Genomic DNA, 230,686 nt, shown 5'->3' on the forward strand with positions numbered 1-230,686 from the left:
CAATAATTTCTTCACTTTGGGGACCAGTGGGATTGATATTTTGACTTTCCATACGTTGTATTCGAAATTTTAAGGATGTAATGTTACGATATTAATAAAATTTATGCAATGTATTTTTTTGTTTGGTTATAAAAAGACTTTAGTTTTCGGCTAATTAAAAGTATTTTGTGTTTTTTACCGATTATATTTGTTTTTTATCGATTAAATATATTATATTTGTATAAGGATATTTATTAAAAAAGTATTTATAAAGTACTTTTGAATCATCATAAGAAAAGATATAAAGGAATTGAATATATAACGAGAGAGAAAAATTGGAATTATCTGTTTACGTTTTTTTGCCCCAACAAATTTAATTTCCCCCAAGATTGAATTTGACAAATTATAAGCCTCATTAATGAGGCTTTTTTGTGCTCATTATTTTCTACTCTTTAGCTGATTTTAAAAGTAAAAAATGTATTTTATCGATTATATTTGTTTTTTATCGATATATAGCTATTTCTTTACTTATTATAAAATATGAAACTTACAGATTAATGATATTTTTGAAATGTGAAAAAGATTTATTATTGAAATAGAATTAGTTTTAACGTTACCTCTATATTTAAATATCCTTTTTTGCCCCAAAATTTATTTCGCCCCCAATGCTAATAAGCCTCTAACCTCAGGAGGCTTTTTTTATTCTTTAAATTTAGAAATATCTTCTTTTAGTGTTTTCCATCAATAAAATGTTTAAAATTAGTGGTGTAAGCACGTTACAATTGATTTTTATACTTTTTGTCGATTAAAAATGTATTTTATCGATGATTTATGATTTTTTTGAAATCATTTTATCACTTTTTTCTGATATAGCATGTATATTTGAAGTGTTGTTAATGATTGATATAACATGAATTAGTTTTAAGGTATTCTTGGAATACCGAAGGTTTGATTACCCCAAAATTGTAAATCGAATAGACCCCAAAATTTGATTTCCCTAAATAAAAGCCTCTTGCCCGGAGGCTTTTTTTATTTGTTAAAAATTGATTTGTTTCATTTTTTATCCAGAAATTAGTACAAAATTAATATTGATGCAGCCTACTTTTACTAGAGGAATAGAATTGTTTTTTTTATTCGTTTTACTCCCTGTTAGTTTTTTATTTACCTATCCAATTCTTGTAAAAGTTGGTTTAACTGTTGCAGGATTTATATACATTCTTGTACATTTAAGAAAATCTAGACTTCTTAAATTAAAATTCCCAGATAAAACTTTTTGGAAACCGTTTTGGAAAGAAACAGTTATTAAACTAGCTATTATTGTTATAATTACTAGTTTGTATGTTTTTTGGGTTGCTCCGGATAAGTTATTTTCTGTTTTAATAAAAAAACCTATTTTATGGGGTGTCATTTTAATTGTATATACCTTTCTATCTGTATGGCCACAAGAGCTTATTTATAGAACTTTTTTTTATGATAGATATGAAAATTTAGTCAAGAGTAAATGGCTATTTATTTTTTTAAATGCAATTCTTTTTTCATTAGCCCATATTTTTTTGAGAAGTTTTCTTGTTCAGTTGCTTACTTTTTTAGGAGGACTTTTATTTGCATTTACCTATCAAAGAACAAAATCAACCACATTAGTTTCGATCGAACATGCTATTTACGGAAACTGGCTCTTTACCGTTGGAATGGGTGATATGCTTGCATTTCCAGATGCAGGTTAATTATTTAAAAATATAATCAGTTTTTTTACGGCTATTGCTCGATGACTGATATTATTTTTTTCTTCTAGAGATAATTCTGCGAAAGTTTCATCATATCCATTTGGTAAAAAAATCGGATCATATCCAAAACCTTGATCTCCTCTTTTTTTCTTAGTAATTGATCCTTTACAAATACCAGTGAATGTATGTAGGTTATCATTAATGCTCAGTGCAATTACTGTTTTAAATTGCGCATTTCGATTTTCCTTTTTTTCTAAGTTTGTAAGAAGTTTCAGCATATTAGCATTAGAATCCTTCGTTTTTCCTGCATATCTAGCAGAATATACTCCAGGTTCACCATTTAGACTATCAACTTGTAATCCAGTATCATCCGCAAAGCAATCATATCCATAATGTTCTTTAATATATTGAACTTTTTGAATTGCGTTTCCTTCAATAGTTGGAGAAGTTTCTGGGATATCTTCGGTACAACCGATATCGGATAGACTTAGCAGTTGAATACGAGAGGGGATAAGCTCTTGTACTTCTTTTAGTTTATTTAGATTGTTAGTAGCAAAGACTAATTTCATAGTACCTTTTTTATTAATGATAAAAGAGTTTATGCTTTGGCGTTATAGTTAGCAACCCACTTTCCTTGTACTTTTAGGACTTGTTCTATAACATCTCTTACGCAACCTTTTCCACCTTTTTTAAACGAAACATATTTAGAGGCTTCTTTTACTTCTGCCACAGCATCTTGCGGACAGGTTGGTAATCCTACCATATTCATAACAGGTAAATCTGGGATATCGTCGCCCATATATAAGACATTCTCCAGTTTTATATTTTTGTTATCTGTGTATTCGTTAAGTTGTTCTACTTTATGATGAGCGCCTAAATAAATATCCTTTATTTCGAGACCTTCTAATCTTTTTCTTACGCCTTCATTTTTCCCTCCAGATATGATACATACATTAAATCCTTGTTGAACTGCAGTTTTTAAAGCATATCCGTCTTTAATATTCATAGTTCTCAATAATTCTCCGTTAGTATGAATTAATACTGTTCCATCGGTTAGAACCCCATCTATATCAAAAATAAAAGTGGTTATATGTTGTAGGTACTCCTTATAGCTCTTTTCCATATTTAGATTGTATTGCTTTGGTAAGTGTTTTGTATAGTTCTATTTGTGAATTATTTTTAAGTATTTTAAGGTGCCGCTCAATCGTTTGGTAATCTTTACGCATAGCTGGTCCAGTTTGAGCGTTTTGAGGTTCCATTTCAGTTATTTTTTTTGCAGTTTCTTGGATTAATGGATGTAAGATTTCAAACGGAATTTTATTTTCTTTACAAATTTCATCTCCCACAGAAAACATATAATTTGTGAAATTATTTACAAACACAGCTGCGACGTGTAATACATTTCTTTGATCAGAATTAATATCATAGATCCTTTCTGATAATTGCGAAGCAATGTTTCTTAAAATTTGGTTGTCTTTTTCATTATCTGCTTCTATACAAAAAGGGATATCGCTGAAATCTACTTTTTTTGTAGCACTAAATGTTTGCAAAGGGTAGAAAACGCCTCGAGCATTTTTGTCATTAATAGTAGTTATTGGAACGCTACCTGATGTATGAACAACTAATCTATTCTCAAAAGGTAATTTTTTTGAAACCTCTTCTATAGCATCATCACTTATTGCTAAAATGTATAGATCGGCTTTTTTTAAATTATTTAGAGAATCAGTAATAGATGCTTTTTTTTGATCTTTATGAATTAAAATTCCTTTTCGATTGTAACATTGTACTACTTCTGTCGATTTTTGATTTCGAAAAGCAGTATATAGATGTTGTGCTACATTTCCGGCACCAAGAATAACTACTGTAATCATTTGGCTAAAATAAGGAACATACTTTAAAAATTAGACAAGTTTTATAGTTCTGTTAAAACCAATAAATAGGATAATTAGAATGTCTGATTATCCTGCCAAAAACACTAAATTTGCCGAGCTAAAAAAATTACAATGCAAAAGAGGTTAGCAAGTATTTTATTTTCTACAAGATTAATGGCTGTTCTATTTTTAGTTTTTGCTGCTTCGATGGCGGTGGGAACATTTTTAGAAGATGGCTATGGTACAACTGCAGCAAGAATTTGGATCTATAACACCTGGTGGTTTGAAGCTATTATGGCTTTTTTTATGATCAATTTTTGCGGAAATATCGTTCGATATAAATTGTACAAAAAAGAAAAATGGGCAACATTACTTTTGCACCTTTCTTTCATTTTAATTCTTCTTGGTGCTTTTATAACTAGATATATAAGTTATGAGGGCGTAATGCCAATACGAGAAGGAGAAACTACTTCAGAGTTTTTATCCGAACGCACATATTTAACGGTTTTTCTTGATGGAGAAATTAACGGAGAACCTCGTAGAAGACCAATTTCGGAACAATTAGAGTTGACTGAGGCTACCAATAATGATTTTACAATTAATACGGATTATAATGGTCAGCCTGTAACAATACAATATAGAGATTATATTACCGGTGCAGAAATGGGCTTAGTGGAGAAGGAAGATGGAGAGAATTATCTTAAGATCGTAGAAGCAGGTGATGGTAATAGACACGACCATTATTTAAAGGAAGGTGAAGTGTCAAATATTCATAATATTTTGGTTGCTTTTAATATACCTACAAAAGGTGCTATTAATATCACTTATAAGAATGATGAATACTATATAGAATCTCCTTTTGAAGGATCTTATTTACGAATGGCTGATCAACAGCAAGGTTTAGTAATTAAAGATAGTGTTCAGCCTCTTATGTTACGATCTTTATACCAAACCGCTGGAATGCAATTTGTAATTCCGGATCCAGTATTAACTGGAACATATGATGTGGTTCCAATTGAGATAAAAGATAAAGGACAGCAAGATGCACTTATTGTCGATGTTACTACTAACGGTGAAACCAAAGAAGTAAAGTTGTTAGGAGGGAAAGGGTATGCAAATGATATGCAGAAAATTTCTTTAGGCGGACTTGATATGTATTTTAGCTATGGTTCTAAGCGACTAGAGCTTCCTTTTGCGTTAAAATTAAATGATTTTATAGCAGAGAAGCAGCCAGGAACAGAAAAGGTTTATAAATCTTTTATGAGTAAAGTAGATATTGTAGAAGAGAATGAGGCGCCTCAACCATATGATATTTTTATGAATCATGTCTTAGATCATAAAGGATATCGTTTTTTTCAAGCATCTTTTGATCCAGATGAAAAAGGAACGGTATTATCTGTAAATCATGATTATTGGGGAACTATGGTTACTTATGCTGGATATATGTTATTATACTTAGGATTAATGCTTATACTCTTCACAAAAGGATCGAGATTTAAAGATTTAGAACAGATGTTAAATAAAGTAAAGTCAAAAAAGAAAGAATTGACCCTTTTATTAACATTGTTTGTTTCAACATTTTCTTTTGCACAACAACAAGAACAACAACAGGAAGAACCAAACCATGTAAATCATCTTCAGACTTTACCAAGTAAAGCTAAGTTAGATTCTATTATAAAAGCCAATGCTGTTGGTAAAGAGCACGCTGCGAAATTTGGTAGTATTATTATCCAAGATGAGCGAGGTAGAATGAAACCTGTAAATACATTTTCTTCAGAATTACTTCGTAAGTTAAGTAAAAAAGATACGTATGAGGGTTTAACGGCAGATCAGGTATTTGTATCTATGGTTGAGAACCCTTTTATATGGTATAGCATTCCTATTATTGAAATACAAAGAGAAAATGATAGTATTCGTAAGATTTTAGGAGTTTCGAAATCAGAGAGAAGAGTTTCTCTTATAGATTTAGTAGAACAAGATGGTTCTTATAAGTTAGATCCTTATTTAGAAAAAGCAAGTAGTACAAGTACACCAAGTAGTTTTGAAAAGGATTTCTTAAAAACGCACGAAAAATTCTATTTGTTAAATCAGGCTCTTGGAGGAGGAATTCTTAGAATTTTTCCGGTTCCTAATGACGAAGGCAATAAGTGGGTATCAGTTCCGCAATTAAATGAACATAAATTTACTGGAATGGATTCTGTTTATACTAGACAAATTATTCCTATTTATGTACAGTCATTACAAGAAGCAAGAACTACAGGTGATTATAGTAAGCCTGATCAGTACTTAGAAAGTATAAAAGCATTTCAAACAAAGTTTGGAAGCGAGGTAATGCCAACAGATGAAAAAATACAAGCTGAGATAGCTCTTAATAAATATGATATTTTTAGAACTTTATATAGATACTATGGAATTATTAGTTTGCTATTTATCCTAATTATCATTTTTGGAATATTTTATTATAAAAATAAGTTTGTAAAAGTGTTAGTAAAAATCTTTATGGGAATTACTGTATTGATTTTTATGGTACATACATCTGGATTAATAATTAGATGGTATGTGTCTGGTCACGCTCCTTGGAGTGATGCATATGAATCTATGATCTATGTAGCCTGGGCTACAATGGCGTTAGGGTTGGCTTTTGGTAAAAAGAGTAACCTTACTGTTGCAGCTACGGGCTTTGTTGCTGCTATTATATTATTTTTTGCACATGAGAATTGGACAGACCCAGCAATTGCAAATTTACAACCTGTTTTAGATTCATATTGGGTTTTAATTCACGTTTCCATTATAGTAGCCAGCTATGGACCTTTCTTTGTTGGTGCTATTCTAGGAATCCTTTCTCTATTATTAATGATATTGACCACTAAGTCTAACAAAAAGAGAATGGCTCTAAATATCAAAGAGATTACTATTATTAATGAAATGGCATTGACTATAGGTTTGGTTATGTTAACCATTGGTAATTTTCTTGGTGGTATGTGGGCCAATGAAAGTTGGGGGCGATATTGGGGTTGGGATCCAAAGGAAACTTGGGCTTTAGTTAGTATTATGGTATATGCTCTAGTAATACACATGAGATTAGTTCCTGGTTTGCGTGGTCGATGGTTTTTTAATCTGATGTCCGTATTTGCGGTTTCGTCTATTTTGATGACATATTTCGGAGTAAATTTCTACTTAAAAGGGTTGCATTCTTATGCGAGCGGGGATCAGGTAGTGACGCCGACTGCAGTCTATTATAGTTTCGTTGTTTGGGCTATTTTAGGAGCTTTTTCTTATTGGAGATATAGTATACATTACAAGAAGTGATATTTTCTAAATAATTGTTTTTCATTGTTTTATTGTTAATAATACCTATACAAAAACTTTACATCCTTATTTTTTTAATATAATTCTTAACGGTATTGAATAATATCTGATATTTTTATGATTTTTAACAAATCATTAAAATTTTAATATGGGTATTATTTCTTTCGTAGGATTCACACTTTTAGTTGCTATTATATCTTATTTGGCTACAAGAAAAACCGATGAAACTTCTTCAGATGGTTATTTTTTGGGCGGACGTAGTTTGACTGCTGTAGTAATTGCGGGTTCTTTACTACTTACTAATTTATCCACAGAACAGATTGTTGGGTTAAATGGTTCTTCATATACAGAAGGTATTTTAGTAATGGCTTGGGAGACATTGGCCGCTATTGCTATGGTAATCACTGCAATTTTTTTATTACCCAGATATTTAAAAGGAGGAATCACAACTGTACCGCAATTTTTGGAAAGAAGATATGACACTACAACGAAAGCAATTACATCAGGTTTGTTTTTAACTGGTTATGTTGTAGTTTTTCTACCGATTGTATTGTATTCTGGCTCTTTAGCAATTAGTACCATGTTTGATGTCCCAGGATTATTAGGTGTTTCTAAAGAAACTTCTATCTGGATTTGTGTTATCGGTATTGGTGTGATAGGATCAATTTATGCAATCTTCGGGGGATTAAAGGCTGTAGCAGTATCTGATACAATAAATGCTGTTGGTTTACTAATAGGAGGTATTATGATTCCGGTTTTTGGTTTATTAGAAATTGGAGATGGTAGTATTTCTGATGGGATTAGTACTTTAATGACTACAAATCCAGAAAAATTTAAGGTAATTGGAGATAGTAATTCTTCTATTCCTTTCGCAACAATATTTACTGGAATGATGTTGGTTCAATTGTTTTATTGGGGTACAAATCAGGCTATTATACAAAGAGCATTAGGTGCTAAAAACCTTAAAGAAGGTCAAAAAGGTTTATTGTTAGGTTCGTTTCTAAAAATACTTGGTCCTATTATAGTTGTATTACCAGGTATCATAGCATTTCATCTTTTTAATGGAGAGTTAGAGGTTGCAGATGAGGCATATCCAACTTTAGTGAGTAGAGTATTACCAGTATCTTTAGTTGGTTTCTTTGCGGCAGTATTATTTGGAGCAATTTTAAGTTCATTTAATAGTGCATTAAATAGTTCCGTTACTCTTTTTGGTCTGGATATTTACAAAGAATATATCAATAAGGAAGCAAGTGAAAAACAAGTAGTAAAAGCTGGAAAAAGCTTTGGTGTTTTATTAGCAGTATTAGCTATGGCTGTGGCTCCATTTATAGCAAATGCCGGGAGCCTTTTTGATTATTTACAAGAGGTGAATGGAATTTATAGTATTCCTATTTTGACCATTATAGTTGTAGGGTATCTTACGAAGAAAGTGCCTGCAATAGCTGGTAAAATTGGTATTATTTCTGGATCTGTATTATATATTTTGAGTCAATTTGTTATAAAGCCAATACTTCAGGGTAACGCAGTAGATGCGGCCAAGGCCAATGGTATTACTGATCTAGCAGAATTAGGAAGAATAGAAGCATCTGCGTATCCTCATTTTTTACATGTAATGGCAATTCTTTTTGTAGTTAACATTATTATCATGTTAATTATTGGTAAATTGTATCCAAGAGAAGAGGCATATGAACAGCAGTATACTAAGGAAGTGGATATAACTCCTTGGAAATACACAAAAATTGTAGGTGCAGTAGTGTGTCTTATTGTTATATCTACCTATATCTATTTTAAATAATTGAAATATATTAAAAAGACAGTTTTATTTTTATATCTATTTTTTTCTGCGATAATTATTGCCCAAGAATTACCGCCGATAGAAGTTTATTCTCCGGATGCTTATGAAGGAGAAACACAAAATTGGTCTATATCCCAAGCTGAGAATAAATATATTTATGTAGCGAATAACAAAGGTCTTTTAGAGTTTAATGGTGCTAATTGGGAATTGTACCCTACACTAAATGAAACCGTAATGCGATCTGTAAAAGTTGTAGGTCAGCGTGTTTATACCGGTTTCTATATGAACTTTGGGTATTGGAAAAAGAATAATTTTGGTAAACTAGAGTACAATTCACTTAGTGATACTATAAAAGAAAAGCTTATAGAAGATGAGCAGTTTTGGCACATAGTAAATCAAGGTGATTGGATATTATTTCAATCTTTAGATAGGATTTACTTATACAATATTATTACAGAAGAAATTTCGATAATAGAATCTAAATTGACTCTTACCAATATTTTTAATGTTAATGGTACAATCTATTATCACGATTTAAATAATGGGATCTATAAAATAGAAAAAGGACAACCTATATTGGTAATAGATGATCCTGAGGTAGTAAATGATAAGATTGTAAATATTTGGAAATCTAATAACAAGATTTTTGTACTTACAACTTCAAAAGGATTTTTTGAGTTTTCTAATGGAGAAGTTAATAAATGGAATACAGAATCAGATGAGCTGTTAAATGGCGCTACGGTTTATAGCAGTACAACGCTTAAAGATGGTAGTATTGTTGTAGGTACAATATCTAATGGACTTATATACCTCTCTGATCAAGGTGAGGTTATCTATCAGGTTAATCAGAACAAAGGGTTAAATAACAATACAGTGTTATCTTCTTTTGAAGATATGGATGGTAATATTTGGCTTGCCTTGGATAATGGGATTAATTGTCTGAATTTAAAATCACCTATACAGAGTTTTAATGATGATAAAGGGACAATTGGTACAGTATATACTACTATAGTCTTTAATGGTTTATTATATCTGGGAACGAATCAAGGGTTGTTTTACAAAAGATTGGATAAGGATGAACAATTTAAATTTGTCGAAGGCACGAATGGACAAGTTTGGAATCTTTTTAGCTATGATGATACATTGTTCTGTGGTCATGATTCAGGAACTTTTCAAATAGAAGGGGATAGTTCTCGCTTAATCTGTGCGATTGGTGGGACTTGGATTTTTCGAGTAGTTCCTGGGCATCCTGATTGGTTATTACAAGGGCATTATGGAGGTCTTAGTATATTACAAAAACAAAATGATACATGGGAACTAAGACATAAAATAGAAGGGTTTGATTATTCTGCAAGGTTTTTAGAAATATATGAAGATCAATTGTGGATTAATCACGAATATAAAGGACTATTTAATTTAACACTGGATAAGAACTTTACAAAAGTGCAAAAAATTGTAAAGGATACAACCGCACCGAAAGGTAAAAACTCTAGTATTGCCAAGTATAAAAACAATATTTTCTATGCTCATCAGAAAGGAGTGTTTTCTTATAACAAAGAGAAGAGAAAGTTTGAAGAAAACAATTTAATTAGCAAAGCTTTTGATATAGAAAAAAAAGGTATTGGAAAACTTGTAAAAGATAATAGAGGAGGGCTTTGGAGTTTTGCTGAAGATGAACTGGATTATATTTTTCAAAGTCAATTTTCAGATAATTTAGATGTTATAAAAGTTCCTATCCCATATGTCTTGAGAAAGGAAATGATAGGTTTTGAAAATATACTTCACATAATAGAAGATAAATACCTATTGGGAACTACTTACGGATATATGATTTTGGATTTATCTAGAGTTCACTCTAGAAAGCATAAAATTATTTTAGAAAAAGTTTCTGCCAAGAAAAAAACTACAGAATTTAAGGAAATCGATGTTCTAGATGCATCTCCTGTTTTTGAATCTAATTTGAACACAGTTTCTTTTGCATATGCAATTCCCGAATATGATAAATATCTTATTTCAAAGTTTCAATATAAGTTAGATGGTTTTTATGAAGACTGGAGCAGTTGGAGTACAAAAACCAACATTGTATTCGAGAATTTACCATTTGGAGAATACACTTTTAAGGTTCGGGCTAAAATAGGAAATGATCTGAGCGATAATGTCTTACAATATAAGTTTATTATAGATAGGCCGTGGTATTTTTCCATTTTGGCTATTATCATATATTCTGTTTTATTTTTGATTTTATTGTTGATAATGCACAGAGCATACAAACGTTATTATTCTAAGCAGAGAGAAAAGTTGGTTCAAGAAAATAAAAAACAACTTGAGCTTAAGCAATTAGAGAGCGAAAGAGAAATAATGAAACTTAATAATGAAAAATTAACTCAAGATATAGATAGTAAAAATCGGGAGTTAGCTTCATCTACGATGAATATTATTAAAAAGAACGAAATTTTAAATACTATTAAAAAAGAACTTCAAAAATCAGAGTCTGAACGAAGTGGATTAAAAAATGTAGAACGAATCATTGATAGAAACTTAAATAATAAGGATGATTGGAACCATTTCGTAGAAGCTTTTAATAGTGTAGATAAAGACTTTCTAAAAAAGCTTAAAGCAAAGCATGATAATTTAACTCCTCATGATTTAAGATTCTGTACCTACTTAAGACTTAATTTATCTTCTAAAGAAATAGCACCATTGTTAAACATTTCTGTGAGAAGTGTAGAAATTAAACGATATCGTTTAAGAAAAAAGCTAGAATTAGAACATTCAGATAGTTTAGTGAACTACATCCTTGAAATTTAGGACTACAACATGTCTTTTTATTACCACAACATTACCTATACTCCAACGTTGTAGTGCAATTACAGTAATACTTTCTTTACATTTTTTTAATAATTAAGAAACTATTATTACTTCCTGTTTTTATTGGGTTTTTCCTTAAAAAAGTTATTAATTTTTTAAATTTTCTAAAACACTGTATGTTTTTTGTTGTGGTTGGTTATTAACGATTTCTTAATATTCGTGGGTAAATTTGAGTAAATCAAACAAAAACATTTATGAAAATTGCTTATTTCTTAATGGCTGTTTTTTTAACAACAGTTATTAATGCTCAGGAAATTCAGATTCGAGGAAGCGTAAAAGATGCTAATGGATTAGAATTACCTGGAGTTAATGTCATTGTAAAGAATACTTCTAATGGAGCAGTGACAGATTTTAATGGGAACTATATATTAAATAATGTATCGGTAGGAAGTGTTGTGTCTTTTTCATATGTAGGATTTACTACTAAAGAAATTACTGTTGGTCAGAATCCCATTATTAATATTATAATGGAGGAGGATAGTGAATCTCTGGAACAGGTTATTGTAATAGGATATGGAACACAGACTAAAAAGGAAATTACTGGAGCAGTTTCTGTTGTGGGAGCTGAAACTATTGAAGAATTAAATCCAGTACGAATAGAACAAGCCTTACAAGGACAAGTAGCGGGTGTAAATGTAACATCACAGTCCGGATCTCCAGGAAGTAGTTCTACAATATCTATCCGTGGAATATCTACAAATGGAGATAGTAGACCATTGATTCTGGTAGATGGAAATGTAATAGAAGATCTTAGTGTGTTAAATCCAAATGATATAGAAAGTATTAATGTACTTAAGGATGCAACTGCTGGTATTTATGGTGTGCGAGCAGCAAATGGTGTAATTCTTATTACAACGAAGTCAGGAGTTCGTAATACGGATTTAAGATTCGAAGTAGATTCTTATGCGGGGTTTCAGGAAACGACAAGAAGATTACCAGTATTAAATGCGACCGAGTATGGAGTAATTATTAATGAGGCATTTGCTGCCGGAGGTAGTACTCCACCTTTTCCTAATTTTACTACACTTGGTGAAGGAACAGATTGGCAAGATGAAATTTTTAGGACAGCAGCAATTTCTAATATAAACCTTAATGTTTCTGGTGGTGGTGAAAATTCTACATATTCTGGAGGAGCTTCTTATTTGACCCAAGATGGAATTGTAGGTGGATCAGATGCTAATTTTGAACGTTTTACAGGGAGATTAAATTATAGTTTAGATTTTGCTAAGAATTTTAAGTTTACAACCTCTGGGATTTTTACACAAACTAATAGAGAAACATTATTAGAGAATACTTTAGGATCTATTTTGTTTAATTCACTAAATATGGCTCCTACATTATCAGTTAGAGATGAGAATGGAGACTTTACGTTGGCAGAAGGTTTAGGAAATGAAGTGATTAATCCAATAGCACAAATAGAGAATACGTTTAATAATACAAGAGTAAATCGCATTGGAGCAACTTTTGGATTGAAATATAATTTCTTAAACAATTTTACGGCAGAATCAAGATTTCAGTTTAATTATTCAGAAGTTGATGGTAAAGTCTTTTCTCCAGAAGTGTTTTACGGATCTGGAAAAGTATTTAATGTAGACAGAAGTAGTGTTACAGAGTTTAAAAATTTCTTTAGAGATTTTACTTGGGATAATTTTTTGAAATATGAAAAGGTATTTGCTGATGATCATGATGTAAAAGTATTATTAGGGATGTCTGTTTTTAAAACAACAGGAACATTTACAGGTTTTACAGGCTTTGATATTATTGATAATTCATATGATAATGCTAATATTTCGCAAGCATCAGATGTAGTTGATAATTTTCAGAATGGTGGAAACACTTTCGATAGTAGATTACTATCTTATTTTACAAGATTACAGTATGGTTATAAAGGAAAGTATCTACTTTCTGCCGTAATTAGAAGAGATGGATCTACAAAGTTTGGACCTAAAAATAAGTTTGGATATTTTCCTTCTGCTTCAGTCGGTTGGGTAGTATCAGACGAGTCATTCTTGAATAATAGTAGTTGGTTAAATTTCTTAAAGCTTAGAGGAAGTTATGGAGTTATTGGAAATGATAGAATAGGTGATTTTGGATTTGTTTCTTTATTAAGCGGAGAAGGAGCATATGTAATAGATGATGAATTAGTAATAGGTACAGCCATTGGGCAATTATCAAATCCAGAAATTAAATGGGAGCAACAAAAGACTTTGGATATAGGATTTGATACAAGGTTGTTTAACAATAAAATTGATATCACATTTGATTATTTCAAAAAAAGAACAGAGGATTTACTCGTTGTAGCACCTGTTTCAGGAATTTTGGGGGTTTCGGCACCAGGATCAGCTCCACCAATTATTAATGCTGGTATTGTAGAAAATAAAGGGTATGAGTTTTTAATAAGTTATAATGATCAATTTTCAGAAAATTTTAAGTTCAACATAAGTTTTAATCTGACGACTTTAGATAATGAAGTAGTATCAGTAAATAGCGAAAATAGTTTCATTGCTGGTGGTTCTTTTGGAGTAGGTCAAGATCCTCCTTCAAGAATGGAAGCAGGTAAACCGATAGGTTATTTTTATGGACTCCAAACAGACGGAATTTTCCAAAATCAATCAGAAGTGGATACTCACGCAACACAAGCCAATGCTGCTCCAGGTGATCTTAGATACGTCGATGTAAATGGAGATGGAGAAATCAACTCTGATGACAGAACGGATATTGGAAACCCTATTCCAGATGCCACTATGGGTCTAAATGTTGGTTTTGAATATAAGAATTTTGATTTCACGACATATGCATTCGCTTCGGTAGGGAATGATATTGTTAGGAATTATGAGCGAAATCAACCTCTGGTAAATAGAAGTAATGCATTTTTAAATCGTTGGACAGGCGAAGGAACTACGAATTCATTTCCAAGAGTAACGACAGGTGCTAATTCTAATAGTTTGTTTTCTAGTTTTTATGTAGAAGATGGTTCTTATATCCGAATTCAAAACGTACAGTTGGGATACACATTTTCAGGGCAATATATGACTCCAATTGGGATAGACAAATTTAGAATATATGCATCAGTAAATAATTTATACACATTTACGGAGTATCAAGGTTATGATCCCGCAGCATCTTCTGGTGCTCCAATTGGTGGAGGTATCGATCAAGGGTTTTATCCTGTGCCAAGAACATATTTATTAGGTGTAAATCTTAAATTTTAATCAAGATGAAAAAGATGAAAAATAATATCAAATTGGTAGTAGTCTTTTTAGCACTATTTACTATAATTTTTTCCTGTAGTGACGATTTTGTAGATGTAGCTTCAGAGGATGAAAATTCAGAAGACTTTTTTAATAGCGAAGAAGATTATCAAAACGCATTGATAGGAGCTTACGATCTATTGCAGTCTACCTATATAAATGTAATGTTAGGAGAGATTGCATCTGATAACACATTGGCTGGTGGAGAAAGCGCATCAGATACACCTGGTATACAGGAAATAGATGACATGATGCATACGCCTGTTAATGCACAACTTAGAGATATATGGAGTTGGATGTATGCTGGAGTTAATCGAGCGAATTATATTATGGAGTTTCAGGATAAAACCGATTTTTCTGGAAAAGATGAAGTGATCGCTCAGACCAGATTTTTAAGAGCTTACTATTATTTTGAATTAGTTAAATGGTTTGGAGATGTGCCATTGGCAATAGATAAGAGAATTTTATTTGGAGAAGAAACCGGTATAGATAGATCTGCTAAAGAAGATGTATATGCTCTGATAGAAGAAGATTTGCAATTTGCAGCTGATAATTTACCTGTTACACAAGCAGAAATAGGTAGAGTGACACAAGGAGCGGCAAGAGCGCTTTTAGGTAAGGTGTATTTATTTCAAAATAAATTTACGGAAGCGGCAGATGTGTTAGATCTTGTGATTGCAGGACCTTACGATCTAGTTACTGATTACAATACAATTTTTGAGCAAGAAGGAGAAAATAATATTGAATCCGTTTTCGAAGTACAATATACAGATGTAGAAGGTGCTGGTTTTGGTTGTTTACAATGTAGTGAAGGTAATGTAGCTGTTGGTTTTAATGGAATCAGAAATTATTCTGGACCATTATTTGATTCAGGTTTTAGCTTTAATGTACCGACTCAAGAAGTTGTAGATGCATTTGAAGTTGGAGATATTAGACTAGATGTAGCTATTTTGGATATAGATGCTTGGGCTGCAGCTCAAGGAGCAACTTTTTCTATAGGTTTTGAACATACTGGATATTTTAATAGAAAATATATTGCTCGTCAAGGAGATCTTAATACCGGAGATGCTAACCTTACTAACCCTAATAATTATCGGGCAATTAGATTTGCAGATGTTTTGCTAATGGCAGCAGAAGCACACAATCGAAAATCACCTAGTAATGATGTTCAGGCGCAAACATACCTTAATAGAGTAAGAACTAGAGCTCAATTACCTGATGTTACTGTAACAGGAACTGCCTTAGCAGATGCAATTTATCAAGAACGACGAGTAGAATTGGTAGGAGAAGGACATCATTTTTTCGATTTAGTAAGAACAGGTAGAGCTGCTGCCGAAATAGATGGTTTCGTAGCAGGAAAACACGAAGTATTTCCAATTCCTTTAATAGAAATTCAATTAGCCGGAAATAGATGGGAACAAAATCCAGGATATTAAAAATAAAAAATTAGAAGAAGATGAAATTTTTAAAATCATTATTAATTATAATTATTCTAGCAGCTGGTTTTAACAGTTGTAAAGAAGATGATGTTTCATATGCCTTTGAAGGTATATCGGCACCAACCGAAGTAAATGCAGTTTTTGATATTACGCAAGATGATACGGGACTTGTTTCTGTAACACCAAGTGGTGTTTCTACTTCGTCATTTGAGATCTATTTTGGTGACGTAGATAATGAAGAGCCAACGATAATATCGCCAGGAAGTACTGCAGAACATGTTTATGAAGAAGGTACTTTTACAGCAAGAGTTGTTGCGGTTGGAGCCACTGGACTTACTAGTGAATTTTCTCAGCTTTTAACAATCTCATTTAGAGCACCAGAAAACTTAGTACTTACATTGGATCAGGATACAGTAAACCCTGCAATAGTTAGGGTTAGTGCTAACGCCGATTTTGCAACGTTGTTTGATGTGTATTTTGGAGATGTAGAAAATGAAGAACCAACAATTATAATGCCTGGTGAAATATTGGAGCATACATATGAAAGTCCTGGTGATTATACAGTTAGAGTGGTTGCTCGGGGAGCAGGTGTTGCAACAACAGAAGCTACACAAGTAGTGACTATTACAGAAGCAAATGATCCAGTTACATTGCCAGTAGATTTCGAGTCATTTACAGTAAATTATGGGTTTACCAGTTTTGGAGATGCTTCTTCACAAGTGATAGATAATCCAAATCAAACAGGTTTAAATACAAGTGCAAGAGTTGGACAAACTATAAAACCTTCTGGAGCGCAAGTATTTGCAGGTTCTTTTTTACAGTTAGAAAACCCAATAGATTTTTCCAGTAATAAATTATTTAAAGTAAAAGTGTTTTCTCCAAAAAGTGGAATAACAATAAAATTGAAAGTTGAAAATATTTCTGATGGAAATATAGCTCACGAAGTGGATGTAACTAATACCGTAGCTAATGATTGGGAAGAATTAGAGTTTGATTTCAGTGCAATAGATACTAATAATGAGTATCAAAAAGTAGTAATCTTTTTTGATTTTGATATTGCAGGAGACGATTCAGAATACTTATTTGATGATATAGAATTGACAAGTTCTGTTATGGCTAGTATTGAAGGAGTATGGAAATTAGCCCCAGAAGCTGGTGCTTTAGGTGTAGGGCCAGCACCTGGTGATACTAGTTGGTTTGCTTGCGACGATACATGCGTTACAGAAAGAGCGTGTTATTATGATGATTTATATGTTTTCGATACAGATGGTAGTTTTAGCAATGTACTTACAGGCGAAACTTGGATTGAAGGATGGCAAGGAGGAAGTGATGCTTGTGGTACTCCGGTTGCACCATATGACGGGAATGCCATTGCTACATATAACTATGATCAAGCAACAGGTACATTAACAATTAATGGAGAAGGAGCTTATGTAGGATTGCCAAAAGCAAATAATCAAGGAGAACTTCCTAATGTTGCCGTTCCTAGTTCAATTACTTATGATGTTTCATTTATTGATAATAATACGATTAGTGTTATAGTAGAGTCTGGTTCAGGAGTATTTTGGCAGTATAGATTAGTTAGAGAAACATATTCAACGCCAATTGAAGGAGTTTGGAAACTTGCGCCAGAAGCAGGAGCTTTAGGAGTAGGTCCAACACCAGGAGATACCAGTTGGTTCGCTTGTGATGATGCCTGTGTTGCAGAAAGAGCATGCTATTATAATGATCTTTATGTTTTCAGTTCTGATGGTACTTTTAGCAACGTGTTAAATGGTGAATCTTGGATTGAAGGGTGGCAAGGAGGAAGTGACGCATGTGGTACACCAGTTGCGCCTCACGATGGATCTAATATGGCAAGCTATATTTATGATGAAACGGCAGGAACATTAATAGTAAATGGAGACGGAGCTTACATCGGTTTAGCAAAAGCAAATAATATGGGAGAGTTACCTAATGTAGCAGTACCAAGCTCTATTACATATAGCGTAACATTTGTAGATACAAATACAATATCAGTTATTGTCGAAGCGGGTTCTGGAGTATTCTGGCAGTATAGACTAATACGTCTTTAGAATTTATAAGACTAGAAGGTAAAATTGAAGACTAAAAATGATTTAAATGATACAGATATATAAAAAAACATTGCTCTTTATAATTTTAGCAACTTTTTTCGGTTGTCAGGATGATGATGCAGAATTAGGGACAATTCTACCGCCTTCAAATCTACAGATTGATGCGGTTATAGAGGATGGACAAACGGGTAATGTTACAATTACTCCGCAAGCAGATGATGCACTTAATTTTCATATTTTCTTTACTCAAAATGGAGATCCATTAGTAGCACAACCAGGAGAATCGCAAACGTTTAGATATACACAATCGGGTCAATATTCCGTTTTTGTTACGGTAGTTGCTTTTGGTACAGGAGGTACATCTTCTTCTCAAACAATTGAACTAGATTTAGATGTGCGATTGTTTATAGATCAAGCAACACTCCAGATGATTGGTGGGGATGGTAGTAAAAGATGGATTTGGGATAGTAGTGTTGGAGGACATTTCGGTGTTGGACCTACTACTAACGATTTTCCAGAATTCTTTAGTGCTTCTCCTAATCAGTTAGATCCTTGTATATATGATGATGTGCTTGTGTTTAGTTATGATGCAAACGATAATTATGGTTTTGAACTAATCACGGGTGATGCTAATCAAACTTTTATGAATTGGGCAGAAGTAACTAGGTTTTTTCCAAATGATACACCGACGCAGTTTGTAGATGAGTGTAGAGATATTACAGATCAGATTGCAACAAATACTAGTTTTGTAATTTTTGAAAATGAAGAAGGAACAAGAATTATTAGTGTAGAGAATAGTACATTATCTTACTGGTCTGGAGCTATGGAATATCAAGTATTAGAACTTACCGAAGATAAACTTAGTGTTAGAGGTATTCAGGAAGTTTCTAGTGATTTTGGTGGAGGTCAATTAGCTTGGTATCATACATTTGTGCCGGAAGATTCTGGGACAGATGATATAGCAGAACCTCCTTTTGATACATTAGTTTGGGCTGATGAATTTGATACAAATGGTGCTCCAAATACAGCAAACTGGACATATGATCTAGGTACAGGAGATAATGGCTGGGGTAATGGAGAATCTCAATCATATACGGATGATGCGAGTAATGTAATTGTAGAAGATGGATTGCTAAAAATAACGGCAAGAGCAGAAAATGGAGGATATACTTCTGCACGAATTAAAACACAAGATTTATTTTCATTTACTTATGGTAAAGTAGATGTTCGTGCTAAATTACCAACAGGAGGAGGTACTTGGCCGGCTATATGGATGTTAGGTTCAAATATTACAGAAGTTGGATGGCCTAATTGTGGAGAAATTGATATAATGGAACATGTTGGTAATAATCAAGATGTAGTATCTAGTGCACTTCATTTTCCTGGAAACAATGGAGGTAATGCAATTTTTGAAGAAATTAATATTGCAGGAGCTTCAGCAGATTTTCATGTATATAGTGTAGAATGGTCATCAACAGAAATAGTGTTTTCTATTGATGGTAATCCATATCATACGTTTCCTTATGCTAATAATTTACCATTTTATAATAATGACTTCTTTATGATACTTAATGTAGCAATGGGAGGAACTTTTGGAGGAGCCATAGATCCTGCATTTACAGAGTCTACTATGGAAATTGATTATGTAAGAGTTTATCAATAGATATACACTTAGTTTTAAATTGTTTTAAGAAGGAAGGTTATTTACCACAGATAGCCTTCCTCATTAACATTAATAATGCGTAAATAAAATTTTAGATCGTTTATGATGAAAAAGAGTGATTTCATATTTGTTAGTATCCTTTGTAGTTTGTTTTTAATGAGTTGCAATTCGTCCTCGGACAAACCTGAAGGATTTAATACTAATACAACAATCGTTTCTAACGGTTTAGATAGTAAGATAGAAGCAAAAGTAGATTCACTTCTTGCTATTATGACCTTAGAAGAAAAGATTGGTCAAATGAATCAATATAACGGTTTTTGGGATTTAACGGGACCGCAACCAAAGGAAGGAGTAGCTGCTAAAAAATATGAACACTTACGAAAAGGTTGGGTAGGCTCTATGTTAAATGTTAGAGGAGTTGAAGATGTAAGAAAAGTACAAAAAATTGCCGTAGAAGAATCAAGATTAGGAATTCCTCTTATTATAGGATTTGATGTTATACACGGATATAAAACAATGAGTCCGATTCCCTTAGCAGAATCAGCAAGTTGGGATATGGAAGCAATTAGGAAATCTGCTGAGGTAGCAGCTCTGGAAGCTTCTGCAGCTGGAATTAATTGGACGTTTGCACCAATGTTGGATATATCTAGAGATGCCAGATGGGGAAGAGTTATGGAAGGTGGAGGAGAAGATCCTTTTTTAGGTTCTAAAATAGGAGTAGCTAGAATAAAAGGCTTTCAAGGTGAAGATTTATCAGAGAATTATACAATTGCAGCTTGTGCAAAGCATTTTGCGGGATATGGTTTTTCTGAATCTGGAAGAGATTATAATACCGTAGATGTAGGTACTTCTACCTTAAATAATATGATTTTCCCTCCATTTGTAGCAGCAAATAAAGCGGGAGTAAAAACTTTTATGAATTCCTTTAACGTGCTTAATGGTATACCTGCAACAGGGAATAAAATGTTACAGAGAGATATTCTTAAAGAGGATTGGAATTTTAATGGTTTTATAGTTTCAGATTGGGGTTCGATTACAGAAATGATTGCTCACGGATATGCAAAAGACGGTAAAAGCGCCGCAGAAATAGCAGCTAATGCTGGATCAGATATGGATATGGAATCTTATTTATATGTAGAACATTTAGCTGATTTGGTAAAAGAAGGAAAAGTAAAAGAACATTTGATAGAAGATTCAGCAAGAAGAATTCTTAGAGTAAAATATGAACTAGGTTTATTTGATGATCCATATAAATATTGTGATGTAAATCGAGAGAAAACAATTTTAGGGAGTAAAGAAAATCATGAGGCAGTGCTTGATGTTGCTAAAAAATCTATTGTATTACTTAAAAATGAGAATAAATTACTTCCCCTAAAAAAGGAAGGACAGAAAATAGCTTTAATAGGAGCTTTAGCAGAAGATAAAAATAGCCCATTAGGAAGTTGGAGAATTGCCGCTGATGATAACACAGCTGTTTCTGTATTAGAAGGAATGAGGCAGTATAAAGGCAATACATTAGTTTATGCCAAAGGAGCTGATGTTTCTTTAGGGGATACAGCATTTGTGACAGAAACTAAAATTAATACTACAGACAAGAGTGAATTTGGAAAAGCAATTAAAGTTGCCTCACAGTCTGATGTAGTGGTAATGGTTTTAGGTGAAGTTGGTTTTCAAAGTGGAGAAGGTAGAAGTAGAACAGAACTTGATCTACCTGGTGTACAACAAGATCTTTTAGAAGAAATTTATAAAGTCAACAAGAATATCGTTTTAGTTTTAAACAATGGGAGACCATTGGCTATTACTTGGGCGGACGAACATATTCCTGCAATCGTAGAGGCTTGGCATCTTGGTTCACAGAGCGGAAACGCAATTGCTCAGGTTTTATATGGAGATTATAATCCTAGCGGAAAACTACCGATGTCATTTCCTAGAAATGTAGGTCAAGTACCAATTTATTATAATCATAAAAGCACAGGTAGACCTGTAGAACCAGCTCCCAATATTGTTTTTTGGTCACATTATTCTGATCAAAAGAATACCCCATTATATGCATTTGGTCATGGATTAAGTTATACTAGTTTTGAGTACAGTAATTTTAAGATAGATCCAGAAGATAATTCTGTTAATACTCCAAGAATTAAAGTTTCTGTCGATGTGACTAATTCAGGTGACTATGAAGGAAAAGAAGTGGTGCAATTATATATTAAAGATCTTTTTGCAAGCGTTACAAGACCAATAAAAGAATTGAAAGGTTTTGAAATGACTTCTTTAAAGCCTAGTGAAACTAAAACAATTGTTTTTGAATTGAATGCTGATGCTTTAGGGTTTTATGATAACGATAATAATTGGGTTGTAGAAAAAGGAGCATTTGAAGTCTATATAGGCGGAAGCTCTGATAAAACTATTAAATCAACTTTTGAATTAAAGTAAAATGAAAAAACTCTTAACCTATTTTATTCTTGTATTATTCTTGTGTTCTTGTCAAAAATCCGATTCAGTTATTTGGGAAGAAAATTTTGATGGGGCTCAGCTAAATGAGACTTATTGGAACTATCAATTAGGAGATGGTTGTCCTAACTTATGTGGTTGGGGTAATAATGAAAGACAAATTTATACTAAAGAAAATGCTAAACTAGAAAATGGTAATTTGATTATTACTGCGACTAAGAAAGGCGATATATATGGGTCTAGTAGGATAACTACAAAAGGCAAAATAGAGTTTCAATACGGTTCTATAGAAGTTAGAGCGAAACTTCCCACTGGACATGGATTATGGCCTGCTATATGGATGTTAGGGAATGATATTGATGAAATAGGCTGGCCGGATTGTGGAGAAATAGATATTATGGAATATGTTGGAAAAGAACCTCATACGATATATACATCCTTACATACAAGACAAAGCTTTGGAGATACTGAGAATTCTAAAAAAACGATTGATTATGCAATAGAAGAAGGTTTTCACGTTTATAAGTCCACATGGACCAAAGAAAAAATTAATTTTTATGTAGATAATAAACTGGTTTATACATTTTCTCCAGAAGTAAAAAATGATAAAACATGGCCTTTTGATAAGCCGTTTTATATAATAATTAACCTTGCCATTGGTGGTAATTTTGGGGGTCCAGAAGTTGATGATACTATCTTTCCAAAGCGATTTGAGATTGATTACATCAAAATCTGGAAATAAATACCGTCTTAGCAAGGAACATTTAATTCAGCTCTACCCTTGATTTCGGCATCGTATATATTCAATATACAACTGAAATTAAATTTAAGATGACGATATTTTTTAAATATCAAATACGGAAATAGATAATTGAAATATGTAAGGTGTTTCAGTTTATCGGAATTACTTGGGAAAAAACATAATTGATATTTAGATTATTTAATAGAATAATCTAAATATTTAAAAGGAACAGTAATGCTGTATGTATAAAAACACATATGGTTAAAATTACGTATATGAAATTTTTAATATAAACTTAATTACACAAATCAATTTTAATTATGAGAACACACTTATTCTTTAAAACCTTTATTGTATTTACATTGTTCTGCAATGTAGTACAATCCCAATGCTCAGAACTTATATTTAATGATGAATTTGATGGTTCATCTGTCGATCTCACTAAGTGGAGTTTTGATAATGGAGACGGATGCCCCACTCTCTGTGGTTGGGGTAATGCAGAGGAACAATGGTATCAACCAGAAAACACTACTGTACAAAATGGAAATTTAGTGATTACTACTAGAAATGAAGCTGCAGGAGGAAAACAATTTACTTCTTCAAAGTTGATCACTGCAGGAAAATTTAATTCTAGATATGGACGATATGAAGCCAGTATTAAATTGCCTTCTGCAGGAGGAATTTGGCCTGCTTTCTGGATGTTGCCAGAGAATGGAAGTTGGCCCTTTACAGGAGAAATTGATATTATGGAATCTCAACATAAAAATCCAGAGAGTATTGGAGGTACTGTACATTATTCTAATGGAGGTTGGCAGTATAATGGTAGAGAATTTAATGCAGGATTAGATTTGTCTGCAGGTTTCCATGAGTATGCTGTAGAATGGGAACCTAACGAAATAAGATGGTATGTTGATGATCAATTATATCATACTGTTACTCCGGGTAACACTGTAGATCCTTGGCCTTTTAGTGAAGGAGATTGGTATTTAATACTTAATGTAGCAGTTGGAGGTCCTGGAACTCCTTATACCGGAAATATTCCACCTACGCCAGCAGATTACCCTACACAGATGGAGGTTGATTATGTTAGGGTGTATAGCGGAACTTTTAACACACAACTTATTGGAGATAATAGTGTCTATGAAGGTGAAACAGATAAACCTTATACAATAACAGAGACAGTTGGAGCATCTTACAGTTGGACAGTTCCTACTGGTGCTACGATAACTTCTGGCCAAGGAACTAACACTATTTTAGTTGATTGGGGAACGACTGAAGGAGATGTAAAAGTTGTTGTAAATGTTCCACAATGTGGTACTAATGAATTTAAAATGAGCGTTTCTGTAAATCCTATAAAAACCTTAGAATATGTTTTTGAGGATTTTGAGGGAAATAGAAATTTAGCCTATACATCAACCACAGATGGGACCTTAACAGAATCTATTTCAAATCCAGGAGTAAGTAATGTTAATAATTCTTCAATAGTAGGTAGGTATGTTAGGGCTACTGGAGCACAATATGATGGTTTGTACATGACCACTTCTAATATAGGAAATGCTTTGGAGTATACATCAGGAGAAAAATCTATTTGGTTGGATGTGTATAGTGATGCACCGATCGGTACAGAGTTTATACTACAGATAGAAAACAGTTCACTCTCGGCAGGTGATTGGCCAGCAGGTCGTCATAGTCGATACAGTGCGAAAACAATTTCTCAGAATCAATGGGAAACGTTAGAATTTGAGTTATTAGATAGACCAGATGCGAGCGTAGGAGCTTTAGATGTGGATCAATTTGTTTTGTTGATTGATCCAGATAGTTTTACAGGGCATACAGTGTATATTGATAATATGAGAAAAATGGATGCTCCTGATCCTACTTTATTAGAAGAAATTATCATAGCTAATTATGATGGAATAAATCAATTGGAATTATTTTTTGAAAATGGAGAATATACAGCAAATGTTGCCAATCCAAGTCCCAATAGCGTTAATAATAGTACTAATGTAGCGCAATATGATAGAGGAGCTTTTGAATTATATGATGTTGTAAGTTTTAATACAGATGCGATAAATGATTCAAGTCCATTTATAGAAGGAGATAATATCTTTTTTATGGATGTTTTTACATCCGCACCTGTAGGAACTGAAATTTCTTTGAGTTTAGAAAACAGTGTTGGATCGAATAGTGATTTTCCTGCAGGAAGAAATAGTCAATATACCAGTGTTGTCAAAGAACAGAATCAATGGCATACCATTGCATTTAGTTATACTACAGCACCTGACGCCGGAACATCAAATTTATCGGTAGATGAAATTTCAATTCTTTTTGATCCTAATTCTAATGTTTCAGAAACATTTTATTTTGATAATTTCAGATATGGAATTACTGAATATCCGCCTACGTATGAGTTCTCTGAGATGATTCATAACTATAACGGAGTAAATAATATTTCGTTGAATAATACAACTACTGGTATCTATGTAGAAAATGTTGGAAACCCAGGAGGGAATGAAGTAAATAACTCATCACAAGCTGGAAGTTACATAAGGGATAATGCAGAATTATATGATGTTTTATTTTTTGACACTAACTTTATAGCAGATGCCAGTGCTTATGTTTCTGAAGATAAAAGATTTGCAATGGATGTTTATACAAGTGCACCTGTTGGAACGATTATTAGTTGGCAATTAGAAGCTAGCTCTTTATCGAACCCTTCAAATTATCCAACCGGAAGGCACAGTGTGTATCAGGCAGCGGTAAAAGAACAAAATAATTGGCATACATTAGAGTTTATTCTTACTGGAACACCAGATTTAGTGGTTAATGATGCTCAAATAGATAATATTGTATTTCTATTTGATCCTAATAGTAGTAGTGGAGATACATTTTATATAGATAACCTAAGATCTTTAACAAAAGAAGATGTTATACAACCTCCAGTTTTATCATCAATAATTATTTCTCCAAATAATGTTGAAATTAACCAAGGAGAAACAATGCAGTTTAGTGCGCAAGGTTTTGATCAAAGCGGTGATTCATATGAGACCAATTTTAATTGGACAGTTACTAACGGTATTATAGATTCTAATGGTTTATATACTGCTTCAGATATTGGTACCTATACTATTACTGCCTCAAGTGGATCTGTTACAGGTTCAGCTTCTGTGACTGTAAATGGAAATACTGGAAACTATATAGTGGTACCCGGAATACTACAGGCCGAAGATTATAAAGAAGGAGGAGAAGGTATTGGTTATCATGATTTAAGTACCGGAAATACGGGAGGTGCATATCGACAAGATAATGTAGATATAGAAAACACAGGAGATATTCTTGGTGGTGCATATAATGTGGGTTGGATTGATGCTAATGAATGGTTAGCATTTGACATAAATGCTACGGATTCTAATAACAGTTATGATGTGGACTTCCGTGTAGCCTCTCCTAATGGTAATGGTAAATTTCATTTAGAGCTGGATGGTGCTGCTATTACAGAAGTGATATCTGTACCCAATACTGGAAATTGGCAACAGTATGAAACAGTTTCTGTAACCGGAATCTCAATAAGTAGTGGAAATCACGAATTACGAGTTGTTTTTGATTCTAATGGTTTGAATCTTAATTTTATAGAGTTTAGATCTTCAGAAGATACTAATACTACTAATTGTACAGGATTGGCGGTTAATAATCAATATAGTTATGAAGTCTCATTAGACAATACCAATCCTACAATAACTTTTATTCCAGAAATTGAAGGAGTAGGAGACAACATTTGTATCCTATATTATAGTACTTCTTCTACAGGACCATATCCTGGATATTTAGTTACTCCAAATGTTCCATTTCAGATTAATGCAAATTCTGGAGATCAGATTAGTTTTTATTATACTTACAGTTTACCAACTGGAGGTGAGAATAATACAGCTGGATCTAAACATGATGTAGTAGTAGGTTCCTGTGGTAATCGCTTAGGGTTAGAAATAGAAAAGAACCCTTTGAAAATAGAGATGTATCCAAATCCAGTTAATAATATTCTTACATTATCAAAAATGAAAGGAATATATCAAGTTAACGTGTATAGTACAAATGGTATGTTAGTGCTCCAAAGGGCGGTAAACGTCGAAGAGACTGAGTTAGTACTTGATTTAAGTTCATTGTCTAAAGGTTTATATATGATTAAAACATATGGGCAAAACACAGAATCTTCCATCCATAAAATACTTAAAAACTAATTTTAAGTAAGGAGTAGCTTTTCTTAAAGCTGCTCCTTATTTATATAAGTATAAAACCAAGTTTTCATATTACTTCTTATTCTTTAGGTATTAAAATTTCTCGTTTGAAAATCGAGGAGTATATATCGCATTTAATCTTTTCAAAAACCATATTTAATATCCAAATCTATAAGATGTATTGAAAATTCAAATAAATATCGTACTCATGAAAAAAACCATAATGTTTAGAAAAGTAACAAGTATATTACTATTTCTATTAATTTTTAGTGTGTCTATCTGGTCACAAAATGTAATTTCTGTTGGAAGTGGTTCCTATGCAGAATATCCTCCCTCACATGAATATATTGGCAATGATCCTACACAAGGAACATTTCAAAGTGTGGCGTTAAATCCTACTTTAGATATTGGTTCTAATATGACAGGAAAACCAATACCTACAAATGATTGGTGGACAAGTGTTTTGTATAATGAAAATGCAGATGGTTCTCGTAATGGCGGAAACCTATGGACGTATCCTTTATTGTCTAGAGCTAATGCAGATGGTTATCAAATAGGTCACAGAACAGCAAAAGATTGGGGAGGAGATGAGAGTGTTGGAATTAGTGTTGATTATCTAGTGACGCTAACAGGAGATGACTTTACAGCTAATAAAACAATAGCGACGAATTGGTCAGATTGGCATGTAGATTTAGAGGTGCAGCATCAAAGTAGTAATCAAACTATTGATGTTACATTAGCTCAAGGAATGCCTTTTGTTTGGACAAAACCGAATGGATTTGATGCGATTATACAATCTATTCATACAGGAGTTAGAACTTATTACGATGCCAATGGTGATATACTTAGTTTTCCTGCTACAGTAGATCGCTTTATTATAGAATATGATGGTAATTTATATGGAATTCATCTTACGGAAAACACTAACATTATACCGAAAGACGGAGTAGATGGGGATCTAGAATTAATAAATAGCGAAGGTAAATACATAGTATTTTCAGCATTAACAGAAATATCAGATTTAAATTTTTTACATGATTATGCTTTTACAAAACCAACAGATACAAAAGCTTTGTATGATTACCAACCAGATAATGGTTTAGTAAATGTTACTTATCAGATAGAAAAAACAAATATCATTGGTGATCAACCTAACGTTTTACAGGGATTTATTCCTCATCATTATCGAGGAAACACGAATAACTTTTCTTTTCTCAACAATAGAGAATATAAGGCTACCCCAAGAGGAACGTTAAAAATAGCTGAAGGAACTAGCTTCTCTTTTGACTACGAATTTAATGCAAATCTTTTACCTCATTTTAATGAACCCATAACTAAAAACTCTGATATAAATCCTTATGAAAGAGCAAAATTGATAGAAATGGTGGATGATTATAATGCTCGTTTAGATCGAGATAACTTTGCAGACGGTACTTATTGGGGAGGAAAATATTTAGTCCAATTAATTAAGTATGTTCTCATCGCAAAAGAAATAGGGCATCCGGATTATCAGGATCTATTAAGTTTTGCAAAGGAAAGAACTTATGATTGGCTTACTTATACACCTGGAGAGACCTCATTTTATTATGCGTATTATCCTGCTTGGAAAGCATTAGTAGGATTTAATGAGGAGTTTTTCTCAGGATTTTTTACAGATCATCATTTTCATTATGGATATCTAGCTCATGCTGGTGCATTATTAGAAATGGCAGAACCTGGGGCAATGGATGAGTATTGGCCAATGCTTACAAAAGTTATAAAAACCTATGCAAATTGGGATAGAAATGATGAAGATTTCCCATATATGAGAACTTTTAGTCCTTGGATGGGACATTCTTTCGCCAATGGTTTAGGAAATGCTATTGGGAATAATCAAGAATCCACTTCAGAAGCAATGCAATCCTGGGCAGGAATGTTTATGACTGGTGAAATAACTGAAAATACTAATATGAGAGATGCCGCTGCGTATGGTTATGTAATGGAAGGAAGAGCGATAGCAGATTATTGGTATAATGAGAGTGGAGTATTTGAAGAAATAGGATATGATAAACCGATTGTAGGGATCTTAGAAATGAATAGATATGTTTATGGAACTTTTTTTGGAGCACAAGATACTTATATTCATGGAATACAATGGTTGCCAATTACTCCGGCATATGGTTTTTGGAATGAATTTTTGACCACAAATGAAGTAAATGCTATTGTTGATCCAATAATAAATAATATGGAAGCCGATTTAGGAGGTCTAAGTGGTGATTGGATGAATGTTTCTTGGGGTTTTAAGCTGTTTTTTGATCCAGAAGGAGTGACCAGTAATTTTGATGATTTTTGGAATAGCGCTGTGGGATCTCAAGAGTATAATGTTGTTCATAATTCTAATGAAAGTGCATTAACATATTACTATGCTCATAATTCTCAAAATCTTGGATTAAGACAATCGAGCTATAGATTGAGTTTACCAATGAGCAGTGTGTTTCAAAAAGATGGAACCGTAATGTATGTAGTTTATAATTCTAAAAATACAGATCAAACATGTATCGTTTATAAAGATGGTGTTGAGGTAGATTCATTTATGGTGCCGGCCAATACATTGATAACAACTGATGGAAATGAAATTGTTACACCTCCTAATAATAGTTTTACAATTCCCGGAATCATAGAAGCCGAAGATTATAAAGAAGGTGGAGAAGGAGTTGGTTATCATGATTTAAGTACAGGAAATACTGGAGGTGCTTACAGACAGGATAATGTAGATATAGAAAACACTGGAGATGTTATTGGCGGAGTATATAATGTTGGTTGGATTGATGCTAATGAGTGGTTAGCTTTTGATATAAACGCTACGGATTCTAATAATAGTTATGATATCGACTTCCGTGTAGCCTCCCCTAATGGCAATGGCAAATTTCATTTAGAGCTGGATGGAGTTGTCATTACGGAAGTGATATCTGTACCTAATACTGGAAATTGGCAACAGTACGAAACAGTTTCTGTAACCGGAATTCCGATAAATAGCGGAAATCATGAGTTAAGAATTGTTTTTGATTCCAATGGTTTAAATCTTAATTTTATAGAGTTTAGAGCTTCAGAAGATACCAATACTACTAATTGTGTAGGATTAGCAGTGAATGGTCAATATAGTTATGAAATCTCCTCAGATACTACAAACCCAACGGTAACTTTTGTTCCGGAAATTACTGGAATTGGAGAAAATATCTGTATTCTTTATTACGGCACCTCTACTTCTGGTCCATATCCGGGATATATTGTAACTCCAAATATTCCATTTCAGATTAATGCAAATTCTGGAGATCAGATTTATTTTTATTATACCTATAGCTTGCCAACCGGAGGAGAAAATAATACGGCAGGTTCTAAACATGATTTCATAGTTGGATCTTGTAATAATCAATTACAACGTGTCGATGATGGTAATTTAGATGCTTACGTATATCCCAATCCTATATCGGATATTGGGCAAGTTGTATTATCAAGAAATCATAAATACATTGGATATAGAATAATAGATATATCAGGGAAAACAATAGAAGATAATATGATTAGTCAAAAACAAGAAAGAATAGACCTTGATTTATCAGAAAAAGAAACAGGGATATATTTTCTGAAATTATATGGTAATACGTCTACGCAACTTTATAAATTACTCAAAAAGTAGAAGTAATGTGTTTATATTTTAGACCTGATAAGGATTCTAAAATATTAGGAACCATAAAAAAAAGCGGTAATATTATTACCGCTTTTTCTATTCTAAAATTAAAAAGGATTATTTGGCCTTTTTCTTAATGTATTTTGCTAGTTCTTTAGCTAGTTTTGCATATCCTTCAGAAATTCTATAACCAGTGTTATAATCATTTCCAAATGCTCCTCCGCCTGGAACTTTTATATAATCCGTAGAATATAATATTTTGTCTGGGTTAGCAGTTTCGTAAACTGTTATTGTAGCATTAACCTTAGCTGGCTGTCTAGAAACACCAACATTATATCCTGGGTATATCCAAGTAGTTTTGATTTTCATAGTGTGTGTAGCACTAGTAAGATCTTTTCCAACTTTTACAGCTCCTTCTTCAAAACGTTTGTTAAAAGATTCGATAAACTTTGGTTCATATCTCTCTTCTCTATCTGCAAACCAAGAGTTCTTAAATTTTTCACCTCTTCCTTCTCCTGGATGTTTCTTTTCTCTTTTTTCCATTTTATCCTTTAGAAACTCTTCTTCAGTATCGAATTTATGGACTTTAATATTTTCATAATCAAAGACAAGGTTGTACTCAGTAATTCCTTTTAGGTTTTTTACACTTCCTTCTTGATCTTTTCTTTTTTGAGCAAAAACAACAGTAGTTGCCATAATAATGGCTGCAAATAATAGTTTTTTCATAATTGGGTTTTTTTTAACGTTAGCAAAGATATTTATTTTTTAAAATTATCGATGTATTACGTCATATAATTAATAATTACAATCGGGAAATATCAACTAGTATGCCAATATTGATGATACGATAGTATCTAGAAAACAAAAAAGCCTTACTTTAAAAAAGTAAGGCTTCTTGTGATCGCGACAGGATTCGAACCTGTGACCGTCTGCTTAGAAGGCAGATGCTCTATCCAGCTGAGCTACGCGACCGGATAAATTGTATATTTTTCAAATTGTCGGGGTGGCAGGATTCGAACCTGCGACCTCCGCGTCCCAAACGCGGCGCGATAACCGGGCTACGCTACACCCCGAATTTTGAAAAATAATACTCAAAAGTTATTGCGGAGAGACAGGGATTCGAACCCTGGCAACACTTACGCGTTGACAGATTAGCAATCTGCTCCATTACCACTCTGGCACCTCTCCGAAATCAAAATTGATTAAGAACTACACATTAATATTTCAAATGCGGATGCAAATGTAGCTTTTATGAATCTACAATGCAACATTTTTTTGTCATTATTTGTAATTTATTATTGATGCTTTTTTAAAAAGTTGAAAATCAGTTTTCTTTGACTGAAATATTTTTCTGTAACATCTAATTTTAGTTTAAAACTTTCCAAAAATAGCAGTTTCAATCAAGAATCATATATTTGTGATACTTGACCTAATGTTAGATGTTATGAATTTAGACAAAACCCCTTCAGTACTTAAGATGAAACACCTATTATTTTTAACAATTTTTCTATGCGGATATTCTTATGCTCAAAAACCTATTCTTTCTAAGGATTTTGATTTTAAAATAGGAGAGAAGTATAAAAGAATTAAAAGTTCTAGTTCTTATTATGTGGCTTCTGGAAATAGAATGGTTGCTATTAAAAAAGGAAGAAAGGATATGACAATTCAACGCTTTTCTTTAGAAGATTTAAAAGAAGAAGTAAAGAAAAGACAGGTTATAGAGGATAAAGGAGATTTTCAGACTGTTATGGATCTTAATGGGAAGGCTGTGGCTTTCTATACTATTAAAGATAAAGCTTATGCTCAAAAAATATCTCTTACAGGTATTATAGCAGAGAAACCAATTTTGGTAGGGAGTGATAAAGAAAATATTAATAATGATGTAGGTTTTAAAAGTACCTATGGTTTTGATGCTGGAGGAAGAATTAACAAGTTTGTTTTTAAGAAATCATTTGATGGAACTAAATTATTAGTGTTGTTTAGAGTTAAAACAGCAAATGATAAAGCTGATAAAATAGGAATTAGTGTATATGATTCTAGTTTGAAGCTTATTTGGAGTCGAAAAGTAAAATTACCTTATGCTAATAAGTGGTTGGAAAATGAGGATTTTGCTATTGATAATGAAGGGAGTTTCTATATGACAGCTTCTGTTTTTAGTTCTAATGCTGAAGAAAAAAATAAATTAGAGTATTCCTATAGAACTGAAGTTTTTAAAATAAAGGAAAACCCTAAAGAAATTATTAAAAGCAAAATAGAATTACCTGGAAGATCTATAATGGATGCTGTGATTGGTCTAGACAAGCAGGGCAAAATTAGTGTTTCAGGTTTTTATGCTAAGAATGATAATAAGGTAGAAGCTACTGGCTTGTTTTCTGCAAAGTTAGATGACTCTGGAGTTGTTTCTTCTGTTATTAAAAGTGACATTCCTGCAACTATTGTTCAGGACTATGCTTTAAAAAGAGAGACAAGGATTAATGAAGGTACCCAGGATGAAAAAGATAAGCTTGATTTTGAGAGTTTAAAGGTTAATAATGTTGTTTATAACGATGATGCCAGTTTTGTGATTTTGGGAGAACAACGATATGTTGAGTCATTTACTACATCAAGTTCTTCTGGTTCTAGAACAACATATAAATACTATTACAGAGATGTAATTGCTTCTAAAATTTCTTCTGAAGGTGATGTGAAATGGTTTCATAGATTACCTAAGTATCAAACAGGAGCTAGAGGCAAAAAGAGTATGTCTTATATTAATTTTAAAAACCTAGGGAAACATTATTTATTCTATATAGATGATTTTACCAATCTTAAAAGATCTTTCGATGAGTACCCAACGAGGTATTTTGATGGTAAAAAAGAGTTCCTTTACCTAACATCGTATACCATTGACGATGCTACTGGAGAAGTTATTAAAGAACCTATTCTTACAGGTAGTGATATTAGGAATTCTCGATTGGATAATTTAGAAGTGTATAAAGCTGCAATTTTACCTAATCAAGATATGATTTTTGAAGCTTATGACGGTAAAAAGAATAATTTGTTGCTAAAAGTTTCATTGGCTAAATAATAACGTTCTTCGCTTTTTTAAAATTAAAGTGATCACAATCCCACCCTAAAAATAGTGGGATAGTTCCGCTTTAATATCAATGCTTTTGTGAATATAATTTTCTGAAAAATTTTAGATCAACTAATAATTGAACATGTCAATTCATGTACGAAAATTATATATTATTAAGAATTGATTACTACTGTTCTTATTGATATAGAGGCTTAAAGTTTTATTTCTATTGTTTTTATTGCACTATGATTTTAGTGTATCGTTATAACGGAATAAGACAAAAAGATTACAAAAGTTGAGGAAGTATATGTTTTTTTAAATAAATACTCCAATTAAAATCATTAATCTATTTTAGCATCTCTAAAATAAATAAACATGAAGTACAATTTTTTGATTTTATTACTAATATTGATGTTGCAACTTTCTGGGCAAGAAGCAAAGCTATCTGATGATTTTATTCTGCAAATTGGTGAAGAATATGAAGAGACAGTCGGAGGAGTAACAGAGTTTTATAGTTATAAACAAAATGTCATAAAGTTGGCTAATCATAATGGTTATGATTTAGTAATTCAGAAATTAGATCCGCTTACATTAAAAGAAGTTGAGAGAATTGAAAAAGTAAATTTTTTTAAAGGTGTTAAAAAAGGGAAGTTCAGAAGTGTAGCGCAAGTTGCGGATAAAGCGGTGTTTTTTTTTCATTTTTGGGATAAAAAAAATAAAAAAACTTTAATAAACATAAGGACTGTATCTCTTACTACCTTGGAGGTAAGTGATTTTAGAACGGTTTTAAATGTGAAAGGTGAAATATCGATTCATTCGTTTAACTTTAAAACCTCTTTTGATGAAAGAAAATTAGTGATCTTTTGTAAATTAAAGTCTCAAAAAGGTAAGGATTTAAAGAATGTTGATAGGTTTTCTATTCATGTATTTGATGATAATGTTGATGAAATCTGGAACAAGGATGTTAATCTGCCATATATGAAAACTGTAAGTATGAATCTGGATTTTTCAATAGATAATGATGGGAGTTTTTATTTTTTAACAAGGGTTTATGAAGATGAAAAGAGTAAAAAAAAGAAACCTTTTTTAAACCCAAATAGCCACATAGAGTTATTAGAACTGCATAAAGATTCTGATGAATTTATTTCCAGTAAGATAGAGGTACAAGATTATTTTGTGGATATGGCTTCTATAGGTCAAACACCTGAAGATGGTGTTGTGGTAACAGGTACATTAGGAAAAACATTTTATGTCAAGAAAAAAGAGAGTTTGCTTACTCCTATTGGATTTTTCTTTGCAAAATATGATAAAGATAATGGTCTGAAGAAAGTAAATAGTTATGATTTTTCAGATAAAATACTTAATAAGTATAAAGAAGATAAAAGACTGAAGAAAAATGAGGTTAGTAAATTTGGTGCGTATTTTAAGGATTTAAAAATCACTAATGTAGTATATAGCGATGATGGAAGTATATTGTTAATAGGTGAGCAAAGTAACCTATCTTCAAGAAATGTTATTAGTGCCTCAATAGGCTATACACATACTTCTGTTTCAATAAGGTTAGATGATATTTTCATTGCTAAAATTCTTGCGGATGGAACATTAGGTTGGTTACGTCGACTACCGAAGCAACAACGTGTGGATAATAGAGGAGCTTCGGAAATGTCATTTGAGTATGTAGGTTTAAATGACCATCATTACTTATTTTATCAGGATCATATAGCGAATTTAAATAGACCAGAGGATGAGTCCCCTTCGCCATTATGGGACCTTACTACAGGTTATTTAATGGCGTATCGTATTAATGATGCTACTGGTGTTGTTAAAAAAGAAGCTGTTTTTAATTTGGCAGATGTTAATAATGGGAAAAAGCTGGAGGACTTTATAACAAATAATATATTGCGCATTTCGGGATCTGAAATTGTAATAGAAGGTTTTAATGGAGATGATAAAGATTTTCTTGTTAAAGTAACTGCTAAGAAATAATTAGGAGTGTAGACAAACAAAAAAAGGAGGCAATTGCCTCCTTTTTTTGTTTGTTGTCGGAAAAACTATTCTGACATATTCTCTTCCATTTCTACAAGCTTTGCCACATTTCTTACAATATGACTGTGCTTTTTAACAAATGGATTTGTTTTATCCCAAACATAACCAGCAAGCACTGCGCAGATTTGTTCTTTAAAATCCTCATTAGGTTTATCATGAAAAATGATTTTCTGTAAATTTCCTGTATACCATTCTTTTACATAAGTTGTAAATACATCAACTCCTTGTCTCATATAATCCACAAATTCCGTTTGCCAATCAACTTCTTCATTATTTAATTGTTTGATCACTAGTTTGGCAGATAAAAGGCCAGTTTCAGTTGCAAAAGATACTCCTGATGAAAATACAGGGTCAAGAAACTCAGCACTATTACCAGTTAAGACGAAGCCATCACCAAATAATTTTGTTACATTTTTTGCAATATTTTCTACTTTATAAGGTTCGAACAAATAAGGAACGTCTTTAAATTGCTCATAATAGTAAGGAGAAGTTTTCATCATTTTTTGTAAAACTTCCGTTTTATTTCCTTCGAATTTATTAATCCATTCCATTGGTCCAACAAATCCAATACTGGTATTGCCATTAGAAAAAGGGATATACCAAAACCATACTTCAGTTTCGATAATTTCAAAAGTAATAGTTGTACCTTCTATTCCCTCAGGTCTTTTGATGTCTTTTACTTGTGTGAAAATGGATCCGTGTTCTGCTAATTTAGAGGGAGCTTCAAGGCCAAGTTGTCTTGCAACAACACGCCCAAAACCACTAGAATCTATAATGAATTTTGCCTCTATCTGACTTTCAGAACCGTCTTTGTGTTTTACTGTAGTTAACGAATCTGTTCCATTAAATTCTACATTAGTAACTTCAGTTTCAAAATCTACACTTACGCCTTGTCTAATTGCTTCATCAATTAGGGTTTTGTCAAAATGATCTCTTGGAACTTGCCAAGTCCAATCCCATCCATCTCCGTACTTTTTGCTAAAATCAAAACTCCCCGTAACTCCATCCTTAATAAATCGAGCGCCATGTTTTTTCTCGTACCCTTGCTTCATAAGACAATCTAGAAGCCCAGCTTCTTCAAAATTATCCATACATCTAGGAATCAGACTTTCTCCTACCTGAAATCGAGGGAATTTTGTTTTTTCAACCACCTTAACATTAATTCCGTGTTTGTTAAGATAAGCCGCGCTAACGCTACCAGAAGGACCGGCACCGATTACTAGCACATCTACATTTTCTTTTTTCATAATTTTCAAAGGTACTTTAAATACATTACATTTGCCCTCTGTAAAAATAGAGAGTAAACTTGAATTTTTTTACAAATATTGGAAAAAACTTACTAATTCGCGAATGCTAATACTAAAAGAAAGGTTGGAAATTAAAGATTTCCTAAGTGTTATTTTTAATCAAGAGGAGCTAACGATAGATGATTCTATAATCAATAGAGTCGATGATAGCTTTAAATTTCTAGAGAAATTTTCTGAAAATAAGGTGATCTACGGTGTAAATACCGGATTCGGACCAATGGCCCAGTATAAAATAGATGATAAGGATAGAATTGAATTGCAATTCAATTTAATCAGAAGTCACTCATCTGGAACGGGTAAAGCAATGGAGCCTGATTATGTGAAAGCATTAATGTTAGCGAGATTAAACACTTTATCTTTAGGAAAATCAGGAGTTAATACAACAGTTATTAGTGGTTTGAGAGATTTGATAAATCATGATGTTACACCATTGATTTTTGAGCATGGAGGAGTAGGAGCAAGTGGTGATTTAGTTCAATTAGCGCATTTAGCATTGGTGTTAATTGGTGAAGGAGAAGTTTTTTATAAAGGAGAAAGAAGAGAAACTGCAGAAGTTTTTAAAGAGTTAGGACTCAAACCAATTGAGGTAAAGATTCGAGAAGGATTGGCTTTAATGAATGGTACGTCGGCAATGACTGGAATCGGTATTGTTAATGTTATTAATGCTCAGAAATTACTAGATTGGTCCATAGCATGTTCTTCTGCTATAAATGAAATTGTTGAAGCATACGATGATCATCTTTCTGAAGAATTAAATCACAGTAAATTACATTTAGGACAACAGAATGTTGCACGCAAAATGCGCGAACATTTATCGGATAGTAAGTTAACAAGAGATAGAACAAAGCATTTGTACTCTGGTCAAAATGGAGATACTTATTTCAAGGAAAAAGTTCAGGAATATTATTCTTTACGTTGTGTTCCACAAATTTTAGGACCTGTCTTTGATACGATTAAGCATGTAGGTAGAATTTTGATTGAAGAATTAAATTCTGCTAATGATAATCCGATAATAGATGTAGAAACTAAACATGTGTATCACGGAGGTAATTTCCATGGAGATTATGTCTCTTTAGAGATGGATAAACTAAAACTAGTTGTTACTAAATTATCAATGCTTGCAGAGCGTCAGTTAAATTATCTATTGAACTCTAAACTAAATGACATCTTACCACCATTTGCTAATTTAGGTAAGCTAGGGTTTAATTTTGGTATGCAAGGAATACAGTTTACAGCAGTTTCTACAACTGCAGAAAACCAAACTCTTTCTAACCCAATGTATGTGCATAGTATTCCTAATAATAATGATAATCAAGATATTGTTAGTATGGGGACCAATGCTGCGAATATGACCAAAACAGTAATAGAGAATACATTCGAGGTATTAGCTATTGAGTTAATGACAATAGTTCAGGCGTTAGAATATCTTGATTTTGGAGATAAATTATCTAGTAGAACTCAAAAGTTGGTTGAGGATATTAAAAAAATTGTTCCTCCATTTACTAAGGATTATGTTACTTATCCATTTGTTCAAGAGGTTAAAGATTACCTTAAAGAAAATGATGCCTATTAGATTATTTGATTAAGATTTAATTTATTTATTAATATAAGAAAGCATGTTAACCTATGCTTTTTTATTTGTACTAAAAATAAACCTTAAATATAAATATGATGAAAAAAGCACTTTTAATTACACTAGCATTAGTATTTGGTTTACAAACCTTATTTTCACAAGAACTGGCAAAAGCTAGGATGGATGGAAAGTTTGGGTACATTAATAAAAACGCCAAGTTTGTTATCCAACCTCAATTCAAAAAAGCAAATAGTTTTGCTGATGGAGTTGCATTGGTTTTGGAGGGTAAAAAATGGGGATACATCAATCCAGATGGAAAATGGTTATTGGAAGCTCAATTTGATAAAGCAAAAGATTTTAACAATGGAGTTGCTATGGTATTGAAAAATAAGAAATGGCAATACATTGATAAAGAAGGTAAAGAGTTATCTTATTCTAATGCCGAAAAAATATATCCTTTCAAAGAGGGTGTTGCTTTTGTTAGAGAAGGCAAGATGGTTGGGTTAATGAACCCAAAAGGAGAAGTAATTGTAAAACCACAGTATAAGACTATCAAAGGATTTCAGGATGGTTATGCTAGATTTGCTAACCAATCTGGTCAGTGGGGTATTATTGATAATAAAGGAACTATAGTAATTAAACCAGAATATACATCTATAGGTAATTACGTAAATGGTGTAGCGAGAGCTGAAAAAGGAGAAGAAGTTTTTGGAATAGCTTCTTCTAACGGTTTTAATAAAGTTGATGGAGCTACCAAAATATGGAATTTTAGAGTGGGCGGAACGTATACTATTGCAAGAAAAGATGAGAAAATAGGTTTTATTGATAAAGAAGGTAAATGGGTTATAGAACCACAGTTTATAAAGGCTAAACCTTTTAAAAATGGATATGCCGGTGTTTTTGATGGTAACAAATGGGGGTTTATTGATACTAATGGTAAAGTGATTATTGATTACAAATATGCAGATGTTGATTATTTTGATACTAATGGAATGGCTCCTGTCAAAATTGAAGACTGGGGATTTGTAAATCTGAAAGGAGAATTAGTGATAGAGGCTAAGTATGGTATCACCGCAGGTAGCTTTGGTTTTTTGTCAGGTAGAGCGGCAGAGAAAGGATTTGTGGATGGTTTAGCTCGTGTAAAGTATGAAAAAAAGTGGGGGTTTTTAACTCCGGACGGGAAGCTTTTAGGGGATACATGGTTTGAAAATGCAGAACCTTTTGTTAACGTTAAATAAATATTTTGTGTTCTTTACAACATTAGACGATTGTTAAAGTTGTAAGGAATCTTTTAATATTGTTAATTAAATCTTAATTTGGAATAATTGTTGTTTTAAACATTGTCCAATAATTATTTGATCTTAAAAAAAAGATGTAAATGAAATACGCCCTTGTAACTGGTGGATCCAGAGGAATAGGAAGAGCAATTGCTGTTAAGTTAGCCAAAGAATTAGAGTATCCAGTTTTAATTAATTATCAGTCTAATGATGCAGCTGCTAATGAAACTAAAAAAATAATTGAAGATGAAGGAGGGCAGTGTACATTATTAAAATTTAATGTAGCTGATAGAGAGGATACACATAAAGTTTTAGATAATTGGATAGCTGAAAATCCAGATGCTACTATAGAAATTATAATCAATAATGCTGGAATTACTAGAGATGGATTGTTTATGTGGATGAAACCAGAAGATTGGCATGATGTTCTTAATATTAGTTTGAATGGTTTTTATAACGTTACCAATCATTTAATACAGAAGATGCTAACTAACAGGTATGGTCGTATTGTAAATGTGGTTTCTGTTTCGGGAGTAAAAGGAACACCTGGGCAAGCTAATTATTCTGCTGCTAAAGGTGCTTTGGTAGCTGCAACAAAAGCGTTGGCTCAGGAAGTAGCAAAAAGGAAGATTACAGTGAACGCTGTTGCGCCAGGTTTTATAAAAACGGATATGACAGCAGAGATGGATGAAAAAGAATTGAAGCGTATGATTCCTGTAAATCGTTTCGGAGAAGCAGAAGAGGTTGCTGATTTAGTATCTTTTTTAGCTTCTAAAAAGGCTTCATATATAACAGGAGAAGTTGTGAATATTAATGGAGGAATTTATTCATAAGAAATTAGTATGCGTAGAGTAGTTATTACTGGAATGGGGATATATTCTTGTATTGGTTCTAATGTAGAAGAAGTAAAAGAATCATTATATCAAGGGAAATCTGGCATTGTTTATGAACCATCTCGAAAAGAGTTTGGTTATAGATCTGCTTTGACAGGAACCGTTCCTAAACCTAATTTAAAAAAGGAACTGAGTAGAAGGCAAAGAGTAAGTTTTGGTTCTGAGTCCGAATATGCTTATATAGCTACAAAACAAGCGTTTGATCAAGCAGGTGTAGATCAAGAATTTTTAGATAATGAAGAGATAGGCGTTTTGTTTGGGAATGATAGTACTGCAGAGTCGGTAATGCAAGCTATCGATAAGATAAGAATTAAGAAGGATACTACGTTAGTCGGTTCTGGAGGCGTTTTTAAGTCTATGAACTCTACGGTAACAATGAATCTTTCAACTGTTTTTAAATTAAAAGGAGTAAACTTTACCATTAGTGCGGCTTGTGCTAGTGGATCCCATTCAGTAGGAATGGGGTATTTGTTAATTAAACAAGGTTTGCAAGATTATGTTTTGTGTGGGGGAGCTCAAGAGATTAATGATTATGCTTTTGGGAGTTTTGATGGATTAGGAGTATTCTCTGTTAATGAAGAAAATCCAACACAAGCATCGAGACCTTTTGATAGTGGTAGAGATGGATTAGTGCCTAGTGGTGGTGGTGCAGCTTTATTCATGGAGTCTTATGAAAGTGCGGTTAAAAGAGGAGCAACTATTTTAGGAGAAGTGGTAGGATATGGTTTTTCATCTAATGGAGATCATATTTCTACGCCAAACCAGGAGGGACCTGCTAGAGCTATGAAACGAGCAGTGGATCAGGCTAATGTAAAGCCTGAAGATGTGGACTATGTTAATGCACATGCCACATCTACTCCAATAGGAGATGCAAATGAGGCAAAGGCGATTAATGAAGTTTTTGGAGAATCAAGACCTTACGTGAGTTCTACAAAATCTATGACAGGACATGAGTGTTGGATGGCAGGAGCAAGTGAGATTGTTTATTCTTTAATAATGTTAAACAATTCATTTATAGCACCTAATATTAACTTAGAATCTCCGGATGAGGATTCGTCAAAGTTAAATTTGGTAAAAGAAACTGTAGATAAAAAAATTGATGTATTTTTGTCAAATTCATTTGGGTTTGGGGGCACAAATTCTGCAATCGTCATAAAAAAGATTTAGAATAGAAAAAAATTACAAGAAAGATGATGGAAACAAGTGTAATTGTTGAAAAAGTTGATGACTTTTTGATCGAAGAATTCGAGGTAGAAGCGGATGAAATTGCTCCCGAAGCAAACCTTAAAGAAACATTAGATTTAGATAGTTTAGATTACGTAGATCTTGTCGTAGCTATTGAAGCGACTTTTGGAGTGAAATTGGTTGGTGATGATTTTGTTGGAGTAGAAAGTTTTCAAGATTTTTATGATTTGATAGAACGTAAAGTCAATATTTAGAAGAAGTAATGGCCCAATGGGAAGGTAAAGCTAAAGGAACACCTTTAGGATATAAAATATTCATTTTCTTTATAAAGAATTTAGGATTAAATGCTGCTTACTCAATTCTAATATTTGTAGCAGCGTATTATGTTATATTTTCCTATTCAACTACAAAAGCTAGTTATTACTTTTATAATAAAAGGCTAAAGCAATCTCGCTTTAAGTCTTTTGTCAGTGTATATAAAAATTATATAGTTTTTGGTCAAACACTTATAGATAGGACAGCGATATCTTTTGGCCTAAAAAGTAAATTCACTTTCACTCATGACGGGCGGGAAAAAATGCAAGCACTCTTAAGTAAAGGTGAGGGTGGAATTATCTTCAGTGCTCACGTAGGAAGTTTTAATATCGCACGTTATTTTTTTGATGATTTTGATATGACCAATACCGGTATCAATCTAATGGTTACCGATCAAGAAAATGAACAAATAAAGGAATATGTTGGAGCAGTATCTAACGATACTAGCATGAAATTTATCGTTATTAAAGAAGATATGTCTCATATCTTTCAGATGAATGATGTTTTAGCAAATGGCGAGGTGATAATTTTTGCAGCAGATAGATATGTAGAAGGAATTCAATTTCTGGAACATGAGTTTTTTGGTAAGTCAGTAAAATTTCCTTCGGGACCATATAAGTTAGCTGCAAGAAAAAAGAAGCCTATTCTTTTTATGTATATTATGAAAGGAGCTAGAAAACAATACAATTTATACGCTCGTGAACCAGAGTTTACAGAGCAATCTATTAAACCTAGTCATGTTCTGAAAGAGTATGTTAGAAATACTGAGATCATGGTTAATAAATATCCTTTACAATGGTTTAATTACTATGACTATTGGGATGATCTTAAAACCTAGTGTATGAAGAATGTACTTGTTTTGTATTATAGTCAGAGTGGTCAATTAGGTGAGATATTAACGAATCTGGTGGAGCCTTTGACGATCGACGAAGAATGTGATTTAACAATACATCAAATAAAACCAGAAGAATCTTATCAATTTCCTTGGAATAAAAAAGACTTTATACAAGCTTTCCCAGAATCATATTTGCAAATCCCAAGTCCTAATATTCCTATTCCAGAAGAAGTAAAGAAAAAAAAATATGATCTGATTATATTAGGCTATACAGTTTGGTATCTTTCACCTTCGATTCCTATTAATTCTTTTTTGAAAAGTGATGATGCTAAAGTATTACTAAAAGATACTCCTGTTATTACTGTAAATGGTTCCAGGAACATGTGGATCTTAACTCAGGAAAAAGTTAAAAGGTTATTGGTTGACTGTAAGGCGCAATTAGTCGGTAATATTGCTTTTGTAGATAGACATTGGAATCATATTAGTGTTATTACGATTGTTCATTGGATGATGGGAGGTGAGAAAACTAAATATTTAGGAATTTTCCCAAAACCTGGGGTTTCAGAAGAGGATATTCATGGTGCAGGAAAGTTCGGAACGATTATTAAAAAATATCTTTTTCGAGAAAATTATGAACAATTACAGGAAGAGTTGGTTAAAGATGGAGCAGTTCGAATAAAACCTTTCTTAATTAGGTCAGATAAATCTGGAAATCATATCTTTAGTAAGTGGTCGGCACACATATATAAAGTAGGACTGAAATCACCAAAAAGGAGAGCAAAGTGGTTAAACTTTTTTGAGTATTATCTACAATTTGCTATTTGGGTTTTTGTACCTATAGTTTTTATTATATTTTTGTTGACTTATGTACCTTTTTATGCACGCATAAAAAAAGATATTAAATATTATCAATCAACAAGATTACGATAAGTAATCATTATTTATGAAAAACGTTTACATAACAAAAACAGGGCACTTCTTGCCGAATGAGCCAGTCTCGAATGATGAAATGGAAAAGAGACTAGGGATGATTGATGATCAGCCTTCAAGAGCTAGAAGAATTGTTTTGAGAAATAATGGGATTAAAGAACGGTATTATGCTGTAGATAGTCATGGAAACATAACTCATAATAATGCTCAACTTACAAGAGAAACAATCAAAAATCTATGTGATTCTGATTTTTCAGAAAAAGAAATAGAGTTACTTTCTTGTGGAACTTCTACTCCAGATAATTTGTTGCCTTCTCACGCATCTATGGTCCATGGATTGTTAGATACTCAGGATAGTATTGAATTAAATACTGCTTCAGGTGTGTGTTGTTCTGGAATGAGTGCACTAAAGTATGGTTTTTTATCTGTTAAGTCTGATAGTACTAAAAATGCTATTTGTACGGGAACAGAAAGAGTTTCTACTTGGATGCAATCTAGAAAATTTGATAAAGAAGTAGAGAATTTAAAATCTTTAGAGGAGCAACCAATTATTGGATTTAAAAAAGACTTCCTTAGATGGATGTTATCTGATGGAGGAGGAGCTTTTTTATTAGAAGATAAACCAAGAGGAGAAAACTCTTTGCGAATTGATTGGATGCAAGCCTATTCATTTGCACATGAATTAGAGGCTTGTATGTATGCTGGAGGAGATAAAAATGAGGATGGAAGTCTTAAGCCTTGGAGTGAATATGAACCAGCAGAATGGTTGTCAGAATCTGTTTTTTCGCTAAAACAGGATGTAAAAATATTAGATAAACATGTTGTTCCAAAAGCAGTTTCTAGTATGAAAGATGCCTTTGAAAAAAACAACCTAAAAGAAGAAGAGATAGATTATTTTTTACCTCATATTTCTTCATTTTATTTTGAAGAAAGGTTAAGTAATGAAATGATAAACCAAGGAATTTCAATTCCAAAAGAGAAATGGTTTACAAATCTGGAAAGGGTTGGTAATGTCGGTTCTGCATCTATTTATTTAATGATAAATGAATTGAAAAACTCTGGAAAATTAAAAAAAGGAGATAAGGTAGTTGCGATGGTTCCAGAAAGTGGCCGTTTTTCATACTTTCATATCTTATTTACTGTTTGCTAATGAGTAATCAATTAGAAGAAAATATTACAGATGTTGATTTCATAAAAAAGTTGATTCCGCAAAAGGATCCTTTTGTTATGATTGATAAGTTGTTATATTTTGATACAGAAAAGGTTATTTCTGGTTTAAAAGTTACATCAGACAATATTTTAACCTCTGGAGAATATTTAACAGAAGGTGGGCTGATAGAAAATATGGCGCAAAGTATTGCCTTGCATAGAGGCTACAGAGGGTATATTAACAGAGGAAAAGATGAAAAGCCTAAAACAGGATTTATTGGCTCTATAAAACACGCTACTATTAATTCGTTACCAAAAATTGGTACTGAACTTATAACCACAGTAGAGATTGTAGCAGAAATTATGCAAGTTTCACTTGTGAAAATAGAGGTGAATGATCCAGAAGGTAATTTAATAGCCTCTTCAGAAATGAAAACAATTATAGTAGATTCTTAATTCTATTAACTTTTTAATTTTAATTTATTGATAGTATGAAGAAAGAAGACGTACCTCAAGATGAAAGCAGTCTTTCTAAAGCAAATATAAAAGAGGTTGTGTATGCTGTCGATAAAGATGGTAAATACGGAAAAGCGCTTAGTTCTGGTTGGGATGCAAAGACAATTGCATTAAACGAATCATTAGAATTGATCGAAGAACAACTTCAAGATACAATCAAAAAAATAAAAAGTGGAGAGCTTAGCCCTATTGCGTATTATATGGAATTGCAACGAATGGATGTTGTTGTTTTATCTGGATATGTAGGATTATGGCAGTGGAAGGTGAAAAGACACCTTAAAGCTAAAATATTTAGAAAGCTAAATGAAAAGATATTAAGTAAATATGCGGAAGCTTTCGAAATTTCTTTAGAAGAACTTAAAAATCCTAAGATTTGAAAATAAACTTTGAACACAATCAATCTGCCCATTGCGAAAATGGAGTGGTTTCTAATTTGTTAAATTATAATGGGCTTAAAGTAAGTGAACCAATGGTATTTGGAATTGCTTCAGGAGTGTTCTTTATATATATACCTTTTATCAAGGTAAACTTCGCTCCAATGTTCAGTTTTAGACCTGTTCCAGGCTTTATTTTCTCTAGAGTAAGTAAAAGATTAGGGTTTAAGATAAAAAGACATAAATTTAAATCAAAGGAGAAAGCTCAGCAGACTTTAGATGCGGAATTATCAAAAAATAATCCAGTAGGGTTGCAGGTTGGAGTGTATAACTTGACTTATTTTCCTGATGAATATCGTTTTCACTTTAATGCGCATAATTTAGTGGTATATGGTAAAGATGGAGATGATTACTTAATTAGTGATCCTGTGATGCAAGAAGTAACTACACTATCTTCGAAGGAATTAGAAAAAGTGCGTTTTGCTAAAGGTCCTTTTGCGCCAAATGGCCATATTTATTATCCTACAGAATTACCAAATAATATAGATCTTAAAAAGGCGATTACTAAAGGAATAAAGCAGGCATATAGACATATGTTAGCTCCAGTTCCGATTGTTGGATTTAGAGGAATTAGGTTTGTGGCTAAGAGAATTCGAAAATGGCCGGATAAAATAGGTATAAAAAAGACAAATCATTACTTGGGTCAATTGGTCCGAATGCAAGAAGAGATAGGTACTGGAGGTGGAGGTTTTCGATTTATTTTTGCAGCTTTCTTGCAGGAAGCATCAGTGATTATGGAAAACCCTCGGTTGGCAGAATTATCGAAGGAAATGACTGTAATTGGAGATCAATGGAGAGATTTTGCGATTGATGCTTCTAGACTTTATAAAAATAGAAGCAGAGAAACAGATGCTTATAATAAAATTGCTGATAAGCTAGATGCTATTGCATTAGCCGAAAGAGCATTCTTTTTAGATCTTAAGAAAGCGATTAAATAACTGCGAATGGATAAAACTCCTCTTATTGACATAAAAAATATCTCTAAACAATATAAAGGAGCTGCATTTCTTTCATTAGATAAGGTGAACTTACAAATAAAAACCGGAGAAGTATATGGGCTTCTTGGACCTAATGGAGCAGGAAAAACTACATTAATATCCATTTTATGTGGATTGATTAAACCCACTTCGGGAGAAGTGCTGATTTCAGGAAATAGTTTTAAAACACATGCAAAAGATATTCAAAAATCCATAGGGGTTGTACCTCAAGAATATGCATTATATCCCAAGTTAACTGCTAAGGAAAATCTGTTTTATTTTGGAAGTATGTTTGGGATGAAAAAATCCGAGCTTTCCCCAATAATTACATCACATTTAGATCAATTAGGGTTGTTGCCTTTTGCTGATAAAAAGATTAAAACCTTTTCAGGTGGTATGAAAAGAAGGGTGAATCTGATTGCAGGAATACTACATAATCCAATGTTGTTGTTTTTAGATGAACCTACTGTTGGAGTAGATGTTCAATCTAAACAAGCGATTACTACTAAGCTTGTAGAACTCAATCAGTCTGGAACTACTATAATTTATACGTCCCATCATTTAAGAGAAGCACAGGATTTGTGTTCTATGGTTGGGATTATTGATTCAGGAAAAATTATCGCAGAAGATACACCGTCTAAATTGATTAAGAATACTAAAGAAGCAAGGAATTTAGAAGATGTGTTTATAGAACTTACAGGAAGAGAACTTCGTGATTATGCATAGATTTTTAGCATCCATAAAAAAAGAGTTTTTATTACTCCTAAGAGATCCTGGGGGATTAATCATTCTGTTCTTAATGCCAATTGTTTTGGTAGTTACTGTTACATTAATTCAGGATGCGACGTTTAAATCTGTATCGAGTAATTCAATAGAAATACTATTAGTTGATAAAGATAAGGGGAAGTTATCAGCTGAAATCCAAAAGAGTTTTTCTGAAATAGAATTTTTGGAACCCGTGTCTAAAATAGACAATACATCACTTACAGAAGAAAAAGCAAGACTTTTAGTAGCTTCTGGAGATTATCAGTTAGCAGTTGTGATCCCTGAGGGATTAAGTAAAGAACTCCAAAATCAGATAGATAAAAATATTTCTAAAATACTCGAAGAGTTTGAAGGCTCTGTAGATTCTCTCAAAACAGATGATATTACAGAAGCATTACCAGATAATAAAGTTGTAAAGCTTTATTTTGACCCTATAACTCAGGAAACCTTTAGAAGTTCTGTGATATTTGCAGTTGATAAGTTAGTAGCTAGTATAGAGACTAAGTCGATCTATGAGGCTTTTGAAAAAGAATTAGGAGAGTCAGAAAGTCTTAAATCTTTTAATAGAGATACTTTTGTTAAATATGATCAAATAAATCCATCTTTATCAGGAGAGTTAATTATTCCAAATTCTGTTCAGCATAATATTCCAGCCTGGACTTTGTTTGCAATATTTTTTATGATTTTACCTTTATCATTAAATCTTGTTCATGAGAAAGGACAAGGAACATTTGTTCGATTACAAACAACACCGATTAATTATGCAACTATTATTGGAGGAAAGGCATTTCTGTTTTTATTAGTTAGTATCTTACAATTTACATTAGTGTTGTTACTAGGGCTTTATGTATTTCCTAAATTGGGTCTTCCGGTTTTGGATTTAGGGAATAATCTAGGTTTACTATATGTGGTAGCGATATCTTCTGGATTGGCAGCAATAGGATTAGGGGTCTTATTGGGTACGGTATTTAATTCACACGAACAAGCAGCACCATTTGGAGCTGTTTTAGTTGTTTTACTTGCAGCGATTGGCGGAGTATGGGTTCCTGTCTTTGCAATGCCAGATACGATGCAGATGATAGCCAAAATATCTCCAATGAACTGGGGATTAGAAGCTTTTTATGATTGTTTTTTAAGAAAAGGTAGTCTGATAGATATTCTTCCTGAAATAGGTTTGCTTATTGGGTTTTTTATTAGTACTATCGTAATCGCTATACTATATTATGAAAAGAAAAAAGCGGTCTAAAGAAGTTGTAACCGATATCAAATATGTTCACGAGGTAAGAGTCAGGTTTAATGACTGTGATCCTCTTAGCATTGTTTGGCATGGTATTTATATTACCTATTTTGAAGAAGGTAGAGAAGCTTTCGGGAGAACTCACGGTATTTCGTATTTACATGTAAAGGATAATAATTATGTTACTCCGATTGTTAATTCTAATTGCGATCATAAGTTACCATTAAAATATGGAGATATCGCTACTGTAGAAACTATATATGTAGATAGCCCAGCGGCAAAAATGATTTTTAGGTACAATGTGTATAATCAAAATAAAGATTTGGTTTGTGTTGGAGAAACTACACAAGTATTTTTAGATATGGATGGTAATATGTCTTTAAGTATTCCAGAATTTTTTCTTGATTGGAAACGTAAAGTAGGTTTATTATGAAAAAAGTCTACATAGTTGCTGATAATATAGTTTCGCCACTAGGTTTTTCGACAGAAGATAATATAGTTAATCTCCGTAAGAATCATACAGGTATTCAGAAAGTAGAGGATGATAAGATATGGTCTGAAGCATTTTATGGCGCTGTAATCAATAATGAAAAACTTTCCAAAGCTTGGGGTGTAATATCAGAGAATTCTAGCTATACAAAGTTGGAAAAAATGATGTTATTATCTGTTTCTAAATTATTAGAAGAAAATCCTGGGTTAAATATTACTAAAAGTGGAATTGTAATTTCTACAACTAAAGGAAATATTAATAATCTGCGAGGAGATAAAGATGAAAAGGCATATTTGAGTAGCATTTCGAAAACTATTCAGAAGTATTTTAAATTAGATCATACACCCAAAGTTTTATCTAATGCCTGTATTTCTGGTGGATTGGCTTTGGCTGTTGGTAAGAGAATGATTCAATCAGGACTTTTTGATGATGTAGTTGTAATAGGAGGTGATTTACTTTCGGAGTTTACACTTTCTGGTTTCTTTTCATTTCAGGCGGTAAGTGCTGCACCGTGTAAACCATTTTGTAAAAATAGAACAGGTATTAGTTTGGGTGAGGCTGCGGCCTGCGCATGGCTTAGTTCTAATAAAGATAACAATACAGATACAGCGATTAGTATTGCAGGAGATGCTTCTGCTAATGACGCCAACCATATTTCGGGACCCTCAAGAACTGGCGAAGGATTATTTATAAGTATTAGTAAAGCTTTAAAAGAAGCTAATTTAGATAGTGATCAAATAGATCATATTACTGCGCATGGTACAGCTACTCCATATAATGATGAAATGGAAGCTATTGCATTTAATAGAGCTGGGTTGCAAAAAGCACCATTAAATAGCTTAAAGGGGTACTATGGCCATACATTAGGTGCTTCTGCTTTGATTGAGAGTATTATAGCTAAACATTGTTTGATTAACAATGAGTTATTCGCTTCTTTGGGTTATGAAGAATTAGGTGTTTCTCAACCGATAAATGTAATTGCTAAAAATGAAAAGAAAGAACTGAATAAAGTATTGAAAACAGCTTCTGGTTTTGGTGGTTGTAACGTTGCATTGATTATTGAAAAAGAAGTGCTGTGATAGAAGAAAAGTATTACATATCAGATTTTTGTTTGATTAGAGATAAAAAAGTATTCAAAAATGGAGTTGAGTTATATACTGATATAGAATCTACTAGTTTAAAAGATTTTGCAAAAGGTATTTATAAGTTTCTAGATCTAAAATATCCGAAGTTTCATAAAATGGACGAATTATGTAAACTTGGTTTTTTAGCTTCTGAGGTTTTGTTAAAAGAGAAAGAACAAGTAGATCAGGATACCGCTTTAGTTTTATCAAATAGAGCTTCTAGTCTAGATACAGATAGGAAGCATCAATTAAGTATTCAAAATAGAGAAGATTTTTATCCTTCTCCTGCGGTTTTTGTATATACCTTGCCCAATATTATAATGGGAGAAATTAGTATTAAGAATAAGATGAAAAGTGAAAACGCTTTTTTCGTAACAGATAGTTTTGATACTGATTTTATGACTTCATATTCTAAAATTTTAATGAATACGGGAAAAGCAAGTGACGTTATTTGTGGTTGGGTAGATTTGGATAATGATAAATATGACGTATTTTTGGCTTTTCTTTCAAAAAAAGGTAAAAAAGAGCTAACAAAAGAAGAATTAAATAAATTATATAAGCAATAGTTATGGCTGAATTAAGAGAAGAGCTAAAAGAAAAATTAATAGAGCAATTAAGTCTTGAAGATGTTGAAGTAAGCGAAATAGGAGATGATGATCCTCTTTTTGGTGATGGTTTAGGATTAGATTCTATTGATGCTCTTGAGCTAATTGTATTATTAGAAAAAGATTATGGAATTAAGCTAAAGGATCCAAAAGAAGGAAAAGCTATATTTGAATCTATTAGTGTAATGGCTGATTACATTTCAAAACACCGTACAAAATAATATGAATAAAGGCATTGCCATAACTGGTATGGGAATTATTTCTTCTATCGGAAATACGGTAGAAGAAAATTTGAATGCTTTGAAATCAGTATCTCCTGGGATTTCTAGAATTGAGATGTTGAAAACTCGCCATAGGGATCAAATCATGGTTGGTGAAATCAAACAAACCAATGAAGATCTAGAAAAACAATTAGGGCTAGAACCGTTGCATAGTTTTTCTAGAACTGCTATGATAGGTGCGATTGCTGCAAAAGAAGCGTTGCAAGAAGCACAAATTTCCGATGTTAATCAATATAGAACAGGTTTTGTTTCAGGAACCAGTGTTGGTGGTATGGATACCACAGAAAAACACTATCTAGGTTATACCGAAATTGAAGATAATAGAAGATTTATACAAGCGCAACACGCAGGTTTTACTACCCAATCTATTTCTAATTATTTAGGAATCAATGGATATGTATCTACAATAAGTACTGCTTGTTCTTCTGCAGCAAATGCAATTATGCTTGGAGCAAGAATGATTCAAGCAGGCAAAATAGATCGAATGATTGTGGGAGGAACTGATGCGTTATCTAAGTTTACAATCAATGGTTTTGGTACTTTAATGATCTTATCAGATTCAGAATGTACACCATTTGATGATAATAGAAAGGGATTAAATCTTGGAGAAGCTGCGGCTTTTTTGGTATTAGAGAGTGATTTGATTGTAGAAAAAGAAAATAAGAAAGTGTTAGGACGTGTAGCAGGATGGGCTAATGCAAATGATGCTTATCACCAAACTGCATCATCTTCTGATGGAGAAGGAGCTTTTTTAGCAATGAATGAAGCCCTAAAAGTAGCAAATATAACTGCAAATGAAATTGATTATGTAAATGCTCACGGTACGGCAACTCCTAATAATGATTTATCAGAAGGAGTAGCTATGACCAGAATATTTGGAGAAGAAAAAACTCCTGTGTTTAGTTCAACAAAGGCATTTACAGGGCATACATTAGCCGCTGCAGGATCTGTAGAAGCTGTGTATTCACTCCTGTCTCTACGGGAAAATTTAATTTTTCCGAATTTGAATTTTAAAAGTAAAATGAAAGAGTTTTCATTGGTTCCGCAAACAGAACTAGCATCCAAAGAAATGAAAACTATATTATCAAATTCTTTTGGTTTTGGAGGTAATTGTTCCACTTTAATATTTACAAAATAATGAGCGATTGCTATATCAATGGTATTGCCAGTATTTCTGCACAGCCAACAACAGATCCAGAAACATTTTTAGAAGATATAATCTCTCATAAAGAGTCCATATTTAGATCTCATGATCCTAATTATAAAGAATATATAAAGCCAGCGGCAATGAGACGTATGTCGAAGTCGGTTAAGATGGGAGTTACAGCCGCTTCTATGGCGTTACATAATTCTGGAATAGAACTGCCTGATGCTATTATTACGGGTACAGGAATGGGATGTAAACAAGATTCTGAAAAATTTTTAGAAAATGTCTTAAATAATGATGAACAGTTTTTAACTCCAACATTATTTATACAGTCTACACATAATACGGTAGGAGGACAAGTAGCCTTAGGATTAGGTTGCAAAGCGTATAATGTTACCTACGTTCAAGGTTCGGCTTCTTTTGAGATATCAGTTATGGATGCACTATTGATGTTATCAGAAAAGCCAGAGAAACAAATTCTTGTTGGAGGTATCGATGAAGTAGCTAAAAACTCTACACTCCTTCATAAATTGGACGGTCAGATTAAAGACGATAATATTGATGTAATCGACTTGTTAAATTCTAAAACGACTGGAACGGTAAGCAGCGAGGGATGTACATTTATGGTTTTGGGTTCTAATAAAACTGAAAAAAGCCTTGCTAAAATTATTGATGTAGAAACATTTAGTAAAAGTTCACCAGATGATATTAAAACATCCATAATATCATTTATTTCTCGACAGAATATGAGTATCGAAGATATTGATGCTGTGATACTAGGGAATAATGGGGATGTTAATTTTGATCATTATTATGAAAATTTACAAACTTCGATTTTTTCTGATAAAGAACAGTTATGTTATAAACATTTAATAGGAGATTATCACGTAGCTTCCAGTTTTGGATTTTGGCTTGGGTGTAAAACCTTTGAAAACAATCAAGTTCCAAATATTTTAAAGGTAAATGAAGTTGTTGCTAATAAATATGAGACTATACTTCTTTATAATCAATACCTTGGAAAAAATCATAGTATTACGTTGTTACAACGATGCTAATAAGAAATTTAGTTAATATTATATCTCTAGTCGTTGGTTTTTTAATAATAACAGCGATAATTTTCAATAAGTTACCTATTTGGTCCTTAGTTGTATTAATATTGCTTTGGGTAGTAATAACCGCCTATGGAGTACTTAATATAAAAGCAGGATATTTTCTTAAAAGCCTAAACAATAACCCAACTACAAAAGGAAAAAAGGTTGCAATTACTTTTGATGACGGTCCAGATCTTAATACAATTAAAATCCTAGAAATACTGGATAAATATAATGTCAAAGGAACTTTCTTTTGTATTGGAGAGCAAGTAGAAGAACACCCAGATATCGCTAAAAAAATTATTGACAAAGGACATATTGTAGGTAACCATACTTTTACGCACGGGAAATTTATTGATGTATATAGTACAGATAAGTTTATTGGTGAAATAGTAGATGCGGATATTGCGATAGAAAAGATTTCTAAAAAAAGACCATTACTTTTTAGGCCCCCATATGGAATAACAAACCCCAATATAGCTAGAGCTGTTAAAGAGACTGGACATGCTGTTATTGGTTGGAATAAGAGGTCTTTTGATACAACAATTCCTTCTGAAAAAGTGATATTAAAGAGAATAACTAAAAACCTTAAAAACGGTGATGTTATACTTCTACATGATACAAAATTGATCACTTTAGCGGTATTGGAACAATTGTTGCTATTTTTGCAGAGTAATAATTATACAACCGTTACAATAGATGAATTATTTTCAATACAAGCATATGCTTAAATTTTTATTATTAGGTTTTATTATATTAAGTGGTTCTTACCTGCAAGCTCAAGAAGTAGAACTTTCGGCATCAGAGATTACGTCTTTTAAAAACTCTGTAAGTAAAAGTGCTAAGCAATCTAAAACCATTGTTAATACATTCACCCAATTAAAGCATATAGATTTTCTTTCTAATGATATAGAAAGTAGTGGTGATTTGTATTTTAAATCACCAAATATTATAAAATGGTCATATACAAGTCCCTATGAATATAGTGTGATTTTTAAGGATAAAAAGTTGTTTATCAATGACGCAGGAAAGAAAAGCGATATTAATTTAGCGTCTAATAAAGTTTTTAAAAAATTAAATGACCTAATAGCAAAGAGTGTTAGTGGAGATATGCTCGATGACACTCAATTTTCTACGCGTTTTTTTAAAGACAAAGAACTTTTTATCGCAAAATTATCTCCAATTGATCAAACTTTAAAAAATATGTTTAAGGAGATTGTTTTAAATTTTGAATCAAATAACTATTTAGTTTCTAGTGTTAAACTTATAGAACCTTCAGGAGATTATACTCTTATCAATTTTAAGAATACATCTGTCAATAAACCTATTCCAGATGCGATATTTGCTCATTAGTATATTATGTATCTCTGTTTTTGGTTGTAAGGTTGCAACTGTAGAGAATTTTATAGAATCTGAAGTAAAATCTGAAGATCAAGTAGTTAATCCGTATTTTTCGAGTACAACAATTGATTATGTTTATAAATCAGATATATCGGTTTATGGGAATGAATTTAGTGGTATTCTTATTTTAAAAAAAATTGCTCCCCAAAAACATCGTATTGTTTTTACATCACAATTTGGGAGTACATTTTTTGATATTGAAATAGATAGTGAATCCTATAAAATTCATTCAATTATAGAACAACTTGATAGAAAAATCATCTTAAATACCCTAATAAAGGATTTTACATTATTGGTAAAAGAAAAAGATATAGCTGTCGAAAGATATTATAACGATACGTATAATGTTCTAAAAAATGAAAAAGGGAAATACAGTAATTATTATTTTTACAATCTATCGGATCAGAAATTAGATAAGATAGTTAACACTACAAAACGAAAAGAAAAAGTGATCATACTTTTTAATGATATCGTAGAGGGTCATTTAGCGAAGAATATATATATTGATCATAAAAATATTAAATTGAATATCGAATTAAATTTCTTAAAAAAATAACATGCTAATAGCTGATTTATATAAAATTAACGAAGATTCTGTAAGGGATGGTATACAAACTACGACCATTACTTTAAATCCAAAAAATGAGATCTTTAAAGGTCATTTTCCGGGCAATCCAATTACGCCAGGAGTTTGCACTTTACAAATCATTAAGGAGTTAACAGAAAATAGACTGGATTGTCGCTTGTTTATGAAAAAGACTTCTAATGTGAAGTTTATGGCAGTGATTAATCCAGAAAAAACTCCTGATTTAGTAATAGTGAATGATTTTAAAGACTCTGAAGAAGAGATTAAGGTAAAGAGTACCGTAAAATATGATGATACCACAGCGCTTAAAGTGGTGTTGACTTTTGTTAAATTATAATATATAGAGTATGAAATTTTTAGTATTGTTTATGAGTCTGTTTTTTGTAAATACCAGCACTGTTGATATTACAGAAGTAAGAAATTTATATAGACATGCTAAAGATACAAAAGAGAATACAGATAAATTTTTTGAAACTACACAGAAAATAAATTTCGAAAATAAACCTGTTTTATCTGCGTATCACGGATGTGCCTTAACTTTAAAAGCATCTTATGCAGATAGAAAATTGGATAAAATTTCCTTTTTTAGAAAAGGTAAAAAATTGATCGAGACAGCTATTGAGGCCGAGCCCAATAATATTGAGCTTAGGATGATAAGATTGAGCGTGCAAAGCAGTGCTCCCAAGATCACTAGATATTATAAAGATATAGATGAAGACAAGAGTTTTTTGACTAATAATGTGGAAAAAATATCATCTCCTAAATTAAAAAAATTCATCAAGGGCTTTATGTCTACTTCTAAAGCTTTTAACAAATAATCATTATAGTTCTTTTATTATTTTCAGTACAGTAATAATTCAAAATATAATTATACTATTTTTGCAACTGAAAAAATAGCACTGTGACTGAAACTACTTTATATGATCCTCGTTTCGAGACACTAAATTGTTGTGTTTTCATACCCACATATAACAATCAGAATACTTTGGATAGAGTTATCCAAGGAGTAATGAAATACACGGATCGTATCATTATAATTAATGATGGTGCTACAGATAATACTTCTCGTATTTTAGAAAATTACCAGAATCAATTTACTATTATAACTTTTCCAGAAAATAAAGGGAAAGGAATGGCGCTTAGAGAAGGGTTTAAGCAATCGAGTAAATTGGGGTATGATTATATGATTACTATAGATAGTGATGGACAACATTTTCCTAGCGATTTACCACTGTTTTTAGATCAATTAGAGAAACAGGATAAGGACAATTCTTTGCTGTTAATAGGATCAAGAAACATGGATGATCCTTCAGTGCCGGGTAAAAGCAGTTTTGGGAATAAATTTTCTAATTTTTGGTATTATATAGAGACGGGCATAAAACTGAAGGATACACAGTCTGGATATCGGTTGTATCCAATTAAAGAGATTGCTAAGCTTAAACTTTTTACTACAAAATTCGAATTAGAGATAGAAGTAATCGTTAAGTTGGCTTGGAGAAATGTAGAAGTTCGTAATATACCAGTACAGGTATTATACGATGAAACCGAAAGAGTATCTCACTTTAGACCGTTTAAAGATTTTACGCGTATTAGTATTCTTAATACATGGTTGGTTACTTTAACCTTGTTTTTTTATTTACCAAAACGGCTTATTAATAGAGTAAAAAAAAAAGGATTTAAGCAATATTGGAGAGAAAATGTATTAAGGAGTGATGATCCGCCAATAAAAAAAGCAAGTGCAATAGCTTTGGGTCTTTTTATCGGGATAGCACCTTTATGGGGTTTTCAAACGATTTTAGTCATATCTCTTGCGATCGCTCTTAAATTAAATAGAACTATTGCCTTTTTGTTTTCTAATATTAGTATTCCTCCATTGATTCCTTTTATTATCTATGGTAGTTATCAGATAGGAGCAGTTGCAATGGGTAAAGAAATGGATGCAACTTTAAATATTGAAGATATAAAATCAGGAACCGATGTTTTTAAAAGTTTAGGTCAATATGTCTTGGGAAGCTTTATTTTGGCAACATTAGTTTCATCAATTTCAGGAGTCATTGCGTATTTGTATTTTAGCTCTCGCAATTCTAAAAGTAATGCAATAGATGCATAAATTATTTCTTTCATTATATCAATATATAAAACAGAATAGATTAATTGCTTGGCCAATAATTATAGGCTGTATTACAATATTTGCCTTTCTGGCAAGTCGTATAGGTTTTGAGGAAGATATTACTAGATTGATTCCTAATAGTGATAAATCAGAAGTCACGCAAAAAGTCTTAAAAACGGTTTCGTTCTCAGATAAAATTGTAGTCAATATTGCTAACAAAGGAGAAAACCCTGATGATCTTACCGAGTATGCTACTACTTTTATTGATTCTATAAATACACATCTTTCTAAATATGTAAAAAAGATACAAGGTAAAGTAGGAGATGATAATGTGATGGAGTTGTACGATTTTGTATATGATCACCTTCCTTTTTTTCTTACTAAGGATGATTATGATAATTTAGAGAAAAAGATTAATCCTGATTCTATAGCCAAGGTCATAGAGAGTAATTATAAATCTGTGATTTCTCCAGCAGGTGTTGTTACTAGGAAGTATATTGTAAAAGACCCATTGTCGTTAACGCCTATAGGACTCCAAAAACTTGCCCAACTTCAGTTAGGAGATAATTATGATTTATACAATGGTTTTTTAATTACTAAAGACAGAAAAAATTTGTTGTTATTTCTTACTCCTGCTTTAGCAACAAATGAGACAGGAGAGAATACTGTTTTTGTAGAGAAGTTAAAAAATATCACTAGTAATCTTAACGAGAAACACTCAGAAACAGCTAATGCTACTTTATTTGGAGCTACGTTGTATGCGGTAGCTAATGCTAAACAAATAAAAAACGATATACAACTTACGGTTAGTATTGCTATGACAATATTATTATTAATATTAATTTTCTTTTACCGTAAACTCGCCGTTCCGCTTATTATTTTTACGCCTACTATATTCGGGGCAATTATAGCAATTGCGGTCCTCTATTTAATTAAAGGAAAAATTTCTGCTATTTCCTTAGGAATTGGTTCTGTTTTGCTGGGTATTACTTTAGATTATTCATTACATATTCTTACTCATTTTAGAAATAACAACAATGTAAGAGAATTATATAAAGATGTTTCTATGCCTGTAATAATGAGTAGTCTTACTACAGCAGTTGCATTTTTATGTTTGATTTTTGTAAAGTCAGAAGCATTAAATGATCTTGGGATTTTTGCAGCAATAAGTGTAGTTGGGGCATCTGTTTTTGCATTAATTTTTATACCACAGGTATATCGTTTTTCAGAAAGTAAAAAGACAAATAGAAAAACTTTTATAGATAAAATATCTCAAATTGATTTTCATAAAAATAAGGTTTTAATTTCTATTATAAGTGTTGTATTTATTGTCGGATTATTTCTTTTTCATAAAGTTGGTTTTAATACGGATTTGAGTACTATGAATTACCAGCCAGAAGAGTTGGTAGCTGCAGAGGAAGATCTAGATAGAATAAATAACAATAAAGCAAAATCAATTTATCTAGTTTCTTATGGCTCTTCATTAAATGAAGCTTTAAACGCAAATAATAAATTATTTGAAACTCTTGATCAAAAGAAATCAAATAACGAACTGATAAACTTTAGCTCTGTTGGAGGAGTTGTGCTTTCTAAAGAAGCTCAAATAGAAAAAATAGCTCTTTGGGATGAGTTTTGGACAAAAAAACGGAAAGATTCTTTAACTAGTTTATTAATAGAAAAAGGGAGTGTTCTTGGATTTAAACCAGAGACATTTACTCAATTTTATACAGCATTAAATAAAGAAATTAATCCAATTGGTTTTAATGAATACCAAAATATAAAAGAACTGTACCTTGATGAGTTTGTAACTAGTGAAAAGGATTTTTCGACTGTTGTTTCAGCAATTAAGGTTGATCATCTAAAGGCGGATGAGATTAATGCTTCACTTAATAAGATTTCGAATACTGTTGTTATTGATAGGAAACAGTTGAATGAAAATTTATTAGGAAACTTAAAGAATGATTTTAATTCATTAATAGGGTATTCTTTGATAGCTGTAGTTCTATTACTGTTGTTATTTTATAAAGATCCAATGCTTACTTTGGTTACTGCTTTACCTATTGCTATTACGTGGGTAATCACATTGGGAGTAATGAAAATGCTAGGAATTGATTTTAATATTTTTAATGTAATCATTTCCACATTTATTTTTGGATTGGGTGTAGATTACAGCATTTTTATAACAAATGGGCTTATTAAGGAGTATACATATGCCGTCAAAGAGCTTTCTACATATAAAACTTCCATTTTATTATCCGTTATAACAACAATTTTGGGAGTAGGGGTTTTGATTTTTGCAAAACATCCTGCTTTACGTTCTATATCTACGGTATCCTTAATTGGTATTCTATCGGCAGTGTTGGTTTCATTCACTATCCAGCCAATGTTATTTAGAACATTTATTACTAATCGTGCAAACAAAGGATTGACTCCACTTAGAATTCGTCAAACATTATGGTCAATATTTAGTTTTGGGTATTTTATTATTGGCGGATTTATAGTTTCCTTAGTGAGTAGCCTTATTATTCCATGGTTTCCGGTGAGTAAGAAAAAGAAAATGGCGGTTTTTCATAAAGTGGTTTCTAAGCTAATGGGATCTGTATTATATTCTAATCCTTTTGTAAAAAAACGTATATATAATCCAGAAAACGAAGATTTTAGTAAACAATGTATCATTATAGCTAACCATTCATCTTTCTTAGATATTATCTCCATTGGAATGTTGTATCCTAAGCTGATCTATTTAGTGAAAGATTGGGTTTATGATAATCCAGTTTTTGGTAGGGCTGCAAAATTAGCTGGATTTTATCCAGTTTCTTCTGGTATTGAAGGTGGGGTTGAACACTTAAAAGAAAAAGTCAAACAAGGATATTCTTTAATAGCATTTCCTGAAGGAAGTAGGACAGAAACTGCTAAAATGAGTAGATTTCATAAAGGGTCCTTTTACCTAGCTCAAGAGTTAAATTTAGATATATTACCAGTAGTGGTTCTTGGCAATTCGCAGGTTTCTCCTAAGGGGGATTTTATTATTCATGATGGAGCTATTCAATTAAAAATATTACCAAGAATTCAATTAGATGATAAAGAGTTTGGAGATGGGTATACGGACAGAACTAAAAAAATAAGTTCCTATTTTAAAGAGCAATATGCGGCTTTACAGAAGGATTTAGAAGGAATTGATTACTATAAAAAAGCTTTATTAAATAATTATAGATACAAGAGTTGTTTTGGAGAAGTAAAAACTGATTACTTAGCAAATAAGGAACAATATTATAAAACAGCGAGTTTTATAGAGCAAAAAGATCGTGTGATTTGTTATAGTGATGATTATGGTCAATTTCTTTTACACCTAGCTTTTAAAAGGCCCTATGCTAAATTAAAAGGAATCTTAACTCAACCTCAGAAACTGAGTGTGGCAAAAAACTGTTATACAACGGTTAGGAATAAAATAGAATTTGTGGCTGATGAAGATTTGACATCGACAAAATTTGATGTACTTTTGTTACATACAACTACACCATTACAACCACAACACTTAAAGAATTTAGTGTCAGAGGATATTACAAGAATTATTGTTACCTCTGAAGATAATTTGTTTTCCGAATCATTGAAAACTACATTTAAGGTAGTTGTTCAAGAGTTTGGATTAACAGTTTTGAATAGAATATAGCACATGCAAGAAAAATTTGATGTCATTATCATTGGAAGTGGATTAGGTGGATTGGTTTCTGCAAACATTCTTGCTAAAGAAGGTAAGAAAGTATGTGTATTAGAAAAGAACAATCAATTCGGAGGAAACTTACAGACTTTTGTTAGAGATAAAAGTATTTTCGATACAGGAATTCATTATATAGGCGGTTTAGATAAAGGCCAGAATCTATATCAGTATTTTAAGTATTTAGATATTATGGATGATCTAAAACTTAAAAGAATGGATATCGATGCGTATGATGTCATTACTTTTGATGATGACGAATTTGAATACCCACATGCACAGGGATATGATAATTTTGTAAAACAGCTAGTAAAGTTTTTTCCAGAAGAAGAAAAAGGGATTCAAGAGTATGTAGATAAGGTAAAAGATACTTGTTATAGATTTCCATTGTATAATTTAAATGAAGGAGATCGATATTATGGAGAAGATCTATTAACACTAAAGGCCAAGGATTATATAAATAGTATTATTAAAGATCCTAAATTAAGAGCTGTACTCGCTGGTTCTAATTTGCTATATGCAGGAGACCCAGAAAAAACACCATTTTATGTTCATGCATTATCCGTTAATTCATATATGGAAAGCGCTTGGAGATGTATTCAGGGAGGAAGCCAGATAGCGAAGTTATTAGTAAAAAGATTTAGAGCACTTGGAGGTAAAATTTACAAATACCAAGAAGTAAATAAATTTAATTTTGAAGAAGATCAATTAGTTTCTGTATCCACTACCAAAGGAGATACTTTTTATGCCGATAATTTTGTCTCTAATGTAGATCCAAAACTTACATTACAGATTGTTGGTAAAGAAAGATTTAGAAAATTATATTATAAGAGAATTCAGAATACAGAAAGTATAATTTCTTCTTTCAGTTTATATATAGTTTTCGAAAAAGGAACATTTCCTTATATCAATAAAAACTACTACCATACTAAAACATTTGATCAAGTATGGACCACTCAGGATTATGCCGAAGAGAATTGGCCGGAAGCATATATGTTTACTACCAATGAAGATCTCAAAAACCCAGGTTATGCAGAAAATTTGACTTCAATTGCTTATATGCGATTCGATGAAATGGAACCTTGGAGTCATACCTTTAATACTGTTGCAGAAAAGAATGATAGAGGAGAAGATTATGAAGCATTTAAGCAACGCAAAATTGAAGCTTATTTAAAAGAAATAGAAAAAAAATATCCAAATATTAGATCTTGTATTAAATCTGTTCATACTTCTACACCACTTTCTTATAGAGATTATATAGGCTGTTATGAGGGTTCTATGTATGGTTTTGTAAAGGATGCAGATAATCCAATGAAATCATTTTTATCACCGAGAACTAGGATTCCTAATTTGTTATTTACTGGTCAAGGATTAAATATGCACGGAGTACTAGGAGTAACAATAAGCGCAGTAGTTACTTGTGGAGAATTAGTGGGTAAGGAACATTTATTGCAAAGAATAAAAGATACTTTGGCAGAAAAAGAACTATCCGAGTCATAATGAAAAATATTTGTTATCATATTTTCTTTATATCTATTGTCATCTTGTTTTCTTCCTGTGGTGTTAAGAAATCATTGGCTGCAAAACCAGATATTTCTGGAATAGAAAATGTAGATACTACTCGAATAAAACACAGTGAAACTTTTTTTACATTAAACAATAATCTGCTTCGAAAGAATAAACAGGGATTATGGGAAATGTATTTAGAAGGTAAGCCGCTCGAACGAGGAGTGGCGGCTGGAAGCTTGAGTCGAGAATTAATTAAAATTCAAGAAGATGCTTTTATTGGAAAAATAACAGAATTGATTCCTTCAGAAAGTTACCTTAAATTCTTGAGTAAAATTGTAGCATGGTATAATCGAAAGTTACATTTAAATGTTCCAGAAGAGTATAAAACAGAAATTTATGGAGTTTCCAGATATGCATCGAATGATTATAATGATTTTGCGGAACCTTATGTAAGAATGTTATATGCACACGGAGCGCATGATATCGGGCACGCATTACAAGATTTGATGTTAGTCGGTTGTACGTCTTTTGCTGCTTGGGATGACAAAACAGTTGATGGAAAATTGTTAATAGGGCGTAATTTTGATTTCTATGCAGGAGATGACTTTTCTAAAGAAAAATTAGTGACTTTTATGAACCCTTCTGATGGTTATAAATTTATGACTTATGGATGGGCCGGAATGATGGGAGCACTATCAGGAATGAATGAAGAAGGACTAACGGTTACTATTAATGCAGGTAAATCTAAAATTCCATTGATAGCAAAGACCCCAATATCGATTCTAACAAGAGAGATTTTACAATATGCTTCTACTATTGATGAAGCTATCGAAATAGCAAAGAAAAGAGAAGTGTTTGTTTCAGAATCTATTATGATTGGCAGTGCTAAGGATAAAAGAGCCGCACTGATAGAAGTTTCTCCTGATAATTTTGGAGTGTATAATGTACCAAATACAGACCAATTGATTTGTTCTAATCATTTTCAGAGTGATTCTTATACGCAAGATAAACGCAATCAAAAAGCTATAGAAGAGAGTCATTCTTTTTATAGATATCAGCGAATGAAAGAGTTACTATCCGAAAATGATAAGTTAACTCCAGAAAAAGCAGTAGCAATATTGAGAAATAGAGATGGTCTTGATGACAAATTGATAGGATATGGTAATGAAAAGGCATTGAACCAGATGTTAGCGCATCACGGAATAGTTTTTCAACCTGAAGAACGTAAAGTATGGGTTTCTACCAATCCATATCAGATGGGAGAATTTGTAGCCTATGATCTTGATGATGTTTTTGGAAGAATGAAACAACAAAAAGAAGAAATAGTGATTGCTACAGAATCTTTAAATGTTCCCGAAGATCAGTTTATTTATACTAAAACATATGCCAATTATGAAGCTTTTAGAATATTAAGTAGAAAAATTGAAAGCGCTATTGATAATGAAAAAAAGATTTCGGAAGACGAACTTTTAAAATTTCAAAGCTTAAACTCTAATTATTGGACAACGTATTATATACTAGGAGAATATTATTATGTGCAAAAAGAATATAAGAAAGCTTTGATAGCTTTTAAACAAGCACAGAAAAGAGAGGTAACTACAGTTCCTGATGTAAAGAATATAGAGAAATACATTAGGAAGTGTGAACGAAAAATATAAGTTAATGACTCAACATATAGAACAATCTACACCAGCGGAAATATCGAATCTTCAGAATGAAAAACTTCTAGAGTTAATCGATTTTGTTATTCAGTATTCTCCGTATTATAAAAGATTGTTTGCTAATCTGGGTATTTCTAAAGAAGATATCCAAACCGTTGATGATCTTAAAAAACTTCCTATTACTACTAAGGACGATTTACAGGCGTATAACGATGATTTTTTATGTGTTCCTAAATCAGAAATTGTTGATTATGTAACTACTTCTGGAACTTTAGGGAAACCTGTTACGTTTGCTCTTACAGAGAAAGATCTACAAAGATTGGCGTATAATGAAGCAACTTCTTTCGAAACAGCAGGAGTAACTAAAACAGATGTGGTGCAGTTGACTACTACTTTGGACCGAAGATTTATGGCAGGTCTTGCATACTTTTTGGGAACTAGAAAGTTAGGAGCAGCAATGGTTCGTGTAGGATCAGGAATTCCAGAATTACAATGGGATTCTATAGAGCGTTTTCAGTCTACTTATTTAGTGGTAGTACCTTCTTTTTTACTAAAGTTAATTTCCTATGCGGAAGCCCACGGGATTGATTATCAAAATTCTTCGGTTAAAGCTGCGATTTGTATCGGAGAACCTTTAAGAGATCAGGATTTTAATTTAAATACTTTAGGCAGTAAGATTAAAGAGAAGTGGGACATAGACTTATATTCTACTTATGCATCTACAGAAATGAGTACTGCATTTACAGAATGTGCAGAACATAGAGGAGGACATCATCGCCCAGAGCTTATTATCGCAGAGATTTTAGATGAAGATGGTAATGCAGTAGAAGAAGGTGAAGTAGGAGAGTTAGCGATTACTACCTTAGGTATTGAAGCGATGCCTTTATTACGATATACTACTGGTGATATGGTACAAGCACATCATGAGCCTTGTAAATGTGGTAGAACAACCATGCGTTTAAGTCCAGTTTTGGGTAGAAAGAAGCATATGATTAAGTATAAAGGGACTACTTTATATCCGCAAAGTGTGATCGAGGTACTCACAAGTTTTGAAGGATTGGGTATGTATATAATTGAAGTAGTTATTGGGGACTTAGGAACCGATAAATTATTGATTCATATTTCAGATTCTCTAAGTGCTTTACGACAAAAAGAGTTAAAAGAACATTTACGAGCAAACCTTAGAGTAGTACCAGATTTGGTATTGAATTCTAAAGAAGCATTAAAAGCTAAAAAATTCCCAGAGATGAGTCGTAAGCCAATTTCTTTTATAGACTCTAGAGAAACTACCCATAGTTCCTGAAAGTTATTGTTATTCTGTTTTTTGTTATTTTGAAATTTCCCCATTAAGATAAGTGAATTTGTGATTTTTTTTTATAGTTTTAAATAATACTAATTTTAAAACCTGTTTATAATGAAAATTAAACACTTCACTCAAATCTTAATTGCTTTAGGGTTTTTATTGTCCACTTCTTGCCAACAAGAAGAAACAGTTTCAGAAAACGAAAATCAATCTTTTACAGAAGATGTATTCGCTAAGAATTGGCAAGAAGCAGATCTTTCAAGCATTTTTACCGGAAAAGAAATGAATTATCCAATTTCTATTACTCAATTAGAAAACGTCCTTGATCATAAAGATGTCTATCAAATCCGGTTTGTACCAGGTGTAATAGACGATGAACTGCTTGTTAAAATAATAAGTATTGATGCAAGCGGTAGTGTTCTTGCAGAGGAATTGGTGGAACAGAATAAAGATTTACAAATTAGCAATCAATTAAATGGTATTAGTACTATCGGATTTAATAGAGAGTTAATATCCGATCCTACCGTTGCGAAACATATTTTACGGTTTGATGAAGCTGCTGAATACATGAATTCTTGGGGTCAAAAATCAAATCAAGACATAAATGAAGTAACTTCTTTTGGTGGAATGCGTGTACGTCATTTCTCTATAGAACCTAATGTAGTTTCTCATATGATTGACCAAAGAGCAGAGTTTATAAATCTTTCTTGGGGACTTAATAAGAATAATAAACTAACAACGGTTTTTTTTACCTGTAACAAATAGTAAAATACAATTAACTGCTAAAAATGGAAATGGTGGATTAGCGTATGATTTTACAGACCCTTGCCCGCCATCTTGTGATCCTAATTAAAATTGAATAATAATATATTTAAGACCTAACATGTTTTTTAGACTTTGTTGGGTCTTTTTTTATTTATAGTCTATTCAGAATTCCTGATAATGAGTAGTTATTTATTTGATTTTCAGTTAAAAGAAGGGTTTTGTTATATGAAGTAAGTAATTTTTCATATTTACTACACGATTTAAGTTGTATTTATTATAAATTTATGGACATTTAATTTAAATCTATTTTATTAGAATTATCTGCTAAAAGATCTTGTTAGATGTTTATTTACATACCCATACTCCATATTTTGTAAGCTTATTTTAATCATATTACTAATTTAAAAGGAAAACAAAAATGAATCCTGATTTACAAAACACAGTAACACTTGAAACTGCGAAAGAATGGACTACCGCTTGGAGAGAAAAGTACCAAGATCCTAAAAATCCACAAGTAAACCCGTGTAATGCTTTTTTAATGCCTGCAGTCGATTTGATAGAGGTTCTAAACGAAATGGGATTGCTAAGTGATAAAGTAGCAAAAAAAGCGCAGCAAAAGGCTTGTCTTAACGGTAAGAAAGTAAGAGCATATATGGCAATTGGTAATGATAATCCAGATGAAACTCCTGAAGAAAAGTTATTAGTTGTAGGAACTAAGTACAATCGAAAAACAAGAGTGTATCAAGATATCATTAATGAAGAAATTGATGGGGATAAAGTGAAATTAAACTTTTTTGGAGATCCTATTATTAGCAGTGGAATATATGATTTCACGAATCCTTGCCCTCCAGAATGTGATGTTAATAGCCCACTTAACTAATTGTTATTACTAATTTAAATTAAATATAAAATGAATTCAAATAACGAAAACACAATCCCTAAAGATACTGGTGCGCAATGGACAGCAAATTGGAGATCTCAACATCCTAATACTGTAAATGCATTTTTAATACCAGCTGTAGATTTTGTAGAAGTACTAAACGAAATAGGAGTATTAGATGATGCTGCGGCTACTCAAGCTCAAGCGAATGCTAATAATCTGAATTCTAAAATAAGAGGATATTTAGCGATTGATGATAGTAATACAGAAAAAATAATTTTTGTAGGAACAGAAAATGTAGATGGAGTTAACAGAGATATTATTGATGGTACTATTGATGGTATTACTCCGACTACGTTAAAATCATCGGCATCAGATCCCTCGACGAGTGGAGTGTATGATTTCACAAATCCTTGTCCTCCTGAATGCGATTCTAATAGTCCTTTGAATTAATGTTATAAATTGAATACTAATTATTTTTTATATTTTAGCGTAGCGACAATATTTCTATTGATATTGAACGCATATTTTTATTTTAAAGGCTTTATTGAAAACAATAAAGCCTTTAAAATATTTACTATTTATTTGTTTTTAACTTGTGTTATTCAACTAATAACACTTTATGTTGGTAAATTTTTGCACAAACCCAATTTATTTCTATCACATTTTTATTTAGTTGTACAATTTATTTTTCTTTCTATTTTTTATAAAGAACTTTTAAAAAATAAGTGGATAACTTATTTAATAATACCGTTTCTTGGTTTTTTAACTTATCAATATATAGAGGATCCGAGTCTTTTTTTTAGGTATAATGCGATTGGTATTTCCATAACTCAGGGTGTGTTAATTATATATTCCATAATCTATTTATATAGATGTTTACAGGGACAAAACCTATTTTTAATTATAAATGTAGGATTGTTTTTGTATTTGATTTCCAGTACTTTAATATTTGCATCGGGTAATTTGATTTTTAATTTGGATATTTCTGAGTCAATGAACTATTTATTGATTAATACAAATCGTATATTATACTTTTTATTTCAAATCCTAATCTTTATTGAATGGAGAAAGAATTACTACAAGAAGATTCCCAAATTATAGTGGTTATTTTAATAGCTATTATGGTATTACTGTTAATGGCAGTATCATTAGTGCTTTTCTTTTTCTTTTCCCGTAAAAAAATAGTTGCAGCAGAACTAGAAAAAGCGAATATGGCGATTTCTTATCAAAGAGATTTGATACACGGGACTATAGAAACCCAAGAAGAAGAGCGTAAACGTATTGCGCAGGACTTGCATGACGCTATTAGTGCCAAACTAAATGTGGTTAGTCTTAGTACCAATGTCTTAATAGATGGCAAATTAAATAAAGAAGAACAGGAACAAACATTACAACATATATTATCAGTTACTACAAAAACTCTAGAAAGTTCAAGAAGATTAGCACATAATTTATTACCTCCAATTTTAGAAAATTTTGGATTGCAAGCTGCAATAGAAGAACTTTGTGATGAATTTATCAGCAGCAAAAAATTAAAAGTAAATTACACTGTTGTATACCATGATTTTTTTTCTAAAAACAATGAATTGCATATTTTCAGGATTATTCAGGAGTTATTAAATAATTCAGTTCGACACGGTGAGGCAGCTAATGTAGTTTTAAATATTAATGAAGACGATAAAGAACTAATTATAGAATACTCTGATGATGGGAAAGGATTTGATATACAATCCATAAATATAAACAAGGGAATTGGACTTAAGAATATAGAAAGTAGAGTAGAAATACTCAATGGGATACTTTCTTACCAGAGTGAAGTCGGTAATGGAGCAACGTTTACTATTAGCACTAAAAAAACCTAAGAAATGAAGAAAGACATTATAAAATTGGCTATTGCTGATGATGAAACATTATTTAGACAAGGGATTACTTTTATTCTGGATAAAGAGAATAATATAGAAATTTGCATACAAGCAGAAAATGGAAATGATTTAGTAAAACAATTAAATCTTTCCAAAGAATTACCAGAAGTCATTTTGATGGATTTAAAAATGCCCGATCTTAATGGAGTAGAAACAACTAAAATTGTTAAAAAGAAATTCCCGGAAATTAAGATCATAGCGCTAACAAGTTATTATAGCAAGCCTTTTATCATTAATATGATACAGCAAGGAGCTGTTGCTTACCTTGCCAAAAATGCTACACCCACAGAAGTTATAAATACTATAAATCAAGTCGCTATTAAAGGATTCTATTATGATGATAATGTAATGAGCATTTTAGAAGAAGCTTCTTTAAAATCAAAAAAGCAGACCAGAGACAGTGAGTATTTGACCAGCAGAGAAAGGGAAGTCCTAAAGTTGATATGTGAGCAGAAAACAACTACAGAAATTGCAGAACAATTATTTATTAGCCCACGAACGGTAGAAGGACATCGTAATAATTTATTAGTAAAAACAGGATCTAAGAATATTGCTGGTTTGGTAATTCACGCAATAGAGAATCAAATATTTGTGCGTAATGCAGAGCTTTAGTTTAGACTAAATTTTATGCTTTTTTACATTTTAAAACTATTTTTTCTTCATTACAATTCGTTGTGAAAAATAGATAGATGTCTCCACCATCTTTAATTTTAAATTTTTTACGAATTTCGGAAACAGTTTCTGGAAAGTTACGTGTAGTAATATTAGCTTTTGTAATTTTTTCCTTCTTCAGTATTTTTTTTTGATAGGGGAACACAGAAATTATTTCAAAACATCTTCCAGGAAAATTAATAAGATTATCAGAAGTATATAAATGCGAATGTTGATGGAGTTTTTCTAGGTCAAAACTTTTTGAAATATGATAAAACCCTCCTGATTTCATAATGGCAGCATTAGGCTCATACACGTACTTTTTTGGATCAGAAAATTTGGGTATAGTATTATTTCCTTCTTTTAATGAAAATTCGAATACCTGATTTTCATTATTATTGATTTGTATAGTTTTAATTTGGGTGTCAGTTTCGATATTTTTCTCTAATACCCAAAGCAACTCTTTTACTTCATTGTTTACCGCAATAACATGAATTTCCTTTACAAATTGTAATGATTTTAATCCAGAATGAATATCGAGTAGAGGAGATGTTTTGATTAATATGCGATCACTTTTAGAAAATAATAAGTCTAAATTGGATGGAACATCTGGTAAACAATCTTCTAAGAAAAATACTTTTCCTTTGCTGTTATGTCTTCTAGATGGATCAATGTAAATCCAATCTACAAACTCTAGTTTTTTTAAAATTTCTAACCCATCACCAGAGTGAGTTTCTATATTGTGAGCATTCAGAGCTCTAAAGTTGTGAGCTGCTATTTCGCTTAAATCTGTATTTAATTCACAATGAATAACTTGCTTTACCTTTTTAGAAAAATAATAGTCATCGATTCCAAAACCTCCAGTAAGATCTATTAAGCTATTGCCGGTAACTAAATTGCTTTTATAAAGTGCAGTGACTTCTGATGAAGTTTGTTCTAAATTAAGGGTAGGAGGATAATAGATACCCTTTGTTTTATACCATAACGGTAACTTGTCTTTTGTCTTTTGTCTACCATTAATCTGCTGGGCTAATTCTTGTACGCTTATAGAATCATAAGGACTACCGGATAATATAAACTTAGTCAGATCTATTGGTTCGTTGGATTTTTTATAGATAAAATCCTGTACTTCCTTATGTAGTAAGTTGTTATTCAATCGTTACAATTCTTTAGTTAACTGCTTAACAATTTTATACTCAGATAAAAATTCTTTTGCAATTACCTTAATAGCTGTATAAAAAGGCACAGCTACAATTAGACCTCCAATTCCAAATAATGCACCAAAAATAAGTATAGCAAGGAAAATCTCTAAAGGATGTGATTTTACACTGTTTCCGAAAATCAAAGGCTGATTTAAGAAATTATCAATTAGCTGTATTACGATATATCCTATTAAAATATAGGTTAATTTAGGAAGAATAACAGATTGAAAATCGTATCCCAAATTACTTGTCGCGGCCAAGATTAATACCAAAGCTCCACCAAATAATGGGCCTACGTAAGGTATTAAGTTGAAAATAGCCGCAATTAAAGCAACTGCAATAGCATTGTGAACTCCAAAAATCAATAATAAAATAGTATATAAAACGAATAGTATAAATATTTGTAGTAGTAAGCCAACAAAGTATCTAGATAATAAATCTTTGATTTTATTAAACGCACGCATAAACCTAGTTTCATCTTCTTTCTTGGCAAAAACCATCAAACTCTTTTCCAATAATTTACTGTCTTTTAATAGAAAAAAAGAAATAAATAGAACAGAAAACAACCCAATTAATAAGGCGCCAAAACCACTTAAAAAAGTGTTGATAGCATCAGGAATCGCTTTTAAGTCAAAGAATTCCATTAAATCAGTTTGTTTAATTAGTTCTATAAAATTCAATTTTTCTACATTAAAGTAATCACTGATTTCTTGGTTTAAACGATCTAAATCATCTCCAACTTCATTTATATCAATTTCTCCAATCAATTGTCCTTGTTCTGTAATGATAGGCACAAACAAAAGAAATAAACTAAGAAAGAGACCAATGGTGATAAAAAGTGTAAATATTACCGCAAGTGAGTTATTGAATTTTAATCGTCTTTTTAGGAATAATACAAGTGGTCTTCCCATTAAAGAAATTACCGCAGCAAAAGTAACATAGAGAAGAATAGATTGTATTTTATATAAAAACCAAAGTAAAATGACTACTCCGACAACGATTCCTAGGGCTCTTAGAATCCCATATGCGATTGTTTTTGAATTCATAATTATATTTTTAAACAAACTTTAGTTAATTGATAACCATAAGATCACTTACAACTATTGATCATCAATCATCAATTGTTTTGTGATTTCATATAGTGCAATACCCGTAGCTGTAGCAACGTTCATACTACTGTTAGTGCCATACATATTGATATGTATACTTTTCATCAATTTTGTTAGTACATCTTCAGAAATTCCTAGTTTTTCTTCACCAATAACAAGTGCAATTTTATCATCAGCCGAAAATAATTTTGTAGAAACCGGTATACTATTTTCTGTAATTTCTAAACCAACAACTTTGTATCCTTTCAATTTTAAGTTGTCTATTAATGGTAGAATATGCTCGTGATGTTGGTAAGGAATTGTTTTGTGCGTTGATCTTGCAGTTCGTTCCATTCTTTTACTAACAATAGTTATGTTTTGGCCACAGAAGTAAATTTGTTCCACACCAAAACTATCTGCAATTCTAAAAATACTACCGATATTAGCAGGAGAATTTACGCTATCACAGATCAAAGTAATAGGAAATTGTTTTTTGATAAAAACTGTGGTTTCGTGAGTTAGTTGCGTTGGCATTTAATTAATTTTCAAAAGCATATTTGATAATATTAGCACCCATTTTTAGTGCTTTCTGGCGAACTTCTTCTGAATCATTATGAATTTCTGGATTTTCCCAACCATCACCAAGATCACTTTCAAAGGTAAATAATAATACAAGTCTACCTTCATAGGTAATTCCCAATGCTTGAGGCCTTTCTCCATCGTGTTCGTGTATTTTAGGGAGTCCTTGTGGAAATTTATATTTAGCAGAAAATATCGGATGTGATACTGGTAATTCTACTAATTCTTGATCGGGAAAAACTTTGATCAATTCTTTTCTAATATATCGTTCCATTCCATAATTATCATCAATATGCAAAAATCCACCACTCAATAGATAATTTCGTAAATTTTCTGCATCTTGTTCCGTAAAGAAAACATTTCCGTGACCAGTCATATGTATATATGGATATTGGTAAATATCAACACTTTCTGGTTTTACCGTTTTAGGTTTGGCACTCATTCCGGTTTGAATATTCTGATTACAAAAACTAATCAAATTCGGTAATGCGGTAGGGTTACTGTACCAGTCACCACCTCCATTGTATTGTAATACAGCAATATCCTGTGCTAAAACAACTCCAGAGAATGCCACTAGAAAAAGAAAACTTGTAAGTTTTTTGGTCATCATCGTCTAAATAATAGAATCTAAAAGTACTAAAATAAACAAGATGAAGAGAAACCTTTTGATACTATTAACGCTCATAATTACTACAATGGTTCAGGCACAGAGCGATAACAACTCAATTGTGGTAATGGAACTGTTTACTTCTCAGGGATGCAGCAGTTGCCCACCAGCAGATGAATTATTAGATGTGATTAATGAAAAATATAAAAATGATAATGTTTATGTTCTTTCATATCATGTGGATTATTGGAATCGATTAGGGTGGAAAGACCCTTTTAGTACAGAGGAGTTTAGTGATTATCAAAGAGATTATGCGCAACAGTTTAATAGTAGATCTATATACACACCTCAATTAGTTGTTAATGGTAGCGAACATTTCACGGGATCTAATAGCTCCAAAGCGTTGGCCGCAATACGTAATTATTCTAAATCAAAAACAACTAATGTAATTAAATTTACTAATGTAGAACGAGATACTAATACGCTAAAAATTGATTATGGAGTCCAAGGTGATTCATTTGATCAGGTAACATTTGCATTGGTAGTATCTGAGAGAACCACTGAGATTGGTAGAGGAGAGAATCGAAATAGAAGTTTAAAAAACACAAATATAGTTGCTAGTCGTTTGGTTGCTAATGAGATTTCTGATAGTGTTACTTTGTCAATTCCTGATTGGATAGGAGATAAAGATGAGTTATCGGTTATAGCATATACTCAGGATAATAAATTGGTGACTACTGGTGCAGCTAGAATAAATATTTAATAATTTACGAGCATAATATTTAAAAGCTATAACAATGAATGTTATAGCTTTTACTGTATACTGTAACAAAGTTGTTTCGTAAACGTCTGTTTTAAAACAGCCAAATGAAAACTCGAGATACCTCATTGTTAGCTTTTATAGTGTTATTAGCTATATCCGGATACAGTCAAAATTTACCAAGTCTATTAACTGATAAGAATATCAATGCTACTTTTTCTATTCTAGCTTATGACAAGAAAGCTAAAGAATATGGAATTGCTGTTGCAACCAATAATATATATGTTGGAAACTCTACGGTTTATATTGACCCAGCGATCGGAGCTTTTTCAGTTATTGCCGAAACTGAACCTCTGTACGCCATAGAAGGTTTTAAAAACTTAAAAGCTGGTAAATCAATAAAACAAGCTATTCTAGAGGTTAAAGAGAACGATAAAGGGTCGCACTATAGACAAGTATCTGGTATGGATGTAGAAGGAAATGTGTATGCTTTTACAGGAGAATCCTTAAAGTATTGGAATGGAGAAGCATCAGAGGTGTTAGGTGAGAATTTTGTAGTTATAGGTAATCAATTAGATAGAGAAGTACTTTCGCAAATGTCTAAAGCATTTAAAAATACTGAAGGAACATTGGCAGAACGACTTTTACAAAGCTTAATTGCTGGACAAAATGCTGGCGGACAAATTTCTGGAAAACAATCTGCTGCAATTGTTGTAAAGGGAGCTGATAATGCGTGGTATAACCAAATTGATTTGCGAGTAGATAATTCTAAAAAACCTATTAAAGAATTACAAATATTAATGAACTATCATTATGGACGAATTAGGCTTAATCAAGCATTATATGCACATAGAGAAGGAAATATAAAAAGAGCTAAACGAAAATTATTAGAAGCTGAATCAATGCTTGACGGATGGGATGGTATTTATACTCGAATTGCAAAAACTAATTTTATTTTAGGCGATGAAGACAAAGCTATCAAATGGATCAAAAAAGGGCTGTCAGAAAACCCAAAATGGTCAGTAAATATTCCTGCATTTTATTTTCTACGAAATAATCCAGAAATGAAATCAATTATTAAACCAGATTCATTTAACATAAATGATTGGGAGAATGCGATACAGATGCTTAGTAGTTTAGGGAGAGAACTAGAAGTTATTACGTTGGCTCAGGAACTGTTGGATAAAAAAATAGAATCCTCATATTTAAACTTTTTGTTAGGAAGAAGTTATTTCTATGAGAAAGAAGAAGATAGGGCAATTGGGTTTTTAGAAAAGGCGTTAATTCTAGATAAAGAAAATATCGAAGCAAGAATTTTACTTAGTAAAATCAAGTAAAATTTTATAAATTAATTAGCATTACCAATCACTCGCGGAAAAGGATGTATAGTAAATATTGAATGTTTGTATTAACAGGTAATTTCTTACTCTAACATTTACTACCTTAGCATTAATAATAGAATATCAATCAATCAAATTCACATAAATCACTCATCATGGCAAAGAAACGCACTTGGAAATTTTGGACCTCTAGAACCTTATTAATCATTTTAGTTTTAGGCATACTCTGGTTAGTTAATCTTATCTGGTTTAAACCATTTAATATAAATCATTTTTATGACAAAGTCTTTGTAGAATTAGCTTTAGAAAGCCCTGAATTAACAACTTCGATGGGAATTCCCGTAATCTATGATTGGTCAAAAGATGAGTTAGACGATATCTCTGATAAAAAACAGTGGGAATCTTTTAATAAAATGAAAGAAGATTATGAAACTTTACAGAGTTATAATTTTGAGAATCAATCCGACGCAAACAAACTAAATACTAAAATATTAGGTTATTATTTAGAAGGTTTAAAGGAAGGTGAAGAGTTCTTTTATCATGATTATCCAGTAAATCAAATGGGAGGAGTACAAAGTTCTTTACCAAGTCTTATGGAGAACTCGCATAAACTTAGAGATAAAAGTGATGCAGAAGCTTATATTACTCGCTTGACTAAATTCGAAACTAAGTTTGAACAATTAATAGAGAATCTTAAAATAAGAGAAGATAAGGGAATTATACCTCCTAAGTTTGTAATGGATCGTGTAATTGATGAAATGAACGGTTTTATTGGAGTAAATTCAAATGAAGACTCTGCAGTAAAATCAAATATTCTTTATACTAATTTTGAGACCAAAATAGATGAAGTAGAAGAATTATCTGAAGAAGAAAAAGATACGTTAAAGAAACAGGTAGAAGAAACAATATTAACCAATGTTTTTGGTGCGTATAAGAAGCTTGTCACATATTTTGAAGAATTAAAAAAGAAAGCTACTACAGATGATGGAGTTTGGAAACTACCAAACGGAGAAGCTTTTTATCGATATCAGTTAAAGCAAAGAACTACTACAGATCTAGATCCAGAAGAGGTACATAATATTGGATTGTCCGAAGTAGCTAGGATAAAAAATGAAATGCAAGAAATCCTATCTGCAGAAGGGTATAAGGATTCCACAAAAACGTTAGGCGCTATCATACAGGAATTGAATAAGGAAGAACGTTTTCTTTTTCCCAATAATGATGATGGAAGAAAAATGGTGATAGATGAGTATGATCGGATACTATCAGAAATCAGCGCAGGTTTGGATGATGCTTTTGATGTTAGACCAAAAGCAGGCTTAGAAGTTAAGAGAGTTCCAGAATTTAAGGAAGAAGGATCCGCTGGAGCCTATTATACAAGACCAGCTATGGATGGTTCTCGTGGAGGTGTGTTTTATGCAAATCTTAGAAATGTCCATGAATCTGTTAAGTTCGGAATGAAAACGTTAGCGTATCATGAAGGAATACCAGGTCATCATTTTCAAATAGCAATTCAATCAGAATTAGAAGGAGTTCCTATCTTTAGAACTATAGGTCTTTTTACGTCATATATTGAAGGTTGGGCATTATATTCAGAACAACTAGCTTGGGAATTAGGTTTTTATGAAAATGATCCTTTCGGAAACTTGGGGAGATTGCAAGCAGAAATGTTTAGAGCTGTTCGCCTAGTAGTAGATACGGGTATTCATCATAAAAAATGGACTAGGGAACAAGCAATTGATTATATGGTACAAAATACAGGAATGACTACTACAGAAGTTACAACAGAAATAGAGCGTTATATAGTTTGGCCTGGTCAAGCTTGTGCATATAAAATAGGAATGCTTAAAATATTAGAACTAAGAGAGAAAGCAAAACGACAATTAGGAGAAAAATTCGATTTAAGAGATTTTCATAATGCAGTTTTAAAAAATGGAGCAGTTCCTTTAGATGTTTTAGAAGAGATAATTGATAGTTATGCAGAGGATGCTAAAGAAAAGAAATCGTAATTGATTTTGTTAAAGAATAAGTATAATCAAAGAGTATGAATCTAGAGGAAAATAAAAAGAACGCTATCGCTTTTTATAAAATGGCATATGAGGGTAAACCTAAAGAAGCTGTGGAGAAATATATTGGAAATGAATATATTCAACATAACCCAGATGTAGCTGATGGAACAGAAGGGTTTATATCCTATTTTGAAAGAATGCAACAAGAATATCCTAATAAATCCATAGAGTTTTTAAGATGCATTGCTGAAGGAAATCTAGTATCGCTTCATACCCATCAAACTTGGCCGGGAAATGATGAATATGTAACCATGGACTTTTTTCGTTTTGATCAGCAGGGAAAAATATGCGAACACTGGGATGCGATACAACAGATTCCAAAAAAATCCGCGAATCCAAATACGATGTATTAGCAGCATATAATTATACTATAAAATTAATTAGGAAAATAATAAGCTGAATATATATGGAAGGGGATGGACTTTTTTAATGTATATGGTGAATGAATAGTAATTAAAACAATATAAATTTACAATAATTAAATTTGATAAAATACCTCAAGTATTCTGATTTAGATAGTTCTCTTATAAAGCAATATAAATATGCTGTCACCGAAGCCTTTCCGGAAATTATTTTAAGATCTAGGGTTACGGAAGAGTATTGGAGTAGGTTGGAAAATTATTTTCCTCACACTCAGGTTTTCATGGTTAATTCTAATAATGATCTTTTAGGTTTTATGAATGCGCTACCAATATTTTGGGATAAAATAGTAAGTGATTTGCCTAAAGAAGGATGGGATTGGCTTCTAAAAAAAGGAATTTCAGATTTTGAGAACAATATAAAACCTAATATTTTAGGAGGTTTACAGATTATTGTAACAAAGAAACATCAGGATAGAGGGTATAGTAAGTTATTAATATCTAAAGGAAAAGAAGTTAGAAAGAGTCTTGGGTTAGAGAAACTCATAATTCCGATACGACCAATTTTAAAACATAATCATCCAAAATTATTGATGAAAGATTATATAGACTTAAAGAAGAACAATAAAGTCTATGATCCTTGGATAAGAACTCATTTAGAAAGTGGAGCAACTCTTATTAAGGTTTGTGAAAACTCTATGAATGTTAGAGGTAATATAAGTTTCTGGGAAGAATTATTAGGTGAAAAAATTACTGTATCAGGTAGTTATAAAATAGATGGAGCTCTAAATTTGGTAACGGTAGATCTAGAAGAGAACTATGGAGAATATAGAGAGGAAAATATATGGATATATTATGATTAGTATTGGTTTTATTAAATAAAGTTTAAAAATATGAAGGGCATTATCTATTCGGATAATGCCCTTTATATTATATCAGTTATATGTATTATACTATTCTATCACAAGCTTTTTCGTAACTGAACCACTGGTTTGATCCAATCTAATTAGATAAATGCCAGCATTGAGATTAGATACGTTAAGAAGATTGTTATTTAAAGTTTCAGAAATAACTTGCTTACCTAACATATCAAATACGCTAACAGTAATAGCTGAATTTGATGTAGTTGTGATATTAACAAAACCTGTATTTGTTGGATTAGGAAACATATTAAAGTTTTCTAACTTTTCATCAAAATCATCAATAGATAAAGTACTAGCATTATCATTAGCATCACCTGGTGTACCGAGGTCACCACTACCAAAAGCTGTAACCGCCTCTGCCCAGTTAGCTCCATCATCATTAGCAGCGCTATTTAGGTCATTGATTGACAATTCCATACTAGCTCCTGTAGGATCAGGGAAAGTAGCTCCATTATCCCATATTACCTGATCAATAACCGTAGAACCACATTCTATAATAATACCATCTGTACTGTTTCCTAAAGAAATGTCATTTGCATATGTATAGTCAGGAGTAATTCCTCCATTTGGAGTCGCTGCATTTGCAATCAAAACGTATCCCATTGGAGGTACAATTAACGAAGATCCGATAACATGAGTTTCACCAGCTTGATTATCATCTTTAATAATCCAGCTTTGTATATCAATTGCACTTCCGGTTGTATTGTATACTTCAAAATATTCCCCATTAGGATCATTCCCAGCGGCAGAAGGGTTTTGCATGATTTCAGTAATTATAATATCACCAACATTTGCACAAACTGCGACAGGAGAAACCGTTCCATTTAGAGAAATTGTTTCATCCGTTACACCTGGAGATGATACTGTAATGTCTCCACTATAAGAATTTACCGTTAATCCAGCTGTCATTCGCACAAAAATTTCAGTACTATTTACAGTTCCTGTGGTTGGCGCTATACTAACAGAAGAACCAAAGCCAGTTCCTGTAGTAAGAGATACTTCAAAATTAGTAGGAGCAGTTATTGTTATATCTCCAGTAAGAAATAAACCTTCTACATTAAAGCTATCTTCAGTAGATGGACCAGATCCTTCGAAATATGAAAAGTCTCCAATAAAACCAGATACAGTGAATTGGGGATCAGCTGGAGAAACAGTTCCACTTAACATTACTGTTTGATCTGTCGCTCCAGTAGAAGAAACTGTGGCATCACCAGTGTAAGAGTTAGAAGTTAACCCGGCTACTAATCTAGTATAAATAGTAGTAGTGGCGATTGTACCCATTGCAGGAGTTATAGCAACAGAAGAAGCAAAACCACTTCCTGTAGTAAGAGAAACCTCAAAATTTGCTGGCGCCGTTACTGTAAGATCGGTAGTAAGGTTTAATCCAGATACAGTAAATGTCCCCTCATTAGAAGGACCATTCGCTTCAAAATAATCTAATCCAGAAACCGCACCACTTACATTTATTGAAGGTGTTGTAGAGACAGTGGTTGTATATGTACCGATACCACCTATAAGCGTTTCAAAAGTATCTGTGCCGCTTTGACAAGTTCCAAGATTATTTAATGATCTTACTCCTGGTATCGTCCAGTTTACTTCTGTAAAACCAGCATCAGGTCCGGTTCCATCAACTCGTTTAGCATAAGAATCTGTATATTCCCAAGTAGCACCAGTTCCATCCGCACCATCTACACCGTACTGATCTACCGTAGCGCCAGAACTATTTAATATAATTCTAACTCTATCGTCCCCATTAAGATTCATAGTATTAGAAGCCAAAACAGTACTAAGATTTAGAGATGGAAATTCGGTTCCAAGGTAGCTAGGGTTACCATTAGTTCCATCAATACTACCTGAAGTAGATATATATACAAAACCGTCTGTAACTGTTCCTAATGCAGAAAGGTCTTGAGTATTCCCCCAGGCTGTAGCAGCATTAGTTTGATTTTCTAATGAGTATAATGAGAAATCTACCGTTCCATCAGCATAAATTTCTAAAAGTTTAGGGAGTCCTCCAGAACAATCTCCATCAACTATAGCCGTAATTATAGGAGTTTGCCCATAGGAAGCTAAAGAAAGAGTAATAGTAAAAAATAAAAAATAAAGTTTTTTCATAATAGTAATTATAATTGAGTGAAAATAGTTTAGCAATATACAAAGAAATGAGTATCGTAAAACCATCGTTTGGAACAAACTATGCATTCTTAATTATAACTTAACACTACTATTGAATACTGATAGTTAAAAGTAAAAACATTTTAAGTTTATGTTATTAAGGAATTATTTTAAAAAGGATTACCTGATTTAGTTGCGGTAAAAAGGCATTGAAATTGTTATCAGAAATAACAATCAGAGATTTACTTCCATCAGAAAATAGAGGGCCAAAAGTTATTCCTTCAATATTATCCACAGTATTATTAGTCAATTCACTACGGATACTGTTAAATTCAAACAAAAGTGTTTTAGCAGCTTTGATTACTGTTTCTGATGAAATAGAGCTAGTGTTTAGTGTATTGCTTGCATTGGTAGCATCAACATTATAAATTTTTATAGTGTTACCTCCATCCAAATATCCTGAAGAAAAAGATCTTTCTAGAAAAAGAAATTGATTTTCATCATATTCTAAAATTTCAACCAGTCCGTTAATACTAAATGTTGTTCCTAAAGCAGGTTCGCGATCAACAGCATCCAGCTCATATATAAACTGTCTTTCTGATGTGCCATTTGTTTTATTAATTCGAGTAATACGAACTGGAGACTCTGTTTCTGTAGTAGTTGGTTCTGGTCCATCCTCAATTAATGGAAGTTCCATACCAACCCAATAAGCATCAGAATCAAAACTAATACATAATGATTCTAATGCACCATTATGTCGTGGACCGGATTGATCAGTTGTTGTATTAGCATCTAAATTTTCAGGTAATGCGAAACTGCGCAATTGAGTACCATTAGGTGCTATTTCTAATAAGGCAGGATCAACATTGTTACTAATAGAACCTTCACTGTTATATATAATATTACCTGTGTTAATATCAAATCGAATAGCTTCAGGATCCATTTGATTTTCTGGAATAGTATTTCCTGTTTCATCCTTAATTTCTATTAGTGAACTAATAGATGCATTTGAAAAACCTTCTTGGTTAAAGGCAATGTCAGCTGTGTAATATCTGATAGGGTTTGATCCGTCACTTATTATATACCAAGTATCGTTTTTGTAATCAATACCAGAAAAGCCTCCTGTTGGAACATCTCCAATAGGGTCATTGGTTATTATTATTTCATCTATATATTCTAAACTGCTAATTGTATTGAGCGAGGGATCAGGAGATTCAGAACTTGTGCTAGAATTGTCATTCGATGAACAACTTGCAAAAAAAACAATAACACAGATAGATATTCTAATTTTTGCATTCATAATCTTGATTATTAGATTCTATAAAGATATTAATTATTTAAACTATGAATTTAGGAAAGCGATACTATGGGTTGCAACAATAGCAGCAGTTTCTGTTCTTAATCTTGTTTTTCCTAAAGTTACTGGAATAAACCCTGTTTTTAAAGCGTTTTCAATTTCTTTGGTAGAAAAATCTCCTTCGGGTCCTATTACCAATGTTGTGGCACTTTGTGGTTTAATAATATCCTTTAAAGATTGTTTCTTAGTTTCTTCACAATGTGCAATGAGTAACTGATCCGAAGTATCTTTTTTTAAAAATTCGGTAAAAGAAATAGCTTTATTTAGTATTGGTAGATACGATTGAAGTGATTGTTTCATAGCACTTTGTAATATACGTTCAAATCGTTCGGGTTTGATTATTTTTCGTTCACTGTGATCACAAATAATTGGAGTAATTTCATCAATACCAATTTCTGTAGCTTTTTCTAAAAACCATTCATAGCGATCATTCATTTTAGTAGGAGCAACTGCAAGATGTAATCTATAATCCTTAGACGGTTGATGATGTCTTTCTTCTAATTGGATAATACATTTATTAGGGCTTGAAAATGTAATAATTCCTTTACATAATAGACCTAACCCATTGGTAATTTGTACTAAATCACCTTCTTTTTTTCGTAAAACTTTAGTTATGTGTTTGCTTTCTTCTCTCGAAAATTGAAATTCTTGAGTGGTTTCTGTAATATCCTTATTATAGAATAACTGCATAAGTGAAAAATTAAAACTTAATTCGGGCTTTAGCAACAATACTCATATCAGTAAAATCCTTTTTTAAATATTTTAGATAACCGACAATACCGATCATGGCTGCATTGTCTGTAGTGTATTCAAATTTTGGGACAAAAGTTTTCCATCCGTATTTATGTTCACCTTCTTTTAATGCTTTTCGTATTCCAGAGTTCGCAGAAACTCCTCCGCCAATGGCAATAGCTTTTATTCCTGTTTCCTTAGAAGCTTTCTTTAATTTGTCAATAAGAATATTAATAATTGTATACTGAATTGAAGCACAAACATCTTCAAGATTCTCTTTTATGAAATCAGGGTTCTCTTTAACTTGTTTTTGAACAAAGTATAATACAGCAGTTTTGAGACCGCTAAAACTAAAGTTTAGACCATCGACTCTAGGTTTTGTAAAAGGAAACGCTTTTGGATTTCCAGATTGCGCGTTTTTATCAATTAAAGGGCCACCTGGATAAGGAAGTCCTAATATTTTTGCACTTTTATCAAAAGCTTCTCCAACTGCATCATCGATTGTTTCACCAATAATTTCCATATCAAAATGATCAGTAACTTTTACAATCTGTGTGTGCCCTCCACTAATAGTTAAAGCAAGAAATGGGAACTCTGGTTTATCAAAATCCTCTTCATCAATAAAATGTGCTAATATATGAGCTTGCATATGATTAACATCAATTAGTGGAATTTCTAACGAAAGTGCTAATGACTTAGCGAAAGAAGTGCCTACCAATAATGATCCCATTAATCCAGGACCTCTGGTAAAAGCAATTGCACTAAGATCGGATTTATTGATGTTCGCTTGTTTTATGGCCTGATCAACAACAGGAACAATGTTTTGTTGATGTGCTCTAGAAGCTAATTCTGGGACAACACCACCATATTGTTCGTGAATTTTTTGTGATGCTACAACATTTGATAGCACGCGACCGTTGCATAATATAGAAGCAGAGGTGTCATCGCAAGAAGACTCAATACCTAGGATGTATACATTTTGTGAGCTCATTATGAGGAAAAGGGCATAGAAATTGTTAATATTGTCAGCAAAGTTAAAACAATAAAACGTATCAAAAAATTCGGGAAAATATTGAAAAGGATATTCCTTATCCTTATTTCGCTATTTGTGCTATTAGTGATACTATTTTCTATTCCTGCAGTTCAAACTTTTTTAGGCAAAAAAATCACCAATTATCTTAATGATGAGTATGATGTAGATATTAATGTTGGTAGAGTAGGCTTGACTTATTCAGGTGATGTTAATTTAAAAGAAGTTTTTGTAAAAGATCATCATCAGGATACGTTGATATATGCTAAAAATATTGCCACCTCAATTCTGAATATAAGAGAGATTTCCAAAGGTCAACCAGAATTAGGAAGTGTTTCTATTGACGATTTAACCTTTAGAATGAAAATGTATAAAGGTGAGCGTAGCGACAACCTCATGACTTTTATTAGAAAATTTAATACAGGTAAGACTTCCACTTCTAATACTAAGTTTTTACTCACTACAGGAAATGTGACTATGGAGAATAGTAAATTTAGTTACATCGATGAAAATCTTAGTTCTCCAAAAATTGTGGTGATAAGGGATATTTTGTTGGACGCAGAAAGTTTAAAAGTAGACGGAGAGGATTTTTATATAACTACAGATTTATTATCATTTAAAGATCATAGAGGATTAAATGTTTCTAATTTAAAAACAGGGTTTTCTATTACTCCAACAGAAATGAATTTTCGAGATTTGTTATTAGAAACCATGGATTCTAAAGTTGAGGGAGATATAGTGTTCTCATATGAACGGGGTGGATTGGTTGATTTCGAAAACAGCGTTAATATCTCGGCTAATTTTAATAAAGCTACTGTTTCTACTAATGATTTAATTCCTTTTTATAAAGAGTTTGGTAAAGATGAAGATTTGATTTTAAAAAACACCAAACTAAAAGGTACGCTAAATGATTTTGAAATATTAGATTCCGATATTTCAGGATTAGATCGGTCTATCATCCAAGGAGATATTAGAATTAGAAATGCGGTAACAAATGTTTCTAAGTTTAGATTGGATGGTGATCTAAAGAATTTGACAACTAATTATTATGACTTGGTCAATTTACTACCTAACATCTTGGGAGAATCATTACCAAAACAACTTTATCAATTAGGAAGTGTAAAGGGAGTTGGACAAACAATAGTAACGATTAAAGATGTTGATGTTGATATGGACTTCTTTTCTCAGTTAGGAAAAATTAAAGCCTTCGTTTTATTAGGTGATTTAGATGATGTAAAAAATGCAACGTACAACGGAAATGTAATTTCTAATAATTTTAATGTAGGTCAATTACTAAGTAAGAAAAATCTTGGAAATGCAGCATTCGATATACATGTAGATGGAAGAGGTTTTACATTAGATAATCTTGATACCAAGCTAGAAGGAGATATTAGGAAATTCGAATTTAATGGATATACATATACCGATTTAAATGTATTTGGTAACTTAAAAGACCCTGTTTTTGATGGAAAATTAGTTTCTGATGATCCAAATATGAAATTTAGTTTTAATGGTGTAGCGGATATATCTAAAGAAATTAATAATTATGATTTTACGGCCAATGTGGATCACATCGATTTACATCGTTTAAATTTTTTTACTAGAGATAGTATTTCCGTTTTCAATGGAGATGTAAAAATGAAAATGAAAGGAACGGGTATTAATGATGCCTTTGGTACCATTTCTTTTGAGAAGACATTATATAAAAATCAAAATGCCAGTTATTACTTTGATGATTTTGATATTACTTCAAGCTTTGATGATAAAAATGTACGGACAATTACCGTAAATAGTCCTGATATTATTGAAGGTAACGTAAAAGGAATATTTAGATTTGAAAATGTATATGATCTATTCAGAAATTCTATTGGAAGTCTATATGCTAATTTTGAGCCTACAGAGATTACAGACAATGAATTTATGGAATTCAATTTTAAAATTTATAATAAGATTGTAGATGTCTTTTTTCCAGAAATTGAATTTGCTCCCAACACCTCTATAAAAGGAAAAGTAGAAAGCAATGATTCCGAATTTAAATTAACATTTAAGTCGCCATCCATTAAGGCGTTTGATAATTTAATGAAAGAAGTGGATATTCAGGTAGATAATAAAAACCCGTTATTTAATACATATGTAGCTATCGATAGTATAGATACTAAATATTATGATGTGTCTAAGTTTAGTTTGATTAATGTAACACTTAACGATACATTATTTATGCGTTCAGAATTTAAAGGAGGTAAAAATAATGTGGATAATTATAACTTAGAATTTTATCATACTATAAACGAAGATAATAATTCGGTTTTAGGATTTAAGAAATCCGATTTTACCTTTAAGGGGTATACTTGGTATGCTAATCGAAATAAGAGTAAAAGTAGTAACAAAATAATTTTTGATAATAATTTTCAGAATATAGATATTAAAGCTATTCGGTTAAGTCATGAAGATGAGGAGATAAATGTTTCAGGAACTGTTACCGGTAAGGATAATAAGGATATTAAAGCTACTTTTAAAGATGTAGATCTTAATAAAATTACACCTTATATAGAAAATTTGAAATTATCAGGAATCGTAGATGGAGAGCTTAAGGTGTTTCAAGATAAAGGAGTGTATTTTCCGAGCTCTACTGTAATAATTGATGAGTTATCAGTAAATGATTCAAATTTAGGTGAACTACGAATGAATGCTTCTGGAAATGAGTCCTTAACTGAGTTTTCTGTAAATACAAGATTGGTAAATGAAGAAAAAGTAAAAACACTTTCTGCAATTGGATCCATCGATGTTTCTGGTAAGAATCCAGATATGAATATAGATGTAGACTTAGAACGATTTAATATGTCTGGGTTTAGTCAATTAGGAGGGATTGTAATATCTGATCTTAGAGGTTTCGTAAGCGGTAGTGCTAAGGTTACTGGTGATTATGTGAACCCATCGATTGATGGTTTATTAAAGCTTAATAAAGCAGGTTTAAAAGTACCATATTTAAATGTCGATCTTGATTTTGATAATGACTCTAGGGTAGTGTTAAGTAAGCAACGTTTTAATTTTGATGATGTTTCTATTACAGATACTAAATATGGTACCAAAGGTATTTTAGGAGGATATATTGGCCATCAGCGTTTTTCTAAGTGGGATTTGGGTCTTACATTAAATGCTAGTGAACGATTATTGGTCTTGGATACCGAAGAGGATGAAGAGTCTTTGTATTACGGAACTGGTTTTATTAGTGGAGATGCAACTATTGAAGGTCCTACGGATGGTTTGGTCATTAATGTAAATGCAACCACAGAAGAAGGAACGATATTTAAAATACCCTTAAATGAATCCGAATCGATCGGAGATAACTCATATATTCATTTCTTGAGCCCAGAAGAAAAACAAGCACGTTTGGCCGGGAAAGAAATTATATTAGAAGAGATAAAAGGTTTAGAACTTAATTTTGATCTTGATGTTAATAATAATGCTTTAGTAGAAGTTGTTGTCGATAAAAAAACAGGAAGCTCCCTTAAAGGAAGAGGAGCTGGAACCTTACTTATAGAAATTAATACAAATGGAAAGTTTAATATGTGGGGGGATTTTGTGGCTTATGAAGGAAGTTATAATTTTAGATATGGAGCTTTAGTTGGTAAAGATTTTACGGTAAGATCTGGAGGTAGTATAAACTGGGATGGTAGCCCAACACGAGCTAAACTTAATCTTAGTGCAGTATATAAAACCGAAGCGAATCCAGCAGTATTATTAGAAAATGCAACCATCAATCGTAAAATACCAGTAGAGGTAGTAGTAGATCTTAATGGAGAATTAATACAACCTGATCTTAATTTTAATATAGAATTGCCTAATTTAAGTTCCGTTGCAAAAAGTGAGTTAGAATATCAATTAGAAGATCAAGCGACAAAAGAATTACAAGCACTGTCCTTAGTAACACAAGGACAATTTTATAGTGGAAACTTAGATCCAACCTTTATTACAGGGAATTTGGTAGAACGTGCAGCTGGACTAGTAAATGGTATCTTTTCTGGAGATGATGATAAATTTACAGTGGGTGTAAATTATGTTCAAGGAAATAGAAATGTCGATCAAGAGGCTGCTGATCAATTCGGAGTTACAGTTTCTACTCAGATTAATAATAGAATATTAATCAATGGAAGAGTAGGGGTTCCAATTGGTGGTGTAAGTGAATCAGTAGTAACGGGTGATGTAGAAGTAGAATACCTTTTTAATGAAGATGGAACTTTAAAAGGAAAGATATTCAATCGACAAAATGAAATTCAGTATATAGGAGAATCTCAAGGTTATAAACAAGGATTGGGACTTTCTTACTCAGTAGATTTTAATAATTTTGGAGAACTATGGGATAAGGTATTTAAGTCTAAAAAAGTAAAAGATTCTTTGTCTCAAAAAACAAAAGATACTATTGATATAGAGAAACCAGAATTTATTAATTTTACAGATAAGAACAATTAATCGCATATAATTTATACACAATAAATGGCTAAACAAATTAAAACTATTGGAGTAATGACATCAGGAGGAGATTCTCCTGGAATGAATGCTGCTATTAGAGCAGTAGCTCGTGCTTGCTCCTATTATAATGTAAAATGTATTGGTTTTTATAGAGGCTATCAAGGAATGATAGAAAATGATTATTGTGAGATGAATGCTCGAAGTGTTCGTAATATTATCAGTACCGGAGGAACCATTCTTAAATCTGCTCGCTCCGCAGAATTTAAAACACCCGAAGGAAGAAAAAAAGCAGCTGGTAATCTTAAAAAAGCGGGTGTGGATGCAATGATATTGATAGGAGGAGATGGGACTTTTAAAGGAGGAAAGATTTTTAGCGAAGAACATGAAATTCCTGTTATAGGTGTCCCAGGTACTATAGATAATGATATTGCAGGAACTAATTTTACCATAGGGTACGATACAGCTTTAAATACAGTAGTTGATGCCATAGATAAAATTAGAGATACAGCAAGTTCGCATGATCGATTATTTTTTATTGAAGTAATGGGGCGTGATGCTGGTTTTATAGCATTAAATAGTGGAGTAGGCGCTGGTGCAGAAGAAATCTTAATCCCTGAAGAAAATTTAGGGTTAGATAGAATGTTAGAATCGTTAAAGAGAAGTAAAAGATCGGGAAAATCTTCTAGTATAGTGGTAGTTTGTGAAGGAGATAAAATTGGTAAAAATGTGTATGAGCTTGCAGACTATGTAACCGAAAATATGCCGGATTATGATGTAAGAGTTACAGTTTTGGGGCATATGCAACGAGGAGGTTCACCTTCTTGCTTTGATAGAACATTAGCAAGTAGGCTTTGTGTTAAAGCAGTTGAGTTGTTGTTGGATGGAGAACAAAACGTAATGGTTGGTTTACTCAATAATAAGATAGTGGCTACTAATTTTGATGAAGGATTAAAAGAAGATCATAGCATAAACAAAGAACTCCTTCGTATTTCGGATATCCTTTCAGTATAATTATAATGATTACAATCGCAATTATCGCACATGATGGTAAAAAGGCAGAAATGGTTCAATTTCTGAATGAACATCAAGAAATCTTACAATCTAAAAATATATCGCTAATATCCACGGGTACCACTGGAGAGAAAGCAAAGCGCGCAGGTTTTGATGTAGAAGCATTATTATCCGGTCCTCTTGGAGGTGATGCACAAATTGCCGCTGGTGTTGCAGAAAAAAGAGTGGATATGGTTATTTTCTTTAGAGACCCTTTGGCAAAACATCCTCATGAGCCTGATATTTTTATGTTGATGAGGTTATGCGATGTGTATGACGTTCCATTGGCTACAAATCCTGCTACTGCGCAGTTGTTACTAAAGGGACTATAGATTATTGGGATAAATTTCGGATACATTGCTCTCTAATTCCCCAGATTTTATCAAATGAAAAATTTAATTCTTCTTCAATAATCCAAGATTTGATATACTCTTGGTGATAATGGATTTTAAAATCTCCAACTTGAAGAGGTTTTATATTTTTTTCAACTATTACGTCATTTTCGATTTTGTTAAAATCCGATATACTAGATGTCGCATCTATAGTTTGATTTTTGTACCGTAAATAGGTGTGAGCTTCAGGAATGTAGTTTAAGTTATTTTCTAAAAGGATGTTTCCAATATTGGGAGTATTTTTTCTATTCATTTTATAAATACCTATAATAAGATCTATATCATTTCTTCCATTTAAATTAGCTACTCGTTTCAATAATGCGTGTTTAGAACTACAAGTACCCTTTTGTTCTAAGATAACTAATTTAGAGTCTATTCTATTGGCATTTCGGCCATAGGGGAGGTTCTTGATAAATTGAACTAGTTGAACCCAAGAGCTAATACCTTTTCTTATAATAAGATTAGATAATTCATCATTAGAGGTAATTTCGAAATCGGTCATATTTAAAAATAAAAAAACTCAAACAAATTTTGCTTGAGCTTTTAATATATTTTTTGAAATGTATATTATTTCACCGCAATTACCGAAATTTCTACATTTACAAATTTTGGTAACGCAGCAACAGCTACAGTTTCTCTGGCTGGAGCAGTATCTTCATTAAAATAGCTTCCATAAACTTCATTCACTTGCGAAAAGTTATTCATATCACTAAGAAAAATAGTCGTCTTTATTACATGTTCAAAAGTCATATCAACCTCATCTAGAATTCCTTTAAGGTTTTGCATTACCTGTTCTGCTTCGGTCTTAATATCGTCCATTACCAAATCTCCAGTTTCTGGATTAATAGCTATTTGTCCAGAAGTATAAAGTGTATTACCATTAAGAATAGCTTGGCTGTAAGGACCAATCGGAGCAGGAGCCTTAGAAGTAGTTATAATTTTTTTCATAATGTGTGTTGTGTTATTGTTTATTTTGATTTTATAAACCTTTTATAACTTAAGTATACATATTTAAGATGCTAACTTATAATTGTCTGTCCGGTTCACGTCTTTTATCATACTTAATATCACTAAGAACAGAGGATTTGATACCTATAAAGAAGTTCCATGATGTTCTTTCACTGAAAGGAATCCAATTAAAACTCAAATTCCAACTGTCTAAGTCTCTTTGGAACCTTAAATTGGTATATGTGAATCCAGGGTTTTTAAGATCATACCCAGAGGATACTCCAACGGACCATTTAGGAGCTAGTTCTACATCTCCAGAGAACATAATTGAGTGTGATGAAATTTCGTTTTGCCTAGCGTTATTACTGTAATTGACGGTATATGATAGGCGTAAGGACCAAGGGATTTTGTAATTATAATTCTTAATATCCCTTTTTTCTTTATTGTCATTAGTTGGACGATTCGACTGGTCATCTCTAAAATCTGTTCCACCACCAAATAAATTATCGGGTCGTCCACCATTTTGTAAAGTTTGATTGGACAAAGGGTCCTCATTGGACTGACCTTTTTCAAAATCTTTACTAGAAAAAGAATATCCGAAATTAGCACTGGCTCTAGTTAATCTAAATAGACTACCTCCATTATCAATATTCCAAACATCAATTTTACGATTATTATTATCTAATGCATAAGGATCTAACTCTGCACTAAAGTTAATATCTAGTTTGTTCTCTATTATAGGAATATTTCCTGTAATAGATAGTGGACTCAATTGTAGAGAATCACCAGCAATATTATATGCGGTTCTAAAATTTAAGTTATTTAATAAGACCACCTTTCGGGGTTCTAAATCAGTGGTATCCTTACTCTTTACCTTTGCTTCAAGGTTATTGCTCAAAGAAAAGCCGATACTACTAGAAAAAGTATTACTTGGGGCACCGAAGAACCCACCTTCAAATCTAGAATATTCAACAACTTCCGTTTCGTCGATATCTAATGTGTTTGGATCATCGGTTATTGTATATTCATCATAGAATTGGTCAAAAGCCGGATTGATACTATAACTAATCGATGGTCTCATCGTATGACGTATTGCCTGGATTTTTTTATCTTTCTTAAAGTTAAAAGTTCCGTATATAGTAGTTCCTAAACTTGTTGAAAAGTTATAAGTTCGATACGCATCGAAACCAGCAATTGTATCCCTAACAACTTCTCCCGCGCCGTCGTTAGCATCTGGATCATAACTCTGATCAATAGTTTCAAAAACCCAATTTTCCTGAAAACTTGTACCCATAGTGGCACTTAAGTACTTAAAGATTTTAAAGTTCGTGCTAATAGGAATTGAATGCTGCATACCAATTCTGGCGTCATTGAACATGTCTCCTGTAAAAAGATCATCATCAGTAGTAGTAATTCTGTTTTCTCCTCTAAAGTTGTACTGCGTATTAATATTCTGTATGATTCCTTTTTTTACACCTACTTTTGGAGCAAAAGGAAATATCCTAGAAACACTAGCATTTACATTAGGAAGCGATAGATTTACTTCTTGTGTATTGGTATTAGAGTTATGATTTGCAGCAACATTTAGGTTTACTTGCGGATCTCCTTGAAAAGTTTTCGAATAAGAAATTGAAGAACTAAGTTGATTATTTAAGAAGTTACCCGTATTAAGTTGATTTGTTGATTGCTGGAAAAAATCACTACTACCAAAATTCACAGAAGCAGAAAATCTAGAATTGGGATTCGCTTTTGCATCCTGAGAATGAGTCCATTGTATATTGTAAGTAGTTCTCTGAGCAAAATCAGGAAACCCTCTTTCACTAGTTAAGTTATTTTCAAATCTAAAACGGAGATTCCCTCTATATCTGTATCTTACGGCATATGCAGATTCAGTAAGTAGCGTATAACTACCATTGGTATAGTAATCTCCTGTAATTGTTAAATCGGCATAATCACTTACAGCAAAATAATAACCACCATTTTGTAAAAAATATCCTCTATTATTTTCTTCTCCATAACTAGGGATAATAAAACCAGAGGTTCTTTTATCTTGTAAAGGAAAATAACCAAAAGGTAATCCAAGAGGAGTTGGTACATCTGCGATAAACATATTTACCAAACCAGTAACAATTTTTTTCTTAGGTACTAGTTTTATTCTACGAGCATAAAAATAATAATCAGCATTATCTACATCTTCGGCAGTTGTAAATTTTACATTACTCATATAGATAACAGAGTCATTTACCCTTTTAGAGACTTCTCCTTTAACATTCATTTCCCCTTGTTTCGTTCGGGAATTATATATTAAAGCTTTTTCAGTGTCAAAATTAAATCTAATAGAATCTGGTTCTACTACATTTTGAGCCTGTTTAAAAACAGGTGTTTGAGTATAATCTCCTACAGAATCTTTAATACCGTAAGCGTACACCTCATTTTTTGCATTGTCTACGATGATAAGTCCTGCATTTATTTGCATTTCACCATATATAATTTCAGCTTCATTATAGAGATACATTTTGTTTTCTCTACGGCTTAGTCTCATATAATCTTTAGACTTGTATTTGACTTTATCGGTTAATAATTGTGGTGGAGCAACTGCGGTATCCTTCTTTGTTGTGTCTTGATCTTTTTCGTTTTCTAGTAACTCAGTTTTAGAATCTGAACCTTTTTTGGGTAAAGAAATAGAATCCTTTTGCGCAGTAATAGGTTTTTTGGTCGTTTTATCGAACTCTTGTGCAGTTGTATAACAAATACAAAATAGTGAAAAACTTAGTGAATAAAGTATGTTACGTACCGTTGTTTGCAATGGTTTATATCCTATTTTTGTAAAACTATGGCTTAGTTTTTGAAGTGCCAAAATTACATATATTTTTTATGTAGAGATTGTAATTGGTAAAAAAATAAATATTTATATCAAATACTTTGCTCTAACGTTATTTTTAAATGAAACCTGTATTCTAATTTCTAAGGTCATAACCATATGATTTTAGAATTATTATACTAAATACGGAAACAATTTGGTAATGTTTCAAGCTAAGTGATAATTTTGCATAATTATGAAAAAGAAAATAATATACAGTTCACTTTTAATTGTATCGGTTTTTATCCTATCAGCATTTACGTTATCTGTTGTGAGTGAGAATGATAAAGAGAAATTTGTGGTGGTTTTAGATGCTGGGCATGGTGGGCATGACCCTGGAAATAGAGGAAATGGTTATAAAGAAAAAGATATTGCTCTTAAAGTAGTTTTAGCAGTTGGTGCGGCCTTAGAGAAAGATGATCGTTTTAAAGTTGTATATACCAGAAGTACGGATAAATTTATAGAATTACACGAAAGAGGGAAAATAGCAAATAAAGCTAAAGCGGATTTATTTGTGTCCGTACACTGTAATTCTCACCGTTCGCAAGCATATGGTACAGAGACTTTTGTACTAGGGTTGCACGCAAATGATGAAAATTTTAATGTAGCTAAAAATGAAAATTCAGTTATTCTATTAGAAGATAATTATGAAGCAAACTATGATGGATTTGACCCAAATTCTCCAGAATCAATAATAGGATTAACGTTAATGCAAGAAGAATATCTAGATCAAAGTCTTACTTTGGCTAGTTTCGTTCAGAATGGATTTAATAAAAGCTTAAAACGAAAAAGTAGAGGAGTAAAACAAGCCGGTTTCGTTGTTTTACACCAAACCTATATGCCTAGTGTATTAATAGAACTAGGGTTTCTTACCAATAATAAAGAAGGTAAATATCTTAATTCTAAAAAAGGTCAGGATGAGATGGCAAAATCTATTATTTCTTCTATTGTAGATTATAAAGAGAGTCTTGATGCAATATATTATGTTCCCGATGCTCCTGAACCAGAAGTTCCAGAAGTTGTAAATAACGACTCCATAACGGAGGTTGTCGGACAAAAAATGTATGATGGAATAACGTTTAAGGTACAAATCGCAGCAGGATCTAATGATATAGAACTTGAGCCCAAAAATTTTAATGGATTAGATCAGTTGTCGAAGATTCAGTTTGAAGGGCTGTATAAGTATTATTTTGGAAGTACTTCTAATTATAATTTAATCAAGGAGTTGAGAGATGTGGCCGTTGATAAAGGATATGCTTCATGTTTTGTTGTAGCATTTAAGGATAATGAATTAATTCCTCTTACAGAAGCTTTAAAAACTGATGCTACATCGAACTAATCTAAATAAATACTAATAAATCGTTCGTTAATAATCTTTGGAAGTATATTTTTTATTCTAAATTTGTGTCCTAAACATATGCTATTTTGAAATTTACTCGCGAAGTTAAAACAGGAATTTTAGCACTGTCTGCTATAGCACTTTTAATTTTTGGTTATAGTTTTTTAAAAGGTAAGAACCTTTTAGAAAGCGACCGAACTTTTTATGCTGTGTATGATAACGTAGAAGGTTTGATACCTTCATCACCAGTTACTATAAATGGTTTGGTAGTAGGAAAGGTAGTTTCGATCAAGTTTGCTGATTCTAAAGGAAACCTTGTAGTGGAATTTAATGTTAGTAGTGATTTTACTTTTTCTAAAAACAGCGAAGCCATGGTATATGGTGGAGATTTGATTGGAGGAAAGTCATTAGCAATTAATCCAATATATGAAGCTGGTTTAGAAGCAAAGGATAAAGACACATTGCCTGGGAGAGTTAAAGCTGGATTATTAGAATTAGTAAATGAGCAATTAACACCGCTACAGTTAAAATTAGAATCGGCTATTAAAGATGCTGACACCTTATTGACTTCTGTAAATGGAATTTTATCTGTTGATAACAAAAATAATTTAAATTCTATTTTTGCAGATCTTAGTGTAACCGTTCGAAACTTTAAAGGCGCATCGGGATCTTTAAATAATATTTTATCAGGTAATGAAAAAAAGTTAAATACTACACTTTCTAACCTTGACGAAATGTCCACGAATCTTAATCAGTTTTCGGATTCATTATCAAAGGTTAATATCGGTAAACTAGTAAAAGATTTAGATGGAGTTTTAGCTAATTTCGAAAAAATCTCTAATGATTTAGAAGTAGGAAAAGGAACCGCAGGTAAATTATTAAAAGATGATAAGCTTTATAATAATCTAGAGGATGCTAGTAAAGAATTAGAATTATTACTTCAGGATCTTAGATTAAACCCTACTAGATATGTAAATATTTCGGTTTTTGGTAAAAAGAACAAACCATACGTAAAGCCTACAGATTCAATAAACTAACTACTTCAAATGATGCAATATATTCCTAATATCATATTTGTAATTGCTTTAATAGCAGGAATTGGATATTTCACAAAAAACATTCGTAAAGTCATTCGAAATATTCGATTGGGTAAAGATGTAGATCGAACGGATAATAAAAAAGAACGTTTTAATAATATGATGATGATTGCTTTTGGGCAATCAAAAATGGTAAGAAGACCTATTGCAGGGATATTACACGTGGTAGTATATATAGGTTTTGTTATTATTAATATCGAAGTATTAGAGATCATTATTGATGGTATTTTAGGGACACATAGAATTTTTGCATTTTTAGGAGGGTTATATGCTTTCTTAATTGGTTCTTTTGAAATTCTTGCGCTTTTAGTTTTGGTAAGCGTGTTTATCTTTTGGATAAGAAGAAATGTAGTTAATATTAGGCGTTTTAAAACTTTAAAAGGTTGGCCTAAAAATGATGGTAATATTATTCTTTATTTTGAGGTGGTGTTGATGACATTATTCCTTACTATGAACGCAGCTGACTTACAATTACAAACATTAGGAGCTGAGCACTATGTAAAAGCGGGTTCATACCCTGTAAGTCAGTTCATAACTCCTTTGTTTAATGGAATGTCCGAAGGAACACTAATTCTTCTTGAGCGTGGCGCTTGGTGGATGCATATTATTGGAATTTTAATATTCTTGAATTACTTATATTTTTCAAAACATTTACATATCCTACTAGCTTTTCCAAATACCTATTATGGAGACTTAAGGCCTAAAGGACAGATGGATAACCTAGAATCTGTTACTAAGGAAGTAATGTTAATGATGGATCCTAATGCTGATCCATTTGCTGCACCAGCAGAAGACGAAACCGAAGGAGAGCCGGAAAAGTTTGGGGCTTCTGACGTAACTGATTTAAACTGGGTACAATTGCTTAATTCATATACTTGTACGGAGTGTGGGCGTTGTACTAGTGAATGTCCTGCAAACCAGACAGGCAAGAAGTTATCTCCTAGAAAGATAATGATGGATACCAGAGATCGTCTTCAGGAAGTTGGAGATAATATAGATAAGAATGGTAGTTTCGTAGATGATGGAAAGCAATTATTAAACGATTATATAACGCAAGAAGAATTATGGGCTTGTACAAGTTGTAATGCTTGCGTAGAAGCTTGTCCTGTTAGTATAAGTCCGTTGTCTATTATTTTAGATATGAGAAGATATTTAGTAATGGAGCAAAGTGCTGCACCAACAGATCTAAATAATATGATGTCTAACATTGAGAATAACGGAGCTCCTTGGCCATTTAACCAGATGGACAGACTAAACTGGAATAAAGAATAAAATTTGATAATATTAACCATAACTATTAACCATAAACTTTTAAAAATTAAGAGAATTTAGAAATTATGAAGAAGGAAGAAGTAGAGAAATTATTGCATGATAAGGTAGAAGAAGGGGAACACATTAGTCCAGTATTACCAGAAGGTATTAAGAATTATCTTATTGATATTGATGGTACTATTACAGAAGATGTTCCTAATGAAGAGCCAGAAAGAATGGTTACTTGTGAACCATTTCCAGATGCTTTAGTTACATTAAATAAATGGTACGATGAAGGACATATTATATGCTTCTTTACATCAAGAACTGAAGAACATAGAGAAGTTACTGAAACATGGTTAAAAACCCATGGATTCAATTATCATAGTCTTTTAATGGGGAAACCAAGAGGAGGGAACTATCATTGGATAGATAATCACTTGGTAAAAGCAACTCGTTATACTGGTAAATTTACAGAATTGGTAGAAAGAGTTGTTACTATCGAAGTTTTTGATGACGGTAAACATGATTAAATAAGTTTTTGTTTGAGATTTTTTCTAACAAAAACTAAGGATATAAATAGTATAAACATATGAGTGAAGCAATAAAGGTGCCTACAATGGCAGAGTATATGGCTGAAGGTAAAATGCCGGAAATTTTATTTTGGGTTGGATGTGCTGGAAGTTTTGATGATAGAGCTAAGAAAATCACAAAAGCCTTTGTGAAACTTCTTCATAGTTCTAAAGTAGACTTTGCTGTATTAGGAACCGAAGAAAGTTGTACAGGAGATCCAGCTAAAAGATCTGGGAATGAATTTTTGTTTCAGATGCAAGCAGTTACCAATATTGAGGTAATGAATGCATACGAAATTAAAAAAGTTGTTACAGCTTGTCCTCATTGTTTCAATACGTTAAAAAATGAATATCCTGCTTTGGGAGGGAATTATGAAGTAATGCACCATACACAATTCCTTAAATCACTTTTAGATGAAGGAAGATTAACAGTAGAAGGAGGTAAGTTTAAAGGAAAGAGAATTACTTTTCATGATCCTTGTTATTTAGGTAGAGCCAATAATGTATATGAGGCACCAAGAGATCTTCTTAGAAAATTAGAAGTAGAACTTACAGAAATGAAACGTAGCAAACGTAATGGATTATGTTGCGGAGCTGGAGGAGCACAGATGTTTAAAGAACCTGAGCCAGGTAATAAAGATGTAAATATTGAGCGAACAGAAGATGCTCTGGAAACAAAGCCAGATATTATAGCAGCAGGTTGTCCTTTTTGTAATACAATGATGACCGATGGTGTAAAAAATAAGGAAAAAGAAGATAGTATTGATGTTATGGATGTTGCAGAATTGATTGCAAATGCTCAAGATTTGTAAAAAAGATTTTAAAGATTAAGTAGAATAATAAAAGAGTTGATATGTTTGTTCATATTAACTCTTTTTTGTTGCAACAATTAGGAATACTTTTTGTTATTTTAGGAAATAAAAAGAAAGAGGATGTTAGTAGATTTTAAAGAACTCCCGGATACAGCAAGAATTTGGATTTATCAAGCCAATAGATCTTTTACTTCAGAGGAGTTAGATGAGATAAAAAATAAACTAGAAGCTTTTATAACACAATGGACTGCACATGGAGCAGATCTAAAAGCAGGGTATGATATCAAGTATAAAAGATTTATAACAATTGCATTAGATCAAGGTATGAATCAAGCTACTGGCTGTTCTATAGATGCTTCTGTCCATTTTATACAGCAGTTAGAAACAGATTATAAGGTTGATTTGATGGACAAAATGAATGTTTCGTATAAACAGGGAGAGTTTGTCGCGTATAAAACACTTACAGATTTTAGAAAAATGGCCAAGAACAGATCTGTTTCTCCGAACACGATAGTGTTTAACAATTTGGTCACTAATATTGCTGAGTATAAAACTGATTGGGAAGTTCCTGCTAAGGATAGTTGGCATAACCGTTTTTTAAATTAGTTTTTGTGCGATATATTTTTTCTAAATACTTTTCTTATATAATTTTTATTGCTACGATATCAGTTTTTTCACAAGAATCTGATACTCTAAATATAGAAGATTCCATTAGTGTAAGTCCGGTGGATTCTCTTGTAGTACAGTTAGTCGAAAATAAAACACCATTAAGTCCGCTTATTGTTAAGGATGAGTATGATATCCAAAGATTATGGGTAGATAGTATCTATAATAAAATGACTTTAAAGGAAAAAGTCGGACAGTTATTTATGGTGGATGTTTTTTCTTCTAAACCTAAAAAGGAAACGGATAAAATAAAAAAACTTATAGAAGAATATCATATAGGAGGAATTATTTTTTCTAAGGGAGGACCGCAACGTCAGGCAAAGCTTAATAACGAATATCAAGAAATTTCCAAAATACCGTTGTTAATTGGTATGGATGCAGAATGGGGATTAGCTATGCGATTAGATTCTACGAAAGCATTTCCTTGGAATATGACGCTAGGAGCTATTCAGAATAATGACCTAATAGAAGAAACGGGACGACAAATAGCAAAACATTGTAAACGACTAGGTGTACATATTAATTTCGCTCCAGTTGTGGATATGAATACGAACCCCAAAAATCCAATTATAGGAAATCGTTCTTTTGGAGAAGATAAAGATAATGTTACGGAAAAGGCATTAGCTTTTATGAAAGGAATGCAGAAAGAAGGTGTTTTAGCAAGTGCGAAACATTTTCCAGGACATGGTGATACAGATAGTGATTCTCATAAAACCTTGCCTACCATTAATTTTGATCAAAAGAGAATTGATAGTATAGAGTTATATCCTTATCGTAGGTTAATAGCTGACGGGTTATCCAGTGTAATGGTCGCTCACCTAAATATTCCAAGTTTAGAGGCTCGATCGGGATATCCTTCTTCTATTTCTAAAAATGTTGTCACTAATATATTACAAGATAGTTTAGGTTTTGAAGGGTTGGTTATTACTGATGCTTTAAACATGAAAGGTGCATCAGATTTTAAAGCTCCTGGAGACATTGATCTTGCAGCATTAAAAGCGGGTAATGATATTCTTTTAATTTCAGAAGATGTTCCCTTAGCATCCCAGAAAATTGTTTCTGCTTATTACTCCGGTGAGATCACAGAACAACGTTTAGCACATTCGGTTAAAAAAATATTATTCGCTAAATATAAAGCAGGTCTTCATAAATATGAACCTGTAAAGACAGAATATCTTTTTGAAGAGCTTAATAGTACTGCTAATGAAGTGTTACATCATAAACTAGTAGAAAATTCACTTACGTTAGTTAAAAATGATAGAGCAATTCTACCTGTTAAAAACTTAGATCTTAAAAAAGTAGCTTATGTGTCATTGGGAGATGATTCTGGAGAAGTGTTTTTAGAAGAACTAAATAAATATACGAAGGTGGATTGGGTAAAAGGAAACCAACTTCCTGAAATATTAGATCAATTAAGGAACTATAATTATGTAATCGTAGGATTGCATAAATCAAATGACAATCCTTGGAAAGATTATAAGTTTAAGGATAAAGAATTAGTTTGGTTATATGAGATAGCTAGACTTAATAATACAGTTTTAAGTGTTTTTTCTAGACCTTATGCTATGCTGGATCTTCAAACGACTACCAATTTCGAGGGAATCTTAATGGCTTATCAAAACAGTCCTGTTGCGCAGCAAAAAGCTGCTCAATTATTATTTGGTGCTATTGAGGCAAAAGGAAAACTTCCGGTAAGCCTAGGAGTTGATTTTCCTTTAGGAACAGGTCAAGAAACAAGATCTTTAAAACGATTAGCTTATGGAATACCAGAAACAGTTGGTATGAATTCTCATAAACTAGAAAGGATTGATTCTATTGTTAATATAGCAATAAGAGAAAATATGACTCCTGGCCTACAATTAATTGTAGCAAGAAAAGGGAAAGTAGTCTACAATAAGAATTATGGATATCACACCTATGCTAAATCAAGGAAAGTAAAAGGTTCTGATATTTATGATCTAGCATCGTTGACAAAAATTCTTTCAACTTTGCCTTTAACTATGGAGCTAAAAGATAAAGGGATTTTATCATTAGATACTCGAGTAGGAGAGATGTTACCATCATTTAAGGAATCTAACAAGAAAGATATTACAATTAGATCTATGCTCTCTCATTATGCTCGATTAAGAGCTTGGATTCCATTTTATTTAAAGACTTTAGATACTGTAACATCTAGGCCAGATAAAAAATATTATAGAACTAAACGTACTGATGATTTCAATATTAGGGTAACGGGCAATTTATATCTGCGAAGTGATATGAAAGATTCGTTGATGTTACGAATTAAGGATAGTGAATTAAGAAGTAGACTTAGTTATAAATACAGTGATTTACCTTATTATTTGATGAAATCTTTTATCGAAGGGCATTATGGGAATGATTTAGATGCATTGACCCAGCAGCATATTTACAAAGCCATGGGAGCGAGCAATATGGGGTATTTGCCTTTAAATAAATTTGATAAGAAACGTATTGTGCCTACAGAAAATGATCAGGCCTATAGGAAGGAGATAATTCATGGATATGTTCATGATCAAGGTGCAGCTATGTTTGGAGGTATTGGCGGGCATGCAGGTTTATTTGCTAATGCAAATGATGTTGCTAAGATGATGCAGATGTATCTTAATGGAGGATATTATGGAGGTAAACAATTTATAAGTAGTCAAACAATTGATGAATTTAATACGTGTACATATTGCAATAAGAGGGTTAGAAGAGGAGTAGGTTTTGATAAACCTCAACTTGGAGATGTTGGACCTACCTGTGGTTGTATATCTATGAATAGCTATGGGCATAGTGGTTTTACGGGAACATTTACTTGGGCAGATCCTGATGAAGAGATTATTTATGTTTTCTTAAGTAATCGGACGTTTCCCGATTCTGCGAATCGAAAATTGATTTCTAATGATATTCGATCAGAGATTCAGAGATTAATATATGAAGCAATAAATTACTAATATTGGTTTAAAAATTTAAATTAAATGAATATCAAAATATCAGAAAAGGGACCTTTGTTTTCTAGAATAGTTGCTGGATGTATGAATTGGGGCGAATGGGGTGCAAATCTAACAACTGATGAGTCACAGAAATTAATTGAAGACTGTTTAGAGATTGGAGTAACGACGTTTGATCATGCTGATATTTATGGACATTATACAACAGAATCATTGTTTGGTAATGCTATAAAAGGTAAGAGTTCATTAAGAGAACAAATGCAATTGGTTACCAAGTGTGGCATTCGATTAATAACTCCTAATCGACCGGATAATCAAATTAAATCTTATAAAACTACCAAAAAGTATATTATAGAATCTGTAGAGCAATCACTAGTGAATTTACAAACAGATTTTATCGATATGCTATTAATTCATAGACCTAGTCCGTTAATGAATCCTTTGGAGATTGCAGAAGCTTTTGAAACCTTAAAATCTAGTGGTAAAGTGTTGCATTTCGGAGTTTCTAATTTTACTCCTTCTCAATTTGATATGTTGAATGATGTTTTTCCTCTACAAACCAATCAAATAGAAATTTCACCATTACGATTAACACCATTTATTGATGGTTCTTTAGATCAGTGCATAAAACATGCTATCAAACCTATGGCTTATTCTACTCTTGCTGGAGGAAAGTTTTTTTCAAAGCAACCAAATGAAAAAGTTGTTAGAATTAACGAAGTAATAAATCCTTTAATCCAAAAATATGAAGTTCCTGCTGATCAAATATTAACCGCTTGGTTACTAAAACATCCTTCTGGAATATTACCGATAATGGGTTCTACAAAAATTACTCGTATTCAATCTGCAGTAAATTCTTTATCCATCGAAATTACAGATGAAGAGTGGTTTAGAGTATGGGAGGCTTCTACGGGAACAGAAGTTGCATAATTTTTTATTTAAATATTCTAATAGTATATATCTCTAAGTGTCAAATAAACAAAAGATTAGTCTTAGTTATAGTATTTGTTTTTCGATTCTAGTTAAGTTTTCTTTCAAAAAAAATAAAAAAATACAAGAAAGTGGGGTAACATATTTCCTTCTAATGACACTTATGTATAGTGAAAGTTTGGTTTATTAAATAAGGTAGGCACTTAATTAAACAAACAATTACTGAGAAATCAATGGCTACGGTTTCATAGGGGTATGTGTACCGTAGTCAGATTTTGTAAATTTAAAAACATAAAAGCTACTTCATAAGAGGTGGCTTTTTATATATATATTAGAATCTATTCTATCTTCCAACTATGCTCCAAATGCTTTATTGTATTTAAAAACTTCGCAATTAGATTTTAGTGCATAGCTAAAGTTTAATAATGTTAGTAAAGTTATTGTTTTCTAATCTTTTTATATTCTTTGGTTCTTTATAAATTGTGAATAACTATGCACGCATTGTTAATAAATTATTGCTAAACTGTTTTTGTATTAAATTTTTATGTACATTTAGCAGGCTTAACGATTGGACCCTAATATGATTTATTTCACATAATAATTAGAAATTGGTCATAATGTATAAAGAAAACATATCAAATCACGCGAATATTAAAACTCATTACCCCCTATAATGAACAACTACAAACTCACTATTATCGGATTTGCAATATCCGCATTCCTGTATTTTTCATCGATTTTTTTAGAACTTGATCTTTTCGAACTGGTATTAGCTTTTTTAGCGAGTATTGAGAAATTTAATTTTGGCGAATTTATTCTACCACTTATCATATTTTCAATCTTTTTAATTTTTGATATGCGTAGGCGTGTTAAGAAAATTAAATTAGAAAATGCAAAATTAAAGATTTACAAAGCTATGTTGTCTTCTAGTCATCATATCCTAAATAATTTTATTTATCAGATGGATATCTTTAAAATTACGGCAGAGGATACACCTGGTTTTGATGCAAGAACATTGGCTTATTATGAAGATATTATAAGTAATACCTCTAGTCAGATTCATTCACTTAGTAATCTCTCTAGTATTGATGAGTATTCTATCAGAACTTCGGTAATGACTGGATAATTTATGATATGTTATTTACCCAATAACACTACTTAATCTAAACATTGGTAAATACATTGCTATAAGTATAACTCCAACAATAATACCAACAAGAATTGTAAGTAAAGGGTTAAGCACATTGGATATAACTTGTGATTGATGTTTTACCTGTTGATTGTATTGCTCATTAAGCTTTTGGAATATAAATTCTGTTTGATTGGTCTCTTCTGCTACTCGAATCATTGCTATTAATTTTTTATCAAAAATAGAGCTTTTTGCAAATGAAGTACTTAATTTATCTCCAGCAATAACGGCTTCGTTAGTTTTTTGTAAACCTTGCTGAAGTGGATAAAAATTAATCATATTTTTTACCAAGTCGATACTATCTACCATAGGAACTTTAGCATACGTTAATAAAGAAAGTGCCTGCGTAAACTGCGCCATGTAAATTCTTCTAAAATAATTACCAAGAATCGGAATTTTAAGTTGAAAATTACCTAAAAATTTTCGGTACCATTCTTTTTTAGATATAAAAGAAATCCCTATTATCAATACAATAAAACATCCTAAAATAAGAAAGCCATGTTCTCCTGTGAAATTAGAAAAGCTAATAATGGCTTCAGTAATATCTGGAAGATCTACTTTATTTTGCTTAAATATATCCACAAACATGGGCACTACATACCGTAGCATAAAAAAGATAACAATTAGAGCAGTGAGTAATACTATAATAGGATATGTAAGTGCAGAAATAATTTCTCGTTTTAGATCATTTTTTCTTTTATAAAATTCACTGAGTTCTAGTGTGATCTGGGCTAATTGACCCGTTTGTTCACCAATTCTGACTGCATAATACTCGTAATCAGTAAAATTTTTATCTGCTTTTAGAATTTCAGAAAAAGGATTACCATCGATTAATTTTAATAACATGCTGTTCATTAACTTTTGATCTTTTTCTTTTTTCTGTGTTTCGGATAACAGTTCTAAGCCGCTTTTTAAATCAATTCCAGATTTTAATAAAACACTAAGTTCCGCATACCACTGTTCCTTTTTTTTGCTATTAAAAGCATTTCCGAACAAGGTGATTTCTTTTGTTAATATTTCTGAAATATCAAAAGAAGTATTCTCCTTCTTTGCCTTTTTAGTATTTTCAATTTTGATTCCCATATTCAGAAATAGATTGTCGGATCATTATGTTTATAAACAAAAATACGATGTAAATCGGTAGTGTTATCAAAGGTGAGTTTGATAGCATCAATAGTTCCAGAGGTTACTTCTTTACCTTGGAAATAATATTTTATAGCTTTGGTTTTTAATATAAATGAATTAATACTAGTAGAGATACTATCAGAATTGAAATTATAGATTTTTTCTTCATTCGGAGAAGAGCACAGTAAAGTATTGTCTTTTGGGTTCCACTGTAGTTTTGGATATCTATTAAAATCTATCGTCAAAGCAGCCTCTAAAGATTGTATTTGAGATTGGTGATTATAATTAGCCTCGATACCTCTCATGTTTTTTTGGACAATACCAAGAATTGTAAATGCTAAACCAACAACTATAGCAGAAATTACTATTACCACCATCATCTCGGTCAGCGTAAACGCTTTTATTTTATGAGAAACATTATTCATGTATACTTAGTTGTTTTTCATGACTGATATCACCATTGTTATACATAATGATATTGCGGTCGTTTTTAGTAATGATTTCAATTTCCCAAGAATCAAAATCTTCAGCATATGGTATCTTCAGCTTAGCATGAATTACAAGATATTCTAGCTCTTTTACTCTGTTTTCTATTGCACCTTGATCTCTTTTGATATGATTTGTAAAAATGTTATTAAAACTTAAGCTGGCGATCATAAATACGATTATGATCAGTACCGAAGCTGTTAGCGTTTCGATTAATGTAGCAGCACGTATTTTTTTTAATATAACCATGTCGCTATATTTTTTTTTACATTCTTAAAAGGTAATCCTGCATATTTAGGAATAGGGTTCACAAGGATTTTACCATTATACAAATGATTCAGATATACGGACCCTGATTGATTAGCAATGAATTGTTGTGTATATAATGAACCTTTTATAGTTCCCATAAATTCAATATTCCCTTGGCAATATATTTCTCCAATGATCTCTGTTCCAATTGCTATGTTTAAGTTCGTTTTTATACGGTTTTTAGTAGCTGACTCGTTTTTTAAATACACTACAGAACCTTGGATAACAGTATTTTTATCTATGCTAAAATCTGGATTTCTGTTTTGTGATGTATTTCCTGTATTTGATCTAGATATATTTTTTTTATCTAAAAGTGTAGCAGACGAAGGGTAGGAGAGGTAACAGTTTTTTCCAATTTCAATTTTTTTGCTAGCAATAAGCTGAAATCTACCCTTTACATAATCTTCAACAATTATTATTGGTGCAATAACCACCACATCGGTTAATTGAGAAGCAGAAGTAATTGTAATTTTTGATGATGATTGTATAACAACGTTCCCAGATATTTTTTCGTTCCCAAGAACTATTGATTCATTTGTATAGATAATTTTTGCGGTATCATAAAATGAGTTTTTTACCTCTTTAGCAATAGGAATTGTACGTGCTTCATCAATATAACCTCCTTTAATAATAGATTCTATATAGGAAATCCATTGATTATCTAATTCAGGAATTGTTGCCTTACTTTCTATAACACTACCATAGTATAGACTGCTACCTTGATAATAATTACCTGATATATTACCAGCTTTAATGCCTTGTTCCGGAAGATAGCTGTTGCCTTCTAGTCTTGTATTACCTACAACCACCAAAGGAGCATTTTTATTAGCAAGATATAAATTTGGTGTTTTTAGAGCTAAAGCAGCTCCAGTAAAAGCGATTTTACGGATCTTACTTTCCTTTACAGCAACTTCCGAAAATATTTTTGTCCACGCACCATGATAATTGGTAGCTAGTTTTATGGTTTTTGTGTCTATCGAACTATTAGTAGTATCTTTTGATGTTGTAGTAGCTAGTAAGGATCCGAATATTTGATTATTTGCTATATCAGAAGCCTCTATTATTTCTTTAGATTTAATTCTAAAAAACGACTGAACATGAGTAAGTAATAAGAAAGTGCTGAGTAGTATCGCAATAATAACTGAGATTAGCAATGCAAACTGCATGGCTTGTGCTTTTATTTTATATACTATCTTCAATTCAAAATCTGAAATTGCTTAGTACTGCCTTTATATTTTAGCTTTATTGCGCTAGAAGAACCTTTTACAAGTTGCACCTCGGAAAAAGAATCTTTGATTTTCATTAATTGATCAGTTCCGTTAATTTCTACTAAAAATATTGCTGAAGAATTATTTTGAGCAGAAACCAAGCCTTTATAACGAATCGAAGGCCAAATCGTTTCTTGTTTTTTACTTTTTGTTTTTCCTTTTTTAGGAGTCGTTTTTTTAGGACGATATATAGTTCCTAAAAACGGATCTCTATCCACATCACTAATAGAGAATTTTTCTCGTTCCTTAGTTTTTATTGTAGCAAAAGAAACATTAGTAATAGTAGATACCACAGGATCTTCATCAGAAAAGGCATCTACCACCTGAAAAATAATAGCACCCCAAATAAAGACTACTAATGGTAATAATATATATAATCCTTTTTTTCCTTTTAACATCGTATTAATTTATGGTAAAACTAAAGGTGTCGCTAGCTTCACTTTGATTACCAGCTTCATCAAAAGCTTTTATAAACCAATAATAAGTTTCTCCAGTATCTAAAGTAATATCTGCAGGAGAAGTTACACGGTCTTTTGTAACTAGATCTGTTAATTGATCATTACGATAAACATATATACTGTCAAATTCGGTACTTCCTTCTACAGCTTCTCTAGTCCAAGAAAAAGAAACCATGGTATCCGTTAGTATTGCTTGATTTGCAGGTGTAGTGGCAATTGGTTTCAGCGGATTCATACTATCTACAGTAAGAGTCCTACTAAAATACAAGGTATTTTGCGTATCATTCTCCGCACGAACTCGCCAAGTAGTTACACCTTCAGGAAATGTGAGTTGGATAGAATTATTTGTGCTAGTATTTTCATCAATAACTTGATCACTTTCGTCTAATAATTGAATTCTATAAGCAGTAGCGTCAGTAACAGATTGCCATTGTAATGTAACAGCTGTATTATTAACAATCGTATTGTCTTCTGGGGATGATAACAGTACTTCTCTAGCAGAAAAATCCTCACTTTCGATAATACTAAAACTAGCTGTAGTATATATAGTTTCCGATCCAGAGTTCTGAGCTCGTACCCTCCATTGATAATCATTTTTTACTAATGTTGTACTAAAGTTCGTAAGTGTAACGGTAGTGTCTTCTACAATTTGTGAAGCATTTTCGAAGGTAGGCCTTGCTATCTGAAGTCTGTAGGACGTAGCTTGATCGACAGCATTCCAACTAAAAGATATAGATGTGTTTTCTACTTGTGATCCATCAGAAGGAGCAATGATAGTGACAAGGTCATCCGTAATGTCTTCTTCAAACAGAATTTCTTCGCAACTAAATAAGGTAAGTAGGAAGATGGTTATATATAAGAATTGTTTTTTCATAGGAATCATTTCTTGCTTGTTTTCTTAAGTCGTGTTAAGAAAATGCAACTTCAACTAATATTCTGTAGTTGCTTTTATAATTTTAAATAATTTATTTTTTCTTTTGCTTTTTCAGCATTTTTATAAGTGTCTTTTGGGCAATTATCATTTTCATCGACGATGTCAAAAAGAGAAACTCTTCTTTTATCATTTTCTCCCCAACAGAAATAAGATAATCGATAGCCGAATATCGTGGTATCCGAAAAATCTATGGTTTTATGGCTTTTTCCATCTGTTACTAGTGATAATTCATATTGCTTGTAATTTTTATTTACTAAAAATACAGCCTCTGCGGATTGAATTTCTTTAATAATTTGTGGAGATACCGACATCGAAACAGAAGATATCATTTCTGCATCCTGTTGTCGTTTTAGATATTCAATGGTTTGCTGATTGTATCCTTGTTCTAATTCTGAAATAATCGATACCCAATCAATCAATTCTATTTTTAGAAATTGTGGTTTGGTATCTACAGAATCTATATAGGTAATTTGTTGCGGATTATTAGGGGATGAATTTTTATATGCTTTAAATGTAGTTTTATCAAAAGTAGTTGGAGTAATCCCCACACGAATTCCTTTTTTATAGGTTGGTATGGTAGTTACCTGAAAATCGGTATTGAGCATATGATTTTCGTGTATACCGATAACCCCTAAAGCTACAGGAGTTGTAGTTGCTGTATGCATTGCTGATTTGTTGACCGATATACTACGACAGCCAAGGAAACTTGCAAAGCTACATACTACTAAAAAATATTTTTTAAACTGCATAAATTATGTTTTGTATCTACCACAAAATGAGCCGCCAAAGATAATAGAAGCCAGCAAATTATACTAATGAGCTGCTGATTATTATGACTGTTATGCACTTACTTATGGTTTCTTATACTATAGTGTCGGTTAGAAGAGATTTGTTACCATGATTTTGGTAATTTTTTTTGGTTGGGTGTCAAGAGTCAGGTGTCGGATGTTTGATGTCGGGTGTTTGATGTAGGGTGTTTGATGTCGGGTGTTTGATGTAGGGTGTTTGATGTCGGGTGTTTGATGTCAAATGTCAGATATCGGGTGTTTGATGACTGAGGTCGGGTTTTCGTTGTCAGGTACTCTAGGTCCGAGGCACGCGTTTTCTAACCTTTAGCTTCGCTTCAATTACAATCATTGTTATAATACTCAACCACTTCTCTGATATGTCTTTTTTTAAACTCTTTAGTTTGTATTTTTTCTACTAACGAAGCACAATCTTCAAAATAGGCAGATGCCGCTTTTTTAAAGTTCTTACTGAATAGTTGATTAGACCCTAAATGGGTAACTTCTTCTTCATTACCTCTCTGTACATAATAGTTATTAATCGAATAATAATTACCCGCGCCAAAACCTACACCCGCACCGCCAAAACCACCTGTACCCATATTTGCATTTGCAACGTACCCTTCGCTATGTATTCTGTAGAGCGTAACTTTCCCTTTTTCTATAAGTTGTAAAACTTTTGAGAATTCGCTGTCTTTTACAGGTCGATATACATATGTATTTATTTCGCCACCTTCATAGATTTTTACTTTTTCTAGTTCTTCAAAACTGTATTTTATAGCCTTTTCTTTTCTAGCTTTTCTGAATTTTACTTTACCAAAACTTTTTATTTTTCCTAATCCTTCTAAAACTGTTCCGTCCTTAAAAGTAAGAATTGCTTTGGTTTTTTGTGCTTGCAACTGTACCGTAGAAAAAGCAAGTAGTAGGAAGAGTAGGTGAGCGGTATATTTCATTTTTATGTTTTCGTTTTTTGTTATATACATAAGTGTCATAATGTGGTAGAATGTTACCGTATGTTTTCGGTTTTTTTAACAGACGATACTTATTGATGGACAGCAATTGTTTTAATGAATGTAAAGATATAACTAGGAAAAGCTTACTGATTAGATGATGTATAAAGCTGGTTGGGCTAATTATTTTTAGTACATTTAGAAGGATTCAATATATACATAAGAACGATGAAAAAAGTAAAAAGTATTACGACATATAAGAAATACCAAATAAAAATTGATACTACAAGAAAAATAATAGGAGGAACTGCTACTGATGATCTTGCCAAATGGAGAAAAAATATCGAAGATGGTATGATCGATCGTAGATCAACTATAGGTGGCTAGATTTATTTATTCTTTCTTTCTACTTATTAGTTCGAAATAAAAAGTTGCTTTACGATATGGAACACAACAGCTATAAATTATCAAGCTTATAGCTGTTGTGTTATCGCTTACTCATACGCTTCCAATCTTTACCGCCACTAGTTACAAACTAGCGGTAGCGGGGGTTTAATCTCTTAAATACCATCTATCAATAATTTTTTTGAAATTATTGAGGTTCTTATTTCTAAAAAAAGTTTTAGGATCATTTATTCTAACCAAATTATAATGTTCAAAATTATCAGGATTTATAAAAACATTTTGTTCATAATCGACCTTCAAATATGGAACATTTATTTTAATAAATTCCGAAACCATCGTTTTTAAAAACTGTTGTTCTTTTGGATTTCCTTTAATAGTTTCAACAGAAACAATATTCTCACTTTTTTTGTCCACTATGATAGTAGAATTGTAAACTAAACTATTTTTCTCGAAAATGAGCAAGATTATGTTACCATCTTTATCAAGCCCTCTATTTCGAAATTCGAGCCCAGTGAAAATTTCAAAATTAAATGAATCATAATTTAATACTAATTTTTTATACCTAGGAGTATTGCAACTCATTAATACAAAAAGTGTAATAATTGTTAAACTGATTTTTTTCATAATCTATCTAATATGGTTCCACGATAATCATAACTTCCATCTACATTTTTATAATGCCAACCTTGTGATCTAGCATAATAAAACCCTTGTTTAATAGATAATTGATCATCCATAGAATCAAGCTGAGGAGAATATCCGTTCAAAGCATTTTTAACCCAACCAAAACTGTTAGCATGAGCTCCTAACAGAGGTATTGCAACAAATTGGATTTGTAAAGTAGCAGCAGAAGCTCCTAATAAAAAATTTCCAAAGTTATGATTATTAAAACCAGTATCGTCAAAAACATAAATAGTTCCATAGGTATTAGTACCAGGCCAAGCATCTGCTAATCCATTTTTAGATTTTATTGCATAATCTAATTCTCCCTTGCCAACACCTTCTTGAAGCATATAGCTAATAACATTATTTCTATTATCTTTATCAAAAGCACCACCATTAATTAACAAATTCCTAACATCTTCTTTATTAACAACAACTAATTTATCATAGACACCATCAAGAATATTTTTTACGTCGTTTTCCGTATCTGAGAATTCAAAATTTGTCCAACCATTTTCATCACTTCCGTATTGACCTCTAGTACCAAAAAGAAGGTTGTGCCACCATACATCACTATCAACACCTATGTAATTTCCATCAGAGTCAAACCTAATATTTTTAGCCCCATCAGGATCAATACCAATAACAGGGTTATTTCCCATTGCCATATATGGTGAATGATATTGCCCCGCTGGATCAGTAGTCAACCAACGTCCAATCCTTGCATCCCAAAGCCTTAACTCAAACGCTTCCTTCCCTGTTTCAGGATCTACTTCTTGTCCTTGGTATGCGTAGCGATACCCTTCGGCTCCGCTCAGGGTACGATTGGGCATTGGCATACCAAAGGGATAGTAATCGGTAGCACTTACGGCCATTGCAGTACCAGTTTCTTGATCTCTGGTTACCACTGCACGCACATTACCCAAATGATCTGTTAGTTGGTATAAACTCTTTCCTCCACCAAATAATCCTCTTTTATAAACGCCTAATCTATTTGCTCCATAGATCGTATGTTCCGCAATTGAGGCTGTAGATCCTCCTCCAGGAACATTGGCATTAAATTTGTTATATATAGCCATGGCAGTACCTGCAGCATCTCTTACGTAAAAAGTTGTTGTTGTAGCGCTACTATTTGGATTATAGGATTCCTTACGTACCCTATGATTTTTATCATTGTAAAAGAACTTCACCAAGGTTTGATTATCTTTTCTAACCTCAGTCACCAATCCACTGGCGTTATAAAGATACTCAATATTTTCTTCATTGTTCTTTACCAGTTGCCCTATTTCATTATACTCATAGTTATTTCCATCTTGATCTTCGATATCATCTGCATCGGATACTGCACCTACGGTATCATCTACCCGCAGCAATTGATTGGGTTTGTTTGTTTTGTATGCATACGATAGTTTATCCATGGCATTACTTCCATTAGCATTGTCCTTATTACGATTCAATGATTGTATGTTTCCATTAGCATCGTAGGTAATGTTAGATACATTATAATCTCCATCACCCAATACTGTCCCATCAGTTATAATCTTAGCACTAAAAGTACGACCGGTCGTTGCGGTGATACTAAAACCGTTTTCTAAGGTAATAGATCGTCTAGCTTCTGCATCTGTAGTGCTACTAACAGGTTGGTTTAATGGATCTAAATCCAAAGGGATACTAGGGTCTGCTTCATTAACCGGTTGGTTAAAACTAGCTCCTGTTAACCAATTGTTTTTGTTGTATGTATAATAGTAACTATTAGGAGTATTGGTTATATCTGGTCTATTAGTGTTCCAAGTAATTGATTTTATATTTCCATTATATTGATTGATCCCTGCACTTGTACGAGCCACAGATCTTGGAGTGTTAGTACGAGTATAGTCGTTATCATAATAATGTAGGTTCATCCCAAAAAGATCATCAATATCTTGTGCTGGGTTATTAGTATCATCAAGCGTAGGGTCATTTATACTTTTTAAAGCACCATTTAGGGCGTAGACATAGTCTATTTTTTGTAATCCTTCGGCCAGATTTAACGTTTTTAATGCACCGGTTTCATTATACTCATAGGTAGCATGTTCCGTATAAGGACCATTAATGTTAGTAGCTGTTTCTACTTTGGTAAGACTATAATCATTTGTATCATAAGTGTATTTATGTATAAATAAATCCGATGTACTGTGTTTTTGATACACTACTCTGTTTACTTGACTTGTAATTGGATCATATTCATAATCGATCGTTTTATCTCCTAAATCCGCAATATTTTGTACAATCCATTGCACTCTACCATAGATATCATAACTATAATAGGTAGTGGTATTTTCGTTTTCGGTTTTTGCCACATTACCTGATAAGAATGATGGATTGGCGTAGCTGCTGTGGACACCTGATAGATAGTTTTTATCAGATTGTATTAATGCATCGTAGATGGTAAGGTGTTGTTCTTTTCTAGTTCCAGAAGGTAAAGCCGTATCTGGATTTGCCGTGGTAAAATTACCATTGACTAAAACACCACTTTCTGTAGGCCTTCCTAGTTGATCATAATTGGTATATGAGAATTCACCAGCTGCCAATTGTTTACTATTTTGAGAGTAGCGAATTTGTCCATCGCTACGGTATTTAAACCAAGCTTCACCTTCATCAGGACTTTTGGTATAGGTTAATTGTCCTAATGCATTATACTCAAAGGTACTTTCTAATTGTACTAAAGGTTGTTTGCTACTTAGTAAACGTCCTGCTTTATCGTATTCATTTAAGCTATAATCATAATAGTTTTCTGGATAATTAACAGAAATACTATTGGCAATATAATCGTCTGTATCTGTAATTGCAATTCTATAAAATCCATTCGATAAGCTACCTATGTTGGTAGTAACGATTTCTTCTGTGATTAGATCATACACCGTAATACCAGGATTACTGGATAATGAGATTCCACTTCTACCAACAGGAATATGAATATCTACAAATCCTTGTTCACTGATTTTTACTGAGGATGTTCTAGAGTTAGCAATACCACCTTCTTCATTACCACTTCTAGCGGCTGCTAATGTTCTACCATCTGTATCCGTAAAGACTACAGCTTCGATACCGTGTATATCTCTAGATACGGTTTTTATGATTTTATAGTCATCATATTTAGAATCCCCAAAAGCTCCGAGCTTTGATAATTCTTGTCCTGCGGGCATAGAAAATACATGGCCCTGTTTCCATTGATCGTCCATTTTGTTACCACCAATAGTTTTTAAAGCAGTTCCAGGATTTAAATCACTATAAATAGTTCTAGAATAAGGTCTATTTGTAATGTCTTGATATGGGTCACTATTGTTATTTTCACTATAGTACCATCCTAATGTATTTGCTCCATCCGTAACAGGAGTAGGATTTTCTAGATCAGTATTTTCATAATCACTGATATTAAAATCAGCGTTACCTGATTTTTTAATAAACCCATCTTTATAAGTAAAACTTGGATTACCTCCAATTGGAGCACTTAGTGTGCTTAATGCTGGTCTTCCTTGACTATCATAACGTATTTCTGATGCCCAGGTTTTTTTAGCCTTTGTATCAAAAGTTTGAGATTGTGTTCCTTTACCCAAATCATCATAATAACTTACGCTAGCTCCTATGAAATTACCTACTACATTTTCAGTAATTCCATAACTATTTACAGATACCCAATTTTTATCTGTATCAGTAACAGAAAAAGGTCCATAGCTTTCATCAGTGATTTCAAAACCACTTTGCGCATAGGACATGGACAAAATACCTGGATTAACTCCAACTTCTATTAGATTGTAACTTTGTATTCCTGCACGATTCCAAGATAAATTAGCATCAGTAACCGTAGCGATCACCTGATTGTTAAAGAGGAAACGTAATTGTGTACTACTTAATTTTTCAATACGTATACGATCCGTAGTTTGCAGTATGACATCTTCTAATTTCCCCAGTTCTGTTCCATCTGGTTTTTTAGCGGTTATTGTGTATCGATTTCCTACTAAATCATTCCTAGAATTATGTACAATAGTAATGGTATATCCATTGCTACCGTTTAAACTCGTTGAGACAGTTTGTGATAAGAATATGGATGCTGAAGAGAATTTTGTTTCTACAAAACCACCTAGATTATTACCATCAACCTTGAAATTAGTAATTTCAAAATGCCCGGTAGTTTGTTCTTGGGATAATACTTCGTGTGATAATAGGTTTCCGTTTCCTGATACTGTATTAGAATTGATGATATCAAAACCAGTATTCTGATACCAGTTTAAATCTTGAGCTGTTCCCCAAAAAGATAAAACTAGTACTAAAAAACAAGTGCTATATGTTTTAAAATTTTTCATTCTTTATTTTCTTTTAAACTGGTTATTTATTGTTGAATAATATCTATAGGGTCATCATCATCTCCAATTCCACAATTCCCTCTTTGATGATTTCCGGTACTCTCTTTAGTAGCCCCAGAATTTTTATCACGTACCTGACATTTGTAATAGCGTCTTCCTGTAGATGTACAATTGGTAGTCAAACTTCTAGTATTAGAGGATGTCCAACTCCCATAACTTAAATTAGAGGAGCTAGTACCAATCGCAAATCGATATTCATACTCATAACTACCTCCATTTGCAGTTGCGGTAAGTGTTGTCGTAGATGTATTAGCATTACCAATACCAAGACTTAGTGAAAGTGCATTAGGGTTGGTGGTGTCATTACTTGTAGGATTCCCATAATTATAGTTGATTTCTTTATTCAACTTAAATCCTCCAGTAATTTCTTGAGTATCCATTACTTCGCTATAAGTTTTATGTAGTCTACCAGCATCATCATATTCGTATTTAGTAGCTAAGTTGTTAGCTCCGATGATATAGGTAAGTTCATCCCATTCATTATATACATAACTACTCATTGAAGAAGCGATAGGTACTAATCTAAAATCATCATAGATAACAGTTCCAGAAGTTGTATACACATATATTTCTTGATTTGCACCAATATCATTTGTGTAAAAGTTTAATTGTACCCAATCTCCTGCAGGAATTACTTCTGCAGGATGATATGCAATTGTAGTGCTACCTGCTTTTAATTTGGTATTGGTATAATTCGTATTACTTCCTTTATAAGCCCAAACAGAAACTTTATAATTTCCAGCTTTAGGAGTAACAGCAAATGCCTTTACATTAGCAGACACTTGTATGGCTTTAGATCCTGTATGATAGGTATCCGATAGGGTAGCGGTACTTCCTTTATACACTTCTCCACTAAAGTAATTTGTATTATCTATCAAGTCTTCTGCTCCAGAATAATACATTTCTGTATATCCAGCATTTGCTACTGCAAATACTTTGGAGTTATCATCTCCCATTTTGGTACTTGCTTTATTCTCATTAATATCAATAGATTCTAAAGGCATTGAGTAATGATCGTATAGACTTACTGTAGATGTTTTGATCCATTTAGCATTGGATTGATTATCAGGATCAGACCAATTAAAGTTATCATCATCACCAGTATATCCAGTATATGCTCCGTCTTCATCAACTTCACCTTTCCAGGCAAAGGTTTGATGTTTACGCCAGATCTTTTCTGCATCATTGGTTGGAGTAGTAGTGGAACCATTATAATTTCGATAGGTCCAATCATTGTTCCAGGTATTGATGTTTGCGTTAATTGTTTTCCAACCGTTACCTATTCTGATTTGAGTACGTGTTGCTGCAGTTTGGGTAAGCATATTTTTATGAGTAGGATTATCTGCTTTAGAACCCATACCATAATTTACATTCCAAGCACCGGAGTATTCAGGAATTGTGAAAGCAGGTGTTGTGTAGGTTCTGATTTTATTGTTTTGTGCATCTGATGTTTCTTGCATTAATGATTTACCTGATACAGAATTAAAAATGTTAAATGTAGTATTGTAAACATTTCCTTGATTGTACTCAGAAGTACTACGAAGAAGACTTGGGAATTTAATTCTAGTGGATGAAGTGATAATCCATTTGTCCTGCTTTTCAATATCATCGTAATCAATTTCTTTATAAGATTGATATGATTCTTGAGATACCCCCATTCTATTAGGCGATTGAAAAATATTAAAATATTCATTAACTGATTTTGATAGTATGTGTCCTTCATTATTATATGATACTGTTTCCAATAATTGACCAATTGTTGACAAATTATCTCTCACAGTATACTCACCAATCAATACTTCTTTATTTTGTCCTGAATTATTAATTACTCTATTAGATTTTCTAATTTCATAAAAATCTCCAAACTTAATTTCATTTTCTGTTTTGGCTTTTGGTACATTAAATTTGTATCTAACTTTGCTCGTAGAGTTCCCTTGACCATTTTTAAATTCAGTAGTTACATATTCATACATTACTTTAGGAGCAGGTAACTCTGCAGAGTATGGTATCTCTTTTTCAAGATATGGAGCAAAAGGAAGGTAACTTACATAACCCGATGGTTGTTCCTCGTAGTTATAATTGTAAGATGTAATATAAGAGTTTATTCCATCTGAAATTTCTATTTCTTTAACTCTAGGACCAGCCTCTTTGTTATTATAGCCTGAAGAGATAATATCTAGATAACAATAATTTCTACTTCTTTCATTAGGATCTTGAATCATTTCTCCCCATTCAGATTCTAGATCAGTTTCTAAAACGAATTCTTTAGCTGATACTTTTTCTATAACTGTTCCTTTACCTATATAGTTTACTGCAGGAGAGCCAAAATGAACTTGAAATTTAATGTCGACCTTATCTTGTAATTGGATATTATCATATGAATTAACAGTTTTCAATCTAAACCTGAGATATCCTTTGTCATATATAGGGTATGAGTAATTACTATTTGGACTTATAAACTCATTTTCATTATGTTCAATAATGATTTCGTTTTCGCCTTCTCCTTCAAGTCTCAATCCATTAATTAAATTAGTTCCATTTGAATTAGAGTTAGACACTAACTGGGGATTTACAGCTGATGAATATTCTGCTCCGAACAAAGTGTTTTTATGTAAAGGATAGTATTCGTGGTCTTCATAGGTAACGTTTATCGTTCCTCCTTCAGGCGTAGTTATTTTATTTAATGACCATTGATCGGTATTAGTTTTATGATATCCCCAAGCCCCTTGAGCTTCTTTGTCATAAGTATAATTACTATCCTTATAATCAAATTTATAAGGAGGTAAACTTGATAAGTTCTTTTTTCCATTAAAATATACTTTGTCCAAGGTTAACCTTCCTAATCCTGCTGCTTGAGTATTGGGAGCGTTTTTCACTAAAGATTGAGCTGGATCTGAATAATTAAAGTTGATAGTTTTGATAGCGCTTTCTAAAATTATTTCGGGATCAACGTCTACTGAATTTAAAACATATTCATAAGAATTGTATGAGGCTGATTCATCTTCTTTTACTGATTGGTTATATTTAATATTAATATAATCACTAGTCTGAATTTCATTCGTTCCATGAGTGGTAATTCCATTAGCATCTTTATTCTTTAAAAGAACAATCTTATCTAATTTTAATTGTCTTTGAGATGGTATGCTAAATTTGGGAGTATAATTATTTGATGTTTGAGCAATATCATCAGTATGGTTAGCAGATGAGTAATCCCAAGATACAGATTTAGCATCGTTTCTAGTTGATTTTATAAATAACGCTGAATGTGTTCTAGTTTTTATTTTATTTAAGTAGAATATTTGTTTTCTTCCTTTTATCCATGTTTTCATATTTGAATCAGAACTTTCAATATATTCTCTATCAAAAGGAGCCTTCCATACAAAAGCGTCAGACCATTTGCCATATTCAAAACTTGTCCAGTATCCTAGGTCTCCTTCATTTGCTATACCATCACCATTATCAATATAATCAGGACCTGTAACTGCCGTTAGCAACCAGTGAGTAGCATATGCTTCTAATTGACGTTTCTCCATATATGCTTGGCTTTCATTGGGTCTTTGATCAATATGTCCAAATGATCTTGTTATTATTTCATGATTATAAACTGGAAGTGAATAATGGTAGGTTTTACCATCTGCTGAGGTAATTTTAAAGGCACCTATTCCTTCTAGGGGTTTATTGTTTCTGGAAAACCCAATGCCAATAGGCTTTAAGAATCCCCTATCTTTAATTAGCTCATAGTCATTTATTATTTGGTCATTAGTGAAATGCTCAATATAATTCGATTTAGCTTTTCTTATTTCACCACCATAATAACCATCAGAAATATTATGTTGTCTTATCGTAGAATTATTATTATTGTAGTTAAAAGGTATCGGAGGGACTTCTATATAAGTACTTATTTCATTTTCAAAATAAAAAATTGGATTACCTCTGAATCTAAATCCTATAGGTTCGATGAAAGTATCGTGATCAGTATATTTTGTTTTAAAACCGTTATTACTTCGTTTGTCAGACAAACCAAATAAACCTCCATTATCAAATTGTTTAGCAGAAATACTTCCAGATAGACCTTGCGCTTGCACATTATATTTGTCATATGCAGGAAATACAGGATTATTTAGATCAATTTTAGTTTTATCATTTATATTATTATCATTTAAGGATATTTCGTAAATATCCATGAATGCAGATAAGCTAGCTTCTGTAACGGTGCATTCACAAGAACTACAGGAACCATAAGAAGCAAGTATATCATCTCTCTGATCAGTAGTAGCTACAACACCGTTGTAAGTTTGAAAAAAACCATCTGCAGTAGAACAATAAATTTGATAACCGGATTTGCTAGAAATATCTTCACTAAAATTTAAAGGACCGGTAACAAAATTATACTCATTTTTACCTAGTTTGTATTCAAATTTTTGCTTTCCAAAAGATAGGCTAAATACCCCAACCGGCGTAGGTACAACAATTGGTATATTATAACCTGATGATTTAGACGAATAATCGCCACTACTAATAGCATTATTGAACGCTACATTAATACCTATTCCAATTCCTCCAGCACTTATACTTCCTCCTGAAGAATTAACGTTAAAACCTACACTGTTTGCATTAGCACTTAATCCAACTCCTGAGGATGATAAATTAAAACCTAAAGAATAACTATTTCCTGTTCTAGAATTTTTTGAGAAAGCAAAACCATATGCACCATCACTCGAACCGCTAACTTGGAACCCTGATCCATTACTGTTAAAACCAACAGAACCTCCTACAGTACCATCAGAATTTGCAGATAATCCTACAGAGAGGCCTCCTGGAGTTGTATATCCCAAACCAATAGAGCCTCCATCTGTTCCTGTTCTGGCATTTACTCCTAAACCACCGACCCCAAATCCTGCGCTCACAAAACCTCCTAAACTTCTATTACTTCCCCAAGAAAAACCTACACCTACAGAAACTCCATAAGAATAGTTAACGGATAGGGAATAAATGCTTTCTTGTCCTCCTTCGTCATAAAAATACTCTGATAATAAAGAAGAATTGTAATCATCAGGGTATCCATTTAATGAACGATTAATAGCTCCAGGGTTTAGAGACCATCCTAACCCTACCCAAGATGCTTCTTGATCCATAGCAATTCCTGCATGGTATGATAGTGCTAGTGGATAACCGCCTTCTGGACTGGGTACATTTAACAATGGCAGCACATATGACATATCTCCTGTAAGAAGATTTACCATGTCAGTAGCATCTACGGGTTCAAAAGCACCAGCTTCTGGAGCGTTTGGTCCTTGTGCCGATATATTATGAGTACATAGAAGAAATGAGCAAATAATACTCATAAGTACATATTTATGTGTCATTCTTAATAGTTTTGTTTTATATTTCTTCATCAGTTTTGTGATTTGATGTTTTACTTTTTTTGTTTTTTCCTTTGACAAGCTCAGGATAATTAGTGTCCGATGTCCGATGTTTGTTGTCTACCCTTCGACAGGCTCAGGGTGATAAATATTATCTTCCGACCTCTGTCTTCAAGCATCTTACTCATTCAAACTTCAATTTTAATTCGTCTTTAAATATTTTTGTTGGGATCTTAAATTTTACTTCACCTGTATAAAAACCAAGGTCCTCAATACTAAGTGTCATATGCTCTGCATTTGTTACCATAGTTTCTTTAGGATATACTAACAAAATAGTAGTAGCGCCACTCATTCCATACATTCTAGGGTAGATATAATCTGCCATTGCTATAGTGTCTTTTTGTGGTGTGTAGAAATGAATTTTTTGTTCCATCCCAAAAGCTAGTTGATTTACCATAGCTCCAAATTGTTGTTTATTACCCGCTACATTGCTTAGTAATTCCTGATTGTTTTTAGCCATAGATAAATTGAAATACAAGTATTGATCATATTTACTTCGTAAACTATCAATTTTTTTAGCAGAGACCTGACCACTTAATTCTTGATCTACTAATAAATCTGTTGGTTTATACACAATGGAGAAATCCACTCCGTTTACTGTTTTGGTGTGGATATATTTATTCTCTGGATTATTGAGATAGTTCCATAATTCTTCTTTAGTGTTAAAAGTAGTGTTCGAACACGAAGCTATGATTAAAGCTATCGCTAACATGCATACTAATCTTTTGGGTTTGTATGTCCGATGTCGAGTGTCCGAGGCCCAATGTTTGATGTCGTCTGTCTGATGTCCGATGTCCGAGGGCGAATGTTTATAGTTTAACTTAATCATTTTATACTTTTTTTAAACGCTGTCATCATATTCATTAATTCGTAGCTATCAGCATAATACTTTTCAAATTCATCTTTATTGATGTATTTTCTTCTTTCAGCTTTATGTAAACATGTTACTACCTCTGCTAAAGATCGTATCGAGTATCCCATAAACCTTTTGAATTCCGGATTGGTTTGTCCAATAGATCCTTCAGAAATATTTAAGGCAACTGAATCTATTGCTCTTATCATTTGAGAAGTAAGATTGTACATTTCTGTTTTAGGAAAGGACTTCGCAACTTTGTTTAGTTCTTCGCCCATATCCATTGCTTTTTGCCAAATCCTTAATTCTTCAAATTTAAATTTCATGGTTTGTTTTTTTAAAAGTCGGATGTCGGATGTCCGATGTCTGATGTCCGATGTCTGATGTCAGGAGTTGGATGTCAGGAGTTGGATGTTGGGTGTCCGAGGTTTTTGTTTGACTCTTGGCCTCTGACTTCTAGCACCCGACTCCTGACTGCTAACTATTTCCCTTCAAATTCAGCATTTAATTCTTCTAATACTTTATCTGTTAAGTCAGCAGACTCTTCTCCATACATAATGGTTCCGCTACCGGTTGCTCCAAAAATTACTTTGTATCCATTCTTTTTACCATACTCTTTTACGAAATCATTGATATCGTTGATCACAGTTTGTGTTACTTTCTTATCTTCCTCTTGTAATTGCTTTTGTACGGCTTGTTGGTAATTGTTAATCTGTTGTTGTTTATTACCTAGCAACTGTTGTTTTAACTCTAGTTCTTTTTTACTAAGACCACTGCGTTCTTTTTCGTAAGTTTTTAATTCGTTTTGCCAATCAGCTAATAAGCTATCAACATTTGATTTCATTGTTTTTGCTTTCTCATCAAATTCTGCTTTTACAATTTTGGTTCTTTTATAACCATCTAATAGTTTATTGACATCTACATATACAAGATCAGAAGAAGATTGTAAGTAGAAAAAAGAGGCTATAGATGCTACTAATGCGATTAAGGCGATGGGTAATGCTATTTTGTTCATTTTTTTGTTTTTTATGTCTGATGTCGGAGGTTTTGATGTCCGATGTTTATTTTTATTTAGGGTTTTGTTTTTAAGCCGGAAGTCCGAGGTCCGGTGTCAGAGGTTTATTGAAGCAAAGCTTTATATTTCATTTCCTGACCTCAAACTTTATTATTCTTTAGTTATTAATTTTTCTAGTTTTTCTAATCGAGCTTCGAGCTCTTTATTTTTAGTTTCTAAAGTCTGAATTCGAGTGTCGGATATCAGAAGTTTATTGTTTGCTTCTTTGAGTTGTTTTTCCTGTGCAATTGTATAGAGTGTTAACTCTTCTATTTTTTCTAATAGATTAAGATTCATTTGTTTTAGCTCGATACCATTTTGCTCCATTTCTGCCGCAGAAGGAATATTTGGTAAGTGTCCTTGATCCTTAATATAAGCTTCTACCTCATTAATAGTTTTTAGATCGTAATCTTCTAAAAACACATAATCAGGTGCGACAGCTCCGTTAAGGTCTACTTTTACTTCTTGTGTATGAATGTTTCCTTTTACGGTTAGTTTGGCGTCTGGAGTGTTGGTTCCTATTCCAATATTTCCATTAAACATATTTGCAAACATAAACGAGGTGCTAAGAAGTTCACTATTTGTGTATTCTAATTTGGTACCAGGACGTTCTCGCAGAAAATAAGTGCCTTCATCCTGGTAGATAATACCACCAATATCATTATATGTTCCTCCAGGGCGAACCCACTTTTTAGTATCCTGATTCCATTTAGCAGGTCCATAAGCCCCAGTAAGCCAATCATCTCTTAACCAACTGTTATCTGCAGATGCTAATGTGAGTCCAATTGTCGTTTTTCTGAATTGCACTCCGCTGGAAACGTGTAATTTAGTCCCATTAGCTGGAGTTGCCACACCAATACCTAATGCTCCCTCGATATATTGATTACCTACACTGTGGACTAGTCTTGCCCAGGTTCCGGTACCTTCTTTGTTTGTGCTTCTGAAATACATTTTGGGATGTACGGAGTTATTTTTAATTAGTAATTGACCGTTATATTTGTAATCGGAATTGTTACTACTATGATTCATATTGATCCCCCAAAACCATTGGTTAGGCTCAGGTGCATTAATTGCATTATAACTTTCATAAAAACCGCTTTGCCATAAAGTATTCCAGTCAGTGGCTCTATTAGGATCAAGAAGTATTAATTTGTTACTTTTGATGGTTCCTGTAACATCAAGTTTTTCTGAGGGATTAGAATTACCAATACCTACAGAACCTCCTTGAGTATTTAAATAGGTGTTTCCTTTGCTGTAATGATTAATGTATGTCGCATTTCCATCTTTTGAATCTAAATGCAAATTTCCATTGGTCGCTACTACTGAGGCTTTAGTAGTACCTCTTCCATTACCCCCAACTTTCAAATATTCTCCCCAATTCGTATTAGGACCATAGTAATGATATCCGTTGCCCGTTATAGGAACTGATTGAGCATTAAGGTTATATGAAAATCCAATAGCTACAAAAGTGAATATGATATTTTTTATTTTCATTTTTTATTTTCCTTTTAATAATAATTCTATTTTTTCCTCAAGAGTTTTGATTTTAACATCTCTGCTTTCTAACTCTTTAATTCTTTTCTCTTGGGCAATCGTATATAGTGTTAACTCTTCTATTTTTTCTAATAGATTAAGATTCATTTGTTTTAGCTCGATACCATTTTGCTCCATTTCTGCCGCAGAAGGAATATTTGGTAAGTGCCCTTGATCCTGAATATAGGCTTCTACCTCATTAATAGTTTTTAGATCATAATCTTCTAAAAACACATAATCAGGAGCCACGGCTCCGTTAAGATCTACTTTTACTTCTTGCGTATGAATGTTTCCTTTTACGGTTAGTTTGGCGTCTGGGTTTGTGGTTCCTATTCCAACATTTCCTTGTTTGTTGTAATAGATGTTGTTATTATTTTTTAACCATACTCCACTTATATCATTTCCATTGGTATTGTCATTTATATTGGTTGAAATTAATTGCTCTATTGTTGGTTCGTTGCCATTTACTTCTTCTATTCTTGGGCCATAAAAATATTGTCGATCATTTACGTTAGAGTCATAAAATAGATATGCTCTATTAACTAATTTATCTGCTCCAATTTTAAACTTGAAATCCTCTCTTGTATTCATTAGTTTAGTCCCGTGTATATCGTAGATACCTCCTAAGCTAGTGGTTGAATTATACCCGCTATGATGTACATAACCCACTAATAAATACCATTGATTAAGGTCTGGTAAATCCCCATACCAGAGGTAGGCATTTCCAACCGCAGCTCCATTTAGATTTAAAGTACTATGAGCAAAATTACCATCTCTAGTATATGTTCCAAAATAAGTGGTTCCGCTAACCGAATTTGTTTTTTTTATCCAAACCGTTAAGCGATATGTTTTTGTATGGTCTATATTAACATATTTAGAATCAAAACCTCCATCACCATCTGAACCACTTGTACCATCAGGAATAGCCTTCCACAGAATAGCTTGATCACCATATGGTCCTGTACCTAATTCCATACTATTTTCCATATCGGATCCTTTATTTACATAGCCTTGTGGAACGCCAGAACCAGCTTGCCAGGTAGAATTGTCTAAGAAGTTTTGGGAGAAGGTGAAATTGTAAATAAATAATATAAAAACAGTGATTAGTGTTTTTTTCATAATAATATTTGTGTATTTATTTTTATTAAATAAGCTAATTTGGAAATTATTACTATATAAGTTTATCTTAATAATAAGTTGTTCTTTTAAGGCTAAAAAAGAAGGCGCAAATATAATTGTTTGTGGTATAACCGTAAGGGGATTTTTACGTTTGTTAATAAATGTTTAAAATTGTTAAAAACTGATAGTTGTTAATGAATATTTTACATTTGTTTTTCCCTTCTAAACTTAATTTCTTACCCTTCAATTTTATCCGTTACTTTCTTTTTATATAGTTAAGTGTCGTTTGTAAGAAATATGTTACCATAGAAATTTGATTTTTTTTGGATTTTAAAAAAAACAGGGTAAAGTTTAAATAAAAAGTGTCAATATTTATTAGAGAAAAAAACAGATCTAATAAAGATAACTAAGGGATAGATTTAAGAATGGACGGTATATACTATATAAAATTCTTTTTTCTTTTTCTTAGTTCTTTCCAATGAGTTTTTTTTGGGAAACTAAAGTAGGAAGGTGTGTAGGTATTATGAATTGGATGTATTTCATTTTTTTCAATTTTATGAATCGCTTGCAAAACTACTTCAGCACTATGTTTAAAACATTTTTGATATAGTCGATCAATAGTATCGTCATTCTCTACACGTATTATTTTTTGACCTAAAAGAATTCCTTTGTCGATTTTTTTCTCCATAGTATGACAAGAAACACCAACACTACTTTCTCCTTTTCTAATCGCTTGAAAAACAGGCCAAAGACCACCGAATGATGGTAGAAGAGCACTATGCCTATTAATACAATATTTAGGTATGTTTAACAACTCATTTCCAAAAATCAAAGGGTTGGAACTAATGATTATATCTGGTTTATAAGCTCTTATTCTATTTAAGTTTTCTTCAGTGTTTATATCGTATTTCACCTTGAAATAGTCTATATTAAAACAATCAAAAACTTTTTTCACACTATAAAATGAACCTTCGGGAGAGGTTCTCAAAAACATGTTCTTAAATAAAAGATAGGCTTTTTTTACAGATAATTTAAATAATTCTAACGGAGTTAACAAATACCAATTTTTGATCATATATCTTTCAATGTCACTTTTTGGTAATGCTTTAGTAACCAAAATGGCACCAACTATATCATGATTAGTTTTTCTTATCAAATCAGCAACAAAATCCGGTTGATAAAAACAGGTTTCACTAATTATTAAAAATAACCTCATATTTCTGAATTAAACTTTTAAAATTATCATCTTTGATTACTTGGGATTCATTCTTTCTTTCTATTGAGGAGTAATATTGGAGAAAAGCATTTTTCTTTGTCCAATCAATACTTTCTTTATTTTTCACTCCCCCTGGATGAAATAATATATCTATGGATTTTGGTTTTTGTTTTCTTTGTATGCTAGATAATGCAGAATCAACATCTTTGTAGGACATTCTTCCAGTGGATAGTACCCCTACAAAGAAATCGTTCGTTTTTATACCAAGTTCTTTGGCCCTTCTAATGTATTTTTTAGATAGATGATTTAGTAAAATATTCTTGATGAAATTTAATGCTAGATAGTTTTTCATTTTAGTAAAACCATAAAAATATTTTAGTTCCAACGGGTTGCGGATAAAATCAATTTTGTGTTTTTCATGCAATCCAAGCAAAGATTTAAAAATAAATGGTATCATATGGAAATGCATATGGCTATCTATCAATATTGGAGTATTGCTATTGATAGCATTTTTATACTTATCAATTTGATTATCTATTTCTGTTTTTATTTGCTCACTAATTTTTCTCTTTTTAGCTTTTGAAGCTAAGATATAGAAAAGCCAAAGTGACAAGAAAGAGTATTTAAATTCTCCAGATTTGTCTACAATAAGATTAACTTCTTCTTTGGAAGATATTGGTTTTCCTTCAACGAGATTTAAATGTAAACAGAGCCTTATTTTTTTAGGTATAGATGTATATTTCTCTATTCCATATTTAAAATTATTTGTATTACAAACTATACTAATGCTATTAACACTTCCCCTATTAATACAATCCAAAATATTATCAGTGATCTCGTTTCCTATGCCAAAATCATCTGCGTGAATATTAATAATTTTTTTCATTTTATTTAGAATGATTTTTAGGAAACGAACTTCCTTTTGCGGATTTTTTGTTGCAATTTAAGGAAAGCATTTTTAAAGAGTTGAGTGGGTTAAATTTATTTCTAATGAAATGCAGCAGTATAATAATTCTGAATAGATTTCCTTAAAATATTATATTTACTTAATGCACTCGTTGAAGTAAAATTTTACACTGCAAAAACCTATTTCCAGTCCTAAAGTTTTTCTTCTTTTCGAAATTAACACTTAAGATATTTCCAAAACTATAATTCTGTTCTAAAGCGTATACTACATGTATTAATGATTTGTAATCTCCTTGTAGCGTAAAATTATAAGTTGTAGTGGTTTTTTGAGAATCTTCGTCTATATACTTATGAGGCTTTTCAAAATTAATTATTTTAAAATTTGAATCACTTGATAATGTATTAAGTACTTTTAATATGTTGTTTTGTAATGAATTTCCCTCTACATTATTGTTTTTTAGGATCTCATCCAATTGTTTCTCTTTATTAGCTAAGGCAACTAACTGGGTAGGAGCAGATTCATAGATCTTCTTTTGATTTTCGAGTTTGGTCACCTCTTTATGTATCGCAAAGGTTTTTGCAAAGCCATATCTGTATGCAATAAACAGAACAAGCAATAGGCCTATGATTAATACTATGTTTTTATTTTTCTGTGTCATCAGTGAGGTTAATTGCTATTTCAAAAAGAGATATGTTTTTTTTATCTAAGCCATAATTCACAATGGTTACTTGATTAACAAAATATAAACTTTCAATTTTATTTATCCAATTCGTAAAGCTGGTTTTGTCAGAGGAATCTCCTGTAATTAATATAGTTTTGTTTTTTATAGTTAATGGCTTGTCATTACGTATCGTTTTTGCCAAGGGTTGATAGTTTAATGATTTTAGAATAACCGTACTTGGTTGTAATTGTGTAATTTGATCTACAAAATAGGAGCTTTTCGAGAAACCTGTAGTTATAATACTGTTTACGATACCTTCTTTGGTACTAACTATGGATTGTTGTTTTTCTATATTTTCTTTTTGCGTAGCATAGACTTGTTGTTCTTCTTGTAGATTTTGCAACGTTTTATACTTACTATTAAAAATAAAAAAATTGATTAATAATGAAATTAATAAAAAAACAATTCCATATTGCAGCGTTTTCTTAAAGAATTGAGTCTCTTTATAGGTACTAATTAGTTCTGTGTTTTTTTCTTCGATGTTACCAGTAATTATAGATTGATTGGTAACAGTGTATAAAATACTAGCAAATGGAAGTATATAGGTACTAGGGATTTTTAAGGTGTCAATTATGTATTCTTCTTTATCACAATTATCATTGTGGATAGAAAAAATTTCTTCACTACTACTTTTGATACTAGAATTATGCGTTAATAATGTAGCGTCTTTAAAATAAGACAATAATGAGGATACTTTAAAACTTCCTAAATCAACAGTAGTTATAAGTATATTGACTTTTTTATATTGGTCAATAATTGCATGAACGTATTCTTTTCTGCATATAGCAACGAATGATTTCTGACTGGTTTTTAAGATTTGATAGTAAAAATCATTTATATCTAAATTTGGATAAGCTTCTGCAAGAATTTCTTGATCCGTACCTATAGTGTTTACTTCTTTGTTCAGTACATTACTATCCGTAATTATTAAATTTGCTTTTATCGAAGATTTAATATGGTCTGAAATGTTAACCAGATCATTTACATTAAAATATTGAGTTACATCTAATTCTTCATTTTTTTGCGTTACTTTAATTCCAAGAATAACAGGAACGTTTTCTTGTTCAGAATGTTCGAAAGCGAAAAAACTCTTCTTTATAGGGTTATATTTTTTAAATGATGTTCCCATTAATAAAACACTGTTGGTTTTATAATTACGTTTAATTTTTTCTTAGAGTCTTCTCTTCTCCTTTTACTAAATAACCATTTGATAATAGGTATGCGCGATAATAATGGTACTCCTGATCCAGAATCATTTTTTACTTTTTCTTCGATACCACCTAAAATGGCGACGTCATTTGCTTGCATCCTCATAATAGAAGAAAATCTCCTGCTATTAATATCTGGCGGAGCATCTTCGGCGATACGCTCGCCACTAAAGTTAGATTGTATAACCTGTATGTCTAGTGTTATCTGACCATCTCCAGATACAAAAGGCTTGAACTCTAATGCTAATTCTGCATCAATGGGTTGGTAATTTACTATCTCAGATGTTTGGGGATTTTGTGATCCAAAAATGTTTTGACTAGTAATAGCATAATAGGTAGTTTGACCACTAGATAGATAAGCTTTATGACCATTAAGAGTACTAAGTTTTGGTGTGGATAATATTTTTACATTACCATTCGATTCCATAGCTTTAATATCCATATAGAAATTGGGGACTACATTACCTAGATTTAATGAGCCAAATCCATCAAAACCTCCAATAATTCTATTGATTGTTTGTGCACCTAAAGTAATGTTGGCGCTAGGGAAGGTGACACCTTCTGCTGTGGTTGGTTCTTTTCCTAGACCGAATTCTACTCCTGTTTCTACAGTTGCACTTCTGCTAACCTCTAAAATCATAACTTCGATAAGAATAAGAGGTACAGGCTTATCAATATATTTTACAAAATTTTTAAATTTTTCTACTCGGGTACCCGATCCACTAACTACAAAACTATTGAGTTCTGTGTCTATTTTTATATCCAACCCTTCTATAACAGATGCTGGGAAAATATCTGAAATGGATCCAGCTTGTGCACTATTAGTAGTGTTGCTTGAATTATTTCTAGAAATTCCAGTGTTTAAAGTTCCTTGATTCCTATTGTTAGTTCTATTTTGATTAAAATTTGAGTTACCTTGATTTCCAAAAAAGTTAGTGCTTCCAGTGACAAAATTGTTATTTCCAAAACTATTTCCTCCGAATCCTCCAGCAGGATTTGCATCTCCTAACATTGCAATAGAACGATGCATCATTTGTACCATTTCTATTTTTTTAATGGTTAACTGATTCTCAGTCCCAAAGTAATAAACATTCCCTTCTTTTTTAAATGTAAAATTGGTCGATGTTGAAGTAGTGGCAGTATTTTGAAAACCGCCTTGTTGATTTTGATTGTTATTTCTATTCCCTTGATTATTTGATGAAGGATTTTTTAAAACCTCATTAGAATTACTTTCAAAAATCTTAATAAGTAAATCATCGAAACTAATCGCTTCTGCTTTTACCGTCACCTTACCAGCACTTTCTAATGGTGAGGCGGTAAAAATATTTAGTTTAAGATCTTCAGATACATTGTTAATAAGGTCAGCTACACTAGCGTTTCTTAAATCTACCGATAAAACCCTGTTTAAAGTGTCTACTATTTTATAATTAGTATTTCTTCTATTTCGTCTTGCTCTAGAAGCACTAGCTCCATTAGTTTCATTATTTAAACCGGGTATGCTTTCGAATTCATAAAACCCGTCTCTCGTTGTATTAAAATCTAAATCGTTTGTTTCTGCTAGTTTTTGTAATGCTACCTCTATCGGAACATTACTTAGGTATAAAGAAAGAGTCTTGGTGTTTAGATCGGGAGTGTAGAGTAAGTTTTTTCCAGAAAGTTCCGTTATTTTTCTAAATACTTTGGGTAAAGGATCATTTCTAAGATCAGTAGATAGAGTTCCTGCAGTCAAATCATAATTAATAATTACTTCTTTTTCTTTAGGCGCTTCCGTAGGAGGTGTGTATTTTTTTATTGATAATATATTTCCTGTAAATTCAATATCTAATTGATATTCTTTTGCTAAAAACAAAAGGAGATCTTTTACACTTACGTCATTAAATCCATTTATAATATTTATCGAGTTAAGTTCATCGGAGAGATTTAGATTAATCTTGTGGACCTGTGAAACTGCTCTTAGAAAATTAAGAAGTGTAGTGTTAGAGATGTTTATATTCACTTTTTCTCCTAATCCTGGAACTTCTACACTTAGTAAATCTATTTTGTTTTCTAGTGTGGCAATTCTCGTATTATCCTGAGATTGATTTTGAAATGTATCCTGAGCATACGATAGTATTCCAAAACTAAAAATAAGATATATCAATAGAATTTTTTTCTTCATAGTTTTAGTTGTTTGCCAGTAATGCATACACTTCTTCGGTAGAAGTTACGCCTTCCCTTACTAGGCGCAATGCATTTTTTTGTAGCGTATCAATATTTTGGGTTGCAATGTAGTCGTCAATTTGTAATTCGTTATGACGTATCGCAGTTTCTAATTCTTTAGTAATGGGTAGTAGTTCATAAATAGCTTTTCTACCTAAATATCCTGTTTGGTAACAATGATTGCAGCCAGTTGGGATAAAATGTGTTTTTATTTCTTCTGGAATATCAAATCCCAAAGGAAAATCTTTTGGTTCGGCTTTTTTTTCTTTTTTACAATGAATACACAGTTTTCGCACTAATCGTTGAGCAATACTCATGGTTAATGTACTAGCTAATAAGAAAGAAGGAACTTTCATGTCAATCAATCTCGAAATAGTAGCCCAAGCCGAATTAGTGTGTATTGTGGATAAAACTAAATGTCCAGTTAATGCAGCCTTTATAGCCATATTAGCTGTTTTATCATCTCTAATTTCTCCAACCATTATAATGTCTGGATCTTGACGCAGAAAAGCACGAAGTGCTGCTGGAAAATCAAATTCGATATCTTCTCTTAATTGTACTTGATTTACTCCTTCTAACGTGTATTCTATAGGATCTTCTATAGTTAAGATATTTGAGACTTCTTTATTTAATTCTTTTAAAGTAGCATATAGCGTAGTCGTTTTTCCAGAACCTGTAGGACCAGAAATTAGAATTATTCCTTGAGGTTTTTTTGTAGCTTCTCTATATAGTTGAAGTTCTTTTTTAGTAAAACCGAGATCATTTAGTTGTACATCTTGTGTGTCACGGTTTAATAAACGTAAAACAATTTTCTCTCCATATAAAGTCGGCATAGTCGAAACCCTAATATCAAATTCTTCATTTCCATTTTTAAATGTGATACGACCATCTTGTGCTAGTCTTTTTTGAGAAATATCTAATCCTGATTGTATTTTTATTTGATTAACCAGTTGAGGATATTCTTTGTTGCTAATCGTATACTGCTCCTTTAATTTACCATCTAGTCGCAATCGTACTCTACAGAATTTTTCATAAGGTTCCATATGAATATCACTACTTCCAAAATCTTTTGCAGTGGTTATTAACTTCTGTAAAAAGTTATCTTCATAATGCAATTTTTGATTAGAAGTAGTTGTTGTTTTTCTGTAGTTTAATGTTAAATAAGATTGTAAATTCTCTTCCGTTTCAGAAATAAGAACAACCTTCTGATTAAGGATTATTGAAAGCTCCTTTTTTAGGTTTTCAATGTCTTTAGAATCAGTTTTGAATTGTATACTACCATTTTCCTTTTGGAATGGAATTATTCTATAATGAAACGCTTGATTTGGAGTAATCAATTGTTTGATATCGACTGGTATTTCAAAAGAACCTATTTTCATTATAGTATATATAGATTAATTGAATTGGAGATCCAATTAAAAGAAAAAACTAAAACCAAAAATAATGACATGTAGCCTGCTAAAGGGATTGTATTATGTTTAGAATTCTTTTTTAGAATCATCCATAGTACTAAAGAGAAAATTATAGAAAACACAAATAATATTGTAAAACTTACCGTCGGAAATGCTATTGCAAATGCAAGAAAAAAGAAAGCATCTCCGATGCCAAATACTTCTTTAAAAAATGGACGTTTTATTTTCATTGCCGAATACATATAGAGTACTGTTATTATTGAAACTATTAATGAAGCATTTATTAAAATTGAATTTTGGAAATGAATGAATAATACATTGTTATAATGCAGAAAACCTAGAGAAATCAATAGACTCAAAAACAAAAACCAGTAAACTTCTCTATTAAGTAAGTCTTGCCAGGTTATATAACCAAGATTTAAAAGTATAAGTCCTTTCAAAATAAGCATTAATCTTTAGTGATTTGTTTAGGACTTCCGTTTTGATCAATTTCCCATACATTAAAAATGCCATCTCCGTCGAAATCAACTATGGCAGTTGCTCTAGCTTTAAAATTAGAAATAGAAGCTTCGATAATTTCGTAATTATAATTTGCTGTTCCTCCATTTTTAACTGTTGTTGGAGATTCGTAATTTATTTCATTAAAATCGTTAGAATATTTAGAATTGAGGTATCTATATTGGGTCTGCATATTGCTAATAGTTTTTAATTGTATTTTAGCCTCCTGAGCTTTTGTTTGAGCAATAAGAGGTAAAAAATTAGGCAGTGCTATTAACAATAAAATTCCTATAATTGCCAAAACCAAAAGCATTTCTTGTAAGTTGAAAGCTTTGATTTTGTGTGTCTTATACTTCATATATGTAGGCGTTAACTAATCTTCAGTTTTTAGGTCTGCAAAAATATACTTTTTTGATTTACTTAGAGGCTTGATATTCATAATATTGATGATTTATAAATACCAGACCTATATAATAGTGTCAGAAATCTATATTTTGTTACCATGAAAAAATAAAAAAAATGAATTATTTATTTAGTTACGGTAATTATAAGTAATTGTATATCTGTTAAATTCGTGTAAGTATTAGATATCTTTATCGACTTTATACAAAAATAATTGGTATGGATATTATTGACTACCTTCTGGGTAGGGGAGGTTTTGCAATACTGGCACTTGTAGTTGTGGTAGTGTTATTATATAATAAGATAAAGGCCAGAAGAGCATTCAGAGTTTCTCCAAAAAAGAAAAATAAATAAAAATAATAAGGATAAAAAAAGGAGTCAAACATATGGTAAGACTCCTAGGTGTTTTAAAAATAGTTACCTTAATTAAACAGACATACTTTATGTGCAGAAAAAGGACTGTATCTACAAGAAACATCTCCAGGTCCTAAAAATGGAGACATGTTCCAGCAGTCTGCATTGGAGTTGCATCTTCTTCCTGCAATGTTTCCGCCATTAATTTCTTTTTGTTGTTCTTTGTTTAAAGAAATTCCTAATTTTTTGATTTTGTTAATCATCGTGTGAAAAATTTAACTTGTTATATTATTTCAAGATAAATTCTTTAGTACTATGAATTGGAACTTTGTGGAAGTTCTACAAAATCATGTGGATCAAAGTAGTGTTTTAGTTAAAAGTATCTTTATGAATCTTATAATAAATTTTTAGGATTGCTCTTTTTCAAAAAAACTAAACACGGATCCTCCGTATTTGCGAGCGTTTCTAAAATTAGGAGCATCTTCTAGCGATGTATGTTTAGAATGTTCTATGATCAAAAGACCATCTACGTTAAGTAGATCATTAGTAAAAACTAATTCTGCAATTTTTGTAAACTGCTCCGTGTCGAAGTCATATGGAGGATCTGCAAAAATAATATCTGATTTCTTTTTTACTTTTTCTAGATAGCTATACACATCACTTTTAATGGTATCTATATCAAATTCTAGCTCCTTGGCAATACTTTTTATATAGCCCACACATCCATAATTAGCATCTACTGCAGTTATATTTTCAGAACCACGAGAAGCAAACTCATAACTGATGTTTCCTGTTCCAGCAAAAAGATCTAGTAAGGTTACCTGAGAAAACACATAATGATGATTTAGGATATTAAACAATCCTTCCTTAGCCATATCTGTTGTAGGTCTTACAGGTAGTTTTTTTGGTGCCTGTAATCTTTTTCCTTTATATTTTCCTGAAATAATTCGCATATCAAAAATGACTTAATAAAACAAAATGTTGGTGTGTATCTATAGAATCCATTGTTTCTGGTAGTTGTATGGTGTTATTTCTATTTCCAAAACTTACATTTCTTATATATTTATAAGCAATATTGTAACATGGACTGTCTTTAGAAATATCTCCAAGAAAAACCAGCTGAAACTCTTCGGGATTTAATCGCAATTGTTCTGCTGCAAACATTACATAATATAGAAAATCTTCATTGGTTTCATATATATATGAATTGCTCAGTACTAATTTTCCTTTGGTTACAACTACTAAATCGAAAGATGCAGAATTCATATTAGCAAAAACTCTGGTCGTTTCATTGTTTTTTTCTTTGGATAAAACACTATCCACTAATATTGAGGAAGAGTGCTTGTACGTAAATGATCCGAATGTTTCAAAAAAGAAATTGGTGATATTGGTGTAAGGAATATAAACAATTACTATTTCATGCTGATTAAGTTCATCATAGGCTATAAAATCATTTTCTAATACTTTAATGTTGTATTTTAAGTAATCTTTTAGCAATTCAGGATCAAATAAAGCTTTAGGTACGGCAGTATAAAGATCGTTTTCATAGATCACTTCTACAGTTTCAAAATCATATTTTAAATGTGTATTATGATCAAAAATATACTTGATTTTGTTTAAAACTTGCTCAGGAGATAAGCGTACACCAAAATTATCTTGCTCTAAAGCAACTATTTCGTTTTCAGAATTTACTGCACAAAAAGAAAGTCCATTCAGGCTCACCTGAATGGACAATGTATATTTTGTATTACCTGTGGTGTTACTCTTGTTTTGTATTTGAGTCATACGTTTTTGGCCAATTACCCGTGGTATTTACTTCTTGCATAGAACCTACTGATAAAAAAGGTCCATCAACACCTTCTACTGATACTACTTGCTTTTCTTGGAATAATAAATCCTTATCAAGATCGTGTAGTAAGATATCCTTTGCTACTCTTGCTTCGAAAACACTTACTCGTATTCCGTTTTTGTCGATAAATCCAGCATCAAGTTCGAATTTAGCATCTTTACCATCTACAGGAACATTCATCATTGTTTTGTATCGATCACTTCCTTTAAATAAAGAATCCTTAACAGAAGCATATCCAAGTGTATCAACTACAACAGTATCTCTTGGCTCATCAATTTGTAGGATTTTGTTGAATGCTACAAAACTAGAATCTCTACGCTGCGTTAATGTAAACTTAGCAGTATCTATAAAAGCAATTAATTTTGTTGGATCTTTTTCAAATTTACCAACTACCGTTTTATGGGCTAATTCTGCTTGTCGGATATCTCTAAGGTTTTCAATGGCTTTTGCATAACGCACCTTTTTAACTTTATTGAATCTTACAGGACCCATTACAGAATCGTATACCATGTATCCCAAGGCTGCGATAACTACCCATAGAACTAATTGAAGAACAATTTTCATTTTATAATTTAGCTTTTAGACATTAGTGTATACGCAAATCTACAATTTTTTTTTAATCGTAAAAGTTTATAGCCAAAAAATCATTACTATCTTTGATTTATTAACAGATTATGGATTTAAGGAATACAGATATTTCATGAGGGAAACAGAGTTTTATCAATTATTAAAAGATGATTTTCCTTTTGAACTGACTCTAAAACAGGATATTGTACTTCAGAAGCTTTCTACTTTTATTTTATCAAGTACGAAAGACTCACTTTTTTTATTAAAAGGGTATGCGGGAACAGGAAAAACAACTTTAATAGGAACTTTAGTAAAAAATCTATGGAAAGCGAAGTTAAGTTCTGTTTTATTAGCTCCTACGGGTCGAGCTGCAAAGGTGATTACTAATTATTCAGGAAGACATGCGCAAACCATTCATAGGAATATTTATTATCCTAAAAAGAACAGTAGTGGAGGACTTGCTTTTCAGTTAAAACAAAACAAAAATAGGAACACGATTTTTATCGTAGATGAAGCCTCTATGATCCCTGATACACCCAGCGATAGTAAGTTGTTTGAGAATGGCTCATTACTAGATGACCTAATGATGTATGTGTACTCTGGTCATAACTGTAAAGTTTTATTTATAGGAGATACAGCACAGTTACCGCCTGTAAAATTAGAAGTTAGTCCAGCACTAGATCCAGACACATTATCGATGGGATTTAATAAAGATGTGATACAAATAGAATTAGATGAAGTTGTGCGACAAGCCGAGAATAGCGGTGTTTTAATGAATGCGACCTCATTACGAGAATTGTTAAATGATGGTTTTTATGAATCTTTTCAGTTTGACGTACAAGGATATCCTGATATTATTAGATTGGTAGACGGGCACGATATTATGGACGCTTTAAATGATTCGTACGCAAGTTCCGGTCACGAAGAATCAGTTATTATATTAAGGTCTAATAAAAGAGCCAATATATATAACCAACAAATTAGATCCAGAATACTATTTCAAGAAGAGGAGCTTTCCGCTGGAGATTATTTAATGGTTGTAAAGAATAATTATTTTTGGTTGGATACTAAAAGCGAGGCAGGATTTATCGCGAATGGCGATATTATAAAAATACTTGAAATTTATGCAATAAAAGAATTGTATGGTTTTCGTTTTGCTGAAGTAAAAATTACCATGGTTGATTATCCTGATCAAAAACCATTAGAAACCGTGCTTATTTTGGATACATTAACTTCTGAAACACCTTCGTTGTCCTACGAAGACTCTAATAAGTTGTATCAGGAAGTAATGAAAGATTTTGAAGGAGAAAAGTCGAAGTATAAAAAGTTTTTAGGGGTTAAAAATAATAAGTTTTTTAATGGCTTGCAGGTTAAATTCTCTTACGCAATTACTTGTCACAAATCTCAGGGAGGACAATGGGATACGGTATTTATAGAACAGCCATATCTTCCTGATGGTGTTAATAAGGATTATCTACGATGGTTGTATACTGCGGTTACTAGAGCAAAAGAAAAATTGTATCTTATCGGGTTTAAAGACGATTTTTTTATCGAAAATTAATTTTTTTAAGAAATGCAAGAAACAATAATAAGTATATGCTTAGGAGTTGGATTAGCTGCATCTGTTGGGTTTAGAGTGTTTTTACCTTTGTTGGCAGTTAGTTTGGCAGGACATTATGGAGCGATTCCTTTAAATTCTGATTGGGAGTGGGTAGGGAGTAATACGGCTTTAATCGTTTTATCTATAGCTACAGTAGTTGAGATATTGGCTTACTACATTCCTTGGTTTGATAATTTATTAGATACTATAGCGATTCCACTAGCAGCAATTGCGGGAACAGCGGTTATGGTATCAACCGTTGCTAATTTAAGTCCTGTAGTTACATGGGCTCTTGCTATTATTGCTGGTGGAGGAACAGCGGCAACTGTAAAAAGTACAATGGGAGCATCTAGGTTAACATCATCTGCTACAACAGGTGGATTAGCCAATCCTATAATTGCGACAGCAGAAACAGGTACAGCGACAATTATGTCGGTATTATCTGTATTTCTGCCGTTCATAGCAATTATTATGGTAATACTATTGTTTTTTGGTTTAAGAAAAGTTTATAAAAAACTATTCACTCGCTCTTCCAGAAAATCGATTTAAAAAAGTTATTTTTGACCTGCAAAAGCAAGCAATTTTGAACAATACTAACTTAAAAACTATCGCAATGATTCCTGCGAGATACGCTGCATCCCGATTTCCAGGGAAATTAATGCAGGATCTTGAGGGAAAATCTGTTATTTTAAGAACATACGAGGCTGCAGTGAATACTTCATTGTTTACTGAGGTTTATGTGGTAACGGATAGCGAGATTATATTTAAAGAAATTACGGATCATGGTGGTAAAGCCATTATGAGTATTAAGGAGCACGACTGTGGAAGCGATAGAATTGCAGAAGCGGTGGAAAACATGGATATTGATATTGTAGTCAATGTGCAAGGCGATGAACCTTTTACTGAAAGAGAAAGCCTAGAAAAGGTTTTAGAAGTATTTCAGGGAGAGGATGCTGCTAAGATTGACTTAGCAAGTCTTATGACGCCAATGACTGATTGGGATGATATCGTGAACCCAAATAGTGTTAAGGTAATCGTGGATAAAGACGACTATGCCTTGTATTTTTCCAGAGCTCCAATTCCGTATCCTAGAGATAAAGAAATCAGTCATACCTATTTTAAACATAAAGGTATTTATGCATTTAGAAAGCAAGCAATTCTAGATTTTTATCGCCTACCGATGAGGACTTTAGAAGCTTCTGAAAAAATTGAATGTATTAGATATTTAGAATATGGTAAGAATATAAAAATGATAGAGACGCACCATGAAGGTGTGGAAATAGATACCCCGGAAGATTTAGAAAAAGCAAGGAATTTAATTAATAAACAAAATCTTTTGAATAGTACATCTACGGTTACTCCTAAAGTTGAAGAATCCATCCATAAGAATTTTCCTATGGTACCAAGAGTGGTTTTTGGTAAAGGATCTTTTAATCAACTAGGACAAATCCTCTCTTCTGAAAGAAAAAATGGAGCCCCTTTTATCTATCTTATAGATGATGTTTTTGAAAATAACAAAACATTTATAGAAGATAGAATACAGTTATCGGGTAATGATAGCATAGTGTATGTTTCCACAAAAGAAGAACCTAAAACTTCTCAAGTAGATCAATTAGTTTCTGATTTTAAAAACACATACAGTTTTACACCAAGTGGTATTATAGGTATTGGTGGTGGATCCATTATGGATCTAGCAAAAGCAGTAGCTATAATGATGAATAATACAGGAAGCGCTACAGAATACCAAGGTTGGGATCTTGTAGACAATAAAGCTGTGTATCACGTGGGTATTCCAACAATTTCTGGAACAGGAGCAGAGGTGTCAAGAACAACAGTATTGACAGGTCCTGAAAGAAAATTAGGTATTAATTCTGATTTTACACCTTTTGATCAGGTAATTCTAGATCCAGAATTAATACGAAATGTTCCCAAAGACCAATGGTTCTATACAGGAATGGATTGTTATATCCATTGTATCGAATCGTTAAAAGGAACATATCTTAATGCTTTTAGCCAGAGTTATGGAGAAAAAGCGTATGATTTATGTAAAGAAATCTTTCTTGAAGATACGCTCGATAAAGAAGAAGCAGATGCTAAATTAATGATGGCTTCCTGGCATGGTGGAATGAGTATAGCATATTCGCAGGTTGGAGTTGCGCATGCCATGAGTTATGGATTAGCATACGTTTTGGGTACCAAACATGGAATAGGTAATTGCATTGTATTTGATAAGTTAGGAGATTATTATCCAGAAGGAGTGGCACTATTTAAAAAAATGAAGGAGGTTCATGAAATTGAGCTACCAGTTGGTGTTTGTGCGGATGCCACCGAAGAACAATTGGATACAATGGCATCTGTTGCTCTTGGTTTAGTCCCTTTATGGGAAAATGCATTAGGAAAGAATTGGCAGGAACAGATAAATGCGGATAAGCTTAAAGAAATTTATCGTACTTTATAAGTGATCTTTAATACTTAAAGTTATTATGACAAGACTAGCATCTTTTATATTTTATAAAATAATGCGATGGAAGATGATAGGCGATTTTAGTAGTGATACTATTAAAAAATGCGTAGTCATAGCGGTACCTCATACTAGTTGGCATGATTTTTATTTGGGATTATTGATCCGAAAGGTAAATCGAGTAAAAATAAGCTTCATGGGTAAAAAAGAACTTTTTAAATGGCCATTTGGTTGGTATTTTAGAAAAGTAGGAGGGATAGCTTTAGATAGAACACCTGGACAGAATAAAGTCGAAGCAATTGCAAAAGAATTTGAAAAACGTGATGAGTTAAGATTAACTTTAGCTCCAGAAGGAACTAGAAAGAAGGTATCTACTTGGAAAACAGGTTTCTACTATATAGCTATAGCTGCAGAAGTACCTATTATTATGGTTGCTTTTGATTTTGGAAAGAAAAGAGTAGTGATCTCTGATCCCTTTTATCCTACAAATAATCTTGATAAAGATCTACAATTTATGTATGCTTTTTTCAAGGATGTGAAGGGAAAAGTACCTGAATATAGTTTTGAACCAGAAATTTAGAACTTTTCAGTATTTTCCTTTTTAATTATTTCTTTTTTTGGTTCTTTCTTTTTTTCTTCAAGTGCACCAGCTCCAAAAAGCAGTTCAGTACTGGAGAATGTCGTTCCAAAAGTTTTCGCTGCATAGTATACCTGTGATATAGCACTTTCCACTTGTTCTGTTGTAAGTTCTTTTAAAGGATGAACATATGCCGACCAAAGAATGCCATTAGAAATAGCATATTTTACATCTAATGCCGAGTGAAAATTAGCGGTCATAGAATCTAATAATAAATCTTTATCTAAATTTTCAGATTCCATAATCGGAGCTATAATGCGCATTCGATTGTTTTTTTGATCAGTAACACATAGCATTGGAGTATCTTTATATACTAATTGCCAATTTCCGGTGATTCCTGCTAATGTATCTGCTTTTCTGGTAATTATTTCTCTTAATGTTTCATTAGTCATATTTTGAGCCTGAGAAAATTGCATTATCAAAAGAAATGTCAAAAAGATCCATTTTTTCATAATTGTCTTAGTTTTTTGGTTGGTCGAAAAGGTGAATTAAACATAACAAAAAAGACTGTCTTTTATAGACAGTCTTTTCATAAAGTGTTGTTATGCTTTTATTTATTCATCAGAAGAAGATTCTTCCATAGTATGATATACATTTTGTACATCATCATCTTCCTCTATTTTTTCTAAAAGTTTTTCTACGTCAGCAACTTGTTCTGCAGTCAGTTTTTTGGTGACTTGCGGTATACGTTCGAATCCAGAAGATAAAATCTCAATTTCTCTACTTTCTAATTCTTTTTGGATCGCTCCAAAACTTCCAAAAGGCGCATATATTAAAATACCATCTTCATCCTGAAATACTTCTTCAGCACCAAAATCAATAAATTCTAGCTCTAGTTCTTCAGGGTCTAATCCTTCTCCATTGATTCTGAAATTACAGGTATGATCAAACATAAATTCTACAGAACCAGAGGTTCCTAAGTTCCCATCACATTTGTTGAAATAAGATCTTACATTGGCTACTGTTCTATTGTTATTGTCAGTTGCTGTTTCTACCAGAATAGCAATTCCGTGAGGAGCATATCCTTCAAAAAGTACTTCTTTATAATCGCTTTGATCTTTGTCAGAAGCTTTTTTAATGGCACGCTCTACATTATCTTTCGGCATATTTACAGACTTCGCATTCTGTATTACAGCCCTTAAACGAGAATTAGAAGCTGGATCAGGTCCACCTTCTTTTACAGCCATTACAATATCTTTACCAATACGAGTAAATGCTTTGGACATTGCTGACCAACGTTTCATTTTACGTGCCTTTCTGAACTCAAAAGCTCTTCCCATAATCTAAATTTAAAATCTGAATACAAACATAAGTAGAAACAAAAAGTTTCACAAATCGATATTCATTTCTGATTTATATTTTATTCTTCTTCTACAATTCCGTCGATGGCTTTTGCTAATTTAAAGTCATTTTCGGTAACACCATCTGCATCATGGGTAGATAATGAGATGTTAACTACGTTGTATACATTAGACCAATCTGGGTGATGATTTAGTGCTTCTGCCTCAAAAGCTATACGTGACATCGCTGAAAAAGCATCTTTAAAATTTTCGAATTCAAAAGAAGTATGGATTGCATTGTCTTCATATTCCCATCCATCCATTGTTTTTAATCGACTTGTAATTTCTGTTTCGGTTAATTTCATAATTGTATTATTAGTTTAAATAGATCTTTGTAATATAATTAAAGTCCTAATTCTTTTCTTAAAACTTCATCTTTATTACTATTCTTACCCCAATAAGGAGATTTTATACTTTTTAATTTCGTTGCTTTTGTAACTAGTTCTTTGGCATTAGAACCAAAACCACTTTTAAAAGTTTCTGTCCAGCTTTCTATCTCATAAGGGAAAGAAGCGGTAAAAGTGATACTTATGTTTCGATTTAGTTTGAGGTATTCTATAGTATATGTATTATAATTTGCATCTTTTTGCAAGGTAGCTTTCGCATCATATGCCTTAATTTCTTTATGTTTAAGTCTACAGTATTCTAAAGAAGGAATGATTTTTAAGTCTCCTTGTGGTAATTCATTTGGATCAATTCGAATTTTAGCCCATAACTCATTTTCAAGAATGTCTTTGTTTAATTCAAAGTTTTGATCCGCTTCTCCTTGAAAATAAGAGTGAGACGTAAGCTCATACTTTTTTCTGTTATTTAATTGCGCATATACATGACCACACCATTCTTGCATAGAACTTGATATTTTTACAGCATGTTGATTATCAGCAACAGGATAAAAAGTACTTTGCATAATTGAATATGGATATATTCCTGTGTTGAATTTTTTAGTGGCATTTAATTTTAGGACAGGAATATTATCAGAGTTTTGGTAATCCGCTTTTACTTGTTCTTTAGCCAAAAAATCTTCAGTAACATATATTAGTACAGCTTTTCCTTCTCTCATTTCACCATATCTGGCTTGTTCCAATTTGTACGATGTTATTTCTGCATTTCCAGCATACCAGTATTTTTTAAACTCTTCAGAAAGTTCTTTTGTAGGTTTTGTAATTGAAGTTGCATTTTCTGTACTAGTCTTTTCAGTACTTTTAATGTTTTCATCTGCTTTGATATTGCTGCATGCAATAATTACCAAAACACCTAGTATCCCAAAAAGGAGCAATGACTTTTTCATAATATAATTTTTAAGCAATGTAATTATCTAGAATACTTTTTTGGACAAATTTTATTTCAAAATAACATTGATGTGTCCTTATTATTCTATCATATTAGTAAAACTAAATTACGATAATGCTATGATCTGGCAAGTTCTATTAACGTTTCATAAACAAGTTGTATGGGTAATCCCATTACATTGAAATAGCTGCCTTCTATATTAGTAATTCCAATATGTCCAATCCATTCTTGTATTCCATAAGAACCCGCTTTATCTAATGGAGAAAAAGTATCTACATAGTATGTTATTTCTTCACTACTTAGTTCTTTAAAGGTTACTTTGGTAGTTTGATTAATAATTTTGGTAGCCGTTTGAGTTTTAAAACACACTGAGGTAATTACTTCATGAGTTTTTCCTGATAAAGAAGCGATCATGTTTTTAGCATCTGCTAGGTTTTTAGGTTTTCCTAATGCTATATTCTGATGCCAGACAATCGTGTCACTGGTTATTAGAATATCATTTTTTTTTAATTCTGTAAACTCCGCAGCTTTTAGTTTAGCCAAATAATCAGAGATTTCTGCCGCTTTAAGGTGATTGGGGTATATTTCATTTACTTGTTTTAACTGAATTGTAAAATCTAAATCTAAATCTTTAAAAAACTGTTGTCTTCTTGGAGATCCTGATGCCAGAATTAGGTCATAATCTTTTAATACTTGTTTAAGCATTTCTTATTTTAGAATAAATTGATAAAGTAATAGAGATAATGAGGCTAAGAATAGCACAATTTTTAATATAAGGCTTAAGGTTTTAAAATCTTTATTGCTTTCTGCTCCCCAACTTTTAAACATAAAATATAGTAGAGGTGCAACGAGTAACCCCAAAACTATGATGACAGCAGTAGAATTATTGAATAAATATGTATATACATAATAAATAATCATACCTATTGGTAGTATCGTTAGGCCTCCAATTAATTTTGCGGTACGATCTTTTCCTAAACTAATTGGTATTGTCGGTAAACCTGTATTGTGATCTCTATCAACATGCAAACAGTCTTTTACAATTTCTCTAATAGTAACAATTATAAAAGCAAAAATGGAATAGTCTACAACAATTAAAAAAATAACCTTTTGTGAAGCTCTATTTTGCTCAGTAATAGCAGGAAGCAAGTCAAAAATAGTCACAGCTATCAATCCCAAAGCCATAAGAATACCAATAATGATATTTTTTAAAACTAATATTTCTTTTAGATAGGTAGTATAAATATAAAATATACCTGATACCACTATAAACAAAGCAGCTAATTTGGGTATTCCGATGATATTAGATAAATAAAAACCAATACCAACTCCTATAACATTAAATATTATAAAAAGACGGTTTAAGACTTTTTCAGATACAATCGTCTCTGATTGTTCTTTATCCTGAATATATAACATAACATTTGCTGCGGCCACTAAAGAAATAGTGGAAATAATTAAAAGCGAAATTCCGAATGCATTTAGCGTAACGTCTATATCAAACGGTTCAAAAAGACCATATTTAATAAATAATTGTGCTAAGGCTATAAGAATGAGATTATCAAATTTAATCAGCTTTAAATATGCTTGCATATGGGATTGGTTTGATTTGTTCGCAAATGTAGTAATTAATCTTTTTTGAGGCAGTATTAACTTAACTTCTTCATGTCCTTATTTTATAGGGTTGTAGGGCTTTATTAACGTTAATGGTCGGTTAACGATGCTTAATTCCTCGTTTTGATAGATGGTATCTTATAAATTTGATCTCATCAACAATCAAAAAACGAATAGTAATGTTTAGAATCATCATCATTTTATTAGTAACCTATAGTTCTATTGCGCAGACCAAGTATCAAAAAGACTTTGATTATTACTGGAATACAGTTGATAAATATTTTGCATATTTTGATACTCAGCAAGTCGATTGGAACGAAGTAAGAAGGATTTATCAACCTTCTGTGGACACGATTCAAAATGGTGATGATTTTATTCGTTTATTAGAAATGACTAATAATGAGTTGTTTAATGGTCATGTAGGTCTTAATACTAATTTGAATTCTTCTAGCAGAATGCTGCCTACAGGTACAGATATTTGGGTTACCTACGAAAATAATAAATATACTATATCAGCCATTAGAAAAGGTTTTCTTGCAGAAAAAGCAGGATTAGCAATAGGAATGGAGGTGACGGCATATAATGAAATTATAATTTCAGAAGCTGTAAAAAAGTTTTTACCCAAAAGTGTTAGTGTACATACTAATAAAATGTATGAATATGCAGCAAATCTTTTATTGGCCGGAACACATAATACTAAAAGAAGTATTAATGTTAATGGCTCATTAACATTCAATATTGAAAATGTAAAGAATAAGAATGTTACAGAATTATTGGCTTCTAAAGTGATAAATGATAATATTGGTTATATTAAAATCAATAACTCCTTAGGAAATAACAATACTATTAAAGCTTTTGATGAAGTAATGCAGAATCTTCAGGATACCAAAGGTATTGTTTTAGATCTTAGAGATACCCCTAGCGGAGGTAACACAACAGTTGCTAGAGCTATTATGGGATCTTTTATAAGTAAAGAAGCACCCTATCAACAACATAATTTTATTTACGAAAAAAGATTGTTTGATGTAGAAAGAAAAACAATCGAGCTAGTTTCTCCTAGAGGAAAAACATATAAGAATACTTTGGTAATTCTTTGCGGTCGATGGACTGGTAGTATGGGAGAAGGTATAACAATTGGATTTGACGGACTAAATAGAGCAGAAATAGTTGGTACTGGTATGGGTGATTTATTAGGAGCAATTTATCAATATACACTACCAGAAACTAAAATTGGATTTCAATTTCCGGTAGAAAAGTTATTTCATATAAATGGGATTCCTAGAGAAGATTTTATACCAAAACATTATATCTTAGATTCTCAAGATCAATTGCAAAAAGCTATTGATATCATCAATACATCTTTATAATGAAGAAAAAGATAAACATACTGATCACAACATCCGCCATGGCGTTAATAGCATTATGTGCAATACAGGCGTATTTGATACATAATACCTATCAATTAAAAAAAGATGTCTTTATCAAAGAAACTAAAAAAGCCATTAGTAATATAGATAATACTGTAGAGATGGATTCTTTGGCAGAGGCATGGTATGTTTACTTAAGTGAAAATCTAATAGAATATAAGAAGAATAATATCCAAAAGAAAGAAGCATTGAATAGGTTTAGACCTATAACAGATTCTCTAAATCATTTATTTGTAGATTATTATAAAAAGGAAATTGCAAATAGGAATTTAGAATACGATATACAATATAAAAAGGATATTAAAAGTATTGTAATTTTTGATGGAGAAGAGATGGATTCTATTTTTTCGGCATCAAGTGGAGAAAATGTTTATTCTTTTGGAGAAAAGTTTCCTAAAGAAGATGAAGTAGTGATGAGTAAAGCTCGTTGGTTTACTGATATGGACTATGAAAATGAAATAAATAATGATATGATAAATGTTTCATTAGATATAGAAGTGAGAACAGTAGATTATATCAATATTATAGGATGGAAGAAGATAGTATTTAAGCAGATGGCAACATTATTTATTTTCTCTATTCTTTTATTCCTTTTTGTAGTAAGTCTAATGTTTTATTCCATTAGAAACCTAATTCGTCAGAAAAAACTAGCGGATATAAAAACAGATTTTATTAATAACATCACTCACGAACTTAAGACTCCTATGGCTACTCTAGGTATTGCTACTAAGAGTTTAAAGAAAGCTGAAATACAGAATTCTCCAGAAGCATTTTCTAATACGTTGGACATTTTAGACCGTCAAAATAGCAGGTTGCAGAAGTTAGTAGATCAAGTGGTAACGAATAGTTTAGGATCCGAAGAAATAATACTTAACAAAGAAGAAATATTAGCAGATACTTATTTTAAGAATGTTTTAAAGGATTTTGAATTATCTGTTCAGGATATGGATGTTACCGTAAGTTCTAAGATCGAGTTTAGAGAAGTATATTTTAGTATTGATAAGTTTATGTTTACCACAGCATTACTTAATATTCTGGATAATGCAGTGAAATATGGTAAAGAAAAAGTGGATATAGTCTTTAGAACCTATCTTAAAGATGATATGTATGAGATCTCAATCCATGATAATGGAATTGGAATTTCTGAAAAAGAGCAACGTAAAATTTTTGAAAAGTTTTATCGTATTACAAAGGGAGATATCCATGATGTAAAAGGCTTAGGGCTAGGGCTTTTTTTTACTAATCAAATTGTAAAGGCACATCAAGGTAATATCAAATTAGAAAGCAAGCAAGATTTAGGGACAACGTTCACAATAACAATACCGACAAAAATATAATTATGAAGCATATATTATTAGCAGAAGATGATTTTGATTTCGGAAGTATTTTAAAACAATATTTAGAGCTTCATGGATACAGTGTAGTTTGGGCTCAGGATGGGAAAGAGGCTTTACAAGTATTCTCCGAAAAACAGTTTGATATATGTGTGTTTGATGTAATGATGCCAAAAATGGATGGTTTTACATTGGCAGAAAAAGTAATAGAAATCAATCCAGAAGTTCCATTTGTTTTTCTAACAGCTAAGAAAATGAAGGAGGATAAAATACGTGGATTAAAATTGGGAGCTGATGATTATATAGTTAAACCTTTTGAAGCTGATATTTTAGTTTTAAGACTTCAAAATATTTTAAAAAGATCTCAGAGAATTGAAACTATTCGCGAAGAAGTTATCACAATTGGTAATTATAAGTTTGAGGCAACTAATCACTGTCTAACACTACATGGAGAACGACAGAAACTTACAGAAAAAGAAACAGTTTTGATTCAATATTTATATGATCATAAAAACACCATGATCAAAAGAGAAAATTTATTAAAAGACGTTTGGGGTAATGATGACTTCTTTTCAGGTAGAAGTATGGATGTGTTTATTAGTAGGTTACGAAAATATTTTAAACAGGATAATAAAATAAAAATAGAGAGCGTAAGGGGAGTAGGGCTCACCTTTAATTTGGAATAATTAGAGCCCATCAATCATCAATCATCAATCATCAATCAAAAAAACGAATAATTATGAGAACAATAAGTATCTTTCTGTGTCTAATAGTGTCATACTGTATTAGTGCACAAACATCAGTAAATGAGTTGGATAGAAAAATAGATTCTATATATAAGACTAGTAAAATAGCTGGTTTTGGAGTTTCTATTATGACACCTGATCAAATATTATATCAAAATGGATTTGGTTATGCTGATTTAGAAACTAATAAAAAATATACTGTAAATACAATACAAAATATTGGTTCTGTTTCCAAGACTTTTATCGGAATCGCTTTAATGAAAGCTATAGAACAAGGGAAGTTAACAGTGGATACTCCAATAAATGATGTTTTGCCATTTGAAATTAATCATCCTAGGTATCCACAAATTCCAATTACTGTTGAGCATTTGGCTACGCATACATCTTCTATATTAGATACCGACGCCTATGAAAAGAGTTATGTTATAGAAAATGCAGTAGTACTCAATAAAGAAAGCTATACTAAAAAAGAACGTAAAGAATTGGAGTTAATGAGCTCTAATAAGACATATAGTTTAGAGAGTTTTCTTAAAAATCATTTAACTCCAGAAGGAGAATGGTATGAAAAAAGTAATTTTTTAAAACATCAACCGGGAGATAGGTATGAGTATTCCAATATTGCATCTGCATTATTAGCCTATATAATAGAAATAGCCACTGATATGTCATTTCCGGAGTATACGCAAAAACATATTTTGGATCCATTAGGTATGAATAATTCCGGTTGGTCGGATGAATCTATTTACCAAGGACATCGTGCTTCTACCTATACAGAATCGGGAAATATTATCCCTAAATATAAATTAATTACATATCCTGATGGAGGATTTAAAAGTAGTATCAAAGAATTATCTATGTATCTACAAGGTCTTATGAGAGGATATTACGGAGAAGATAATATACTTAAAGCTACAGCATTTCAGAAAATGATGTCTGCTAAATTAACTAAAGAGCAGTACAATACTAAAAAGGAATTAAACGATAACTACGGATATTTTTGGGAAGTTTCTCCTTCTGGAAAAATGGGGCATAATGGCTCGGATCCAGGGATATTAACCTTGATGTATTTTAATAAAAAAGAAAAAGTAGGAGCTATTTTTTTTATGAATACTTCTTTAGAAGAAAGCAAGGAGATTATACGTTCCGTACAACAAATATGGAATACAGTAAAAGAATTCAAAAAAGATTATATCAATACGCTAAGCATTGGTGAGTGACCAATAGAGTTTAAATAATATTGTCAATATTCAAAACTACTGTGTAACATAAAAAGAATACATAAAATGTTCAAATCAAAATTTTGGAACCAACTTATAATCTTTGTAATTGCTATAATAACTATTTTAATAGCTAGGGAATATTTTTCTAACCTACTGATTGAAAAAGGAATTAAATCATTTCAGATACATACGTTTTTAAATATTGGATCAAATCTGCTTTTAATTTTAGTTTCGATAGTATTAATACAAAATAATGGAATTTCTGAAATCGCAGGAATAAAACGAACAAAACTAAAAAGATGGTATCTATTACTTTTTCCTCTTGTCTATTTAGTATTACTTAATGGATTATCTATAGATGAAATGGATAGAGAACCGCTAATTTCTAATATTCTTGTGTTTGCAATATATTCTTTGTCCATTGGTTTTGCAGAAGAATTAAGTCTTAGAGGTTTTTTACAGTCCTATTTAATCAAACACTTAGGTACTACAAAAAGGAATATAGTTTTATCCGTATTAATTTCTTCTTTATTTTTTGGATTACTGCATTTAATAAATTTTGATAATGGCTTTTATGGAGAATTGTCTCAAGTTATGTATGCAACATTTATCGGAGTTATGTTTGGAGTGTTATTAGTTATTACCAAAAGAATTTATCCTTTAATTATTATCCATGCTATCATTGATTTTGTTGGAGATTTTGATACAATTGGACTTAATATAAACAACACGATGAGTGAAAGCAGTTCATTAGAAAGTGCTGCCCTTATAGCTTTACTGGTATCACCTTGTTTACTATATGGAGTTTCACTTATGAGAAAATATCCACTACAAGATAATATAGAAGAATGAAAAATTAAACATAACATATTAGAGTGAAAAATCAATCATTAATCAAAAAACAAATATTATGAAAACACTAATTTTAATTATTACCAGTTTTGTATTAGGTTTATTAACTACCAATGCGCAAACAACAGAAACGAGTTCATCAAAATCTTCTTCAGAATTTTCATTTACATATGACTCCGATGCAGAAAACAAAAAGTTTTATAGATCTTTTGTTACGCTGGATATGGATGATAATTATAGAATAAAAATAAAATTTATGAAGTATATGGAGTCTAATGTAAAATCATATTTAATTGATCAGTTTGGGAAAGAAAATATGATCGAAAAGAATGATTCTTATGTGTGGAGTAAAGGTTTAGAAGAAGAGGAGGTTTATCAAGTAAGGCTAAAAGGAAATAGGTTAAGAATAAATGTTAAAAAAGAACTGGCATCCGATAAGTTACTTAAAAGATTTACTCAGATAGGTAAAGAACTAAAAAAACTAACTTCAGAATCAGCTGGTAGTTAGAGAAATAAGTAGAAACATCAATTAATAATCATTAATCAAAAAACAAGTAGTATGAAAACAATCATTTTTATGTTGTGTGTAGCGCTGGCTATGCCAACTTTAAACGCGCAGACAAGTTCTAATTCTAAAATTACAGTTAATTATTCTAGTGATGACACTAGTGATAATGGGTATAAAATAAATATCTCTATTTCTAACACTGATGATGCTTACAGCTTAAAAGCAAGTTTTCCTTCGCATAAAACAGAGAAAGTAAAAAAGTTTCTGAATGAACATTTAGAAGTAAAAATGTCTAAAAATTACAGTTCTTATATGTGGAATTATAACAATAAAGGAAGTGAAGGATATAGGGTAAAACTTAGAAAAGGTAAATTATCCGTTTTTTTGGATAAAGAAGCAATATCAATTGATCTGGTAGAAGATTTGATAGATGCATTTAGTGATTTAAGAGATTTAATTAAAGATAAATAAAATAGTATATCTTAATGAACAAAGTAATTATATGGGTGATGTTTTTTATATACATCATTTCAATCAATGCCCAACAGGATCAAAAGAAGTTTCTTACCACAAAACAAATATCAGATTTGTATGATATGATGATTTCTGAAATCGAATATGTTGATGCAGAGGCCATAGAGGTAAGAAATAAAACAAAGCAGGTTAATTGGGATCAATACAAAGCCTATCATAAAAAACAGTTCGGGAAAGCCGATAGTTATAAAAACTTAAGAAAGAAATTTCTTGATTTCGGAAAAGGGTTTACTAGTGGGCATTCTTATTTTAAGTTTAGTTATCCAATAGAAAAACAAAAAAAGGATAGGTTAGAGAGTTCCGTTAAAATTGGATTTACATATCCAGAAATGGTTTTTTTTGATTTAGAATCTAAAAAAACAATCTCAAAAATTAACGATGTATCTCTCAAAGATATTTTTGATCATTTTGTAAACTATGAGACCAGAGCGAATGGAATAGGAAATTGTCAGTTTGGTTTTAAATATAGATTTGAGCACGGCGCGTTAAAAGTAAAAGGTGATCTTCCAAAGCAAATAACTTTTGAAGATGGCAGTCAAAAAGAAGTGACTTATGTTATTAACAACGATGCAGAATCCTCTTATGATCGTTATATGAAGAGGATTGATCTTAATGAATACCAAGATTGGCAATTAGTAGAAAAAGGTTACAAAACAGCGTTACTTATTAAAGATAGTATAGCCTTAGTCAAAATTAAAAACTTTGCTTATAAGAGTGGCGATAGTGATTTGAGATGCACAACTGCGGTAGGTGATTCTACAGTATGTAGTGATATTGTAAAAATCAGAAATGGTTTAAAATCAGTTGAAAATGATATAAGTTATGTGATTTTTGATGTTCAGAGTAATCCTGGTGGAAATGAAAACTCATCATTTCTGGCTGAGTTTTGCCCATCAGAATTTAAAGACCTAAGGGTGCAATATAAGAAAACTGTTATCCTTGAAGATAATGACCTTAGAACTGCATTGTCCTATGGTTTTCCAGGAGCAAACAGATGGTTTGACGAAATTTCTGAAAATGGGATTTATGAAAAAACTGAAAATGGAAGTTTTTTACCGCCAAGAGGTGATTTCTGTAGAGGTGGAAATAAGTGCGAACTGAAATATATTGAACCTAATCAGACCGCTAGGAGGAAGGTGAAAAAAATAATAGTTTTAGTTAACGAAAGAACTGCGAGCTCAGCAGATGATTTTGTATATAGAATGAAAGAATATGGTAATGCTATTATTGTTGGTCAGCCACAATCTGCAGATCTAACATTTGCTCTAATTGGGATTGTTTTTTATGTAGACGATCAAGGCAATATAAAGAAAATGTACACAGATAATAGTCAAAGAAATTATGATGTTTCAGGAACAGAACTCTTTCAATTTTCCATACCCTATTCTAGAACAGTGAATAAAAACGGTGAAATGCTTCAAGGAAATCCACTTACACCTGATCTGTTAGTTAAAATTACTAAAGATGATTTTGAAAATCGAGAACGTATCGTGCTAAATAAAGCTATAGAAGAGTTTGTTACTAAAGATAAGAATTAAGTAATTTTAAAAATCTAAAAATGAGTCTTATCGATGATGATAAGGCTCGTTTTTTAGAATAGTAAATCCTCTATATAATTGTTCTATAAAAAACAACCGAATCATCTGATGGGAAAACGTCATTTTAGATAATGAAAGTTTACCATTGGCTCTATGATATACTTCTGGGCTAAACCCATATGGACCACCAATAACAAAAATCAATTGTTTAATACCACTATTCATATGTTTCTGTAAAAGCTGAGAAAAACCTACAGAATCATATTGTTTTCCGTTTTCATCTAATAAGATTAGAACATCAGAAGTAACTGTTTTGCTTAAGATGAGTTTTCCCTCTTTATCTTTTTGTTGAGCTTCGCTGAGGTTTTTAGAATTTTTTATATCAGGTATAATTTCAAAAGTAAACTTGATATAAAATCCTAATCTTTTTGTGTATTCAGAGATAAGATCTTGTAGTTGTTTATGATCTGTTTTACCAACTGCAATTAATTTAATAGTCATAGATATAGTTTCTTTATTGACTTTGTACTTCCAACTTCGTACTTCCAACTTCTTTTCCTACTTTAGCAAAAATAACCATTCAATATGATTACAAAAGCTCAATTTGATACAGAAATTGAATTAATAATAGCAAATGCCATACGAGAAGATGTTGGAGATGGAGATCACAGCTCGTTAGCATGTATTCCAGATACAGTAACAGGTAAAGCTAAGTTGTTAGTAAAGGATGAAGGTATATTAGCAGGTGTCGATTTTGCTAAGAAAGTATTTAATTATGTCGACCCTAAAATGGAAGTTGAGGTAATAATAGAAGATGGGTCCCAAGTTACGTATGGAGATATTGCATTTTATGTTTCCGGAAGTTCTCAGTCTATTCTTAAGGCAGAACGATTGGTTCTTAATGCTATGCAGCGAATGAGCGCTATCGCTACTAAAACAAATCAGTTTGTACAGTTATTAGAAGGAACAGGAACTAAAATTCTCGATACTAGAAAAACAACGCCAGGAATTAGAGCCTTAGAAAAATGGGCTGTAAAAATAGGTGGAGGAGAAAATCATAGATTTGCATTATATGATATGATCATGCTTAAAGATAATCATATTGATTTTGCAGGTGGAATTACAAAAGCAATAGAGAAAACAAAAAAATACTTAGCTGATACGAATAGGGATCTTAAAATAATTGTAGAAGCTAGAAATCTTGATGAGATTAAAGAAATTCTTAGGACTCCCGGAGTTTATAGAATTTTGATCGATAACTTTAATTATGACGATACCAAAAAAGCGGTAGAACTTATTGGAGATACTTGCCTTACCGAATCTAGTGGTGGGATAAATGAAAAAACAGTTCGTAAATATGCTGAATGTGGTGTAAATTATATTAGTAGTGGGGCTCTAACACATTCTGTTTATAATCTTGATTTGAGTTTGAAAGCAGTATAATATATGTCAAAAGCAGTTGAAGATAAACTAAATAAAATACCGATTATTAATATTCTAGTTAAGATCGGTAAAAAAGTTATTCTTCCTGGTTTCGAAGGTCTTTCTGTATATGATTTGGTAGAGATTTATACTATTGGAATTGTAAAAGGAACGTTTTCTGCAAGAGCAAGTGCTATTTCCTGGAGCTTTTTTTTATCTCTTTTCCCGTTTCTACTTTTTCTTTTAAACTTAATACCAATTATCCAAATAGATGGTTTTCAAGAAAATTTCTTCGAATTTATAACCTCTGCGCTACCTAATCAATCTAAATTATTCTTTGAAGAAATATACACCGATATTTCTGCTAACCCTAGAACAGGTTTATTATCTACAGTTTTTATTTTATCATTGTTTTTAATGACTAATGGGATCAATGCGGTTTTTTCAGGGTTTGAATATTCATATCATGTAACATTGAATAGAAATTTTGTAAAACAATATATAGTAGCGCTAGGAGTCTCTTTGATCGTGGCATCATTGTTGCTTATTACCGTAATAGTAACATTATATTTTAGTTACTTGTTAGAAGATCTAAAGGAAATGGGAGTCATGGACAATACTGTCTTCTGGTTACAATTTGGAAAATATGGATTATTTGTATTAATGATTTTTCTTGTAGTAGCTACACTGTTTTATTTTGGAACAACTGAAGGAAAAATGAACAGATTTTTTTCTCCAGGAGCATTTATGACAACAGTATTAATAATAGTAACAACCTATTTATTTGGAATATATATTGATAATTTTTCTAACTATAATAAATTATATGGTTCTATAGGAGCAATGTTAATTCTAATGGTGTACATATGGCTTAATGCTAATTTACTCTTATTAGGTTTTGAATTAAATGCTTCACTTATTAAATTGAAGAAGAATTTTTAATATTTTAGCATCATACAAACATTTAATTTAACAAAAATGAAAAAACTAAGCTTATTATTTATTCTTTTAGCAATTGTAGGAACTACTCAGGCTCAGGTTAAAGTTGGAGATGCTACATTACCAAATACGGTAACTTTTAGTGGAGAAGACTTAACAATTAACGGAGCAGGAATGAGAGAGAAGTTCTTTTTTGATATCTATGCTGGAGGATTATATTTAAAAAAGAAAAGTAAAAGTGCTAGTTCTATTGCAGAAGCAGATGAAACGATGGCAATAAAATTACATATATTATCCGGAATGATGTCTCGTAGTAAAATGGAATCAGCGCTTAGAGATGGTTTTAAAAAATCTACTAAAGGTAATACAACATCCTTAGATAAGAGAATTAATACTTTTGTTGGTTTCATTAAAGATGAGATTGAAGAAGGACAGATTTATGATATTGTATATGAGCAAGGTAAGGGAAGTGTAATCTATAAAGATGGAGTAGAAAAAGGTTACGTAGAAGGATTAGACTTTAAAAAAGCTCTATTTAATATATGGATAGGTGATAATCCAGCAGATAAAGGATTAAAAAATGAAATGTTAGGTGCTTTTTAGGATAAAAAGTGTTATTTTAGCGGTGAAATACACAATTTAACGTTTTTTTTTCTGTTTTTACTATGCGCGCATAGCAAATTTTATTACTTTTGTGTAATAAGGAAGAATTTTAATATTAATACACCCCAGATAAAACTTTAACAAAGATGAAAAAAATTACTTTACTAATCGTAGCGTTTATTTCTTTAACAACTGCTACGGCGCAAATCAGAGTAGGTAAAGCTGTATTGCCCTATGAAGAAAACTTTGGTGAAACAGATCTTAAGTTAAATGGAGCTGGGATGCGAGAAATGTTATGGATTGACTTATACGCAGGAGGACTTTATTTACAGAAAAAGAGTAAGGACCCCAGAGCTATTCTAGATGCAGATGAAACAATGGCTATAAAATTGAATATAGTGTCTGGTTTCGTAACGCAAAAGAAAATGATAAAAGCGGTTCAGGATGGTTTTAAAAAAGCAACTTTTGGTAATACTAAAGCGTTAGATGAAAGAATCAATAAGTTTATTAATTTTTTTAATGAACCTATTGTCAAAAATGACATTTTTGATATAGTATATGTAAAGGGTAAAGGAGTACAGGCTTTTAAGAATGGAAAAGAACTTGGAGTGATAGAAGGAAGAGATTTTAAATATGCTTTATTCAAAATATGGTTAGGTGATGAACCAGCTAGTGAAGGAATTAAGAATGGAATGTTAGGACTTCAATAGTTCTCTATTCTGTAATATTATAAAAAAGCTATCTGATATTCAGATAGCTTTTTTGTTTTAGCTTCATATTTTCTATATTGAACACTTAAGTATAAAAACAATTAATTACAATGGATATCTCTAAAGTTCTTATTATAACATTATTATTGCTGACTAGTTTAGTGAATGCGCAAAGTGAAATTATTGGCAAATGGAAGACCATTGATGATAATACAGGTGAGCCAAGGTCAATAGTAGAAATTTATAAAAAAGGAAATAAGTTGTTCGGAAGAATTGATCGAATTTTAAAAGAATCTGACCGTAATCAACTATGTAAGGAATGTGAAGGAGATGACTATAATCAACCAATAGAAGGAATGGTTATTATCAAAGATTTACAAAAAGATGGGGATGAATATGAAGATGGTACTATAATGGATCCAGAAAATGGGAAAGTATATAGATGTAAAATTTGGTTGGAGGAAAATGATCCTAATACGTTGAATGTTAGAGGGTATATTGCTTTTTTATTTAGAACCCAAAAATGGGTCAAAGCTTAATTATTTTAAGCTTAAAAATCTTCTATAAAGAAAATTTTAACATTTTTTATTGTTAGTTTTTAGAAAAATACAGAACTAAGTCTTTGTAATAATTAAAAACTAAATCATGAAAAAAATAATTACCCTATCTATCTTATTAGTCGTTACGACTATTACAACTGCTCAAATACGAGTAGGAGATGCAGTAATACCTTATAAAGTAAATTTTGAAGGAGAAGAGCTTACACTAAATGGAGCTGGTGTTAGAAAAGTATTAGGAGTAGAAACATATTCTGGAGGATTGTATACGGTTAATAAGTATACGGATGATAGAAAGGTTTTGGATGCTGATGAAAGTATGTCTATTCGATTAGTTATCAATTCTAAAAAAGTAACTAATAAAAGAATGAAGAAAGTGTTTAGAAAAGGTTTTGATGACGCTATGTTTGGTAATACTCAGAGTTTAGATGCTAGAATTGATCAGTTTTTAGAATTGTTTGGTAGTACGACTCAGATTAATGACTTCTTTGATTTAGTGTATATTAAAGGAAAAGGAATACGAACTTTTAAGAATGGAGAAGAAGTAGGTTATATAGAAGGAAGAGACTTTAAATATGCTTTATTTAAAATATGGCTTGGAGATGAACCAGCGTGCAAGCTTATAAAAGGAGGAATGCTTGGACAAAATGGATAAATAATTAGATACCCCAAAATAAGCAAAAGGCTGATCAATTGATCAGCCTTTTGTTGTATATAATAAGGGTAAAAATGTATTTTTGTTTGAATCAAAAGTATCGATGACGTATTTTATAGATGTAATCCTACCTATTCCTCTTAATAAAGAGTTTACTTATAGTGTTAACGAAAATGAAGCACATTTTTTAAAGCCAGGAATGCGAGTTGCTGTACAATTTGGTAAGAGTAAAGTCTATGCGGCCTTAGTTACCAGCGTACATCAAAAGGCTCCTGAAGTATACGAAGCAAAGGAGATTGAGCATATTTTAGACGAAACTCCTATAGTAACAACAAATCAGTTAAAGCTTTGGTCATGGATTTCTCAATATTATATGTGCTCAAAAGGAGAGGTGATGCGAGCGGCACTACCTAGTGCTTTTTTATTAGAAAGCGAGACGATTATTCTCAGAAATGACAACAATACGATTGACGAAAGTGGATTAAAGGATGATGAATTTCTGTTATATGAAGCTTTACAACATCAAAGTTTACTTCGAATACAAGAAGTAATGGATATAATTGGAAAAAAAAATGTTCTTCCTTTAATTAAAAGATTGTTAGAAAAAGAGATTATTACCGTACAGGAAGAGATTTATGAGCAATATAAACCTAAGCTTGTAAGATATGTTAGACTAGTATCTGAATATACACATGAGAAAAGTTTACAATCATTATTGGATTCGTTAACTCGTGCTCCAAAACAACGGGATGTATTAATGCATCTATTTATGTTACAAGCTAAAAGTGATAAATCAATTAAAGTAAGTGAACTTGTAAAAGCTTCTGGTAGTAACGCATCAGTGATTAAGTCATTAATTAATAAAAATATATTAGAAGAATATCATCAGCAAACGGATAGAGTTCAATACGAGTCTGATGTAGTGGCTGTTACTAAAGAGCTAAATACTTATCAAGAACAAGCGTTAAAGGATATCAAGGAACATTTTTTAGAAAAAGATGTTTGTTTGTTTCATGGAGTCACATCTTCTGGAAAAACAGAAGTTTATGTAAAATTGATAGAAGAGCAGCTACAAAATGGAAAACAAGTTCTGTATTTATTACCCGAAATAGCATTAACGACTCAATTAATAAGTAGGTTGCAGGAATACTTCGGAGAAAAATTAACCGTATATCACTCTAAATATTCTGTAAATGAAAGGGTAGAGGCTTGGAATAATGTAAAAGATTCTAAATCTAAAGCCCAGATTGTTATAGGAGCGAGATCATCAATCTTTTTACCATTTACTAATTTAGGTTTGATTATAATAGATGAAGAACACGAGAGTTCATTTAAACAGTATGATCCAGCACCAAGATATCATGCTAGAGATACTGCAGTAGTGTTGTCTAATATGTTTAAAGCCAAAGTAGTTTTAGGTTCAGCAACTCCGGCATTAGAGTCGTATTATAATGTAGAACAAGGTAAATACGGTTTGGTGGAATTGACAAGACGTTATGGTAATGTTTTAATGCCAGATATAAACCTTGTAGATTTAAAAACAAAATATAAGAGAAAAGAAATGACGGGGCATTTTAGTGACACCTTGTTACTTGCTATTCAAGATGCACTTAAAGAAAAAGAACAAGTCATTTTATTTCAAAATAGAAGAGGATACTCTCCTGTTGTAGAATGTAATACCTGCGGTCATTCTCCTCAATGCCCTAATTGTGATGTGAGTTTAACATACCATAATTTTCGAAATCAATTACGATGTCATTATTGTGGATATCATATAGCAATGTTACAAAAATGCCTTGCGTGCGATAGTCATGAATTAACAACAAAAGGTTTTGGGACAGAGCAGATTGAAAATGAACTTAAAGAATTGTTTCCAGAACATAATATTGGCAGAATGGATCAGGATACAACCAGAGGTAAACACGGGTATGAAAAGATTATAAATAAGTTTGAAGATGGAGAGATTGATATTTTAGTTGGAACACAAATGCTTACTAAGGGGTTGGATTTTAGGAATGTAACATTAGTAGGTATTATGAATGCAGATAATCTTCTTAATTTCCCTGATTTTAGAGCCCATGAAAGAAGTTTTCAGTTGATGCAACAAGTTGCAGGGAGAGCAGGGAGAACGAGTAAGAGAGGGAAAGTATTAATTCAAACTTATAACCCGTTTCATCAAATCCTTCAACAGGTATCCGTTAATGATTATTCTGGTATGTATAAAGATCAAATAGAAGAACGCTATCAATATAAATATCCGCCTTTCTATAGAATTATTAAGATTACTGGGCGCCATAAAGATTATAATAAAGTAAATGAAGCTACTTTGTGGTTAGCGAAATCACTTGCGATGACTTTTAAAGAAAATGTATTAGGACCAGAATTCCCTCCAATTTCTAGAATCAGAAATCAATACAATAAGAATATCTTAATAAAAATACCTCACGGGCAATCTTTAAAAAAGACGAAAAATTTTATAAATAAAGTACAGAATTCTTTTAAAAGTATAAAAGAGTTTTCAGGTGTTAGAATTATAATTAATGTGGATAATTATTAATTAAAGGATCATCTTATATCCGTTAACGAATATAATATTGTCAAAAATAAAAAGTCCCATCTTAAGAAAAGTGGGACTTTATTTTGTTTGTTATTAGTAGTAAAAAATCTTTATCCGCTTAAAGCTTCTATTAAAGAATGTTTCTTATGTCTACTAAGAGGTATTTTTTCGTCGGCAATTTCTATATTGCGACTGTTATATCGTTCTACCTTGTCTAGGTTTACAATATATGATTTATGTATTCTTAAAAATCGATCACTAGGAAGTTCTGCTTCAAAGGATTTCATAGTAGCTAATACTACTATTGGATCTCCATCTTCCATAATTAATTTTACATAATCACCTAAAGCTTCAACATACTTTAATTGACTTAAAAATATTTTACGCTTTTTTAGATTACTTTTCACAAAGATATAGTCATCGTCTTCAATAGATGCTTGTTCAGAATTTAAACGAGACATACTAAGCGCTTTTTCTACTGCAGCATTAAATCGATCTTTTTTAAGAGGTTTTCTTAAATAATCAATTGCATCGTAATCAAAGGCTTTAAATGCATATTTCGTTTTTCCAGTAACAAAAATGATATGAGGTTTATTTTCTAGATCATCCAAAAGGTCAAAACCAGTAAGGATTGGCATTTCAATATCTAAAAATAATAAGTCAACCGGAGTATCTAATAATCCGTTTTTTGTCTCAATAGCATTGTTCCATTCTGCCACTAATTCTAGGGAAGAATGTTCATCTATTAATTTAACAATAGCCAGTCTTTGTAGACGTGAATCGTCTACTACCGCACATTTTAATTGAGATTGTTCCACTTGCATAGGTTAATATTCTATACAATATTAATGAATATATATTATTTCCACAAACATTTTACGCTTTTTATCGATAAAAGATGTGTTTCGTCGAAGCGTTTTTTAGTTTGAAAATCAAAAAAATAATGTTACTTTTGCAGCCAATTTTAATTAAAAATAGATTTTTTATGAATCATTATGAAACTGTTTTCATCTTGAATCCCGTTTTATCTGAAGAACAGATAAAGGAAACAGTTAAGAAATACGAAGACATTCTTGTTTCTAACGGTGCCAAGATGATATCCAAAGAAGACTGGGGACTTAAAAAGCTTGCTTACGCAATCCAGCACAAGAAAAGTGGTTTTTATCACTTATTTGAGTACACTGTACCAGGAGAGGCTATCAACACAGTAGAGGTTGAGTTCAGAAGAGACGAAAGAGTAATGCGTTACCTTACTGTTCGTTTAGATAAGCATGCAATTGCTTGGGCTGAGAAAAGAAGAAATAGAAACAAACAAAAAGCTTAATTATGTCATCTATAGAACAACAAGCTAAAGGAAAAAAAGATGGAGAGATTAGATATCTTACTCCATTAAATATAGATACTTCAAAAACTAAGAAGTACTGTCGTTTCAAAAAGTCAGGTATCAAGTATATCGATTATAAAGATCCTGATTTCTTAATGGCATTTGTAAACGAGCAAGGTAAATTATTGCCTCGTCGTCTTACTGGAACTTCTCTAAAATATCAACGTAAAGTGAGTGTTGCTGTAAAAAGAGCAAGACACTTAGCATTAATGCCATACGTTGGTGATTTATTAAAATAAAATTCGTCATAACATTATGGAACTTATATTAAAGAAAGACGTTGAGAATCTAGGATTCGCAGACGATGTAGTAGAAGTGAAGAACGGTTATGGACGTAACTTTCTAATCCCTGGAGGTTTTGCTGTATTAGCAACTCCATCTGCTAAAAAAGTATTAGAAGAAACGTTAAAACAACGTGCTTTTAAAGAAAAGAAAGAAATCGAAGATGCTGAGAAAATAGCTAAGAAAATAGCTGGATTCGAAATCAAGATTGCTGCTAAAGTAGGATCTGGTGATAAGTTATTCGGTTCTGTTTCTAATGCAGATGTTTCTGAAGCATTAGGAAAAGAAGGTGTTGAACTTGAGAAAAAGTTTATCACTGTTCCAGGAGGAACTATTAAGCGTTTAGGTCAATATGAAGCTTCTGTTCGTTTACATAGAGCTGTAATTACACCGGTTGCTTTTGAAATAGTTGCTCAAGCAAAATAATTTGATTTTTTAAACCGGTTGATAACTGGTTTATAATAATATAGAAAACCGCTCATTTGAGCGGTTTTTTTTATTTAATTTATATTTAGTTCACACAAAAAAACAACCGATGAAAAAAACTCTTTTAACCTTAGTTTTTGCATTATTGGCAATAACAATTCAAGCTCAGGTAACAACTTCTAATATTTCAGGATTAGTGTACGATAACGCTAATCAATTATTACCTGGAGCAAATATTACGGCAATACATTCACCTACAGGAACTACGTATGGTGGAACTACTAATTTTGATGGTCGTTTTGATCTTATTAATTTAAGAGTAGGAGGACCATATCGAGTAACAATAAGTTATGTTGGTTTTAAAAAGAAAGTGTATGATGATGTTTTTCTTCAATTAGGTCAGACGTATAATATAGATGTTGTTATGATAGAAGATGATAATCAACTTGAGGAAGTAGTAATCACTACCAATAAGAATGCTACCTTTAGTAGTGAAAGAACTGGAGCGGAGACCAGTATAGGGAATAGAGAGTTAAAATCATTACCTACAATTACACGTTCTGCGGCTGATTTTTATCGTTTAGAACCTACGGCTTCTAGTAATGGTTCTTTTGGAGGGAGAAATGATCAGTTTAATAATTTTAGTTTAGATGGCTCTATTTTTAATAATCCTTTTGGATTGGATGCTGCCACACCAGGTGGTCAGGCAAACGCCCAACCAATATCACTAGATGCGTTAGATCAGATTCAGGTTTCTACTGCGCCTTATGACGTAACCCAAGCTGGTTTTACGGGAGCATCTGTAAATGCGGTTACAAAAAGCGGTACTAATGAATGGAAAGGTACTGTGTATGGTTTTTATCGTAATCAGGATTTAACCGGAGATAAAGTAGGAGATGATGATATTATAGTTCCTGATCTTACCCAGGCTCAATATGGATTGAGTGTTGGAGGACCAATAATAAAAAATAAATTGTTCATTTTTGGAAATTTTGAAATTGATGATCGAGAAGATTTAGGTTCAAATTTTTTAGCAGCTAGACCAGGAGTAATTGGAGCTAATGTTTCAAGAGTATCAGCAGAAGATTTGGATTATGTTTCTCAACAGCTTAGTTTACTTGGTTATGAAACAGGGCCTTATGAAGGATACACGCATAATACAGAATCAACTAAAGGGATTTTAAAACTTGATTGGAATATTAATAATAATCATCGGTTAGCATTGATCTATAATTTTTTAGACGCATCCCGAGATTTACCTGCGAATCCAGAGGCTATTGGTAGAAGAGGACCTGACTTAACAACACTACAGTTTAGAAATGCTGGATATACCATAAATAATAAGATTAATTCATTTTTAGTAGAACTGAATTCTAATTTTGGAGGAAACATTTCGAATAAATTTCAAGCTGGATATACATTTTTTGATGATAGTAGAGATCCATTTTCTGCTCCGGCCCCACCGATTAATATAGCGCAAGATGGTGTACGGTATATTGTGGCAGGTCACGAACCTTTTTCTATTAATAATAGATTAGAACAGAAAGTATATCAGGTTACGAATAATCTAAATATAGTTACTGGTAAACATACCATTACTTTAGGAGGAAGTTTTGAGAGATTCGAATTTGATAATTCTTTTAATCTCGGATTGTATACTTATTTTAATGGAGATGGTGGAGTAGGTACATTTGCTCCTGATTTTGATAGCGTTCGTATAACAGCGGGTTCCACTAATAGTTTTGAACAAGCTATTAATAACGGCCTTATTGCGGAGGCTTTGGCAAATGCTCAAAATGTTTTTGACACAAATAATGCTACTGATAATTGGGCGTTGGCAGAAACTAATGTGGGGCAATTGGCATTTTATGCTCAGGACAAATGGAGAATGAGTGATCAATTTACGCTTACATATGGTATTAGGGTGGATCAACCTCTTTTCTTTGATACCAGAGATAAAATTGCCGAAAATATCGAAAGAGCGGCTGGAGGCGAATTTCCTGATGGTAATTATCAACCAGGAATTACATATTTTGATGAAAATGGAACTCCCACAAACTTGAATAGTTTAGATCTACCTTCTAAAAAGCTGTTAATTTCTCCACGATTAGGATTTAATTATGATGTAAAGGGAGATAAAACAATTCAAATCAGAGGAGGTACCGGTATTTTTACAGGACGTCTTCCATTCGTGTGGATAGGTAATCAGGTAGCAAATCCAAATTTCTTTTTCTATACCACATCCGCTCCAGATTTTCAGTTCCCACAGGTATTTAGAAACAGTTTGGGTGTAGATTATAAGTTTAAAAATGGCTTGATTGCTTCTACTGATATTATTTATACTGAAGATATTAACGCGCAAATGGTAAGAAATTATGGATTATCTACCCCTTCGGGAACGTTAAATGGAGCAGATGAAAGACCTATTTATCTTGCGTCTGATAGAGCGGTAAATGAATTTGGTGGCACAACCAATGCTTATGTATTTACAAATACCAATGTTGGTTATTCATTTAACTGGTCATTTAAGCTTCAGAAAAGTTTTAAAAATGGATTGTTCGCTAGTGTTGCTTATAATTTCTTGGAGGCAGAAGATGCAAGTTCACTAGATGCAGAAATATCAAGTGATGCGTATGATAGAAACCCCGCTATTGGTAATGTGAATCAAGCTGTGAGTACCGCCTCTAGATATGGTGATAAGCATAGGATTGTTGGGCAGATAAATAAATCTTTTAGTTATGGAAAAAATAAACAATGGAGAACTTCTTTAGGAGCTTTTTATGAGTATGCTCAGGGAGGAAGATTTTCATACACATATTCAGGCGATATAAATAATGATGGTTCAGTTCTAAATGATTTGATTTATATACCTACCGAATCTGAACTAGCATCGTATAACTTTAGTGGAACAATAGCCGAGCAAGCTGATCAAAGAGCAGCTTTAGAGGCCTATATACAGCAAGATGAATATCTAAGGGAACGTAGAGGAGATTATGCGGAGAAATATGCGATTCTGAGTCCTTGGAGAGGAAGATGGGATATAAAGTTATTACAGGATTATGATTTCCAAATAGGTGATAAGACAAATACCATACAGTTGAGTGTAGATATTCTAAACTTTGGTAATTTATTAAATTCTGATTGGGGAGTAATAGAAATTCCTGTAAATGATCAGCCAATTGGTGTTACTGTTGATGCTACTAATACCCCAACGTATTCTTTTGATACTTCTCAGACCAGAACCTTTGCTAATGACTTTAGTTTAGATTCTAGATGGCAAGCACAGGTTGGACTTCGATATATTTTTAACTAAAAAAAAGAAATTCTGTATTAGATTTAAAAATCCGTTCTTAATTTATTAGGAGCGGATTTTTAATTATCACTATTTTTGCACCCAATTTTATTAAAAGAAATGAAATATAGAAGGCTTACGAAAGAACAGTTAGAAGAATTACACCAAGAATTCATTAATTTTTTAGCTACCCAATCTATAACTGCAGATGAGTGGAGTGATATTAAACAGAATAAACCAGAAGTAGCAGAAGAAGAGTTAGATATTTTTAGCGATTTGGTTTGGGAGGGTGTTTTGAGTAGTGCTCAGTTTTTAGAACATTTTTCTAAGGATCAGATACATCTGTTTTATTTAGGAGAAACAGACATGCATTTGATTGCAATTAAAGTGAATGTCCCTGATATAGATATTACTACACAAGAGGGATACGATTGGTTGAGGAATAATCTACTAGATGATCAAGTAGCTTTTTATAACGCGAATAAAGAATACACAGAGGATCCTAACATGGATAAGTTTAAACTTATTTTACAAGGAGCTAATATTACTAAAGGCGAATTGTATCAGTATTTTGAAAAACTAGTTGAACAAAAGTCATAATTATTCTTTTAGATTAATTACTCATACCTTAGGGATTCAATAGGGTCTTGTCTTGCAGCTTTGACCGCTGGATATGAACCAGAAACAACGGCTGTTAAGAATGAAGTGACTACCGCAGCAAAGATAGCTAACCAAGGAACTGCAAACTCAAAACCGGAGACAGCTACTATAATTGCTCCAATAGTTACTCCTAGTATAATACCAACGATACCACCAATTTGACCAATTATTACAGTTTCCATAAAAAATTGACTCGATATAGTGTTCTTTTTAGCTCCAAGTGCTTTACGAACACCAATTTCTCTGGTTCTTTCTGTAACAGAAACTAACATGATATTCATCAAAGCAATAGAGGATCCAAAAATGGTAATGATACTGATAATCCAAGCAGCCCAATATAAATAAGATGTAATACTAGATATACGGTTAATCAGATCATCACTACGTTCTAAACCAAAATCATTTTCTTCTACAGGATTTAGTCCTCTTATTTTTCTAAATGTAATAATTGCTTCATCTTGAGCACCTTCTAAGAATTGTTTATCGTCTACTTTAACGCTAATGTTATAATTGATATTTGGTAATGTGTATATAGAGCGCGCAACTTGCAAAGGAATTAAAACTTTAAGATCTTGATTGTCTCTAAATGTTGCCCCTTTACTTTCTAAAACACCGATAACTTTAAATTTTACACCTCGTATACTGATTGTTTTGTTAATAGGATCTGTGTCTTTGAAAATATTCTTTTTAAAATCAGAACCAATTAAACAAACATTGTTATTATTTTCGATATCAAAAAAAGTGAAGCTTCTTCCAAATTCTACTTCGGTTCCTGTGTTTTCTAAGTAATTTTCGTTTACACCAACGACAGAAGCTTCTGGATCCGTTTTTTCATTTTCGAATTTAACTTCTGCATTTCTAGTACCACTGAAGGATACGGAAGTTTTGGAAAATGGGTATTGAAACTTTTCTTTAAACTGTCTTACATTACGATAACTAATTATAGGATTTATCTTCTCTCTTTCACCACTCCCGCCACGTCTTGTTGTAAACTCATATCGTTGAATATTAAAGGTATTAGATCCCATAGAGGCAAAATCTCCGGTAATGGTATTTTCCAGGGCTCCAAGAAATGTTAGGATACCAACTAATGCAGTAATACCTATGGCGATAATTAAAACAGTAAGAATCGTTCGTAAAAGCTGACCTTTTATGGAGTCTAAAGCTATACTGATATTCTCTCGAAAAAGTGAAAACATAATGGGTGAATTAGTATCTTTTGAAGTATAAGACTACAAAATGAGCTTAAAGTTACTCAAAAAAGTAAATTTTATTAATATAAGTAAAACTCTTTATGCTTTTCGTGTAAAATTTTAAAGCTTTTTTAGATATTTACATCCTTTAATAATTGATAATTAGTAGAAGTATTTCGGGGTTAGAAATATCTTTTATGATTTAAAAAATAGAACGAAACGGACATGGCACAAAAACCATCCATACCAAAAGGAACACGTGATTTTTCTCCAGTAGAAGTAGCTAAGAGAAGTTATATAATGAATACAATCAAAGAACAATTTCAATTGTTCGGTTTTCATCCTATAGAAACTCCAAGTTTTGAGAATAGTGATACGTTGATGGGTAAATATGGAGAGGAAGGAGATCGATTAATATTTAAGATATTAAATAGTGGGGATTATCTTAGTAAAGTGGATAATACTTTGTATGACAGTAAAGAAAGTGGCAAGATAACTCCTAAAATCAGTGAAAAAGCACTCCGTTATGATTTAACAGTTCCTTTTGCTAGATATGTAGTACAACACCAAAATGAGATTGATTTCCCGTTTAAACGTTATCAGATACAACCAGTATGGCGTGCTGATCGTCCGCAAAAAGGGAGATTTAGAGAATTTTATCAATGTGATGCAGATGTAGTAGGAAGTGAATCTTTATGGCAAGAAGTTGATTTTATTCAACTGTATGATAAAGTATTTAGTAAATTAGGGTTAGATGGTGTCACGATTAAAATGAATAACCGTAAGATTCTTTCGGGAATAGCAGAAGTTATTGGAGCAAGTGATAAACTGATCGATTTTACAGTGGCGCTTGATAAGTTAGATAAAATTGGAGAGGAAGGTGTTAAAAAAGAGATGATTGCTAAAGGGATATCAGAAACTGCTATAGACAAAGTAAAGCCACTTTTTAATTTTACAGGAACTACTTCCGAAAAAATAGATAAATTAAAAGAGTTGTTAGTATCTTCTGAAGAAGGAATGAAAGGAGTAGAGGAGTTGGAGTTTATTATAAGTACGATTACAGAAGTACCTCTTGATAAAGCTTCTCTTGATTTAGATGTTACCTTAGCGCGTGGGTTGAACTATTATACCGGAGCAATTTTTGAAGTAGGAGCGCCAGCAGGCGTAAAGATGGGATCTATTGGTGGTGGTGGACGTTACGATGATTTAACTGGGATTTTTGGTTTAAAAGATGTTAGTGGTGTTGGAATTTCTTTTGGATTGGATAGAATTTATCTTGTTTTAGAAGAGTTGGATTTGTTTCCGGATACAGTAGCACCATCTACAAAAGCATTATTTATTAACTTTGGAAAACAAGAAGCTTTATACAGTTTAAAGAGCATAAATCAACTTAGGGGGGATGATATAGTTGCAGAGCTTTATCCCGATAGCGCCAAAATGAATAAACAAATGAAATATGCTAACAAAAGAGAAATTCCATTTGTGATTTTAGCAGGTGCCTCAGAAATGGAAAACGAGAATTTTACCGTTAAAAATATGCAAACTGGATCGCAGGAAACAATGAATTTAGAAGAACTGAAATTACTTTTAAAGTAAGATAAACCAATAATTTTGTAAACCAAACTAAAAATAATACTATATTAACTACCCTAAAACTATAATTATGAAAAATATCTTATTGAGATTTCTTTTATGTCTTTTATTGATTTCTGTGGTTTCTTGTAAAAAAGACCCTAAGTCTGATAAAGTGGAAGTAATTGAAGAACTAGTAGACTCAACAGATGTTGTAGAAGTTGTAGAAGAGAAGAAACCAGTAGTAAAAAAGAAAAAGAAATCTACAAAAAAGAAACCTAAGAAAGAAACGATAAAGCTTCCGGCAGGAGCTCCTTCTTTTAGTAGTATTGAAGCTAAAAAATACATAAGAGATTATGAAGCTTACGTTTCTAAATATAAAAAAGCTGTTGAATCTAAAGCGGATATGGATGCTTTTTTAAAATTGAGTGAATCTAGTTCAAGTCTAACTAAACAATATAGGAAATTAATATCAACACTTCCTGCAGGAGAAATTGAAAAAATGAGTAAATACATGCAGGAAAAGACAAAACAAATAGACGCCTTAAATAGACAGATGTAGGTCTAAACGGCACCAATTTATAATTAAGAAAACCATTCATTTATTGTGAATGGTTTTTTTATTCTTTTTTTTAAACTAAAAAACCCCTGAAAAACAGGGGTTTAACGAATTACTGTAGCGAGAGGGGGGCACGATCCCCCGACCTCTGGGTTATGAATCCAACGCTCTAACCAGCTGAGCTACCTCGCCAAATAGATGCTACATCATTTTAATTCGGGTGCAAATATAAAAACAAAAAGCATTGTAGCAAACAATAAAGTAGAATTAATTTTTTCAAATACTCTTTTCAATATTTTTAAAGTAAATAATTAATCTATATATTGGCTTACTAACAATTTGCAATATGTCTGAAAAAATAAAATACGAACTTGAATTTGTAATACAATCTTCTCCACAACTATTATATCAATATATATCTACTCCATCAGGACTTTCTGAGTGGTTTTCGGATAATGTAAATTCACGTGGTGAAATGTTTACATTTATTTGGGATGATAGTGAGGAGGAAGCAAAACTGTTAAGCAAAAAAAGCGGAGAAAGAATCAAATTTAGATGGATGGCCGATGATGAGGATGGTAATGATTATTTCTTCGAATTACGCATACAGGTTGATGAAATAACAAAAGATGTTTCTTTGATGGTTACTGACTTCTCTGATGATGATGAAATTGATGAAAATAAAATGTTATGGGATAATATGATCGGTAATTTAAAACAAGTTTTAGGTTCTGCATAAATCCTTTATTTTTATAATGTATATTTGCCCCGCCCAATGATTTATTGGTAATAAGGGGCTTTTTTTATGGTCAATATTAATGGAAATTTAATCGTAGATAATGAAGCTACATTATCTATTACTAATAGAGGATATGCATACGGTGATGCATTATTTGAAACGATACGTGTAAATTCGGGAACAATTCTTTTCTGGGAAGATCATTACTTTAGATTAATGGCTTCTATGAGGATTCTAAGGATGGAAATACCAATGAATTTTACTCCAGAATTTTTACAACAAAAAATTTTAGAGCTAATTCAAGAAAATGGATTTATGAATTCATCTGTTAGGATTAAAATTATTGTTAACAGAAAAGAAGGTGGATTGTATACGCCTAATTTTAATGGTATAGATTATTCTATTTCTGTAGCACCTTTAAATTCTTCATTTTATACTATTTCTAGTACTTCTTATGAAGTTACATTGTTTAAAGATCATTACATAGCTCCTGATTTGTTATCTACATTAAAATCTAATAATAAGTTGGTAAATGTTTTAGGAGGTGTTTTTGCAAAAGAAAATGGTTTTGAAAATTGTTTATTACTAAACACTAATAAAATGGTTCTTGAGGCATTAAACGGTAATCTGTTTTTGATAAAAGGAAACAAGATCAAGACTCCACCAGTTGCTGACGGTTGTTTAAAAGGGATTTTGCGTACTCAATTGTTGAGAATTTTAGAGAAATTACCAGAGTATGAGGTAGAAGAAGCATCGATTTCGCCATTTGAACTTCAGAAAGCCGATGAGTTGTTTATTACCAATGTAATTAAAGGAATACAGCCTATTACCAAGTTTAGGAAAAAGGAATATACATCAGAAACAACAAGAAGATTGCTTGGTGTATTAAATGCAAGAATAAGAATAGGAGGTTAGTTATAACTAGGATCTTCTGGAGCATTTGACCATAGAAGGTATTCTCCACCTAATTCGATCATCTTTTCTTTCCAGAAAGTATCATAGGATTTACCAATGATATTTTTTTCATAAGTGTTTTTTACAATTACCCAAGAATTAGCTTCTAATTCTTGTATAAGTTGCTCTGCATCCCAACCAGAATACCCTAAGAAAAAACGGATTTCATTGGGTGTAATTTTGTTTTCTTCAATTAAACTTGATACTACCGAAAAATCGCCACCCCAATAAATACCAGAAGAAATTTCTACACTATTTGGAATCAAATTAGGAACCTTATGTATAAAGTATAAATTATCCTGTTCTACTGGTCCACCATTGTATATTTTAAATTCCGCTTCAACTTCAGGGACTAGATCCGATAAAACGTAATCTAGTGGTTTATTCATAATAAAACCAATAGAACCTTGATCACTATGATCTGCAAGAAGTACAACCGAACGATTAAAAGAAACATCACCGATGATAGACGGCTCGGCAATCAAAAGATGTCCTTTTGAGGGTTGTAGTGAAATCATAGTTGGTGTAGTTTGTATTAAAACTAAATAATTATTTTTAATAATCAAAGAGGATGTTACACTTTTACTGATAATGCATAAAAAAAAGCTCTCTAAAAAGAGAGCTTTCTATAATATCAAAAACTAAATAAATTAGTTAACTGAACTAGATAAATCTGCACCAGCTTTGAACTTTACAACATTTTTAGCAGCGATCTTGATAGTTTTACCTGTTTGAGGGTTTCTACCTTCTCTTGCAGCTCTTTTAGAAACTGACCAAGAACCGAATCCTACTAAAGAAACACGGTCACCTTTTTTAAGAGAACCTTCAACATTTCCTAAGAAAGATTCTAAAGCTTTCTTTGCTGCTGCTTTTGTAATTCCAGCGTCAGCTGCCATTGCATCGATTAATTCTGTTTTGTTCATAATTCTGTTTTTAAATTAATTGTTGGTTAAACCAAATTTTTGTTAAACGCTCTACAAATTTATACGGATTTATGATTCGTGCAAGGATTAGCCCAGTAAATACGGGGTTTTGTTGATAACTCAGGACGATTGTTAATAAACCTGTACGTTTTCTATGAATTTTCTTACTCTAGTGATAGCAAGGGCTCAGGCCATTTTAGCATCCTTGTAAAAGGTGTACCCGTTTAAGAGTGCTTTAGCTTCCATAGCTTTTTTCCCCGGAAGTTGGATTTTATTTAGAATAATGTACCCATTATGAACTGCTACCTTGATTATAGAATCTTCTACGATAATTTTTCCGATATCAAAATTATGTTCTTGTTCCTCTATTTCAGTATCATATATTTTAATGGAGACTTCTTCGCCTTTATTATATAATAATGACCAAGCTGCAGGGTAAGGACTTAAACCTCTAATAAGATTGTAAATAGTTTTAATATTATCATTCCAATTAACCTTAGTATTGTCTCGATGGAGTTTGTATGCAGTTTTTAATTCATTATCTTCCTTGGGCTGCATTTTGGTTGAAACCGTTTCGTTCTCAATTGCTTTAATTGTATCGATTACTAAAGAAGCTCCGTTTAACATTAATCTGTCATGAAGTGTTCCAGCAGTTTCATTATCCTGTATTTCAATTTCTTTTTGAAGAATAATGTGCCCAGTGTCTATCTTTTCATCAATAAAAAAAGTGGTAATACCTGTTTTTTGTTCACCATTTATAATAGCCCAATTAATAGGAGCTGCTCCTCTATATTGCGGTAATAAAGATGCGTGAAGATTAAATGTACCATATTTAGGCATATCCCAAACTACTTTTGGCAACATTCTAAAAGCCACAACAATATTTAGATTAGCCTGTAATTCTTTTAAGTTTTCAATAAATCCCTCATCTTTTAAATTTGTAGGTTGCAGTATAGGTAGGTTTTGTGATAATGCATATTCTTTTACCGCAGAAGCTTTTAATTTTCTACCTCTTCCTGCTGGTCTATCCGGAGCGGTAATAACACCAACTACGGTATAGTTATTTTCTATAATTGTTCGTAAGGTCTCTACGGCAAAATCCGGAGTTCCCATAAAAAGAATCTTTAAATCTCTCATTATTTTTATACTAGTTGATAGTTATTGTAAGAATCAATTCTTATGATGTTATGTTCATTTAATTCTCTAAGGACTTTTAAGGCTATTTCTTCAGGACATTTTAATTGCATTAAAAGATCTCTAGAGGATAATTCATTTTTTTGTAAAAGATTGATTACTGTATTTCTGATTTCTCTAGGATCAATTGAGTTAGCATTATTAATACGACATACGCTGCACATACCACAATCTTTAGTGTCCTTTTCTCCAAAGTAATCAAGCAGTTGCCTGCTTCTGCAGGTTGTTTCATTTTGCACGAATCTAATCATGGTTTTTACCTTATTTGATTTAGAAGCGTGTAGTTCTTTAATAAATGGTTTTATGCGATTAATAGTATGATCATCTTCTCTTGGAACTAAAAAGGTAATATCTGCATCAGTTAATTGATTATGAAAAACAAGTAGTTCTGCGTCTTCTAATCTTTTTAAAACATCTATAACTTCTTTTTCACTGATGTTTATTTTAGATGCGATTAGCGATAAATTTATTTTTACTTCTTCATCAAAAACACCTCCGTATGTTCTAAGAATAGCTTTGGTGGTTAACTCTAAATGGGGATTTTTTTCTAGGTATCCCAATAAATGATTTCCCGTGGTTGTAATATGAAGTGAACTTTTTTTAGTATATCGTTGTGTAAAATTAATAACACTGCAACGATCTAGAAATTGTAATGCATTATATGTTATTAGAGTGCTAAGGCTATAAGTCTTGCAGAATTCATTAAAATTAAAACCATGAGTAGTTTGTTCACCTTCTCCATAGGATATCCTGAAATAATTACACAATTTTCGATATATTAATTTTACGAAATCTACATCAGGAAGTACTTTGATAAATTGATTTTGAACTCTAACAATATCATTTTCGTTCTTAAGAAGAAAAGCATAAGAAATCTCTCCATCTCTTCCTGCTCGTCCTGCTTCCTGAAAATAACTTTCGATACTCTCAGGGATATTGTAGTGTATAACAGTTCTTACATTAGCCTTGTCGATTCCCATACCAAAAGCATTGGTTGCAACCATAACACTAACATCTTCTCTTAACCATTGATGAAAACGTTTTGTTTTTTCCTTAGAGTCAACACCGCCGTGATAGTAAGTAGTTTTGTATCCGCTAGCGTTTAAAAAGTCACTAATTTCTACAGCAGATTTTCGATTTCTAACATAAATGATGGAACTTCCTTGATATCGTTTTAAAATCCTAACAAGTTTATCATTTTTATCTAAAGTGTGATAAACCATATACCCTAAATTATTTCTAAAAAAGGATTGCTTATATATTTTAGGTTGAAATAAATCTAATTCCTTGATTATGTCATCTGCAACATTAGGAGTTGCAGATGCAGTAAGAGCAATCATTGGAACAGCTGGTTTAATTTCTCTTAGTATTTTGATTTTTTTGTATGATGGTCTAAAATCATTACCCCATTGTGATATACAATGGGCTTCGTCAATCGCAATAAGATTGATATTCATTTTTTTTAACCGCTCTTTTACTAAATCTTGTTGTAGTCTTTCTGGGGATAGATATAAAAATTTATAATTACCATAAATACAGTTATCTAAAAGCGTGTCTAATTCTGAGTATTTAATTCCACTAGTTAATGCAATGGCTTTTATACCTTTTTGTTGTAAATGTTCAACCTGATCTTGCATAAGGGCAATTAACGGAGATATAACTATGCAGATTCCAGGTTTAACTAGTGCAGGAATCTGGAAACAAATAGATTTACCACCTCCTGTAGGAAGTAAAGCAAATGTGTCATTATCTTCTATAACAGCATTGATGATATCTTCTTGTAGTGGTCTAAAAGAATCATGATTCCAAATCTTTTTTAATAATTGGATAGGGTTGGTCATCAATACTATATTACGTGTTGTAATATAAAAGTACTACGTTCTTTTACATTTCCAAAAGGAACTTCAATACAATTGTATCCAAATTTTGAATAAGTTTCAAATAAATGATGATGAATTTGTTGCGCCTCTTCAAAACTTTCATAACGCTGTTCATCTGAAGTATAGATTTCTTTCCAAGGTGGTAATAAAAAAACTTGATTGTAACTGTGTTTTGTACAAGCTTCTATAAAGGTTTCATTGTACGTTTGGTTAAAAAGATCCATATATGCTAGAACGTCAGGAATTCCTCTATCGTAAAAAGCTATATTTTTATCATTAGCAATAGGGTCATTATACTGGTCAATTCTACCATTTAGTAACTGCATATTAAAATCATACGGATCAGAAACAGATACTATAGGATTTGATACTATCTCGATAGCATCGTTGTTATCTTTTGCTTCTTGGGTAATACTTCTAATAAATTCAGGAAAACAAAAGAAGCCTTCTTCTTCAAGATTTTTAATAATAGATGTTTTTCCTGTTGATGGGCCTCCAGTGATGACTATTTTGTGCTTTGCCAAAGAATTATATTTTTCAGCAAATTTCGTAATTATTAACTGATTTTAAAAATATGTAAACAAGGATACCATAAAGCTCTGTTAAAGTTGAATTTGTCAAACTGTATTTTTAGTAACTTCAGTAACAAAATAAGGATTATTCCCTTATTTAGACTAATTAAATACAAATCCTAAAAATAAAACTCATGCCTGTTTATAATCTAAAAGTAAATGGTCAATCACTTTCTGTAGAAGCTGATGAAGACACACCTTTGTTATGGGTGCTACGAGATCACTTTGATCTGGTTGGAACTAAATTTGGTTGTGGTATTGGACAATGTGGTGCCTGTACTGTACATGCGGATGGTGTAGCAACAAGAAGTTGTTTGTTAAAGGTTTCTGTAGCCACAGAAATGAAAATCACTACAATAGAAGGTTTGTCAAAAGACATTTCGCACCCAGTGCAACAAGCTTGGAAGGAAATTGATGTGCCTCAATGTGGATATTGTCAAGCCGGACAAATTATGACCGCTGCAGCTTTTCTAGACCAAAACCCTAATCCAAACAAAGAGGAGATTAGAGATGCAATGAGCGGGAATATATGCAGATGTGCTTCTTATAATAGAATAGAGAAAGCAGTAGAACAAGCAGCAAGTAAAATAAGTTAACCAATATAAAATTCTAAACTAATGAAACGTATAACAACTCCTTCGGTAAGTAGAAGGTCATTTATAAGAACATCAGCTTTAGCAGGTGGAGGAATCTTAATTGGTTTTAACTTATTTCAGTCATGTAAACCAGAAGTAGCACCACCAGTGGATATTGCGGATCTAAATTTTAATGATTTTAATGCTTTTATTAAAATTGCTGATAATGGAATGGTAACTATTTTTTCACCAAATCCTGAGATTGGACAAGGTGTAAAAACCTCGATGCCAATGTTGATCGCAGAAGAATTAGATGTAGATTGGGAAAATGTTCTTGTGGCGCAAGGAGCATTAGATACTAAAAATTTTACTAGACAAGTTGCAGGAGGAAGTCAATCTCTAAGGCACGGATGGGAGCCGTTAAGACAAACAGGAGCTACGGCTAGACAAATGCTAATTAATGCAGCTGCTGCAAAATGGGGTGTTGATCCTAGCACTTGTAAAACAAAAAGTGGAGTTATTTCTAATAGTAATGGAGAGACTTTAGGATATGGAGATGTTGTAAAAGAAGCAGCCTCTCTAAAAGTTCCGGAAAAAGTAAAACTTAAAGACCCTAAAGATTTTACAATTATTGGAAAGGATATTTATAATGTTGACATAGATAAAATCATTTCTGGAAAGCCTTTATATGGAATGGATTATAAAGAAGATGGAATGGTCTATGTTTCTGTTGTTCGGCCTCCTGCATTTGGTAAAAAACTAAACGATTTTGATGCTACTGAAGCAAAAAAGGTAAACGGTGTTATTGATGTTTTTAAGTTTGGGGATAAAATAGCAGTGTTGGCAGAAAACACTTGGTCTGCGATGAAAGGTAAAAAGATAGTGAAAGCAAAATGGACGGATGATTCAAAACTTGAAAACACTAAAGATCATGATAAAATTTTAGTAGATCTTTTAAATGGGACTGAGTTTAATACAATGCGTGCTGATGGTGATGTAAAAAAAGCGTTTGCTGCTGCAGATAAAGTTGTAGAACGTACATATGAGTCACCGTTTCTTCCTCATAACTGTATGGAACCCATGAATTTCTTTGCTCACGTTACTGATGAGAAAGTTAGGTTAGTTGGACCAATACAGACACCAGCTGGAACCGCTAGAAGAGTCGCAGAGTTGTTAGACAAAAAACCAGAAGAAGTATCTGTGGATATGACAAGAATGGGAGGTGGATTTGGAAGAAGGTTATACGGAGATTTCGCTTTAGAAGCTGCAGAAATTTCTAATATAGCAAAGAAACCAGTAAAGGTAGTATATTCTAGAGAGGATGATATGTCTGCGGGAATCTATAGACCTGCAATAAAATATAGGATAAGCGCAGCGATTAAGGATGGTAAATTAACGGGATATCATTTAAAAGAAGCTGCAATTAATTCTAATATGTATGGATTAATTCCAAATTTCTTCCCCGCAGGAGCAGTAGAGAATTATCAAGTTGATGTGGCAAAATATGATAGTAATATAACGATTGGAGCTTGGAGAGCGCCATATACTAATTTTTTGGCATTTGCTGAGCAAAGTTTTTTCGATGAATTAGCAGAGGCAATGGAGGTTGATAATATTCAACTTAGATTGGATTTATTACAAAATGTAAAAGGTCATAAAGACGAAAGAATACAATACTCACCAGAACGATTAGAAAAGGTGATTAAAACGGCTGTAGAAAAATCAGAGTGGGGTAAGAAACCAGAAGGTGTATATCAGGGGTTTAGTTCTTATTATTGTCATAATACGCACGTAGCTGAAGTTGCAGATGTGGTATTGGAGAATGATCAACCTGTCATAAAAAAGATAACTTGTGTAGTAGATTGTGGGATTGTAGTTAATCCGCTAGGAGCAAAAAATCAAATAGAAGGAGGAGTTATTGATGGCATAGGTCATGCGATGTATGGTGATTTTTCTTTTGAAAATGGAGAACCACAGGATACTAACTTTAACACGTATCGTTTAATTCGTATGAATGAAACTCCAATTGTAGAGACTCATTTTATTGAGAGTGATATAGCTCCTACTGGATTAGGAGAGCCAACATTGCCTCCTGCTGGAGCAGCAGTAGCTAATGCAATAAAAGCAGCTAAAGGAGTTAGACTTACTAAACAGCCTTTCGTTAAAAATATGAAAAACGAGACATTGTTAGGTAGTATATGACGCATGAGTTTAAAGAAATAATAACTTCATATAAAGAAGCTAATAAGAAAGGTATAAGAGCTGTCATGGCAACTATTGTTGATGTTGATGGCTCATCATATCGTCGTCCTGGTGTTGGAATGCTTATCCTGGAGAATGGAGAGATGATAGGTGCTGTTAGTGGGGGGTGTGTAGAAAAAGAAGTGCTTCGACAATCGCAATCAGTATTTGCTGATAATAAGGCTAAAATAATGACCTATAATGGTAAATACCGTTTAGGTTGCGAAGGTGTTTTGTATATTTTGATAGAACCATTCGCTGTTGATAGTGATGTGATCGCTACAATAGAGGATTACTTGACTTCTCGCATACCTTTTGAAATTAATTCTCATTATTCTAAAAAAGAAGATTTTGATGAGACTATGGGGTCCGCGATTTCTTTTGGAGATTTTAAAGAACTTACATTTTCTAGTTGCTTTGATATCCAAATGGTTAAAAACAATATGAGTTTTGACTGTTTTTCGCGAAGCATGCAACCTTGTTTTCGATTGATAATTATTGGATGGGAACATGATGCTATTGAATTATGTACAATTGCAAATGCCACAGGATGGGAGGTAGAAGTTGTTAATACTCCAAAAAACCCAAAAATTACGTCAGATTTCCCTGGGTCTACCAAAGTATGGAATCAATCTCCGGAAGAGTTGATTATAAATAAGGTAGATAAACAAACTGCAATTATTTTAATGACTCATAATTTCGCTAAGGATTTGTTGTATTTACAAGCTATAAAAAACACATTGCCTGTCTATATAGGTTTATTAGGTCCTTCTAAAAGAAGAGAAAAACTTCTTTCCGCATTAATAGAGTATTTTCCGGATGTTAGTGAAGAGTTTATCGATTGTATTTATGGACCTGCAGGTTTAAATCTTGGTGCAGAAACTCCTCAGGAAATTGCAATTTCCATCATTGCAGAAATCTTATCTGTAGTTCGTGATCAGGAACCAATTTCCTTACAGGATAAAGTAGGAGGTATTCATGGGCCTTCAAAACAAGAAAAATTAGATCAAATTTCTTCTCATAATTAAGAATGTTGTTCATATCATATTAGCCGCAGGATCTTCTAGCCGCATGGGTACTCCTAAGCAGTTATTACCTTGGCAAGGTGATTCATTAATTGTAAACGAAATTAAAAAGTCGTTAGATCTAAAGTTAGTTCAAACTTATGTTGTGTTAGGAGCAAATTTTGAACTAATAGAAAAAGAAATCAATTGTTATCCGATTCATATTTTGAAAAATAAACAATGGAAGCTAGGGATGGGTTCTACTATTAATCATGGAATACGACATCTTATGAATAATCAAGTAGATTTTGATGCAGTTTTATTTTCATTAGTAGATCAACCTTTAATAAAAGTCCAACATTTAAGTAGTCTGATATCGAAATTTGATTCTTACCCTAATAGAATTGTTGCTACTAAAATGAAAAGTAGAATAGGAGTTCCAGCTATATTTCCGAAAACCTTTTGTCCAGAATTATCAAAACTTGAGGAAGATTTTGGTGCTCGCTATATTATTGAAAAACATAAGGATGATTTAATAACTATTGATGGTGGTGATAAAACAATTGATATCGATACTTTAGAACAGTATAATGCGTTATTGAAAAGGGAAAAAGAGTAGAGGGTGCTATTCTGATATATGAATGAGAAGGCGTATCTTTACCCAAAAATTTTGTAATACATGAGTGATGCTCCTAATTCTGAAGAATTTTATAAAAAACTAAAAGCTCAATTAGCTGATACTGCTTTATGGCCAACAGCCTATTTGTATAAATTTATAGTTCCTACAGATACTGAAAAAATAAATCAAATCGAAAAAATATTTGATAATCTGGGTGCTGTTATTACTACTAAACAATCGAAAAATGGGAAGTATACCAGTGTTTCTATCAATGTAAGAATGAAGAATCCTGACCAGGTAATTTCGAAGTATAAAGAAGTAGCTGAGAAAGTAGAAGGAGTTATTTCTTTATAACCAAAATATTTTTAGATACTTCATAAACTTACTAATATTATTTTAGTATTTTGCAAAACAATTAATGAGCTACTGAAAAGTCTACACGTTAACAAGGCTGTTTTATAACTTACCATTCCTTTTTAGAGAAGCTCATATTACTATAGATTTTATGGATGTTAACAAGCATATGGAAATAAATAATTTAGAATATAATACTGAGCGCGAAAAGCTTATTATACCAGAGTATGGTCGTCATTTACAAAAAATGATTGATCAAGCTGTGGAAATAGAGGATAAAGAGGAGAGAAATAAAGTAGCTAAGGCTATTATTGCTGTAATGGGAAATTTACAACCTCACCTTAGAGATGTGCCGGATTTTCAGCATAAATTGTGGGATCAATTATTTATTATTAGTGATTTTAAATTAGATGTAGAAGCTCCTTATCCAATACTTACAAAAGAAAAGTTAGAAGAAAGACCAGAGCCTTTAGAATACCCTCAGAATTTTCCAAAATATCGTTACTATGGTAACAATATTAAAAGAATGATAGATGTTGCTATAAGTTGGGAAGAAGGAGATTTGAAAACTGCCTTAACGTATACCATTGCAAACCACATGAAAAAATGTTATTTGAACTGGAATAAAGATACGGTAGATGACAAAGCAATTTTTAATCATCTTTTAGAATTAAGTGATGGTAAAATAGATCTTAGAGATAGTACAGAAGAACTGAGTACAGCCTCGGATTTAATGCGAGGTAAAAAGAAAAATTATCGTTCTGGAGGTTCTAATAAAAAGAATTACAGAGGCGGTAGCAATCGAGGCAAAAAACGTTATTAACCAATACCAATATACATAACCCATTTACTTTTATGAGTACTTTTCAGATAGAAGGAGGGCATCAGCTCAAAGGTGAAATTACACCTCAAGGAGCTAAAAATGAGGCTCTACAGATTCTTTGTGCAGTATTATTAACCCCAGAGAAAGTGACGATTTCTAATATACCTGATATTAGAGATGTCAATAAGCTTATAGAAATCCTTAGAAATTTGGGGGTTAAAATCCAGAAGCTAGGTAAGGGTAAATATACTTTTAAGAGTGATGAGCTAAATTTAGAATATCTAGAAAGTGAGCAATTTAAGCAAGAAGGTAGTGGTTTAAGAGGCTCTATTATGATTGTAGGACCTTTATTAGGAAGATTCGGTAAAGGATATATTCCTCGTCCTGGAGGAGATAAGATAGGACGTAGAAGATTAGATACACACTTTGAAGGGTTTATTAATCTTGGTGCTGAGTTTAGATATAATAAAGAAGAACGCTTTTATGGAGTTGAGGCTCCAGAAGGGTTGAAAGGAACATACATGTTATTGGATGAAGCTTCTGTTACAGGTACTGCAAATATTATAATGGCTGCTGCTTTGGCAAAAGGAAAAACTACAATTTATAATGCAGCTTGTGAACCATACTTACAGCAATTGTGTAAGATGGTAAATGCAATGGGAGGTAAGATAGAAGGAGTTGGTTCTAATTTGCTTACTATCGAAGGAGTAGAATCTTTGGGAGGCTGCGAACATAGAGTTCTTCCAGACATGATAGAAATTGGTTCTTGGATAGGTTTGGCAGCAATGACCAAAAGCGAAATAACAATTAAAAATGTAAGTTGGGAAAATTTAGGAGTAATACCCAATACATTCAGAAAACTTGGTATTACTTTAGAAAGAGTAGGTGATGATATTTATATCCCTGCACATGTTGACGGGTATCAAATAGAAAGTTATATCGACGGTTCGTTTATGACCATTGCAGATGCACCTTGGCCAGGATTTACGCCAGATTTATTGAGTATTGTTTTGGTAGTGGCTACGCAAGCAAGAGGAGAAGTAATGGTACATCAGAAGATGTTCGAGAGTCGTTTGTTCTTTGTAGACAAGCTTATAGATATGGGAGCTAAAATCATTTTATGTGATCCACATAGAGCAACTATTATAGGTCATGATTTTAAATCTACTTTAAAAGCAACGACTATGGTATCTCCAGATATTAGGGCTGGAATATCTTTGTTGATAGCAGCTTTGAGTGCTAAAGGAACATCAACTATTCATAATATCGAACAGATTGATCGTGGGTATGAAGATATAGATGATCGTTTAAGAGCTATTGGAGCAAAAATAATACGCATAGATTCTTAAGAAATAAAGAAGTATATAAACAAAAAGAGGAACTTTAATAAAAGTTCCTCTTTTTGTTTATATCATAGATACGCGTACCTTCTTTTTCTTTAATCTTGTGTTTGTAACTTGTTCAATTACCTTTTTTGCTTTAGAGGCTTTGACCGCAACAAAAGCGCAATCCGGTTTAATTTCTATTATACCTAGTTCTTCTTTGCTTAATTTTCCTTGTTTAAAGAAAAGTCCAGCGATATCGCCTTTAGATATTTTATCTCTTCTTCCTCCAGAAATAAATAAAGTTTTCCAGTTGGATTGATTAGGAATAGGAGCATCAACTAATTCCTCGATTACAGGATCAATGATGAAGTCAGGAAGTTGTTCATCTTTCCATTGCAGTATGTAAGCGGTTCCGTCTGCATTCATTCTTGCAGTTCTACCATTTCTATGAGTAAATTCTTGACTTTTTAGTGGTAAATGGTAGTGAATTATATATTTTATTTCAGGAATATCAATTCCTCTTGCAGCTAGATCCGTAGCAATTATAATTTGATGAGTTCCGTTACGAAATTTAATTAATGCACGTTCTCTATCTTTCTGCTCCATTCCACCGTAAAAACAACCGTGACTGATTTTATGTTCTTTTAAATAATCACTCACTCGTTGTATAGAATCTTTGTAATTGCAAAAGATAATCCCCGGTTGGTTTCCGATATGACTTAGAGCTTTTACTAATATTGGTAATTTGTCTTTTGTATCAGAAACGATACTTTTTATTTGTAATTGCGAATGACCTTCATCTAGGTAGTCAATCTGAACGGGATTATGTAGTCCCACAAATTCTGGAACACTTACTTCTTGAGTTGCCGATGTTAAAACTCTCTTTTGAATATTCGGTAAATTTTCTATAATCTCGGTCATTTCTTTTTCAAATCCGATTTCCAATGATTTATCGAATTCATCAAGAACAATTGTTTTTATAAAATCGATAGAAAAATTGTCTCTTCGTAAACGATCAGCAACTCTTCCCGGCGTCCCGATTAGAATTGCAGGACGATGTTTTAAATCTAATCTATCTTGCGACCCAGCTCTTCCTCCGTATACTGCATTTATTTTATATCCGGTACCCATATCTCTTGCTACTTGCTCAATCTGAATAGCTAGTTCTCTAGAAGGCACAAGAATCAGCGTTTGTATTTCGGTACAATTTTTATCAAGTGCTTCGATGATGGGTAGGAGAAAAGCCAAAGTTTTTCCAGTACCTGTAGGTGATAGTAATACTATATTGTCGCTAGAAGATATTGCTAATTTGGCTTCTTCTTGCATAGGGTTAAGCTTTTCAATCCCTAGTTTTTGCAATATAAGTTGTTGGTTTTTTACAATAGTTGACATCGTGCAAAGGTACAGTTAATTAGCGCTTAAATTCAATAAAATTTTGAAACGAATAGAATAAAATTAGAGCTCTTTGCTTGATTTTTCTTATATTTTGACTGGAGTTAGATACTTCATATTTCACGCAGATACATCTTATAGGTTGCTTAGGGAAGGTTTATTTTTATTTTTTTAGTAAGTATTTACATTGTTTCAGAGAAAATTCCCTAAATTTAATTGCACAACATCACTTTAAATACATTTTACTCACAGATTGACTTAGTAGGATCAAGTGTTTTTTTAAAAGGGTTTAACGCAGATTTAATATATAATATTTAAAGTTTAATTATGAAAAGAATTTTAACAATAGATGATCAACAATTAATTTTATTATCCTTAGAAAAACATCTTTCCGATCTTGGTTATGAGGTAAAATGTGCTGATAATGGAAAAGAAGGTCTGTTATTGTTTGAATCCTTTTCGCCTGATTTGGTTATTGTGGACATCAATATGGACGAAATGTCTGGTTTAGAAGTGATAAAAGCAATAAAAGAGAAAAAGAAATCTGATGTAAAAATATTAGTGCTTTCTGGAAATAATGATGAAGATACTATTATTGATGGTTTTGATTTAGGGATTGATGATTATATGAAAAAACCGTTATCACTTAACGAAGTTTCTGTTAGAATAGGTAGGATTTTTGGAATCAAACATGATAGAACTCCTTCAGAAGATTCTAAAGGAAAAATGTTGCAAAGGAATTGTGTAGGAGTTGTGATACCTTGCTATAATGAAGAAAAAAGATTATTAAGTAAAGAGTTTATAGATTTTACAAATAGTAATTTAGGGTATCACTTATGTTTTGTTAATGACGGTAGTACTGATGATACTCTTAATGTGTTATTAGAATTGAGTAAAGGCAGAGAAGATAGTATAAGTGTTTATAATTGTGAAAAGAATGGAGGTAAAGGAGAAGCTGTGCGGCAAGGAGTTTTACATTTGGCCAAGGACAAACAGTTAGATTATATTGGGTATTTAGATGCAGATTTGTCTACAGATTTTAGGGATTTTGATGATCTTGTTCAAACAATAGCTACTTCCGATTTTAAAATAGTAAGTGGTTCTAGAATGAGTAGGATGGGAGCAGATATTACTAAGGAATCTGCTCGTAAAATTATAAGTAAAACAATCAACTTGATAATTCGAAATATCTTGGGGATGTCATTTAATGATACTCAATGTGGTGCTAAAATCATGGATAAGGAAGTTTTTAATGAGTTATTTAAAGATAAGTTTATTACAAGATGGCTGTTTGATGTGGAGATTTTTATGAGAATGCGCAAATTTTATGGAAAGAAAAAAGCTGTTTCATATATATGTGAACAACCATTAAAAAGATGGATTCATGCGGATGGGTCTAAATTGTCAATGAAGGATTCTGTAAAAATAGTGGGACAACTTGGACACATAGCGTATCATTATGGAGTTAAAGTTAAAAGTACTGCGTAAAAAATATAGTTATAGCGTGCTCTCCAAATACCGAGTAATATTTTCTAATATACTTTCGAATTCTTCTCGGAGTATTTCTGATTCATTTTTTAAATTATCCTCGTATTTCTCAGCGGTATCATAACTGGTTTTCAATCCTAGAATACTAATCTTATGTTTAAGCTTATGCACATCTTCTGCAGCTTTATTGTATTTCTTTGATTTAATACTTAGGATATACTTTTCTTTTTCTTCAGGAAATTCTCTCCTTATAACAGCGAAAATTTTTTCTTCAAAAACTTTATCACCGTTTGATAATTTATTAATAAAAGATAAATTAGGTTCTTCCATCGGTTATGTATTATTTAAGTGGTACTTCAAATTTACATTTAATTATGATATTTTAAAGTTATTTTTTAATGTTAATTAAGGGAATTTTTAGTGTTTATTGTGTGTTTAAATATTAATGATCTAAAGTTTAATATACATAATACTTCAATTTTGATTTTCTCTAATGATGCACTACACTTTTCTTAAAGAGTGTTTTTTTTTCTCTGAATTTTGTTTATAACGTTCATTATTAACTTGTTTTTTGTTAACAAGTGATGATTTCTATGATGAATTTTATGGTTATTAACAATTTTAGTAGGAAAATAATACTTTGTTATTATAGTTATTAACATAAATTGTGTTTTTTGTCGATAAAAATATACTTTATGGATATTTACTAACATTTTTTTGTTTTAAATGTTGATTATATGTTAATAACTTATTATATTTACTATAATTAATCCTTAAATCACACAGTTATGAATCATCTTTATTCTTCTATTGAACTTATTTTTAAAAGTGCTGTTGACTTCTTAAGAGATCTTCCCGGCGCATCTAGTTATGCGATCCGTAAATAACAATAAATTGTTTAGTGTAGTTTATAAATAGTCAAAGAGGTTGTTTTCCATAAGACAACCTCTTTTTTATACTACTATATTAGAATATATGCACAATTGCACTTGCTGAATACTCAAATATTTTGTTCTTTGCATTTCTATAGTACTATATATTGAAGGATTTAGAACAAAAAATACGCTCTTTTACACCCGTTAGTGATTCTGATATGGAGTATGGGTTGCAATTCTACAGAAAAGAAATTTATAAAAAAGGTGCATATCTTGTTAAGCCAGAACAATCTATTCAGGATTTTTACTTTATGAAGAAAGGCTGTGTAACCTATTATACCATGGAAGAAGGGGTGACCAGAGTTATGGAGTTTTTTACAGAAGGTTCTTTTTTTACAGATTTGTATCCATATATTGAAGAAATTCCGTCCGAATCATATTTAGAAGTAATCGAGGATTCTATCGTGTATACTATTTCTAAGACTGATGCCCTTAAAGTTTTCGATTATTCTCATGCATTAGAACGTTTTGGAAGATTATCTATGCAAAAGGCTTTTATTAATAATTTTCAAAGAATTAATAGAATGAAGAATATTTCTAACCAGGAACGTTATCTTCAGTTATTAGAAAAGCGACCTTCACTTTTTCAACGAGTCCCTCAATATCTTATTGCTTCTTATTTAGGGTTAACTCCAGTTGGGCTTTCTAAAATAAGAAAGAGGCTAAGTCAACAATGATTTAGTAGTAAGATTTTAGGTAACATTTATAATTTAATTAATTTAGAATAGTAATGTTCTAAAGGATAAAAGTAGTTTATAGGTCAATTTTTGTTTTAAAAACAAAAGGATATCATAAAATTCATATTTATTAAACCAGTTTAATTAGAATCTACTAAATATTCACGAAATTTATTGAGTTGTCATTAATCAACTTCTTAAAACTTCACACAATGGCTAAAGAATATATAGATCTAGATACTTTAAAATACCTCTTATATGATGTTCATCAATTAGAAGAGGTACTACAACAAAAGCGTTTTGCAGATCATGATAAAGAATCACTGAATTTATTTTTGGATTCTGTAAAAGAATTCTCAGATCGTGAATTGTTTCCCTACTTCAAAGAAATGGATGAGAATCCAGCATATTATAAGGATGGAAGTGTAGTAGTTCATAAGCAAGTAGAGGTTATGATGAAAAAGGGTGGTGAGATGGGACTCATTTCAGGAACTTTTGATTATGAGGCTGGAGGATTACAATTACCTATGATGATGTATACAGCATCTGCTTTTATTCAAGATGCTGCGAATAATCATTTACCAGGTTATGTAGGATTAACATTAGGTGCAGCAGAATTGATTATTCATTTTGCTAGTAAAGAATTAAATGACACGTATGTTCCCAATATGCTTTCTGGAAATTGGGGAGGAACTATGTGTTTAACCGAACCCCAAGCAGGTAGTTCATTGTCTGATGTGGTAACAAAAGCTACGGAGCAAGAAGATGGTTCTTATAAAATTCTTGGGCAAAAAATATTCATTTCTGGAGGTGACCATCAGTACGCAGAGAATTTTGTGCATCTTGTTTTGGCCCGTATTGAAGGAGCCCCTCCAGGTACTAAGGGAATATCTTTATTTATCGTTCCTAAAAAAAGACCAGATGGGAATGGTGGTTTAATTCCTAATGATGTGACTACTGTTGCAGATTTTCAGAAAATGGGGCAACGCGGATATTGTACTACGCATTTAGGTTTTGGGGATGCCGATGACTGTAAAGGGTGGTTGGTTGGAAAACCACATCAAGGTCTTAAGTATATGTTTTTAATGATGAATGGTGCTCGTATTGCTGTTGGAAGAGGAGCTGCTGCAATCGCTACAGCAGCATATCAAGCTTCATTACAATATGCAAAAGAACGACCGCAAGGCAGAAAATTAGCAAATACGGGTAAAAAGGATCCTGAACAAGGACAGACATTAATAATTAATCATCCAGATGTCCGTAGAATGTTATTATTACAAAAAGTAATAGCAGAAGGATCTCTGAGTTTGGTTTTATTGGCATCTAAATACTATGATCTTAAGGAGACTTCTCAGGACAAATCTGAAAAAGAAAAATATAGCTTATTATTAGAATTGATTATCCCAATGGTTAAAACATATCCGTCAGATATGGGCGCGCAGGCAGTTTCTAATGGATTACAAGTGCTAGGAGGTTATGGATTTTGTTCCGATTTTATATTACAACAATATCATAGAGATATTCGTATTTTTCCTATTTATGAAGGTACTACAGGTATTCAATCTCAGGATTTACTGGGTAGAAAACTTTTGATGGAAAATGGTAAAGCGCTAGAAGCACTTAATAATGAAATCATGCAAACTATTCGACAGGCATCGGAGTATGATGATCTTCGTAGGTATGCGAATTCACTTGGGGAGAAATTGCTATTAACACAAAAAGTAATAGGTTTCTTGGTTGGATTTGCTAAAAAAGGAGATTATCAACGTTTTTTATCTGATGCTACTCCCTTTATGGAATTCTTTAGCAATATAACGATCGCATGGATATGGTTAGATATGGCAGTACATGCTAAAAATGCAATCATAACTGGAAAAGAATCATATTCAGAAGAGTTTTATGAGAGTAAAATCCATGCGATGAAATTTTATTTTAAATATGAATTACCAAAGACCAGTGGCCTAGCAGAAATTCTTATGGATGAAGAAGTGTTGACCATTTTAGGCGAAAAAGAAGTCTTTAATTGATTGGTTTTCATATCAAAAACATTCAAATATTTTAATAATAACAAAACATTAATTCATTACATATATAATGAACAGTATAAAACAATCATTTAACTTAGAAGGAAAAGTAGCGATCGTAACAGGCTCTAGTAAAGGAATAGGAAGATCAATTGCACAGGGTTTGGCAGAATATGGGGCTAAAGTGGTTATTAGTAGCCGAAGTCAGGAAGCAGTGGATCAGGTAGTTGCCGAATTTAAAAAAGTTGGACTGGATGCTTTTGGTATTGCTTGTCATGTTGGTAAATCGGATCAACGCGAAGCTTTGGTACAAAAAACTATAGCACACTATGGTGGAGTTGATATTTTAGTAAATAATGCAGCAATAAACCCTCTGTATGGCCCGATCGAAGATGCAGATGAGAATGTTTTTGATAAAATAATGGATGTTAATGTAAAAGCGCCTTGGATTTTATCCAATCTAACGTTGTCTTCTATGCAAAAACGTGGAGGCGGTAGTATAATTAATATAGCGTCAGTAGAAGCATTACATCCTGGAGCAGGTTTAGGATTGTATAGTACCAGTAAAGCCGCTTTATTGATGCTTACTAAAAATCAAGCAAAAGAATGGGGACAATACGGAATTCGTGCTAATGTAGTATGTCCTGGATTGATTAAAACGAAGTTTAGCGCTGCTCTTTGGCAAAATGAAAAACTATTAAACAAAATAGAAAAAACTTTACCTACATCTCGTATGGGGATGCCGGATGAAATGTCTGGTATTGTTTGTTTATTGGCCTCAGAGGCTGGGGCATATATGACAGGTGGTGTGTATAACGCAGATGGTGGATATATGATAGCCGGTTAGTGTAATGTTTTTTGATTTAAAACATCATTTTTATCCAATCAACTGGTTAAACAAATAAGACAATTATAAGATGAACTTTGATTACTCAGAAAAAGTCCTAGAATTACAAAAAAAACTCATTGCGTTTTTTGAAGAACATATATTACCGATAGAAAAAGAAGTAAATGATTTTCTTTATGATCCAGATAACCGTTGGAAATCTTGGCCAGGAATGGAGGATTTAAAAGCTAAGGCTAAAACCGCAGGGTTATGGAATTTGTTTTTGCCTAAAACTTATGGAGCATTAAGTCCTGGATTAACTAATTTAGAATATGCTCCATTAGCGGAGATTATGGGGCGTATTTTGTGGTCTTCAGAAATATTTAATTGCAGTGCCCCAGATACTGGAAATATGGAAGTATTGGCAAAATATGGTTCAGAAAATCAACAGAAAAAGTGGTTAGCCCCATTAATGAATGGAGAAATCCGATCAGCTTTTTTAATGACAGAGCCTCAAGTGGCCTCTTCAGATGCTACGAATATAGAAACTTCAATAATCCGAGACGGTGATGAATATATTATCAATGGAACAAAATGGTGGTCTTCTGGTGGAATGAATCCCCTTTGTAAGATCGCCATTGTTATGGGGAAAACAGATCCAAATGCTCCAAGACATCAGCAACAGAGTATGATTTTAGTCCCCATGAATAGTCCTGGATTAAAAATTATTAGACCATTATCTGTGTTTGGATTCTATGATTCTCCAGAAGGACACGCAGAGATCGTTTTAGAAAATGTAAGAGTACCAAAAGAGAATCTAATATTAGGAGAAGGAAGAGGATTCGAGATCGCACAAGGACGATTAGGTCCAGGACGTATTCATCATTGTATGCGTTTAATTGGGATGGCACAACGTTCTTTAGAACTAATGTCCAAACGAGCAGCAGAGCGTATTGCTTTTGGAAAATCATTTAAAGACTATAGTAGTATCCGGCAAGAGATTGCGCAATCGCAATGTGATATTGAACAAGCTAGATTACTAACGCTTTCTGCAGCTGATAAAATGGATAAACTCGGTAATAAATCTTCGAAAGACTTAATTGCAATGATTAAGATTGTAGCTCCGAATATGGCGTTAAGAGTAATAGATAGAGCTATGCAAATACATGGAGGAAAAGGAGTGGGGCCTGATACGCCTCTTGCACATTTTTTTGTAGCAGCTAGAATGTTACGTTTGGCAGACGGTCCAGATGAAGTACATATGTACCAGTTAGGAAAAAGCGTAATTAAAAAATATTCAGAATAAAATATGCAAAACGTACGCAAAGGCGAAGAACTGAATGAGAAAACCTTAAAATCATTCCTTCTTAAAGAAGGTTTGATAAATAATGTTCAAAGTGATTGGAATGTCGAACAATACACTCACGGGTATTCTAACCTTACTTATTTACTAAAAATAGAAGATAAAGAATATGTATTACGCCGTCCACCATTTGGTGCTATTAAACGAGGGCATGATATGGGACGAGAGTTTAAAGTCCAATCTGGTGTATATAAAGCATTTCCAAAAGTTCCTAAAATGCATGCTTTTACAGATGATGAAAGTGTATTAGGTTGTCCTTTTTATATTATGGAAAAGGTAGACGGAATTATTTTGAGTGCTCGTGAAGCCAAAAAAAGAAATATTCCAGCAAGTGATTTTAAAACTATTGCCGATTCCTGGCTAAATACTTTTGTAAAACTTCATAATATGGATTACCAAGAGGTTGGCTTAGAAGATCTAGGAAAACCAAAGGGATATGTAAGTCGTCAAGTATTGAATTGGGGGAAACAATACCTTAACGCGGTGACAGATAATGTTCCCGCTGCTGGAAAGATAATGAAATGGATGGAAGAACATCAACCCATAGATTATCGATACAGTTTAGTACATAATGATTTTAAATACGATAATGTCGTCTTTAAAGATGATAGCTGGAAAGAAGTAAATGCAGTATTAGATTGGGAAATGGCAACATTAGGAGATCCATTAATGGACTTAGGAACTTCACTAGGATACTGGACAATGAACAGTGATCATGAATTTGTACAACAAGGAATTCCGTCTCCAACAATTATGAAAGGAAATCCTAGTAGAAGTGAGATAGTGGAGTTGTATGCAAGAAAAAGTCAAAAAGAAATAAAAAACTTAGTGTTTTATTATGCATTTGGGCTTTTTAAGATTGCAGTTATTGCTCAACAAATTTATTATAGATACGATAAAGGTTTAACAACAGATCCGCGCTTTGCGCAATTGGATAAAGCATCTGCATTGCTATGTAATCTTGCTTGGCGAGCAATACAAACTAAGAAAATTGATTAAATATTGAGATAATGGATTATTTAGAACCTACATATTATTATGATTATGAGAAGGAGGGAATCCAGAATATAATAAAAGAATTTAAAAGTAGTAATCTAACACTGAAAGAAAAAGCAAAGGCATTGTATATTAAGATTAGGGATGGTTGGCGTTATGATCCATATCATATTAACCTGAAGAAGGAGGCTTATAAAGCAAGTAAGGTTGCCGCAAAGGACAGTGGTCATTGTTTGGATAAATCCATTTTATTAATCGCGTGTTTAAGGGCATTAGGTATACCTGCCAGAATTCACTTAGCGAAAGTAAAAAACCATATTGGTGTAGAAAGACTTATAGAGAAGTTTGGAACAAATGAATTAACACCCCACGGAATGGTTAATGTTTATCTTGATGGGAAGTGGGTAAAGGCATCACCAGCATTTAACAAAGCATTGTGCATAAAATGTAATGTAGCACCTTTAGAGTTTGATGGAGAAAATGATTCGATGTTTCAGGAGTTTGATAATAAAGGTGGAATTTTTATGGAGTATCTAGAAGATTACGGTCATTTCGAAGATGTCCCTTTTGATTTTATGTTGAATAATATTAAAGAGCATTACACAGATATATACGAGAAGTATGAAGGACTCACTGAAATAAGATTATAAAATTAAATTTTATGAATACATACACTGGGATTACCCAAAAACAGTTTCAAGATTTTTTAGAATTACCTATTGATGGATCATTTCAGATGATTAATCTTTTGAAATTTAAGGATTATGTAGAAGAAACGGAGACAACAGGTAGAGAGGCGTATGCAGAATATTTGAATGCGATACTGCCTTTTTTTCAAAAAACTAGAGCGAGAATTGTTTATCAAGGTAAACCTTTATTTGGATTGATAGGACCAGAAAGTATGGTCGAATGGGATAAAATACTTATTGTAGAATATGAGAGTAAGGAAGAATTCATAAAAATGATTACAAAAAAAGAATATCCAGCTGATATGCGTAGCAGAGCTTTATTAGATTCACGTCTTATTCTTTCTTTAGGGAAATAAATCTAGATTAAACAAATTATATAGTATTACATGCAAGTAAAAGATAAAGTAGTTATAGTTACAGGAGCAGGTTCTGGGATAGGAGCTGCTACAGCAAAACATTTTGCAAAACATAAAGCAACTGTTGTCGTTTCTGATATTAAAGAAGAAAAAGCAAATCAGGTTGCAGAAGAAATAAATAAAGAAGGAGGGAAAGCGATAGTTATTACTGCTAATGTTGCTGATTTTGAGCAAGTAGAGTTGTTGATTTCTAAAACAGTAGATCGGTTAGGACAGTTAGATGTAATGGTAAATAATGCCGGGATAGGTCCAAGAAATATGTCTAAAACTGCAGAATATACTTTAAAAGACTGGGATAGTGTTATTGCAGTAAATCAAACAGGAGTTTTTTATTGTATGAAATTGGCTTTACAACAAATGATGAAGCAAGGTTATGGTAATATTGTAAATATCGCATCCTTAGCTGGCTTAAAAGCTTCATTAAATAATCTTTCATATAGTGCGAGTAAATTTGCCGTTGTTGGGATGACTAAATCAGCGGCATTAGAATATGCAACTAAGAATATTAGAATCAACGCAGTTTGTCCCGGTTACACAGAATCAGCGCTCTTAAGTAAATTATTGTCAGTGCGACCTGATATGGACGATATGCTAAAAAGTGTAATTCCAATGAAAAGGTATGGGCAAGCAGAAGAAATAGCAGAAGCTGTGGTGTGGTTAGCTTCAGATAACACAAAATTTATCACAGGACAGACAATTACATTAGATGGAGGAACTTCTCTATAAAACAATTATTCAATTAGTAAATAAAGCCAAAACCCATAATGCAGACCATTAAAGTAGAAAGAAAAGATAACTACGCAATTGTACAGTTGAACAGAGGAAAAGTAAATGCTATTAATCATCAAATGACTAAGGAAATAAGACAAGTTTTTGATGATTTAGAAATTGATAGTTCTGTAAAAGGAGTGATAATAACCGGTACGCCTCATTTTTTTACAGCTGGTCTTGATGTTATAGAATTGTATGGTTATGATAAGCCGAAGATGAATGAGTTTTTTAATGATTTTGGAGGGATGTATATCCAATTAGCCAAGTTTAGTAAACCATTTATATGTGCTATTACAGGATATTCTCCAGCAGGCGGTTGTGTGATTGCTATTACTGCCGACCATCGTATTATGGCTACAGGAGAAAAATATACTATTGGTCTAAACGAAGTAGCAGTGAATATTCAGATTTCTAATAACCTTATTAGAGGGTATTCCTATTGGTTAGGAGAAGGAAAGGCAAATGAATGTATTCTTGGAGGAAAGTTATTGAGTGTTGATGAAGCTTTGGATTCTGGTTTAGTAAATGAAGTTTGCGATTTAGAAGAAGTTTTGCCAAAAGCAGAAGCTAAAATGAAGCAGTATTTACAAGCTGATGAAGAAATTTTTAAGAATACTAAGTATAAGTTACGAAGAGATTGGTTAGAAAGTATGGAAGAAGATCCTAAGGTCGATTTAGAACAAGCAATTTCTCTTTGGTGGAAACCAGAAATAAGAGCAAAAATGAAGACTTTCGTAGAAAGTTTACAGAAAAAATAAATGGATTAAATAAAAAATATTTTAAAAATGAATAAGCAAATCATCTTAAAAAACCGCCCAGAGGGATTACCAGATAAAACTACTTGGGAGTTAAAGGAAAATCCTATTCCAGAACCTAAAGAAGGAGAGGTATTGATTAAACATCATTATATATCGTTAGATCCTGCAATGAGAGGCTGGATGCGGGAAGGAAAATCATATATAGAACCAGTAGAATTAGATGATGTAATGAGAGCTGGATCTATAGGAGAAGTTATTAAATCCAATAATCATTCTAAATTTAAAGAAGGTGATTTTGTAACCGGTTGGGGAGGAGTACAGCAATATACTGTAACTAATGGTGATAATTGGTATACTGTAGACCCTAAACTAGCACCTTTGCCAATATATATTGGAACTCTAGGGATGCCTGGTATGACAGCATATTTCGGAATTTTAGAAGTTGGTAAAATAAAAGAAGGAGATACTGTTTTAGTTTCTGGGGCTGCAGGAGCGGTTGGCAGTATAGTTGGTCAGATAGCAAAGATAAAAGGATGTCGTGTTATTGGAATAGCAGGAGGAAAAGAAAAATGCAACTATATTAAAGACGTTTTAGGCTTTGATGCTGCTATAGATTATAAGTCTGGAGATATATATGAGGCTATCAAAAATGAATGTCCAAAAGGTATTGATGTATATTTTGATAATGTTGGAGGAGAAATTTTAGATGCGGCGTTATCTAGACTGCGTATGCAGGCAAGGATTGTTATTTGTGGGGCAATTTCTCAATATAATAATATGGAAGATATGAGAGGGCCTAAAAATTATCTTTCATTATTAGTAAATCGGGCAACAATGCAGGGTATGGTTGTTATGGATTATGCAAAAGATTATGGGAAAGCAGCTAGAGAAATGGGTGGTTGGTTGGCACAAGGGAAATTGAAAAGTAAAGAAGATATTTATAATGGAATCGAAAACTTTCATGAAACATTTTTGCGTCTTTTCTCTGGAAATAAAATGGGTAAACTTGTATTAAAGGTTATAGAGGATTAGTATGAAGGCTATAGTTTGTAAACAATACGGACCACCTTCTAATTTGGTATATGAGGATGTTGTATCTCCAAAACCAAAGGAAAATGAAGTCTTAATTCAAGTAAAAACCTGTGGAGTGAATTTCCCTGATACTCTGATAATTAAGGGCTTGTACCAGTTTAAACCCGATGTTCCTTTTATTCCAGGAAGTGATGTAGCAGGGGTTATAAAAGAAGTAGGTATTAATGTTAAGCACCTTAATATTGGAGATGAGGTTTTTGGATTTGTAATGCAAGGCGGTTATGCAAAAGAAGTTGCAGTTCCTGCTAATGTATGCTTTAAAAAACCTCCTAAGATGGATTTTTCGGTAGCGGCTTCTTTTATGATAGCGTATGGCACATCTTATCATGCATTAAAAGATCGTGCTCAATTAAAGCAGGGCGAAACTTTACTGGTTTTAGGGGCATCAGGAGGAGTTGGGCTTGCAGCAATTGAACTAGGAAAGCTATTGGGAGCTAAGGTTATTGCGGCTGCATCTTCTAAAGAAAAACTGGAATTATGCAAACAATATGGAGCAGATGAAGTTATAAACTATACCGAAGAGGATCTAAAAAGTAAAATTAAAGAGTTAACAAATGGAAAAGGAGCAGATGTTGTGTATGATCCTGTAGGAGGAGATTTTTCTGAACCAGCATTGAGAGGGACAGCTTGGGAAGGTAGATATTTAGTAATAGGTTTTGCTGCAGGACATATTCCTAAAGTACCATTGAACCTAGCATTACTAAAAGGATGTTCTATTGTTGGTGTGTTTTGGGGTAATTTTGCAATGAAAAACCCTAAAGAGAATATGGATAATACATTACAATTAATGAAATGGATGGAGGAAGGAAGAGTACAACCACACATTCATAAAATATATCCGTTAGAAGAAACTCCAAATGCTTTAGAAGAAATGATGAATAGAAAGGTGAGAGGCAAAGTGGTGATTCAATGTTCTTAATATTATTTAATAAACAAGCTTACATATGAGATTAAAAAATAGAATTGCAGTCGTTACAGGAGGAGCAAGAGGAATAGGAAAAGCTATTTCTACTTTATTTGCTAAAGAAGGCGCAACTGTAATTATTTGGGATTTATTACCAGAAGGTGAACAAGTAGCTAAATCTATATTAGACAATGGTCAAGTTGCCGAATTCACGAGTATTTCCGTTACTGATAAAAGTGCTATTGAAGCTGAAGCCGAAAGAATTCATGAAAAATATGGAAAAATAGATATCTTGATTAATAATGCAGGAATAACTAAAGACCGTACACTTCATAAAATGAGCGAGAATGAATGGGACGCTGTAATCGAAGTAAATTTAAAAGGTGTTTTTTTATGTACACAGGTTGTTTCTCAATACATGAAAGAATCTGGGTATGGAAGAATCGTATCTGCGGCTTCTAATGTAGGTTTACGAGGTAATTTTGGGCAAACCAATTATGCAGCTACTAAAGCTGGTGTTATTGCGATGTCTAAAACTTGGACAATAGAGCTAGGTAAGTACGGAATCACAGCCAATGCTTTAGCTCCGGGATTTACACTAACAGAAATGACAGATCAGATTCCTAAGGAGCATATAGAAGGAATTAAATCACAAATTCCTTTAAAGAAAGCTGCTACGCCTATGGATATTGCTTATGGGTATTTGTATTTGGCATCAGATGAAGCTTCTTACGTGTCAGGTATTTGCTTGACTATAGATGGAGGAATCTCAAGATAGTTTAGAAATCTACAATAAGTAAAAATATGGATCAGTTGATTTGTAAAAACTTTGATGAGTTTAAAACGTACCACGGAAAACAATTACCATTGGGTAAATGGATTACCGTAACCCAAGAAATGATTAATGCTTTTGCTGATGCTACAAAAGATTACCAATGGGTACATGTTGATTTAGATCGAATTAAAAAGGAATCTCCATTTAAGAGACCTATTGCTCATGGTTTTTTATCAGTTTCGCTACTATCTAAAATGTTGATGGATCTTATTGATATAGAAAGTTTAGCAATGGGGGTTAATTATGGGCTTAATAAAGTGCGATTTCCAAATCCTGTAATGGTAGATAGCAGGTTAAGATTGCACAGTAGTATTAAAGATATAGAGGATTATACTGAAAAAGGTCTAAAAATAACCTGGGATTGTTCAGTAGAAATAGAAGGTGTCGATAAACCTGCTTGTGTCGCTGAATTAGTATCTCTGATGTTTGAAAAGTAAAATAACCTCTTGTGCATTTAGATTTTGTATTGAAAAGCTATTCTTGATACAATTTTTCTTCATTTCATTATAAAAAATCACTCGAACTGACGCTTTTCTTCTAAATGCACAACGGGTTAAAATATATTTTAAAACAGTTTTGTTTTCCTTCTAAAGGCTAACTTTTAATAAATTTAAGCGTTTGGTTATTATCAAACTTAATCAAGTATACTCCCTTTGAGTAGTTCTGAATATTGATTCTTTCATTTTTATTAATAATACCTTCTTGTATTTTATTACCGAGTAGATTATAGATTTCATACTTCTTGTCTGTCTTTATGCCAGAAAGCGATATGGCATCTTTAGAAGGATTAGGGAACAATTCTAGTTTCGCAACAGACTGAAAATCTTCTGTGCTAAGCGTAGACCTTGTAAACTTATAAATAGTTCCGTTTGGAATTACACCATCTAAAAAAGTATTGTCATCTACTGTTGAAAAAACAACTGTTGGATTAGAAGGATTACCAGATAAAAAAGTGGCATTCTCTTCAATAACGTCTGTTACAAAATTATAAGCAGGAACTAAAGCAATTGAGGAGCCGGTTTCTCCATCAAATGACTCGTCTGGATTAGATATAGAATTAGGACCAAAATGAATTTCTATATCATTAGATCCTTCAAATAACCACAGCTGAAAATTTGTAAAATCTGTTGAAATACCATCTGCTAATATATCCGAAAGAAAACCTACATTGTTCCATTCTATTTTTAATATTCTATTTCCAGCAGTACCTTCGACCAAATATGAGATATTTGATAAAGAACCAGTAGTAGCATTCTGGTTGTTATCGTCATAAGCCCTATCTGCTATATCTGCTCCATACGCAACCAAAGCAGGTAAAGTTCCTGTTTCATTTGGATTAGATGTTAATCCAGCTCCAAAGCCCCAGTCATCTATATAAATTTGATTTATTGTAATGTCAAAATATTCAAAATCAAATCCCATAGGAATGCCAAATTCAGGGTCATCCCAAGGTGCTGTTCCATTTAAGGAAGTGCTATTAGTTAAATTAATATACGGACCAGTGGATGTGCTTAATTCATAGGATTGAGAGTTTGCAAAGAACGATATCCCGCAAAGAATTAGTGTAAGTAGTTTTTGTATGTTCATAATCGAATAATTAATGATTTGTATTCAAAAATAAGATCACGATTTCACTAAATCATTCAGTTGTGCTTGAACAGCAGGATATTGTGGGTAAATATCAACTATTTAGGGAATTTGGTACATTGATATAATTCTGGTAGGAACAAAAAATATTAATGCTAATAGGAGCATCCAAATACAATCGCTCAAAGAAATTACTGTTTAGAAGAAGTTTTTAAAATAATATGAAAATGTGTAATAAATAATCTTTGTGATTAATCACTAATCCTTGCATATTGATTAGGTTGATTTTACTTATTTAGTATATGGAAAAGTAATGATCTGATTTTCAGAGTCATTTTTATTCCTCTACATCTTTTTTTATTTCTTCTCCATTTATATCTAGTTGTTTTTCCAAAAAATACAAACCGTTCATAGCTTCGAGATAGATTGTTTCTGCAATACCATTTTTATTTTCTGTAGGCTCACCATTTTTTTCGTAATATTTCATGGTCTTTATGAGGCTTGACGCAGCCCGGGTATATTCGTATTCTGCTACACCATTATTATCATTAACCAAATTAAAGTCGGTATCGTAGGTGCTTTCTTTAATTAATAAATCAGAATCATTATACTCATAGATTACTTTGTGATATCCGTTAGGTCCAATAACTGGGAAGCCTTTTTTATTGAAGTACTCATAAGAAATAAGATCACCAGATCTATTCAGAGTCTTTTTTTCGTAAAAAATTCCATTTCCATCATTAGTAGGATTGTCAAATCTATTGTAATTCTTATGACCAATATAACGCTGTTGATTATCATATAAATATTCAATAGCACTTATTCCATTTTGATATGAAACCTTTTGATTTCTAGAGTTATAATAAGTTTCACGAGTAATGTTGCCATATTGGTTGTAGGTGTAATGAGTGGTACAAACCCCTTTGATCAACTTATTTTGTGTATCAAACTCTTTAACCAGTGTATCTTTACCAATACTATTATATTCATATATTGTTTTAAACACACCGTTTAATAATGCTGGGTTCATATTTTTATCGTAGTTGGTGCGTTCTATAAAGAGATTGTCTTTATTGTAAGTATAAACGTTATACGTAACGTTTTGATTTGCGTTTGCCAGTATACTATCCGTTTGATAATAGGTGGTTTTGGTTTTGTTATTATGGTGATCATATTCCCAATGTGTAATGGCTACATCTTTATTGTGTGGTTTTAATTTACCTAAAGAATCCAACTTCTTTTCTTTAATTAAGTTACCTTTTTCGTCATAAGCATATTCGTGTATTTCGATACCATCTTCCGAAGTTGCAAAACATTCATTTTCGTCTAGAAATAACTCTCGGACTACTTCTTCATCTTTGTTTGTGTATTGTTTTCTAATCGCATACCCATAATCGTTTTTGAAAATTGTATTGTAAACGTCTATATTTAAAACATTGCGAACCGAGTCATTGATATATTCATATTTGATGGCGCCATTTCGATTGTCATCAAAAGCCAATACATAGCCATCATAGTATTTAGCTGTAAATTTAATCCTGTTTTTATGATCGTAATCCCATACTTGTATAAAATAATCATCATTTCCTATTACGGGTAATTCTGATGCGTTATATGTTCTAACAGAGGTATAATTATCTTTTAAATCATAGGAATACTCATACATACATATTCCTTCATTGTTTTCTGTTTGACCTCCATTTTTATCAAGATTCATAAATTTTACTAGATTACCTCTTTCATCATAGTTATAGTGTAGATTGTATTCTGATAAATGAGTTGCAAAACTACCTTCTTTATCATATAATCTTGTTCTTTTTATTTTGTGAAAATCATCAAGTACATAGTCATAAATTGAGATGTAGTCTTTGTCGTTCATAGGTTCACCTTCAGAGTTAAAATTTGAAATTTTAATGGTTCTCCCATGTCTGTCAAATTCTCTTCTTTCATGAAAAACAAGATCATTATTTGTGGTCGGCTTTTTATTTATATCATAATAACTAGAATATCGATTTTTAGTTTTGGAATCATATTTCCAAATAGTTTTATGAACGAATTTATATTCTATAGGGTTTTCATTTTCATCAAAGTATGAAGTGGTCATATCATTATTGGCATTCCATATAGTTTTAGAAATGGATCTGTTTAATACGGTATTTCGAGTTAAATCTTTGTTGTAATAATGCACCTCGGATATTGAATCTGTAGGTTTAATTATTTTAGTGATAGCAGTTTTAAAGATGCCTCCATTAGTTAATTTTCCATTTTTATAATATTTGATGATTACTTCTTTGTCATTACGCTCTACTTTATAACATTTCCCATACTTATGATCGGCTTTACTGATTGGGTGTGAAGTCAGAATTTCGTGCTCCAGTGTATGATAAATATGCTTGTAATATTCTGTACTTTGTTTTGTGAAGTGGTAGTAGTTATAAATATTTGGATCATTATAGTAAGCTGTTTGACGGAGTAAATCATCAATTTTAAGTTCCCAATATCTTTGCTTTTGCGTGTTTGCGTTATGTTCTGAAATTTCATCGTATTCTGATTGCATTTTTGTTCTTTCTTTATCGTACATATCATATAACTCTTGAAGTGTAGATGTCGAAATGTTTTCTTCTCCTTTTTTAACGATTTGTTTACGTAATAAACGAGCGTGATATTCTGTAATATTAAAGTGGTATTGTTCGTGTTTTAACAATTGAGGATCCAGCACAGAATCTTTTAATCTTTCCGATTGATTAGGATCCATAAATGCATATACTAATGGATTATCTTCGTTAATAATATTAGGGCAATATATTTCAGAAAAGATTGCAGCATCAAAGTCATCATCAATCTCTTCTACTTGCTGAAAATCTAACCAATTTACGGGCCTATCAGACCAGATAACTATATCACTCAGTTCTACTTTGTTTGAATAACCAACTACGAGAATTAAAACAAATAATATTAGAGAAGTGCAGATGTAGTACTTAGTTTTCATATACCACTTCCTCCTTTTCTTTTCTTAAAAATTGATTTGTAGATTAAAAACGGAAGATAGGTGATACCAAGTATTACCAACGCTAAGAAAATAGCATACGATATATCTTCTAACTGAAACGGTGTATAATTAAAAGTAAGATTATATAAGTAAATGCTTATTGAAAGTATTACAGAATAGGCTAATCTTTGTCTAAATAAATAAGAGTTAAATTCTGGCAAAGCCTCTTTCTTATTTGTAAATAGTAACAATAAGAAGAAACACACGAGTATAGAAATAAATATACACAAAAAACTAAAAGATTCCTTTTCTACATAATTATTTGAAAGCTGAATGAGTAATGTGTTTAATAAAACAAAACACAATGTTTCACTTAGTATATTAATATTTGATTTTCCTGGAGGTAATGATATCCTTAATTTAAATGGTTCCCGTTTAACAATTGGAGCATCAATTTCTTTAGGATTGTAACCATATTTATTAACCCCGTAATTTCCTTCTTCGAATAGCATAAAAAGGCCGTAAAAAGGAATCAACTGAAAAAAACCACTATTTCCTAAATCATGACAACGTTTGGAACCTTGTGCTATTAGAAACCAGTATGAAGGTAAAATTATTAATACTATTAAAGATTCTGCTTCTGGTATAATTCCGGTGATAACTCCTATCAAAAAAAAGGATGCTATAAATATGAGGTAACTTAGGCTATATTCTAGCCGACGTATCCTCCCTGAGAAGGAAAATGGATTTTTGAACATATTTCTGGGACTTAGGATATTTTTATAATCAATGGATATAAATATTTTTTAATGTTTTTAAACTTTAATGATTGACATATTTAAATTCTATTCTTGTTAGCTATCCTTTTATTTTAATCAAAGTTTTTTGATTAACAATAATTTAAAAAAAAGAAAAATAAAATAGAAATTCATTTGTCGAATTACAGTTAACGTTTAATGTATGTGTCATAACTATATAAAATGTTACCTAGTAATACTTAATTTGTACTGATTTTATCTCTCGATATATATATATTTACCATAAAGCTGTATATAATTAATAAAAATAAAACTGTCCTTAATTGTTTATACAGAATCAAGTATTAATAATGTTAATCTAGCTGTATGAAGGCTTTATTTTAATAGTATATTTAAACCATGCAGCATCAAGAGTATTTTTTCAATTATAAAAAGTATAAAATTTTTGCCCAGTATTGGTTACCTAACAACTGTAAAGCAATGGTTTTGCTAGTACATGGTATGGGGGAACATTCTGGTAGATATGTAGATTATGTAATTCCAGAGTTGTTGTCAAAACAAATAGGAGTAATTATTTATGATAATTTTGGTCATGGTAAGAGCAGTGGCAAAAGAGGGCATTGCCCTAATTATAATTCTCTTATGGATGTAATAAACACTGTTTATCAAAAGTCAAGAGAAATAGTAAATAAACTTCCAGTATTCTTGTATGGGCATAGTATGGGAGGAAACCTGGTTATTAATTATTTAATCAGGAAAAAGCCAGAAGTTACAGGAGTAATTATTACGAGTCCTTTTTTACGTTTGGCGTTTCAGCCACCAAAATGGAAAATCACAATGGGAAGGATATTTCAAAAAATAGTGCCTTCCATGACATTACCTTCTGGATTGGATGTAAAAGCTATTTCTAGGGTAACTGATGAGGTAGAAAAGTATAAAAATGACCCTTTAATTCATGATAGAGTAAGCCCTAATTTTACGCTACCAATTATAGAAGCAGGTATTTGGGCAATTTCTAAAGCCACTTTAGTTGAAAAACCAGTTTTGATAGTTCACGGAACTGAAGATCAAATTACTGATTATAGAGCAAGTCAGGAGTTTGCAGAGAAGAATGACTTGATTTCTTTTATTCCTTTTAAAGGAGGGTACCACGAATTGCATAATGATATAAAAAAAGAAAAGTTTCTTTTGACGATTACGAATTGGATTGGTCAGAGGGTTTAATGCATTGTTTTTTAATTTCTTAAGTGTGTTTTCCGTCAGTTTTTTCATACTTATTTATAGTTGTTATAGAAGTTGTTTTTCCTTATTTTTATTAGAATATTTATTTGTTGTTTAAAAACAACTCTTGAAATCTGAAACACACAAAAAAACAATAAAATATTATGGGCGAGCTAACAGATACTAAAAAGAAATCGACAAGTGTTTTACACATAATTCCAGAAGGACAAATTGGATCAAATAATTGTTGGGCAGCCGCTTTATCAATGGCTTTACAGAGTTATGGGACATTTAAGTCAGAAAAGGAACTTGATGAAATATTTGAAGCAAATAATCAAGGTTTAGATTTATTTACTTTACATCCACAAATATCAACTCATTTTAGCTATATAAATTCAGAATATAGAAGTTTAATTTCTGGAAATGATCCAAAACTTACTTTTAGTGAGATCCAGGGGCATATTGATAGCAGTCGTCCAATTTTAATTGGTACACAGAACTATAATGGTTTTATGGCGCATGCACTTTTGATCACTGGTTATACGGATGATGATACGGTTATAATTATTGATCCTTGGGTTGGTGCTTTAAAAGAAATAAAATTAGAAGAATTAGAGAATTACTGGGTAGAGACCATTGTATTCGATAAATAAAACACTTAATAATAGAGTAGGTTTGGTTTTCAAACTTACTCTATTTTTGATTTGGTGTATGGAATTGTAAAATAAAAGACAGAACCTAATTCCTTTTTGCTTTCTAACCAGATTTTTCCTCCCAGCATTTCGCTATATGCTTTAGCTATAGATAATCCAATACCTGCACCCTCTATAGCATAATTGTTTTCGATATCTGCTTGTACGAAACGTTCAAAAATTGCTTTTTGTCGATTTTTAGCAATTCCCATACCGGTGTCTTTTACATAAAATTGTAAAAATTCATCTTTTACTTCATAACCAAAAGAAATAGAGCCCTCAGGAGTGTATTTAAGAGCATTTTTGACTAGGTTGGTAAGTATAGCGTTAAATTTTTCTTTGTCTGTTTTAATAATTGATTCTTGGTCTGGTAAACCATTGTTAAAGCCTAATTGCAAACCTTTTCTGTCTGCTTCTGGTTTAAAAAACTGATATAAATAAGTTACTTGTTCATTGATGTCTATATCTGATGCAAATACCTTCACTTGTCCAGATTCAATTTTCGAAATATCGATAATATCTCTTATGATATTTAACATTCGAGTGCCGCTTTCTTCTATAAGACTAATATATAGTTGTTGTTCGTCTCCAGTGAGTACAGGTTCTTTAAGTAATTCGGCAAAACCTAATATTCCATTCATAGGAGTTCGTATTTCGTGACTCATGTTTGCTAAGAAAGCGGATTTTAGGCGATCACTTTCTTCAGCTTTATCTTTCATTTTGTTAAGCTCTATTTCATAAAGTTTTAGTTCAGTGATATCTGTGGCAGTACCAACATAACCAATGATTTCTTTTCGTTCATTATACTCAGGAATAGCCTGACCTAGTACCCAAATAGTAGTTCCATCTGGTCTAATGAATCTATATTCTGCGTGCGAAGATTCTCGTCTTTTAGCATCATTATACCAGTCAGATTTTAATTTTTTTCTATCCTCTGGATGTACAGCTTTTAGCCATCCATCGTTCATAGCTTCTTGTTGAGCCAAACCAGAAATTTCGCACCATTTTTCGTTAACAAATGTGGTTTTTCCATTAGCTTTTGTCATAAAAATACCAACAGGAGAAATGTCTGTTAATGTTCTATATCTGTTTTCGCTTAGCTGAATTACCTTTTCTGCTTCTTCAAATTTTTGACGATATGTAAGTGAATGATAAACATCCTTAAAAGTGGAGTAACTGTTCTCAGAAACCTCTTTTTGAAAGTATTTAATGTATACAGTAAATAGAATTCCATAATAAATACTCATAACTATTTTAGAAGATAATCCTGAAATGAGAAAGTTTGTAACATCCATAGGTCCCCAAAACCCCACAATACTAAACATAAAGGCGTCAAAGGAAAGGATTAATAGCATGGTAAGAACTATCCTTAGGAAAAGATTCTGTATGTGTTTGGAGATATACTCGAAAACAAAAATTATAAGAATAGAATCAATAAATAACAGAATAGTACCATAAATAAGAAGAAATATGTTGGTGTTAAAAAAATCAGATAACATAGTAAATGAAACCTGATGAATGCTTGAGTCTTTTAGATTAATACCGAAAAGAAGTAACAATATTACTATCATCAAATTAGCGATAACAAGTGCGTATATTAATCTTCTTGTTAATAAAGCATCTTCTTTGATGTAAAAAATTAGTACGGTAAACAGTGTTACAGAAAAAAGAACCGAGGAGCCTGGAGACACCGTTATTCCATTATATATCTCGAAATACATTGTTGTTGCTGTGAACACCTGTATAAATTGAAACATTCCTAAGGCTGTAAATAACAACCCGTTACCTGTTACTTTTCTAAAATGAAATAGCGTTAATACCAAAAAGGATACTACAAATCCTTGTAATAAGAAAACCGATATTTGAAAAAAATTTACTTCTTCCATAAAACATTCTGAACCATCTTTATTTAATAATAAACAAAGTGATTGTATAATTTATATTAAAAAAGCCCGAGAGGTAATCAATGTGTGTAAATCTAATGGGGGAAATTAAATATATATCCCGAAGATACGAAAGTAATTATATTTTGAATGTAATGAAATACAAGTTTTCCGAGAAGTAGGTTTTCTAGTTGATTATTTGTTTAATACAATGCTTTTTTAAGTGTAAAAATATAACGTTTATCGCTGTAGGTACGTGTATCCAAAAAATAGTAATGACGCTAGAATAGCACTTATGACAAATAATGGAATTCTGTTATCATCTTTTGGTGTTTTTAAAGTAATCATTTTAAAGATTTTAATCATTTTCTTTCGTTCGAAAAACAGCAGAATTATTAGAATAACAAGAAACACAATAGCGTTCATTGTGGCTCCTGTGTTTACATCATAGAATATATCAAATAGTACAATATTGGTCATGATCGGCAATAAAAGGAGTGTGCCAATAATTTTAGTGCGCTTAGATAAAAGCAATAGTGCTCCTGTGACTTGCAGTATTCCAATGATTATGGGTATCGCTTGGGTGTATCCAAAAAAGGACCACATAAGTTCCATTCCTGTTAATTCGTTCACTAATTTATCAGGAAAACCATTATCATTTTTAAATTGAAGTGGTTTAGCAGCACCGTAAACAAATATGAAAAATGCTACGAAGTATCGTAGCGTACGTTCTGTTATTTTTTGAAAATACATGATGTATAAGTTTAGCTATCAGACGATTTACTAAAAATAATGTTACAGGGAAGATAGGAACCTGTGGTTAAGCTATTTTTCGTCTCCAAAAAGTAACAAATATCAATGTCAGGATAGAAGGGGTTAACCAAACCCATAAAGTACTTGAGTCTAACGCTGCCAGTAAAAATGCAGTTATTGCTGCTCCGTATGCTCCAGACATTTTACCAATGTGATTAGATAAATAAGCCTTAGGGTTCGTTTTAAAGGTTTTGTAGAGCCTAATATCTCTAATTGTAGCCATAACACCAAATCCTCCGAAAAAGAGAAATAAAGTGCTTTTAGGGGTTTCTTGCAAGTGATAATATATGCCAATACCAATCATTCCTAAAAATATTAATCCCATTACAGAGCTAATAATGATGTCGGTTTTTTGTAAAATATGCTGTTTTTTAAATCTGAGTACTCTATTTCCAGAAATTACAAGGTATATTGTAAATATAGAGAGTAAGTGTAGTAGTAAATTCTTATGATTAGGAAGAAGTGTTATAGGAATAGCAATTAGAGCACTAATAAACATAGCAATAGAAAATACTATTCCTGCTTTTTTGTGGTAAAATCTACCTTTTTTACCAATAATACTTATAAGGCCTGATAATAATCCAATACCACCAAATAATGCATGAATGTAAATGAGAATTACCGCAGTTTGTTCCATAGAGCTGATAAGAAGTTCTATGGTAAATATAGCTAAATGTAGGAACAGATATTATAATTAAGAAGAGGAAATAAACTTTATCATATAATAAACTAATCTAGCAGCTAATTTAGCTGTGATATTATCTAAATCATATTTAGGATTAAGCTCTACAATATCCGCACTAACTAATTTTTTACTATTGCAAATTTGTTCAATAGCAAATAAGGCAATGTCGATAGAAAAGCCAAATGGAGAAGGGGCGCTAACACCAGGAGCAACAGAAGATGAAAAACCATCTAAATCAATAGTTAAATAAACCACTTCAACATCGTTTATAAAATTATTAATTACCGCTTCAACTTGGTTTTTGTTTGCAATATTGAAGTCTGTATTCTTGATATATTCTACTCCCAATTTTTGAGCAGTTTGGAATAATATTTTGTTATTGGATTCTTCTTGAATTCCTAAGCATAGGTATTTGAAACGATCATTCTTTTTAGAGATTTGATAAAATGGAGTACCAGAATTTCCTAGGTCATTTACTGATCTCAAGTCAAAATGAGCGTCTAAATTTATAATTCCAACTCTAGCGTCTGGTTGGTATTTTTTAATTCCATTATAGTGTGCGTATGCAAGATCATGACCACCTCCTAAAATTATATTAAAATACTGTTTTTTAAGTATTTGATGTATTTTATTTGAAGTGATAGTTTGAGTCTCTTCTAAATCGTTTCCAATACAATAAATGTTACCTACGTCTATTATTTTAACAGTTTCATCAAAGTGATTAGATAAAGATCCTATCATTTTCCTTATTTGGTCAGGTGCTGACTCTGTGCCAATTCTACCTAAATTTCTTTTTACTCCTTCCTCGCAAGCGTATCCTAGAATAGCAAAGCCTGTTTGCTCGTTTTCAGGGAATTCATCATTTTCTATGTCAACACAAGTTATTTTCTCGTGAAGATATAATTGATCATTAGATGTCCGTCCTGACCAAATAGCGGAATTTGTTTTTTTATAGTTGTTCATTGCAGAATAATGCTTGTGTGTAAAATATTGTATAGGTGTGTTGCTTGTTAAAATAATTTATCTAAAATTCTTTTTTCTAGAACATTAGGAATGGTTACTTTAAGCGATGGTGTACGTTCCATTTCTCTTTTTATTGCAAAAATAGCTTCTTCGTTTCTTGCCCAACTTCTCCTAGAAATACCATTATTCACATCATAAAACAACATATTTTTTAATCTTTTGGAAGCTTCATCAGATCCATCTAATAGTAAACCAAATCCTCCGTTGATAACTTCTCCCCATCCAACGCCACCTCCGTTATGGATGGATACCCAAGTAGCTCCTCTAAAACTATCTCCAATTACGTTATGAATCGCCATATCAGCAGTAAATCTACTTCCATCATAAATATTACTAGTCTCTCTATATGGAGAATCTGTGCCGCTTACGTCGTGATGATCTCTACCTAATACTACAGGTGCAGATATTTTATTTGATTTAATAGCTTTATTAAACGCCTCAGCGATCTTTGATCTTCCTTCGGCATCAGCATATAGAATTCTTGCTTTGGAGCCTACAACGAGCTTATTTTCTTTTGCTTCTTGAATCCAAGTGATGTTGTCTTGCATCTGTTGTTGGATTTCTTCTGGAGCATTTTTCTTAATCTCTTGCATTACTTCTATTGCAATGCTGTCAGTTGTATCTAAATCATTAATGTTTCCCGAGGTACAGACCCATCTAAATGGACCAAAACCGTAATCAAAACACATAGGTCCTAGGATATCTTGCACGTATGAAGGATATTTAAAATCTATCTTGTTTGTGTCCATTACATCTGCTCCAGCACGAGAAGCTTCTAATAGAAATGCATTTCCGTAATCAAAAAAGTAGGTTCCTTTAGCTGTATGCTTATTTATTGCATTTGCGTGTCTTCTTAATGATTCTTGTACTTTGGTTTTAAATTGGATTGGATCATTTGCAATCATTTCATTGGATTCCGAATAAGTCATATCTACAGGATAGTACCCTCCAGACCAAGGATTATGTAGTGATGTCTGATCTGATCCAAGATGTATATATATGTTTTCATAATAAAAACGTTCCCATACATCAACGATATTTCCTTTATAGGCGATTGATACCACTTCTGTATTTTTAATCGCTGTCTGAACTCTTCTTACTAAATCATTTAAATTATCTACAATTTCATCTACCCAACCTTGTTCATGACGTTTTTCGGCTGCATCGGGATTTACTTCAGCGCATACGGTAATACATTTAGCAATGTTTCCAGCTTTAGGCTGGGCACCGCTCATTCCGCCTAAACCAGCGGTTAAGAAAATCTTACCAGCAGTTTTTTCGCCAGGAGTTAAGGTTTTTCTGAATGCATTCATTACGGTAATAGTAGTTCCGTGTACAATTCCTTGTGGCCCAATATACATATAACTTCCAGCAGTCATTTGTCCGTATTGGGTAACTCCTAATGCATTGAATTTCTCCCAATCATCTGGTTTGGAATAATTTGGAATCATCATTCCATTTGTAACAACAACTCTCGGAGCTTCTTTAGAAGAAGGAAATAATCCCATAGGGTGACCTGAGTATATGTGTAAGGTCTGTTCTTCGCTCATTGTGGCTAGGTAGTGCATCGTAAGCAGATATTGTGCCCAATTTTGAAAAACACCTCCGTTTCCTCCGTAAGTAATTAATTCGTACGGATGTTGAGCAACAGCAGGATCTAAATTGTTTTGTATCATTAACATGATTCCTGCGGCCTGTGCGGTAATGGATGGATACTCGTGTATAGGTCTAGCATACATTTCATAATCGGGCATAAATCTATACATATAAATACGTCCGTACTCATTTAATTCTTCAAGGAATTCCTTGGCTAGTTCTTGATGCCAATCCGTTTTAAAATATCTCAGAGCATTTTTAAGTGCTAGTTTTTTTTCGTCAATTGACAATATTTGTTTTCGTTTAGGAGCTCTACTTATTTTTGCACTAAGTTCTTTTTTAGGAGGTAATGTATCCGGGATACCAGTTATAATTTGTTCTTTGAAAGTAGTCATAAGTATTTGATGTAATTGTTGATCATTTAGATCATTGTTGGAGTCTTTTTTTTATTGTTTTCTTATTTAGAATATACTAGATCTCCTCGTTTCCATACCTGATTTGGAGTTAGTTTACCTTGATGGTATAATATTTCATTATAATTGTTAGTCGAAAAAAAACAGAAGTCTGCTATCATTTTAGGAGCTAGTTTTCCACGATCATCTAATTTTAAAGCAGCAGCGGCTCTTGTTGTAATTCCTGCTAATACTTCAGTATTACTTAGTTTTTCGAATGTTCCTAAAATACAAGCTTGAGTAAGTAAATCTCCCATTGGTGCAGAACCAGGATTCCAATCACTGGCAATTGCTAAAGCTCCTCCTGCATCCAGAATTTTTCTTGCCGGAGTAAAATCACATCCTAATCCAATAGAAGCTCCTGGTAATGCAACCGAAATAACATCGCTTTCAGCTAACATTTTAATCTCTAAATCGGTACTCGCTTCTAGATGATCAGCGCTTACTGCATTTATTTCTACTGCAATTTCACTTCCGCTAGTAGTGAATTGATCTGCATGAACGGTGATGTCAAATCCCATTTCTATAGCTTTATTAAAATAAGGCTTGATATTTTGTTTGGAAAAAGCGCTTTGTTCTACAAAAGCATCAATTCTTTTGGTGAGTTTTTCCGTGATAAGAGTAGGGAATAGGTTGGTAGTTATGTCATTTAGATATTCTTCATGAGTACCATTGTAGTCTCTTGGTAACATATGTGCGGCTAAACATGTAGATACTAAATCCGATTCTAAATTTAGATTAGCTTCTTTTATTGCACGCAACATCTTTAATTCTTCCGCTATAGAAAGACCATAGCCACTTTTTACTTCGACTGTAGTGATACCATTCTTAAGAAGGTAATTTGCTCTTTTTATTACAGAATGACATAACTCTTCTTGACTGGCAGTTCTCGTATTTGTTACTGTATCCCAGATTCCACCTCCTGCTTTTGCAATTTCTAGATAAGATTTTCCTGAGTTTCGCATGGCATAGTCATTAGCTCTAGAACCAGAAAAGCAAATATGCGTATGTGCATCAATAAAACCAGGTAGACAAACATAATCAGATTGCAGCTGTATAATCTCTGCATCGACGCTATTTGCTATTTGTTGTATTTCATTATAGTTTCCTATGATATGAATGTGTTCTCCTTTTGTAAGAATACCTGCATTTTCAATTATTGGAAGTTTTTCGTCTTTCAAGGCTCCTTTTAAAGGCAATCCATCCATGGATAGTAATTGTTTAATAGGGCCAATAAATTTGTACTTTTCCATAATTAGTATATTTCAAATTGAGAAGAAAACTCTGTTTTTAAAGATAAGTTCTTATCATTTACAACATCATTAGATACTTTAATGATGTTTTTGTTTTTTATGATTTCAATACCTTTTTCTATATCATCTGAAAAAACGCGATCTTTTTCGGCAAAAGAGACTTTTTTTCGAATCATTTTGTGAATTTCGTCCAAAATTACACCAGATTTCATTGGTTTTCTGAATTCAAAAGCCTGAGCTGCTGTTAAAAGTTCTATTGCTAATATCTTTTCTATGTTTTCTAATACTTTTAAAGCTTTTCTACCACCAATAGATCCCATACTTACGTGATCTTCTTGTCCAAGTGAAGTAGGAATACTATCTGCACTAGAAGGGAAACATAAACCTTTATTTTCGCTAGCTAATGCAGCTGTTGTATATTGTAAGATCATATATCCGGAGTTAATTCCAGTGTCTTTCATCAATAATTTAGGAACTCCAGGAGAATTACCTTCTAGAGCAAGATATATTCGTCGATCCGAAATGTTTCCAATTTCAGAAGCAGCAAGACAAGCGTAGTCTATTGCCATTGCAAGTGGTTGTCCATGAAAGCTTCCGCCACTGATAGTTAGTTCTTCGTCAATAATAATAGGATTATCTGTTACTGAGTTTAATTCTATTTCTAATAATTCTTTAAGGTGCAGCCATGCGTTTCTGGATGCTCCGTGTACTTGAGGAATACATCGCAATGAATATGGGTCTTGAACTCTATCACAATCAATATGATCTTCCATGATTTCAGAACCTTTTAATAAGGATTTTACTCTAGAGGCTACATGAATATTCCCTTTAAAAGGGCGTAGCTTGTGTAATTCATTATAAAAAGGTTTAATAGAACCTTGTAGCCCTTCTATCATCATAGCTCCAATAATATCAGCCTGAGAAAGGCAACTATGCAGTTTCTCAATAACTTTTACAGCGTGCGCAGCTATGAATTGTGTTCCATTTATTAATGCCAAACCTTCTTTAGGACCTAGATCTAATGATACTAAGCCAGTTTTTTTAAATAAATCAGCACTAGGTATTTCTTCTCCCTCATATGCTACTTTTCCTAGACCAATTAATGGTAAAAAAAGATGCGATAATGGGGCTAAATCTCCAGATGCACCAACGGAACCTTGAGAAGGAACAATTGGGATTGCATCATTGTCAATATGCCAAAGAATACGATCCAAAGTACTTTCTGCAATTCCAGAATATCCTTTAGCGAGCGATTGTAATTTTAGAATCAGCATAAGTTTGGCAATTTCCTTATCTATAGGATCACCAACTCCTACACTGTGACTTTGCAATATATTAGATTGAAGAATCTTTGTTTCTTCTTTTGAAATCATAGTTGTACATAATGGACCAAAACCGGTATTGATCCCATAAACAGGATTGCCTTTATCTACAATGTTTTCGACGACTTGACGACTCTTTCTGATTTTTTTTCTGGAATCTTCAGAAATAGTTGCTTTAATTTCTCCAGATGCTATTTTGATAGCTTTACCGGCAGTGAGATAGTCTTCTCCGAATTGAAAATGTGATGATATTTTAGACATTATAATTGTTCGTATTTGTATAGACTAAGATAATATGTATTTTTAATACCTATAAATACTAATTTTGTCAATAATTAATAACTATGGGTTATCAGTTAGAACTACGTCATTTTACTTATTTCTTAGCAGTGGCAGAAGAATTACATTTTAGAAAAGCTGCAGAAAGGTTGTTTATTTCTCAACCTGGTTTGAGTAGACAGATTAAACAGATGGAGGATATTATAGGAGCTGAACTTTTTATCAGAAATAAAAGGAACGTAAGTTTAACTGCTGCTGGAGAGTATCTGAAAAAAGAAATTGCCTATATTTTTAATCATATAGATTTTACAATAAAACAAACATCCTTAATTGATAAAGGAAGTGAAGGAGAGGTAAGGATTGGTTTTTTAGGTTCTGCTATTCAAACGGTTATACCGGATTTATTGGTTAAAGTAGATAAAAAATATCCAAAAATTCAATTTAGTCTTGAGGAAATGTCTAATTATGATCAAGTTAAGTCAATTGTTAGTGATGAGTTGGATATTGGGTTTGTTAGATTGGCTAGAGTTCCTGATGGAGTAAGTATAAAGGCTGTACAAACAGATTCTTTTTCTTTGGTTTTACCAAAAAATCATCCACTTAATGAAAAGAATTTTAAAAGTGTTGCGCAAGTTTCTTCGGAGCATTTTATCTTATTTTCTTCAGACTATAGTTCTATATATTACGATAAGATTATGAGTATATGTGAGGATAAAGGTTTTACGCCAATTGTTTCTCATAAATCAGTTCATGCACAAACGATTTTTAAATTGGTAGAGAGCGGGTTGGGGGTTGCTATCGTTCCAACATCTCTGCAGCATGGATTTGATCTAGAGGTAAAGTTTTTAGAAATTCCTAAAATCGCGCAAAAAGCGGCATTATCTGTTATTTGGAAACAAGATAATCGTAATCCTGCTTTAGAAAAGGTGAAGAAATTTTTGGATTCCGATATTTGATAACACTTGTTGGTGTTTTTATATAGATATTTTGTGGTTACATGTTGATCAAATGGTCAGATAATCCTTTACTTTTTTTAATTGGAATGATTTGTTTACTTTTGGCGCTTTTGTTTTTGAAAAATTTAACCCCAAAATATAGATTTGATGATTAAAAAATTACTATTACCAATACTTCTTGCGCTTTTAGTGTCAAAAAAAATAAACGCTCAACAGGATCGTGCTCAACTGGGTATTAAGGTAGGTTATAATCTTTCGTATATAGCAGGAGAAGAGATAGATGATTTTATTCCTAGAAATACAATTCATTTAGGACTTGTAGGAGAAATACCAATTACGAGATATTTTGCAATACAACCAGAGTTACTTTATTCATTTCAGGGATCTTATGTGCAACCTGGGTTTGCAGATAGTTCAGATTTAAGGTTTACTGAGTGGTTGTTAAAGTTAGATTATGTTACGCTACCTATTATGGCGAAATATTATTTGACTCCAGGTTTTAGTGCCGAAATAGGACCGCAAATAGGAGTACTAACTTCTTCGAGATTACTAAAAAAGAGTTCTGTTAATGGTGTTTCAGAAACAACTGAAGATGATTTAAAAGATTTGATAGCACCTGTAAGTTATGGAGTTAATATAGGTCTTGGTTATCAGTTTGAGGATGGATTGTTTTTTCAATCTCGTTTTAATATAGGTATTTCGGATATTTTTGATTTTGAAGATGCGTTAAGCCAAAGGAATCACGTCTTTCAGGTGTCCGCCGGATACAAGTTTTAAAGCTTATTATTGGCTATACTAGATAAAAAGAGATCGAAAAGCACGTGCGTTTCGATCTCTTTTTACTTTTATTAACTTGGCATTGAGTAAAAGAACTGTTCTTCTATTATTTTACCATTATTTACATTGTAAATAGCTAGTTCTTCTATTTGCATGCGTCCTTGACCTTTGAAAGTGCAATCCATTTTCATTTTACAAGAAAAATGATTTTCTGCAACTGTTGGTTCAGATACTTCACCTCCGTGAAACTCTTCTACGGTGGCATACCAATCCTGACTTTTTTTGGTTACAGCATCTTTTCCCATTACAACTGCATTAGGTGCTCCTGGCATTTCTCTACTAACTACATCGTCAGCATATAATTCTTTTAAGGCTTGCATGTTTTCACCTTTACGGCAAAGTTCTACTAAGCGATTAGCTACTTCTTGTGTATTCATTGGTTTTTGAAGTTTATTGGTTTATGATGGCTTTAAATTACAAAAAACTTCGTATCATATTTTTAAATAAATGTTATAATTTGCTGTTTAAGCAACGGCTTCTTTGTAAGTTAGTAGGCATCTTTCTCTAGCCATTTTGTGATCAACAATGGGTTGTGGATACGTTAATTCGTTGATGTCTTTTACCCAAGTATTGATATATTCCAATTTTTTGTCAAATTTGGTAACCTGAGTCGTAGGATTAAATATTCGGAAATATGGTGCTGCATCTACGCCAGAACCAGCTGCCCATTGCCAGTTACCTACATTAGCAGACATGTCATAATCTAAAAGTTTTTCTGCAAAATATGTCTCGCCCCATCTCCAATCTATAAGAAGGTGTTTGCATAAGAAACTAGCAACTAACATTCTAACACGGTTATGCATATACCCGGTTGCATTCAATTCTCGCATTCCAGCATCTACTAATGGGTATCCAGTTTCTCCTTTTTTCCAAGCTTCAAATTCAGTTTCATTATTACGCCATTCGATTCGATCATATTTAGGTCTAAAGGCTTTTTCTTTCGTGTGCGGAAAATGCCATAGGATTTGCATAAAAAACTCACGCCATATAAGTTCTGACCAAAAAACTTCATTTTCTTCAGCTATTGCTTTTTTTATCATTTCACGGATACTGACCGTCCCGAAACGTAAATGTGGTCCTAATCTAGATGTGCCATTTTCTATCGCAGGAAAATTACGAGTCTCCTCATAACGATTGATAAGGTTAGAAGAAACTAAGTATTTCGGGACCTTAATTTTGGACTTCACAAATCCTATATCGGATAGAGAAAGGTTTGGTAAGTTCGTATCTTTAAAAAGATTGTTAAGATGCTTAGTTGAGTTATGTTCTTCTAATTTTGAAGCATCAAATTTCTCTTTCCATTTATTTTTATAAGGAGTGTATACAACATACGGAGAGCCATCTGCCTTTGTAATTTCATTTTTCTCAAAAATTACTTGATCCTTGTAAGTTTTAAAAGTTATAGTGTTTTTAGTAAGTAATTTTTCTATTTTTTCATCTCTTTTGGTTGCATAAGGTTCGTAGTCATGATTTGTGTATACCTTATTTACCTCATATTCTTTGATTAAATTTTCGAATACTTCTATTGGGTTACCATGGAGCATTGCGATAGAACTATGGTGGTTATCATTTAGTTTCTTGGAAATAGCCTGTATTGTCCCATGTATAAACGATAATCTAGCGTCGTCTTTTGGTAGTTTTCGTAGAATCTCTTTATCAAAAATAAAAATAGGTAAGACTGGTAAGTTATCCTTTAAGGCTTCCTTTAGACCGACATTGTCATTTAATCTTAAATCTCTCCTAAACCAAAAAATGTTTACTTTTTTTGGCATATTAATTTACATTTAAAGTAGACATTCCACCATCAACACCAAGTACTTGTCCTGTTATCCAGCTACTATCATCACCTAATAAAAATTTAGCAATGTTCGCAATGTCTTCTGCCTCTCCTACACGTTTAAGAGGATGTCTTTGATCCATTTTGTCCTTCTTCTTTTCGTTACCTAATAATCTTTTGGCTAGAGGTGTATCTGTTAAAGAAGGGGCGATAACATTAACTCTCAGTTTTGGAGCGTATTCTGCAGCTAATGCTTTTGCAAAACCTTCAATAGCACCTTTAGCGGCTGCTACACTTGTATGGAAAGGCATTCCTACTTTAACGGCAACAGTGCTAAAGAAAATTAAACTAGCTTGTTCGGATTTTTTTAATTGAGGAAGAATGGAATGCATGATTTTTACTAAAAACATAAAATTGATTTGCATATCCTCATGAAATGAATCAGGACTTAGCATAGTAAATGGTTTTAGATTAATACTTCCAGGGCAGTATACAAAACCATCTAATTGATCTGGTAGTTTAGAGGTGTCAATTTCATCAGTAGAAGCATCATAAGGAATGTGAGTAACCTCTAAATTCCCTAAACTTTGAGAAGTACGTGAAGCTATATACACATTATGGTCGTTATAAAGTTTTAAAGCTAATTCAAATCCTATTCCATGGCTACCACCAATAAGTAAAATGTTTTTTCTCATTATGTTATTTTCTAAATTATATAGCTATTTGGTTTATTTTTTAATTGTTCAAAGTGCCAAATAGCTCAATTAATTTCTTTTCTCTGTAATCAAATATTTCTTTTAATTTTGGTTTTACAATAAATGGATGTACTAATTGTCCTAAAAAGCCAAAAGGGACTTTATAATCAATAATATCTTCCATTTCTACACCACCAGGAATTTCTTTGATAAAATGTTTATGGTGCCAAAGTGCGTATGGACCAAATCTCTGTTCATCTACAAAATATTCTTTATCTACTGAGTGGGTGATTTCTGTAACCCATTTTGTTTTAATTCCGGCAACGGGAGTAACAATATATTGTATAATTTGTCCCGCATACATTTTTTTTTCTGCTCCGGATAATATTTTGAAACCCATATAATCAGGTGTGATTGTTTTTAAATTGTTTGGATCAGATAAGAAATCCCATGCCTCTTGAAGTGAAATAGGTAGGTTTTGTTTTGCCTTTAATGTGTATATTTTCATTGTATACCTCTTTTAGGTATAAAGGTACAATCATTTTTGTTTAAATTTTAAACAAAAAAGTTAAACAAAACTAAAAATAAGACTCTGCCCACGATTTTGCTTCGTCCAAATTTTCAAAAAAGGCAAATGATTTGTCAAATAGTTTTTGTTCGATAATTGCCTTATCTCGTTCTGTTTTTTTCTTGGAGACAATTGCTAGCGCTTTCATGTTTGATAACTGACCTCGTTTATATATTTCATCAGATACTTCATGATTGTTTTTTCTATTCGAAATCAAAAGAAACTCTTGATTTTTGTAATAATACTGAAGCTTTTTTCTAATGACACTAGCTTTATCTAGGGTTAAATTAATTCCTTCATTTACCGTAACGATAACATACTTCTCGTATAATTCAATAGAACAAAAATCGGTAGTGTGTAGCTGCATTTAAAATACTAATAAGCTATAAATATATGTTAATTAAAGCAAATTTTGAAAAACTTAGAAAGTTTAAATACTAAGATTTATTGTTAACATTCTTTGCAGCAGTTATCTGCTTTAATAGCCCTACATGTTAATACGGCTAATATAGCTCCTATTATTGGAGCGGTCATATATAGCCATTGATGTTCCCAATGGCCAGATAATAGGGCAGGTCCCAAAGATCTTGCAGGGTTCATTGATGCGTTAGTCATAGGTCCGGCAAACATGGCTTCTAAAAGAACAACGCCTCCAATTGCTATTCCAGCCATCATTCCTACTTCTTTGGATCCTGTAGATACATTGATAATAACGAGCATTAAAAAATAGGTTAAAAGAATTTCAAGAATAAATGCTTTAAGTGCATCGAAAGAAGGAAGTGTACCACCAAGAAACTCGCTTTCTGGAAATAAGAAGAGTAAAATACTGCTTGCTGCAATGGCTCCAATGCACTGAGATAAAATATATTTAGGTGCTTCTTTCCATTGGAATTTTTTAGCATATGCAAATGCGATGGTTACTGCAGGATTAAAATGTGCTCCTGAGATATCTCCAAAAGCATAAATCATAGCCATCACAATCAACCCCCAAGTAATTGCAATACCTACATGAGTGACATCACCACCGGTAACCTCGTTAATTGTCATAGCTCCTGTTCCACAAAAAACCATTGTGAAAGTTCCTATTGCTTCGGATATGTATTTACGCATCATAGAATTATAAATGAGGACAAATATAAGGTTACTTATTTTAAGTTTTTGTTAACTTTTAATGTATGTGTAATTATTAATTTCGTTTCGATTAAACTAATTAAATACTAAATTTAAACACAATGAAAAAGATCATCTTATTTGTATCAGCAGCCTTATTATCGTTAGGTGTTGATGCACAGGTTAAAGTTCCTCAACCTAGCCCTCTTTCTAAAATAGAACAAGTAGTTGGATTAACAGATGTTGCTATCGAATATTCACGCCCAAGCATGAAAGGTCGTACTATTTTTGGAAATTTAGTTCCTTATGATAAATTATGGAGAACAGGAGCTAATAAGAATACTCAAATTACATTTGGAGATGATGTAAAAGTAGGAGGAGCGGAATTGAAGAAAGGAACGTATGCGATTTTCACTAAACCTGGTAAGGAAAACTGGGAAGTTATGTTTTATAGCGATGCAAATAACTGGGGTACTCCACGTGAGTGGGATGATAGTAAAGTTGCTGCTAAAATAACTGTAAAGTCTACAAAAATACCGATGAATGTAGAAACATTTACTATTATGTTAAGTGATTTTACTATGGATAGTGCACTTATCAATATTTTATGGGAAAATACTGAAGCTGCTATCAAATTAGAAGTGCCTTCTAAAAAGAAAGCTACGGAGAGTATAGAGCAAATTATGGCTGGACCATCAGCTAATGATCACTATCAAGCAGCAACGTTTTATAAAGAAACAGGAGATTTAGATAAGGCTAAAGCACATATCGAAAAAGCTGTAGCAGGTAGAGCAGATGCATTCTGGTATCACAGACAACATTCTTTAATTCTTGCTAAAAGCGGAGATAAAGCTGGTGCAATAAAAGCAGCAAAAACTTCGTTAGAGTTAGCAGAGAAAGCTAAAAATGCTGATTACGTAAAGCTAAACAAAGACTCCCTTGCAGAGTGGGGAGCTAAATAACACTCTTTTTTTTCACACAAATCGAAAAGCGCTCTAATATTTAGAGCGCTTTTTTTGTTAATATCTAACGATCAGCGCAAAAACTAGGTCGACAATTACAACATCATCTATTGTCTATAAGGGGATTTTCCAAACATTCTTCATATTCTACTACCCAAGGCCTTGGCACTGGATCTCCACTTTTGATAGACTTTTGCTTATTTTTGATATTTTTTTGACTTTTCTAAATTTGGATTTAACGTTATAGACAATCTATCTGTGCATGTTTGTGTTAGGGTTAAGCGAAATGTTATTGTGCAGAAGGATTTTTTTCTTAATATTTTAGGAATAAATAGATAATTGTAAAATATATTGTTATTGTCTACGGATAGTTTAGACCAATTTTATCTCGAACACTATCTAATAGTTTGATTAACTCTAAACTTTTCTCAAAAGTCATGATGTTACTTTCTATGTTTCCTCTGGACATCATTTCCTGAACGTGTATTGCTTCATAATTATAACCATTAGTTGTTGCCGGGAATTCGTGTAATTCAGAAACTCCATTTTTAGTAATTGTAATAGAAGAAGGTTCGTGAAAACGACTATGTATATGGATTGCTCCTTTTTCTAATTCAATAACTGCTTCTGTATTGGTTTTTTCGGTCACAGAAGAATATAAAAAAGCTTCTACATTATTTTGGTAATAGAGCTGCATCGTACAGTTTTCATCAATACCGGTTTTCCCAAATGTAGCTTTTGCTTCAATGTGATCTGGATATCCTAATAGGCTTAATGCTGCAAATAATGGGTAGATCCCAACATCTAATAGACTTCCTCCTCCAAGTTCTTTTTTAAATATTCTACTTTCGGGATTAAATTCACTAGCAAAACCGAAATCAGCTTTTAGATATTTTATTTTACCAAGGTTGTTAGATGTAACAATTTTTAATACATATTTATAATGAGGTAAGAAATATGTCCATAAGGCTTCCATAAGAAAAGTATTGTTATTTCTAGCGGTAGCAATCATTTCCGTTACTTGTTCTAAATTTAAAGCAAAAGGTTTTTCACATAACACTGCTTTTTTAGCGTTTAAACACATTAGCGTGTTTTTATGATGAAAAACGTGTGGAGTCGCTATATATATTATATCAATTTCTGGATTGGAAATAAGTTCGTTGTAACTACCATAGCAACTAAATACGTTATATGTATTACCAAAGTCTTTTGCCTTTTTAAGATTTCTACTAGCTACTGCAAATAAGTTTGCATTAGGAATGGTAAGTAGATCTTCAGCAAACTTATGTGCTATTTTACCACACCCAATAATTCCCCAGTTATATTTCTTGTTTTTATTCATTAATTATAATTTTTAATATTTTTTGGGGTATTTTCCCTATTTTTTTGTCTAAATAATTATAGATAATTGGTTTTTGTTGAAATATAATGTTGATTTTTTTATAAATCATTTAATTCATTAAATAAAATATAAAACACTTAAGTATAACATCTAAAGTTTTTGGTGTCTTATTTTTTATTGGTAAATTTAAGACACTCACTTTAAAACCAAACCATTATGAATAATCAAATTACGTTTAAGGAATCACCGAATCGTCAAACACATACACTTAGATTGAGTCGTATGAAGGATGAACTCACAGCTATGCTTACTGATTTACATTCTTATCGTTGTGAGCCTTGTACACCTGATATGCATAAACAATTTTTAGAATTGAATCATAATGGTAGAAAACTTTCACAAACTATTAATAAAGCTTCGGATTTATTAAAGGATTCTGCTCAGCTCTCTAAAGAAATAGGGGATGAAGTTTTTGGGGTAATTAAAAAATATCATAAGTTTCAAGAAAATCTATCCTTATATAGATCAGAAGCTATAGTGCATCATTAAGCTTAGTAAAGATGATATTCTATAAAAGCCACGATACTACGGATCGAGGCTTTTATAGTTAAGATTTTTTTTAGAGGATAAAAATTTAAAACATTTTTTAAGTAACTATAATAAAATTAGTTGCTAAAAGATTGAAAGTTAATATGATTAAACTTACCTTAAATTGTTTTATAACTTTTGCATGTAAAGCCAATTATAAATCAAGTGTTTTATTATTGTTGAGCTGCTAGTAATTCTTATATTTGAAAACATAAAATAATTCATATCATTTATAGATGGTATGAGATACCAAAAAAATATTATAGAGCGAATGAATCTCTTACAAGGTAAAACTGCCATTATCACAGGTGCTACACGTGGTATTGGAAAAGGAATAGCACAAGTTTTTGCAAAACAAGGTGCTAACGTTGCATTTACATATAGTTCTTCTGTAGAGGCTGCAACAGATTTAGAAAAAGAATTAAACGGTTTAGGTATTAAAGCAAAAGCATATCAAAGCAATGCTGCAAGCTTCGAGGAATCTGAAAGTTTAGTAAAGGATGTTTTAGAAACTTTTGGAAGTATAGATATATTGGTTAATAACGCTGGTATTACCAAAGATAACTTGCTTATGAGAATGAGTGAAGATGATTTTGATAAGGTTATCGAAGTCAATCTTAAAAGTGTTTTTAATATGACTAAAGCGGTTCAGAGAACAATGCTTAAACAACGAAAGGGAAGTATCATTAATATGAGTTCTGTTGTAGGGGTAAAAGGAAATGCTGGTCAGGCTAATTATGCAGCATCCAAAGCTGGTATTATTGGTTTTTCTAAATCAGTTGCTTTAGAACTTGGTTCGAGAAATATTAGAAGTAATGTAATTGCTCCTGGTTTTATTGAAACTGAAATGACTGGAAAACTTGATGAAAAGGTAGTTGATGAATGGAGAAAGGCAATTCCTTTGAAAAGAGGAGGAGCTCCTGAAGATATTGCAAATGCTTGTTTGTTCTTAGCTAGTGATTTAAGTGGATATGTTACAGGTCAGGTTCTAAATGTAGATGGAGGAATGCTTACCTAAAATGAATTTTCCGAAATTACGATTTACGATTTTTTGGATAGTTTTTTAATAAGTTTAAGATCTTTTAAATTTAATGTGATTATTTTCAATTTTCAAAATAAACTATTTAAGGGTGAGAAGTCAATGATTTCTTGATAAGATTCTTAGATCGTAATTAACAAGAATGCAGATACAAAATATAGGATTGATTATAGCAGCAGGAGTAATTGCCATAGTTATTGCGCTATTTCAATATATGTACAAAGCAAAAAATAGAAATAGAAAAAATCTGTTTTTTGCTTTTCTACGTTTTCTTAGCATTTTTGCTTTATTAATTTTGTTGATTAATCCAACATTTCGAAAGAATACTTATTATATAGAGAAACCGACCTTGGTTTTTGCAGTGGATAATTCTTCTTCCATAAAACATCTTAAGCAAGATAAACAAATATCGCAATTTATTGATAGGATTAAAGATAACCCTGAACTTAAAGAAAGGTTTGATATAAAATATTATTCTTTTTCGGACATATTAAAAGATAGTTTAAGCTTAACCTTTGATGAAAAGCAAACAAATATCTCTGAAGCATTAGAAAGCTTAGATCAAATCTATAAAAACGCAAATGCTCCTACGATCTTGGTTACCGATGGTAATCAAACGTATGGAAGAGATTATCAATTTAGTAGCGTTAATTATAAACAACAGGTTTATCCAATAGTTACGGGTGATACAACTGTAGTAACAGATACTAAGATCCAGCAACTTAATGTAAACAAGTATGCATATCTTAAAAATAAGTTTCCTGTAGAAGTTATCCTTACTTATTCTGGAACGGATAATATAAATACAAGTTTTGAAATAAGGTCTGGTAACAATATTGTTTATTCTAAGCCTGTTTCTTTTACCGAAGAAAATAATTCTACAGTTGTTAATTTTACGCTCCCTGCGAGCTCGGCTGGTGTTTTAAAATATAGTGCTCGATTAATACCCATAGAAAACGAAAAAAATATAATTAATAATAAGAAAGATTTTGCTGTAGAGGTAATAGATCAAAAAACAAATGTTTTATTGATTAGTGATTTAACTCATCCAGATTTAGGAGCTATTAAAAAAAGTATTGAAAGCAACGAAAGGAGAAGTCTTACTATTAGTAGGCCATCAGAAGTAAAGGATATTGAAGAGTATCAACTTATTATTTTATATCAACCAAATGCAAGATTTAGAGAGGTATACGAAAAGATAAAAACTACTAGAAAAAATTATTTTACGATAACTGGTTCTAAGACAGATTGGGTTTTTCTAAATAAATCGCAAAATGTATATCGACAAGAAATCACTAGGCAAATAGAATATTATTTACCAAGATTTAATCCTAACTACGGAACATTTTTATTAGAAGATATCGGTTTTAATGATTATCCTCCTTTGATAGGTACTTTTGGAGAGATACATATGAAATCATCTTATGATGTGTTATTACAAAGAAATATTGGAAACATAAAAACAGATGAGCCCTTGTTAGCGACTATTGAGGATAATGGCATTAGAGAAGCTATTTTATTTGGAGAAGGTATATGGAGATGGAGAGCCCAGTCGTATTTGGATAATAAAAGTTTTGAAAGTTTTGATGATTTTTTCGGTAGACTTATCCAATATCTGGCATCTAATAAACAAAAAAGTAGACTTAATACGATTTCAGAATCATTTTATTATGGAAATTCCAGTATAAAGGTAAAAGCAGAATATTTTACTAAAAATTATGAATTTGATCGTAGAGGTAATCTAAATATAGTAATAAAAAATAAAGATACCGAAGCATCACAGACAATCCCAATGTTATTAAAAAATAGTTCTTATGAAGCTGACCTTAGTAGTTTTACTTCGGGAAACTATGAATATACTGTAGTGGTTGTGGGCGAAAATATTTCAAGATCGGGGAGTTTTAGTATTTTGGATTATGATGTAGAACAACAATTACTTAATGCAGATGTAACAAAACTTAGACAAGTTGCGACTAATACTAAAGGAACTGTCTATTTTATGAATCAAACGGATAGTTTAGTACGTGATCTGGTTGAAGATCAAAGGTATCAAGCAATTCAAAAGAGCAAGGAAAATATTGTATCTTTAATAGATTGGAAATACCTTTTAATGATAATTATATTATTATTAAGTATTGAGTGGTTTATGAGGAAATATAATGGACTTATTTAAAAATTAAAACTATACACATATATCATGGAAAAATTACCTAAAATAGGGTTACCTATTCTTATAATTATTGTACTTACAATTGTCTTTATTTCTAAATCAACAGAAACAATTGGCTCTGGAGAAGCTGGAGTGTTATATAAAACTTTTGGAGGTGGTGTAGTAACTGATGAACCACCATTAGGAGAGGGTTTTCATCTAGTATTGCCTTGGGATAAAGTAATCGTATATGAAGTAAGACAACAAGAAGTCTTCGAAAAGATGCAAGTACTATCCTCTAATGGTCTTGAGATAAAATTAGACGCCTCCGCTTGGTTTCAGCCGGAGTATGAAAAACTAGGTTTGTTACATCAAGAAAAAGGAGAAAATTATGTTCAAAGAATTTTGTTGCCTACCATACGTTCTGCTGCACGTAGTGTGGTGGGAAGATATACTCCTGAGCAGTTGTACTCAAGTAAAAGAGATGTTATTCAGAAGGAAATCTTTGAAGAAACTAAAAAAATTGTCGGTAATGAGTATATTCAACTAAATGAAGTTCTAGTTCGTGATGTAACATTGCCACCTACTATTAAAGAAGCAATTGAGCGTAAATTAAAGCAAGAGCAAGAATCATTAGAGTATGAATTTAAGTTAACTAAAGCTCAAAAAGAAGCAGAAAGACAAAAAATTGATGCAGAGGGGAAAGCAATTGCGAATCAAATTTTGAGTGCTTCTCTAACGGATAAAATTCTTAAAGAAAAAGGGATTCAAGCAACTCTAGAATTAGCAAAATCATCTAATTCTAAAGTAGTGATTGTAGGTTCTGGAAAAGATGGGATGCCTTTAATCTTAGGTAATCAATAAGACTATTTATTATAAAAAAAGACCCATCATATTAATGTAATATGATGGGTCTTTTTTATGAAAATCACTGAAGATAAGTGGTTTGAGATATATATTGAATCAAAAAAAAGGTCTAGCTTTTTCTGTTTTTTGTAGGCTGTATTTTTATTATTCCTTGTAACAATTAATATGTTTTATCTACTAATTAATAAAACATATTTATGAATTACTTCTTCATTACATTATTAAGTCTTGCAGGTTTTTTATCTCTTAAAGATGAGAAGGATAAAAGAAAGAAAAACATTTTTCTATTGATCTATTGCTCTTTGATAGCGGTTGTTTTGCTTTTTTCTTTCGGAGAATTTATTGGTAAAATGTTATATCAAATTC

General features: G+C 32.1%; 203 protein-coding genes, 4 tRNA genes and 2 pseudogenes (2 of these 209 running past the window's edge). 127 read left to right on the forward strand and 82 right to left on the reverse strand.

Annotated elements, in window-relative coordinates; genetic code table 11:
- Positions 1-52, reverse strand: the 5' end (the start) of a protein-coding gene (gene nhaC / locus NMK29_RS06370) for a Na+/H+ antiporter NhaC (protein WP_108803092.1). It extends 1,433 nt beyond the left edge of the window; 52 of the gene's 1,485 nt are visible here — the first part of the coding sequence; it begins with the start codon at positions 50-52; its stop codon lies off the left edge, out of view.
- Positions 53-1,070: 1,018 nt separating this feature from the next.
- Here nhaC and NMK29_RS06375 point away from each other — a divergent pair.
- Complete coding sequence (locus tag NMK29_RS06375) at positions 1,071-1,703, forward strand: type II CAAX prenyl endopeptidase Rce1 family protein (protein WP_108803093.1); 633 nt, start codon at positions 1,071-1,073, stop codon at positions 1,701-1,703.
- On the opposite strand, the gene NMK29_RS06380 is transcribed toward NMK29_RS06375, so the two are convergent.
- From NMK29_RS06380 to NMK29_RS06390, 3 genes are read right to left on the reverse strand one after another with little or no spacing between them, the layout of a single operon-like run.
- Positions 1,700-2,272: a non-canonical purine NTP diphosphatase gene (locus tag NMK29_RS06380; RefSeq protein ID WP_108803094.1), complete on the reverse strand. Its 573-nt coding sequence runs from the start codon at positions 2,270-2,272 to the stop codon at positions 1,700-1,702. The two genes, NMK29_RS06375 and NMK29_RS06380, sit on opposite strands and share 4 nt — an antisense overlap.
- A gap of 29 nt (positions 2,273-2,301) precedes the next feature.
- Entirely contained in the window at positions 2,302-2,826 is a 525-nt protein-coding gene (locus NMK29_RS06385; protein ID WP_108803095.1) for an HAD family hydrolase, read from the reverse strand.
- The gene (locus tag NMK29_RS06390; RefSeq protein WP_108803096.1) at positions 2,810-3,574 is read right to left on the reverse strand and encodes a Rossmann-like and DUF2520 domain-containing protein; all 765 of its coding nucleotides are present in this window, start codon (positions 3,572-3,574) and stop codon (positions 2,810-2,812) included. The genes NMK29_RS06385 and NMK29_RS06390 overlap by 17 nt, the downstream gene beginning before the upstream one ends.
- A 132-nt stretch (positions 3,575-3,706) precedes the next feature.
- On the opposite strand from NMK29_RS06390, the gene ccsA reads away from it, so the two are divergent.
- From ccsA to NMK29_RS06445, 11 genes are all read left to right on the forward strand, one after another.
- Positions 3,707-6,883, forward strand: a complete 3,177-nt coding sequence (ccsA, locus tag NMK29_RS06395; RefSeq protein ID WP_108803097.1) for a cytochrome c biogenesis protein CcsA — start codon at positions 3,707-3,709, stop codon at positions 6,881-6,883.
- A 148-nt stretch (positions 6,884-7,031) separates the two neighbouring features.
- Positions 7,032-8,678 carry a solute:sodium symporter family transporter gene (locus NMK29_RS06400; protein WP_108803098.1) on the forward strand — a complete coding sequence of 549 codons (1,647 nt, stop codon included), beginning with the start codon at positions 7,032-7,034 and terminating at the stop codon, positions 8,676-8,678.
- The gene (locus NMK29_RS06405; RefSeq protein WP_108803099.1) at positions 8,679-11,486 is read left to right on the forward strand and encodes a triple tyrosine motif-containing protein; all 2,808 of its coding nucleotides are present in this window, start codon (positions 8,679-8,681) and stop codon (positions 11,484-11,486) included.
- Positions 11,487-11,740: 254 nt separating this feature from the next.
- Entirely contained in the window at positions 11,741-14,758 is a 3,018-nt protein-coding gene (locus tag NMK29_RS06410; RefSeq protein ID WP_108803100.1) for a TonB-dependent receptor, read from the forward strand.
- A 14-nt stretch (positions 14,759-14,772) separates the two neighbouring features.
- Entirely contained in the window at positions 14,773-16,233 is a 1,461-nt protein-coding gene (locus NMK29_RS06415; RefSeq protein WP_234424249.1) for a RagB/SusD family nutrient uptake outer membrane protein, read from the forward strand.
- A gap of 20 nt (positions 16,234-16,253) precedes the next feature.
- Complete coding sequence (locus tag NMK29_RS06420; RefSeq protein ID WP_108803102.1) at positions 16,254-18,311, forward strand: hypothetical protein; 2,058 nt, start codon at positions 16,254-16,256, stop codon at positions 18,309-18,311.
- 46 nt (positions 18,312-18,357) lie between these two features.
- The gene (locus NMK29_RS06425; protein ID WP_108803103.1) at positions 18,358-19,974 is read left to right on the forward strand and encodes a family 16 glycosylhydrolase; all 1,617 of its coding nucleotides are present in this window, start codon (positions 18,358-18,360) and stop codon (positions 19,972-19,974) included.
- 105 nt (positions 19,975-20,079) lie between these two features.
- Positions 20,080-22,404, forward strand: a complete 2,325-nt coding sequence (gene bglX, locus NMK29_RS06430; protein WP_108803104.1) for a beta-glucosidase BglX — start codon at positions 20,080-20,082, stop codon at positions 22,402-22,404.
- 1 nt (position 22,405) lies between these two features.
- A complete protein-coding gene (locus NMK29_RS06435; RefSeq protein WP_108803105.1) occupies positions 22,406-23,164 on the forward strand; it encodes a family 16 glycosylhydrolase in 759 nt (252 codons plus the stop codon).
- 320 nt (positions 23,165-23,484) lie between these two features.
- Entirely contained in the window at positions 23,485-27,399 is a 3,915-nt protein-coding gene (locus tag NMK29_RS06440) for a family 16 glycosylhydrolase (protein WP_108803106.1), read from the forward strand.
- A 205-nt stretch (positions 27,400-27,604) separates the two neighbouring features.
- Positions 27,605-31,072 carry a glycosyl hydrolase gene (locus tag NMK29_RS06445; RefSeq protein ID WP_108803107.1) on the forward strand — a complete coding sequence of 1,156 codons (3,468 nt, stop codon included), beginning with the start codon at positions 27,605-27,607 and terminating at the stop codon, positions 31,070-31,072.
- A gap of 108 nt (positions 31,073-31,180) precedes the next feature.
- On the opposite strand, the gene NMK29_RS06450 is transcribed toward NMK29_RS06445, so the two are convergent.
- The 4 genes from NMK29_RS06450 to NMK29_RS06465 form a co-directional block, all read right to left on the reverse strand.
- A complete protein-coding gene (locus NMK29_RS06450) occupies positions 31,181-31,789 on the reverse strand; it encodes a hypothetical protein (protein WP_108803108.1) in 609 nt (202 codons plus the stop codon).
- Positions 31,790-31,961: 172 nt separating this feature from the next.
- A tRNA-Arg gene (locus NMK29_RS06455) sits at positions 31,962-32,035 on the reverse strand.
- Between the two features lie 26 nt (positions 32,036-32,061).
- Positions 32,062-32,136 (reverse strand) — tRNA-Pro (locus NMK29_RS06460).
- Between the two features lie 31 nt (positions 32,137-32,167).
- Positions 32,168-32,251, reverse strand: a tRNA-Ser gene (locus NMK29_RS06465).
- A gap of 256 nt (positions 32,252-32,507) precedes the next feature.
- Between NMK29_RS06465 and NMK29_RS06470 the strand changes: the two genes are divergently transcribed.
- Together NMK29_RS06470 and NMK29_RS06475 are read left to right on the forward strand one after the other, a co-directional pair.
- Complete coding sequence (locus NMK29_RS06470; protein ID WP_159092187.1) at positions 32,508-34,130, forward strand: hypothetical protein; 1,623 nt, start codon at positions 32,508-32,510, stop codon at positions 34,128-34,130.
- Positions 34,131-34,496: 366 nt separating this feature from the next.
- Entirely contained in the window at positions 34,497-36,107 is a 1,611-nt protein-coding gene (locus NMK29_RS06475) for a hypothetical protein (RefSeq protein WP_159092188.1), read from the forward strand.
- 65 nt (positions 36,108-36,172) lie between these two features.
- On the opposite strand, the gene NMK29_RS06480 is transcribed toward NMK29_RS06475, so the two are convergent.
- Positions 36,173-37,414, reverse strand: coding sequence for an NAD(P)/FAD-dependent oxidoreductase (locus NMK29_RS06480; protein ID WP_108803111.1), 1,242 nt, complete (start codon positions 37,412-37,414; stop codon positions 36,173-36,175).
- Between the two features lie 103 nt (positions 37,415-37,517).
- Here NMK29_RS06480 and hutH (NMK29_RS06485) point away from each other — a divergent pair, with 103 nt between their 5' ends.
- From hutH (NMK29_RS06485) to NMK29_RS06650, 34 genes are all read left to right on the forward strand, one after another.
- Complete coding sequence (gene hutH / locus NMK29_RS06485; RefSeq protein WP_108803112.1) at positions 37,518-39,047, forward strand: histidine ammonia-lyase; 1,530 nt, start codon at positions 37,518-37,520, stop codon at positions 39,045-39,047.
- Positions 39,048-39,145: 98 nt separating this feature from the next.
- Positions 39,146-40,285, forward strand: a complete 1,140-nt coding sequence (locus tag NMK29_RS06490) for a WG repeat-containing protein (RefSeq protein ID WP_159092189.1) — start codon at positions 39,146-39,148, stop codon at positions 40,283-40,285.
- A 140-nt stretch (positions 40,286-40,425) separates the two neighbouring features.
- Positions 40,426-41,157, forward strand: coding sequence for a 3-oxoacyl-ACP reductase FabG (fabG, locus tag NMK29_RS06495; protein ID WP_108803114.1), 732 nt, complete (start codon positions 40,426-40,428; stop codon positions 41,155-41,157).
- Positions 41,158-41,166: 9 nt separating this feature from the next.
- Complete coding sequence (locus NMK29_RS06500; protein ID WP_108803115.1) at positions 41,167-42,384, forward strand: beta-ketoacyl synthase; 1,218 nt, start codon at positions 41,167-41,169, stop codon at positions 42,382-42,384.
- A gap of 26 nt (positions 42,385-42,410) precedes the next feature.
- Complete coding sequence (locus NMK29_RS06505) at positions 42,411-42,656, forward strand: phosphopantetheine-binding protein (protein WP_027392758.1); 246 nt, start codon at positions 42,411-42,413, stop codon at positions 42,654-42,656.
- A gap of 8 nt (positions 42,657-42,664) precedes the next feature.
- Entirely contained in the window at positions 42,665-43,555 is an 891-nt protein-coding gene (locus tag NMK29_RS06510) for a lipid A biosynthesis acyltransferase (protein WP_108803116.1), read from the forward strand.
- Between the two features lie 3 nt (positions 43,556-43,558).
- Complete coding sequence (locus NMK29_RS06515) at positions 43,559-44,482, forward strand: flavodoxin (RefSeq protein ID WP_108803117.1); 924 nt, start codon at positions 43,559-43,561, stop codon at positions 44,480-44,482.
- A 13-nt stretch (positions 44,483-44,495) separates the two neighbouring features.
- Entirely contained in the window at positions 44,496-45,632 is a 1,137-nt protein-coding gene (locus tag NMK29_RS06520; RefSeq protein WP_108803118.1) for a beta-ketoacyl-ACP synthase III, read from the forward strand.
- A complete protein-coding gene (locus NMK29_RS06525) occupies positions 45,632-46,087 on the forward strand; it encodes a hypothetical protein (RefSeq protein WP_108803119.1) in 456 nt (151 codons plus the stop codon). Before NMK29_RS06520 ends, NMK29_RS06525 begins: the two co-directional genes overlap by 1 nt.
- Positions 46,088-46,122: 35 nt before the next feature.
- Positions 46,123-46,524, forward strand: coding sequence for a hypothetical protein (locus NMK29_RS06530; RefSeq protein ID WP_108803120.1), 402 nt, complete (start codon positions 46,123-46,125; stop codon positions 46,522-46,524).
- Positions 46,521-47,519 (forward strand): BtrH N-terminal domain-containing protein, encoded by a 999-nt coding sequence (locus tag NMK29_RS06535; protein WP_108803121.1) that lies wholly within the window; start codon positions 46,521-46,523, stop codon positions 47,517-47,519. The genes NMK29_RS06530 and NMK29_RS06535 overlap by 4 nt, the downstream gene beginning before the upstream one ends.
- 6 nt (positions 47,520-47,525) lie before the next feature.
- On the forward strand, positions 47,526-48,284 hold the full coding sequence (locus NMK29_RS06540; RefSeq protein ID WP_108803122.1) for an ABC transporter ATP-binding protein: 759 nt from the start codon (positions 47,526-47,528) through the stop codon (positions 48,282-48,284).
- On the forward strand, positions 48,277-49,569 hold the full coding sequence (locus tag NMK29_RS06545) for an ABC transporter permease (RefSeq protein WP_108803123.1): 1,293 nt from the start codon (positions 48,277-48,279) through the stop codon (positions 49,567-49,569). The genes NMK29_RS06540 and NMK29_RS06545 overlap by 8 nt, the downstream gene beginning before the upstream one ends.
- Positions 49,547-49,993 carry a thioesterase family protein gene (locus NMK29_RS06550; RefSeq protein WP_108803124.1) on the forward strand — a complete coding sequence of 149 codons (447 nt, stop codon included), beginning with the start codon at positions 49,547-49,549 and terminating at the stop codon, positions 49,991-49,993. Before NMK29_RS06545 ends, NMK29_RS06550 begins: the two co-directional genes overlap by 23 nt.
- Positions 49,990-51,129, forward strand: a complete 1,140-nt coding sequence (locus NMK29_RS06555; RefSeq protein ID WP_108803125.1) for a beta-ketoacyl synthase N-terminal-like domain-containing protein — start codon at positions 49,990-49,992, stop codon at positions 51,127-51,129. The genes NMK29_RS06550 and NMK29_RS06555 overlap by 4 nt, the downstream gene beginning before the upstream one ends.
- Positions 51,126-51,740, forward strand: coding sequence for a hypothetical protein (locus NMK29_RS06560; RefSeq protein WP_234424251.1), 615 nt, complete (start codon positions 51,126-51,128; stop codon positions 51,738-51,740). Before NMK29_RS06555 ends, NMK29_RS06560 begins: the two co-directional genes overlap by 4 nt.
- A gap of 2 nt (positions 51,741-51,742) precedes the next feature.
- Positions 51,743-52,000 carry a phosphopantetheine-binding protein gene (locus NMK29_RS06565; RefSeq protein WP_027392746.1) on the forward strand — a complete coding sequence of 86 codons (258 nt, stop codon included), beginning with the start codon at positions 51,743-51,745 and terminating at the stop codon, positions 51,998-52,000.
- A gap of 1 nt (position 52,001) precedes the next feature.
- A complete protein-coding gene (locus tag NMK29_RS06570) occupies positions 52,002-53,198 on the forward strand; it encodes a beta-ketoacyl-[acyl-carrier-protein] synthase family protein (protein ID WP_108803126.1) in 1,197 nt (398 codons plus the stop codon).
- Positions 53,198-54,262, forward strand: a complete 1,065-nt coding sequence (locus NMK29_RS06575) for a beta-ketoacyl synthase N-terminal-like domain-containing protein (RefSeq protein ID WP_108803127.1) — start codon at positions 53,198-53,200, stop codon at positions 54,260-54,262. The genes NMK29_RS06570 and NMK29_RS06575 overlap by 1 nt, the downstream gene beginning before the upstream one ends.
- A complete protein-coding gene (locus NMK29_RS06580) occupies positions 54,256-55,029 on the forward strand; it encodes a polysaccharide deacetylase family protein (RefSeq protein WP_108803128.1) in 774 nt (257 codons plus the stop codon). The genes NMK29_RS06575 and NMK29_RS06580 overlap by 7 nt, the downstream gene beginning before the upstream one ends.
- Complete coding sequence (locus NMK29_RS06585; RefSeq protein WP_108803183.1) at positions 55,022-55,651, forward strand: outer membrane lipoprotein carrier protein LolA; 630 nt, start codon at positions 55,022-55,024, stop codon at positions 55,649-55,651. Before NMK29_RS06580 ends, NMK29_RS06585 begins: the two co-directional genes overlap by 8 nt.
- Entirely contained in the window at positions 55,632-56,255 is a 624-nt protein-coding gene (locus NMK29_RS06590) for a hypothetical protein (protein WP_108803129.1), read from the forward strand. Before NMK29_RS06585 ends, NMK29_RS06590 begins: the two co-directional genes overlap by 20 nt.
- Position 56,256: 1 nt before the next feature.
- Entirely contained in the window at positions 56,257-56,622 is a 366-nt protein-coding gene (locus NMK29_RS06595; protein WP_108803130.1) for a 3-hydroxyacyl-ACP dehydratase, read from the forward strand.
- Between the two features lie 10 nt (positions 56,623-56,632).
- Positions 56,633-57,103, forward strand: coding sequence for a hypothetical protein (locus NMK29_RS06600; protein WP_108803131.1), 471 nt, complete (start codon positions 56,633-56,635; stop codon positions 57,101-57,103).
- A gap of 83 nt (positions 57,104-57,186) precedes the next feature.
- A complete protein-coding gene (locus NMK29_RS06605; protein ID WP_255411765.1) occupies positions 57,187-58,395 on the forward strand; it encodes a DUF2062 domain-containing protein in 1,209 nt (402 codons plus the stop codon).
- Positions 58,388-62,065, forward strand: a complete 3,678-nt coding sequence (locus tag NMK29_RS06610) for a 1-acyl-sn-glycerol-3-phosphate acyltransferase (RefSeq protein ID WP_108803132.1) — start codon at positions 58,388-58,390, stop codon at positions 62,063-62,065. Before NMK29_RS06605 ends, NMK29_RS06610 begins: the two co-directional genes overlap by 8 nt.
- 3 nt (positions 62,066-62,068) lie before the next feature.
- A complete protein-coding gene (locus tag NMK29_RS06615) occupies positions 62,069-63,610 on the forward strand; it encodes an NAD(P)/FAD-dependent oxidoreductase (protein WP_108803133.1) in 1,542 nt (513 codons plus the stop codon).
- Positions 63,610-65,277: a C45 family peptidase gene (locus NMK29_RS06620; RefSeq protein ID WP_108803134.1), complete on the forward strand. Its 1,668-nt coding sequence runs from the start codon at positions 63,610-63,612 to the stop codon at positions 65,275-65,277. The genes NMK29_RS06615 and NMK29_RS06620 overlap by 1 nt, the downstream gene beginning before the upstream one ends.
- Before the next feature lie 4 nt (positions 65,278-65,281).
- Complete coding sequence (locus NMK29_RS06625; RefSeq protein WP_027392735.1) at positions 65,282-66,583, forward strand: phenylacetate--CoA ligase family protein; 1,302 nt, start codon at positions 65,282-65,284, stop codon at positions 66,581-66,583.
- A 111-nt stretch (positions 66,584-66,694) separates the two neighbouring features.
- The gene (locus tag NMK29_RS06630; protein ID WP_254097183.1) at positions 66,695-67,348 is read left to right on the forward strand and encodes a hypothetical protein; all 654 of its coding nucleotides are present in this window, start codon (positions 66,695-66,697) and stop codon (positions 67,346-67,348) included.
- Positions 67,349-67,766: 418 nt separating this feature from the next.
- Entirely contained in the window at positions 67,767-68,228 is a 462-nt protein-coding gene (locus tag NMK29_RS06635; RefSeq protein ID WP_108803136.1) for a hypothetical protein, read from the forward strand.
- A gap of 30 nt (positions 68,229-68,258) precedes the next feature.
- The gene (locus NMK29_RS06640) at positions 68,259-68,681 is read left to right on the forward strand and encodes a hypothetical protein (RefSeq protein ID WP_108803137.1); all 423 of its coding nucleotides are present in this window, start codon (positions 68,259-68,261) and stop codon (positions 68,679-68,681) included.
- Between the two features lie 611 nt (positions 68,682-69,292).
- On the forward strand, positions 69,293-70,093 hold the full coding sequence (locus tag NMK29_RS06645) for a sensor histidine kinase (protein ID WP_108803139.1): 801 nt from the start codon (positions 69,293-69,295) through the stop codon (positions 70,091-70,093).
- A 3-nt stretch (positions 70,094-70,096) separates the two neighbouring features.
- Positions 70,097-70,765 carry a response regulator gene (locus NMK29_RS06650; RefSeq protein WP_108803140.1) on the forward strand — a complete coding sequence of 223 codons (669 nt, stop codon included), beginning with the start codon at positions 70,097-70,099 and terminating at the stop codon, positions 70,763-70,765.
- Positions 70,766-70,778: 13 nt separating this feature from the next.
- Here the strand turns inward: NMK29_RS06650 and NMK29_RS06655 are convergent, their stop codons facing one another.
- From NMK29_RS06655 to NMK29_RS06670, 4 genes are read right to left on the reverse strand one after another with little or no spacing between them, the layout of a single operon-like run.
- The gene (locus NMK29_RS06655) at positions 70,779-71,960 is read right to left on the reverse strand and encodes an SAM-dependent methyltransferase (protein ID WP_108803141.1); all 1,182 of its coding nucleotides are present in this window, start codon (positions 71,958-71,960) and stop codon (positions 70,779-70,781) included.
- 3 nt (positions 71,961-71,963) lie between these two features.
- Positions 71,964-73,052, reverse strand: coding sequence for an AI-2E family transporter (locus tag NMK29_RS06660; protein WP_108803142.1), 1,089 nt, complete (start codon positions 73,050-73,052; stop codon positions 71,964-71,966).
- Between the two features lie 54 nt (positions 73,053-73,106).
- Positions 73,107-73,628, reverse strand: a complete 522-nt coding sequence (locus NMK29_RS06665; protein WP_108803143.1) for a TrmH family RNA methyltransferase — start codon at positions 73,626-73,628, stop codon at positions 73,107-73,109.
- Positions 73,629-73,632: 4 nt separating this feature from the next.
- Positions 73,633-74,280, reverse strand: coding sequence for a DUF4159 domain-containing protein (locus NMK29_RS06670; protein ID WP_108803144.1), 648 nt, complete (start codon positions 74,278-74,280; stop codon positions 73,633-73,635).
- A 43-nt stretch (positions 74,281-74,323) separates the two neighbouring features.
- On the opposite strand from NMK29_RS06670, the gene NMK29_RS06675 reads away from it, so the two are divergent.
- The 5 genes from NMK29_RS06675 (at position 74,324) to NMK29_RS06695 (ending at position 79,671) form a co-directional block, all read left to right on the forward strand.
- Positions 74,324-75,043, forward strand: coding sequence for a thioredoxin family protein (locus NMK29_RS06675; RefSeq protein WP_108803145.1), 720 nt, complete (start codon positions 74,324-74,326; stop codon positions 75,041-75,043).
- Positions 75,044-75,147: 104 nt separating this feature from the next.
- Complete coding sequence (locus NMK29_RS06680; RefSeq protein ID WP_108803146.1) at positions 75,148-76,377, forward strand: DUF1028 domain-containing protein; 1,230 nt, start codon at positions 75,148-75,150, stop codon at positions 76,375-76,377.
- Between the two features lie 158 nt (positions 76,378-76,535).
- A complete protein-coding gene (locus NMK29_RS06685) occupies positions 76,536-78,389 on the forward strand; it encodes a DUF885 family protein (protein ID WP_108803147.1) in 1,854 nt (617 codons plus the stop codon).
- A gap of 35 nt (positions 78,390-78,424) precedes the next feature.
- Positions 78,425-78,802 carry an ester cyclase gene (locus tag NMK29_RS06690; RefSeq protein WP_108803148.1) on the forward strand — a complete coding sequence of 126 codons (378 nt, stop codon included), beginning with the start codon at positions 78,425-78,427 and terminating at the stop codon, positions 78,800-78,802.
- Between the two features lie 131 nt (positions 78,803-78,933).
- The gene (locus tag NMK29_RS06695) at positions 78,934-79,671 is read left to right on the forward strand and encodes an N-acetyltransferase (RefSeq protein WP_108803149.1); all 738 of its coding nucleotides are present in this window, start codon (positions 78,934-78,936) and stop codon (positions 79,669-79,671) included.
- A 90-nt stretch (positions 79,672-79,761) separates the two neighbouring features.
- Here the strand turns inward: NMK29_RS06695 and NMK29_RS06700 are convergent, their stop codons facing one another.
- From NMK29_RS06700 to tsaD, 4 genes are all read right to left on the reverse strand, one after another.
- Complete coding sequence (locus NMK29_RS06700; RefSeq protein WP_159092190.1) at positions 79,762-81,846, reverse strand: T9SS type A sorting domain-containing protein; 2,085 nt, start codon at positions 81,844-81,846, stop codon at positions 79,762-79,764.
- 157 nt (positions 81,847-82,003) lie between these two features.
- Positions 82,004-83,146 (reverse strand): esterase-like activity of phytase family protein, encoded by a 1,143-nt coding sequence (locus NMK29_RS06705; RefSeq protein ID WP_108803151.1) that lies wholly within the window; start codon positions 83,144-83,146, stop codon positions 82,004-82,006.
- A 42-nt stretch (positions 83,147-83,188) separates the two neighbouring features.
- Positions 83,189-83,893, reverse strand: a complete 705-nt coding sequence (locus NMK29_RS06710; protein WP_108803152.1) for a 16S rRNA (uracil(1498)-N(3))-methyltransferase — start codon at positions 83,891-83,893, stop codon at positions 83,189-83,191.
- A 10-nt stretch (positions 83,894-83,903) separates the two neighbouring features.
- The gene (gene tsaD / locus NMK29_RS06715) at positions 83,904-84,926 is read right to left on the reverse strand and encodes a tRNA (adenosine(37)-N6)-threonylcarbamoyltransferase complex transferase subunit TsaD (RefSeq protein WP_108803153.1); all 1,023 of its coding nucleotides are present in this window, start codon (positions 84,924-84,926) and stop codon (positions 83,904-83,906) included.
- 81 nt (positions 84,927-85,007) lie between these two features.
- Here tsaD and NMK29_RS06720 point away from each other — a divergent pair, with 81 nt between their 5' ends.
- From NMK29_RS06720 to NMK29_RS06730, 3 genes are read left to right on the forward strand one after another with little or no spacing between them, the layout of a single operon-like run.
- Positions 85,008-89,435: a translocation/assembly module TamB domain-containing protein gene (locus NMK29_RS06720; RefSeq protein WP_234424252.1), complete on the forward strand. Its 4,428-nt coding sequence runs from the start codon at positions 85,008-85,010 to the stop codon at positions 89,433-89,435.
- Positions 89,436-89,459: 24 nt separating this feature from the next.
- On the forward strand, positions 89,460-90,446 hold the full coding sequence (gene pfkA / locus NMK29_RS06725) for a 6-phosphofructokinase (RefSeq protein WP_108803154.1): 987 nt from the start codon (positions 89,460-89,462) through the stop codon (positions 90,444-90,446).
- 8 nt (positions 90,447-90,454) lie between these two features.
- Positions 90,455-90,817: a methylglyoxal synthase gene (locus NMK29_RS06730; protein ID WP_108803185.1), complete on the forward strand. Its 363-nt coding sequence runs from the start codon at positions 90,455-90,457 to the stop codon at positions 90,815-90,817.
- A 1-nt stretch (position 90,818) separates the two neighbouring features.
- Here the strand turns inward: NMK29_RS06730 and NMK29_RS06735 are convergent, their stop codons facing one another.
- The 3 genes from NMK29_RS06735 to NMK29_RS06745 all read right to left on the reverse strand — a co-directional run bounded on the left by NMK29_RS06735 (position 90,819) and on the right by NMK29_RS06745 (position 94,682).
- Positions 90,819-91,379, reverse strand: coding sequence for a hypothetical protein (locus NMK29_RS06735; RefSeq protein WP_234424253.1), 561 nt, complete (start codon positions 91,377-91,379; stop codon positions 90,819-90,821).
- Positions 91,380-91,444: 65 nt separating this feature from the next.
- Positions 91,445-91,825 carry a RidA family protein gene (locus tag NMK29_RS06740; RefSeq protein WP_108803155.1) on the reverse strand — a complete coding sequence of 127 codons (381 nt, stop codon included), beginning with the start codon at positions 91,823-91,825 and terminating at the stop codon, positions 91,445-91,447.
- 76 nt (positions 91,826-91,901) lie between these two features.
- Positions 91,902-94,682, reverse strand: a complete 2,781-nt coding sequence (locus NMK29_RS06745; RefSeq protein WP_108803156.1) for a putative LPS assembly protein LptD — start codon at positions 94,680-94,682, stop codon at positions 91,902-91,904.
- 199 nt (positions 94,683-94,881) lie between these two features.
- Here NMK29_RS06745 and NMK29_RS06750 point away from each other — a divergent pair, with 199 nt between their 5' ends.
- From NMK29_RS06750 to NMK29_RS06790, 9 genes are all read left to right on the forward strand, one after another.
- Positions 94,882-96,024 (forward strand): N-acetylmuramoyl-L-alanine amidase, encoded by a 1,143-nt coding sequence (locus tag NMK29_RS06750; RefSeq protein WP_108803157.1) that lies wholly within the window; start codon positions 94,882-94,884, stop codon positions 96,022-96,024.
- 86 nt (positions 96,025-96,110) lie between these two features.
- Positions 96,111-97,061, forward strand: coding sequence for an MlaD family protein (locus tag NMK29_RS06755; RefSeq protein ID WP_108803158.1), 951 nt, complete (start codon positions 96,111-96,113; stop codon positions 97,059-97,061).
- Positions 97,062-97,073: 12 nt separating this feature from the next.
- Positions 97,074-98,393, forward strand: coding sequence for a (Fe-S)-binding protein (locus NMK29_RS06760; RefSeq protein ID WP_108803159.1), 1,320 nt, complete (start codon positions 97,074-97,076; stop codon positions 98,391-98,393).
- Between the two features lie 65 nt (positions 98,394-98,458).
- A complete protein-coding gene (locus tag NMK29_RS06765) occupies positions 98,459-98,905 on the forward strand; it encodes a phosphoheptose isomerase (RefSeq protein WP_027392709.1) in 447 nt (148 codons plus the stop codon).
- 59 nt (positions 98,906-98,964) lie between these two features.
- On the forward strand, positions 98,965-99,756 hold the full coding sequence (locus NMK29_RS06770) for a (Fe-S)-binding protein (protein ID WP_027392708.1): 792 nt from the start codon (positions 98,965-98,967) through the stop codon (positions 99,754-99,756).
- Between the two features lie 120 nt (positions 99,757-99,876).
- Complete coding sequence (locus NMK29_RS06775) at positions 99,877-100,362, forward strand: ABC transporter ATPase (RefSeq protein WP_108803160.1); 486 nt, start codon at positions 99,877-99,879, stop codon at positions 100,360-100,362.
- Between the two features lie 119 nt (positions 100,363-100,481).
- Positions 100,482-103,379 (forward strand): glycoside hydrolase family 3 N-terminal domain-containing protein, encoded by a 2,898-nt coding sequence (locus tag NMK29_RS06780; RefSeq protein WP_234424256.1) that lies wholly within the window; start codon positions 100,482-100,484, stop codon positions 103,377-103,379.
- Positions 103,380-103,403: 24 nt separating this feature from the next.
- Positions 103,404-104,306 (forward strand): aldo/keto reductase family oxidoreductase, encoded by a 903-nt coding sequence (locus NMK29_RS06785; protein ID WP_108803161.1) that lies wholly within the window; start codon positions 103,404-103,406, stop codon positions 104,304-104,306.
- Between the two features lie 673 nt (positions 104,307-104,979).
- Entirely contained in the window at positions 104,980-105,432 is a 453-nt protein-coding gene (locus tag NMK29_RS06790) for a hypothetical protein (RefSeq protein WP_027392705.1), read from the forward strand.
- A 15-nt stretch (positions 105,433-105,447) separates the two neighbouring features.
- Here NMK29_RS06790 and NMK29_RS06795 read toward each other — a convergent pair whose 3' ends face one another.
- The 8 genes from NMK29_RS06795 to NMK29_RS06830 form a co-directional block, all read right to left on the reverse strand.
- On the reverse strand, positions 105,448-106,578 hold the full coding sequence (locus NMK29_RS06795; protein WP_108803162.1) for a type II secretion system F family protein: 1,131 nt from the start codon (positions 106,576-106,578) through the stop codon (positions 105,448-105,450).
- Between the two features lie 2 nt (positions 106,579-106,580).
- On the reverse strand, positions 106,581-107,045 hold the full coding sequence (locus NMK29_RS06800; protein WP_108803163.1) for a prepilin-type N-terminal cleavage/methylation domain-containing protein: 465 nt from the start codon (positions 107,043-107,045) through the stop codon (positions 106,581-106,583).
- Positions 107,038-107,355: a hypothetical protein gene (locus NMK29_RS06805; RefSeq protein WP_108803164.1), complete on the reverse strand. Its 318-nt coding sequence runs from the start codon at positions 107,353-107,355 to the stop codon at positions 107,038-107,040. The genes NMK29_RS06800 and NMK29_RS06805 overlap by 8 nt, the downstream gene beginning before the upstream one ends.
- On the reverse strand, positions 107,343-108,614 hold the full coding sequence (locus NMK29_RS06810) for a hypothetical protein (protein WP_108803165.1): 1,272 nt from the start codon (positions 108,612-108,614) through the stop codon (positions 107,343-107,345). The genes NMK29_RS06805 and NMK29_RS06810 overlap by 13 nt, the downstream gene beginning before the upstream one ends.
- Complete coding sequence (locus NMK29_RS06815) at positions 108,611-109,081, reverse strand: hypothetical protein (RefSeq protein WP_108803166.1); 471 nt, start codon at positions 109,079-109,081, stop codon at positions 108,611-108,613. Before NMK29_RS06815 ends, NMK29_RS06810 begins: the two co-directional genes overlap by 4 nt.
- Before the next feature lie 4 nt (positions 109,082-109,085).
- Entirely contained in the window at positions 109,086-110,015 is a 930-nt protein-coding gene (locus NMK29_RS06820) for a hypothetical protein (RefSeq protein WP_159092191.1), read from the reverse strand.
- A gap of 74 nt (positions 110,016-110,089) precedes the next feature.
- A complete protein-coding gene (locus NMK29_RS06825) occupies positions 110,090-110,824 on the reverse strand; it encodes a hypothetical protein (protein WP_108803168.1) in 735 nt (244 codons plus the stop codon).
- A gap of 374 nt (positions 110,825-111,198) precedes the next feature.
- Positions 111,199-111,813, reverse strand: coding sequence for a hypothetical protein (locus NMK29_RS06830; RefSeq protein ID WP_159092192.1), 615 nt, complete (start codon positions 111,811-111,813; stop codon positions 111,199-111,201).
- Positions 111,814-112,038: 225 nt separating this feature from the next.
- Between NMK29_RS06830 and NMK29_RS06835 the strand changes: the two genes are divergently transcribed.
- Complete coding sequence (locus NMK29_RS06835; RefSeq protein WP_159092193.1) at positions 112,039-112,197, forward strand: hypothetical protein; 159 nt, start codon at positions 112,039-112,041, stop codon at positions 112,195-112,197.
- Positions 112,198-112,362: 165 nt separating this feature from the next.
- On the opposite strand, the gene NMK29_RS06840 is transcribed toward NMK29_RS06835, so the two are convergent.
- The 16 genes from NMK29_RS06840 to NMK29_RS06915 all read right to left on the reverse strand — a co-directional run bounded on the left by NMK29_RS06840 (position 112,363) and on the right by NMK29_RS06915 (position 135,782).
- Positions 112,363-112,839, reverse strand: a complete 477-nt coding sequence (locus tag NMK29_RS06840) for a hypothetical protein (protein ID WP_108803170.1) — start codon at positions 112,837-112,839, stop codon at positions 112,363-112,365.
- Complete coding sequence (locus NMK29_RS06845; RefSeq protein ID WP_108803171.1) at positions 112,836-117,221, reverse strand: RHS repeat domain-containing protein; 4,386 nt, start codon at positions 117,219-117,221, stop codon at positions 112,836-112,838. Before NMK29_RS06845 ends, NMK29_RS06840 begins: the two co-directional genes overlap by 4 nt.
- 26 nt (positions 117,222-117,247) lie before the next feature.
- Positions 117,248-122,677, reverse strand: a complete 5,430-nt coding sequence (locus NMK29_RS06850; protein WP_159092194.1) for a hypothetical protein — start codon at positions 122,675-122,677, stop codon at positions 117,248-117,250.
- Between the two features lie 151 nt (positions 122,678-122,828).
- Positions 122,829-123,533, reverse strand: a complete 705-nt coding sequence (locus tag NMK29_RS06855) for a hypothetical protein (RefSeq protein WP_234424254.1) — start codon at positions 123,531-123,533, stop codon at positions 122,829-122,831.
- Positions 123,530-123,883 (reverse strand): four helix bundle protein, encoded by a 354-nt coding sequence (locus NMK29_RS06860; RefSeq protein WP_108803174.1) that lies wholly within the window; start codon positions 123,881-123,883, stop codon positions 123,530-123,532. Before NMK29_RS06860 ends, NMK29_RS06855 begins: the two co-directional genes overlap by 4 nt.
- Positions 123,884-124,038: 155 nt before the next feature.
- On the reverse strand, positions 124,039-124,572 hold the full coding sequence (locus NMK29_RS06865) for an OmpH family outer membrane protein (RefSeq protein WP_108803175.1): 534 nt from the start codon (positions 124,570-124,572) through the stop codon (positions 124,039-124,041).
- A 150-nt stretch (positions 124,573-124,722) separates the two neighbouring features.
- On the reverse strand, positions 124,723-126,105 hold the full coding sequence (locus NMK29_RS06870; protein ID WP_254097185.1) for a tail fiber protein: 1,383 nt from the start codon (positions 126,103-126,105) through the stop codon (positions 124,723-124,725).
- A 3-nt stretch (positions 126,106-126,108) separates the two neighbouring features.
- The gene (locus tag NMK29_RS06875; RefSeq protein WP_254097187.1) at positions 126,109-127,263 is read right to left on the reverse strand and encodes a tail fiber protein; all 1,155 of its coding nucleotides are present in this window, start codon (positions 127,261-127,263) and stop codon (positions 126,109-126,111) included.
- 439 nt (positions 127,264-127,702) lie between these two features.
- Complete coding sequence (locus NMK29_RS06880; RefSeq protein WP_027391079.1) at positions 127,703-128,479, reverse strand: formyltransferase family protein; 777 nt, start codon at positions 128,477-128,479, stop codon at positions 127,703-127,705.
- The gene (locus NMK29_RS06885) at positions 128,457-129,365 is read right to left on the reverse strand and encodes a ChbG/HpnK family deacetylase (RefSeq protein ID WP_108804568.1); all 909 of its coding nucleotides are present in this window, start codon (positions 129,363-129,365) and stop codon (positions 128,457-128,459) included. Before NMK29_RS06885 ends, NMK29_RS06880 begins: the two co-directional genes overlap by 23 nt.
- 160 nt (positions 129,366-129,525) lie before the next feature.
- Complete coding sequence (locus NMK29_RS06890; RefSeq protein ID WP_108804567.1) at positions 129,526-130,044, reverse strand: hypothetical protein; 519 nt, start codon at positions 130,042-130,044, stop codon at positions 129,526-129,528.
- Positions 130,028-131,236, reverse strand: a complete 1,209-nt coding sequence (locus NMK29_RS06895) for a hypothetical protein (RefSeq protein ID WP_108804566.1) — start codon at positions 131,234-131,236, stop codon at positions 130,028-130,030. Before NMK29_RS06895 ends, NMK29_RS06890 begins: the two co-directional genes overlap by 17 nt.
- Positions 131,236-133,473 (reverse strand): type II secretion system protein GspD, encoded by a 2,238-nt coding sequence (locus NMK29_RS06900; RefSeq protein ID WP_108804603.1) that lies wholly within the window; start codon positions 133,471-133,473, stop codon positions 131,236-131,238. The genes NMK29_RS06895 and NMK29_RS06900 overlap by 1 nt, the downstream gene beginning before the upstream one ends.
- Before the next feature lie 4 nt (positions 133,474-133,477).
- Entirely contained in the window at positions 133,478-134,893 is a 1,416-nt protein-coding gene (locus tag NMK29_RS06905) for a GspE/PulE family protein (RefSeq protein WP_027391084.1), read from the reverse strand.
- A complete protein-coding gene (locus NMK29_RS06910) occupies positions 134,893-135,375 on the reverse strand; it encodes a hypothetical protein (protein ID WP_027391085.1) in 483 nt (160 codons plus the stop codon). Before NMK29_RS06910 ends, NMK29_RS06905 begins: the two co-directional genes overlap by 1 nt.
- Complete coding sequence (locus NMK29_RS06915) at positions 135,375-135,782, reverse strand: prepilin-type N-terminal cleavage/methylation domain-containing protein (RefSeq protein WP_027391086.1); 408 nt, start codon at positions 135,780-135,782, stop codon at positions 135,375-135,377. The genes NMK29_RS06910 and NMK29_RS06915 overlap by 1 nt, the downstream gene beginning before the upstream one ends.
- A 263-nt stretch (positions 135,783-136,045) precedes the next feature.
- On the opposite strand from NMK29_RS06915, the gene NMK29_RS23770 reads away from it, so the two are divergent.
- Positions 136,046-136,180, forward strand: a complete 135-nt coding sequence (locus NMK29_RS23770) for a hypothetical protein (protein WP_255411813.1) — start codon at positions 136,046-136,048, stop codon at positions 136,178-136,180.
- Between the two features lie 68 nt (positions 136,181-136,248).
- Here the strand turns inward: NMK29_RS23770 and NMK29_RS06920 are convergent, their stop codons facing one another.
- The 4 genes from NMK29_RS06920 to NMK29_RS06935 form a co-directional block, all read right to left on the reverse strand.
- Positions 136,249-136,443, reverse strand: coding sequence for a hypothetical protein (locus NMK29_RS06920; protein WP_108804565.1), 195 nt, complete (start codon positions 136,441-136,443; stop codon positions 136,249-136,251).
- Positions 136,444-136,587: 144 nt separating this feature from the next.
- On the reverse strand, positions 136,588-137,133 hold the full coding sequence (locus NMK29_RS06925) for an RsmD family RNA methyltransferase (RefSeq protein ID WP_108804564.1): 546 nt from the start codon (positions 137,131-137,133) through the stop codon (positions 136,588-136,590).
- Position 137,134: 1 nt separating this feature from the next.
- Positions 137,135-137,965 carry a DUF3822 family protein gene (locus tag NMK29_RS06930; protein WP_108804563.1) on the reverse strand — a complete coding sequence of 277 codons (831 nt, stop codon included), beginning with the start codon at positions 137,963-137,965 and terminating at the stop codon, positions 137,135-137,137.
- On the reverse strand, positions 137,940-138,593 hold the full coding sequence (locus NMK29_RS06935; RefSeq protein WP_108804562.1) for a hypothetical protein: 654 nt from the start codon (positions 138,591-138,593) through the stop codon (positions 137,940-137,942). The genes NMK29_RS06930 and NMK29_RS06935 overlap by 26 nt, the downstream gene beginning before the upstream one ends.
- Before the next feature lie 136 nt (positions 138,594-138,729).
- On the opposite strand from NMK29_RS06935, the gene NMK29_RS06940 reads away from it, so the two are divergent.
- From NMK29_RS06940 to NMK29_RS06960, 5 genes and pseudogenes are all read left to right on the forward strand, one after another.
- Entirely contained in the window at positions 138,730-140,157 is a 1,428-nt protein-coding gene (locus NMK29_RS06940) for an ATP-dependent RecD-like DNA helicase (protein ID WP_108804602.1), read from the forward strand.
- Positions 140,158-140,169: 12 nt separating this feature from the next.
- Positions 140,170-140,745 (forward strand): DUF4126 domain-containing protein, encoded by a 576-nt coding sequence (locus tag NMK29_RS06945; protein WP_108804561.1) that lies wholly within the window; start codon positions 140,170-140,172, stop codon positions 140,743-140,745.
- A 64-nt stretch (positions 140,746-140,809) separates the two neighbouring features.
- Positions 140,810-141,514 (forward strand): annotated as a pseudogene (gene kdsB / locus NMK29_RS23880) (3-deoxy-manno-octulosonate cytidylyltransferase); the annotation flags it as partial.
- A 99-nt stretch (positions 141,515-141,613) separates the two neighbouring features.
- Positions 141,614-142,654 (forward strand): annotated as a pseudogene (locus NMK29_RS23885) (iron-containing alcohol dehydrogenase family protein); the annotation flags it as partial.
- Positions 142,655-142,679: 25 nt separating this feature from the next.
- Positions 142,680-143,237, forward strand: a complete 558-nt coding sequence (locus NMK29_RS06960; protein WP_108804559.1) for a 1-acyl-sn-glycerol-3-phosphate acyltransferase — start codon at positions 142,680-142,682, stop codon at positions 143,235-143,237.
- Here NMK29_RS06960 and NMK29_RS06965 read toward each other — a convergent pair.
- From NMK29_RS06965 to NMK29_RS06990, 6 genes are all read right to left on the reverse strand, one after another.
- A complete protein-coding gene (locus tag NMK29_RS06965; protein WP_234424307.1) occupies positions 143,234-143,746 on the reverse strand; it encodes a hypothetical protein in 513 nt (170 codons plus the stop codon). The genes NMK29_RS06960 and NMK29_RS06965 overlap by 4 nt on opposite strands.
- Before the next feature lie 102 nt (positions 143,747-143,848).
- The gene (locus NMK29_RS06970; RefSeq protein WP_027391096.1) at positions 143,849-144,574 is read right to left on the reverse strand and encodes a YebC/PmpR family DNA-binding transcriptional regulator; all 726 of its coding nucleotides are present in this window, start codon (positions 144,572-144,574) and stop codon (positions 143,849-143,851) included.
- An 80-nt stretch (positions 144,575-144,654) separates the two neighbouring features.
- Entirely contained in the window at positions 144,655-144,942 is a 288-nt protein-coding gene (locus tag NMK29_RS06975) for a 4a-hydroxytetrahydrobiopterin dehydratase (protein ID WP_108804558.1), read from the reverse strand.
- Positions 144,943-144,977: 35 nt separating this feature from the next.
- Positions 144,978-145,922, reverse strand: a complete 945-nt coding sequence (locus tag NMK29_RS06980) for a septum formation inhibitor Maf (RefSeq protein WP_108804557.1) — start codon at positions 145,920-145,922, stop codon at positions 144,978-144,980.
- A gap of 119 nt (positions 145,923-146,041) precedes the next feature.
- Positions 146,042-146,629 (reverse strand): Maf-like protein, encoded by a 588-nt coding sequence (locus NMK29_RS06985; protein WP_108804556.1) that lies wholly within the window; start codon positions 146,627-146,629, stop codon positions 146,042-146,044.
- Between the two features lie 3 nt (positions 146,630-146,632).
- The gene (locus NMK29_RS06990) at positions 146,633-147,517 is read right to left on the reverse strand and encodes a geranylgeranylglycerol-phosphate geranylgeranyltransferase (protein ID WP_108804555.1); all 885 of its coding nucleotides are present in this window, start codon (positions 147,515-147,517) and stop codon (positions 146,633-146,635) included.
- A 200-nt stretch (positions 147,518-147,717) separates the two neighbouring features.
- On the opposite strand from NMK29_RS06990, the gene NMK29_RS06995 reads away from it, so the two are divergent.
- The 8 genes from NMK29_RS06995 to NMK29_RS07030 all read left to right on the forward strand — a co-directional run bounded on the left by NMK29_RS06995 (position 147,718) and on the right by NMK29_RS07030 (position 155,697).
- Complete coding sequence (locus NMK29_RS06995; protein WP_108804554.1) at positions 147,718-148,905, forward strand: S41 family peptidase; 1,188 nt, start codon at positions 147,718-147,720, stop codon at positions 148,903-148,905.
- Positions 148,905-150,302, forward strand: a complete 1,398-nt coding sequence (locus tag NMK29_RS07000; protein WP_108804553.1) for a sensor histidine kinase KdpD — start codon at positions 148,905-148,907, stop codon at positions 150,300-150,302. Before NMK29_RS06995 ends, NMK29_RS07000 begins: the two co-directional genes overlap by 1 nt.
- A gap of 2 nt (positions 150,303-150,304) precedes the next feature.
- Positions 150,305-150,985, forward strand: a complete 681-nt coding sequence (locus NMK29_RS07005; protein WP_027391103.1) for a response regulator transcription factor — start codon at positions 150,305-150,307, stop codon at positions 150,983-150,985.
- 53 nt (positions 150,986-151,038) lie between these two features.
- Entirely contained in the window at positions 151,039-152,262 is a 1,224-nt protein-coding gene (locus tag NMK29_RS07010; protein ID WP_108804552.1) for a serine hydrolase, read from the forward strand.
- A gap of 66 nt (positions 152,263-152,328) precedes the next feature.
- Positions 152,329-153,117: a CPBP family intramembrane glutamic endopeptidase gene (locus tag NMK29_RS07015; protein ID WP_108804551.1), complete on the forward strand. Its 789-nt coding sequence runs from the start codon at positions 152,329-152,331 to the stop codon at positions 153,115-153,117.
- Positions 153,118-153,175: 58 nt separating this feature from the next.
- Positions 153,176-153,625 (forward strand): hypothetical protein, encoded by a 450-nt coding sequence (locus NMK29_RS07020; protein ID WP_108804550.1) that lies wholly within the window; start codon positions 153,176-153,178, stop codon positions 153,623-153,625.
- Positions 153,626-153,676: 51 nt separating this feature from the next.
- Positions 153,677-154,096 (forward strand): hypothetical protein, encoded by a 420-nt coding sequence (locus tag NMK29_RS07025; RefSeq protein WP_159092298.1) that lies wholly within the window; start codon positions 153,677-153,679, stop codon positions 154,094-154,096.
- A gap of 14 nt (positions 154,097-154,110) precedes the next feature.
- Positions 154,111-155,697, forward strand: coding sequence for a S41 family peptidase (locus NMK29_RS07030; RefSeq protein WP_108804548.1), 1,587 nt, complete (start codon positions 154,111-154,113; stop codon positions 155,695-155,697).
- A gap of 27 nt (positions 155,698-155,724) precedes the next feature.
- Here the strand turns inward: NMK29_RS07030 and rlmH are convergent, their stop codons facing one another.
- Entirely contained in the window at positions 155,725-156,198 is a 474-nt protein-coding gene (rlmH, locus tag NMK29_RS07035) for a 23S rRNA (pseudouridine(1915)-N(3))-methyltransferase RlmH (protein ID WP_108804601.1), read from the reverse strand.
- Positions 156,199-156,282: 84 nt separating this feature from the next.
- Here rlmH and nadC point away from each other — a divergent pair, with 84 nt between their 5' ends.
- From nadC to priA, 7 genes are all read left to right on the forward strand, one after another.
- The gene (nadC, locus tag NMK29_RS07040) at positions 156,283-157,140 is read left to right on the forward strand and encodes a carboxylating nicotinate-nucleotide diphosphorylase (RefSeq protein WP_108804547.1); all 858 of its coding nucleotides are present in this window, start codon (positions 156,283-156,285) and stop codon (positions 157,138-157,140) included.
- Between the two features lie 3 nt (positions 157,141-157,143).
- A complete protein-coding gene (locus tag NMK29_RS07045) occupies positions 157,144-158,061 on the forward strand; it encodes a YihY/virulence factor BrkB family protein (RefSeq protein WP_108804546.1) in 918 nt (305 codons plus the stop codon).
- A gap of 36 nt (positions 158,062-158,097) precedes the next feature.
- Entirely contained in the window at positions 158,098-158,661 is a 564-nt protein-coding gene (locus tag NMK29_RS07050) for a chalcone isomerase family protein (RefSeq protein WP_108804545.1), read from the forward strand.
- Positions 158,662-158,807: 146 nt separating this feature from the next.
- The gene (locus tag NMK29_RS07055) at positions 158,808-159,371 is read left to right on the forward strand and encodes a chalcone isomerase family protein (RefSeq protein ID WP_108804544.1); all 564 of its coding nucleotides are present in this window, start codon (positions 158,808-158,810) and stop codon (positions 159,369-159,371) included.
- A 110-nt stretch (positions 159,372-159,481) separates the two neighbouring features.
- The gene (locus tag NMK29_RS07060; RefSeq protein WP_108804543.1) at positions 159,482-159,910 is read left to right on the forward strand and encodes a DUF2147 domain-containing protein; all 429 of its coding nucleotides are present in this window, start codon (positions 159,482-159,484) and stop codon (positions 159,908-159,910) included.
- 106 nt (positions 159,911-160,016) lie between these two features.
- On the forward strand, positions 160,017-160,583 hold the full coding sequence (locus NMK29_RS07065) for a chalcone isomerase family protein (RefSeq protein WP_027391115.1): 567 nt from the start codon (positions 160,017-160,019) through the stop codon (positions 160,581-160,583).
- Between the two features lie 103 nt (positions 160,584-160,686).
- On the forward strand, positions 160,687-163,140 hold the full coding sequence (priA, locus tag NMK29_RS07070) for a primosomal protein N' (RefSeq protein WP_108804542.1): 2,454 nt from the start codon (positions 160,687-160,689) through the stop codon (positions 163,138-163,140).
- Between the two features lie 110 nt (positions 163,141-163,250).
- Here priA and NMK29_RS07075 read toward each other — a convergent pair whose 3' ends face one another.
- Positions 163,251-163,964, reverse strand: a complete 714-nt coding sequence (locus NMK29_RS07075) for a LytTR family DNA-binding domain-containing protein (RefSeq protein ID WP_035084012.1) — start codon at positions 163,962-163,964, stop codon at positions 163,251-163,253.
- Positions 163,965-164,125: 161 nt separating this feature from the next.
- Here NMK29_RS07075 and rpsF point away from each other — a divergent pair, with 161 nt between their 5' ends.
- From rpsF to NMK29_RS07100, 5 genes are all read left to right on the forward strand, one after another.
- The gene (gene rpsF / locus NMK29_RS07080) at positions 164,126-164,464 is read left to right on the forward strand and encodes a 30S ribosomal protein S6 (RefSeq protein WP_027391118.1); all 339 of its coding nucleotides are present in this window, start codon (positions 164,126-164,128) and stop codon (positions 164,462-164,464) included.
- Positions 164,464-164,763 (forward strand): 30S ribosomal protein S18, encoded by a 300-nt coding sequence (gene rpsR / locus NMK29_RS07085; protein WP_174412104.1) that lies wholly within the window; start codon positions 164,464-164,466, stop codon positions 164,761-164,763. Before rpsF ends, rpsR begins: the two co-directional genes overlap by 1 nt.
- A gap of 16 nt (positions 164,764-164,779) precedes the next feature.
- Positions 164,780-165,232, forward strand: a complete 453-nt coding sequence (gene rplI, locus NMK29_RS07090) for a 50S ribosomal protein L9 (RefSeq protein ID WP_027391119.1) — start codon at positions 164,780-164,782, stop codon at positions 165,230-165,232.
- A 109-nt stretch (positions 165,233-165,341) separates the two neighbouring features.
- On the forward strand, positions 165,342-168,545 hold the full coding sequence (locus NMK29_RS07095; protein ID WP_108804541.1) for a carboxypeptidase regulatory-like domain-containing protein: 3,204 nt from the start codon (positions 165,342-165,344) through the stop codon (positions 168,543-168,545).
- Positions 168,546-168,644: 99 nt separating this feature from the next.
- Entirely contained in the window at positions 168,645-169,124 is a 480-nt protein-coding gene (locus tag NMK29_RS07100; RefSeq protein WP_108804540.1) for a DUF6495 family protein, read from the forward strand.
- A gap of 17 nt (positions 169,125-169,141) precedes the next feature.
- Here the strand turns inward: NMK29_RS07100 and NMK29_RS07105 are convergent, their stop codons facing one another.
- Positions 169,142-170,383 (reverse strand): ABC transporter permease, encoded by a 1,242-nt coding sequence (locus tag NMK29_RS07105; protein WP_108804539.1) that lies wholly within the window; start codon positions 170,381-170,383, stop codon positions 169,142-169,144.
- Between the two features lie 219 nt (positions 170,384-170,602).
- Between NMK29_RS07105 and hisS the strand changes: the two genes are divergently transcribed.
- Entirely contained in the window at positions 170,603-171,973 is a 1,371-nt protein-coding gene (gene hisS, locus NMK29_RS07110; protein ID WP_108804538.1) for a histidine--tRNA ligase, read from the forward strand.
- 67 nt (positions 171,974-172,040) lie between these two features.
- Positions 172,041-172,511, forward strand: a complete 471-nt coding sequence (locus NMK29_RS07115; protein ID WP_159092297.1) for a hypothetical protein — start codon at positions 172,041-172,043, stop codon at positions 172,509-172,511.
- A gap of 115 nt (positions 172,512-172,626) precedes the next feature.
- On the opposite strand, the gene NMK29_RS07120 is transcribed toward NMK29_RS07115, so the two are convergent.
- A tRNA-Met gene (locus tag NMK29_RS07120) sits at positions 172,627-172,700 on the reverse strand.
- A gap of 154 nt (positions 172,701-172,854) precedes the next feature.
- On the opposite strand from NMK29_RS07120, the gene NMK29_RS07125 reads away from it, so the two are divergent.
- Positions 172,855-173,247, forward strand: a complete 393-nt coding sequence (locus NMK29_RS07125; RefSeq protein ID WP_027391125.1) for an START-like domain-containing protein — start codon at positions 172,855-172,857, stop codon at positions 173,245-173,247.
- A 66-nt stretch (positions 173,248-173,313) separates the two neighbouring features.
- On the forward strand, positions 173,314-174,162 hold the full coding sequence (locus tag NMK29_RS07130) for an aminotransferase class IV (RefSeq protein WP_108804536.1): 849 nt from the start codon (positions 173,314-173,316) through the stop codon (positions 174,160-174,162).
- Here NMK29_RS07130 and NMK29_RS07135 read toward each other — a convergent pair.
- From NMK29_RS07135 to NMK29_RS07155, 5 genes are all read right to left on the reverse strand, one after another.
- Positions 174,159-174,719, reverse strand: a complete 561-nt coding sequence (locus NMK29_RS07135) for a YqgE/AlgH family protein (protein ID WP_108804600.1) — start codon at positions 174,717-174,719, stop codon at positions 174,159-174,161. The two genes, NMK29_RS07130 and NMK29_RS07135, sit on opposite strands and share 4 nt — an antisense overlap.
- 132 nt (positions 174,720-174,851) lie before the next feature.
- Positions 174,852-175,124 carry an HU family DNA-binding protein gene (locus NMK29_RS07140; protein WP_027391128.1) on the reverse strand — a complete coding sequence of 91 codons (273 nt, stop codon included), beginning with the start codon at positions 175,122-175,124 and terminating at the stop codon, positions 174,852-174,854.
- 186 nt (positions 175,125-175,310) lie between these two features.
- Positions 175,311-176,261 (reverse strand): methionyl-tRNA formyltransferase, encoded by a 951-nt coding sequence (fmt, locus tag NMK29_RS07145; RefSeq protein ID WP_108804535.1) that lies wholly within the window; start codon positions 176,259-176,261, stop codon positions 175,311-175,313.
- Positions 176,262-176,266: 5 nt separating this feature from the next.
- Positions 176,267-178,159: an ATP-dependent DNA helicase RecQ gene (locus tag NMK29_RS07150; RefSeq protein ID WP_108804534.1), complete on the reverse strand. Its 1,893-nt coding sequence runs from the start codon at positions 178,157-178,159 to the stop codon at positions 176,267-176,269.
- Positions 178,160-178,164: 5 nt separating this feature from the next.
- Positions 178,165-178,722, reverse strand: a complete 558-nt coding sequence (locus NMK29_RS07155) for an AAA family ATPase (protein ID WP_108804533.1) — start codon at positions 178,720-178,722, stop codon at positions 178,165-178,167.
- A 182-nt stretch (positions 178,723-178,904) separates the two neighbouring features.
- Here NMK29_RS07155 and NMK29_RS07160 point away from each other — a divergent pair, with 182 nt between their 5' ends.
- The 7 genes from NMK29_RS07160 (at position 178,905) to murA (ending at position 185,735) form a co-directional block, all read left to right on the forward strand.
- A complete protein-coding gene (locus NMK29_RS07160; RefSeq protein ID WP_108804532.1) occupies positions 178,905-179,366 on the forward strand; it encodes a (2Fe-2S)-binding protein in 462 nt (153 codons plus the stop codon).
- A gap of 21 nt (positions 179,367-179,387) precedes the next feature.
- Positions 179,388-181,547 (forward strand): xanthine dehydrogenase family protein molybdopterin-binding subunit, encoded by a 2,160-nt coding sequence (locus NMK29_RS07165; protein ID WP_108804531.1) that lies wholly within the window; start codon positions 179,388-179,390, stop codon positions 181,545-181,547.
- A complete protein-coding gene (locus NMK29_RS07170; protein WP_108804530.1) occupies positions 181,544-182,614 on the forward strand; it encodes an XdhC family protein in 1,071 nt (356 codons plus the stop codon). Before NMK29_RS07165 ends, NMK29_RS07170 begins: the two co-directional genes overlap by 4 nt.
- A 16-nt stretch (positions 182,615-182,630) precedes the next feature.
- Positions 182,631-183,209: an NTP transferase domain-containing protein gene (locus NMK29_RS07175; protein WP_255411814.1), complete on the forward strand. Its 579-nt coding sequence runs from the start codon at positions 182,631-182,633 to the stop codon at positions 183,207-183,209.
- A gap of 60 nt (positions 183,210-183,269) precedes the next feature.
- Positions 183,270-183,563: a DUF493 family protein gene (locus NMK29_RS07180; protein WP_108804528.1), complete on the forward strand. Its 294-nt coding sequence runs from the start codon at positions 183,270-183,272 to the stop codon at positions 183,561-183,563.
- Between the two features lie 151 nt (positions 183,564-183,714).
- Positions 183,715-184,386, forward strand: coding sequence for a DUF4290 domain-containing protein (locus tag NMK29_RS07185; protein WP_369863150.1), 672 nt, complete (start codon positions 183,715-183,717; stop codon positions 184,384-184,386).
- Between the two features lie 32 nt (positions 184,387-184,418).
- The gene (murA, locus tag NMK29_RS07190; protein WP_108804527.1) at positions 184,419-185,735 is read left to right on the forward strand and encodes a UDP-N-acetylglucosamine 1-carboxyvinyltransferase; all 1,317 of its coding nucleotides are present in this window, start codon (positions 184,419-184,421) and stop codon (positions 185,733-185,735) included.
- 57 nt (positions 185,736-185,792) lie between these two features.
- On the opposite strand, the gene NMK29_RS07195 is transcribed toward murA, so the two are convergent.
- A complete protein-coding gene (locus NMK29_RS07195) occupies positions 185,793-187,103 on the reverse strand; it encodes a DEAD/DEAH box helicase (protein WP_108804526.1) in 1,311 nt (436 codons plus the stop codon).
- Positions 187,104-187,430: 327 nt separating this feature from the next.
- Between NMK29_RS07195 and NMK29_RS07200 the strand changes: the two genes are divergently transcribed.
- The gene (locus tag NMK29_RS07200) at positions 187,431-188,591 is read left to right on the forward strand and encodes a response regulator (RefSeq protein WP_108804525.1); all 1,161 of its coding nucleotides are present in this window, start codon (positions 187,431-187,433) and stop codon (positions 188,589-188,591) included.
- A gap of 9 nt (positions 188,592-188,600) precedes the next feature.
- Here NMK29_RS07200 and NMK29_RS07205 read toward each other — a convergent pair whose 3' ends face one another.
- Entirely contained in the window at positions 188,601-188,921 is a 321-nt protein-coding gene (locus tag NMK29_RS07205) for a histidine kinase (RefSeq protein ID WP_108804524.1), read from the reverse strand.
- Between the two features lie 709 nt (positions 188,922-189,630).
- Between NMK29_RS07205 and NMK29_RS07210 the strand changes: the two genes are divergently transcribed.
- The 13 genes from NMK29_RS07210 (at position 189,631) to NMK29_RS07270 (ending at position 201,314) form a co-directional block, all read left to right on the forward strand.
- Positions 189,631-190,203 (forward strand): Crp/Fnr family transcriptional regulator, encoded by a 573-nt coding sequence (locus tag NMK29_RS07210; protein WP_108804523.1) that lies wholly within the window; start codon positions 189,631-189,633, stop codon positions 190,201-190,203.
- Between the two features lie 212 nt (positions 190,204-190,415).
- Positions 190,416-192,230 (forward strand): acyl-CoA dehydrogenase, encoded by a 1,815-nt coding sequence (locus NMK29_RS07215; protein ID WP_108804522.1) that lies wholly within the window; start codon positions 190,416-190,418, stop codon positions 192,228-192,230.
- 67 nt (positions 192,231-192,297) lie between these two features.
- Positions 192,298-193,074 carry an SDR family NAD(P)-dependent oxidoreductase gene (locus NMK29_RS07220; RefSeq protein WP_108804521.1) on the forward strand — a complete coding sequence of 259 codons (777 nt, stop codon included), beginning with the start codon at positions 192,298-192,300 and terminating at the stop codon, positions 193,072-193,074.
- A gap of 70 nt (positions 193,075-193,144) precedes the next feature.
- Complete coding sequence (locus NMK29_RS07225; protein ID WP_108804520.1) at positions 193,145-194,359, forward strand: acyl-CoA dehydrogenase family protein; 1,215 nt, start codon at positions 193,145-193,147, stop codon at positions 194,357-194,359.
- A 3-nt stretch (positions 194,360-194,362) separates the two neighbouring features.
- Positions 194,363-195,415: a phosphotransferase family protein gene (locus NMK29_RS07230; RefSeq protein ID WP_108804519.1), complete on the forward strand. Its 1,053-nt coding sequence runs from the start codon at positions 194,363-194,365 to the stop codon at positions 195,413-195,415.
- Positions 195,416-195,426: 11 nt separating this feature from the next.
- Entirely contained in the window at positions 195,427-196,062 is a 636-nt protein-coding gene (locus NMK29_RS07235) for a transglutaminase family protein (RefSeq protein ID WP_108804518.1), read from the forward strand.
- An 11-nt stretch (positions 196,063-196,073) separates the two neighbouring features.
- Positions 196,074-196,457, forward strand: a complete 384-nt coding sequence (locus NMK29_RS07240; protein WP_108804517.1) for a DUF1330 domain-containing protein — start codon at positions 196,074-196,076, stop codon at positions 196,455-196,457.
- 30 nt (positions 196,458-196,487) lie between these two features.
- Positions 196,488-197,243 (forward strand): SDR family NAD(P)-dependent oxidoreductase, encoded by a 756-nt coding sequence (locus NMK29_RS07245; protein WP_108804516.1) that lies wholly within the window; start codon positions 196,488-196,490, stop codon positions 197,241-197,243.
- Between the two features lie 38 nt (positions 197,244-197,281).
- Positions 197,282-198,046 carry an enoyl-CoA hydratase/isomerase family protein gene (locus NMK29_RS07250; RefSeq protein WP_108804515.1) on the forward strand — a complete coding sequence of 255 codons (765 nt, stop codon included), beginning with the start codon at positions 197,282-197,284 and terminating at the stop codon, positions 198,044-198,046.
- Positions 198,047-198,073: 27 nt separating this feature from the next.
- Positions 198,074-199,078 carry an NADP-dependent oxidoreductase gene (locus tag NMK29_RS07255; RefSeq protein ID WP_108804514.1) on the forward strand — a complete coding sequence of 335 codons (1,005 nt, stop codon included), beginning with the start codon at positions 198,074-198,076 and terminating at the stop codon, positions 199,076-199,078.
- 1 nt (position 199,079) lies between these two features.
- Positions 199,080-200,057, forward strand: coding sequence for an NADPH:quinone oxidoreductase family protein (locus NMK29_RS07260; RefSeq protein ID WP_108804513.1), 978 nt, complete (start codon positions 199,080-199,082; stop codon positions 200,055-200,057).
- 25 nt (positions 200,058-200,082) lie between these two features.
- A complete protein-coding gene (gene fabG, locus NMK29_RS07265; RefSeq protein WP_108804512.1) occupies positions 200,083-200,820 on the forward strand; it encodes a 3-oxoacyl-ACP reductase FabG in 738 nt (245 codons plus the stop codon).
- Between the two features lie 26 nt (positions 200,821-200,846).
- Positions 200,847-201,314 carry a MaoC family dehydratase gene (locus NMK29_RS07270; RefSeq protein ID WP_108804511.1) on the forward strand — a complete coding sequence of 156 codons (468 nt, stop codon included), beginning with the start codon at positions 200,847-200,849 and terminating at the stop codon, positions 201,312-201,314.
- 157 nt (positions 201,315-201,471) lie between these two features.
- Here NMK29_RS07270 and NMK29_RS07275 read toward each other — a convergent pair whose 3' ends face one another.
- From NMK29_RS07275 to NMK29_RS07285, 3 genes are all read right to left on the reverse strand, one after another.
- Positions 201,472-202,464: a T9SS type A sorting domain-containing protein gene (locus NMK29_RS07275; RefSeq protein ID WP_108804510.1), complete on the reverse strand. Its 993-nt coding sequence runs from the start codon at positions 202,462-202,464 to the stop codon at positions 201,472-201,474.
- A 337-nt stretch (positions 202,465-202,801) separates the two neighbouring features.
- Positions 202,802-205,453, reverse strand: coding sequence for a hypothetical protein (locus NMK29_RS07280; protein ID WP_108804509.1), 2,652 nt, complete (start codon positions 205,451-205,453; stop codon positions 202,802-202,804).
- Positions 205,450-206,211: a DUF805 domain-containing protein gene (locus tag NMK29_RS07285; protein ID WP_108804508.1), complete on the reverse strand. Its 762-nt coding sequence runs from the start codon at positions 206,209-206,211 to the stop codon at positions 205,450-205,452. The genes NMK29_RS07280 and NMK29_RS07285 overlap by 4 nt, the downstream gene beginning before the upstream one ends.
- A 399-nt stretch (positions 206,212-206,610) precedes the next feature.
- Here NMK29_RS07285 and NMK29_RS07290 point away from each other — a divergent pair, with 399 nt between their 5' ends.
- Both NMK29_RS07290 and NMK29_RS07295 read left to right on the forward strand, forming a co-directional pair.
- Positions 206,611-207,435, forward strand: a complete 825-nt coding sequence (locus NMK29_RS07290; RefSeq protein WP_108804507.1) for an alpha/beta hydrolase — start codon at positions 206,611-206,613, stop codon at positions 207,433-207,435.
- Between the two features lie 161 nt (positions 207,436-207,596).
- A complete protein-coding gene (locus NMK29_RS07295; protein ID WP_108804506.1) occupies positions 207,597-208,085 on the forward strand; it encodes a C39 family peptidase in 489 nt (162 codons plus the stop codon).
- A gap of 35 nt (positions 208,086-208,120) precedes the next feature.
- On the opposite strand, the gene NMK29_RS07300 is transcribed toward NMK29_RS07295, so the two are convergent.
- The 7 genes from NMK29_RS07300 to hutH (NMK29_RS07330) all read right to left on the reverse strand — a co-directional run bounded on the left by NMK29_RS07300 (position 208,121) and on the right by hutH (NMK29_RS07330) (position 217,412).
- Entirely contained in the window at positions 208,121-210,010 is a 1,890-nt protein-coding gene (locus NMK29_RS07300; RefSeq protein ID WP_108804505.1) for a PAS domain S-box protein, read from the reverse strand.
- A gap of 237 nt (positions 210,011-210,247) precedes the next feature.
- Positions 210,248-210,760, reverse strand: coding sequence for a DoxX family protein (locus NMK29_RS07305; protein ID WP_108804504.1), 513 nt, complete (start codon positions 210,758-210,760; stop codon positions 210,248-210,250).
- Between the two features lie 67 nt (positions 210,761-210,827).
- Positions 210,828-211,457 carry a hypothetical protein gene (locus NMK29_RS07310; RefSeq protein WP_108804503.1) on the reverse strand — a complete coding sequence of 210 codons (630 nt, stop codon included), beginning with the start codon at positions 211,455-211,457 and terminating at the stop codon, positions 210,828-210,830.
- A 57-nt stretch (positions 211,458-211,514) separates the two neighbouring features.
- Positions 211,515-212,468 carry a formimidoylglutamase gene (gene hutG / locus NMK29_RS07315; RefSeq protein ID WP_108804502.1) on the reverse strand — a complete coding sequence of 318 codons (954 nt, stop codon included), beginning with the start codon at positions 212,466-212,468 and terminating at the stop codon, positions 211,515-211,517.
- Positions 212,469-212,515: 47 nt separating this feature from the next.
- Positions 212,516-214,519 carry a urocanate hydratase gene (locus NMK29_RS07320; RefSeq protein ID WP_108804501.1) on the reverse strand — a complete coding sequence of 668 codons (2,004 nt, stop codon included), beginning with the start codon at positions 214,517-214,519 and terminating at the stop codon, positions 212,516-212,518.
- Positions 214,520-214,581: 62 nt separating this feature from the next.
- The gene (gene hutI / locus NMK29_RS07325) at positions 214,582-215,829 is read right to left on the reverse strand and encodes an imidazolonepropionase (protein WP_108804500.1); all 1,248 of its coding nucleotides are present in this window, start codon (positions 215,827-215,829) and stop codon (positions 214,582-214,584) included.
- 2 nt (positions 215,830-215,831) lie between these two features.
- Positions 215,832-217,412, reverse strand: coding sequence for a histidine ammonia-lyase (gene hutH, locus NMK29_RS07330; RefSeq protein WP_108804499.1), 1,581 nt, complete (start codon positions 217,410-217,412; stop codon positions 215,832-215,834).
- Between the two features lie 83 nt (positions 217,413-217,495).
- Between hutH (NMK29_RS07330) and NMK29_RS07335 the strand changes: the two genes are divergently transcribed.
- Positions 217,496-218,386, forward strand: a complete 891-nt coding sequence (locus NMK29_RS07335) for a LysR family transcriptional regulator (protein WP_108804498.1) — start codon at positions 217,496-217,498, stop codon at positions 218,384-218,386.
- Positions 218,387-218,533: 147 nt separating this feature from the next.
- A complete protein-coding gene (locus NMK29_RS07340) occupies positions 218,534-219,163 on the forward strand; it encodes a porin family protein (RefSeq protein WP_108804497.1) in 630 nt (209 codons plus the stop codon).
- A gap of 71 nt (positions 219,164-219,234) precedes the next feature.
- On the opposite strand, the gene NMK29_RS07345 is transcribed toward NMK29_RS07340, so the two are convergent.
- The 6 genes from NMK29_RS07345 to NMK29_RS07370 form a co-directional block, all read right to left on the reverse strand.
- Positions 219,235-219,600 carry a nuclear transport factor 2 family protein gene (locus NMK29_RS07345; RefSeq protein ID WP_108804496.1) on the reverse strand — a complete coding sequence of 122 codons (366 nt, stop codon included), beginning with the start codon at positions 219,598-219,600 and terminating at the stop codon, positions 219,235-219,237.
- An 87-nt stretch (positions 219,601-219,687) separates the two neighbouring features.
- A complete protein-coding gene (locus NMK29_RS07350) occupies positions 219,688-220,995 on the reverse strand; it encodes a deoxyribodipyrimidine photo-lyase (RefSeq protein WP_108804495.1) in 1,308 nt (435 codons plus the stop codon).
- A gap of 1 nt (position 220,996) precedes the next feature.
- Complete coding sequence (locus NMK29_RS07355; RefSeq protein ID WP_108804494.1) at positions 220,997-221,695, reverse strand: SDR family NAD(P)-dependent oxidoreductase; 699 nt, start codon at positions 221,693-221,695, stop codon at positions 220,997-220,999.
- 40 nt (positions 221,696-221,735) lie between these two features.
- A complete protein-coding gene (locus NMK29_RS07360) occupies positions 221,736-222,203 on the reverse strand; it encodes an SRPBCC family protein (RefSeq protein WP_108804493.1) in 468 nt (155 codons plus the stop codon).
- A gap of 70 nt (positions 222,204-222,273) precedes the next feature.
- Positions 222,274-222,630 carry a hypothetical protein gene (locus tag NMK29_RS07365; RefSeq protein WP_108804492.1) on the reverse strand — a complete coding sequence of 119 codons (357 nt, stop codon included), beginning with the start codon at positions 222,628-222,630 and terminating at the stop codon, positions 222,274-222,276.
- An 83-nt stretch (positions 222,631-222,713) separates the two neighbouring features.
- Entirely contained in the window at positions 222,714-223,376 is a 663-nt protein-coding gene (locus NMK29_RS07370; RefSeq protein WP_371924091.1) for an MIP/aquaporin family protein, read from the reverse strand.
- 119 nt (positions 223,377-223,495) lie between these two features.
- On the opposite strand from NMK29_RS07370, the gene NMK29_RS07375 reads away from it, so the two are divergent.
- Positions 223,496-224,335: a DUF2911 domain-containing protein gene (locus tag NMK29_RS07375; RefSeq protein ID WP_108804490.1), complete on the forward strand. Its 840-nt coding sequence runs from the start codon at positions 223,496-223,498 to the stop codon at positions 224,333-224,335.
- Between the two features lie 361 nt (positions 224,336-224,696).
- On the opposite strand, the gene NMK29_RS07380 is transcribed toward NMK29_RS07375, so the two are convergent.
- Positions 224,697-225,677 carry a Gfo/Idh/MocA family protein gene (locus tag NMK29_RS07380; RefSeq protein WP_108804489.1) on the reverse strand — a complete coding sequence of 327 codons (981 nt, stop codon included), beginning with the start codon at positions 225,675-225,677 and terminating at the stop codon, positions 224,697-224,699.
- A gap of 216 nt (positions 225,678-225,893) precedes the next feature.
- Between NMK29_RS07380 and NMK29_RS07385 the strand changes: the two genes are divergently transcribed.
- The 5 genes from NMK29_RS07385 to NMK29_RS07405 form a co-directional block, all read left to right on the forward strand.
- Positions 225,894-226,226: a hypothetical protein gene (locus tag NMK29_RS07385; protein WP_108804488.1), complete on the forward strand. Its 333-nt coding sequence runs from the start codon at positions 225,894-225,896 to the stop codon at positions 226,224-226,226.
- Positions 226,227-226,536: 310 nt separating this feature from the next.
- Positions 226,537-227,283 (forward strand): 3-oxoacyl-[acyl-carrier-protein] reductase, encoded by a 747-nt coding sequence (gene fabG, locus NMK29_RS07390; protein ID WP_108804598.1) that lies wholly within the window; start codon positions 226,537-226,539, stop codon positions 227,281-227,283.
- 163 nt (positions 227,284-227,446) lie between these two features.
- Positions 227,447-229,477, forward strand: coding sequence for a hypothetical protein (locus NMK29_RS07395; RefSeq protein WP_108804487.1), 2,031 nt, complete (start codon positions 227,447-227,449; stop codon positions 229,475-229,477).
- A 24-nt stretch (positions 229,478-229,501) separates the two neighbouring features.
- The gene (locus NMK29_RS07400; protein WP_108804486.1) at positions 229,502-230,317 is read left to right on the forward strand and encodes a prohibitin family protein; all 816 of its coding nucleotides are present in this window, start codon (positions 229,502-229,504) and stop codon (positions 230,315-230,317) included.
- A 200-nt stretch (positions 230,318-230,517) separates the two neighbouring features.
- Positions 230,518-230,686: the 5' portion of a hypothetical protein gene (locus NMK29_RS07405; protein ID WP_108804485.1), read on the forward strand. The gene runs 11 nt beyond the window's last position; the window shows 169 of its 180 coding nt (coding positions 1-169); it begins with the start codon at positions 230,518-230,520; its stop codon lies beyond the right edge, outside the window.

Source organism: Aquimarina sp. Aq107 (genome assembly GCF_943733665.1).
Classification (GTDB): domain Bacteria; phylum Bacteroidota; class Bacteroidia; order Flavobacteriales; family Flavobacteriaceae; genus Aquimarina.

Coding starts and splice junctions, on each gene's coding strand:
- tsaD (WP_108803153.1), bottom strand. CDS start 84,926: ATGAGCTCACAAAATGTATACATCCTAGGTATTGAGTCTTCTTGCGAT.
- NMK29_RS06785 (WP_108803161.1), top strand. CDS start 103,404: ATGAATATCAAAATATCAGAAAAGGGACCTTTGTTTTCTAGAATAGTT.
- NMK29_RS07170 (WP_108804530.1), top strand. CDS start 181,544: ATGACGCATGAGTTTAAAGAAATAATAACTTCATATAAAGAAGCTAAT.
- NMK29_RS07065 (WP_027391115.1), top strand. CDS start 160,017: ATGAAAAAAATAATTACCCTATCTATCTTATTAGTCGTTACGACTATT.
- NMK29_RS06410 (WP_108803100.1), top strand. CDS start 11,741: ATGAAAATTGCTTATTTCTTAATGGCTGTTTTTTTAACAACAGTTATT.
- NMK29_RS07320 (WP_108804501.1), bottom strand. CDS start 214,519: ATGACTACTTTCAAAGAACAAATTATAACTGGTATCCCGGATACATTA.
- NMK29_RS07270 (WP_108804511.1), top strand. CDS start 200,847: ATGGATCAGTTGATTTGTAAAAACTTTGATGAGTTTAAAACGTACCAC.
- NMK29_RS07360 (WP_108804493.1), bottom strand. CDS start 222,203: ATGAAAATATACACATTAAAGGCAAAACAAAACCTACCTATTTCACTT.
- NMK29_RS06520 (WP_108803118.1), top strand. CDS start 44,496: ATGAAAAACGTTTACATAACAAAAACAGGGCACTTCTTGCCGAATGAG.
- hisS (WP_108804538.1), top strand. CDS start 170,603: ATGGCACAAAAACCATCCATACCAAAAGGAACACGTGATTTTTCTCCA.
- NMK29_RS07275 (WP_108804510.1), bottom strand. CDS start 202,464: ATGAACATACAAAAACTACTTACACTAATTCTTTGCGGGATATCGTTC.
- NMK29_RS06585 (WP_108803183.1), top strand. CDS start 55,022: ATGCTTAAATTTTTATTATTAGGTTTTATTATATTAAGTGGTTCTTAC.
- NMK29_RS07180 (WP_108804528.1), top strand. CDS start 183,270: ATGAGTGATGCTCCTAATTCTGAAGAATTTTATAAAAAACTAAAAGCT.
- NMK29_RS06375 (WP_108803093.1), top strand. CDS start 1,071: ATGCAGCCTACTTTTACTAGAGGAATAGAATTGTTTTTTTTATTCGTT.
- NMK29_RS06530 (WP_108803120.1), top strand. CDS start 46,123: ATGAAGAAAGAAGACGTACCTCAAGATGAAAGCAGTCTTTCTAAAGCA.
- NMK29_RS06895 (WP_108804566.1), bottom strand. CDS start 131,236: ATGGGAACATCATTTAAAAAATATAACCCTATAAAGAAGAGTTTTTTC.
- NMK29_RS06990 (WP_108804555.1), bottom strand. CDS start 147,517: ATGCAAGCATATTTAAAGCTGATTAAATTTGATAATCTCATTCTTATA.
- NMK29_RS06415 (WP_234424249.1), top strand. CDS start 14,773: ATGAAAAATAATATCAAATTGGTAGTAGTCTTTTTAGCACTATTTACT.
- fabG (WP_108804512.1), top strand. CDS start 200,083: ATGAGATTAAAAAATAGAATTGCAGTCGTTACAGGAGGAGCAAGAGGA.
- NMK29_RS06595 (WP_108803130.1), top strand. CDS start 56,257: ATGCTAATAGCTGATTTATATAAAATTAACGAAGATTCTGTAAGGGAT.
- NMK29_RS07100 (WP_108804540.1), top strand. CDS start 168,645: ATGAAATATAGAAGGCTTACGAAAGAACAGTTAGAAGAATTACACCAA.
- NMK29_RS07370 (WP_371924091.1), bottom strand. CDS start 223,376: ATGATGCGTAAATACATATCCGAAGCAATAGGAACTTTCACAATGGTT.
- NMK29_RS06570 (WP_108803126.1), top strand. CDS start 52,002: ATGAATAAAGGCATTGCCATAACTGGTATGGGAATTATTTCTTCTATC.
- NMK29_RS07125 (WP_027391125.1), top strand. CDS start 172,855: ATGTCTGAAAAAATAAAATACGAACTTGAATTTGTAATACAATCTTCT.
- NMK29_RS07345 (WP_108804496.1), bottom strand. CDS start 219,600: ATGAATACACAAGAAGTAGCTAATCGCTTAGTAGAACTTTGCCGTAAA.
- NMK29_RS06835 (WP_159092193.1), top strand. CDS start 112,039: ATGAAAAAAGTAAAAAGTATTACGACATATAAGAAATACCAAATAAAA.
- NMK29_RS07235 (WP_108804518.1), top strand. CDS start 195,427: ATGGATTATTTAGAACCTACATATTATTATGATTATGAGAAGGAGGGA.
- murA (WP_108804527.1), top strand. CDS start 184,419: ATGAGTACTTTTCAGATAGAAGGAGGGCATCAGCTCAAAGGTGAAATT.
- NMK29_RS06735 (WP_234424253.1), bottom strand. CDS start 91,379: ATGACCGATTTCGAAATTACCTCTAATGATGAATTATCTAATCTTATT.
- fabG (WP_108803114.1), top strand. CDS start 40,426: ATGAAATACGCCCTTGTAACTGGTGGATCCAGAGGAATAGGAAGAGCA.
- NMK29_RS06890 (WP_108804567.1), bottom strand. CDS start 130,044: ATGACACAGAAAAATAAAAACATAGTATTAATCATAGGCCTATTGCTT.
- NMK29_RS07135 (WP_108804600.1), bottom strand. CDS start 174,719: ATGATTTCACTACAACCCTCAAAAGGACATCTTTTGATTGCCGAGCCG.
- NMK29_RS06545 (WP_108803123.1), top strand. CDS start 48,277: ATGCATAGATTTTTAGCATCCATAAAAAAAGAGTTTTTATTACTCCTA.
- NMK29_RS07005 (WP_027391103.1), top strand. CDS start 150,305: ATGAAGCATATATTATTAGCAGAAGATGATTTTGATTTCGGAAGTATT.
- NMK29_RS06490 (WP_159092189.1), top strand. CDS start 39,146: ATGAAAAAAGCACTTTTAATTACACTAGCATTAGTATTTGGTTTACAA.
- NMK29_RS07220 (WP_108804521.1), top strand. CDS start 192,298: ATGAACAGTATAAAACAATCATTTAACTTAGAAGGAAAAGTAGCGATC.
- NMK29_RS06750 (WP_108803157.1), top strand. CDS start 94,882: ATGAAAAAGAAAATAATATACAGTTCACTTTTAATTGTATCGGTTTTT.
- NMK29_RS07095 (WP_108804541.1), top strand. CDS start 165,342: ATGAAAAAAACTCTTTTAACCTTAGTTTTTGCATTATTGGCAATAACA.
- NMK29_RS07105 (WP_108804539.1), bottom strand. CDS start 170,383: ATGTTTTCACTTTTTCGAGAGAATATCAGTATAGCTTTAGACTCCATA.
- NMK29_RS06540 (WP_108803122.1), top strand. CDS start 47,526: ATGGATAAAACTCCTCTTATTGACATAAAAAATATCTCTAAACAATAT.
- NMK29_RS06590 (WP_108803129.1), top strand. CDS start 55,632: ATGCGATATTTGCTCATTAGTATATTATGTATCTCTGTTTTTGGTTGT.
- NMK29_RS06425 (WP_108803103.1), top strand. CDS start 18,358: ATGATACAGATATATAAAAAAACATTGCTCTTTATAATTTTAGCAACT.
- NMK29_RS07205 (WP_108804524.1), bottom strand. CDS start 188,921: ATGGAAGAACCTAATTTATCTTTTATTAATAAATTATCAAACGGTGAT.
- NMK29_RS06885 (WP_108804568.1), bottom strand. CDS start 129,365: ATGAAAAAAATTATTAATATTCACGCAGATGATTTTGGCATAGGAAAC.
- NMK29_RS06450 (WP_108803108.1), bottom strand. CDS start 31,789: ATGAAAAAACTATTATTTGCAGCCATTATTATGGCAACTACTGTTGTT.
- NMK29_RS07165 (WP_108804531.1), top strand. CDS start 179,388: ATGAAACGTATAACAACTCCTTCGGTAAGTAGAAGGTCATTTATAAGA.
- NMK29_RS06815 (WP_108803166.1), bottom strand. CDS start 109,081: ATGTTAAAAGGAAAAAAAGGATTATATATATTATTACCATTAGTAGTC.
- NMK29_RS07150 (WP_108804534.1), bottom strand. CDS start 178,159: ATGACCAACCCTATCCAATTATTAAAAAAGATTTGGAATCATGATTCT.
- NMK29_RS07395 (WP_108804487.1), top strand. CDS start 227,447: ATGCAGATACAAAATATAGGATTGATTATAGCAGCAGGAGTAATTGCC.
- NMK29_RS06860 (WP_108803174.1), bottom strand. CDS start 123,883: ATGAAATTTAAATTTGAAGAATTAAGGATTTGGCAAAAAGCAATGGAT.
- NMK29_RS06635 (WP_108803136.1), top strand. CDS start 67,767: ATGAATCCTGATTTACAAAACACAGTAACACTTGAAACTGCGAAAGAA.
- NMK29_RS06710 (WP_108803152.1), bottom strand. CDS start 83,893: ATGCAGTTATTCTATAATAAGGATATTACAGAAACCACTCAAGAATTT.
- NMK29_RS07240 (WP_108804517.1), top strand. CDS start 196,074: ATGAATACATACACTGGGATTACCCAAAAACAGTTTCAAGATTTTTTA.
- NMK29_RS07400 (WP_108804486.1), top strand. CDS start 229,502: ATGGAAAAATTACCTAAAATAGGGTTACCTATTCTTATAATTATTGTA.
- bglX (WP_108803104.1), top strand. CDS start 20,080: ATGAAAAAGAGTGATTTCATATTTGTTAGTATCCTTTGTAGTTTGTTT.
- NMK29_RS06505 (WP_027392758.1), top strand. CDS start 42,411: ATGGAAACAAGTGTAATTGTTGAAAAAGTTGATGACTTTTTGATCGAA.
- hutG (WP_108804502.1), bottom strand. CDS start 212,468: ATGAACAACTATAAAAAAACAAATTCCGCTATTTGGTCAGGACGGACA.
- NMK29_RS06665 (WP_108803143.1), bottom strand. CDS start 73,628: ATGCCAACGCAACTAACTCACGAAACCACAGTTTTTATCAAAAAACAA.
- NMK29_RS06915 (WP_027391086.1), bottom strand. CDS start 135,782: ATGAAGTATAAGACACACAAAATCAAAGCTTTCAACTTACAAGAAATG.
- NMK29_RS06565 (WP_027392746.1), top strand. CDS start 51,743: ATGGCTGAATTAAGAGAAGAGCTAAAAGAAAAATTAATAGAGCAATTA.
- NMK29_RS06855 (WP_234424254.1), bottom strand. CDS start 123,533: ATGATTAAGTTAAACTATAAACATTCGCCCTCGGACATCGGACATCAG.
- NMK29_RS06985 (WP_108804556.1), bottom strand. CDS start 146,629: ATGCTTAAACAAGTATTAAAAGATTATGACCTAATTCTGGCATCAGGA.
- NMK29_RS07200 (WP_108804525.1), top strand. CDS start 187,431: ATGAAAAGAATTTTAACAATAGATGATCAACAATTAATTTTATTATCC.
- NMK29_RS07255 (WP_108804514.1), top strand. CDS start 198,074: ATGAATAAGCAAATCATCTTAAAAAACCGCCCAGAGGGATTACCAGAT.
- NMK29_RS07030 (WP_108804548.1), top strand. CDS start 154,111: ATGAACAAAGTAATTATATGGGTGATGTTTTTTATATACATCATTTCA.
- NMK29_RS07010 (WP_108804552.1), top strand. CDS start 151,039: ATGAGAACAATAAGTATCTTTCTGTGTCTAATAGTGTCATACTGTATT.
- NMK29_RS07340 (WP_108804497.1), top strand. CDS start 218,534: ATGATTAAAAAATTACTATTACCAATACTTCTTGCGCTTTTAGTGTCA.
- hutI (WP_108804500.1), bottom strand. CDS start 215,829: ATGGAAAAGTACAAATTTATTGGCCCTATTAAACAATTACTATCCATG.
- NMK29_RS07215 (WP_108804522.1), top strand. CDS start 190,416: ATGGCTAAAGAATATATAGATCTAGATACTTTAAAATACCTCTTATAT.
- NMK29_RS06795 (WP_108803162.1), bottom strand. CDS start 106,578: ATGGGAATCAAAATTGAAAATACTAAAAAGGCAAAGAAGGAGAATACT.
- NMK29_RS06555 (WP_108803125.1), top strand. CDS start 49,990: ATGAAAAAAGTCTACATAGTTGCTGATAATATAGTTTCGCCACTAGGT.
- NMK29_RS07160 (WP_108804532.1), top strand. CDS start 178,905: ATGCCTGTTTATAATCTAAAAGTAAATGGTCAATCACTTTCTGTAGAA.
- NMK29_RS06850 (WP_159092194.1), bottom strand. CDS start 122,677: ATGAAGAAATATAAAACAAAACTATTAAGAATGACACATAAATATGTA.
- NMK29_RS06620 (WP_108803134.1), top strand. CDS start 63,610: ATGAAAAATATTTGTTATCATATTTTCTTTATATCTATTGTCATCTTG.
- rpsF (WP_027391118.1), top strand. CDS start 164,126: ATGAATCATTATGAAACTGTTTTCATCTTGAATCCCGTTTTATCTGAA.
- NMK29_RS07225 (WP_108804520.1), top strand. CDS start 193,145: ATGAACTTTGATTACTCAGAAAAAGTCCTAGAATTACAAAAAAAACTC.
- NMK29_RS06880 (WP_027391079.1), bottom strand. CDS start 128,479: ATGAGGTTATTTTTAATAATTAGTGAAACCTGTTTTTATCAACCGGAT.
- NMK29_RS06760 (WP_108803159.1), top strand. CDS start 97,074: ATGCAATATATTCCTAATATCATATTTGTAATTGCTTTAATAGCAGGA.
- NMK29_RS06690 (WP_108803148.1), top strand. CDS start 78,425: ATGAATCTAGAGGAAAATAAAAAGAACGCTATCGCTTTTTATAAAATG.
- NMK29_RS06930 (WP_108804563.1), bottom strand. CDS start 137,965: ATGACTCAAATACAAAACAAGAGTAACACCACAGGTAATACAAAATAT.
- NMK29_RS06550 (WP_108803124.1), top strand. CDS start 49,547: ATGAAAAGAAAAAAGCGGTCTAAAGAAGTTGTAACCGATATCAAATAT.
- NMK29_RS07290 (WP_108804507.1), top strand. CDS start 206,611: ATGCAGCATCAAGAGTATTTTTTCAATTATAAAAAGTATAAAATTTTT.
- NMK29_RS06705 (WP_108803151.1), bottom strand. CDS start 83,146: ATGAATGCAAAAATTAGAATATCTATCTGTGTTATTGTTTTTTTTGCA.
- NMK29_RS06830 (WP_159092192.1), bottom strand. CDS start 111,813: ATGAAATATACCGCTCACCTACTCTTCCTACTACTTGCTTTTTCTACG.
- NMK29_RS07375 (WP_108804490.1), top strand. CDS start 223,496: ATGAAAAAGATCATCTTATTTGTATCAGCAGCCTTATTATCGTTAGGT.
- NMK29_RS07055 (WP_108804544.1), top strand. CDS start 158,808: ATGAAAAAAATTACTTTACTAATCGTAGCGTTTATTTCTTTAACAACT.
- NMK29_RS07185 (WP_369863150.1), top strand. CDS start 183,715: ATGGATGTTAACAAGCATATGGAAATAAATAATTTAGAATATAATACT.
- NMK29_RS07310 (WP_108804503.1), bottom strand. CDS start 211,457: ATGGAACAAACTGCGGTAATTCTCATTTACATTCATGCATTATTTGGT.
- NMK29_RS06600 (WP_108803131.1), top strand. CDS start 56,633: ATGAAATTTTTAGTATTGTTTATGAGTCTGTTTTTTGTAAATACCAGC.
- NMK29_RS06905 (WP_027391084.1), bottom strand. CDS start 134,893: ATGAAAATAGGTTCTTTTGAAATACCAGTCGATATCAAACAATTGATT.
- NMK29_RS07115 (WP_159092297.1), top strand. CDS start 172,041: ATGAAAAATATCTTATTGAGATTTCTTTTATGTCTTTTATTGATTTCT.
- NMK29_RS07045 (WP_108804546.1), top strand. CDS start 157,144: ATGTCAAAAGCAGTTGAAGATAAACTAAATAAAATACCGATTATTAAT.
- NMK29_RS06575 (WP_108803127.1), top strand. CDS start 53,198: ATGAGCGATTGCTATATCAATGGTATTGCCAGTATTTCTGCACAGCCA.
- NMK29_RS06970 (WP_027391096.1), bottom strand. CDS start 144,574: ATGGGAAGAGCTTTTGAGTTCAGAAAGGCACGTAAAATGAAACGTTGG.
- NMK29_RS07250 (WP_108804515.1), top strand. CDS start 197,282: ATGCAGACCATTAAAGTAGAAAGAAAAGATAACTACGCAATTGTACAG.
- NMK29_RS06825 (WP_108803168.1), bottom strand. CDS start 110,824: ATGCAGTTTAAAAAATATTTTTTAGTAGTATGTAGCTTTGCAAGTTTC.
- NMK29_RS06645 (WP_108803139.1), top strand. CDS start 69,293: ATGGAGAAAGAATTACTACAAGAAGATTCCCAAATTATAGTGGTTATT.
- NMK29_RS06685 (WP_108803147.1), top strand. CDS start 76,536: ATGGCAAAGAAACGCACTTGGAAATTTTGGACCTCTAGAACCTTATTA.
- NMK29_RS06380 (WP_108803094.1), bottom strand. CDS start 2,272: ATGAAATTAGTCTTTGCTACTAACAATCTAAATAAACTAAAAGAAGTA.
- NMK29_RS06435 (WP_108803105.1), top strand. CDS start 22,406: ATGAAAAAACTCTTAACCTATTTTATTCTTGTATTATTCTTGTGTTCT.
- NMK29_RS07060 (WP_108804543.1), top strand. CDS start 159,482: ATGGATATCTCTAAAGTTCTTATTATAACATTATTATTGCTGACTAGT.
- NMK29_RS06770 (WP_027392708.1), top strand. CDS start 98,965: ATGAGTGAAGCAATAAAGGTGCCTACAATGGCAGAGTATATGGCTGAA.
- NMK29_RS06800 (WP_108803163.1), bottom strand. CDS start 107,045: ATGAATAATGTTTCTCATAAAATAAAAGCGTTTACGCTGACCGAGATG.
- ccsA (WP_108803097.1), top strand. CDS start 3,707: ATGCAAAAGAGGTTAGCAAGTATTTTATTTTCTACAAGATTAATGGCT.
- fabG (WP_108804598.1), top strand. CDS start 226,537: ATGAATCTCTTACAAGGTAAAACTGCCATTATCACAGGTGCTACACGT.
- NMK29_RS06840 (WP_108803170.1), bottom strand. CDS start 112,839: ATGAAAAAAATCAGTTTAACAATTATTACACTTTTTGTATTAATGAGT.
- NMK29_RS06400 (WP_108803098.1), top strand. CDS start 7,032: ATGGGTATTATTTCTTTCGTAGGATTCACACTTTTAGTTGCTATTATA.
- NMK29_RS06445 (WP_108803107.1), top strand. CDS start 27,605: ATGAAAAAAACCATAATGTTTAGAAAAGTAACAAGTATATTACTATTT.
- NMK29_RS06390 (WP_108803096.1), bottom strand. CDS start 3,574: ATGATTACAGTAGTTATTCTTGGTGCCGGAAATGTAGCACAACATCTA.
- fmt (WP_108804535.1), bottom strand. CDS start 176,261: ATGAGAGATTTAAAGATTCTTTTTATGGGAACTCCGGATTTTGCCGTA.
- NMK29_RS06820 (WP_159092191.1), bottom strand. CDS start 110,015: ATGAAAAAACAATTCTTATATATAACCATCTTCCTACTTACCTTATTT.
- NMK29_RS07230 (WP_108804519.1), top strand. CDS start 194,363: ATGCAAAACGTACGCAAAGGCGAAGAACTGAATGAGAAAACCTTAAAA.
- NMK29_RS07300 (WP_108804505.1), bottom strand. CDS start 210,010: ATGGAAGAAGTAAATTTTTTTCAAATATCGGTTTTCTTATTACAAGGA.
- NMK29_RS07140 (WP_027391128.1), bottom strand. CDS start 175,124: ATGAACAAAACAGAATTAATCGATGCAATGGCAGCTGACGCTGGAATT.
- NMK29_RS06675 (WP_108803145.1), top strand. CDS start 74,324: ATGAAGAGAAACCTTTTGATACTATTAACGCTCATAATTACTACAATG.
- NMK29_RS06480 (WP_108803111.1), bottom strand. CDS start 37,414: ATGAAAAAAGAAAATGTAGATGTGCTAGTAATCGGTGCCGGTCCTTCT.
- NMK29_RS07295 (WP_108804506.1), top strand. CDS start 207,597: ATGGGCGAGCTAACAGATACTAAAAAGAAATCGACAAGTGTTTTACAC.
- NMK29_RS06845 (WP_108803171.1), bottom strand. CDS start 117,221: ATGAAAAATTTTAAAACATATAGCACTTGTTTTTTAGTACTAGTTTTA.
- NMK29_RS06920 (WP_108804565.1), bottom strand. CDS start 136,443: ATGATTAACAAAATCAAAAAATTAGGAATTTCTTTAAACAAAGAACAA.
- NMK29_RS07050 (WP_108804545.1), top strand. CDS start 158,098: ATGAAAAAACTAAGCTTATTATTTATTCTTTTAGCAATTGTAGGAACT.
- NMK29_RS06980 (WP_108804557.1), bottom strand. CDS start 145,922: ATGAAAAAGTCATTGCTCCTTTTTGGGATACTAGGTGTTTTGGTAATT.
- NMK29_RS07350 (WP_108804495.1), bottom strand. CDS start 220,995: ATGCCAAAAAAAGTAAACATTTTTTGGTTTAGGAGAGATTTAAGATTA.
- NMK29_RS06385 (WP_108803095.1), bottom strand. CDS start 2,826: ATGGAAAAGAGCTATAAGGAGTACCTACAACATATAACCACTTTTATT.
- NMK29_RS06610 (WP_108803132.1), top strand. CDS start 58,388: ATGCATAAATTATTTCTTTCATTATATCAATATATAAAACAGAATAGA.
- NMK29_RS06670 (WP_108803144.1), bottom strand. CDS start 74,280: ATGACCAAAAAACTTACAAGTTTTCTTTTTCTAGTGGCATTCTCTGGA.
- NMK29_RS07285 (WP_108804508.1), bottom strand. CDS start 206,211: ATGTTCAAAAATCCATTTTCCTTCTCAGGGAGGATACGTCGGCTAGAA.
- NMK29_RS07025 (WP_159092298.1), top strand. CDS start 153,677: ATGAAAACAATCATTTTTATGTTGTGTGTAGCGCTGGCTATGCCAACT.
- NMK29_RS06790 (WP_027392705.1), top strand. CDS start 104,980: ATGAACAACTACAAACTCACTATTATCGGATTTGCAATATCCGCATTC.
- NMK29_RS07365 (WP_108804492.1), bottom strand. CDS start 222,630: ATGCAGCTACACACTACCGATTTTTGTTCTATTGAATTATACGAGAAG.
- NMK29_RS06440 (WP_108803106.1), top strand. CDS start 23,485: ATGAGAACACACTTATTCTTTAAAACCTTTATTGTATTTACATTGTTC.
- NMK29_RS07335 (WP_108804498.1), top strand. CDS start 217,496: ATGGGTTATCAGTTAGAACTACGTCATTTTACTTATTTCTTAGCAGTG.
- NMK29_RS06420 (WP_108803102.1), top strand. CDS start 16,254: ATGAAATTTTTAAAATCATTATTAATTATAATTATTCTAGCAGCTGGT.
- NMK29_RS07020 (WP_108804550.1), top strand. CDS start 153,176: ATGAAAACACTAATTTTAATTATTACCAGTTTTGTATTAGGTTTATTA.
- NMK29_RS06935 (WP_108804562.1), bottom strand. CDS start 138,593: ATGAAAATTGTTCTTCAATTAGTTCTATGGGTAGTTATCGCAGCCTTG.
- hutH (WP_108804499.1), bottom strand. CDS start 217,412: ATGTCTAAAATATCATCACATTTTCAATTCGGAGAAGACTATCTCACT.
- NMK29_RS06525 (WP_108803119.1), top strand. CDS start 45,632: ATGAGTAATCAATTAGAAGAAAATATTACAGATGTTGATTTCATAAAA.
- nadC (WP_108804547.1), top strand. CDS start 156,283: ATGATTACAAAAGCTCAATTTGATACAGAAATTGAATTAATAATAGCA.
- NMK29_RS06945 (WP_108804561.1), top strand. CDS start 140,170: ATGCAAGAAACAATAATAAGTATATGCTTAGGAGTTGGATTAGCTGCA.
- NMK29_RS07280 (WP_108804509.1), bottom strand. CDS start 205,453: ATGAAAACTAAGTACTACATCTGCACTTCTCTAATATTATTTGTTTTA.
- NMK29_RS06765 (WP_027392709.1), top strand. CDS start 98,459: ATGAAGAAGGAAGAAGTAGAGAAATTATTGCATGATAAGGTAGAAGAA.
- NMK29_RS07245 (WP_108804516.1), top strand. CDS start 196,488: ATGCAAGTAAAAGATAAAGTAGTTATAGTTACAGGAGCAGGTTCTGGG.
- NMK29_RS06700 (WP_159092190.1), bottom strand. CDS start 81,846: ATGAAAAAACTTTATTTTTTATTTTTTACTATTACTCTTTCTTTAGCT.
- NMK29_RS06900 (WP_108804603.1), bottom strand. CDS start 133,473: ATGAAGAAAAAAATTCTATTGATATATCTTATTTTTAGTTTTGGAATA.
- NMK29_RS07380 (WP_108804489.1), bottom strand. CDS start 225,677: ATGAATAAAAACAAGAAATATAACTGGGGAATTATTGGGTGTGGTAAA.
- NMK29_RS06580 (WP_108803128.1), top strand. CDS start 54,256: ATGCTAATAAGAAATTTAGTTAATATTATATCTCTAGTCGTTGGTTTT.
- NMK29_RS06500 (WP_108803115.1), top strand. CDS start 41,167: ATGCGTAGAGTAGTTATTACTGGAATGGGGATATATTCTTGTATTGGT.
- NMK29_RS06875 (WP_254097187.1), bottom strand. CDS start 127,263: ATGAAAAAAACACTAATCACTGTTTTTATATTATTTATTTACAATTTC.
- NMK29_RS07075 (WP_035084012.1), bottom strand. CDS start 163,964: ATGCAAGTGGAACAATCTCAATTAAAATGTGCGGTAGTAGACGATTCA.
- NMK29_RS06510 (WP_108803116.1), top strand. CDS start 42,665: ATGGCCCAATGGGAAGGTAAAGCTAAAGGAACACCTTTAGGATATAAA.
- NMK29_RS07130 (WP_108804536.1), top strand. CDS start 173,314: ATGGTCAATATTAATGGAAATTTAATCGTAGATAATGAAGCTACATTA.
- NMK29_RS06775 (WP_108803160.1), top strand. CDS start 99,877: ATGTTAGTAGATTTTAAAGAACTCCCGGATACAGCAAGAATTTGGATT.
- NMK29_RS07015 (WP_108804551.1), top strand. CDS start 152,329: ATGTTCAAATCAAAATTTTGGAACCAACTTATAATCTTTGTAATTGCT.
- NMK29_RS07355 (WP_108804494.1), bottom strand. CDS start 221,695: ATGAGAAAAAACATTTTACTTATTGGTGGTAGCCATGGAATAGGATTT.
- NMK29_RS07000 (WP_108804553.1), top strand. CDS start 148,905: ATGAAGAAAAAGATAAACATACTGATCACAACATCCGCCATGGCGTTA.
- NMK29_RS06870 (WP_254097185.1), bottom strand. CDS start 126,105: ATGAAAATAAAAAATATCATATTCACTTTTGTAGCTATTGGATTTTCA.
- NMK29_RS06650 (WP_108803140.1), top strand. CDS start 70,097: ATGAAGAAAGACATTATAAAATTGGCTATTGCTGATGATGAAACATTA.
- hutH (WP_108803112.1), top strand. CDS start 37,518: ATGCTAATACTAAAAGAAAGGTTGGAAATTAAAGATTTCCTAAGTGTT.
- NMK29_RS06680 (WP_108803146.1), top strand. CDS start 75,148: ATGAAAACTCGAGATACCTCATTGTTAGCTTTTATAGTGTTATTAGCT.
- pfkA (WP_108803154.1), top strand. CDS start 89,460: ATGGCTAAACAAATTAAAACTATTGGAGTAATGACATCAGGAGGAGAT.
- NMK29_RS06640 (WP_108803137.1), top strand. CDS start 68,259: ATGAATTCAAATAACGAAAACACAATCCCTAAAGATACTGGTGCGCAA.
- NMK29_RS23770 (WP_255411813.1), top strand. CDS start 136,046: ATGGATATTATTGACTACCTTCTGGGTAGGGGAGGTTTTGCAATACTG.
- NMK29_RS06965 (WP_234424307.1), bottom strand. CDS start 143,746: ATGAAAAAATGGATCTTTTTGACATTTCTTTTGATAATGCAATTTTCT.
- NMK29_RS06475 (WP_159092188.1), top strand. CDS start 34,497: ATGAAGTACAATTTTTTGATTTTATTACTAATATTGATGTTGCAACTT.
- NMK29_RS06940 (WP_108804602.1), top strand. CDS start 138,730: ATGAGGGAAACAGAGTTTTATCAATTATTAAAAGATGATTTTCCTTTT.
- NMK29_RS07260 (WP_108804513.1), top strand. CDS start 199,080: ATGAAGGCTATAGTTTGTAAACAATACGGACCACCTTCTAATTTGGTA.
- NMK29_RS06910 (WP_027391085.1), bottom strand. CDS start 135,375: ATGCTTATTTTGAAAGGACTTATACTTTTAAATCTTGGTTATATAACC.
- NMK29_RS06470 (WP_159092187.1), top strand. CDS start 32,508: ATGAATTTAGACAAAACCCCTTCAGTACTTAAGATGAAACACCTATTA.
- NMK29_RS06630 (WP_254097183.1), top strand. CDS start 66,695: ATGAAAATTAAACACTTCACTCAAATCTTAATTGCTTTAGGGTTTTTA.
- NMK29_RS06615 (WP_108803133.1), top strand. CDS start 62,069: ATGCAAGAAAAATTTGATGTCATTATCATTGGAAGTGGATTAGGTGGA.
- NMK29_RS07305 (WP_108804504.1), bottom strand. CDS start 210,760: ATGTATTTTCAAAAAATAACAGAACGTACGCTACGATACTTCGTAGCA.
- NMK29_RS06865 (WP_108803175.1), bottom strand. CDS start 124,572: ATGAACAAAATAGCATTACCCATCGCCTTAATCGCATTAGTAGCATCT.
- NMK29_RS06740 (WP_108803155.1), bottom strand. CDS start 91,825: ATGAAAAAAATTATAACTACTTCTAAGGCTCCTGCTCCGATTGGTCCT.
- rlmH (WP_108804601.1), bottom strand. CDS start 156,198: ATGACTATTAAATTAATTGCAGTTGGTAAAACAGATCATAAACAACTA.
- NMK29_RS06515 (WP_108803117.1), top strand. CDS start 43,559: ATGAAGAATGTACTTGTTTTGTATTATAGTCAGAGTGGTCAATTAGGT.
- NMK29_RS06995 (WP_108804554.1), top strand. CDS start 147,718: ATGTTTAGAATCATCATCATTTTATTAGTAACCTATAGTTCTATTGCG.
- NMK29_RS06660 (WP_108803142.1), bottom strand. CDS start 73,052: ATGAATTCAAAAACAATCGCATATGGGATTCTAAGAGCCCTAGGAATC.
- NMK29_RS06805 (WP_108803164.1), bottom strand. CDS start 107,355: ATGGTTATATTAAAAAAAATACGTGCTGCTACATTAATCGAAACGCTA.
- NMK29_RS07195 (WP_108804526.1), bottom strand. CDS start 187,103: ATGTCAACTATTGTAAAAAACCAACAACTTATATTGCAAAAACTAGGG.
- NMK29_RS06925 (WP_108804564.1), bottom strand. CDS start 137,133: ATGCGAATTATTTCAGGAAAATATAAAGGAAAAAGATTACAGGCACCA.
- NMK29_RS06625 (WP_027392735.1), top strand. CDS start 65,282: ATGACTCAACATATAGAACAATCTACACCAGCGGAAATATCGAATCTT.
- NMK29_RS07385 (WP_108804488.1), top strand. CDS start 225,894: ATGAATAATCAAATTACGTTTAAGGAATCACCGAATCGTCAAACACAT.
- NMK29_RS06960 (WP_108804559.1), top strand. CDS start 142,680: ATGACAAGACTAGCATCTTTTATATTTTATAAAATAATGCGATGGAAG.
- rplI (WP_027391119.1), top strand. CDS start 164,780: ATGGAACTTATATTAAAGAAAGACGTTGAGAATCTAGGATTCGCAGAC.
- priA (WP_108804542.1), top strand. CDS start 160,687: ATGACGTATTTTATAGATGTAATCCTACCTATTCCTCTTAATAAAGAG.